The 230,686-nt window shown below is 38.2% G+C and carries 223 protein-coding genes and 4 pseudogenes (1 of these 227 only partly in view); 166 read left to right on the forward strand and 61 right to left on the reverse strand.

Features of this window, described 5'->3' with window-relative positions; genetic code table 11:
* From IGI67_RS15500 to IGI67_RS15600, 21 genes are all read left to right on the forward strand, one after another.
* Positions 1–947, forward strand: the 3' portion of a protein-coding gene (locus IGI67_RS15500; protein ID WP_429958304.1) for a zinc-dependent alcohol dehydrogenase. It extends 88 nt beyond the left edge of the window; the window shows 947 of its 1,035 coding nt (coding positions 89–1,035); its start codon lies off the left edge, out of view; its stop codon occupies positions 945–947.
* A 187-nt stretch (positions 948–1,134) separates the two neighbouring features.
* A complete protein-coding gene (locus IGI67_RS15505; protein WP_429958305.1) occupies positions 1,135–1,845 on the forward strand; it encodes a GntR family transcriptional regulator in 711 nt (236 codons plus the stop codon).
* Positions 1,846–1,862: 17 nt separating this feature from the next.
* Positions 1,863–2,738 (forward strand): class II fructose-bisphosphate aldolase, encoded by an 876-nt coding sequence (locus tag IGI67_RS15510; protein WP_429958306.1) that lies wholly within the window; start codon positions 1,863–1,865, stop codon positions 2,736–2,738.
* A 37-nt stretch (positions 2,739–2,775) separates the two neighbouring features.
* A complete protein-coding gene (locus IGI67_RS15515) occupies positions 2,776–3,465 on the forward strand; it encodes a ribulose-phosphate 3-epimerase (protein WP_429958307.1) in 690 nt (229 codons plus the stop codon).
* Between the two features lie 122 nt (positions 3,466–3,587).
* Positions 3,588–4,292 carry an N-acetylmannosamine-6-phosphate 2-epimerase gene (locus tag IGI67_RS15520; RefSeq protein ID WP_429958308.1) on the forward strand — a complete coding sequence of 235 codons (705 nt, stop codon included), beginning with the start codon at positions 3,588–3,590 and terminating at the stop codon, positions 4,290–4,292.
* Positions 4,293–4,555: 263 nt separating this feature from the next.
* Entirely contained in the window at positions 4,556–5,572 is a 1,017-nt protein-coding gene (locus IGI67_RS15525; RefSeq protein WP_429958309.1) for a Gfo/Idh/MocA family protein, read from the forward strand.
* A 24-nt stretch (positions 5,573–5,596) separates the two neighbouring features.
* Positions 5,597–6,073 carry a PTS sugar transporter subunit IIB gene (locus tag IGI67_RS15530; protein WP_429958310.1) on the forward strand — a complete coding sequence of 159 codons (477 nt, stop codon included), beginning with the start codon at positions 5,597–5,599 and terminating at the stop codon, positions 6,071–6,073.
* A 15-nt stretch (positions 6,074–6,088) separates the two neighbouring features.
* Positions 6,089–6,850 (forward strand): PTS mannose/fructose/sorbose/N-acetylgalactosamine transporter subunit IIC, encoded by a 762-nt coding sequence (locus IGI67_RS15535; protein WP_207107756.1) that lies wholly within the window; start codon positions 6,089–6,091, stop codon positions 6,848–6,850.
* A gap of 4 nt (positions 6,851–6,854) precedes the next feature.
* The gene (locus IGI67_RS15540) at positions 6,855–7,670 is read left to right on the forward strand and encodes a PTS system mannose/fructose/sorbose family transporter subunit IID (protein WP_207107755.1); all 816 of its coding nucleotides are present in this window, start codon (positions 6,855–6,857) and stop codon (positions 7,668–7,670) included.
* A gap of 20 nt (positions 7,671–7,690) precedes the next feature.
* Positions 7,691–8,092, forward strand: coding sequence for a PTS sugar transporter subunit IIA (locus IGI67_RS15545; RefSeq protein ID WP_207107754.1), 402 nt, complete (start codon positions 7,691–7,693; stop codon positions 8,090–8,092).
* Between the two features lie 31 nt (positions 8,093–8,123).
* Positions 8,124–8,933 carry a MurR/RpiR family transcriptional regulator gene (locus IGI67_RS15550; protein ID WP_207107753.1) on the forward strand — a complete coding sequence of 270 codons (810 nt, stop codon included), beginning with the start codon at positions 8,124–8,126 and terminating at the stop codon, positions 8,931–8,933.
* A 122-nt stretch (positions 8,934–9,055) separates the two neighbouring features.
* The gene (locus IGI67_RS15555) at positions 9,056–9,643 is read left to right on the forward strand and encodes a TetR/AcrR family transcriptional regulator (protein WP_429958311.1); all 588 of its coding nucleotides are present in this window, start codon (positions 9,056–9,058) and stop codon (positions 9,641–9,643) included.
* 19 nt (positions 9,644–9,662) lie between these two features.
* The gene (locus tag IGI67_RS15560; RefSeq protein WP_429958312.1) at positions 9,663–9,893 is read left to right on the forward strand and encodes a hypothetical protein; all 231 of its coding nucleotides are present in this window, start codon (positions 9,663–9,665) and stop codon (positions 9,891–9,893) included.
* A 133-nt stretch (positions 9,894–10,026) separates the two neighbouring features.
* The gene (locus tag IGI67_RS15565; RefSeq protein WP_429958313.1) at positions 10,027–12,024 is read left to right on the forward strand and encodes a HelD family protein; all 1,998 of its coding nucleotides are present in this window, start codon (positions 10,027–10,029) and stop codon (positions 12,022–12,024) included.
* 5 nt (positions 12,025–12,029) lie between these two features.
* Positions 12,030–12,860 carry a helix-turn-helix transcriptional regulator gene (locus IGI67_RS15570; protein WP_429958314.1) on the forward strand — a complete coding sequence of 277 codons (831 nt, stop codon included), beginning with the start codon at positions 12,030–12,032 and terminating at the stop codon, positions 12,858–12,860.
* A gap of 400 nt (positions 12,861–13,260) precedes the next feature.
* A complete protein-coding gene (locus IGI67_RS15575) occupies positions 13,261–15,369 on the forward strand; it encodes a pectate lyase-like adhesive domain-containing protein (RefSeq protein ID WP_429958315.1) in 2,109 nt (702 codons plus the stop codon).
* Between the two features lie 6 nt (positions 15,370–15,375).
* On the forward strand, positions 15,376–15,894 hold the full coding sequence (locus IGI67_RS15580; RefSeq protein WP_429958316.1) for a hypothetical protein: 519 nt from the start codon (positions 15,376–15,378) through the stop codon (positions 15,892–15,894).
* Between the two features lie 42 nt (positions 15,895–15,936).
* Entirely contained in the window at positions 15,937–16,557 is a 621-nt protein-coding gene (locus IGI67_RS15585) for a hypothetical protein (protein ID WP_207106923.1), read from the forward strand.
* A gap of 17 nt (positions 16,558–16,574) precedes the next feature.
* Complete coding sequence (locus tag IGI67_RS15590) at positions 16,575–16,796, forward strand: LPXTG cell wall anchor domain-containing protein (RefSeq protein ID WP_207106922.1); 222 nt, start codon at positions 16,575–16,577, stop codon at positions 16,794–16,796.
* A 103-nt stretch (positions 16,797–16,899) separates the two neighbouring features.
* Positions 16,900–17,874, forward strand: a complete 975-nt coding sequence (gene galE / locus IGI67_RS15595) for a UDP-glucose 4-epimerase GalE (protein WP_207106921.1) — start codon at positions 16,900–16,902, stop codon at positions 17,872–17,874.
* 484 nt (positions 17,875–18,358) lie between these two features.
* The gene (locus IGI67_RS15600) at positions 18,359–20,020 is read left to right on the forward strand and encodes an immunoglobulin-like domain-containing protein (RefSeq protein ID WP_429958317.1); all 1,662 of its coding nucleotides are present in this window, start codon (positions 18,359–18,361) and stop codon (positions 20,018–20,020) included.
* 48 nt (positions 20,021–20,068) lie between these two features.
* Here IGI67_RS15600 and IGI67_RS15605 read toward each other — a convergent pair whose 3' ends face one another.
* Positions 20,069–20,797, reverse strand: coding sequence for a DNA alkylation repair protein (locus IGI67_RS15605; protein ID WP_207106919.1), 729 nt, complete (start codon positions 20,795–20,797; stop codon positions 20,069–20,071).
* Positions 20,798–20,927: 130 nt separating this feature from the next.
* On the opposite strand from IGI67_RS15605, the gene IGI67_RS15610 reads away from it, so the two are divergent.
* The 5 genes from IGI67_RS15610 (at position 20,928) to IGI67_RS15630 (ending at position 25,301) form a co-directional block, all read left to right on the forward strand.
* A complete protein-coding gene (locus tag IGI67_RS15610) occupies positions 20,928–21,731 on the forward strand; it encodes a helix-turn-helix domain-containing protein (RefSeq protein ID WP_429958318.1) in 804 nt (267 codons plus the stop codon).
* A 1-nt stretch (position 21,732) separates the two neighbouring features.
* Positions 21,733–22,155 carry a DUF2000 domain-containing protein gene (locus IGI67_RS15615; protein WP_429958319.1) on the forward strand — a complete coding sequence of 141 codons (423 nt, stop codon included), beginning with the start codon at positions 21,733–21,735 and terminating at the stop codon, positions 22,153–22,155.
* Positions 22,156–22,250: 95 nt separating this feature from the next.
* Positions 22,251–22,904 (forward strand): TerC family protein, encoded by a 654-nt coding sequence (locus IGI67_RS15620; protein ID WP_429958320.1) that lies wholly within the window; start codon positions 22,251–22,253, stop codon positions 22,902–22,904.
* 466 nt (positions 22,905–23,370) lie between these two features.
* A complete protein-coding gene (locus IGI67_RS15625) occupies positions 23,371–24,549 on the forward strand; it encodes a double-cubane-cluster-containing anaerobic reductase (protein ID WP_207106915.1) in 1,179 nt (392 codons plus the stop codon).
* Positions 24,537–25,301, forward strand: coding sequence for an acyl-CoA dehydratase activase (locus tag IGI67_RS15630; protein ID WP_207106914.1), 765 nt, complete (start codon positions 24,537–24,539; stop codon positions 25,299–25,301). Before IGI67_RS15625 ends, IGI67_RS15630 begins: the two co-directional genes overlap by 13 nt.
* A 203-nt stretch (positions 25,302–25,504) precedes the next feature.
* Here the strand turns inward: IGI67_RS15630 and IGI67_RS15635 are convergent, their stop codons facing one another.
* Complete coding sequence (locus IGI67_RS15635) at positions 25,505–26,140, reverse strand: DUF998 domain-containing protein (RefSeq protein ID WP_207106913.1); 636 nt, start codon at positions 26,138–26,140, stop codon at positions 25,505–25,507.
* Between the two features lie 137 nt (positions 26,141–26,277).
* Positions 26,278–26,499: a hypothetical protein gene (locus tag IGI67_RS15640; RefSeq protein WP_207106912.1), complete on the reverse strand. Its 222-nt coding sequence runs from the start codon at positions 26,497–26,499 to the stop codon at positions 26,278–26,280.
* 215 nt (positions 26,500–26,714) lie between these two features.
* On the opposite strand from IGI67_RS15640, the gene IGI67_RS15645 reads away from it, so the two are divergent.
* The 15 genes from IGI67_RS15645 (at position 26,715) to IGI67_RS15715 (ending at position 40,179) form a co-directional block, all read left to right on the forward strand.
* Positions 26,715–27,452, forward strand: coding sequence for a GntR family transcriptional regulator (locus IGI67_RS15645; RefSeq protein WP_207106911.1), 738 nt, complete (start codon positions 26,715–26,717; stop codon positions 27,450–27,452).
* Positions 27,453–27,601: 149 nt separating this feature from the next.
* On the forward strand, positions 27,602–28,090 hold the full coding sequence (locus IGI67_RS15650; RefSeq protein WP_207106910.1) for a PTS system mannose/fructose/N-acetylgalactosamine-transporter subunit IIB: 489 nt from the start codon (positions 27,602–27,604) through the stop codon (positions 28,088–28,090).
* 18 nt (positions 28,091–28,108) lie between these two features.
* Complete coding sequence (locus tag IGI67_RS15655; RefSeq protein ID WP_207106909.1) at positions 28,109–28,921, forward strand: PTS mannose/fructose/sorbose/N-acetylgalactosamine transporter subunit IIC; 813 nt, start codon at positions 28,109–28,111, stop codon at positions 28,919–28,921.
* Positions 28,921–29,763 (forward strand): PTS system mannose/fructose/sorbose family transporter subunit IID, encoded by an 843-nt coding sequence (locus IGI67_RS15660; RefSeq protein WP_207106908.1) that lies wholly within the window; start codon positions 28,921–28,923, stop codon positions 29,761–29,763. Before IGI67_RS15655 ends, IGI67_RS15660 begins: the two co-directional genes overlap by 1 nt.
* Before the next feature lie 25 nt (positions 29,764–29,788).
* A complete protein-coding gene (locus IGI67_RS15665) occupies positions 29,789–30,208 on the forward strand; it encodes a PTS sugar transporter subunit IIA (protein ID WP_207106907.1) in 420 nt (139 codons plus the stop codon).
* 35 nt (positions 30,209–30,243) lie between these two features.
* On the forward strand, positions 30,244–31,977 hold the full coding sequence (locus IGI67_RS15670) for a class I mannose-6-phosphate isomerase (protein WP_207106906.1): 1,734 nt from the start codon (positions 30,244–30,246) through the stop codon (positions 31,975–31,977).
* A gap of 16 nt (positions 31,978–31,993) precedes the next feature.
* Complete coding sequence (locus IGI67_RS15675; RefSeq protein ID WP_429958321.1) at positions 31,994–32,773, forward strand: glucose-6-phosphate isomerase family protein; 780 nt, start codon at positions 31,994–31,996, stop codon at positions 32,771–32,773.
* Between the two features lie 25 nt (positions 32,774–32,798).
* Positions 32,799–33,359 carry a glucose-6-phosphate isomerase family protein gene (locus IGI67_RS15680; protein ID WP_207106904.1) on the forward strand — a complete coding sequence of 187 codons (561 nt, stop codon included), beginning with the start codon at positions 32,799–32,801 and terminating at the stop codon, positions 33,357–33,359.
* 151 nt (positions 33,360–33,510) lie between these two features.
* Positions 33,511–34,158: a hypothetical protein gene (locus IGI67_RS15685; RefSeq protein ID WP_207106903.1), complete on the forward strand. Its 648-nt coding sequence runs from the start codon at positions 33,511–33,513 to the stop codon at positions 34,156–34,158.
* Between the two features lie 208 nt (positions 34,159–34,366).
* Complete coding sequence (locus IGI67_RS15690) at positions 34,367–35,407, forward strand: glycosyltransferase family 1 protein (protein ID WP_429958322.1); 1,041 nt, start codon at positions 34,367–34,369, stop codon at positions 35,405–35,407.
* 123 nt (positions 35,408–35,530) lie between these two features.
* A complete protein-coding gene (gene dapB / locus IGI67_RS15695) occupies positions 35,531–36,331 on the forward strand; it encodes a 4-hydroxy-tetrahydrodipicolinate reductase (RefSeq protein WP_207106901.1) in 801 nt (266 codons plus the stop codon).
* Positions 36,332–36,785: 454 nt separating this feature from the next.
* Complete coding sequence (locus IGI67_RS15700; RefSeq protein WP_429958323.1) at positions 36,786–37,946, forward strand: cystathionine gamma-synthase; 1,161 nt, start codon at positions 36,786–36,788, stop codon at positions 37,944–37,946.
* Positions 37,947–37,990: 44 nt separating this feature from the next.
* Entirely contained in the window at positions 37,991–38,764 is a 774-nt protein-coding gene (locus tag IGI67_RS15705) for an amino acid ABC transporter substrate-binding protein (RefSeq protein ID WP_429958324.1), read from the forward strand.
* An 18-nt stretch (positions 38,765–38,782) separates the two neighbouring features.
* A complete protein-coding gene (locus IGI67_RS15710) occupies positions 38,783–39,436 on the forward strand; it encodes an amino acid ABC transporter permease (protein WP_207106898.1) in 654 nt (217 codons plus the stop codon).
* An 11-nt stretch (positions 39,437–39,447) separates the two neighbouring features.
* Positions 39,448–40,179, forward strand: coding sequence for an amino acid ABC transporter ATP-binding protein (locus IGI67_RS15715; RefSeq protein WP_207106897.1), 732 nt, complete (start codon positions 39,448–39,450; stop codon positions 40,177–40,179).
* Positions 40,180–40,223: 44 nt separating this feature from the next.
* Here the strand turns inward: IGI67_RS15715 and IGI67_RS15720 are convergent, their stop codons facing one another.
* From IGI67_RS15720 to IGI67_RS15735, 4 genes are all read right to left on the reverse strand, one after another.
* Positions 40,224–42,893, reverse strand: coding sequence for a cation-translocating P-type ATPase (locus IGI67_RS15720; RefSeq protein ID WP_429958325.1), 2,670 nt, complete (start codon positions 42,891–42,893; stop codon positions 40,224–40,226).
* A gap of 397 nt (positions 42,894–43,290) precedes the next feature.
* Positions 43,291–44,364, reverse strand: a complete 1,074-nt coding sequence (gene pepA, locus IGI67_RS15725) for a glutamyl aminopeptidase (protein ID WP_429958326.1) — start codon at positions 44,362–44,364, stop codon at positions 43,291–43,293.
* A gap of 19 nt (positions 44,365–44,383) precedes the next feature.
* Positions 44,384–45,124 carry a methyltransferase domain-containing protein gene (locus IGI67_RS15730; protein ID WP_429958327.1) on the reverse strand — a complete coding sequence of 247 codons (741 nt, stop codon included), beginning with the start codon at positions 45,122–45,124 and terminating at the stop codon, positions 44,384–44,386.
* A gap of 160 nt (positions 45,125–45,284) precedes the next feature.
* Positions 45,285–46,724, reverse strand: coding sequence for an amino acid permease (locus tag IGI67_RS15735; RefSeq protein ID WP_429958328.1), 1,440 nt, complete (start codon positions 46,722–46,724; stop codon positions 45,285–45,287).
* Positions 46,725–47,002: 278 nt separating this feature from the next.
* Between IGI67_RS15735 and IGI67_RS15740 the strand changes: the two genes are divergently transcribed.
* Positions 47,003–47,428, forward strand: a complete 426-nt coding sequence (locus IGI67_RS15740) for a GNAT family N-acetyltransferase (RefSeq protein WP_207106892.1) — start codon at positions 47,003–47,005, stop codon at positions 47,426–47,428.
* A 67-nt stretch (positions 47,429–47,495) separates the two neighbouring features.
* On the opposite strand, the gene IGI67_RS15745 is transcribed toward IGI67_RS15740, so the two are convergent.
* Both IGI67_RS15745 and IGI67_RS15750 read right to left on the reverse strand, forming a co-directional pair.
* Entirely contained in the window at positions 47,496–48,197 is a 702-nt protein-coding gene (locus IGI67_RS15745) for a DUF554 domain-containing protein (protein WP_429958329.1), read from the reverse strand.
* Positions 48,198–48,361: 164 nt separating this feature from the next.
* A complete protein-coding gene (locus tag IGI67_RS15750; RefSeq protein ID WP_429958330.1) occupies positions 48,362–49,795 on the reverse strand; it encodes an amino acid permease in 1,434 nt (477 codons plus the stop codon).
* Between the two features lie 328 nt (positions 49,796–50,123).
* Here IGI67_RS15750 and IGI67_RS15755 point away from each other — a divergent pair, with 328 nt between their 5' ends.
* Both IGI67_RS15755 and IGI67_RS15760 read left to right on the forward strand, forming a co-directional pair.
* Positions 50,124–50,720, forward strand: a complete 597-nt coding sequence (locus IGI67_RS15755) for an ATP-dependent Clp protease proteolytic subunit (protein WP_207106889.1) — start codon at positions 50,124–50,126, stop codon at positions 50,718–50,720.
* 157 nt (positions 50,721–50,877) lie between these two features.
* On the forward strand, positions 50,878–52,437 hold the full coding sequence (locus IGI67_RS15760) for a PucR family transcriptional regulator (protein WP_429958331.1): 1,560 nt from the start codon (positions 50,878–50,880) through the stop codon (positions 52,435–52,437).
* A 48-nt stretch (positions 52,438–52,485) separates the two neighbouring features.
* Here IGI67_RS15760 and IGI67_RS15765 read toward each other — a convergent pair whose 3' ends face one another.
* Both IGI67_RS15765 and IGI67_RS15770 read right to left on the reverse strand, forming a co-directional pair.
* The gene (locus IGI67_RS15765) at positions 52,486–53,511 is read right to left on the reverse strand and encodes a threonine aldolase family protein (protein ID WP_429958332.1); all 1,026 of its coding nucleotides are present in this window, start codon (positions 53,509–53,511) and stop codon (positions 52,486–52,488) included.
* Positions 53,512–53,713: 202 nt separating this feature from the next.
* Positions 53,714–54,397 carry a metal-dependent hydrolase gene (locus tag IGI67_RS15770; RefSeq protein WP_429958333.1) on the reverse strand — a complete coding sequence of 228 codons (684 nt, stop codon included), beginning with the start codon at positions 54,395–54,397 and terminating at the stop codon, positions 53,714–53,716.
* A gap of 126 nt (positions 54,398–54,523) precedes the next feature.
* Between IGI67_RS15770 and IGI67_RS15775 the strand changes: the two genes are divergently transcribed.
* Positions 54,524–55,174, forward strand: coding sequence for a B3/B4 domain-containing protein (locus tag IGI67_RS15775; protein ID WP_429958334.1), 651 nt, complete (start codon positions 54,524–54,526; stop codon positions 55,172–55,174).
* A 30-nt stretch (positions 55,175–55,204) separates the two neighbouring features.
* Here IGI67_RS15775 and IGI67_RS15780 read toward each other — a convergent pair whose 3' ends face one another.
* Positions 55,205–55,681 carry a YbaK/EbsC family protein gene (locus IGI67_RS15780; RefSeq protein WP_207106884.1) on the reverse strand — a complete coding sequence of 159 codons (477 nt, stop codon included), beginning with the start codon at positions 55,679–55,681 and terminating at the stop codon, positions 55,205–55,207.
* Between the two features lie 241 nt (positions 55,682–55,922).
* Here IGI67_RS15780 and IGI67_RS15785 point away from each other — a divergent pair, with 241 nt between their 5' ends.
* From IGI67_RS15785 to IGI67_RS15805, 5 genes are all read left to right on the forward strand, one after another.
* A complete protein-coding gene (locus IGI67_RS15785) occupies positions 55,923–56,879 on the forward strand; it encodes a sugar-binding transcriptional regulator (RefSeq protein WP_429958335.1) in 957 nt (318 codons plus the stop codon).
* Positions 56,880–57,039: 160 nt separating this feature from the next.
* Positions 57,040–57,720, forward strand: a complete 681-nt coding sequence (locus tag IGI67_RS15790; protein ID WP_429958336.1) for a fructose-6-phosphate aldolase — start codon at positions 57,040–57,042, stop codon at positions 57,718–57,720.
* A 133-nt stretch (positions 57,721–57,853) separates the two neighbouring features.
* Positions 57,854–58,216: a DUF1722 domain-containing protein gene (locus IGI67_RS15795; RefSeq protein WP_429958337.1), complete on the forward strand. Its 363-nt coding sequence runs from the start codon at positions 57,854–57,856 to the stop codon at positions 58,214–58,216.
* A gap of 63 nt (positions 58,217–58,279) precedes the next feature.
* Positions 58,280–59,218: an NADP-dependent oxidoreductase gene (locus IGI67_RS15800; protein WP_429958338.1), complete on the forward strand. Its 939-nt coding sequence runs from the start codon at positions 58,280–58,282 to the stop codon at positions 59,216–59,218.
* Between the two features lie 164 nt (positions 59,219–59,382).
* Positions 59,383–60,126: a cyclase family protein gene (locus tag IGI67_RS15805; RefSeq protein ID WP_429958339.1), complete on the forward strand. Its 744-nt coding sequence runs from the start codon at positions 59,383–59,385 to the stop codon at positions 60,124–60,126.
* A gap of 18 nt (positions 60,127–60,144) precedes the next feature.
* On the opposite strand, the gene IGI67_RS15810 is transcribed toward IGI67_RS15805, so the two are convergent.
* Positions 60,145–60,876 (reverse strand): NADPH-dependent oxidoreductase, encoded by a 732-nt coding sequence (locus IGI67_RS15810; protein WP_429958340.1) that lies wholly within the window; start codon positions 60,874–60,876, stop codon positions 60,145–60,147.
* 354 nt (positions 60,877–61,230) lie between these two features.
* On the opposite strand from IGI67_RS15810, the gene IGI67_RS15815 reads away from it, so the two are divergent.
* The 6 genes from IGI67_RS15815 (at position 61,231) to IGI67_RS15840 (ending at position 70,361) form a co-directional block, all read left to right on the forward strand.
* Positions 61,231–61,500: an ACT domain-containing protein gene (locus IGI67_RS15815; RefSeq protein WP_207106877.1), complete on the forward strand. Its 270-nt coding sequence runs from the start codon at positions 61,231–61,233 to the stop codon at positions 61,498–61,500.
* Between the two features lie 12 nt (positions 61,501–61,512).
* A complete protein-coding gene (locus IGI67_RS15820; RefSeq protein WP_207106876.1) occupies positions 61,513–62,856 on the forward strand; it encodes a PFL family protein in 1,344 nt (447 codons plus the stop codon).
* A 140-nt stretch (positions 62,857–62,996) separates the two neighbouring features.
* Positions 62,997–65,678, forward strand: coding sequence for an FtsX-like permease family protein (locus tag IGI67_RS15825; RefSeq protein ID WP_429958341.1), 2,682 nt, complete (start codon positions 62,997–62,999; stop codon positions 65,676–65,678).
* 378 nt (positions 65,679–66,056) lie between these two features.
* Positions 66,057–67,964 carry a threonine--tRNA ligase gene (gene thrS / locus IGI67_RS15830; RefSeq protein WP_429958342.1) on the forward strand — a complete coding sequence of 636 codons (1,908 nt, stop codon included), beginning with the start codon at positions 66,057–66,059 and terminating at the stop codon, positions 67,962–67,964.
* 315 nt (positions 67,965–68,279) lie between these two features.
* Positions 68,280–69,284 (forward strand): nucleoid-associated protein, encoded by a 1,005-nt coding sequence (locus IGI67_RS15835; RefSeq protein ID WP_207106873.1) that lies wholly within the window; start codon positions 68,280–68,282, stop codon positions 69,282–69,284.
* A gap of 126 nt (positions 69,285–69,410) precedes the next feature.
* Positions 69,411–70,361 carry a P1 family peptidase gene (locus IGI67_RS15840; RefSeq protein WP_429958343.1) on the forward strand — a complete coding sequence of 317 codons (951 nt, stop codon included), beginning with the start codon at positions 69,411–69,413 and terminating at the stop codon, positions 70,359–70,361.
* A gap of 94 nt (positions 70,362–70,455) precedes the next feature.
* Here IGI67_RS15840 and IGI67_RS15845 read toward each other — a convergent pair whose 3' ends face one another.
* From IGI67_RS15845 to IGI67_RS15865, 5 genes are all read right to left on the reverse strand, one after another.
* Entirely contained in the window at positions 70,456–70,992 is a 537-nt protein-coding gene (locus IGI67_RS15845) for an Asp23/Gls24 family envelope stress response protein (protein WP_429958344.1), read from the reverse strand.
* Positions 70,993–71,050: 58 nt separating this feature from the next.
* On the reverse strand, positions 71,051–71,239 hold the full coding sequence (locus tag IGI67_RS15850; protein WP_207106870.1) for a DUF2273 domain-containing protein: 189 nt from the start codon (positions 71,237–71,239) through the stop codon (positions 71,051–71,053).
* Positions 71,240–71,250: 11 nt separating this feature from the next.
* The gene (gene amaP / locus IGI67_RS15855) at positions 71,251–71,826 is read right to left on the reverse strand and encodes an alkaline shock response membrane anchor protein AmaP (protein ID WP_429958345.1); all 576 of its coding nucleotides are present in this window, start codon (positions 71,824–71,826) and stop codon (positions 71,251–71,253) included.
* A gap of 267 nt (positions 71,827–72,093) precedes the next feature.
* Positions 72,094–73,836: an ABC1 kinase family protein gene (locus IGI67_RS15860; RefSeq protein WP_429958346.1), complete on the reverse strand. Its 1,743-nt coding sequence runs from the start codon at positions 73,834–73,836 to the stop codon at positions 72,094–72,096.
* Positions 73,837–74,009: 173 nt separating this feature from the next.
* Positions 74,010–74,471, reverse strand: a complete 462-nt coding sequence (locus IGI67_RS15865; RefSeq protein ID WP_429958347.1) for a DUF441 domain-containing protein — start codon at positions 74,469–74,471, stop codon at positions 74,010–74,012.
* A gap of 148 nt (positions 74,472–74,619) precedes the next feature.
* Between IGI67_RS15865 and IGI67_RS15870 the strand changes: the two genes are divergently transcribed.
* From IGI67_RS15870 to IGI67_RS15880, 3 genes are all read left to right on the forward strand, one after another.
* Positions 74,620–75,570 (forward strand): aromatic acid exporter family protein, encoded by a 951-nt coding sequence (locus IGI67_RS15870; protein WP_429958348.1) that lies wholly within the window; start codon positions 74,620–74,622, stop codon positions 75,568–75,570.
* Positions 75,571–75,655: 85 nt separating this feature from the next.
* On the forward strand, positions 75,656–76,471 hold the full coding sequence (locus tag IGI67_RS15875; RefSeq protein ID WP_429958349.1) for a DUF4097 family beta strand repeat-containing protein: 816 nt from the start codon (positions 75,656–75,658) through the stop codon (positions 76,469–76,471).
* Between the two features lie 28 nt (positions 76,472–76,499).
* A complete protein-coding gene (locus tag IGI67_RS15880; protein ID WP_429958350.1) occupies positions 76,500–77,015 on the forward strand; it encodes a VanZ family protein in 516 nt (171 codons plus the stop codon).
* A gap of 37 nt (positions 77,016–77,052) precedes the next feature.
* On the opposite strand, the gene IGI67_RS15885 is transcribed toward IGI67_RS15880, so the two are convergent.
* On the reverse strand, positions 77,053–77,742 hold the full coding sequence (locus IGI67_RS15885; RefSeq protein ID WP_207106863.1) for a YoaK family protein: 690 nt from the start codon (positions 77,740–77,742) through the stop codon (positions 77,053–77,055).
* 409 nt (positions 77,743–78,151) lie between these two features.
* Here IGI67_RS15885 and IGI67_RS15890 point away from each other — a divergent pair, with 409 nt between their 5' ends.
* Both IGI67_RS15890 and IGI67_RS15895 read left to right on the forward strand, forming a co-directional pair.
* Positions 78,152–78,907: an AzlC family ABC transporter permease gene (locus IGI67_RS15890; protein ID WP_429958351.1), complete on the forward strand. Its 756-nt coding sequence runs from the start codon at positions 78,152–78,154 to the stop codon at positions 78,905–78,907.
* Positions 78,900–79,217: an AzlD domain-containing protein gene (locus IGI67_RS15895; protein WP_429958352.1), complete on the forward strand. Its 318-nt coding sequence runs from the start codon at positions 78,900–78,902 to the stop codon at positions 79,215–79,217. Before IGI67_RS15890 ends, IGI67_RS15895 begins: the two co-directional genes overlap by 8 nt.
* 124 nt (positions 79,218–79,341) lie before the next feature.
* Here IGI67_RS15895 and IGI67_RS15900 read toward each other — a convergent pair whose 3' ends face one another.
* The 3 genes from IGI67_RS15900 to IGI67_RS15910 all read right to left on the reverse strand — a co-directional run bounded on the left by IGI67_RS15900 (position 79,342) and on the right by IGI67_RS15910 (position 81,457).
* Complete coding sequence (locus tag IGI67_RS15900; RefSeq protein ID WP_207106860.1) at positions 79,342–79,650, reverse strand: hypothetical protein; 309 nt, start codon at positions 79,648–79,650, stop codon at positions 79,342–79,344.
* A gap of 86 nt (positions 79,651–79,736) precedes the next feature.
* Positions 79,737–80,786: a sensor histidine kinase gene (locus IGI67_RS15905; RefSeq protein ID WP_429958353.1), complete on the reverse strand. Its 1,050-nt coding sequence runs from the start codon at positions 80,784–80,786 to the stop codon at positions 79,737–79,739.
* Positions 80,783–81,457 (reverse strand): response regulator transcription factor, encoded by a 675-nt coding sequence (locus tag IGI67_RS15910; protein WP_207106858.1) that lies wholly within the window; start codon positions 81,455–81,457, stop codon positions 80,783–80,785. The genes IGI67_RS15905 and IGI67_RS15910 overlap by 4 nt, the downstream gene beginning before the upstream one ends.
* 130 nt (positions 81,458–81,587) lie before the next feature.
* On the opposite strand from IGI67_RS15910, the gene IGI67_RS15915 reads away from it, so the two are divergent.
* A complete protein-coding gene (locus IGI67_RS15915) occupies positions 81,588–83,936 on the forward strand; it encodes an ATP-binding cassette domain-containing protein (RefSeq protein WP_429958354.1) in 2,349 nt (782 codons plus the stop codon).
* A gap of 46 nt (positions 83,937–83,982) precedes the next feature.
* Here IGI67_RS15915 and IGI67_RS15920 read toward each other — a convergent pair whose 3' ends face one another.
* Complete coding sequence (locus IGI67_RS15920; RefSeq protein ID WP_429958355.1) at positions 83,983–85,176, reverse strand: YdcF family protein; 1,194 nt, start codon at positions 85,174–85,176, stop codon at positions 83,983–83,985.
* A 188-nt stretch (positions 85,177–85,364) separates the two neighbouring features.
* Here IGI67_RS15920 and IGI67_RS15925 point away from each other — a divergent pair, with 188 nt between their 5' ends.
* Positions 85,365–85,850: a GyrI-like domain-containing protein gene (locus IGI67_RS15925; protein WP_207106855.1), complete on the forward strand. Its 486-nt coding sequence runs from the start codon at positions 85,365–85,367 to the stop codon at positions 85,848–85,850.
* Positions 85,851–85,934: 84 nt separating this feature from the next.
* Here IGI67_RS15925 and IGI67_RS15930 read toward each other — a convergent pair whose 3' ends face one another.
* From IGI67_RS15930 to IGI67_RS15945, 4 genes are all read right to left on the reverse strand, one after another.
* On the reverse strand, positions 85,935–87,227 hold the full coding sequence (locus IGI67_RS15930) for a serine hydrolase (RefSeq protein WP_429958356.1): 1,293 nt from the start codon (positions 87,225–87,227) through the stop codon (positions 85,935–85,937).
* Positions 87,228–87,370: 143 nt separating this feature from the next.
* Complete coding sequence (locus IGI67_RS15935; RefSeq protein WP_429958357.1) at positions 87,371–88,165, reverse strand: TPM domain-containing protein; 795 nt, start codon at positions 88,163–88,165, stop codon at positions 87,371–87,373.
* Positions 88,162–89,229 (reverse strand): TFIIB-type zinc ribbon-containing protein, encoded by a 1,068-nt coding sequence (locus IGI67_RS15940; protein WP_429958358.1) that lies wholly within the window; start codon positions 89,227–89,229, stop codon positions 88,162–88,164. Before IGI67_RS15940 ends, IGI67_RS15935 begins: the two co-directional genes overlap by 4 nt.
* 127 nt (positions 89,230–89,356) lie before the next feature.
* Entirely contained in the window at positions 89,357–90,592 is a 1,236-nt protein-coding gene (locus IGI67_RS15945) for an SPFH domain-containing protein (RefSeq protein ID WP_429958359.1), read from the reverse strand.
* Positions 90,593–90,774: 182 nt separating this feature from the next.
* Between IGI67_RS15945 and dnaX the strand changes: the two genes are divergently transcribed.
* The 11 genes from dnaX (at position 90,775) to IGI67_RS16000 (ending at position 99,572) form a co-directional block, all read left to right on the forward strand.
* Positions 90,775–92,517: a DNA polymerase III subunit gamma/tau gene (gene dnaX / locus IGI67_RS15950; protein ID WP_429958360.1), complete on the forward strand. Its 1,743-nt coding sequence runs from the start codon at positions 90,775–90,777 to the stop codon at positions 92,515–92,517.
* A 17-nt stretch (positions 92,518–92,534) separates the two neighbouring features.
* Positions 92,535–92,849, forward strand: a complete 315-nt coding sequence (locus IGI67_RS15955) for a YbaB/EbfC family nucleoid-associated protein (protein WP_207106849.1) — start codon at positions 92,535–92,537, stop codon at positions 92,847–92,849.
* Positions 92,850–93,031: 182 nt separating this feature from the next.
* On the forward strand, positions 93,032–93,628 hold the full coding sequence (gene recR, locus IGI67_RS15960; RefSeq protein ID WP_207106848.1) for a recombination mediator RecR: 597 nt from the start codon (positions 93,032–93,034) through the stop codon (positions 93,626–93,628).
* A gap of 62 nt (positions 93,629–93,690) precedes the next feature.
* A complete protein-coding gene (gene tmk / locus IGI67_RS15965) occupies positions 93,691–94,335 on the forward strand; it encodes a dTMP kinase (protein WP_207106847.1) in 645 nt (214 codons plus the stop codon).
* Positions 94,336–94,347: 12 nt separating this feature from the next.
* Positions 94,348–94,677, forward strand: a complete 330-nt coding sequence (locus tag IGI67_RS15970) for a cyclic-di-AMP receptor (protein ID WP_207106846.1) — start codon at positions 94,348–94,350, stop codon at positions 94,675–94,677.
* 1 nt (position 94,678) lies between these two features.
* Positions 94,679–95,617, forward strand: a complete 939-nt coding sequence (gene holB / locus IGI67_RS15975; RefSeq protein ID WP_429958361.1) for a DNA polymerase III subunit delta' — start codon at positions 94,679–94,681, stop codon at positions 95,615–95,617.
* Positions 95,618–95,643: 26 nt separating this feature from the next.
* On the forward strand, positions 95,644–96,456 hold the full coding sequence (locus IGI67_RS15980; RefSeq protein ID WP_429958362.1) for a PSP1 domain-containing protein: 813 nt from the start codon (positions 95,644–95,646) through the stop codon (positions 96,454–96,456).
* Positions 96,456–96,803, forward strand: a complete 348-nt coding sequence (locus tag IGI67_RS15985; protein WP_207106930.1) for a DNA replication initiation control protein YabA — start codon at positions 96,456–96,458, stop codon at positions 96,801–96,803. Before IGI67_RS15980 ends, IGI67_RS15985 begins: the two co-directional genes overlap by 1 nt.
* 180 nt (positions 96,804–96,983) lie before the next feature.
* On the forward strand, positions 96,984–97,838 hold the full coding sequence (gene rsmI, locus IGI67_RS15990) for a 16S rRNA (cytidine(1402)-2'-O)-methyltransferase (protein WP_429958363.1): 855 nt from the start codon (positions 96,984–96,986) through the stop codon (positions 97,836–97,838).
* A gap of 152 nt (positions 97,839–97,990) precedes the next feature.
* The gene (locus IGI67_RS15995) at positions 97,991–99,205 is read left to right on the forward strand and encodes an ammonium transporter (protein WP_207106842.1); all 1,215 of its coding nucleotides are present in this window, start codon (positions 97,991–97,993) and stop codon (positions 99,203–99,205) included.
* A 22-nt stretch (positions 99,206–99,227) separates the two neighbouring features.
* The gene (locus IGI67_RS16000; RefSeq protein ID WP_207106841.1) at positions 99,228–99,572 is read left to right on the forward strand and encodes a P-II family nitrogen regulator; all 345 of its coding nucleotides are present in this window, start codon (positions 99,228–99,230) and stop codon (positions 99,570–99,572) included.
* A gap of 36 nt (positions 99,573–99,608) precedes the next feature.
* Here the strand turns inward: IGI67_RS16000 and IGI67_RS16005 are convergent, their stop codons facing one another.
* Positions 99,609–100,148, reverse strand: a complete 540-nt coding sequence (locus IGI67_RS16005; RefSeq protein WP_429958364.1) for an SHOCT domain-containing protein — start codon at positions 100,146–100,148, stop codon at positions 99,609–99,611.
* Positions 100,149–100,539: 391 nt separating this feature from the next.
* Here IGI67_RS16005 and IGI67_RS16010 point away from each other — a divergent pair, with 391 nt between their 5' ends.
* From IGI67_RS16010 to asnS, 6 genes are all read left to right on the forward strand, one after another.
* The gene (locus tag IGI67_RS16010; RefSeq protein WP_429958365.1) at positions 100,540–101,643 is read left to right on the forward strand and encodes a hypothetical protein; all 1,104 of its coding nucleotides are present in this window, start codon (positions 100,540–100,542) and stop codon (positions 101,641–101,643) included.
* A 191-nt stretch (positions 101,644–101,834) separates the two neighbouring features.
* Positions 101,835–102,035: a cold-shock protein gene (locus IGI67_RS16015; protein ID WP_010745638.1), complete on the forward strand. Its 201-nt coding sequence runs from the start codon at positions 101,835–101,837 to the stop codon at positions 102,033–102,035.
* 256 nt (positions 102,036–102,291) lie between these two features.
* The gene (locus IGI67_RS16020) at positions 102,292–105,045 is read left to right on the forward strand and encodes a helicase C-terminal domain-containing protein (RefSeq protein WP_429958366.1); all 2,754 of its coding nucleotides are present in this window, start codon (positions 102,292–102,294) and stop codon (positions 105,043–105,045) included.
* 54 nt (positions 105,046–105,099) lie between these two features.
* Entirely contained in the window at positions 105,100–105,603 is a 504-nt protein-coding gene (locus IGI67_RS16025) for a DUF5590 domain-containing protein (RefSeq protein WP_207106837.1), read from the forward strand.
* Positions 105,604–105,630: 27 nt separating this feature from the next.
* Complete coding sequence (locus tag IGI67_RS16030) at positions 105,631–106,818, forward strand: pyridoxal phosphate-dependent aminotransferase (RefSeq protein WP_429958367.1); 1,188 nt, start codon at positions 105,631–105,633, stop codon at positions 106,816–106,818.
* Between the two features lie 39 nt (positions 106,819–106,857).
* On the forward strand, positions 106,858–108,156 hold the full coding sequence (gene asnS, locus IGI67_RS16035; RefSeq protein ID WP_429958368.1) for an asparagine--tRNA ligase: 1,299 nt from the start codon (positions 106,858–106,860) through the stop codon (positions 108,154–108,156).
* Positions 108,157–108,246: 90 nt separating this feature from the next.
* Here the strand turns inward: asnS and IGI67_RS16040 are convergent, their stop codons facing one another.
* From IGI67_RS16040 to IGI67_RS16060, 5 genes are all read right to left on the reverse strand, one after another.
* Positions 108,247–108,447 (reverse strand): hypothetical protein, encoded by a 201-nt coding sequence (locus IGI67_RS16040; protein WP_429958369.1) that lies wholly within the window; start codon positions 108,445–108,447, stop codon positions 108,247–108,249.
* Positions 108,448–108,464: 17 nt separating this feature from the next.
* On the reverse strand, positions 108,465–108,716 hold the full coding sequence (locus tag IGI67_RS16045) for a hypothetical protein (RefSeq protein ID WP_429958370.1): 252 nt from the start codon (positions 108,714–108,716) through the stop codon (positions 108,465–108,467).
* 18 nt (positions 108,717–108,734) lie between these two features.
* Entirely contained in the window at positions 108,735–108,935 is a 201-nt protein-coding gene (locus tag IGI67_RS16050; protein WP_429958371.1) for a hypothetical protein, read from the reverse strand.
* A 17-nt stretch (positions 108,936–108,952) separates the two neighbouring features.
* Positions 108,953–109,402, reverse strand: coding sequence for a hypothetical protein (locus IGI67_RS16055; protein ID WP_429958372.1), 450 nt, complete (start codon positions 109,400–109,402; stop codon positions 108,953–108,955).
* Positions 109,403–109,476: 74 nt separating this feature from the next.
* A complete protein-coding gene (locus IGI67_RS16060) occupies positions 109,477–110,115 on the reverse strand; it encodes a TetR/AcrR family transcriptional regulator (RefSeq protein ID WP_429958373.1) in 639 nt (212 codons plus the stop codon).
* A gap of 315 nt (positions 110,116–110,430) precedes the next feature.
* Between IGI67_RS16060 and IGI67_RS16065 the strand changes: the two genes are divergently transcribed.
* From IGI67_RS16065 to dinB, 8 genes are all read left to right on the forward strand, one after another.
* A complete protein-coding gene (locus IGI67_RS16065) occupies positions 110,431–112,488 on the forward strand; it encodes a heavy metal translocating P-type ATPase (RefSeq protein ID WP_429958374.1) in 2,058 nt (685 codons plus the stop codon).
* Positions 112,489–112,641: 153 nt separating this feature from the next.
* Entirely contained in the window at positions 112,642–113,082 is a 441-nt protein-coding gene (locus tag IGI67_RS16070; protein ID WP_429958375.1) for a CopY/TcrY family copper transport repressor, read from the forward strand.
* Between the two features lie 48 nt (positions 113,083–113,130).
* Positions 113,131–113,340 (forward strand): copper chaperone CopZ, encoded by a 210-nt coding sequence (gene copZ, locus IGI67_RS16075; RefSeq protein ID WP_207106827.1) that lies wholly within the window; start codon positions 113,131–113,133, stop codon positions 113,338–113,340.
* A 1-nt stretch (position 113,341) separates the two neighbouring features.
* The gene (locus IGI67_RS16080) at positions 113,342–115,516 is read left to right on the forward strand and encodes a heavy metal translocating P-type ATPase (RefSeq protein WP_429958376.1); all 2,175 of its coding nucleotides are present in this window, start codon (positions 113,342–113,344) and stop codon (positions 115,514–115,516) included.
* Between the two features lie 77 nt (positions 115,517–115,593).
* A complete protein-coding gene (locus IGI67_RS16085; protein ID WP_429958377.1) occupies positions 115,594–117,675 on the forward strand; it encodes a copper-translocating P-type ATPase in 2,082 nt (693 codons plus the stop codon).
* Positions 117,676–117,785: 110 nt separating this feature from the next.
* Positions 117,786–118,814 (forward strand): winged helix-turn-helix domain-containing protein, encoded by a 1,029-nt coding sequence (locus tag IGI67_RS16090; RefSeq protein ID WP_207106824.1) that lies wholly within the window; start codon positions 117,786–117,788, stop codon positions 118,812–118,814.
* A 182-nt stretch (positions 118,815–118,996) separates the two neighbouring features.
* On the forward strand, positions 118,997–119,527 hold the full coding sequence (locus IGI67_RS16095) for a hypothetical protein (protein ID WP_010745652.1): 531 nt from the start codon (positions 118,997–118,999) through the stop codon (positions 119,525–119,527).
* Positions 119,528–119,775: 248 nt separating this feature from the next.
* Entirely contained in the window at positions 119,776–120,897 is a 1,122-nt protein-coding gene (gene dinB, locus IGI67_RS16100) for a DNA polymerase IV (protein WP_429958378.1), read from the forward strand.
* On the opposite strand, the gene nrdG is transcribed toward dinB, so the two are convergent.
* Complete coding sequence (nrdG, locus tag IGI67_RS16105; protein WP_429958379.1) at positions 120,889–121,491, reverse strand: anaerobic ribonucleoside-triphosphate reductase activating protein; 603 nt, start codon at positions 121,489–121,491, stop codon at positions 120,889–120,891. The genes dinB and nrdG overlap by 9 nt on opposite strands.
* A gap of 104 nt (positions 121,492–121,595) precedes the next feature.
* The gene (gene nrdD / locus IGI67_RS16110; protein ID WP_429958380.1) at positions 121,596–123,788 is read right to left on the reverse strand and encodes an anaerobic ribonucleoside-triphosphate reductase; all 2,193 of its coding nucleotides are present in this window, start codon (positions 123,786–123,788) and stop codon (positions 121,596–121,598) included.
* A 478-nt stretch (positions 123,789–124,266) separates the two neighbouring features.
* On the opposite strand from nrdD, the gene IGI67_RS16115 reads away from it, so the two are divergent.
* The 7 genes from IGI67_RS16115 to dltD all read left to right on the forward strand — a co-directional run bounded on the left by IGI67_RS16115 (position 124,267) and on the right by dltD (position 131,757).
* On the forward strand, positions 124,267–125,034 hold the full coding sequence (locus IGI67_RS16115; RefSeq protein ID WP_207106820.1) for an ABC transporter ATP-binding protein: 768 nt from the start codon (positions 124,267–124,269) through the stop codon (positions 125,032–125,034).
* Entirely contained in the window at positions 125,024–127,036 is a 2,013-nt protein-coding gene (locus IGI67_RS16120; RefSeq protein ID WP_429958381.1) for an FtsX-like permease family protein, read from the forward strand. The genes IGI67_RS16115 and IGI67_RS16120 overlap by 11 nt, the downstream gene beginning before the upstream one ends.
* 260 nt (positions 127,037–127,296) lie before the next feature.
* Positions 127,297–127,446: a teichoic acid D-Ala incorporation-associated protein DltX gene (locus IGI67_RS16125; protein WP_429958654.1), complete on the forward strand. Its 150-nt coding sequence runs from the start codon at positions 127,297–127,299 to the stop codon at positions 127,444–127,446.
* A 36-nt stretch (positions 127,447–127,482) separates the two neighbouring features.
* Positions 127,483–128,994: a D-alanine--poly(phosphoribitol) ligase subunit DltA gene (gene dltA / locus IGI67_RS16130; RefSeq protein WP_429958382.1), complete on the forward strand. Its 1,512-nt coding sequence runs from the start codon at positions 127,483–127,485 to the stop codon at positions 128,992–128,994.
* A complete protein-coding gene (gene dltB, locus IGI67_RS16135) occupies positions 128,994–130,214 on the forward strand; it encodes a D-alanyl-lipoteichoic acid biosynthesis protein DltB (RefSeq protein ID WP_429958383.1) in 1,221 nt (406 codons plus the stop codon). Before dltA ends, dltB begins: the two co-directional genes overlap by 1 nt.
* A gap of 44 nt (positions 130,215–130,258) precedes the next feature.
* Positions 130,259–130,492 (forward strand): D-alanine--poly(phosphoribitol) ligase subunit DltC, encoded by a 234-nt coding sequence (gene dltC, locus IGI67_RS16140; protein ID WP_207106816.1) that lies wholly within the window; start codon positions 130,259–130,261, stop codon positions 130,490–130,492.
* On the forward strand, positions 130,492–131,757 hold the full coding sequence (dltD, locus tag IGI67_RS16145; protein ID WP_207106815.1) for a D-alanyl-lipoteichoic acid biosynthesis protein DltD: 1,266 nt from the start codon (positions 130,492–130,494) through the stop codon (positions 131,755–131,757). The genes dltC and dltD overlap by 1 nt, the downstream gene beginning before the upstream one ends.
* Positions 131,758–131,805: 48 nt before the next feature.
* On the opposite strand, the gene IGI67_RS16150 is transcribed toward dltD, so the two are convergent.
* Positions 131,806–132,366, reverse strand: coding sequence for a TIGR00730 family Rossman fold protein (locus tag IGI67_RS16150; protein WP_429958384.1), 561 nt, complete (start codon positions 132,364–132,366; stop codon positions 131,806–131,808).
* Positions 132,367–132,451: 85 nt separating this feature from the next.
* On the opposite strand from IGI67_RS16150, the gene IGI67_RS16155 reads away from it, so the two are divergent.
* Entirely contained in the window at positions 132,452–132,769 is a 318-nt protein-coding gene (locus tag IGI67_RS16155; RefSeq protein ID WP_207106813.1) for a MazG nucleotide pyrophosphohydrolase domain-containing protein, read from the forward strand.
* A 66-nt stretch (positions 132,770–132,835) separates the two neighbouring features.
* Here IGI67_RS16155 and IGI67_RS16160 read toward each other — a convergent pair whose 3' ends face one another.
* Positions 132,836–133,468, reverse strand: a complete 633-nt coding sequence (locus IGI67_RS16160; RefSeq protein ID WP_207106812.1) for a response regulator transcription factor — start codon at positions 133,466–133,468, stop codon at positions 132,836–132,838.
* 54 nt (positions 133,469–133,522) lie between these two features.
* Complete coding sequence (locus IGI67_RS16165; protein WP_207106811.1) at positions 133,523–134,635, reverse strand: sensor histidine kinase; 1,113 nt, start codon at positions 134,633–134,635, stop codon at positions 133,523–133,525.
* A 207-nt stretch (positions 134,636–134,842) separates the two neighbouring features.
* Between IGI67_RS16165 and IGI67_RS16170 the strand changes: the two genes are divergently transcribed.
* The 3 genes from IGI67_RS16170 to IGI67_RS16180 are packed head-to-tail and all read left to right on the forward strand — an operon-like array spanning position 134,843 to position 138,081.
* Positions 134,843–135,775, forward strand: a complete 933-nt coding sequence (locus IGI67_RS16170; protein WP_207106810.1) for an ABC transporter ATP-binding protein — start codon at positions 134,843–134,845, stop codon at positions 135,773–135,775.
* Positions 135,776–135,785: 10 nt separating this feature from the next.
* Positions 135,786–136,922, forward strand: a complete 1,137-nt coding sequence (locus tag IGI67_RS16175) for an ABC transporter permease (RefSeq protein WP_429958385.1) — start codon at positions 135,786–135,788, stop codon at positions 136,920–136,922.
* Entirely contained in the window at positions 136,909–138,081 is a 1,173-nt protein-coding gene (locus IGI67_RS16180; RefSeq protein WP_429958386.1) for an ABC transporter permease, read from the forward strand. Before IGI67_RS16175 ends, IGI67_RS16180 begins: the two co-directional genes overlap by 14 nt.
* Positions 138,082–138,113: 32 nt before the next feature.
* Here IGI67_RS16180 and IGI67_RS16185 read toward each other — a convergent pair.
* A pseudogene (locus IGI67_RS16185) lies at positions 138,114–138,523 on the reverse strand (NUDIX domain-containing protein).
* Positions 138,524–138,671: 148 nt separating this feature from the next.
* Between IGI67_RS16185 and IGI67_RS16190 the strand changes: the two are divergent.
* The 6 genes from IGI67_RS16190 (at position 138,672) to IGI67_RS16215 (ending at position 143,441) form a co-directional block, all read left to right on the forward strand.
* A complete protein-coding gene (locus IGI67_RS16190; RefSeq protein ID WP_429958387.1) occupies positions 138,672–139,751 on the forward strand; it encodes a M42 family metallopeptidase in 1,080 nt (359 codons plus the stop codon).
* A 76-nt stretch (positions 139,752–139,827) separates the two neighbouring features.
* Complete coding sequence (locus IGI67_RS16195) at positions 139,828–139,998, forward strand: hypothetical protein (protein WP_207106805.1); 171 nt, start codon at positions 139,828–139,830, stop codon at positions 139,996–139,998.
* 32 nt (positions 139,999–140,030) lie between these two features.
* Positions 140,031–140,804 carry a DUF975 family protein gene (locus tag IGI67_RS16200; RefSeq protein WP_429958388.1) on the forward strand — a complete coding sequence of 258 codons (774 nt, stop codon included), beginning with the start codon at positions 140,031–140,033 and terminating at the stop codon, positions 140,802–140,804.
* Positions 140,801–141,538, forward strand: coding sequence for an MBL fold metallo-hydrolase (locus IGI67_RS16205; protein WP_429958389.1), 738 nt, complete (start codon positions 140,801–140,803; stop codon positions 141,536–141,538). The genes IGI67_RS16200 and IGI67_RS16205 overlap by 4 nt, the downstream gene beginning before the upstream one ends.
* Before the next feature lie 56 nt (positions 141,539–141,594).
* Positions 141,595–142,602 (forward strand): lipoate--protein ligase, encoded by a 1,008-nt coding sequence (locus IGI67_RS16210; protein ID WP_429958390.1) that lies wholly within the window; start codon positions 141,595–141,597, stop codon positions 142,600–142,602.
* Positions 142,603–142,733: 131 nt separating this feature from the next.
* Positions 142,734–143,441 (forward strand): GntR family transcriptional regulator, encoded by a 708-nt coding sequence (locus tag IGI67_RS16215; RefSeq protein WP_429958391.1) that lies wholly within the window; start codon positions 142,734–142,736, stop codon positions 143,439–143,441.
* Positions 143,442–143,510: 69 nt separating this feature from the next.
* On the opposite strand, the gene IGI67_RS16220 is transcribed toward IGI67_RS16215, so the two are convergent.
* Entirely contained in the window at positions 143,511–144,710 is a 1,200-nt protein-coding gene (locus tag IGI67_RS16220; protein WP_429958392.1) for an enolase C-terminal domain-like protein, read from the reverse strand.
* Between the two features lie 274 nt (positions 144,711–144,984).
* On the opposite strand from IGI67_RS16220, the gene IGI67_RS16225 reads away from it, so the two are divergent.
* From IGI67_RS16225 to IGI67_RS16235, 3 genes are read left to right on the forward strand one after another with little or no spacing between them, the layout of a single operon-like run.
* Entirely contained in the window at positions 144,985–146,814 is a 1,830-nt protein-coding gene (locus tag IGI67_RS16225) for a glucose PTS transporter subunit IIA (RefSeq protein ID WP_429958393.1), read from the forward strand.
* Between the two features lie 14 nt (positions 146,815–146,828).
* Positions 146,829–147,482 carry a bifunctional 2-keto-4-hydroxyglutarate aldolase/2-keto-3-deoxy-6-phosphogluconate aldolase gene (locus tag IGI67_RS16230; protein WP_429958394.1) on the forward strand — a complete coding sequence of 218 codons (654 nt, stop codon included), beginning with the start codon at positions 146,829–146,831 and terminating at the stop codon, positions 147,480–147,482.
* Positions 147,475–148,470, forward strand: a complete 996-nt coding sequence (locus IGI67_RS16235; RefSeq protein ID WP_429958395.1) for a sugar kinase — start codon at positions 147,475–147,477, stop codon at positions 148,468–148,470. The genes IGI67_RS16230 and IGI67_RS16235 overlap by 8 nt, the downstream gene beginning before the upstream one ends.
* A gap of 42 nt (positions 148,471–148,512) precedes the next feature.
* On the opposite strand, the gene IGI67_RS16240 is transcribed toward IGI67_RS16235, so the two are convergent.
* Positions 148,513–150,063, reverse strand: coding sequence for an MFS transporter (locus IGI67_RS16240; RefSeq protein WP_347401775.1), 1,551 nt, complete (start codon positions 150,061–150,063; stop codon positions 148,513–148,515).
* A 350-nt stretch (positions 150,064–150,413) separates the two neighbouring features.
* On the opposite strand from IGI67_RS16240, the gene IGI67_RS16245 reads away from it, so the two are divergent.
* Complete coding sequence (locus IGI67_RS16245) at positions 150,414–150,896, forward strand: signal peptidase I (protein ID WP_429958655.1); 483 nt, start codon at positions 150,414–150,416, stop codon at positions 150,894–150,896.
* A 37-nt stretch (positions 150,897–150,933) separates the two neighbouring features.
* On the opposite strand, the gene IGI67_RS16250 is transcribed toward IGI67_RS16245, so the two are convergent.
* Entirely contained in the window at positions 150,934–151,254 is a 321-nt protein-coding gene (locus IGI67_RS16250; RefSeq protein WP_429958396.1) for a YtxH domain-containing protein, read from the reverse strand.
* A 227-nt stretch (positions 151,255–151,481) separates the two neighbouring features.
* The gene (locus IGI67_RS16255) at positions 151,482–151,847 is read right to left on the reverse strand and encodes an ACT domain-containing protein (protein WP_429958397.1); all 366 of its coding nucleotides are present in this window, start codon (positions 151,845–151,847) and stop codon (positions 151,482–151,484) included.
* A 134-nt stretch (positions 151,848–151,981) separates the two neighbouring features.
* Between IGI67_RS16255 and IGI67_RS16260 the strand changes: the two genes are divergently transcribed.
* From IGI67_RS16260 to IGI67_RS16275, 4 genes are all read left to right on the forward strand, one after another.
* Complete coding sequence (locus tag IGI67_RS16260; RefSeq protein ID WP_207106798.1) at positions 151,982–152,935, forward strand: zinc-binding dehydrogenase; 954 nt, start codon at positions 151,982–151,984, stop codon at positions 152,933–152,935.
* Between the two features lie 118 nt (positions 152,936–153,053).
* Positions 153,054–153,947 (forward strand): helix-turn-helix transcriptional regulator, encoded by an 894-nt coding sequence (locus IGI67_RS16265; protein ID WP_429958398.1) that lies wholly within the window; start codon positions 153,054–153,056, stop codon positions 153,945–153,947.
* Positions 153,948–154,007: 60 nt separating this feature from the next.
* The gene (locus tag IGI67_RS16270) at positions 154,008–154,637 is read left to right on the forward strand and encodes a GyrI-like domain-containing protein (RefSeq protein WP_207106796.1); all 630 of its coding nucleotides are present in this window, start codon (positions 154,008–154,010) and stop codon (positions 154,635–154,637) included.
* Between the two features lie 68 nt (positions 154,638–154,705).
* The gene (locus IGI67_RS16275; RefSeq protein ID WP_429958399.1) at positions 154,706–154,972 is read left to right on the forward strand and encodes a Na+-transporting malonate decarboxylase, carboxybiotin decarboxylase subunit, madB; all 267 of its coding nucleotides are present in this window, start codon (positions 154,706–154,708) and stop codon (positions 154,970–154,972) included.
* A gap of 286 nt (positions 154,973–155,258) precedes the next feature.
* Here IGI67_RS16275 and IGI67_RS16280 read toward each other — a convergent pair whose 3' ends face one another.
* The 3 genes from IGI67_RS16280 to IGI67_RS16290 form a co-directional block, all read right to left on the reverse strand.
* Positions 155,259–157,244, reverse strand: coding sequence for a LacI family DNA-binding transcriptional regulator (locus IGI67_RS16280; protein WP_429958400.1), 1,986 nt, complete (start codon positions 157,242–157,244; stop codon positions 155,259–155,261).
* Between the two features lie 260 nt (positions 157,245–157,504).
* Positions 157,505–158,560 (reverse strand): Gfo/Idh/MocA family protein, encoded by a 1,056-nt coding sequence (locus IGI67_RS16285; RefSeq protein ID WP_207106793.1) that lies wholly within the window; start codon positions 158,558–158,560, stop codon positions 157,505–157,507.
* Positions 158,557–159,456, reverse strand: coding sequence for a sugar phosphate isomerase/epimerase family protein (locus tag IGI67_RS16290; protein ID WP_207106792.1), 900 nt, complete (start codon positions 159,454–159,456; stop codon positions 158,557–158,559). The genes IGI67_RS16285 and IGI67_RS16290 overlap by 4 nt, the downstream gene beginning before the upstream one ends.
* 204 nt (positions 159,457–159,660) lie before the next feature.
* On the opposite strand from IGI67_RS16290, the gene IGI67_RS16295 reads away from it, so the two are divergent.
* From IGI67_RS16295 to IGI67_RS16425, 27 genes are all read left to right on the forward strand, one after another.
* The gene (locus IGI67_RS16295) at positions 159,661–160,485 is read left to right on the forward strand and encodes a sugar phosphate isomerase/epimerase family protein (RefSeq protein WP_429958401.1); all 825 of its coding nucleotides are present in this window, start codon (positions 159,661–159,663) and stop codon (positions 160,483–160,485) included.
* Positions 160,486–160,495: 10 nt separating this feature from the next.
* Positions 160,496–161,629, forward strand: a complete 1,134-nt coding sequence (locus IGI67_RS16300; RefSeq protein WP_429958402.1) for a substrate-binding domain-containing protein — start codon at positions 160,496–160,498, stop codon at positions 161,627–161,629.
* Positions 161,630–161,646: 17 nt separating this feature from the next.
* Complete coding sequence (locus IGI67_RS16305; protein ID WP_429958403.1) at positions 161,647–163,140, forward strand: sugar ABC transporter ATP-binding protein; 1,494 nt, start codon at positions 161,647–161,649, stop codon at positions 163,138–163,140.
* Positions 163,121–164,116: an ABC transporter permease gene (locus tag IGI67_RS16310; RefSeq protein ID WP_429958404.1), complete on the forward strand. Its 996-nt coding sequence runs from the start codon at positions 163,121–163,123 to the stop codon at positions 164,114–164,116. The genes IGI67_RS16305 and IGI67_RS16310 overlap by 20 nt, the downstream gene beginning before the upstream one ends.
* Positions 164,117–164,139: 23 nt before the next feature.
* Entirely contained in the window at positions 164,140–165,318 is a 1,179-nt protein-coding gene (locus IGI67_RS16315; protein WP_429958405.1) for a Gfo/Idh/MocA family protein, read from the forward strand.
* 76 nt (positions 165,319–165,394) lie between these two features.
* Entirely contained in the window at positions 165,395–166,306 is a 912-nt protein-coding gene (locus IGI67_RS16320) for a sugar phosphate isomerase/epimerase family protein (protein ID WP_429958406.1), read from the forward strand.
* Positions 166,307–166,317: 11 nt separating this feature from the next.
* On the forward strand, positions 166,318–167,262 hold the full coding sequence (locus tag IGI67_RS16325) for an ROK family protein (RefSeq protein ID WP_207106785.1): 945 nt from the start codon (positions 166,318–166,320) through the stop codon (positions 167,260–167,262).
* A gap of 731 nt (positions 167,263–167,993) precedes the next feature.
* Positions 167,994–168,248, forward strand: a complete 255-nt coding sequence (locus IGI67_RS16330; RefSeq protein WP_429957966.1) for a hypothetical protein — start codon at positions 167,994–167,996, stop codon at positions 168,246–168,248.
* A gap of 46 nt (positions 168,249–168,294) precedes the next feature.
* Entirely contained in the window at positions 168,295–168,615 is a 321-nt protein-coding gene (locus IGI67_RS16335) for a DUF961 family protein (RefSeq protein ID WP_429957967.1), read from the forward strand.
* A gap of 11 nt (positions 168,616–168,626) precedes the next feature.
* Positions 168,627–169,022: a DUF961 family protein gene (locus IGI67_RS16340; protein WP_429957968.1), complete on the forward strand. Its 396-nt coding sequence runs from the start codon at positions 168,627–168,629 to the stop codon at positions 169,020–169,022.
* A gap of 16 nt (positions 169,023–169,038) precedes the next feature.
* Positions 169,039–169,527, forward strand: a complete 489-nt coding sequence (locus IGI67_RS16345) for an antirestriction protein ArdA (RefSeq protein ID WP_429957969.1) — start codon at positions 169,039–169,041, stop codon at positions 169,525–169,527.
* A 6-nt stretch (positions 169,528–169,533) separates the two neighbouring features.
* Positions 169,534–170,961, forward strand: a complete 1,428-nt coding sequence (locus IGI67_RS16350) for an FtsK/SpoIIIE domain-containing protein (RefSeq protein ID WP_429957970.1) — start codon at positions 169,534–169,536, stop codon at positions 170,959–170,961.
* A 473-nt stretch (positions 170,962–171,434) separates the two neighbouring features.
* Complete coding sequence (locus tag IGI67_RS16355) at positions 171,435–172,610, forward strand: replication initiation factor domain-containing protein (protein WP_429957971.1); 1,176 nt, start codon at positions 171,435–171,437, stop codon at positions 172,608–172,610.
* A 120-nt stretch (positions 172,611–172,730) separates the two neighbouring features.
* Positions 172,731–174,791, forward strand: coding sequence for an MSCRAMM family protein (locus IGI67_RS16360; RefSeq protein WP_429957972.1), 2,061 nt, complete (start codon positions 172,731–172,733; stop codon positions 174,789–174,791).
* An 80-nt stretch (positions 174,792–174,871) separates the two neighbouring features.
* On the forward strand, positions 174,872–175,585 hold the full coding sequence (locus IGI67_RS16365; RefSeq protein WP_429957973.1) for a class A sortase: 714 nt from the start codon (positions 174,872–174,874) through the stop codon (positions 175,583–175,585).
* A gap of 11 nt (positions 175,586–175,596) precedes the next feature.
* On the forward strand, positions 175,597–176,160 hold the full coding sequence (locus tag IGI67_RS16370) for a hypothetical protein (RefSeq protein ID WP_429957974.1): 564 nt from the start codon (positions 175,597–175,599) through the stop codon (positions 176,158–176,160).
* Between the two features lie 9 nt (positions 176,161–176,169).
* Positions 176,170–176,550: a hypothetical protein gene (locus tag IGI67_RS16375; RefSeq protein WP_429957975.1), complete on the forward strand. Its 381-nt coding sequence runs from the start codon at positions 176,170–176,172 to the stop codon at positions 176,548–176,550.
* Positions 176,551–176,910: 360 nt separating this feature from the next.
* Positions 176,911–177,789 (forward strand): conjugal transfer protein, encoded by an 879-nt coding sequence (locus IGI67_RS16380; protein WP_429957976.1) that lies wholly within the window; start codon positions 176,911–176,913, stop codon positions 177,787–177,789.
* A complete protein-coding gene (locus IGI67_RS16385) occupies positions 177,786–178,127 on the forward strand; it encodes a TcpD family membrane protein (protein ID WP_429957977.1) in 342 nt (113 codons plus the stop codon). Before IGI67_RS16380 ends, IGI67_RS16385 begins: the two co-directional genes overlap by 4 nt.
* Before the next feature lie 11 nt (positions 178,128–178,138).
* Positions 178,139–178,603 carry a TcpE family conjugal transfer membrane protein gene (locus IGI67_RS16390; RefSeq protein ID WP_429957978.1) on the forward strand — a complete coding sequence of 155 codons (465 nt, stop codon included), beginning with the start codon at positions 178,139–178,141 and terminating at the stop codon, positions 178,601–178,603.
* On the forward strand, positions 178,578–181,094 hold the full coding sequence (locus tag IGI67_RS16395) for an ATP-binding protein (RefSeq protein WP_429957979.1): 2,517 nt from the start codon (positions 178,578–178,580) through the stop codon (positions 181,092–181,094). Before IGI67_RS16390 ends, IGI67_RS16395 begins: the two co-directional genes overlap by 26 nt.
* Positions 181,095–181,108: 14 nt before the next feature.
* Complete coding sequence (locus tag IGI67_RS16400; RefSeq protein WP_429957980.1) at positions 181,109–183,037, forward strand: CD3337/EF1877 family mobilome membrane protein; 1,929 nt, start codon at positions 181,109–181,111, stop codon at positions 183,035–183,037.
* Positions 183,034–184,146: a phage tail tip lysozyme gene (locus IGI67_RS16405; RefSeq protein WP_429957981.1), complete on the forward strand. Its 1,113-nt coding sequence runs from the start codon at positions 183,034–183,036 to the stop codon at positions 184,144–184,146. The genes IGI67_RS16400 and IGI67_RS16405 overlap by 4 nt, the downstream gene beginning before the upstream one ends.
* Positions 184,147–184,159: 13 nt before the next feature.
* Positions 184,160–184,777, forward strand: a complete 618-nt coding sequence (locus IGI67_RS16410; protein ID WP_429957982.1) for a hypothetical protein — start codon at positions 184,160–184,162, stop codon at positions 184,775–184,777.
* Positions 184,770–185,087, forward strand: a complete 318-nt coding sequence (locus tag IGI67_RS16415; protein ID WP_429957983.1) for a thioredoxin domain-containing protein — start codon at positions 184,770–184,772, stop codon at positions 185,085–185,087. The genes IGI67_RS16410 and IGI67_RS16415 overlap by 8 nt, the downstream gene beginning before the upstream one ends.
* A 2-nt stretch (positions 185,088–185,089) precedes the next feature.
* Positions 185,090–185,491: a hypothetical protein gene (locus IGI67_RS16420; RefSeq protein WP_429957984.1), complete on the forward strand. Its 402-nt coding sequence runs from the start codon at positions 185,090–185,092 to the stop codon at positions 185,489–185,491.
* A 962-nt stretch (positions 185,492–186,453) separates the two neighbouring features.
* Positions 186,454–186,588: a hypothetical protein gene (locus IGI67_RS16425; protein WP_429958407.1), complete on the forward strand. Its 135-nt coding sequence runs from the start codon at positions 186,454–186,456 to the stop codon at positions 186,586–186,588.
* 66 nt (positions 186,589–186,654) lie between these two features.
* Here IGI67_RS16425 and IGI67_RS16430 read toward each other — a convergent pair whose 3' ends face one another.
* From IGI67_RS16430 to IGI67_RS16440, 3 genes are read right to left on the reverse strand one after another with little or no spacing between them, the layout of a single operon-like run.
* Positions 186,655–186,885 (reverse strand): hypothetical protein, encoded by a 231-nt coding sequence (locus IGI67_RS16430; RefSeq protein ID WP_429958408.1) that lies wholly within the window; start codon positions 186,883–186,885, stop codon positions 186,655–186,657.
* A gap of 19 nt (positions 186,886–186,904) precedes the next feature.
* Positions 186,905–187,567 carry a hypothetical protein gene (locus tag IGI67_RS16435; RefSeq protein WP_429958409.1) on the reverse strand — a complete coding sequence of 221 codons (663 nt, stop codon included), beginning with the start codon at positions 187,565–187,567 and terminating at the stop codon, positions 186,905–186,907.
* Entirely contained in the window at positions 187,564–188,307 is a 744-nt protein-coding gene (locus IGI67_RS16440; RefSeq protein WP_429958410.1) for an ATP-binding cassette domain-containing protein, read from the reverse strand. The genes IGI67_RS16435 and IGI67_RS16440 overlap by 4 nt, the downstream gene beginning before the upstream one ends.
* A gap of 344 nt (positions 188,308–188,651) precedes the next feature.
* Here IGI67_RS16440 and IGI67_RS16445 point away from each other — a divergent pair, with 344 nt between their 5' ends.
* Together IGI67_RS16445 and IGI67_RS16450 are read left to right on the forward strand one after the other, a co-directional pair.
* On the forward strand, positions 188,652–190,607 hold the full coding sequence (locus IGI67_RS16445; protein WP_429958411.1) for a sensor histidine kinase: 1,956 nt from the start codon (positions 188,652–188,654) through the stop codon (positions 190,605–190,607).
* Positions 190,608–190,624: 17 nt separating this feature from the next.
* The gene (locus IGI67_RS16450; protein ID WP_429958412.1) at positions 190,625–191,236 is read left to right on the forward strand and encodes a response regulator; all 612 of its coding nucleotides are present in this window, start codon (positions 190,625–190,627) and stop codon (positions 191,234–191,236) included.
* A gap of 169 nt (positions 191,237–191,405) precedes the next feature.
* Here the strand turns inward: IGI67_RS16450 and IGI67_RS16455 are convergent, their stop codons facing one another.
* Together IGI67_RS16455 and IGI67_RS16460 are read right to left on the reverse strand one after the other, a co-directional pair.
* Entirely contained in the window at positions 191,406–191,570 is a 165-nt protein-coding gene (locus tag IGI67_RS16455) for an IS3 family transposase (protein ID WP_429958413.1), read from the reverse strand.
* Positions 191,571–191,625: 55 nt separating this feature from the next.
* On the reverse strand, positions 191,626–192,015 hold the full coding sequence (locus tag IGI67_RS16460; RefSeq protein WP_429958414.1) for a DDE-type integrase/transposase/recombinase: 390 nt from the start codon (positions 192,013–192,015) through the stop codon (positions 191,626–191,628).
* A gap of 1,226 nt (positions 192,016–193,241) precedes the next feature.
* On the opposite strand from IGI67_RS16460, the pseudogene IGI67_RS16465 reads away from it, so the two are divergent.
* The 5 genes and pseudogenes from IGI67_RS16465 (at position 193,242) to IGI67_RS16485 (ending at position 197,056) form a co-directional block, all read left to right on the forward strand.
* A pseudogene (locus tag IGI67_RS16465) lies at positions 193,242–194,762 on the forward strand (IS1182 family transposase).
* A 123-nt stretch (positions 194,763–194,885) separates the two neighbouring features.
* On the forward strand, positions 194,886–195,380 hold the full coding sequence (locus tag IGI67_RS16470) for a hypothetical protein (protein WP_429958415.1): 495 nt from the start codon (positions 194,886–194,888) through the stop codon (positions 195,378–195,380).
* A gap of 49 nt (positions 195,381–195,429) precedes the next feature.
* The gene (locus IGI67_RS16475) at positions 195,430–195,948 is read left to right on the forward strand and encodes a DUF2975 domain-containing protein (protein WP_429958416.1); all 519 of its coding nucleotides are present in this window, start codon (positions 195,430–195,432) and stop codon (positions 195,946–195,948) included.
* Positions 195,949–195,967: 19 nt separating this feature from the next.
* Positions 195,968–196,180 (forward strand): helix-turn-helix domain-containing protein, encoded by a 213-nt coding sequence (locus tag IGI67_RS16480; protein ID WP_429958656.1) that lies wholly within the window; start codon positions 195,968–195,970, stop codon positions 196,178–196,180.
* 30 nt (positions 196,181–196,210) lie between these two features.
* Entirely contained in the window at positions 196,211–197,056 is an 846-nt protein-coding gene (locus IGI67_RS16485; protein ID WP_429958417.1) for a CPBP family intramembrane glutamic endopeptidase, read from the forward strand.
* Between the two features lie 799 nt (positions 197,057–197,855).
* Here IGI67_RS16485 and IGI67_RS16490 read toward each other — a convergent pair.
* The gene (locus IGI67_RS16490) at positions 197,856–198,017 is read right to left on the reverse strand and encodes a type I toxin-antitoxin system Fst family toxin (protein WP_429958418.1); all 162 of its coding nucleotides are present in this window, start codon (positions 198,015–198,017) and stop codon (positions 197,856–197,858) included.
* Positions 198,018–198,456: 439 nt separating this feature from the next.
* Here IGI67_RS16490 and IGI67_RS16495 point away from each other — a divergent pair, with 439 nt between their 5' ends.
* Together IGI67_RS16495 and IGI67_RS16500 are read left to right on the forward strand one after the other, a co-directional pair.
* Positions 198,457–198,762 carry a hypothetical protein gene (locus tag IGI67_RS16495; RefSeq protein ID WP_429958419.1) on the forward strand — a complete coding sequence of 102 codons (306 nt, stop codon included), beginning with the start codon at positions 198,457–198,459 and terminating at the stop codon, positions 198,760–198,762.
* 222 nt (positions 198,763–198,984) lie between these two features.
* Positions 198,985–199,503 (forward strand): hypothetical protein, encoded by a 519-nt coding sequence (locus tag IGI67_RS16500; RefSeq protein WP_429958420.1) that lies wholly within the window; start codon positions 198,985–198,987, stop codon positions 199,501–199,503.
* A gap of 339 nt (positions 199,504–199,842) precedes the next feature.
* Here IGI67_RS16500 and IGI67_RS16505 read toward each other — a convergent pair whose 3' ends face one another.
* From IGI67_RS16505 to IGI67_RS16515, 3 genes are all read right to left on the reverse strand, one after another.
* A complete protein-coding gene (locus IGI67_RS16505) occupies positions 199,843–199,944 on the reverse strand; it encodes a hypothetical protein (RefSeq protein WP_429958421.1) in 102 nt (33 codons plus the stop codon).
* 11 nt (positions 199,945–199,955) lie between these two features.
* Positions 199,956–200,267, reverse strand: a complete 312-nt coding sequence (locus tag IGI67_RS16510; RefSeq protein WP_429958422.1) for a WYL domain-containing protein — start codon at positions 200,265–200,267, stop codon at positions 199,956–199,958.
* A gap of 144 nt (positions 200,268–200,411) precedes the next feature.
* The gene (locus IGI67_RS16515; protein ID WP_429958423.1) at positions 200,412–200,666 is read right to left on the reverse strand and encodes a helix-turn-helix transcriptional regulator; all 255 of its coding nucleotides are present in this window, start codon (positions 200,664–200,666) and stop codon (positions 200,412–200,414) included.
* Positions 200,667–200,761: 95 nt separating this feature from the next.
* Here IGI67_RS16515 and IGI67_RS16520 point away from each other — a divergent pair, with 95 nt between their 5' ends.
* The 3 genes from IGI67_RS16520 to IGI67_RS16530 all read left to right on the forward strand — a co-directional run bounded on the left by IGI67_RS16520 (position 200,762) and on the right by IGI67_RS16530 (position 202,065).
* Entirely contained in the window at positions 200,762–200,998 is a 237-nt protein-coding gene (locus IGI67_RS16520; RefSeq protein WP_429958424.1) for a hypothetical protein, read from the forward strand.
* 186 nt (positions 200,999–201,184) lie between these two features.
* A complete protein-coding gene (locus IGI67_RS16525) occupies positions 201,185–201,535 on the forward strand; it encodes a VOC family protein (protein ID WP_429958425.1) in 351 nt (116 codons plus the stop codon).
* A 2-nt stretch (positions 201,536–201,537) separates the two neighbouring features.
* Positions 201,538–202,065 carry a PadR family transcriptional regulator gene (locus tag IGI67_RS16530; protein ID WP_429958426.1) on the forward strand — a complete coding sequence of 176 codons (528 nt, stop codon included), beginning with the start codon at positions 201,538–201,540 and terminating at the stop codon, positions 202,063–202,065.
* A gap of 190 nt (positions 202,066–202,255) precedes the next feature.
* Here the strand turns inward: IGI67_RS16530 and IGI67_RS16535 are convergent, their stop codons facing one another.
* On the reverse strand, positions 202,256–202,711 hold the full coding sequence (locus IGI67_RS16535; protein ID WP_429958427.1) for a MarR family winged helix-turn-helix transcriptional regulator: 456 nt from the start codon (positions 202,709–202,711) through the stop codon (positions 202,256–202,258).
* Positions 202,701–203,123: a hypothetical protein gene (locus IGI67_RS16540; RefSeq protein ID WP_429958428.1), complete on the reverse strand. Its 423-nt coding sequence runs from the start codon at positions 203,121–203,123 to the stop codon at positions 202,701–202,703. Before IGI67_RS16540 ends, IGI67_RS16535 begins: the two co-directional genes overlap by 11 nt.
* A 637-nt stretch (positions 203,124–203,760) precedes the next feature.
* Here IGI67_RS16540 and IGI67_RS16545 point away from each other — a divergent pair.
* Entirely contained in the window at positions 203,761–204,132 is a 372-nt protein-coding gene (locus IGI67_RS16545) for a DUF7006 family protein (protein ID WP_429958429.1), read from the forward strand.
* 167 nt (positions 204,133–204,299) lie between these two features.
* Here IGI67_RS16545 and IGI67_RS16550 read toward each other — a convergent pair whose 3' ends face one another.
* Together IGI67_RS16550 and IGI67_RS16555 are read right to left on the reverse strand one after the other, a co-directional pair.
* On the reverse strand, positions 204,300–205,514 hold the full coding sequence (locus tag IGI67_RS16550; RefSeq protein ID WP_429958657.1) for a glycosyltransferase: 1,215 nt from the start codon (positions 205,512–205,514) through the stop codon (positions 204,300–204,302).
* A gap of 236 nt (positions 205,515–205,750) precedes the next feature.
* Positions 205,751–207,046: a nucleotide sugar dehydrogenase gene (locus IGI67_RS16555; protein ID WP_429958430.1), complete on the reverse strand. Its 1,296-nt coding sequence runs from the start codon at positions 207,044–207,046 to the stop codon at positions 205,751–205,753.
* 281 nt (positions 207,047–207,327) lie between these two features.
* Here IGI67_RS16555 and IGI67_RS16560 point away from each other — a divergent pair, with 281 nt between their 5' ends.
* From IGI67_RS16560 to IGI67_RS16605, 10 genes and pseudogenes are all read left to right on the forward strand, one after another.
* Positions 207,328–208,797: a helix-turn-helix domain-containing protein gene (locus IGI67_RS16560; protein ID WP_429958431.1), complete on the forward strand. Its 1,470-nt coding sequence runs from the start codon at positions 207,328–207,330 to the stop codon at positions 208,795–208,797.
* A gap of 1,516 nt (positions 208,798–210,313) precedes the next feature.
* Positions 210,314–210,680, forward strand: a pseudogene (tnpA, locus tag IGI67_RS16565) (IS200/IS605 family transposase).
* Positions 210,681–211,650: 970 nt separating this feature from the next.
* Complete coding sequence (locus tag IGI67_RS16570; protein WP_429958432.1) at positions 211,651–212,280, forward strand: helix-turn-helix domain-containing protein; 630 nt, start codon at positions 211,651–211,653, stop codon at positions 212,278–212,280.
* A 30-nt stretch (positions 212,281–212,310) separates the two neighbouring features.
* The gene (locus IGI67_RS16575; protein WP_429958433.1) at positions 212,311–212,661 is read left to right on the forward strand and encodes a hypothetical protein; all 351 of its coding nucleotides are present in this window, start codon (positions 212,311–212,313) and stop codon (positions 212,659–212,661) included.
* Positions 212,662–212,693: 32 nt separating this feature from the next.
* A complete protein-coding gene (locus IGI67_RS16580; protein ID WP_429958434.1) occupies positions 212,694–219,233 on the forward strand; it encodes a bacterial Ig-like domain-containing protein in 6,540 nt (2,179 codons plus the stop codon).
* Positions 219,234–219,313: 80 nt separating this feature from the next.
* Positions 219,314–219,877 carry a bacterial Ig-like domain-containing protein gene (locus IGI67_RS16585; protein ID WP_429958435.1) on the forward strand — a complete coding sequence of 188 codons (564 nt, stop codon included), beginning with the start codon at positions 219,314–219,316 and terminating at the stop codon, positions 219,875–219,877.
* Complete coding sequence (locus IGI67_RS16590; RefSeq protein WP_429958436.1) at positions 219,871–221,298, forward strand: helix-turn-helix domain-containing protein; 1,428 nt, start codon at positions 219,871–219,873, stop codon at positions 221,296–221,298. Before IGI67_RS16585 ends, IGI67_RS16590 begins: the two co-directional genes overlap by 7 nt.
* A 516-nt stretch (positions 221,299–221,814) precedes the next feature.
* Complete coding sequence (locus IGI67_RS16595) at positions 221,815–222,510, forward strand: winged helix-turn-helix domain-containing protein (protein WP_429958437.1); 696 nt, start codon at positions 221,815–221,817, stop codon at positions 222,508–222,510.
* Positions 222,511–222,734: 224 nt separating this feature from the next.
* Positions 222,735–222,902 carry a DUF3789 domain-containing protein gene (locus tag IGI67_RS16600; protein WP_429958438.1) on the forward strand — a complete coding sequence of 56 codons (168 nt, stop codon included), beginning with the start codon at positions 222,735–222,737 and terminating at the stop codon, positions 222,900–222,902.
* Positions 222,903–223,817: 915 nt separating this feature from the next.
* Positions 223,818–225,039, forward strand: a pseudogene (locus IGI67_RS16605) (helix-turn-helix domain-containing protein).
* A gap of 201 nt (positions 225,040–225,240) precedes the next feature.
* Here the strand turns inward: IGI67_RS16605 and IGI67_RS16610 are convergent.
* Complete coding sequence (locus IGI67_RS16610; RefSeq protein WP_429958439.1) at positions 225,241–226,626, reverse strand: MucBP domain-containing protein; 1,386 nt, start codon at positions 226,624–226,626, stop codon at positions 225,241–225,243.
* 1,125 nt (positions 226,627–227,751) lie between these two features.
* Between IGI67_RS16610 and IGI67_RS16615 the strand changes: the two genes are divergently transcribed.
* From IGI67_RS16615 to IGI67_RS16625, 3 genes are all read left to right on the forward strand, one after another.
* Positions 227,752–228,381, forward strand: a complete 630-nt coding sequence (locus IGI67_RS16615; RefSeq protein ID WP_429958440.1) for a TetR/AcrR family transcriptional regulator — start codon at positions 227,752–227,754, stop codon at positions 228,379–228,381.
* Positions 228,382–228,488: 107 nt separating this feature from the next.
* Positions 228,489–228,677 carry a cysteine-rich KTR domain-containing protein gene (locus IGI67_RS16620; protein WP_429958441.1) on the forward strand — a complete coding sequence of 63 codons (189 nt, stop codon included), beginning with the start codon at positions 228,489–228,491 and terminating at the stop codon, positions 228,675–228,677.
* A 200-nt stretch (positions 228,678–228,877) separates the two neighbouring features.
* The gene (locus IGI67_RS16625) at positions 228,878–229,540 is read left to right on the forward strand and encodes a winged helix-turn-helix domain-containing protein (protein WP_429958442.1); all 663 of its coding nucleotides are present in this window, start codon (positions 228,878–228,880) and stop codon (positions 229,538–229,540) included.
* A 635-nt stretch (positions 229,541–230,175) separates the two neighbouring features.
* On the opposite strand, the gene IGI67_RS16630 is transcribed toward IGI67_RS16625, so the two are convergent.
* Complete coding sequence (locus IGI67_RS16630) at positions 230,176–230,313, reverse strand: hypothetical protein (protein ID WP_429958443.1); 138 nt, start codon at positions 230,311–230,313, stop codon at positions 230,176–230,178.
* Between the last annotated feature and the right edge of the window lie 373 nt (positions 230,314–230,686).

Here is a 230,686-nt window from a genome sequence, read left to right on the forward strand (position 1 = left end):
AAATCGAGGCTTGTGCTCTTTGTACCTGGGAGCAGAGGGTATATACAGGGGTTAAAAAAGTTGAATATCCTTTTATCGGCGGTCATGAGATCGCGGCAGAGATCGTTGCTTTGGGAAGCAGCATCGATAAGACAAAATGGCAGGTAGGAAATAAGGTGGTTTTCGGAACGAACCTTGCTTGCGGCGATTGTGATTTTTGTAAAAGCGGTGAGGAACAGAACTGCATAGACTTCAATCACAGTAAGCATTTAGAAGGTCTTCCCCACAAAGGAATGGGTGGTTTGTCGGAATATATGTTAGTTGAGCCGAAGCATCTCTTCCATTATTTTGGTGTAGCCCCTGAGGAAGCGGCTTTAACAGAACCGTTATCTTGTGTCGTTCACAGCTGCGAGACGGCAGATATCCAGTATGGCGACTTGGTAGTGGTCATCGGCTGCGGCATCATGGGATTACTGCATGTTGCATTGGCCGTAAAAAGCGGGGCTAGAGTGATTGCCTGCGACTTAAATTCAGAACGCTTGGAACTGGCTAAAAAAATCGGAGCACATTATGTTGTTGATTCTTCGAAAGAGGTGCTCCCAGCTAAAGTCAAAGAAATCAGTCGAAATCTTGGGGCCAATGTAGTTTTTGATACGACACCGATCCATAGTGTTGTGGAAGAAGCGATCGAGCTGGTTTCAAATACGGGCAAAGTGATCCTTTATTCGTCATTTTATCCAGATGAGCCAGTAAGCTTTAGTCCGGATAAGCTGCATAAAGGCGGCTACTCGATCGCGGGGACAGCAAACTCGAACAGTCGAGATTTTGTTCGAGCTTCTAAAATGATCAGCGAACGTATAATCGATATGCGACCGTTTATTAGTGAGATTGTGTCCTTTGATGATGTGAAGGCAGGATTCGAATCGGCAATCGAAGGAGATAAATACCGAGTGGTTGTGAGATTTTAAATCATGAAGCAATAAATCAATAAGGCAATGCTAGTATGGTGGGTAGTTGTATAAAAAATCGGTTATAATCAAGAGTGAAAATTTGTTTGATTTAATAATAATAATTATGCAGCTGCCTGTCTGTTTTGATAGAAGTCTTTATGAACTCCCTATCCAAGACAAGGCGAGTGAAGGGAGGATTATCGAAGTGGAAGAGTTTATTCCAAAGTATAAAAGAATCAGCGATGATATTCAAAATTTAGCCAAAGTGTTGAGTGGTCAAGGAAAACCGCTGCCCAGCGAACGCAAGCTGTCAGAAACATTTAACGTAAGCAGAACGACGATAAAACGTGCGCTGGAATCACTGGAAAGGCAAGGCATCGTTACCTATATTGAAGGCAAAGGCTTTATTATTCCAGATCGGGATGTGAAGGTTGTTTCAAGTATGCATGTTTCTGGGTTTTATGAAGATATTGTTTCACGTAAAAAGAAAATCAGCTCCAAGGTGTTGAAAAAAAACGTCATTCAAGCCGATCAAAAATTGAGTAAAGAACTTCAAATCGCGGAAAATGATTACGTTTTCTACCTTTTACGTTTACGGAGTGTCGATGGAACAGTTTATTCATTAACGGAAAGTTTTATTCCGATTGCACGTTGCCCAGAGATTGGTTCCTTTGATTTGACGGATAAATCTCTTTGGAAGGTGTTGAACCAATTCGGGATATATCCAGAGATCATCAGTCAGCGAGTAAGTGCTCGGATGGCCAATTATTCAGAAATCGAATACTTGAATATTTCAAATCCTGCGGTGGTCATGGTCGTTAACAATATGGCCTATTGGAATGAGAAGCCGATTGAACTTTCTTATGTCTATACGGATGTATTCTCAACAAATCTTGAATATCGTTTTAGTAAATAAAACGAGGGGGAAGATTCATGTTAGTAACATTAAGTGAACTTTTGAAGGATGCGAAAGAAAAGAAATACGCAGTTGGGGCATTTAACGTACCCAATCTCGAAGCAATACGAGCCGTTATTCAAGCGGCGGAAGAACTGGATTCACCCGTGATTTTACAGCATGCAGAAGTACATGAAAATCTGATTCCACTAGAGGAAATCGGACCGATCATGCTTCAGTATGCTAAAGCAGCGAAAGTTCCTGTTGCGGTCCATTTGGATCATGGAGCGTCTTTTGATATGTGTGTCAAAGCGATTCGATTAGGCTTTACTTCTGTGATGTATGATGCGTCCAGCAAGGAATATGAGGTCAATTTGGCAGAATCCAAAGAGATCGTAAAAATCGCTCATGCCGCGGGAGTAAGTGTTGAGGCTGAATTAGGACATATCTTTACGTCGGCAATAGGCGGCGGAGAAGGAAGAGGGTCAGATTCCAGCGAGGATTATGAAGATTTGGATGATGTATACACAGATCCTGATTTGGCCAAGTCATTCGTGGAGGAGACCGGCGTTGATTGTTTAGCAATCGGTTTTGGTACCGTCCACGGCGTTTATTTGAAAGAACCAAAGCTTGACCTAAATCGAATTCTTCAAATCAAAGAGAAAATCGATGTGCCTTTTGTAATGCATGGCGGCTCCGGCGTATCAGAAGAAAATTATCGAACCGCAATAAAAAATGGCATTTGCAAGATCAACTATTATACCTATATGAACAAAGCAGCCGGCAAAGCTATGCAGGAGGAGTTGGAGAATTTCTCAGAAGGCTCAGTGTTCTTCGATGAGCTGTCACTCAAAGCAACAGCGGCTATGAAGAGCAATGTAAAAGCAGCGATGGAGATTTTTAAGAACCCTTGATCCATTCACGTTAAGTCAATTTGATGGAGGAGAAAAGATGGAGAAGATTGCGGCATCGATCATGTGTGGAGATCAATTGGCGTTGGGACAGGAATTGGAAGCTCTGTATGAGGCGGGGATTGATTGGCTGCATTGTGACGTAATGGACGGTGTCTATGTAAATAACTTGGCGATGGCGCCTTATGTGCTGGAACCAATTATTGGAACCGGAAAATTTACTACTGATATTCATTTGGCTTGTGCGGACCCAGAAAAATACATCGAGATGTTTGCGCCATTGGCTCCAGATTATTTGACTTTTCATCTCGAAGCGACCAAAGAGCCAGATGAACTAGTGAAAAAGATCCATGACCACGGTCTGAAGGCAGGAATTGCAATAAATCCTGAAACACCAATTGAAACACTCTTTCCTCATTTAGCTTCAATAGAATTAGTCCTCGTGATGACGGTTAATCCTGGCTTTGCCGGTCAAAAATTTCAATGGTCGGTTTTAGATAAGCTTGAGTGCTTGAACCGTCAGCTTGAAGCACAAAAAACAAGGCCTCTGATTGAAGTTGATGGCAACATCAATTCTAAAACAGCAGCTGCCATTAGTAGGATCGGTGCGACCATCTATGTTGTTGGAACATCTGCACTCTTCAATACCAAACCAGGTACTTATACCGAAAAGGTGGAGAGTCTGAAGCGGAGCTTGGTCTCAATAGAAGAAGATCGAAACTTGTCTTAATATTTTAGGCAAGTTTTTTTATTGCCTATTTCGCTACATAAATCAGTCGTCTATACAGATTTTTTATGACGTGTTACTCTTTCATTAGAGTAAGACTTAGTGAGTGAAATGGAGCGGAGCAAATGACGAAGGAAGAATTTTTAAACCAGATAAAAGGCGGCTTGATTGTTTCTTGTCAGGCCTTGCCTGGCGAACCTTTATATACTGAGAATGGAGGAATAATGCCACTGCTCGCAACAGCTGCAAAAGAAGGCGGCGCCGCAGCAATTCGCGCCAATTCTGTGAGGGATATTCAAGAAATTAAAGCGGCAGTGGATCTGCCTATGATCGGTTTGATCAAAAAACAATATCCGCCGGAGGAGCCATTTATTACTGCTAGTATGCAGGAAGTGGATGAGTTGGCGACAATAGGAATAGAGGTTATTGCACTGGATTGTACGATGCGTAAACGTCATGATGGACGGACGGTCAATCAATTTATTCAACAAATCAAAGAGAAGTATCCTAAACAATTATTGATGGCAGATATTGCCACTTTTGAAGAAGGAGTGAATGCTTATCAAGCAGGTGTTGATTTTGTGGGTACGACTTTAAGCGGTTATACTGCGGAAACAGCCGATCGCAAAGGGCAGGGACCAGATTTTGAATTGATTGAAAAGTTAGTTGCTGCTGGTTTGCCTGTTATTGCGGAAGGACAGATTCATACACCTGAACAAGCGAAAAAAATCCAAGCAATGGGAGTATGCGGAATCGTTGTTGGCGGCGCGATTACCCGACCAAAAGAGATTACGGCGCGGTTTACAGCGGAATTAACTGATCATAAGTAGTACGTCTGATTTTAAACATGGAGTGGTTTTCAATATATACTAAGTGTGTCATCGAAGTTTCTTATCGTATGGAGTGATTGAACTTTTCAATACGATAAGAAATTTTGATGGCCTTTTTACGTTGTTTCACTAAAAATATTCTGTGAAACATAGACAACAAATCTAATTTTATTTTCAGAATTCTATTGACAAGGATAGAAAACCTGATAAACTGAGTTTGTGGATAAAATATCCCAAAACGTTAATAATGGAGGATAATTTTTATGGAGAATTTGAAAGTTGCTGTTGTTGGTGCGGGTATTTATGGCATCCATCATGTCGATGTCTATAAGCAAAATCCATTTGTTGAGTTGGTAGCTGTATGCGATTTCAATGCAGAAATTAGGGGGAAAATAGAAAAAAAGTACAAGGTAAATACTTATGCTACGGTGGAGGAAATGCTCGCTAATGAGAAATTGAATGCGGTTTCTATTGCCACGCCAGATCATTTACACGTAGAGCCAGCTGTTGCCTGTATCAATCATGGTCTTGATGTATTGATAGAAAAACCGTTAGCTACGACGGTGAAAGACTGTCAAATTATTTTGGATGCTGCAGAAAAGAATCAGGTCAGAGTTGCGGTTGATTTTCATAAGCGATGGGACCCAGCGGCTATTTACACCTACAATCAGTTAAAAGAATCTGAGAACGGCTACCCAATTCGCGGCTACATGAATATGGATGACACAATCGATGTTCCTACTAAGTGGTTCAAGTGGGGAAATGCCTCTGATCCAATCGATTTTCTAGGAGTACACTGCGTCGATTTAATGCGCTGGTATATGAACTGTGAAGTCACTGAGGTCTATTCAGTAGGTTCAAAGAAGCTGCTGCCTAGTCTGGGCGTAGATACTTACGACAGTGTCCAATCGATTATTACTTTTGAAAACGATTGCACATGGACGTTGGAAAATTCTTGGATTTTACCATCAGGCTTCGCCAAAGTAAATGACAGTCGCACGGCAGTCCTGACATCAGAAAAGTACATTAGGATCAATAATCAAGATCGTGGTGTTGAGATGGCAGACAAAGAAAAAACACACACTCCAAATGTCTTCTTCTTTAATGATTTCAATAATAAAGTGGTCGGCTTCGGGGCAGATCCGATTAACAGTTTTATTGATAGTCTAATCGATGGTTCTGATTTTGTGGCAGATGTATATGATGGCTTACAAGCAGCTAAAGTTACCGATGCGATTCATGAAAGTTTAAGAACAGGAGAACGGGTTAAGCTTCAATAAAACAAATAATGGGAGGAATCAAATATGGCAAAGCAAAGAATTGTCAGAGTGGATTACAGATTGATACATGGGCAAGTTGTTGTGAAATGGATCAAATACCATCCAGTGAATCGTATCATTGTGGCAGACGATGAGCTGAAAAATGATGATTTCATGTGTGACATCTATAAGCTTGCCGCTCCGGGAAACGAAGTGGAGATTGTTTCTGTGGCAGAGCTGGAGGAAACGCTGAATAAAAAAAATGATGATGTCATGATTATTTTTAAAGATATTAGAAATGCTCAGCGGGCATTGGAGAATGGTGTGGAGCTAGTTGAGTTGAATGTTGGGGCTGTTCAAACTGGTAAAGCTAGTCAATTTGTGACATCCGGTGTTGCATTGACGATGGAAGAATTTGAAACATTGAAGCAGTTGGATACTCAGGGACTAAATGTCTACATTCAACCAATTCCTGAAAACGAGAAGATCACGTTAGAAAGTATTGCTAATAAAATCAAATAGTCAGGGGGAAATACTATGGATAATAGTGTAATGATGGCTGTCGCAATGGCATTGGTCTATTGGCTAAGTCGTGGAATGATCGGAGGATATTTTGCCTTATTTTTTATTGGAAATCCGATTTTTATAGGGATTATCTCCGGTTTGATTTATGGGGATGTGGTGTCTGGCCTAATGATTGGAGGAGGGATAGCTGCTGTATTTGCTGGGATCATCGCTCCTGGTGGAAACTTGCCAACTGATCAGGGAATGGCAGCGGCAACGATGATACCGATTGCTCTAAATACGGGATTATCAGTAGAGCAGGCAATCGCATTTGCTGTTCCATTGGGGCTTTTAGGAGCGCAATTATTGAATTTACGTAAGATTATTAATGTTCCTTTAGTGCATAAGGCAGATGAATATGCTGAAAAAGCGGATACTAAAGGAATTGCCCGAACAGCTATCTGGTATCCTGCGGCAACTTCTTTTCTATTATTGTTTTTACCAGTATTTATCGTTGTACTATTTGGACAGGACGTTATGCTGAATCTTTTAAAAATTGTGCCAGAATGGATTATGCATGGCTTAGAAGTTGCTGGTGGTGTTTTACCTGCGGTTGGTTTTGCCCTGATCATCAATTCTATTGGAAAACCTAGGCTGATTCCCTATATTATCATTGGGTTTGTTTGTGTCTCAGTATTGGGAATGAACTCTTTAGTTACAGGGATCATTGCAATTTCGATCGCCTTCATTACTGTGTTAAATCGCAAGCAGCTTTCTGAATCGATGGGAGGGTAATAAAATGGAAAAAAATGAAAAAAAACTGACGCGTTCAGATATCAATAAAACGATGTTCAGATGGTATTTTTCCACTGAAATATCTTTAAACTATGAAAGAATGCAATCAATTTCTTTTACTTATTCATTGATGCCTGTGCTAGAAAAACTATACGACACGACGGATGATTTGAAGCTGGCTTTAAAGCGGCATCTCGAACTATATAATACAAACTGTACGGCTGGCGGTTTGATTTTAGGTACGGTACTAGCTATGGAAGAAGAAAAAGCGAATGAAGGAACGATTTCAGACGAAGCAATTATTGGTATTAAAACAGGGTTGATGGGGCCGGTTGCGGCGTTCGGAGATTCATTTAGCGCGGGTACATTGCAGACTTTATGCATACTAGCCGCCAGCACTCTGGCTGCAGGCGGCTCGTTCTTCGGTTTGTTAATGCTCTTTTTAGGGAATTTTATTTTGATGTGCGAATTGGTTTTGACAACGAATCTCACTTATATAAAAGGTCGCGAAGCGATAAAGGATGTATTATCTTCTAGACTAATGACCGATGTTTTAGAGGGTGCCAATATTTTAGGAATGATGATGATGGGGGCTTTGACAGCATCTATGGTAACGTTGGTCACACCACTGGCTGTCACATTCGGCGAAACAAAAATGAAGATTCAAGATAATTTTGACAATTTGATTCCGGGGCTTTTCTCAATATTAGTTTTGTTTTTGTTCTATTATTTAATTGGAAAGAAAAAAGTTAGTATTTCAAAAGTGATCTTCGGTACGATCCTCGTATCAGTCGCTTTATCATTCTTTGGAATCGTTTAAAAGGAAAGGGAAAGATTAACATGAAGGGAATTTTACTTGTCAGCCATGGGAATTTGGCAGAGGGAATGCGGGATACGCTGGAGCTTTTTTCAGGTCAGCTGGAGCAGCTTGATACCCTGACGCTATCAGCGGGTGAAGATATCATGGACTTTAGAGCTGCGTTATCTGACAAAGTTGATTTGATTGATACAGGAGACGGGGTAGTCATTTTCTGTGATTTAGCTTTTGGTACTCCTGCTAATATTGCAGCAAAGCTATTAACAGATACGCAGTATAAGGAGAGGCTTCAAATCATTACTGGTATGAACTTGCCGTTAATTTTGGAATATAGTCAATTAAGGTCAGAAAATGTTGATTTTAATGATATGATTAGTGTAGGAAAAGATGGTATCATGAATTTGAATCAAACGTTGAATATTTGATTGACTCACTAATACTAAAGGACAGAACTCAATGAATGCTATAGATACGATAAGTAATAATTACGATCAATTGACTAAATCAGAACGAAAAGTTGCGGATTATATAGTCTCAAATAAGGATAAGGTCGTACACAATACAATAAGTGATTTGAAACAATTACTAAATGTTGGGGATGCCACGATCAATCGACTATGTAAGAAGGTAGGGTTCTCAGGATTTACTGAACTGAAAATCGCAATTGCTAAAAATAATGTGCGTATTGAACAAGACAATTTTAGCAACACCTCTTTATTGAATAAAATCAAAGAGACTTTAGATCGGACACATGACCTTATTGATGAAAATGACTATAGAAAAGTTGTGGATCTAATTGAAGAAAAGCGCCATATTTATATCTTAGGTAAAGGGCAAAGTGGATTAGCCGCCATAGATTTGGAAAAATTACTGTTAAGAAATGGTGTGCAGTCAACGGCTTTATTAGATTCAGATTTTCAAGTAAATGCTGCAAATGTACTGACTCACGATGATTTGCTTATTGTTTTTTCATTGTCTGGCCGAACGGCAAATTTAATTGATACAATCAACATCGCTAAAGAAAATAACGTGGTAGTTGTAGGAATAACGAATTATTTACTTTCACCAATCGCGAAATTGAGCGATGTGGTCATTCAGAGTTCTTATGATGAGTTTTTTAGTTCGCCAGTACCTGGCAGAATGAGTCAAATGTATATATCTGGATTGATAGTTGATATTTATGAAAATGAACACCATGCTTCAAAGAGCTTAGAAATCAGAGAAAAAACATTAAAAGCTATCATCGATAAGCGGGTGGAAGAATAAATATGTGCACAGGAAAGAATCATTTTCCTGTGCTTTTTTAGGGACAATCTTGTACCTGCTTTCTTTTTAATGTATCATGAATATGCAAAAGGATATATTCATGGTGATGGGAGTGGGATTTCGTGAAAAGAAGTAAAGGATTCTCTGAGGAAGAAAAAGAGAATTTGAGGAATAAACTATGTATGGCTTGTGAGAAAAGCTGGTCCAAATTCGGGTATCGAAAAACGACGATCGGTGAACTTACAAAAGAGACGGGGATTGCTACGGGCTCGTTTTATCTTTTATTTGAGAATAAAGAAGAGTTATTTCTTGAGACCTTCCTTTCGGTTCAGGAACGTTTAAGAAATGATTGGATGGGAATTTTGGAAAAAAGGCCTAATAGGGAAGGATTTATCCATGCGATGGCTGCTTTGTATCGTGAATATCAGGCCTCACCATTTCTATATGATTTTTCAAATCCAGATTTTTTTGCTTTGCTGAATCGATTGAGTGAGGATGAGCGTAAGGAATTTACAAACGGCTCCTTATCCTTTTTTGAATATGTCCTAAAGTGTACGAAGCTTAAATTAACAGTGCCAGAGGAAAAGGCATTTGGTGTACTCAGCAGTTTACTTTACACAGTAACGCTGACCAATACAGTCTATGACCAAGAAGAAGTGTTTACTTTTATGCTAGAAACAATCAGTGATCGATTATTTATTGAGGAATAAAAGAAATGGAGGAAGAGAAATGTTTGATCATTCAGCAAAATATTTTGAAAAAATGGCGGAAGATATGAACGTGACTATCAAGATTCCTAGACCAACCAAAAGAAGCCTTCAAGCTAGTGCAAAAAGCAATGCTGTGGTAGGTGCGGGATTGTTAGCAGGTGGTGTCTTGCTATCTAGTAAAGCTATGTTCACGTTAGGTATTATTGGGCTTGCGGGAGCGACTGCACTTCATTACCAGTTAAAGGATTAGGAGAAAATCGAACGCTAGAGCAGCTCTGTGCTCCAGCGTTTTTTTTCGTAAATGACCGCAACATTGATGAAAAATTTTTTTCGCCGCTCATTTATACTAGTTATTTGACCAAGTTTGTGAGAGGTGATCATTGATGGATGTGTTAGCGCAAGAACAAAAAGAATGGCGGGCGATTCGCAGGGAGATTGAAAAGAAGGAGGCTGGTCTTGAAGAGGAGCTGATTCATTTTACGAAGGAATCAAAGCAATTTCACCAATATTTGATCGATTATAAAGGTGAGATCGATCCCCATGAAATGTTTATCAATTCTCGGCTGTTGGATCAGCAGCAATTGGCGGAATCAGTCAGCGGGAGACAATTGGTTCGTTTGGAAAAGCAAAAGAAAAATCCTTATTTTACTCGCGTTGATTTTGTCTATGAAGGCGAGCATGTAGTAGAAAAAATCTATGTAGGTTCCTTTTCTTTTTCAACGAAGGATCAAGGCTTATTGATTTATGATTGGCGTGCGTCTATTGCAAGTGTCTTCTATGATTATGATTTGGGAGAAGCACATTTTCAGACACCAGCAGGAACGGCATCTGGTGAGATCAAGCGAAAACGCCAAATCAAATTTAATGATGGAACGATCGATTATGTTGTAGAATCTGATACGACTGTTTTCGATGAGGTTCTGCAAAAGGAGCTGCATCAGCAAAAGGGCGGGCAAATGTCTACCATCATCAGTACGATCCAAAAAGAACAAAATCAGGTGATTCGCGACAGTCATTCAAAGGATATGATCATTCAGGGTGTTGCTGGATCAGGTAAAACATCGATTGCTTTGCATCGCATTGCTTTCCTACTTTATCATTTTCGCGAGCAGATCACGTCTGATCAGGTAATGATCCTTTCACCAAATCGTACCTTTAGCCAGTTTATTGCACAGGTGCTGCCAGAGTTGGGAGAAGAACCCATAACGGAATGGACGATCGATGCCTTTGGTCAGAAGCTTGCGGGAAAGACGAACGCACCTTCGCGTTTTCAAGAGATCGAATCTTTGTATTTGAATGATCAGCCGCAGCTAAGTGAACGGATCAGTTATCTCTCAACGAAACAGTTGGTAGAAGACTTGCAAAACTATCTCCAAGAAGTTGAAAAATTTTCCCCGCAAACGATAACGATTGGCGAGTACGCTTATGATGCAGAATACATTTTAAAGCGGTACAAGGCATACCATAAGAAACCAATTTTCGAACGTTTCCGGCTTATCGCGGAAGATATACTGGAAGATCTGCGCACTCGGCCTTTCCAACCAAAACGGAAGCCGACGAAAAATCAGCTGTTTAGTCGTTTGAAGAAGCAGTTCCACTATACGACTGGTACCAAGCTGTATCATAATTTTTTAACGGAACATAATTTTTCAACAAAAAAGGCTTCTAGTTATTCTGATCTGTTTCCTATTATCTATATTCGCTTATTTATTGAGGGCATTGATGAGTTTTCGAAAATTCGCTACCTGATCATCGACGAGATGCAGGATTATACACCGATTCAATATGAGGTAGTCAAAAAATTATTTTCTTGTCCGATATTATTAATAGGAGATTTTACTCAACCTCTGACCACACTCAATGAAATGACGCTAGGGGAGTTACAGACTTACTATCCCAAAGCACAGTCGATTTTTCTTACGAAGAGCTATCGGTCAACCTATGAAATCATTTCTTGTGCGAAAAAAATAATTAACGATCAGACGATTGAACCTGTTTTGCGCCATGGAATGGAACCTGAAAAACGGATCGTTCCTTCTCAAGCAGAGGAAATTTCAAGTATAATAGAGATAGTAAATCAGTTAAGAGAAAAAGGACTGTCAACGATTGCGTTGATAACGAAAACCTTGTCTCAAGCAAATGAATGGCTGGATTTACTAGAAAAGCAAGGCATGATTTGCGAAGTATTGACGGATGAAGCAGCAAACTTGCAGGAGCATCTGTCCATTTGTCCGCTTGTACAGTCGAAGGGATTGGAGTTTGATGCGGTAATCATTGTGGATGCTGATGAAGAAAATTACCCTGGTCTATTAGGAAGACAACAGTTGTTTGTTGCCGCGACACGAGCAATGCACGCCCTCTATTTTCTCCAAAGGAAGTGAAAATCATGAATAATTCCCGATTGGTCGCAAGTATCACAGAGTACATTGAAGAGCACCTGCAGGAGAAGATAACGTTGGAGGAGCTGGCAAGTCAGCTCAATTATTCAAAATATTACTTACTGCATGAATTTAAAGAAACGACACAACAATCACTCTACAATTACATCAAACGGCGGCGCTTAAACGAAGCGGCCAAGGCTTTGCTCTATTCAGATCAAAGAATTATTGAGGTGGCCTTTCAAATAGGCTATCAAAGCCATCAAGCCTTTACAAAAGCTTTCGAGGAGCTTTTTAAGCTTCCTCCTAATGGCTATCGATCACAGAATAAAGAATTTTTTATTGAAGAACCTTATGCTGTTTCGGACTGCTTAGTGTGGGCAGAGGAACGGGAGGTGATTATTCAACGAGGGATGCCTAGAGACCAAGAGAAAATCCTCCATTTTGCGCAATTGATGCGGGGGGCTTTGCCCTATTTAGAAAAGAGGGATTACTTACGATCACTTAAAATAGTTATCAAGGAAGAAAACTGCTATCTTGCTTGGGCAAAAGGGCGGATCGTCGGTTTGCTCCTTTTCGATTCTCAAAAGCAAACGATTGAAAACCTCACAGCCTTGCCCTTTTGTTGGGATTTAGCGATCGAAAAAAAACTGTTGATGAAATTGATTTTGGATAAACACCCCCGCATGCTCAGGACGACGACCTTTAGAGCGTTTGATAAATTAGATATCGGACATCGCAAACGGTTGTTAAAATTAGGATTTGTTTCCAGTGATGAGACGTTCGATTTCAACTATCCAACGGAAAAAATGATTCTCCCGCTAACGGGTATTAACTGAATAGTTTAGTAAAGTCAAACAGCTTAATAATGAATTAGGCTGTTTTTTTTATAAATAATTAATATTTAATCCGCTAACATTTAATCAAATTACTTCAAAATAATTTTTGGTGAAGCTGAATGATAAAAAAAGCAGGATGAAAAAAATCGAAAAAGGTCAGATTTTCACAAAAAAGGCACAAACCAAGCTTCTTACTTAAAAAAAACTTAAAAAATATTGGGCGAATCTAATTATAATCATTATTTAATAATATGCAGTGGCGGAAATTAATGAATTATGTATCGGGTTTCAGCAACGTTAGTTATTTTACATTTTTATTTTTTTTGGATTTGTTATATCGTTATTCTTATTTTATATTGTTATTGTTGCCAGATTTTTAATGAGTTTGGGGTTGATAGTAATGGATAAATACAAATTACATATTATTTTGATCTTTTTCTTTATGGTTTTTAGTGTTTGTTCTTTGGAATCTCCTGTACAAGCTGAGCTAGCAGACATTGAAGTTGTGGAACCAGAAAATACTCAAGAAAGCTCTTCAACGCAAGCAAGTGTAACTGAGAATAATGAGATCGTTATTGAGAATCAAAAGTACGAGGAAGCATGGCTAATTGTTTCTACTGTTAGTGAGTTGCAGACAGCACTAAAAAATAAAGAGCCATACATAAAGCTTGCTGATTCTACAGAAATTTTTGATTTTGGGAATACCGCTATTCCAATTACAGGAGATGTGACTATTGATGGAAACAATCGCCAGATTTCCTATAACGGCGGGAATCTAAATTCAAATAAAGGACTGTATACAACCGTTGGCGGGTTAACGATTAGATTGCAGAATATGACGTTTGGTTCAACAGATTATACGGTACCTGCTTTGGGACTTTATGGGATTATGCAAAGTAGTGCTGCTGTTCAATTACATATTGAAAACGTTAATTATTATTCGAATCAAAGTGCACAGCCTTTTTACCTAAGAAATCTCAATAGCAAGATTTACTTTTATGGAACGAATCAATTTATGCAGCAAAATCCAGATGGCTCTACAGCTAATGGTCAAGAGTTTGCTGAAACCAATAATCTTGAGTTTACAGCAGGCAGTCATACGACGATCGTCCAAAATACAAGCGATGCTTTAGGCAGTGTATGGATGCCTGCAAATCCTGCTAGCATCACAGTAGGAGAAGAAGCCGAGGTCGATATTACCTCGAACCACAATTTCATTTACTCTGATGGAGCAAATAATGGTGTGATCACATTGGACAATAACTCAAAGCTTTCAGTAAAAGGAACGAATTCAGCAAAAGGAGATTTCTATTACTTTAATAAGCCGGCGTTTTTAACAGTTGGTGAGGGTGCAGAGTTTTCGATCAGTTATCCAAACAGCATCAAAATAGCAAATGGCAGTATGTTCAAATTTCTTCCTGATTCAATCGGACATTTCTCAATCAGTGATAGTGAGTCCGTTTTTAATCGGGCAGTCGGTGCAAATTCAACCTTTGAAATTGATAATGCGCAACAAATTACTTTTCAAGGGAAGCCTGGAACTACCTATAATCCCATAGGCTTTGTAGGAGGAACGAATAAATTTATCTATGCGCCATTTAGTGAGAGGACGCGGGGATACGGTGTAATGACAGAGGATACTTCGCTGACCTCACAGCTAGATGCTGGAACTTGGCATATTGCTTCTACTGATATCTCTCGATCTGTTCAGACGAATACGCCGGATTTTACAACTGCTGAAAAAACAGCATTGAAAAATACTAACAGAATAAGTTTGACACGGTTAAATCCACCAGTAGAACTGCTGGATGTGAGTCAGGATATACAGGTCAATGAAGCAAGCTTTCAGCTAAAAGAGTATCAGTTGAACAACAATGATGAAATGGTTAGCGGTATGGAGTTTAAACTGTATTCAAAAAAAGTTGCTGATCCTGCGAATGACGAGACAGGACTGATCGAGCAGCAGTCGTTTTCCAATCTAACTGATAAAGGGACGTTTTCGAATCTTAAGGAAAGAACGGATTATTGGCTTTATGTTCGAATCGTTTGTGATCCGGATAGTCAATCAAGTGATTGGTTGGAGGTGCCGTTTAAAACACAACAAGAAATGATCAATGTCAGCTTTCCAATTGAAGCAGCATTTTACACTGAAAAGAAAGCTGGACAGCAGGCAGTCACTCCTGCAAATACGTATTCAATCGATAACCACAGCTCCTTTGCGGTGGCGATCCAAGCTACGGATATTCAAGAGCTGTCAAATCCGGCCGGCATTCGTTTATTACAGGAAGAGGATGAAACAAATCAAAAAGATTTATTTTTGAACCTGACAGAAGGAAACAAAAGCTTAGGGGCATTGACTGAGCAGCTCCATGAGTCTCCGTTGTCATTTGCTGAATTGGCAGGGAATGCTTCAACGACCATGGGCTTTTCGGGCAAGTACTATGGAGAAGTAAAAAAAGCCCAACAGGTTCAATATCGGTTGACATTGACTGCTGCAAGAAAGGAATAAAAATTGATGGAAGAAAAACAAAAAAACAAAAGAAAATGGCTAATAGTTTTATTACTATTACTGGCTTTAGGTGGAATAGGCGCCTATTTTCTTACTCGAGAAGCGCCAAAGCCCGTCTCTATGATCAGCGGTGATTTCTTACCAGATAATAAAGACGCTAAGGAAATCAGTGATGCTGAATTGAAAAAAATGGCTCAGCAAAAGGTCGACCACAGCAAATTCAATATGGTGATTGCACCGGAAGCTACGTTTGAAACCGGTGATAAAGCAGGCGAACTGATCATTCAAAATCCAGCGCATAATGCCTATCCAGTCAATGTCGAGATCACACGAAACGATACAGGAGATTTAATTTATACTTCTGGAGCAATTCAACCAGGCTATGAAGTCAAAGAAGCAAAATTAGAGGAGAAATTATCGAAGGGAGACTATCCGGCGACGGCTAAGTTTTCTTTATATGATGATAAAACGAAAGAAAAGAAAGGTGAGGTTGCGGCTAAAATTACGATTCATGTCAAAAATTAATTGCAGCAATACAAAAACATACGAAAAGGGAGAAGAGAGAATATGAAGAAAATTTTAAGCGGATTATTGGTAGGAAGTGTTTTATTTGGAGGGGCAGCAAGCATTTATGCGGCTGAAGAGAATGTCAATGGAACGAATTCAGCTTCCATCACCGTTAATGGATCATTAGGACAAGACAACACAGATGAAAATGGACCGAATATTGATGAAGGATCAGAAGACTGGATCAATGTAACTGTAGATACGGCAAATATTTTTTATACTACAAAGGATACGGAGCATAAAACTATCACCTCTCCATATTATGCGATCACCAATAATTCTGGACGCGGGGTGAAAATCTCTGTTGCTGATTTTACTGTAGATTCTGGAAATTTAGATAATGTTGAGGCATTAGAAATCAGCGGAAAAGACTATTCTGCAATGGATAAAACAGTGGATTTGAAATCATTTGCGGCAGGAGAATTTTTAGTTTTAGCCAATAACCAAGGAAAATTGAACGTCGATACAGATCCTTCTGGTGGGTATACTAAAGATACGCTGTACAAATATTCAGGTACGACAAAGGATGAGTATTACAAGGGAAATGCTGAGCAAACATCACATACTCTGACTTTGGCATTTGAAGCATTAGGAAAAGATGGAAATCCAGTAACGCCTTAAATTAAGGGGGCGAATCTATGAAAAGCGAGATTCAAATTGAAGGAATGTTGGGCTCTTATCAGGAAACGACCACTAGTTCTTCAAGCAGTCCATCACCATCTAAGGAGCAAATCGTCAATGTACAGGTAGCCTCAGGGTATCCTAAAACAGGTGAAAGCCAAACCTATTATCTGTTTTTTTCAGGGCTCTGTTTATTGCTTATACTATTAGTTTTGAAAAGAAAGAAGACATCCGATTAGCGATGTCTTCTTTTTCGTATTGGCAGTAGTAAATGATAGTGCATAGCTTTAGACTGACCAAACGAACACTGATAAACTATAGGGAAAATCAAAGGAGGATATTATGACTGTTTTAATACTAGGCGGTGCGGGATATATTGGCTCGAATGCTGTCGATGGTTTAATTATGCGAGGTTATGAGGTAGCAGTTATTGATAATCTTTCTACAGGACACAAACGTGCGATCCATAAAGCAGCTCATTTTTATGAAGGAGATATCCGTGACAAAGAGCTCCTTCGTAAGGTATTTAAAGAAGAAAAAATAGACGCGGTAATGCATTTTGCAGCACTTTCATTAGGTCGAGAGTCCGTCGAGCAGCCGCTCAAATATTTTAGTAATAATGTTTACGGGACAGAGGTAGTTTTGGAGACTATGCAGGAGTTTGAAGTGAAGTCGATTGTCTTTTCGTCATCGGCAACAATTTATGGCAATACGAAACAATCTCTTGTCGATGAGACAACTGAGGCGGCTCCGATCAATCCTTATGGTGAAAGTAAACGAATGATGGAAACGATCATGACTTGGCAAAGCCAGGCATCAGAAATGAATTTCGTCGCTTTGCGCTATTTTAATGTTGCCGGAGCAAAGAAGGATGGAACCTTAGGAGAGGTTCGGCCACGGTTGATTCCTGTCATTTTGCAGGTGGCATCTGGTGAAAAGGATACGATGGTGATTTTTGGTGATGATTATCCGACCATTGATGGAACCTGTGTACGAGATTATATCCATGTATTGGATCTTGTCGAGGCCCATATCTTAGCTTTGGAATATTTACAAAGGGGCGGGGCTAGTCAGATTCTAAATGTAGGATCTGCAAAAGGGTATTCCAACCTTGAGGTCGTTAATGCTTGTAGAGAGGTTACTGGACGAAAGATTCCATTAGAGATCCGACCTGGTGCAAAGGGCGATGCTGCTAGTTTAGTTGCATCGAATGACAAAATAAAAGAGGTCTTGGGCTGGTCAGCAAAACACAGCGATATCAAAGAGATTATTTCTGATTCTTGGCGTTTTCAAAAAGACTATCCCAATGGCTATTGATACTATAAATAATTTTGCAGGAGAAGCGAGGGGCTCTCCTGTTTATTTTTGATTTCATCACTGCCCCTTTTGTAAATCGATCAAAAAAATTAGTTGGTAATAATCGTTATTAGTAAGCTTAACTTTAAAAGGATTCGATTTAATATTTAAATCTATTTTTCGGATTTGTTTATTTTAGCAAAAGAATAGTTAATAAACTGTCGGATAAAATTTATATATTGTTTTTTAAAATAATGGATTAATAAAATAAACATCATTATTTATCGGTTATAATTGCGTTGGTTAAGCGATTCTTTTGTGTTATCTTCTAATAAGAAGTTGCTTTTTGTATGTACTTTGTTGTTATTTTTATGCATCTGGTTATTTGCTATGAACAGAGGCGTGGATGGTGTTCCAGACTAAAATGGCTACTAGTACCAATTTTGGTTTAGAAGCAGCTTAATAATGGAAGAGTACTGTATCAAATGTATGAAAAGGAGAAAAGATGAAAAGAAAACAATTAACATGTGCAGCGCTTGCAGGCTTGTTGGTACCTGCATTACTTGCTGCGCCAACAGCACTGGCAACAGAAGGACAGCCAGCAGTAATGAGTGAAACTGTCAAGAAGGCTGAGGAAACAACAAAAACACAACCAAGTGTTTCCGCACCAGTAAAAGATAAACCAACAGTTCCAAGCTCCACACCTAAAGTACCAAGCACTACAACAGGGAGCAGTCAGACAACTGAAAGCAAGGGAACTCAGGCGACAACTGAAAGCAGTACAGTGAAACCAGCTGAAGCACCAAAGACAGAAGTACCAGCAAAAAATGAGGCTGAAAAGACGACTTCTTCAACTGGGGAAAGTGCTAGCAAAGTGGAAGTAAAACCTTTAGATGTAGAAGAGTTTCCAGCAAATGAATCAACCGATACACATCCGGCAATCAATATCCTGCCAACTCAAAGTATTCGTAAAGGCAGCAGCTTTGATCCGATGAAAGGTGTTAGTGCCACAGATAAAAAGGATGGAGACATCACCGCAAAGGTTAAATGTTCAGGTACGGTTGACACGAACAAAGTTGGGGACTACTTATTGACGTATACAGTAGAAAATTCTCAAGGAAACACGGCTACACAAAGAGTGATCATCCGTGTTATTGAGGATGATATTGGCATGTATACGATCGAGATCGGTGATTTTAGCTTACCAAAGGGCAGTGATCATATTCAAGCGATCCGTGAACGTATTGTAATCAGAAAGCCAGATGGAACGCTTGTGCCGACAGCGACAGCGAATATTATAGTAGCAGGCAATCATTCAACGGATCAACCAGGGACATTGGCGGTTGAAATTGCAGTTATTTCAGAATACTTCACTATCACGAAAAAAATCGTGAACATTACGATCGTTGATACGAAAGATACGATCAGAATGGATATTCAGCCTTCCCTGAGTCTTGAAGTAGGACAGGCATTTGATCCATATAGCTTTGCGCAAGCGTATGTGTTGAATCCTTCAGGAAAAGAAGAAAAGCTTGCAAAAGCAAGTGCGGCTGGCGGAGTCGGTGTTTGGGCAGAGTCAAATGTTGATACTGCAAAAGTTGGTGATTATAAGGTTACTTATACAGCATTGGCTTCAACAGGTGCAACAATCACCAAAACGATGGACGTAAAAGTAGTCGAAAAAGCTGAAAAACGTGCACCAAAAATTTTAGTCGACAATAAAGTAATGTATGTCGGTGATAAATTGAATGAAGACATGATTATGGCTTGGGCAAAAACAGAAAATCCTGACGATACGATTGATGGATTTAAAGTAACCAATGGCGATATCAAAGTAAAAGTGGCAGACAATACATTAGTGGAGACTGGTGAACACAACATTGAGTTTTACGCGTCTACTCCAGAAGGGGAAACCAGTACTAAGGCGATTACGTTAAGCGTAAAAACTCGAGCAAATGGTGATCCTGCCTCAAGTGGAGATACAAAGAATGTAGGGAATGCTGGCAATGGCACGACGAATAAGAGTATCACCCCAACACGTACAGCAACTCAAGGCAAGCAATTACCGAAAACCGGTGAAGAGTCGAGCAGTCTGTTCGTTACACTAATTGGCGGATTTATGGTTTTATTCGCTTTTGCTCTTAAACGCATGAAAAAAGTAAACTAAAGTTTAAAAGCTTCCTTCATTGAATAAAATGAAGGAAGCTTTTTTGTGCTAATGTTGGTTTCTACGCCCGTGTTTGATGATCCACTCCTGCGCTTTGCTTGAGGGTGTTTTTCGCCACTCTTCGATAAGAAAATCCGCTTTTTCTGGCGCCTCTTTATAAAGATCGTTCAGATTATTACCAACGCTTTTTTGAACGAATTTTTCCGGATCATCCTTTAGATTCGTCAAAATTTCTGCATACCGATCAAACTCCTCTAAGGCGACATCGATTTTTTCTGACCATGGCAAACGAATTCGTACGCCTTCACAGGCTAGCCGGCGTACATGAACATTTTCATCTTTGCTCCACTGGATCAATTCATCCATAACCTCCTGCGGGTGTTCCCTTAATAAAGGGCGAATTGCATACTCGCCAGTAAAGCGTTTGGTCAATTCCTTTAAGAAGGCTAGTGAAACTTCCCAGTTTTCATTGCCATGACGTTCGACATAGCGGCCAATTGGCCATAACCACCAGCCAAAACTAAACATTCCGGTTGCTTGCTCTAGTTCTGGACCAAGCATTTGATAAAAGGTTTGGATGGTTTCATCATAGTCTCCGCTTAAATTTTTTTCTAACGCATCAACGATAAAATCAAAGCGTGCGAACAATTCCTTCTCTTCTAAGTTGCCGATTAACTCAGTAGAAAAATTTTCACTGTTAAAGTCAGGCTGTACATTAGATAATTTTTCTGACAGCTCTAAAATGTATTGATCATTATAATGGTCTTTGTGTTTCAACTGCATCCGCCTCCATCTGATTCTTTGTTTTGATGATACCATATATTTAAGTGAATTTTTAAATAGTCAATATCTTCCAAGCGGTGGAGAAAGAGACTTGGTACAATAAGAAAAGAAAGGGGGCGAGACGTTGAATCAGAAAATTATTTGTTATGACAAGGACTTAGGGATCGAGGCGTATTCCTTTACGGGAGTGTCACAAAATTTTCCAAATCACTTCCATGATTATTATGTAATTGGCTTGATTGAAGAGGGAAAAAGAAATTTGGTGGTCAATAGTCAAGAGTACAAGCTTGTTCCCGGAGACTTGTTAACGTTCAACCCTTATGACAATCATAGCTGTGAAGGAATCGAAGGTGAGCGTTTGACGTATCTTTGTATCAATCTAAAAAAAGAAATATTTCAGCCTTTCACAGGAGCTGATTTGCCTAAATTTCTTGCACCGATGCAGGCCCAAACAAAAGTTGCGGAGGATTTTCGTCAGCTGCACCAACTGCTCATGAATGATGGCGATGTGGAAGAAAAGGAAACGCTGTTTATCTTACTTATTGAGGAACTGCTGCAGCAATATACTCAGACAGCACAGTCGATACTAACAGATGAGCAGGGAACGATCGCTGACGTTTGCAGCTACTTAGAGACACATTATGATCAGAAAATTACTCTGGAGCAGCTTTGCAAGATCGTTCATTTAAATAAGCATTCTTTGGTTCGCCTATTTACGCGAGAAAAAGGAATTACGCCTTATCGTTATCTTGAAACATTTCGAATCGTTAAAGCAAAGGAATTACTGGAGCAAGGCTATAGCTTGACCGAGACGGCTGATCGAACAGGTTTTTATGATCAGAGTCATTTTACAAATTATTTCAGCCGGTTCATTGGCTTGACCCCAAATCAATATCGAACAATTTTTGAAAAAAGAAAAGAGGTATAAAATGTCAGCCGATGAGTTAAAATGTGTGATGGTAGTGGATGAATCCATGCCGTTAGGAATTATTGCAAATAGTACAGCTGTGATGGGGGTAACAATCGGAAAGCTTTTCCCTGAAGTTGTAGGCCAAGATGTCATTGATCAGAGTGGTTATCAACATCAAGGAATCATCGAGTTTCCGATCCCTATTTTAAAAGGCAATCGAGAGTTTCTGCGAAATATGCGGGAACGCCTATATGAACCAAATTTTGAAAAGCTGACGGTCGTCGATTTTTTCGATGTTGCACAAGGCTGTAAAACCTATAACGAATATATCGAAAAGATGAGAGAAGTCCCAGAGTCTGCGATCGATTATTTTGGACTAACGCTTTTTGGTAATAAAAAACAAGTTAATAAATTGACTGGTAGTCTGCCATTGTTGCGCTGAGGAACATCCCTAACAAAATCATACGTTCATTTTCATGCTATTTTCAGCAAAAAGTGGTATTTTAGATGAGATGATTTTTTAGGGGGAGTAGTGACATGAGTATTGAAATTATATCGAAGGTTCTTTCGATTATTGTATTAAATTTGGTATTAAGCGGTGATAATGCAGTGGTGATTGCATTGGCAACGCGAAAATTGCCTGCCGCTTCACAAAATAAAGCGATCGTGATTGGGACAGCAGGCGCAGTCGTATTACGAATTCTTTTGATGCTGATCGCAGTCGAATTATTAACCGTTCCATATGTGAAAATCGTTGGAGCAGTCTTGCTGTTTTACATTGCCTATGATTTATTGCGATCCAATGGAGAAGAGGCAGCTGTTAAAAGTGAAACCACACTTCTATCTGCGGTTCGTACGATTATTATTGCTGATCTTGTGATGAGCTTGGATAATGTATTGGCGATTGCAGGTGTTGCAGATGGTCATTTCATGTTGGCAGTCTTAGGGCTGATCATCAGTATTCCGATCGTGATTTTCGGGAGTCAGGTCATTCTGAAGCTAATGGATCGTTTCCCTTGGCTGATTTGGATCGGCGCGCTGTTGATTGCTTATACCGCTGGATCGATGTTGGTGGAAGATAACTTTATTCATCATCTTATCCGTGGATTGAGCAACGGACATGTTGTTTCTATCGCTTCATGTGTCTTGTTAGTAGGTATGTATTTCCTCTTTAATCGCAAAAAGTCTTAGTCTCGTTTTTTAGAACTTGAAGAAAAACTGCCGCAAATCAGTTGCAGCAGTTTTTTTGTTGTCAAAAATTGCTGAAGCGTGTATAGAAGTGAGAACGATTCTCTTTTGGAAGTCTTGCGGGGGAAAAATCCCTTCGTTATACTTAGGGAGTAATTGTAAGTGTTTGCACAAACTTTAGGATGGGGTAAGACAACATCCATTGAAAATGTAAAGAAACACATCTGGAGGTGGAAATAATGTTTAAGCGATGACTATGAATGCCACAAAACTTAGAGGTTCTAAGCGCGTCGATCAATCATTTTTCCTCCTCGGATAAGTTAAAATAAAAATTATCCAGGAGCTGCCTTTTTTTGGTGTGCTCTTTTTCTATTTGAGGAAAAATGCTAATTTACAAGTGGATTATTATGCTTCATGGAAAATAGGCGATAAAAAAAGAAATCCTCAAAATGAGAAAGGAATGGATAGTGTGGAATTAAGAACAAGTTTACCAGAGATTTTTGATGAATTCGGCGAAGCGAGAAGACAAGGGTTTTTAACTGTTAAGGAAATCAAGGAAAAAGGCAAGCCGGTCGTTGGTGTGTATTGCACCTTCATGCCAGAGGAATTGGTGCTTGCTGGCGGTGCGATCCAAATCAGCTTGTGCTCAACTTCGGATGAGACGATTCCAGATGCTGAAGAAGATCTGCCGCGGAACCTTTGTCCATTGATCAAATCAAGTTATGGTTTTGGAAAAACGGATAAATGCCCGTATTTCTATTTTTCTGATTTAGTTGTAGGGGAAACGACCTGTGATGGCAAGAAGAAAATGTATGAATACATGGAAGAATTCAAAGATACTTATTTGATGCAGCTACCGCATATGCGCGATACGGAAGAAAGTAAAAAATTATGGTATAGCGAATTGGTTCGTTTCAAGGAAAAACTAGAGGATTTCTTAGATGTCAAAATTACTGATGAAAAAATTCGAGAAGCGATCGTGTTAAAAAATCGCGAACGCAAAGCGAAACAAGATTTTTACCGACTAGGCCAGTTGAACCCGCCGGCAATCACCGGTCAAGAGATTTTCCAAGTGATGTACGGCTCGCAATACAAATTCGACAAAGAAGAAGTTATCCAGATGCTAGAAGAAACGACTGCCAAAGTCAAAGAAAAATATGAAGCTGGCGAACGTTTGGATAAAAAACCACGGATTTTAGTGACGGGTTCACCGATGGGGGGAGTTACAGAAAAAGTGATTCGCGCGATCGAAGAAAACGGCGGATTAGTAGTAGCTTATGAAAATTGTACGGTCGCAAAAGCAGTGGAACGCTTAGTTGATGAAACAGAAGAAGATGTTTATCAAGCGTTGACGGACAAATATATCAATATCGGCTGTGCCTGCATGTCCAATAACCAACCCCGTAAAGAATTATTGAGTCAAATGATCGATGATTATCAAGTAGATGGCGTGATCGACATGGTGTTGCAGAACTGCATTCCGTTTTCGGTGGAATCATTGAAGATCAAACGTTTCTTGAATGAAGAAAAACAGATTCCCTATATGTATTTGGAGACTGATTATTCGACTTCAGACATCGAACAAATCAACACACGTGTAACCGCGTTTATCGAAATGTTAGAGGAAGAGGCTGTATGTACACAATAGGTTTAGATTCTGGCTCTACCACAACAAAAGGTGTGCTTTTCTCCAATGAGGAATTGATCGACAAGTATTTGATTCCAACTGCTGGGAATCCCAAGAAAGCCATGTCAGATGTGGTAGGCTATTTCAAACGAAAGTATGTATTAAATGATTTGAAATTAGTAACGACTGGCTATGGCAGAAAACTGCTGCCTGCAGATTTAGTCATTACAGAGATCACTTGTCATGGCAAAGGCGCCGATTATCTATCCCCTGGAGTGAAGCAAGTTATTGATATCGGTGGGCAGGACTGTAAAACGATTCAGTTGAACGGCAAAGGCAATGTTGTGGAATTCAGCATGAATGATCGGTGTGCCGCTGGAACCGGGCGTTTTGTGGAAGTGATGATGCGAACATTAGGAGAAGACATTACAGATTTGGATCAGTTTGTGCAGGATGCAGAACCTGTTACGATCAACAGTATGTGCACCGTTTTCGCTGAATCAGAAGTGATCAGCTTGATCTCAAAAGGTGAAGATCGAGAAGATATTGCGCTGGGAGTTCTCCATTCTATCGCGCAGCGGATCAGCAGCCAATATTCAAAGCTTAGACCCGCTCGAGGTGAAAAAGTACTATTCACTGGTGGCCTTTCCAAAAGTGCGACCTTTGCAAAAGTACTAGAACAATATGTTTCAGCACCAGTTAAATGCGACGAACTGTCTCAATATGCAGGAGCGATCGGAGCTGCGCAGATTGGGATTAAAAAATTAGGATAAGCAAAAAGGTAGGGCAGAAGGGTTTAGCTTCAAGGAATAAGGTCCAAACAATAACTGAGAGACAGAAAGTTTTCACTTTGATATTGAAGAGGTCCTACTCAGTTTTAGTGCCAAGACCAAATAGTATGGAACCTAAAAAAGGGCTGGACAAATGAATGTCTCAGTCCTTTTTTCGTTTGCGCCATTACAAAGTTCTCTTTTCTTCATTTACTTCCTAGCTGTCTAAAAGCGATACTAAGTGCTGGCAAGTATAAGAAAAATAGCGAAAGCCGCTGCCAAAATCCGCGAGTGGATGTCAGCAGAGGACCGATTATTGGCAAGTAGTAAGCGGCAAATAATAGCAGTGCTACAATCGATCCGAGTAGACAGACGGAATAGAAAAGCCAAACATTTTTTTGCTGTTTCAGCTTTGCCCGATAGGCTAGCAGCAACGGAACAAACATCATCGCTACCATGGATATTCCTGAGAATGCTGCGTGTAAAAAGTAAGCAGGGCTAAAGAAACTGGCTGAATCATTGATTTTTACTAATCCAGTTAAAATACAGTCGCCAAACCCATATAGTGCGATAGCGCCAGCTAATATCTGAGCCAAACGTTTTGATTTTGATTGAAAAAAGTCATAGACACCTGGAGTTGATAAGATAAACAGGCTGCCGGTAACGATGGAGCCATTATTGAAATAGACTTGTACAGGGCTAGTGGACTCACCCAGTTGACTGATGATCATCGTTATCTGATCGTATCCAGGATAGGAGAGGCCCAAATAATAGGGTAATGAAAAATCCCCAAAAACGGCGAGGGTCAGAAATAGCGGAGAAAGTTTTTTTAAAATAGTCATCGACGACTCCTTGAGAAAGTTTTCTTCATCATACTTTATTTTTTGTTCAAATTCGAGAAATATGAGGTGTCATTATTTCTATATTATAGAATCGTTCACATAATGAAAAACTGCGACCTCAACCAGGTCGCAGTTTTTCAGAGATCGCTTATAATCGTCATTAAGAACATGCCTTCTTCAGCTAGAGCACCAAAAAAGAGGATCAGACTATCGACAAAGAGTACGCTCATATTAGCACCGAACATAACAGCCAATCGTTCTAAGTTATCCACGATCTGCTTTTCTTTGAAATAAACGTAAAAAAGATAAAAATTGACCAGCACAAGTAGTGCAGCTGAGAGAAAAATAGCGATCTTCATGAGCGTACTCCTTCATTTGATTAAACGTAATCGTTTTTCTATTCTTCATTATACTACGCCATAAGTAGAAAAGAAGAAGAAAACACTAAAGATTAAAACCGTTTTTTAAAACTTAACTATTGATAATAGCTAAAAGAAACCGCCTTCTCAAAAGGTTGATATTTTAGTCAAAATAGATTATTGTTATAACAATAGAACTTTTAAGGGGTGATAGCTTGAACGAAAAATTAGCAAAAGGGAAAGGTGCAAGCCCTTTGTATAGTCAAATAGCAGATGATTTGCGTTTTAAGATCGTTTCAGGAGAGTGGGGAGATGGCGAAAAAATTCCACCAGAACTAGATTTGTGTGAGATCTATAATGTTAGCCGAATCACGATCAGAAAGGCGATCGATGAATTGGTTCGTGAAGGACACTTGTATCGTGAACGAGCAAAAGGAACCTTCGTTTTATCAATGGATCATTCAACTGAAAAGGAACACTACACAATGGTGCGAAGTTTTACTCGGGAAATGGAAGAGCTGGGGAAAACGGTTAGAACATTGCAAGCCCAAGTCAGCTTAATCGAGGCTTCTGAACGAATTTCTCAGCAATTAGGAATCGAAAAAGGCTCAAAAGTCCTTCAACTTAGAAGAACCCGAGGGGTGGATGACGGTAAAGCATTTGCCTATTTTGTTACGCATATTCCTTATACTGAAAAATTCTCACTAGACAGTAAAGATTACTACGGCTCATTGTACGATTATCTGAAAACATTTGACATCGTTATGAGTGAGAGCAAAGAATACGTGGAGGCGCTGATTGCGACACCAGAGATTCAAGCAGTATTGGATGTTCCCGAGAATACTCCGATTTTGAAAAGAGTTCGGATGGTCTCAAGATCTGACGGACAGTACAAAGAGATCAGTGATTGCTACTATATTGGCGACCAATATCGTTACTATGTTGAAATTTAGATATGGGTAAAAGTGCAAAATAATTTCGATTATCTTGCACTTTTTTTAAAAACTATAAAGAAAGCGTTGTCTTTTTAATTGAAATGACATATAATCAATTTGTGCTATTGTTATAACAAAATAACATAAAGAGAATAGGAGTGTAAAAAATGGCAATATCGTTTATTCGAATTGATGACCGGATTATTCATGGACAGGTAGTGACGCGCTGGATGAGTGAAAGAGCATGTGATGGTGTCGTAGCAGTTGATGACCCTTCTGCAAATAATCCAACTCTATCAAAGGTGCTCAAAGGAGCTGTTCCAAAACCTCTGAAAGGCTTTGTTATGACGGTGGATCGTACAGCTTTGAAGTGGGAGGAGATTGTTGGGAGTAAGAAAAATTATTTTCTAATTGCTAAGACACCTGAGACCCTTGTGCGTTTGTATGAAGCCGGAGCCGATTTTATTGCATGCTATCCGATTTTAAATGTCGGACCAATGAGTGCTCGAGAAGGAGCAGAAAAAATCGGACCAAATGTAGCGATCACTGAAGGCGAAAGAGAAGCCTTTGAACGGTTGGATGCATTAGGAATGGATATTCAGTTTAAATTAGTACCGGATTCAAAAGGCTTTACTTGGAAAGATATCAAAAAATAAAGAACGGAGGAACTTATTATGCTCTTTTTCCAAGCTGTATTGATCTCATTACTTTGTTACTTGGGCGCTTTGGGCACTCCCTGGCTAATGGGATTGACTGGCGGATGGTACACTATCAGCCGACCGTTAGTATCGGGATTTTTGATTGGACTTATTTTAGGTGATGTGACACAAGGAATTATTATTGGTGTTGCTATTCAGGCAGTATACATCGCAATGGTGACGCCTGGTGGACAGATGCCAGCTGATTTGAACTTTGTAGCATATCCGGCAATTGCTCTGGCCATTTTATCTAATTCGTCGACCGAAGTCGCAGTGACTTTAGCAACAACGATCGGGGTTATTGGTACGATTGTATTTAACTTTTTCCAAGTGGCTAATTCGTTTTGGAATCATCGCGCACAAAAGGCAATTGAAGAAGGAAACGAAAAAGCATTTCACTTCAATACGATCGTTGGTCCGCAGCTGTTGAGTTTTGTTTTGCGCTTTTTCCCTTCCTTTTTAGTGATTTATTTTGGTTCAAGCTTTGCTAAAGAATTACTAGCGAGTATGCCGCAATACTTGATTGACGTAATGGGCATTTTGGGTGGTGCTTTACCGGCTATCGGGATCGTGATGCTGCTGACGGCAGTTGTTAAAGAAGACATTATGCTGATATTCTTCGTTTTTGGTTTCATCTGTGTTATCTTCTTGAAATTAAATATGATCGCTTTGGCAGTAGTGGCCGGTGTGATCGCGTATATTTACTTCCAAGCAAAGGTTAAACCAGCAGTGAAGATCGCGACAGAGGATGGTTCGTATGACGATTTCGACGAGGAGGAGGAATTTTAATGGAACAAAAAAGATCGTATCAGCTTTTAGATAAAAAGACGCTGAATAAATCCTATATTCGATGGATGATGTACAACTTAGTAGCGACTAGTTTTGAATTTTTAGAAGCTTTCGGGTTCGCTTTATCAATGGAACCGATTGCGAAACGGTTATACAAGGATGATCCTGAAGCACAAAAAGCGATGCTGAAAAGACATTCGGTCTTTTATAATACGGAACCGCAAATAGGATCGCTGATCAACGGTGTGGTAGTCGGGTTAGAGGAGCAGCGGGCGCTAGGGAAAGAAGAAATCGATGATGAGTTTGTTAACGGATTGAAGGTTGGATTGATGGGACCTTTAGCTGGGATCGGGGATTCTATGATTCCTGGGATGCTGATTCCGATTTTGCTTTCGATTGGGATGGGCCTATCCGAAAATGGAAGTATTTTAGGTCCGATTTTCTATATTGTTGCCTATAATACGATTATTATGTTAGGCTCTCGTTTCTTATTCTTCAAAGGCTATGAACTTGGGGCCGAATCAGTCGATACATTCGTTGGAGAAAAAGCACAGCAAATTACACAGGCTTTCTCTGTTTTGGGAATGATTGTCATCGGAGGAGTCGCCGCAAGTTATGTAAGCTTGAAGCTGCCGATCGTATTGAAATTCAGCAGTGCTAAAATCGATATCCAACAAATTTTAGATGGTATTTTCCCGAACCTATTGCCGTTAGTCTTGGTACTTGTCTCATGGTATCTGATGGCGAAAAAGGGTGTCTCCGCCTTAAAATTGATCGGCCTCTATTTTGTGACGGCCTTTGGTGGCGTGGGAATTGCTTATTTGATTCAAACGATGTTCTAAAAATAATGAATAAGGAGCAGCAACTATGATTGGAGTTTTATTGGTAAGCCACTCGAAATTGGCTCATGGCATGAAAAAAGCTGTAGAGTTCGTGGCTGGCGAACAGAAAAGTTTCTTTTCACTAGGACTAGAAGAAGCAGGGATAGCTAGCTATCGAGAAGAACTGGAAAAATTGGCTGACCATTTGCCTACAGAGATTAAGCAACTGCTGATTATTTGCGATATCCCAGCAGGTTCTCCTGGAGCGAATGCGTATGATGTCTTTTCGCAAACAAAGCTTGAAGTTGAAATGTTGTCGGGTATGAACCTAGCCATGCTATTGGATATGATTTTGATGCGCGATGGAAAAAATTTTCAGGATTTGATTACAGATGGGCTTAAGGCCGGTAAAGAAAGTATTGACCGAATGGATTTCTCAGATGGAGACGATGACGAGGAATTCTAATGTCATATCATTATGATTTTTAAAGAGGGGTAGAAATGACGTATAATTTGCGACCAGAAATCAAGATTAAACAGGATTCACAAACATGGACAAGCTATGATCAAATTGCTGAGGAATTAAATCAGCAATTTGTCGCTGGAAAGAAAAAGATTACATTGGAATGTTATCCAGGTGTAGATTTATCTGAACTGGAACAGCAGCTATTCAGTAAACTGACAGATGTACGATTAGTAAAGGCCGATGACTATGCTTATGATGCTGAAACCGTAACGAAAAAAATTGCGGCGAATTTAACTGAAGATCGTGTCTTTGGAATTTTGTCTCATGCGACTTTAGATGAATTTTATCCAGAATATGAAGTAAAGCAAATCCAACAGGAATTAGCAAAAGAGCAGAAGAATATTGTTGTATACGGGACAGGAGCTACAATCTTGCTGCCAAATCCAGATATTTTATGTTATGCCGATCTGACTCGATGGGAAATTCAAAAACGTCATCGAGCTGGGATGCCGAACTGGAAAGCAGCGAATGAGCATGAAGACAACCTTAAAAAAGTAAAACGCGGCTTTTTCTTTGAATGGCGTGTCGCTGATCGATTGAAACAGAAATTAACGGATCAAATGGATTATTTGATTGATACGAATGTTCCGAACCAAGTGAAAATGGTGGATGGCGAAAGTTATCGTACAGCATTGGATCAAATAGTAGCACAGCCATTCCGGCTGGTTCCTTATTTTGATGCCAGTGTTTGGGGTGGACAATGGATGAAGGAAGAGTTCAACTTGGATTCTGAGAAGGAAAACTATGGCTGGGCTTTTGATGGTGTACCAGAAGAAAATAGCTTATGTCTGAACTTCTCAGGAACAAAAATTGAGATTCCTGCTATCAATGTTGTGCACCAGCGTCCAATTTCTTTGCTTGGTAAAAAAGTCCATGCACGCTTTGGAAATGATTTTCCGATTCGATTTGATTATTTGGACACTGTAGGTGGCGGTAATTTAAGTTTGCAAGTGCATCCGCGGGTGGATTATATTCAAGAGAAATTTGGCATGCCCTATACACAAAATGAAAGTTATTATATTTTACAGGCTTCTGAAAAATCAACAATCTATTTAGGGGTAAAAGAAGGGACCGAAAAAGCAGAGTTATTTGACGAATTACACCGAGCAGAAAAAGGCGACTATCGTTTTCCTGATGAAAAATATATCAATTGTTTTCCTGTAAAAAAACATGATCATTATTCGATTCCTGCAGGTACGATTCATTGCGGCGGTCCGGATACCGTGGTATTAGAGATCAGCCAAACACCCTACATTTTTACTTTTAAATTATGGGATTGGGAACGCTTAGGTTTGGACGGAATTCCAAGACCCGTTCACTTAGTACATGGCGAAGCGAACGTAAATACGGACTATGACACGGCTTGGGTCCAAGATAATCTGATAAATCCTTTCGAAACACTTTATGAAGATAACGAAGGTCGTGTTGAAAAGACAGGCTTGCATGAGTTAGAATTTATTGAGACACACCGACATTGGTTTAAGAAGGAAGCGAAGGTAAAGGTTCATCAAAGCGTTAACATGTTGAATTTGGTGGAAGGGGAAGAAATCACGGTGGAAAGCTTGGATAATAGCTTTGCTCCATTTGAGATCCACTATGGTGAGACCTTTATTGTACCAGAAGCGGTTAAAGAATATAAATTGGTCAACCAAGGAGATCCGGCTAAAGAAGTCGCGGTAATACAAGCTTTTGTTAGAAATTTGGCATAATCCAAGGAGGAAGAAAATGTTTGAAACTGGGTTAGGAATAACCTTTGATGAAACCACTCATGAGTTTGTTTATCCTACTACTGTTTTTGGTCCTCCTCGGGCTGAGCAGCGCTATTTAAAGGATATTCTCCACAGTATGGCGGATCATGAGGCAAAAGGTCCTGAAATTGTTTATTCGATTGCGATGGATGTCGGGTTAAAAAAAGATCGTGCAGATTTAATGGCACGCGAGCTGCTTTTTGGAATTGTCGCATATGCCGATGGTTCGATCGGTGAAGAGCCGGTCAAAAGCCAAGGTCATATTCATGCGATTTCTAATTCCTGTCTGATGTCGACACCTGAAGTCTATGAAATCTGGTCAGGCGAAGCAATCATCTATATGCAGGAAAGAGCAACAGATAATCCTGGACGCTGCTATGCCATTCATGCAAAGGCTGGGGAAGTCGTGATCGTTCCGCCAGGATGGGCGCATTGTACGATTAATGCATCAAAGACGGAACGGATGATTTTCGGAGCATGGTGTGTACGAGATTTCGGTTTTGAGTACGCAGACGTTAGAGAACATAACGGTTTAGCCTTTTATCCAAAATTTGATGCTCAAGGCACGATTATTTGGGAACAGAATCCAAGTTATCAAGTAGAGAAGTTGATAGAAAAGAAGCCACGGGAGTATTCAGAGTTCTCAATTGATACAGAACGACCGATTTATCAACAATATGAGCAAGAAACAGCCAAATTTGATTTTGTTGTTCGACCAGATTTATACAAAAGTAAATGGTTGAATTATATTCCGTGATGAAAAATAAGGAGAAGAAGCTGGGATGATTAAAAAGAGTGATGTTATATACAATAACAAAACCTTCAAGTTAGAAGGCAGTGGTATCCAAGAGAAGAAAACACGAGCAAAAGATTTGGCGGGCTACTTTTCAGATTCAGCAGCTTATCAGGCGCTAGATCCGGAAACAGTAATGTATCGAGTAGAGTATCAGGATAATAATCTAACCGAAGGAACGCCTGGAGGACTATATTTTGGAATTACGCACTTGTATCCAGGAGTTGTAGGCAAAGAATATTATTTAACAAAAGGACACTTTCACGCAAAAAGAGAGACCGGTGAGTATTATTTTGGTTTGCAGGGTCGTGGACTATTAATGATGACTCAAAATAGTGAGACTCGTTTAGAAGAAGTCGTTTCTGGATCGGTTCATTATATTCCTGGAAATACAGCACATCGTCTGATCAATACAGGGACCGAAGTGTTATCGGTTTCTGCCTGTTGGCAAACAGAGTCAGGTCACGATTATGCGTCGCCAGAAGAAATGTTCCCGCAACGAGTAATTTGCGATGCAAAAGGGGAGCGTGTTATTACATCTAATGAATAAGGATGAGCTGAATCGATTTTATCGATTCAGCTTTTTTAAAGATAGTTTTAAGGTGAAGCAGCTTTTTTTGCGAATAATTTAAATAGACTGACATCTGTCTTCTGCTCCGCTATACTAAAAACTGAGAAGTTTATGAGGGGAGGACAAGTCGATGAATTTTGCTGCATCCGATTTTGAGTACTATGAACGGACCATCAGAATCATGTATCAGAATTATTATTGGAAACGTATTGTTATCTGCGGAGCTGCGTTAATTATCATCATGGCGTATAGTGGAATTTTTCAAGATAATTTGTTTTTGAATATTTTACTGATGCTGCTGATTGTTGGACTGGGAGTCTATCTTTTTTTAGAAAAGCAAAAATTTTCGGAGGTCTACCAAGCCTTTCTTGAAGAGAACCAGCCTGAGGTGCAAATCCATAAAATTCAAGAAGAAGAGTACAGTTACAATGTGGTAGATGATGACGAGAAGGTTCGGATCAATAAAAAAGGTGTGCGAAACTTGCCTTCTAATAGTAAGCAGTACACACTGATGGTTGGCTTTTCCAAAGCTTTCTTTTCTCGAGAGCCATTGCAGATTGTGTATTATGACATGCTTGATCTCACCTATGAAGAAAGCTTTCGATTGAAACGTAATGGCTATAACTCCATGCCGCGTTTCTTAAGACGCTTTACCTTGAGCAACCTTAAGGCCAGTGCAGGTAATGCATTCAGCTTTATTTTTGGAAATATTTTCCTCTTATTCATTTTGTTTCGCCTATTGCGTTACTTGTGGTCATTCTTAAAAATGTTCTTCTAATAGTCTTTAAAATCACTTGAGAGAAACATCTCAGGTGTTTTTTTATTTAACGATGAGTTGTAATTATTCATTTCGTAAAAAAATATGAATGATTTTGAGTTATTTTTTTAAGTCCGTATAGATAATTTTTACTTTTTTTGGAGTATCTTATTTTTGAAGCTATGAAGAAAGTAAAAAATACAAATTATATACGGAGAGGAAGAAATTAATGCAAACGAAAACATTAGGTCAACGACAAATTTTTGGAATGAAACGAGAATCTTTACAAGGGAAAGTACAGACTTTTTATCAGGATACACAAAATACAGCTGCGGTAGTGGAATATGCCATTGCGGTCATGATAAGAAATGCCTTCGTGATCGGAGATTTCTCACTGATTTTTGCAGAGCTGATACACGAAATATACCTTCATGCAGAGCCGACAGATTTACTGCGCCGTTTCTGCCCATTCTTTGAAAATTACTTTGATCGTGGAGAGTGGAAACTGGTCAAAGCACGGATGTTTAAAAACGTCAAAGAATACCATAAGGTGGATACATCTCTTCGTTTATATAAAAATTATTTACAAGAAAAAACGACTCCTGTAGAAGAATTAAACGGTCAACAATATAAACTCATTTCGGTTTTTGAGGACGCAAATGGTAAATTGCACACTTGGAATTTAGGCGACGCTGATCCCAATATAGCGATAGAAAAGGCTGATGCGCTATTAGAGCTTTTGACGACATTGACGATTTTTAAAAAAGCCGGGGTTAGAAGGTTTGTAAAAGTAGAGAAATCGGATATTGTGAATTGCACACGCAAATCGCTTGTACAAAAGAAAAAGGTACAGGAGGAAGCGGCAGTAGATGAACACCCTTCAACAGAAAACAAAATAGTAAACAGCGACTCTCACTCGACAAATACTTCAAGTGAAGTCGAAAATGTTAGTCAAGCATTGGGGAAGAAAGCGAATTGTGAGCGGTTGCCTGAAAAGGTAGCAGAGGTCGGTGCGTTGTCTGAAAAAAATAGTAATTCAACAGCACTTATGACCGAAGAACAAGCAACTTCCAGTCCTAAAAAGCAAGTGACGGCATCTGCACCATCTCAGAAAACTGTTTATAAAAAACCGAAGAGTGAAAAGCAAAAGAAACGGGAATATAAGGATGAATTGATCAAAGAGACGAAGTATGGAAAAAAGAAAAAAAGTGAATCGCGAAAAAAGAAGAAAAATAAAAAGGAAGACAAGAAAAGAAAGAAGCGTAGATAATTTTTGTCCAATCCTGTTTTTTGGAAAGAGGGTTCTTTGTTGCGGTAATTTAATGATTATTTACTTCCTGCCCATGGTAAACTATTTTTGAAATCGTTTTACTAATTTGTAGGAGGAAAAAAATTGATCAAAACAATTATTATTGGACCGCGTGGAAAAATGGGACGCTTGATTACACAGATTGCAGCTGATAGTGAGGAATTAACACTGGTTGCCGGTGTTGGTCCAAAGGGGCGCGACTATATTGGACAAGATCTGGGTCAGGTGACAATGCTTGGGCGTGATCTTGGCGTGTCGGTGGTGGATGATTTAACGGAAGTCATTAAGGACTGTGATGTGATCATCGATTTTTCCACAAAGGAGATGGGTCTGGAAACTTTGCGTGTAGCAAAAGAATACAAGAAAGCTTTGGTCTGCGGGACAACTGGCTTTAGTCCCGAAGAAAAGGAGCTGTTTCGACAAGGCGGCAGGACGATTCCGATGCTATATGCCGCGAACACCTCTAAGTTGGTAAATGTTATGAATCGACTGCTGCAATTGGCAACTTCTGCAATAGGACAAGAAACAGATATCGAAATCATGGAGATGCATGATCGTTGGAAAAAAGATGCTCCTAGTGGTACGGCAAAAGAAATGGGAGAGCTGATCGCTCATGAATTGGACGCGAAACTTCCTGAACTAGCAGTTTATGGTCGGGAAGGAGCGGGAGAACGTAAACCGGGATCGATCGGATATCATTCCGTGCGCATGGGAGACACTCCTAGCAGTCATACTGTTTTTTTTGGCGGCTTTGGAGAGCGGTTGGAAATTAGTCATCATGCGACGGATTGGCGCGGTTTTGCCAAAGGCGCTTGTGATTGTGCGATTTTCTTAGCCAATCAGGAAGCCGGCTACTATTCTGTAGCAGATGTTTTAAAACTATAGAAGATTAACTGGTTTTTTTGAACTGCTTTTCAACTTAAAAAAGTTGATTTTGGAACCAGTCTTTTTGTGCTGTAAAAAAATAGAACTCAGTTATTTTAAAAAAAATTGTGAATGAATTGATTGACATCTTATTTTGTTAATGCTAAATTGAGTGCAATCAATTAAGGAGGTCAGGACTCATGGCAAACAGCATTGCAAAACGTAATCTTCAAACAGTTGAATCAGCATGTTGTTGTATGGTGCAAAAAAGCAGCATACGAATTTGTCATGCCTATTAACTGTTCTGAACTCGTTTGAAAAGAAGAAAAATTCTATTTTTTTGACGAATCTAAGAGGTGCAGCTTTAATAGCTTGCACCTCTTTTTTTATACACAAAATTTGAGATAGGGGGAGTTGTAATGTGTTGTTGCTTAACCGGTGAACGAAAAAAATAGAACTAACAGGAGGAAAAACGATGCAGTTATCAACTAAATTGATTCATGGAGGAATTAGTGAGGATCCGTTGACAGGAGCTGTCAGTGTACCAATCTACCAAACCTCGACTTACCGACAAAAGAAATTAGGTCAGCCAGGAGACTTCGAATATTCTCGATCCGGCAATCCCACACGTTTGGCATTAGAAGAATTGATCGCTGAACTAGAAGGTGGTGTGAAAGGTTTTGCGTTTAGCTCCGGCTTAGCTGCAATTCACGCAACGTTATCATTATTTCAACCAGGAGATCATCTAATTTTAGGCGACGATGTTTATGGCGGAACCTTCCGTTTATTGGAAAAAGTCTTCAAGCCGCTTGGCCTTAGTTACACGATGGTAGATAGTCGTGAGCTATCACAATTGGAGAATGCGTTAACGAACCATACCAAGGCACTTTATTTAGAGACTCCCAGCAATCCCTTATTAAAAATCATTGATTTGGAAAAAAGTGTGGTATGGGCAAGAGAACACGAATTAATAACAATCGTTGATAACACCTTTGCTACACCTTATTTGCAGCAACCATTGATACTAGGGGCGGACATTGTGCTTCACAGCGGTACTAAGTATTTAGGTGGTCATAGTGATTTGGTGGCAGGTTTAGCAACGACTAATAATGAGAGTCTTGCTGAGAAAATAGCATTCTATCAAAATTCGATAGGCGGCGTTTTAGGCCCACAGGATAGTTGGTTGCTGCAACGGGGAATCAAAACTCTAGCAGTTCGAATGGAGGCCCATCAAAGGAATGCCGGAATACTTGCTAGCTATTTAGCGGCTCATTCTGGTGTAGCTAAAGTCTACTATCCAGGTTTAGCTGATCACCCTGGTCATGAAGTCGCTGCAAGGCAAATGCGCGGCTTTGGCGGTATGGTGGCCTTTGAGTTAGTGGATGAAAGCAGGACAGCGGAGTTTGTTGAGTCACTAAAAGTAATCACGCTAGCGGAAAGCTTAGGCGGTGTTGAAAGCTTGATCGAAGTTCCTGCAGTCATGACTCATGCTTCGATTCCGCAGGAGAAACGGGAAGCATCTGGAATCAAAGAAGGATTGATCCGCTTATCGGTCGGTATTGAAGACATTACAGATTTACAAACAGATTTGGAACAGGCTTTTGCGGCAGCTCTTCGTGAAGAGACAGCGGAATAAAGCTTTACTAAAAGTAAGAACAAATTTGAAGGGAAATGAAGACAATGAAAAAATCAATTATTGTAGTTGCTAGTATGTTAGTCATTGGGGTGCTATTTTTAGCCGGCTGCCAGTCAAAAAACAACAGTGAAGCTAGTTCAAAAAATGTTTTACGTGTTGGCACAGAAGGAACTTATTCACCGTTTTCTTTTCGAGATGAGAATGATAAGTTGACTGGTTACGATGTAGATGTGGCAAAAGCTGTTGCTAAAAAAATCGATTACAAAGTCAAATTTGTAGAGGCTCCATGGGACTCAATGTTAGCAGCCTTTGATGCTAAGAAGACAGATGTAGTGTTTAATCAAGTAGCAATCACACCTGAACGAGAGGAAAAATATTTGTTCAGTACACCGTATTCTGTTTCTCATCCAGCGCTGATCGTAAACAAGGACAATAATGAAATCAAGGATTTCGCCGATTTAAAAGGCAAAACCTCAGCTCAGTCATTGACTAGCAATTATGCGCAAATGGCAGAAGGGCTTGGCGCAAAAATCTCTAGCGTCGATGGTTTTAGTAAAGCTGTGGAATTGGTTGCTGATAATCGTGCAGATGCCACTTTGAATGATGATGTGACGTATTATGATTATCTAAATCAAAAGTCGGATGCACCAATCAAAATCGTTAAGACCTCAGATGAAGCAACCGAGGTAGCGGCAATGTTCCACAAAGGCGACGAAAAGCTAGCCAAAAAGGTCGATAAAGCGATCAAAGAATTAGAAACGGACGGCACATTGACTAAGCTGTCAGAGAAGTATTTCAAAAAAGACATTTCTAAGTAGAGGGAAGGATTAAGTAAAATGGAACGAACGATTGATATCATTCAGAGCTCAGCGCTGCCGCTATTTTGGGCATTGCTAAAAATGACGATTCCTTTGACATTAGTCTCTTTTGCTTTGGGGATGGTCTTGGCATTGATTACGGCTTTAGCTCGGGTCTCAAAAAATCGCCTAGTGAACGGAATATTTTTTCTATATGTTTGGGTATTTCGTGGGACACCGTTGCTGGTCCAGTTATTTATCGTCTTTTTTGGACTTCCTTCAGTAGGAATTCAAATGGATGCATGGACAGCTGCGATTTTGACCTTTTCACTAAATACTGGTGCGTATGCTTCTGAAAACATTCGTTCCGCGTTACTAGCGATCCCACAGGGTCAATATGAATCTGCAGCATCCTTGGGGATGAGTCGTTGGCAAATTTTGTATCGTATTATCGCGCCTCAGGCCTTCAAGATCGCACTGCCGCCCTTATCCAACAATTTTGTCAGTCTTGTCAAAGACACTTCGTTGGCAGCCAGTATTACGATTGTTGAGATTTTTATGACAGCTCAACGGATCGCTGCCCGTACTTACGAACCATTACTGCTTTATAGCATGGTGGCGGTCTACTATTTGATCTTTTGTACCTTCTTGAATTATCTGCAATCCGTGCTTGAAAAACGGATGGTCTATTAGGAGGAAGAGAAATGTTAACAATCGAGAAATTAAATAAAAGTTTTAATGGCAGCAAAGTCTTGAAGGAAATAGATTTGACCTTTCATCCAGGTGAAACTACAGTCATTTTAGGTCCCTCTGGTTCAGGAAAGAGTACTTTATTACGTTCAATCGATTTATTGGAGACGCCCGACAGTGGCAGAATTAGAATTGATCAGGACAATCTTTCTTTTCCCCAGAATTTGTCTTTTCGCCAGTTGAAGGAATATCGCGGACACTTCAGCATCGTTTTTCAAGCATATAACCTTTTTCCCCACTTGACGGTGATTCAAAACGTTATGGAAGGACCAACACAGGTAAAGAAGGTTTCAAAAGAGCAAGCAAGAAAGCAAGCGGAACAGTTGCTGATTAAAGTTGGCTTGTTGGATAAAGCGAAGGAACACCCAAAGCAATTATCAGGAGGTCAAATGCAGCGGGTTGCTATTGCACGAGCATTGGCTATGGAGCCGGAGTTCATGCTTTATGATGAACCAACGAGTGCTTTGGATCCGGAGCTGGCACAAGAGGTGCTTCTGGTAATCAAGGATTTGGCTGAATCAGGTAATGGGCAGATCGTTGTGACTCATCATTTAGAATTTGCCAGAAAGGTTGCTGACCGTATTGTTTTTCTAGAAGAAGGACAGGTTACTTTTGATGGCAGCAGCCAAGCCTTCTTTGAAAGTGATCATCCGCGGATTCAACGATATTTACAACAATTTTTATAGTTCAAAAAGAGGCAGCGCCAACTTGGCGCTGCCTCTTTTGGGGTCTAGCATTTATTTAATTGTGTATTTGGTTTTGGCTCCTGCCCCTTCACTAAAATCAATTTAGTGATCTCCATCAATAAAACAGCAGAAGTTGCTAGAGCCAACGCCAAGCCAATTTCCTTTAAAGCAAAGGCTGTTGGAATAGCAAAGACTTCACGCAGTCCCGGTAGTAAGGTCAGACTGAATAGCCCGGCACAGACTAGAATCGCAAGCAGGACCATCTTATTGGAGAATAACCCAACTTGCAGGGACGTTTGTGTATTTGAACGAGCGGCAAAGGTTTGCAGTGTTCTACTTAGGATCAAGGTAGAGAAGGCCATCGCAACGCCCATTTCAGCTGATTGCTGATTTCCGATCCATTGAGCAATGATCACAGCTAATGCAATCAAGATTCCACGGTAAGTTACAGCTATCAGTGTTTTACCAGTAAAAATTCCGCTGTTTGGATCACGTGGTTGGCGGTTCATAATCGTTGGTTCTGCCTTTTCCATCCCTAATGCAATCGCAGGCAGGGAGTCATTGACTAGGTTGATAAAGAGAAGCTGCAAAGCCGTGAAGGGATTCGACCAGCCAATCGCCAAGGCAAAAACGATAGCGATAATCGCTCCTAGGTTTCCAGCAAAGAGATAGGCAACCGCCTTTTTGATATTATCGAAGACATTTCGCCCGACTTCTACTGCTTTAATGATTGAAGCAAAGTTATCATCTGTTAGTACCATTGCAGCAGCATCTTTTGCTACATCTGTCCCTGTCCCCATTGCGATACCGATATCCGCCTGCTTCAAAGCAGGGGCGTCATTGACACCATCACCAGTCATGGCAGAAATCTTTCCTTTATCCTGCCAAGCGCGTACGATTCGGATCTTGTTTTCTGGTGAAACGCGAGCATAAACGGTAATTTGTTCCAGTTGGTCAGCGAGTTCAGCTTCACTCAATTGATCTAGCTCAGCTCCAGTCAATGCAAGATCTCCTTGCTGGAAGATACCAATCTCTTTAGCGATAGCAACCGCAGTTGTTTTATGATCGCCTGTAATCATCACTGTTTGAATACCTGCAGAGTTTGCATCGGCTACCGCTTGGAAAACCTCCTCCCGCGGGGGATCAATCATTGCTAACAAGCCGACTAACACAAGTTCTTCTTCGTCATTCAATACTAAGGAATCAGTTGAAACTTCTTTGTACGCAAAAGCTAAGACTCGCAGTGCGCGTTCAGAGAAGGCTTCGTTCTGCTTTTGGAAGCGTTCTTTAAGTTCAGAGGTGAACTTAACGACTTGTCCATCAAGTAAAACTTTCGTACTGCGTTCGAAGACAATATCTGGCCCACCCTTGGTAACCATAATTTTTTGCCGATTCATCGTATGGAGTGTTGACATCAGTTTGCGATCTGAATCAAATGGCAGTTCTGCTTCACGTGGATACTTTTTCCGCAGCTCACGATACGATTGATTTTGCTTTTCACTGTAGTCAATCAATGCGATCTCGGTTGGGTCACCCAATTTTGTTCCATCTTCACTGATCGTTGCATCATTAGCCAGTACGCTGATCTCGATCAGTCGTTGTTCATCTGCTTGCCATTGCTTCGGATCATTTGAAAATTCGCCGCTTTGTCCATCCGCTAAGAAATGATCAACGACCGTCATTTTGTTTTGTGTCAAGGTTCCGGTTTTATCAGTACAAATGATGCTAGTTGAGCCCAAAGTTTCTACCGCGGGCAGCTTACGAATAATCGCATGCTGTTTTGCCATTTTTTTTGTTCCTAATGAAAGAACGATCGTTACGATCGATTGTAGCGCCTCAGGAATCGCAGCGACGGCTACAGCGACAGCAAACATAAAGGCATTTACGATATCTTGTGTCATATCTGTCGAGCCATCTAAGAAGACACGCAGTAATTGAACGCCTAAAATGACTAATGACAAAATCAAAATCGCAAAACTTAGTTTCTTGCTGAAGTGATCCAGACCACGCTGAAGCGGAGTTTTTTGCTCGGTTGTAGATTCTAATAAACCGGCGACTTGACCAATCTCAGTATTACTGCCGACAGCAGTCACCAAGAATTTTCCGCGTCCATAAGTCACGATCGTTCCGCTAAAAACCATATTGATACGATCACCAATGGGGGCATGATTATTCAAGCTCACAGTTTCTTTTTCAGCTGGCGTCGATTCGCCTGTCAGCATGCCTTCATCAACTTTCAATGAGCCAGCTTCAAGTAAACGACCATCAGCTGGGACATAATCACCAGCTTCTAAAATGACGATATCACCTGTCACGATTTCTTTGGCTGGAATACTCTGCTCTTGTCCTTCGCGAAGAACACTAGCATCTGGGGCAGAAAGTTTTTTCAAGGCATCCAGCGAGCCTTCTGCTTTTTTCGTTTGAATCACACTTACGATCGAATTCAATAGCAGTACGGCGAAGATGACGATCGATTCAACATGTGCTCCCATGACCATCTGTACGACAGCGACAATCAGCAAAACGATGACCATTGCATCTTTAAAGGTTTCTAAAAATAAAGTCAGTGAGGCTTTTTTCTTTGCCTCTTTCAGCAGATTCGGCCCATTTTCTTGTAGACGTTGTTTGGCTTCTGATTGACTTAGACCCTCAGGTGCAGTAAGGAAGTCTTTCATCAATTCATTTGTTTCTTTTTGATACGCTTGTTTTGTCAATTTATATCCTCCAATAATTTTTATTCACTTGATTCGGCCATCTTTATGGCAGTTGATCCACTAACATATTAAGAGTACGAAGTTGAAACTCGCAGCTAGCTCATCACATGATGTGAAAAAACTGACAAAAAAAGACCCAAGGCAAGTATTTAAACTTGTCTTAGGTCTCACCATTTCATACGATACCAGAAAACCATCACTGGTTTACTTACTGTTGATATCACAACAACAATGTTGCCGGTTACTCCCCTAAGGAGTTATTAATATAATTAAATCCTAACGGAAAACAATTCCGATTGCAAGAAAAAAGCTGAACTGACGGAATAAAACCTTCAAGTTAGCTTGAAAAGCCTAGATAGTTCCTTATTTTCATAGTTATTTATTTTTTATTAAGAGCCTATTTTCCCGCAATGATCGTCTTGATGGTGCTTTCGTCCAAGCCTTTTAAAACCTGTATCAGCATTTCTCGTGCGGCGTCAAAATCAGCGATATTGAACATCGTTTGATGGGTGTGGATATAGCGTCCGCAAACTCCGATTACTGTACTTGGAATCCCTTCGTTCGCAGTATGAGCAGCACCAGCATCTGTTCCGCCTTTAGAAACAAAATATTGGTAAGGAATGTTGTGGGTTTCTGCAGTATCTAATAAATATTCTCTTAAACGAGGAAGTAAGATCATTCCAGGATCTTGGATACGTAGCAGCGTCCCTTCTCCTAAGTGACCAAAGGTTCCATTAGTCGTCACTAAATCGTCTGCGGCTGAACAATCCACTGCGAAGAATAAATCCGGTTGAAATTTTGTTACAGCAGGCTTAGCTCCTCGCAAACCAACTTCCTCTTGCACATTTGCGCCTGCAATCAAGGTATAATCCAAGGTTTCTTTTTGCAATGCTTCTAACGCTTCTAAGACAACGGTACAGCCATAGCGATTATCCCAAGCTTTGCTAATAATATTTTTTCCGTTTGCGGTCTTGACCGTTTCTGTTTGAGGAACGATTGTGTCACCGGGGAGGACCCCATAAGCTAATGCTTCGTCTTTTGACTCAAAGCCGGCATCAAAAAGAATATCTTCGACCTTGATCTGTCCTTGTCCATTCGTTCCTCTTAATAAATGTGGTGGTACGGAAGAGGAGATACAAGGATAGTTTCCTTTGCTGGTTTTTAAAGTAAAACGTTGAGCTGAGACGACATAAGGGTTCCATCCACCTAGAGGCACCACCTTGAATAATCCCCGTTGAGTGATCTCTGTCAACATGAAACCAACTTCATCCATATGCGCTGCGACCATCACCCGCGGTTTGTTTTTCTCCGCTTGGCGAAGTCCGAAGATACCGCCCAAGCCGTCTTGCTGCACCTCATCGACTAGCGGTGTAATCGCGTTGCGCATGTAACTGCGAATATCTTCCTCAAATCCGCTGGTTCCGGCGAGCTCTGTTAATTCTTTGATTCGTTGAAATGTTTGTTCTTTCATCGAAATTCCCCCTTAAATGTTAAAAGCCGTGTTCATTATAAGACTTTGGTACGCGAAAATAAATCAATTCAAAGACAAGAAGTTGCTGATTGTTCTTTTGTTGTGTCGCGTTAAAGGTGTTTTCTGTGATTTGAGCCAACTCAGCTGGCGAAAAATCAGTTGCAAAGTACTCTTGAAAGAACTCGCGGCTGATTCGTTCATATTTCGTATAAGCAAATCGTTTGGTGCGATAAGGAATCCGCAGTTCCTTTAGAAAAGTTTGATAGCGTTGATTTAATAACAAATCAGGATTTTTTTCTTCATATGGAGAAAAGAGCTGATCCTCATCTTTTATCACTCGTAAAAGTAAACACCAATCAGTGCTGGCCTGGCAAAGCGCCAATAGATCTTCTTTGGTCTGTAAAGCGGGATTCATTGCTGAAAAAACAAGCTCATAGTGCTGCTTGTTTTGATTTAAAAAAATTTCTTGCGCTTGGTTGATTAACTGGACATGCTCACCAGCTTTTTCAGCAGCGAGCTTCAGCATTTCCTCAGAGATATCTACTAAGTCGTATTTTTTTACGTCGTTCTGCAGTATAGATAAATAACGGCCTGAGCCGCCTGCAAGATCCAAAAAGGTCCGACAGGGGAGAATCTTTTCTTGGATTAAAAAATCCCGCAGCTCTTCAGCAATCGGAAAAGAAGATTCTTGTTGGATCGCTTCATATTCCTGGGCAAAATCATTCCAAAATGTTCTGAGGTCATTCAAATAGTCAGACATAAGGGCCTTCTTTCTATGCATCAATTGTATCTAGTATACACTTCAAAAAAGTGAATTTGAACTATAGTGATTAGTCCACTCTTCCTACCTACAATCAGTAAAAAACTATCTTTTTGCCTAATTTGTTTTAGACAAAAAGATAGAGGAGGGAAGAAAGTAGTTAGGTTAATTTTTGCTGTTCGCGTTTTGCGATCATCGGCAAGATCATACCAAGTAGGATCAAGACGATTGGAGTGACGATATTTGAGACCAATTGAAACATCCAAGAGCTAGGGTCGGCCGCATAATCGACTTTTGGCAGCATTCCCAAGATACAAGCGAGAATAGTGAAGGCAAAGCACCAAAAGCCAACGAAGAAGCCGAGCTTTGGATTTTTGATAAATTTATATTCCGAATGGAATTTTTTATATTGTGCATTCAACATCATATAGGCGAAGAATACCCAGATATACCGCATCGGCATGACGATGGAATTTAGATTGGTCAGCCATTGGACCAGAATGCTCATACTCTTGATCCCGAAAATTGGTAAAATAATGATAATACTTACAAGAAGTCCAGTCAGCAAATAGCCATTGACTAAAGTGCCTTTTTGATTTTTCCTGCGCAGCCATTGAGGAACATACTCTGGATCTGCGTCCGATAGTAAAATTTTCAACGGCGCATCGATAGAAAAAGCCAGAGCCGAGGATTGAACCGCTGTTTGAGCCAGCCCATACACGATCATCAAAAGATTGCCCACACCTAAATGATTGCCTAAAATTTGGAAGGCGCTGTAAGCACCATTGGCCATCAGGTCATCGGGAATATTGTTGCTGTCAAACAGCATTCCCATGGCTACGGAGCCTAGGACTGCGCTTAAGCCAATCATTGTTGCCATAAAGATCATAGCTTTTGGGAAGTTCTTTGTCGGATGATCGATCGAGTTAACATAAGGAGAAATCTTTTCAGCACCGCCGACAGCAAATACCAGCATGGAAATGGTAGCGAAGTAGTTTAGATTGAAATTAGGGATGTAGGTTTTTACGTCACTCATATTTGGTGTAGCTGTCTTAAAAGAAGGATCGATAAATGGAACAGTGACAGCTAAAATGATGAACAAGATCGACATGATCAGCATACCTGAACCAGCCACACTCCCGATGACTTTTAGCGTGGTCAGCCCCTTGGTAGAAAGAAATAGAAAGATCAAAAAAATAATCAATGAGATGATAGCAACAGTTTGAACACTCATGTCGGTGGCGACCTGACCGTTTCCTTTAAATACCCAGCCCAGAGCGATCAAAACAGATTGGGGCTTTTGTGCTAAATAGGTGATGTGGACGACCCAATAGGTCCACGCGGCGTAATACGCAATCTTTCTTTTTCCAGTGGTCTCCTTAACCCACGAACTGACCCCGCCGGAACTTGTTTTAAAGGTGGAGCCCAATTGTCCGACGATCAATGCGTAAGGGATAAAATAAAGGAGCATGATCAGTATCCAGGATACCACGACGGAGATTCCCTGCTGGGCATAATTATTAACGACATTACCGAATCCCCAAACCATACTAAAAGCAATCATTGAAACAGTAAACCAGCGGATCTTCTTATCAGCCATTTGTTGTTCTTCCCTTCTGTTTACGTGCGAAATTTCACATGACATTGAAATAGAGCGCTTACATTTCTTCTTATAAGTATAGAGAAGATGTTTTGCAAAATATTCCACTTTACAGATTTCTAATGGACTTTTTTTTATTTATCATCTTTACTTCATTATTATTTTTTTTGCTTTTACGAAAAGCGTGGTAAAATGGCTGTTGAAACGGATATTTTACTTTAATCAAATCATTGGCGAATTTTCATGTTAGAAGATTAAACAGAACTGGAAGTGAGAAGTTGGAAATTAGAAAGAGTGAGAAAGAGGCACTGATGTCTTTTTTAGATAAAGTTTTTGAGCAGCAGCATGCGCATCATTTTGTGGATAATCAGCTAGAAACTTGTGAAAAGACACTAGCCTTCGGTGCTTGGATCGATGAGCAATTAGCGGGTGGTATTGTAGGTAAGCAGCAGTACGATACGCTGCATATTTCATTGCTTGGAGTCAGCGATAAGCATCAGCATTTAGGTATCGGCTCTGAACTGCTGCAAGCGATTGAAGAGCAGGCGCAGCAGGAAAAAGTAAAAACTATTACTTTGACAACGAAGGCTTATCAGGCATTAGGCTTCTATTTAAAACATGGCTATGAAGTTTTCGGTGAGCTGGAGGATGTACCCATGGTCGGTACAACGAAATATTATTTAGTCAAAAGAATAAGCAGATAAAGGAGCGCAGCAAAGCGCCTTTTATCTGCTTATTGTTTCGTTTCCTCTTATGAGCTAGCTCGCCTATTTAAAAATAATAATATTGAACGACCATAATAGTGATCAAGACTAAAATTCCGGGTAAATAATTAGAGACACGAATTTTAGTTAGCTTCATTACGTTCAAGCCGATCGCTAGAATCATCAATCCGCCGATTGCACTGATCTCATTCATGAGACTATCTAATAGTTCCTTTGGTAAATAGCGGACGATCACACTAGCAAAAATCGTAATAGCTCCTTGATAGATCAATACCGGAAAGGCTGAGAAGAGGACGCCGATCCCTAGAGAAGCCGTCAACATGATCGACATGAAGCCATCCATCACCGCTTTAGTGAACAATGTCTGGTGATTACCAGTAACACCGCTTTCGATGGCACCGATGATTCCCATCGATCCGATTACATAAATCAAGGTTGCAGTCACGAAGCCTTCCGCAAAATTACTATTGCCGCGGGCGAAGCGATTTTCCAGAAATAATCCTAAACGAGTCATCGAGTCTTCGATCTTTAAAAATTCTCCAATCATCCCGCCAAGACAAATACTAATGATAATTACGATAAAGGAGTTTGCCTGCATCGACATTTGGATTGCTAAAGCAACAACGCCTAATGAGATTCCTTTTGTTACCGTATCCTTTGTCTGTTCGGTAATATTTCGCAGAACGATACCAGAAAAACTCCCCGCCATGATCGCGAGACAATTCACCAATGACCCCAACAACAACATAACACTCACCCGTTTCTATGATTTCGATTAAAGAATAATTAAACATTGTTTAGACATCATCTTACCACGAGTCGAAATCTTTTTGAATAGCAATAAGAAAAGACTGACGCTCTCAGCCTTGAAAAGGGCTGGATCGTCAGTCTTTGATACGTACAAAATAATGATTATGCCGTTTTTTCTCGTTCACGTTTGGCTAAGCTGGGCATGATAAAGCCTAAACCAATCAAAACGACGATTCCGACAATATTGATAATCAACTCGTGCCAGAATAGGCTGGAACCGTAAGGGGCGTCTTGCGGTAAGATGCCGAATAAGGTAGCAACAATAGTGACGACTAAACACCAGCCGCCGACAAAAACAGCCATTCGATCATTTTTGATAAAAACATAATCTGATTGGAATTTGCGGCTGTTTAAACGAATTCGGATGAAAGCGTAGAAGATCCAGCAGGTAACACCAGGAGAAATAATTCCGTTCAGGTTCAATAACCAGTTGAAGATATCGTTCATTTCAGGCAAAAAGACGCCTAGCAGCAGAATGAAGGCACTTAGAGCGGTCGTTAAAATATACCCATTGATCGGTAAACCATCCTCATTCAATTTGGTCAATTTTTGTGGCATGAATTGTTTCCCGGTATCAGAGATCAGCATGCGTGTCATAGCATCCAGCAAAACAGCAAGAAGAGCACACATATAAATGATTTGAGTAACAGCGAAAATATACATCAAGGCATTGCCTAAATGGAAGAATTCCCCTAAACGTTGGAAGGCGTAATAAGATCCGTTCATTTTCAAATTATTTGGCAAGTGATGCGCATTGAAGAAAACGCCTAATGAAAAAGAGCCAAAGACCGTCAAGAAAATTGTCATGACTGTCAGCATGATCATCGCCTTTGGAAATTCTTTTTGCGGTTTGCGCATCCGAGTTACAAATGGTGCAACTAATTCTGCACCGTTGATGGCATAAATCAATAGCCCGATCGTCGTCAAATAATGGAGATCAAATTTTGGTATGACCGCACCAAGGTTCATCGGCTGTGTTTCTATGTGCCCGTTTGGCATAAACAAGGAAGCAAAGGTCATAAAGACGAATAAGATCGCCATGATGAACATCGCGCCGCCTCCTAAAGTGCTCAACACTTCCAAGGATTTCTTAAAATGACGCTGCAAGAAAATAAAGGCCAGAAAAACACAGAAAGTCAATAAAGCAAACATGGAGTTAGACATTTTGTCCTCCATTGAATCATTTCCGTTGATCAGCCAGCCGAAACCGACAACAACAGCATTAGCTGTATCGACTACGTAAGGGATTGATGCTGCCCAATAGGTCCAAGCAGTAAAATAACCTAAACGGTCGCCGCTGGTTCCTCGCACCCACGAAGTCAGACCGCCCCCTTCATGATTAAAAACAGAACCTAATTGTCCAACCATTAAAGAGTAGGGGATCACATATAATAGCAATAAAATAATCCAAGAAGTGATGACACCCAGACCTTGGTTGGCAAAGTTATAAATAATATCATCAAAACCGATGACAGTAACAAACGACATCATGGCTAGTACTGGCCATGAGATAAAGCTTTTCTTTTCATCGCTCATGTAGCATGCTCCTATTTCATATGAATGTATTCATTTATTTAAATAGATAAGAGTAATTCCTTCAGCAGAGCAGCTAATGATGGCGGCTTATTTCGATAAGTCACGAAGATCTCCTTTCTATTCGCAAAATACGATCTATCATCCCATAAAATACAAAATAGTGCCACTAAAAAACGTTTCTAGGAGTGAGTGTACCATAATTTTTCGTAAGTAATAGCGCGTTCCAGCTTAAAACGCATTTATTTAAAGTGCTCTTTCTATCATTTCTGAAGTTTTTTGGCTATACTAGAATCATGTGAAAGCAATAGAAACTGAGGAGGCATTTTAGATGAATGAATTTTTTGCTAAAGAAGAAAAAGAAGAAACAGAAAAAATGGAAGAAAAGAATCCAATGCTGTTAAAATTATTAAACCAGCGGACGATTTTAATCTACGGAGAAATCACTCAAGAATTAGCGAAGACAGTAACAGAGCAATTGCTTTATTTGTCAGCGATCAATGATGATCCAATCACGATGTTTATCAATAGCCAAGGTGGTCATGTGGAATCTGGCGATACGATCCATGATGTTATCCGTTTCATTAAACCGAAAGTAAAAATGATCGGTACAGGCTGGGTAGCCAGTGCAGGGATTACGATTTACTTAGCTGCTGATAAAAAGGACCGCTACAGCTTGCCAAATACTCGCTACATGATCCATCAGCCAGCCGGCGGTGTACAAGGACAATCTACAGAGATCCAAATTGAAGCCAAAGAAATCCTGCGTATGCGCAAACGTGTGAACAAGCTGATTGCTAAAGCGACAGGTCAAACGCTAGAAAAAATCGAACAAGATACCGATCGTAATTTCTGGCTTTCAGCAGAAGAAGCTAAGGATTATGGAATCGTTGGAAAGATCGTTGAATCTGATACGGCAGTAAAATAAAAAATGATTTTTGAGACGGACTTAGGTCGGTCTCTTTTTTATATTAATCAAGACATTTCCCTTTTTTTGAATAAAAATGAATAGACAATAAATCATGAATCTGCTAAGGTTAGAAGAAAAATAAAATTTGATGTGAAAATTTTAAGGAGGGACGGATTTGGGTGCGAAATTGAAAGAGTTGTTAAGCTTACCCTCTCTGCGTGAAGCTCAACTGATGAGTGGACAAAATTGTTTGAATCAAACTGTTACTGCTTTATCTTTCCTAGATATTTCCGATATGGATGACTGTGCAGCTTTGTTTGATACAACTGACTATCGTTCGGGAGAGTTGATGCTGACATCTTTTTTTAACATCAAAGACGATATAGCCAAACAGTGTGAAACGATTTGCCGTCTGCATAAAATGGGTGAGTTGGGCATCATTCTTTATTATGTAGGGATCGTACTTCCAAGATTAGACCCGGAAGTGATCAAAACAGCAGAAGAACTGGATTTTGTTATTATTCAAATGCCGAAGCATCAAAGCCAGATTCGTTACAGCGAAGTAATCGTTGAAGTAATGGCAGAACTATTGAAGGATCGCCCGACTGAAAATATTGTGAATGAGGTTTTGGAAAAGGCCTCACTTCTGCCAGAGCATTTAAGGACCGTCGAAGTGACGTTGAAGCTGCTTTCTGATTTTTTACGGACAAATATCATTTTGACAAATGCTGACAACGAAGTCATCAATCAAATCAAATGGCCTCGTAATTCTTCTGTCGATTTGGAGCGAGTCTTGCGTCGGGTTGCAGTGGATGATGGTCAACAGGTCCACAAAAATGAGTTCGCGATTTTTTACAAAGAGCTTTATCATAAGGAAAATGGCGTACTGCGCTTTTATTTGTTGAAGGAGCATGAGATGCTAACAGAAGTCGAATGTGCCCAGTCGGTGGAGCTGCTGCAAGTTGCGATGAATCTGTGGGGGAAAAAGCATGGTGAGATCAGCGAGTATGCATTAGTGCAGGCTATTCTAAATGATGAAAGCGAAAAAATGTATCGTTTAGCTAATCAGCTGAAGATTGATGTCAAAGGGATTGGATTAATGTGGCTGCTGCAATTAAATGACCTGAGGGAAGAAAAGAGATTAAAAGAAGATATTCTGGCTTATGCTTCGAAGTATTATAAAACCTGTGTCGCACAGTTAATCGACGATCAGCTGATCGTATTATTAGGCAATTATTGCCATAGTGATTCAGAACTAGATTTAGGGGAGGAATACCTGCAAATCAGTCCTTATCAGGAAATGATCGATAGTATCGTCCTATGTCCGCGATTGCGTAATACGACGGATGTGCGAGTGACTTATCAACTAGTCAACAAAGTGGCTTTACAGCTGCCTAAGCTATTCCATGGAAAGAAGAGCTTTTCTATCAGTGAGATCCGACAAGTCGTCCATGTGAGTAAGCTGATTCAAGCTGGCGAAGCAGAGGTTGAAGAAACCCTGAATGTATTGGCTCCAATTATGGACAGTAAAGAGCAGCTTATGACTTTGTGCAGCTTTCTCTTGGATGCCGGTGCGGATTATCAGATCTGCAGTGAACAGCTGTTTATTCATAAAAACACTGTGAAATATCGGATCAAAAAAATCAGCGAAGTATTGGGCTACAATGTTATGCGTTTTTCTGAGAGCTATGAATGCTATGTAGCTTGTTTAACCTATCGTTTAATTAGTTTATAAACTTTACCCAAAAAAGAGCGGCTCGAATCTTTCGAGTCGCTCCTTTTTCTATAGGAGTGTCAATAAAGCATCAACATCAGCTTCTTTTGTTGCCCAGCTAGTAGCAAATCGAATCACTGTGTGTTCGTCATCGTATTGCTCCCAAAAGCTAAAAGCAACCTCTTTCTTCAGCTTCTCCATTTGACTATTTTCTAAGATAATAAACTGCTGATTGGTGGGAGAATCTAAATAAAAGCGGTAATTTTTTTCTGTTAAGCCGGTCTTTAATTTCATCGCCATTGCGAGTGCATGTTCACTGATTTTAAAATAAAGTTGTTCGGTAAATAGGGTATCAAATTGAAGTCCAAGCAGTCGGCCCTTTGCTAATAAAGCCCCTTGCTGTTTCATGTGGGCAACAAAATACTCTGGCAAATTATTTTTCGTAAAGACGATTGCTTCACCTAAAAAAGCGCCAACTTTGGTTCCGCCGATATAAAAAACATCACAATATTCAGCAATCAAAGGCAATGTTAAGTCGGCTTCTGGACTAGCCAAGCCATAACCTAAGCGGGCACCATCCATAAATAAAGGGATCTGATACTCGCTACACACCTCTGAAATGCTTTTCAATTCTTCTTTGGAATAAAGTGTCCCGTATTCTGTTGGATGGGATAAATAAACCATTCCTGGAAAGACCATGAACTCTCGGTTATCGTCTGCCCAAAATTGTTCGAGATAGGTGCGAATCTGTTGAGCGGAGATTTTTCCGTTTGTTTGAGGCAGGCTTAACACCTTGTGTCCAGAGAACTCGATTGCTCCAGTCTCATGAGTGGTGATATGCCCAGTCTCGGGAGCGATAACACCTTCAATTTTCTTTAGTAGAGAGGCAATAACTAAGGCATTGGTCATCGTCCCTCCTGCGATGAAGAAGACCTCGGCTTCAGGACATAGACACGCTTGACGGATTTTTTCGATTGCTGAAGTGGAATACTTATCACGACCGTAGCCGCTTAACTTTTCCTCGTTTGTTTCAATCATGCGTTGCAATATTTTCTCATGGGCACCTTCTAAATAGTCGCTTTCGAAATTTAACATAGAAAACTCCTTTCTCAATTTGAGGAAAATGATGAATTAGAGCTGGCTGCTCTTAATGCTAAAAGTCAATAAGCTGAGCATTCTAAAAAGCAGACAGCAGCCCCGCTTCTCTTTCATCTTATTAATTCTCTCTCATTGTAGCAGATTAGAAAGACCAAAAAGAAGCTTATGAACAAAATGTTGCTCATAAGCTGGATTATAATTAAATGACAATTGATTCTCCGACAGACATGACTTTGCCGAGATTTTCGGGCAGCAGCTTAACGAAGGCTTCGGGGTCCTGTTTGATAACCGGGAAGGTGTTGTAATGAATCGGTACGACTTTTTTTGCCTTCAATCGCTTAGCTGCACTAGCAGCTTCGTGGGGGCCCATCGTAAAATTATCGCCAATCGGCAGGAAGGCGATATCGATATCAAAGGCTTCGCCAAACAATGACATGTCGCCGAAGTTCGACGTATCACCGGCATGATAAATGGTTTTTCCTTCCGCTTGCAAAATAAAACCAGCCGGTTCACCCATGTAAAGGGTTTGGCCGTTCACTTCATATCCAGAGCTGTGCTGTGCGTGGACCATTTTTACACGGCCGAAAGGGAAATCAAACTTTCCGCCAATATTCATCCCATGTGTTTTTTTCACACCGTTGTTTTCCGCAAAGGTACAGATTTCTACAATACTGATAATTGTCGCATCATTGTTTTTAGCGATGGGAATCATATCTCCAATATGATCGCTGTGTCCGTGAGTGACTAAAAGCCAATCAGTTTCTACTTCATCCGCGTTTAAATCGGTCAAGGAGTTTCCAGTGATAAAGGGATCAAACAATAGTTTTTGCCCGTCTTCCATGACGATCGATAGAACTGAGTGACCATGATAAGTGATTTTCATAGTAGGCACCTCTTTTCCTATACCTCCATTATAGCGAAGACCTGCGAGAATAAGTAAGCTTTTGCTTTTGGGTAGAATCGTTTAAACTATAGGAAAAGAACTCGAGGAAAACATGGAGGGAAGAGCATGCAGCTTACGATCGATCCGAAAGTAAAAGAACAAGATGTATCATTGGCCTATAGCATGATTGAGTTTAAGAATGAAGCTCATAGTGAGAAAATCTGGCAGGAAGTACTAAATCCGTTGCTTCAAGAAATCGAAGCAGAAGATACGTTGGACAGTATCAAAGAAAACAGTCAAATCATCGCGACGAAAAAAGTTTATCGAGCCTTAGGAAAAGATCCTGCTCGATTTCGACCATCATCTGACAGCCTGTGGCGGCGGATCGTTCAGCAAAAGGGATTGTATCAAATCAATTCACTTGTTGATTTAAACAACTATTTTTCCTTAAAGTGGAAGTTGCCGTTTGGTGCTTACGATCTTGGAAAGGTAACAGAACCCATTCGATTAATTGTTGGACCAGTGGACAGTCGATATGCAGGGATTGGTAATAAATCTGTCAACATCGAAAATCTGTTAGTGTTAGCAGACGAAGCAGGCCCATTTGGCAGTCCAACGGCAGATTCGACACGCGGAATGATCTCAGAAAAAACGACACGAGCACTGATCGCAGGCTATCAATTTGCAGATGATTCAGTGGTTGATCAAGTAGAGGTAAAAAGAATTTTAGAAACCTATTTGACGGATTGTCGAGTTGTTGAACAAGGAATCATTTAAAAAAAACGAGGCAGAAATTCTGTCTCGTTTTTATTCCCAATTTTTACAGACATCGATCCATTGCTTGAACTGAGTATATTTTTCTAATTCTGGTATGGTCAGTTCGATCGCGTTGTTTGAACTGCCGCAAGCGGGATAGACACTCTCAAAGCGTTTCAATGATTCATCTAAATAAACAGCGATACCTGGCTTGATTCCGAAAGGACAGACTCCGCCTACTGGATGCCCAATAATCATCTCTACCTCATCTGCCTTCAGCATTAACGCTCGTTCGCCAAAAAAAGTCTTATACTTCGCGTTATCGATTTTGGCATCACCGGCTGCGACAATCAAGAGACTTTTATCCGCCTTCTTGAGTTTGAAAGATAAGGTCTTGGCGATCCGCTCAGGAGCACAATCCAACGCTTGCGCTGCCAGCTCGACCGTTGCACTGGAGACAGGGAACTCTTGGATGCGCTCAGCCATTCCATATTGTGAGAAATACTCTTTTACAGCTTCAACAGACATTTTGCTTCCTCCTTAGTTATGCACTTTTTGAACAAAACATGCGATTCTTTCTCAGATCATATTCAAATGCCGCCTGTTTCTACCGATAGTTTCACTAAGATCTTTTTTAGAGCTTGCTAAAGCAAAACGAGTGAGGCAACATTTGAGTTTGAATAATTATTAATGATACACGCTTTGTTGAACGCCGTAAATGATATTTTGTTAGAATAAAGGAAGAGGGCTCTTACGGGAGGAAATGGACATGAAGGAAGATAAGAAAAAATTATTAGCAAAAGTCGCTTATATGTATTATGAACAAGAAATGACGCAGGCACAGATCGCTAAAGAATTAGCTATCTATCGGACAACAGTCAGCCGAATGCTGAGTCAGGCGAAATCAGAAGGAATTGTGGAAATCAAGATCAACCATTTTGATGCGAGTCTGTTTGAATTAGAGGAGCAGCTGAAGCACGCGTTTGGTTTATCAGCTGTTGAATTAGTCCCGACAGAAAGAGATGCCAGTGAGGAAGCAAAGGAGGGGCAGCTAGCAGAGGCGGCTGGTGCCTGGATTCGCCGTCAATTATCTGATGAGATGGTTGTAGGCTTGTCATGGGGAGCCAGTGTCGGTAGAGCAGTCAATAAAATCGATCCCAAACAGCTATCTGACGTGTCTGTTGTGCCAGTAGTTGGCGGTCCGAGCCATATTAATTCACGCTATCATGTGAATACACTGGTTTATGAACTGGCGCGTAAATTAAATGGTCACAGCCTATTTGTGAATGCTACCGTGATTCAAGAAACCAAAGAATTGGCGGAAGGGATTTTTAATTCAAAATATTTTCATGACTTAAAAGAATATTGGAAACGTCTGGATTTAGTCATTGTCGGTATTGGCGGCCCTTTAAGCTATCATAAAAGTCAATGGCGTGATCTATTGTCGTCGGCAGATTATGAAGAATTGAAGCTGCGTGAAGCGGCCGGCGATTGCTGCTGCCGTTTTTATGACAGTTATGGAAAACTATTAAATGGCGCATTGAATCAGCGCACGATCGGTTTGTCTCTGGATGAGCTGGCGGATGTTCCCCAGTCAGTAGGAATTGCTCGTGGGATTTCGAAAGCTCGTTCGATCGCCCCGTTGTTGGAAAAAGGTTACCTTAAAACATTGATTACCGATCAGGAAACTGCACAGGAGGTTTTACGGTTACATCAGCGAAAGTAGTTTCTTTTAAAAAAATGCACATTTGTGCGATTGTTAAAAAATGTGTATTTGCGAAAGGCTTGCTGTAAAGCTTTTCGCTTTTTTTATGAAGAGAAGGCAGAAAAAAATTTTTTAAGGTGCTATGCTTATTCTATAAAAAAGAGTAAGGGAGTTTTCAAAAATGGAATTTATGCTAGATACAGCCAATATTGCTGATATAAAAAAATTTGCTGACCTTTTGCCAATCGCTGGTGTCACCTCAAATCCTTCGATCGTTAAAAAAGAAGGAAAGATTGATTTCTTCAAGCATATGAAAGAAATTCGCAGTATCATCGGTGAGCATCGTTCGTTACACGTACAAGTTGTTGCGACAGATTATGCCGGAATTATCAAGGATGCAGAAACGATTTTAGCAAGCATCGATCAAAAAGTGTTTATCAAAATTCCAGTCAATGAACCTGGTTTGAAGGCAATCAAAGAATTAAAGCGACGTGGCATCAATGTTACTGCTACTGCTATCTATACAAAGTTTCAAGCATATTTGGCTATAGCAGCTGGGGCTGATTATATTGCCCCGTACTTCAATCGAATGGAGAATCTGAACATCGATCCTCGTGAGGCGATTTTTGAAATGGCGGAAGAGATTGCCCGCACAAAGAGCGATACGAAAATCTTAGCGGCCAGCTTCAAGAATGTGGGCCAAGTCAATGCCGCTTTAGAAAATGGCAGTCAAGCAGCAACGATGGGTGTTGAGATCATTCAACAGGCTTTGGCAATGCCGTCGATCGCACAAGCGGTGTCAGATTTTACTGACGATTGGGAAGCAATCTTTGGTGAAGGCTCAACGATTGCTGATTTATAGGATATTCGAAAAATATTTTCAGACTGTAGACAATAAGTTTGCAGTCTTTTTTCTGTCACAACTAGGGAACTGTGAGCCTCTTACTTTAATAATTGTATTACCAGATGTTAAGCTTATCGGTGAGGTGAACGCGATGCATGAGCTTCAAAAAGAATGGGCCCAGTGGAAATATTTTGTCATGGCACGTTCGCAAAGGGAATACTTAGCTATACGTCAGCTTTTTTCCGGAAATCACTGGTCAGAAGAGAAAAGAGAACAATTTTACCTGCATTTGAATATAGTGAAAAAAATGCCGATCGATTTAAAAGCACAGAAAAATGCCTATGAACATGTTTGGGGGTATTTCAAAAAAGTTGCAGCACCAGAAGAGAAACAGCAGTTTTTCATTTTTCTGAATCAGATGACGGAAATAGAGGATAATGCCCTTCCGTATCTAAAAGCATTGGCCCAAAAATATCAAATGGACTATCTATTAACGTCCCATCTATTTGATTAAAGCAAATCATTTCCGATTTTCAGATAAGACTTTTATAATGGATCGATATGGAGGGATGCACGAATGGAAACACGCGCAGTTGTAATAGAAGAATATGGTCATACGGACCAATTAAAAGAAAGTAAAGTAACATTACCAGAGCTAGGAGAGCACCAAGTTTTAGTGAAGGTAAAAGCTGCTTCCGTTAATCCAATTGATTGGAAGTTGCGTGAAGGATACTTAGCTCAAATGATGCCTTGGGATTTTCCGATCATTTTAGGTTGGGATGTTGCCGGTGAAATTGTAGAAGTTGGGTCAGAAGTGAGTAAGTGGCAAGTAGGACAAGAAATTTTTGCTCGTCCAGAGACGACTCGTTTCGGTACATATGCAGACTATACGATTGTTGATGATTATTTATTAGCAAACAAACCTGATTCTGTTTCCTTTGAGGATGCGGCAGCCGTACCGTTAGCAGGTTTAACTGCTTATCAAGCATTATTCACTCATGGAAAACTTAAAGCAGGTGAAAAAGTCTTGATTCATGCAGGTGCCGGCGGTGTAGGTATTTATGCTATCCAGTTAGCAAAAAATGCTGGAGCAACCGTGATTACTACGGCGAGTGAAAAGAATCATGCGTTGTTGAAAGAACTAGGTGCCGATCAAGTGATCGATTATCATACCACTGATTTTTCTGAAGTGTTAAAAGATATCGACCTAGTCTTTGACACGATGGGCGGCGATGTTCAAAAGGACAGCTTTAAAGTGTTGAACGAAAACGGCCGATTGATCTCGATTGTTAGCCAACCAGATGAAGAATTAGCTAAGAATATTGCTGTTGCAGAGAGTATTTGGCTTAAACCGGATGGTGGACAATTACAAGAGATTGCTGACCTAATGACTGAAGGAAAAGTAAAAAGTGTCGTTGGACATACGTATCCTCTTACAGCAGCTGGGGTGAAAGAAGCACATGAATTAAGTGCGACCCATCATGCAAAAGGAAAGATTGTTTTAAAAAACGACTAATCACTAAGCTGTGCCAAACTTTCGGCACAGCTTTTTTTTGACTTATTAGGTCGGAAAAGCGATCTCGTCAGCTTTGAGTTAGCCGTGATTTGACAGAGGAAATGTTTCTAGGTATCGTTAAGTAAAAATGAAAGCGTTATAGTAAGAGCGCGAGGAGGAATAGTATGAGTGAGATTACGAACAGTGTCGCCTTTTTAAAGAAGCAAAAATGGGTAGATTTGAGTCATAATATTCATGGCGGGATTCCCTACTTTCAATCGTTTCGACCGATGCAGGAAAAAACGTTAGTGACCGTTAAGAACAACGGTTTTTTTGCAAAGGAGTATCAGCTGGTCACGCAATATGGCACCCATATTGACGCTCCAGTGCATTTTGTGGAAGATCGAGTGTCTGTGGATCAATTACCGATCAAAGATTTTTTGCTGCCTCTAATCGTTATCAATAAAGAGAAAGAAGTTGAAGAGAATCCAGATTATTCTGTAACGGTGGCAGACATCAAGGATTTTGAAGCTGAACATGGGGAAATCCCCGCGGACAGTTTTGTAGCATTTGCCAGCGGCTGGTCAAAACGTTGGGATGACCCTGAGGCTTTTTATAACGTGGATCAAAATGGACAAGCCCATACGCCTGGCTGGTCACTGGAAGCTTTAAAATATTTACATGAGGAGCGAGATGTGACGGCGATTGGTCATGAAACCTTGGACACAGATTCGGCAATCGATTGTACAAAAAATTCAGGATTGATCGGAGAATTATATTGGCTGCAGCAAGATAAATTTCAAGTGGAAGTATTGAATCGGTTGACGGAGCTTCCAGCTGTTGGCGGAGCGATCTCGATCGGGGTACCAAAAGTCAAAGACGCCCCTGGATTTAATGTCCGAGCGGTTGCGATTGTCCCAGAAAAATAAAAGAAAACAAGGCCTCGGTTAAAAAACGAAGCCTTGTTTTTTTAGAAATTCAATAGTGTCTGAGCGTCGCGGATATTCAAAATGCTGACGAACTTTTTCCGACCAGTTGGTTTCTTGGTTGTTACTGCTGCGTTGTTGATAATAAGCAGTCGTTTTTTTGTTATAGCTGTCGATCATATCAGGTGTCAGTGTTCGATAAGTGTTTGTTCCAAGTACGGCATTGATTGGCAGCCGTGGCTTCACTTCATTTTTTTCAGCGGGATAGCCTACGAATAATCCAAAAACTGGATAGGTCAATTCCGGCAGATCAAGCAGCTCCTTGATTTGGAACAAATTATTACGTATACCACCGACATAACAGATACCTAGACCAACGGATTCGGCGTAAACAGCCATTGATTGCGCAGCTAAAGTTGCATCAACAACTGAAACTACCAATGATTCCATTGTTCGCAGGTGATCAATAGAATCATTGTTTAAAGTTAAGACCTGTGCGTGTTTATTCAAATCTGCGACAAAAATATAGAGCTCGCCCTTATCGCCATTATCAATGGGAAAATTAGCAATTTCTTCAATCTGTTTTCTTTTTTTTATATCAGTGATTTCAATTATCGAGAAGGCTTGCAAAAAATTAGAGCTGCTGGCGCTTTGAGCAGCTAAGGTCAGTTGTTCCTTCAAATCTTGAGAGAGCTGTTGCTGAGTAAATGAGCGGACCGATGAGTGTTGAAGCATTGTTTCAAAAAGTTCCATAAAAAAGCCTCCTAATTCTATTTTACTGATTAGTCATCCTAGTGAGGGATGGTAGTTGAATCCATCATAGAAAAAAAGAGCTAAGAAGTAAAGAAATATAGGGTGAGCGGCAATTATCGGGGGTTGATTATGAAGCCTATTTTTGGTCGTCTGTGATTTTGTCAAAAGGGCTACTCTTCCATTTTTATAAAAGTATAACTAACGCTTAAATTTAGGAAACAGCGAGAAGCTAAATAATCAGAGTGTAAAACACGAACGTTTAGTGAAAAATATTCGATTTAATTCATAATTTTCTAATCGTTTTGCCATCACTGTGCTATAATGGGAAACAATTATCTGAAGGGAGTTATGCAAATGCGTGGCGTAGTAACGGTTATCGGAAAAGACAAGGTTGGCATCGTAGCTGGTGTCAGTCAGAAATTAGCGGAACAAAAAATTAATATTCTCGACGTTTCTCAAACAATTATGGGGGACTATTTCACAATGATGATGTTAGTGGAACTAACCAATGCTACAGTAGATTTTGAAGGAGCACGGGAGCAGCTTCATGAACTGGGAGAAACTCTGGGTGTAAAGATCAGTATTCAAAATCAAGAAATTTTTGACACGATGCATAAATTATAAGGAGGGCTCTTTTTGGAAACCAATCAAATACTGGAAACGATTCGAATGATCGAAGAAGAAAATCTGGATATTCGGACGATTACCATGGGGATATCTTTACTAGATTGTATTGATAGCGATAGTGATCGCGCCTGTGAAAAAATTTATCAAAAAATCACAACAAAAGCAAAGGACCTTGTAAAAGTAGGAGAGGCGATCGAAGCAGAATATGGGATTCCTATCATTAATAAACGTATCTCTGTCACACCAATCGGTATCATTGCCGCTGCTACTCCAGACACGGACTATGTAAAATATGCGAAAACATTAGATAAGGCTGCAAAGACTGTTGGTGTAAACTTCTTGGGCGGCTTCTCCGCACTAGTTGAAAAAGGATACCAGCACGGCGATAGGATTTTGATTGACTCCATTCCTCAAGCTTTAGCTGAAACAGATTTTGTCTGTGCTTCTGTCAACATTGGTTCGACAAAAGCTGGAATCAACATGGATGCTGTCGCACATACAGGTCGGATTGTTAAGCAAACAGCAGAGGCTTCTGATCTAGGCTGTGCGAAATTAGTAATTTTTGCTAATGCAGTGGAAGATAATCCTTTCATGGCTGGAGCCTTCCATGGTGTAGGCGAAGCGGATTGCGTCATTAATGTCGGAGTCAGCGGGCCTGGTGTGGTGAAACGTGCTTTAGAAAAAGTGAAGGGGGAGTCCTTCGATGTTGTAGCAGAGGTTGTGAAGCAGACAGCATTTAAAATTACACGGATGGGCCAAATGGTAGGGAAGATCGCTTCTGAGCGTTTGGATGTGCCCTTTGGTATCGTTGACCTGTCATTAGCTCCAACGCCAGCGGTCGGGGATTCGGTTGCTCACGTATTGGAGGAAATGGGCTTAGAAACAGTTGGGACCCATGGAACAACCGCCGCTTTAGCATTGCTAAATGATGCAGTGAAAAAAGGCGGGGTAATGGCATGTAACCATGTTGGTGGATTATCTGGAGCATTTATTCCAGTGTCAGAAGATGCGGGAATGATTGATGCAGTCAATAATGGGTCATTATCGCTTGAAAAATTAGAAGCGATGACGGCGATCTGCTCGGTGGGATTGGATATGATTGCAATCCCTGGTTCTACACCAGCAAGCAGTATTTCGGCGATGATTGCCGATGAAGCTGCTATAGGAGTAATCAACCATAAAACAACCGCTGTTCGAATCATTCCTGCTAAGGGCAAGGAAATTGGCGAAATGGTAGAGTTCGGCGGACTATTAGGACGAGCACCAGTGATGGCTGTCAATGCGGCAGGTTCAGCTGACTTTATTGCTCGCGGCGGTCGTATCCCCGCTCCAATCCATTCATTTAAGAACTAAAAAAGTAAGTAAAGTCGAGTTTAATAAGAACAATGCGAAGGTTTCTGCTTTGGCATTGTTCTTTTTTTCCGAATTTCTCCTACCAGTCATTAAATTGATTTATGTTAAAATGATAAGGACGAAAAAACAGGAGCAGGCAAATGAAAAATAAAACCTATTTTAAGGCAAGTTTACGTGAAATTATCTATTCTAAAGGACGCTTTATCGCAATCGTTCTGATTATTCTATTAGGGACATTATTATATGTTGGAATCAAAGCCACAGGACCGATCTTAAATCATTCGGCTAGTCAATTTGTTGATAAGCAGGAATTATCAAATTTGCAAATTGTTTCTACTGGCGGACTGACAGAAGAGGATGAACGATTAGCAGCCAAGATTCCTAATGCTGAGGTTGAAAGTGGTCATCAACTTTTTTATGCGGATAGTAAAAAGAATCAAGTGGCCAAGCTTTATTCATATGATAAAAAAAAACAACAAAATAAATTGATCGTAAAATCAGGACATTTACCTCAAAAAGAAAATGAGCTTGTGTTAGATGAAAAGGCCAAGGAGGAAGGTTATCGCCTAAATCAGACTTATCGAATCGATCAGCCGGATCAACTAAAGCGGAAAAATTTTAAGATCGTTGGCTTTGTCCAGTCTCCAATCTATATAAGCACGGAAGAACGAGGACTTTCTAATGTTGGAAATGGGAATGTTGATTTTTTTGCCTACCTGCCGGAAAATAATTTCTCCAGTAAAATTAAATCGATCATCTACGTGCGTTTTGCAAATGTTAAAGGAAAAGAGACCTATGGCAAAGCTTACGAAAAAGCCATGGATAAAAACATTGAGAAGACCGAAGCGCTTTTCACCGATCGGCCAAAAGAACGAGCAGCAGAAATAAAGAGCGCTACGCTAAAGAAAGTACAGCCTAAAAAAGCAGAGGTGGCTGATAGTCTAGCAAAATTAGAGACTGGCCAAAAGGAGTTAAATCAGGCTAAAGTACAGTTAGAGCAGCAGGCAGCATTGACATCAAATGAAAATCCTCAGCTGGAACAAGCCAAAAATGACCTTGAAGAGCGTCAAAAAGAACTGAGTAGCAATCGTGAGAAATTATTGACCGCTCAACAAAAACTCAGTGATAGTGAAAAAGAGATCAACGATGTGAAGACACCTAGCTATTCTTATGATCAGCGAGCGGATAATCCAGGTTTTCAAGAATATGGCGATCTTTCTGAACGAATCGCTGCGATCGCCAATGTTTTTCCGGTCTTCTTCTTTTTCATTGCTGCGTTGATTACCTTTACGACAATGACACGAATGGTAGAAGAAAATCGTCGAGAAATTGGTACGTTAAAAGCTTTAGGCTATTCACGTTATGAAATATCGATCAAATATATCATTTACGCTGTATCTGCAGCAACTGCTGGGATTATTTTAGGTTCTGTGATCGGAACCCATACGCTGCCGCGCTTGATTTTCGAGCTTTCAAGTGACCGCTATAATTTTCCTGGAGTGAAAGCTTTCTATTTATCACGACCAATCATTCAAGCGACAATTGCCTTTTTGTTTGCCAGTCTAGGTGCGGCTTTGCTTGTCTTGCTGAAAGAACTGCATGAAAAACCAGCTGAACTTTTGCAGCCTAAAGCACCCAAGCCGGGACAGCGAATTTTTCTAGAGAGAATCACGCCGATTTGGTCTCGCATGAGTTTTAACTCAAAAGTCAGCTATCGAAATCTATTCCGCTACAAATCGCGAATGATTATGGCGGTAATTGGTATCGCCGGTTGTGCAGCTTTGATGGTTGCAGGCGTTGGGCTGAAGGATTCATTAAGTTCAGTCGGACAGAAGCAGTTTGGTCCGATCATTGATTATGATGCGATCGTTACTTTGAAAGATCAGGCGGATAATTCAGCAGTTGAAAAGCTTTTTTCTAAGAATAAAAAGCTTACTGCCAATTTAGCTGTGATGAATCAAACAGTTGAACTAAAGCAAAAAGGGCAAGCTAACCAGAAATTGACAATGATGGTGCCGGAGGATCGGGAGGCGTTTAAACAGTATCTTCATTTGAAGAACAAGGGAGCGGGCTTCACGCTGCCCAATGACGGTGCTGTAATTACACAGAAAATGGCTGAGCTCTTTAGTCTGAAAAAAGGCGACAGCTTGACGGTCTATGATGACGATCAGCAGACTTTCAAAGTTAAGATTGCGAATATCAGTGATAATTATTTGGGGAATTTCTTGTATTTATCAAAGGAATATTATCAGAAAGCCCGCGGAAACAATTTTGAAGCGAACAGCTATTTACTGAAAAGTAAAAAAATGACTGAATCAGAAGAAGAGAATTTATCGAAAAAGCTCTTGAGCTCAGATCAGGTGATAAATACTTCATTCATGTCTACCCAAATCGAGACCCAAGAAAATTCAATGGATAATTTGGATGGAATTGTTTGGATCTTTGTGGTGTTGTCAGGTTTACTGGCTTTTATCGTGTTATACAATTTGACGAATATTAATGTATCTGAACGTTTACGAGAATTATCGACGATCAAAGTGTTAGGTTTTTACGATCGAGAAGTGACTTCTTATGTATTCCGCGAGAACTTCGTTTTTACGATTTTGGGAATTCTTTTTGGCTATGGTCTAGGGGTCATTCTAACGAAATTTATTTTGGATCAAGCATCGATGGAGACCATTACTTTTCCGCTAGTTATTCGTTCAGGGTCGTACCTTTTATCTGGCGGACTAACGATTCTGTTCTCAGTTATCGTGATGCTTGCGACTCATTTTCGTTTGCGGCATATTAATATGATCGATGCACTAAAATCAAATGAATAAACTCATAAGAAAAAAGCGTTGACAAAAATTTTGTGCAAGTCTATGCTTTAATCAATAGTAAAATGCAGTGAGAAGGACAACATTTGTTTTATTGCTCGTCACAAGAGAAAGAAGCCGTGGCTGGAAGCTTCTGATTGAGAAAAGCAGATGACTCCCTTTGAGTGGCCGAAAACGGTCCGGATGATACCCGTTATGTGTCTCACGAGCCAAGAAGTGTAAGCTTTTTGGGAACTTGGGTGGTAACACGTTTATTCACGTCCCTATTTTTATAGGGACGTTTTTTTAATTGAAAAGCCTTCAGCCCTTTTGTTAAAATTAAAAGGAGAAGGCATGCAATAACAAATTTTTTATTGAAAATGCGGATCGGAGTTGAGTTGGATGTCAAAGGAAATCGAAATTGTTTTACCAGATGGAAGTAAACAAAAGGTGGCAAAAGACACCACATTGTTCGAGATAAAAAATCAACTGATGGAAGAAGCGGTCGTCGGCAGTATCGACGGCGAGCTTGTCGACTTATCAACTCCAGTTACGGAAAATGCAGAACTTGCATTTTATGATTGCGCATCGAAAGAAGGAACGACGGCGATTTGTCAGTTAGTCAGTCTGTTATTGCAAGAAGCAATCAAAGCTTATTATCCAGAAGCCCTTTTTGCAAAGGCTCAGCGAGCGGATCAATCGATCTGGGTGGATCTACGCGTGAAGCAGCCGTTGAGTGCTTTAGTTTTAAAGGATTTAGAGCATCATATTAAGGGACAAATCAAAGAAAATGGAGCAATTGCAAGCACTACGATGATTGTTTCAGAGGCTAGAGAAGTATTCAAGGACAATGAGTTGAAGCTGTCTGCACTGTCAGAGTTGCCTGCTGATCAAACTGTTTTCATTTATACCTTTGGCGATGTGACGGAATTTTTCCTAGAGCCGACTGCTTTGGAGCTGACAACTGCCAAGTATTTCTCTTTGTTAAAGGTATCAGGTGCCTACTGGCAGGGAAATCCTGAAAATGAAATGCTTCAGCGTGTAACAGGAGTAGTCTTTGCGGAGAAAGCACAGCTTTTGGCTCACTTAGATTATTTAGAAGAGTCAGAAAAACGCAGCCATCAAAAATTAGGCAAAGAACTAGACTTATTTATGTTTTCCGAAGAAGCTCCAGGGATGCCGTTTTATTTGGAAAATGGCCTGATCATACGAAATGAATTACAGAAGTTTCTGCGAGAATTGCAGGCTAAATATGACTACAAAGAGGTTAAAACACCGTTGATCTTAAATCAGCGATTATGGGAGCGTTCAGGACACTGGGAACATTATAAAAACAATATGTATTTTACGAAAGTCGCCGATGAAGACTACGCATTGAAGCCGATGAATTGTCCGGGACATTGCTTGATTTACAAGGACCGCAAGCGATCTTACCGTGATCTGCCAATGCGAATGGCGGAGTTTGGGCAAGTGCATCGACATGAATTCAGCGGGGCTTTGAATGGTCTTTTGAGAGTACGGACCTTCTGTCAGGATGACGCGCATATTTTTGTACGACGGAATCAGATTGAGCAAGAAATCGCATTGGCACTAAAAATTATTGATGAGGTCTATAAGATTTTTGGATTTGAATATGCTGTAGAATTATCTACCCGTCCAGATGATTTTATGGGCGAGATCGAGCTGTGGGATGAAGCAGAGGCTTCGTTAGGAAAAGTTTTGACCGATCTGGGTTATAAGTACAATATCAATGAAGGCGATGGTGCCTTTTATGGTCCGAAGATCGATATCCATATCAAGGATGCTTTAAATCGCAGTCATCAGTGTGCGACCGTTCAATTGGATTTTCAAATGCCAGAAAAATTTGATTTGAGTTATGTGGATGAAAATAATCAGGAAGCACAGCCAGTGATGATCCATCGAGCAGTCTTTGGTTCATTGGATCGTTTCTTGGGTATCTTGATCGAGCACTATGCGGGAGCATTTCCGTTTTGGTTAGCGCCGAAACAGGTAGCGCTGATCAATGTCGCACAGCCTCATGAAGCGGGGGTAGAGGAATTATTCCAAGAATTTCATGCCGCCGGTATTCGGGTAGAAAAGGACCTGCGAAATGAAAAACTAGGTAAGAAAATTCGTGAAGCCGAGCTGCGGAAGATTCCGTATATTTTAGTCGTTGGCGATAAGGAATTGTCTGAAGATACTTTTGCAGTCCGCAAACATGGCAGTGACAACGTTAAGCAAATGTCAAAGGCCGATTTCATGAATCTGCTCAAACAGCAGGCACTAGAAAAAAATCATCAATATTATTAAGCAGAAACGCTGAAATAAACTTCAGCGTTTTTTTCATGACTTTAAGCAATTGCTAAAAGCTCAAAAACAATTAAAACCAACAGAAAAGCAAAAATAAAGCCGCCGTTGAAATTTTTAGTGTCTATGATTTTGGGGATACTATCTTAAAGTGCTATTTAGTAGTGAGCAGCAGCGAGTGAGGTACGCGCCCGAGAAACTTTTAGTAAAACAATAGTTGCTATTTTCCTTGTTTCCTGTGTATGATAATCAAGTTGCCAGTTCTACTTTTCGCCGTATACTAAATTTTAGAAATTTATTTTAGAAAGCAGGGAAACCATGGATATTTATTTAAAGAAAGCCGCTCTCCATATTGTCGATCGGGAATCAGGCGATCCGATTTATAGTCAGAGTGAATTAGATTTGACGAAAGAGTATATTCGGGAATATTTGACAAAAAAAATTCAAAAATTATCTTCAGCACAAACCAAGACAGGGACGTTAGCGGAGGATTCTACGTTTGCCTTATTAAGTCAACAGGCAGAACATGATTTTCTGCCAGCTAGTGAAAAAATTGTGACTCGCTGGTATGAAGCATATAAGGAAAGTGAAGAGGCACCAAGTGCGGATGTTTTTATCGCTTTATATGAAGAAGACACACAAATGTATCTAGCTTTTTTAAAAGTGAATTACCATGAAGGCTATACCCATATTGTTGATTCAGATGAAGCAGGTTTGAAGAATGAATTAATCGTGCATCGTGCATTGCTTTCGAGTAAATCACAAAAAGCAGATGAGGGAATTGTAGTTAATTTAGGGAATTTGAGCTATGAAATGATCGAGAAAAAATACCCGTTTTCTGGTGAAAAACGCTTATATTTTTCAACACAAGTAATCGAAAGTCGACCAGCTCCTTCACTGGAAGAAAATGTTCGTGTCATTAAAAAGGTGGCGGAAAAAATTGGCGCTAAATTTGAAAATCAGAAGCATGATGTGATCGCTGATGTAAAGGAAGCCGTTTATGACGTGGTAGAAGAGAATGGTCAGATCGATGCGAAAATCGTCGCACAAAAGGTCTTTAGGGACAATGTTTCCGCGCAAGTGGCGTTTCAGGAGGAAGTCGTTGAAAAGGGCTATGTGGATCAAGCGCCTTTATTGAGAGAAGTTCGTGAAATTACGGAAAAGAAATATGGCAAACAGAAATTAAAACTATCGAACGGCATCGAATTGATTGTTCCATTGGATGTTTACCGCAATCCTGAACTGATCGAATTTACGAATAATCCTGATGGGACTATCTCAGTGACGATCAAGAATGTTGATGAAGTAATCAACCGCCTATAAAAGGTGGTTGATTTTTAGTATAAGCATTAACTAACGATGTTCAGTCTTAGGTAAAGGCACGTTTAATTTGAAATTGAGCTGATTAAAAGAATAGGCTAGAATGGAGAAAATGAGCGGAGGAACAAGATGGAAAACTATCAGGATTTTTTTCGTATAGGTCAATATACCGATACCGAAGCGATGACCGGCTGTACAGTCATTCTTTGTGAGGATGGTGTAACAGGCGGTGTTTCTGTTCGCGGCGGTTCACCCAATACAAGAGACACGGATGCATTAAAATCAGAGAATAATCGAAAATTTGTCCACGGAGTAACTTTATCCGGCGGCAGCGCTTTTGGATTGGCAGCAAATGCTGGCGTCGTTGATTTTTTGGAAGAAAATAAAATTGGACGGGATATGGGAGTCACGTTTGTTCCGAATGTTGTTGGAGCGAGTCTTTTTGATTTGCGGATCGGCCGATCAGACGTTCGTCCAAATTATCAGGCTGGTCGTAAAGCTTGTGAAGAGGCCTTTAGTGGACAGAAATTCCAAGCGGGGAATTATGGTGCTGGAACCGGCTGCAGTGTTGGCACAATTAATGGCGCAAAGAATGCCATGAAGGGCGGGATTGGCCTTCACACAATGCGTCATGGAAACTTGTGGGTTTCGGCTGTCATTGCAGTCAATGCTGTAGGAGACGTCTTTGACGAAGAAACAGGAAATATTATCGCTGGCGCTCGCAAAGCTGGCGAAACAAAAATCGGTTTCTCCGAAGCGCTTTTCCTTGATTATTATCAAAATGAAGAAGCGCTATTTGATGGAAATACAGTGATCGGCTGTGTAATGACCAACGCCACGTTCCCAAAAGCCAAAATGAACAAGCTGGCTGATATTAGTCACAATGGCATTGCACGAGCGATTCGTCCATCGCATACAACTTATGATGGTGATACATTATTTGTTTTAGGAGCCAACCAGATTAAAGCCAGTTTTGAATCAGTCTCGATCCTAGCAGTTGAAGCTGTTCGACAGGCAATCGTAAGAGGAACTCAAGCCGCAGAGACATATCAGGATTATTTAGGATACAAAGAAATATAGTTAAAAAACAGCCCGGACAGAATATGTCTGGGCTGTTCATTATCTTTTATGAAAAGACTAGTCAAAGTTCGGCTAGTCAATGGGGAAGATTGGTTTATTGTACGCGTGGTTCAGATTCTAAGTTGTCGCCGATTTTATCAGCTTGATTGCTCATAGCGCTTTTCGCGCGATTTGTTTGTTTTGATGCGAATTTTCCAGTAGTTTGAGCAGCGCTAGTTACTTTATCCTGAACCGTTTCGCTGTCTTCTTCGTACTCCTCGCGTGTTTTGATATCAACAACATTCACGTTGACTTCAATGACATCTAAATGAGTCATTTTATCCACTTGTTCAGAAATCAATGCTTTCATTTCATCATAAATGTTTTCGATATCTTTGCCGTACTCAACGACTACATCCATATCAACAGCTACTTGTTTTTTACCAACTTCAGTGCTGATACCGGAAGTTATATCGTCACTGTTAACTAATTTGTCTTTGATGTTAGAGAAAAAACCGCCGTCTACTGTCAATAGTCCGTCTACGTTTTCCAGAGCAATTCCGATAATCTTTTGAATTACTTTGTCCTCATAGGTTAATTCACCTTTAACATCTTTTTTTGGTTCTGTGGGTTTGATTGTTGTGTTTTCCATAATTTTTTTCTCCTCCTGAGTGTATTAATATATGATTTTTTACATTTGATTGAGGTGACTATTTTTTCAAATAGTCATCTAAAATATGATTGTTCTTTAGATAAATACCAAGAACTACTCCGATAATTGTGATCAAGATCAGTAAAATCGTTTTAAAAAAGCCGATGGTAAAGAATAGTACAGCTAGGATAAAACCAAGGATACCGAAGATCACAGGGAGCTTGTCTCGTGTTAAAAATTCTTGCATCGCTGTTCCTCCTATTCTACTCGCGGCCGCGTACGTGTTACAGTTGTGTCTGTTGGTGCTGGCTCAAGTGCTTGAAGTTTTACTTTAATAGAAACTTTTTCATCTGGGCCTAGTAATTCCCGAATTTTTGTTTCTACATTTTTGGCCCAGCGATCCGTTTGACCAACTAAACCAGATGTTTTCTTCAATTGCCCGCGAACATTCACTCTAATTTTATTTTTCGTCGCCGTCACATTGACCTTGGGGTTATCCATGAAGTCTTCCTGTTTGATACTTGTCCGGACATACCCTTCAATCGCTCGCTTATCCAAAGCTAATTTTCCACGTTCTTCCTGTAAGACGAACTTGGTCACTCTCTTTGGATAGAATAGGATTATGAAAATCCCGATTACCGTTAAGATGGCTAAAGCTGCTGCTACCCAGAATAAATATACTTGAGCGTAATTATTCGTTAAGACAAACTGTTGCAAAGAGCTTAAATCTAACGGATTTGAAGCGATAAAGTAGTAAATTGCTACGACGGATAGGAAAATTGAAAGTAAAACCAGCGAAAAAATAATTAAGATGGTTTTAAGAACTTTATTCATATCGCACCTCCTCACTTCAATATTTTTAAATTGTTTACAGTAAAATAATAAAATGTTACCCCTTTTTTGTAAAAAAAATTGCTTATCTCTTTGCCAAAAAAACTTTTTTTATATAGGTTAAGCGAGGATAAGCCAAAGAATAATAATTTTTTCAACGATTTTTCGTTTTTTTTATTACTGAAGAAAAAAAAGAGTGAGCAGGAATTTTGTATAAAAAAATGAAGTGTGCTAAATGATGAGCACACTTCTCAGTCTGAAATAGGTTGTTTAGCGTTCTTTCCATTTGCGGTAGCGTCGATAGAGACTCTCGACAACTAAGAAAAGGATTGAAAGAGCGGCAACCGAATAGCCGAAAATTCCCAAGTCAGAAATAAATGTATCACCTTCTGATGAGGTTTGGACCAATAGCGATGAACCGATGACTAGAGCAGAAAGAATCAGTCCGATTACCAGGCGGTTGACCATTGCTTCTGCTCGTTCTAATAAATTTTTTTGATTTTTCAATTCTAGATTTAGTTTGCCTTTGCCTTTTCCGAAGGTATCTAAAGCATTCAAGGCATGGCTTGGAATTTTTGGCAGGGCCTTTAGTGTGGACAAATAATCCAAGCCTGTTTCCTGCAACTCATCCTTTAGATTCAATTGCTGAAGGAAATATTTTTGTGCAAAAGGAGCAACAACTTCAAATAATGATAGGTCAGGATTCAAATCCTCGATCACTCCTTCTAAGGTACCAAATGCTTTGATAAGCATTGTTACCGAATCATCGATTTGCAGATTATTTTCGTGACAAATGACCACGACCTGCGAAAAGACTTTTTGCAGATCAATTTCTTTAACGGGTAAATTCAAATAACGATTTAAAAATTCGTCTAGCTCGTAGGTGAATTTTTCTTCATCGAAGCTGCCGACCTGCTTGCAAATGGCATGGACCGCGTTGGTGATTCGTTGATTGTCTTTACTGTAAATAGCAATGATCACATTGCTCATCTTTGCCTGCATCTCACGACTGATCGTTCCCATCATTCCAAAATCAATGAAATTTAAACGAAAAGGGCGAAGACTTTCGTTTTTAGAATAAGTAAATTCGTAAGGCAGGCGGCCGATTTTCCCTTTATGATCTTTGGTTTTTAACTGTCGATCGTTTAAGTTCTCTTCCTCACTCATTAGCTGTAATAAAATATTCCCAGGGTGGGGATCAGCATGGAAGAAGCCGTCTTCAAAAACCTCCTTCATAAAATGTTCGATCAATAATTCACTGATCGTTTTTTTCAAATCCTTGTAGGTGGTTTCTCCTTGAACGGTTGCATCGTTATCCGCATTGATTAGTTCTTTTAAATTGGTCCCGGGCATTAATTCCATCACAATAACTTTTTTGGTGGAGTATGCAGGCTCCATTCGAGGGGAACGGACTTCTTTCCAGCCATTGTTCAAGCGATAGAATTCTTCAGCCAACACTAGCTCTTTTTGAAAATCCAATTCATTTTGCAGAGATACGCGGATCTCTTTCAAGATACTTTTGAGATCAATAACTTTGCTTTCTGGCACCCAATTGGCGATTGGTATTGCTTTTTCAAATAAAGATAGATCCAATTCAATTTCAGAGGCAATTCCAGGATGCTGGACTTTAGCGACGACCTGCTGCCCATTTTTCAGACGCGCGTGATGTGCCTGCGCAATTGATGCTGAAGCAAAGGGCTGTTCATCAAAGCTTTCGAAAATTTCTGTTAAGGGGAGCTCCAATTCTTTTTCAACAAGGCATTTAACAGATTCAAAGGAATCCGTTTTAACATCGTCCTGCAGCTTTCGCAGTTCTTTGGTAAAGGATAGCGTGAAAATATCGGTCCGAACCGACATCATCTGTCCTACCTTAATGAAGGTAGGCCCTAATTCTTCAAAGGCTTTACGGACCTCTTCAGGATTTTTTTGTTGCGTGATGTTTTTTACAACACTATAGTGGTTAATGATTTTTACGATTTGTCGTAAGCGAGTGGTCTTGGATTGCTTAGCCAATGGTGTCACCTCCTAATTAACTGGTTACGATTGAATAGCCACTTTTTCGAGATAAATCTGAGTAGACTAATTATGAAATGTAAAAAATAGTAGCTGTCATTTCTATCTTACAAGAGAATTTTACAGGATACAAACAGCCCCTTATTTCAAGTGAAAATAAGGGGCTGTTACGCTTAATGATTCGTCATGACTTGAATGACCTGCATGATGCAATAGGTGATGCCGGCAGCGATAACCGGACCGGCAGCAACACCTTTCAGGAATACGACTCCCATGATCGTACCGAAAACCAGAGCAACAGTAACTTCAGGCGATTGATTAATCAGCCCGACTCCTTTTGAGGATAGGACAGCAACAAGTACGCCGCAGATTGTCGCTACCCAGCCGAGCGGAGATTTTAAGGTATTTAGTAAATCTTTCAAAACAATATCACCAGTCGCAATCGGTACTAAAATCGTTGCCGAAATCAAAGTGACCCCCCAATTGATTCCTTGTTTATTTAAAATGGCTAAAAATTTATCTGAATGAGGGATCAATTTCAAAACCAAGATAGCTAATGTTGCGATTAATAAGCTTTGATTCTTTGCGATAAACGCGATTAATAAGATTACACCTAAAAAAAGCCAACTTTCCATGCCTACACTTCCTGTTCTAATAATAAATTATTTTTTTCTAGAAAATTCCGCTTTTTACATCGTATTTACTATACAAGAAAATTCATGAAGTTGCGACTTTTTTCCCGGGCGACTTTAGTGTAAGCTTTTATAAAGAAGGAGGATACAAATGAAGATAGGATTACGTACAGTAAAGACTGCTGTGGCTGCGCCCGTTGCTTTGCTGCTAGCCACCGGATTAAATCTAGAATCAGCTGCATCAGCTGCTATCATAACAATCCTGACGGTTACGAATACGAAACGTTCGACGGCTAAGACCGCTTTGAATCGGCTAATTTCTTTAACACTTGCGACAGCGATTTCCGCTGTTTGTTTTTCATTGTTGGGATTTCATCCACTAGCTTTCGGGTTGTATTTATTGCTATTCATTCCGCTATCGATTCGTTTTGATCTGACAGAAGGAATCGCAGTTAGCTCGGTTTTGATTACCCATTACTTAGCTGCCAGTGAGATATCAGTGAGTCTGATTATCAATGAGTATCTATTAATGATTATTGGGGTCGGCTGTGCTTTAGCTGCTAATCTATATATGCCAGACACTGAGAAAAAGATTCAAGAGGATCAAATGGTCGTCGAAGTTTCGATGAAAAAAATGTTATCTCAGATGTCTACCTATTTGAATCAGCCTGCCAAAGAAGAGCTGCTGCGGCAAGAATGTCTGTCATTACGGGACTTTGTTCGCGAGGCTCAGATTCAGGCACGAGAATATGAAGAAAATCATTTCTTTTCTGGAAACAGCTACTACTTTGAATACTTTGCGATGCGTCGACTACAATTAAACGTTTTATCTGACATGCTGAAGATTTTGAATCGACTAAATGCAGAAGCAGAGGATGTGCAGGAATTACGAGAGTTGTTTGAGTTTACTGCACGAACGTTGGCAGAGGAGAATGATGGCTCAGATATTTTAACTAAGATTGCTGAAACAGATCAACGCTATCAGCAAAAAAAATTACCGGAGAGCCGCGAGGCTTTTGAGGAACGGGCGATGCTCTTCCAACTTTTTCAGTTATTTCAAGATTTCATTGAGATCAAGGCGGGATTTAATCGGAATAAATAATGACAAAGAATCAGTCTTTTGTCCCATGTAAACGATTGAGAAATTCTTTATGATGAAGATAAGAAAACAGATGAGGGGTAAAAAAATGAAAAAAATAGTTATTGGGTTGATTTTAGTTGGGGCAGCAATTGTAAGCATGAGTAGTATGTTCTTCCATAATCGCATGAGTAATGAGACATTTACTACATCAAAAGCGGTTGAAAAATTGATCGTGGATGATCGTAATATGCCGATTGAAGTCGTTGGGGTATCTGGAAATAAGACACGCATCAGTTATAAGAAAAGCAGGGATATCAAATACAAAATCAAGCAGACAAGCGATAGTTTGAGCTTTGAACGTAAAAGAAGTATTGGCTTTAATTTTAGCTTTTTCAATTTAGGTAAACGAGATCCCAAAGTAACCATTGAGATTCCTAAAGCTAAATTGAAGGATCTGCAGGTTGAAACGTCTAACGGTAAGCTATCAACAGAGAACCTAACTGTGAATAATCTGGATTTGGAAACAAGCAATAGCAAGATGATCATAAATAATGTTGATGCGCATACTGTCGATGCAGAGACAAGTAATGGCAAAGTTGAATTATCGCAAATGACATTTGACGACGGTTCCTTTGAAACAAGTAACAGTAAAATGGACTTACAAAATCTTGATTTTAAAGAAGGAGAGTTCCAGACTTCAAACGGCAAGATCAATTTAATGAATTTGAAGCCAGCAAAATCGCTTTCGCTTGAAACAAGCAATTCAAAGGTAAACGGAACGATTGTTGGTGATAAAGACGATTTTTCGATAGTTACTAAGACAAGCAATGCTTCAAACAATTTGGATAATCATGATAATGGATCAAAAGAGTTAGAGGTCAAAACTAGTAATGGTGATATTGATATTGTGTTTGTCCGTTAAATAAATTTCTCGTAGGGGAGGAAACGGAATGGTCAGTAAAAAACTAAGTAAGGCGCTGCTCGTTATTTACTCGTTACTGTTGATTTGGATTTTACTGTTTAAATTACCATTGTCTTTCTCAGAGGTGGCTTCAAAATTAGAGCATCCTATGCGGTCGATCAATCTGATTCCGTTTCAAGGATCGATGATTGTGAATGGGAAGATTGCACTAAATGAAATTATACTAAACGGAGTCATTTTTGCTCCATTGGGCGTCCTTTTAGGGATTTCAGCAAAAAAATGGTCATTGTTAAAGAAGCTGGGATTTATCTTTTTATTTTCACTTTTCATCGAGAGCATGCAATTTATTTTAGGCATTGGTGCGACAGATAGTACCGATCTTCTCATGAATTTTGCCGGAGGACTTTTAGGAGTTATCCTTTACCAAGGTCTGAAGCAAGTGATTTCAGAGGAAAAATTAGATAGACGACTGATTATAATTGGTACGCTAATTGGCATTTTATGTTTCGGGATGGTCTTACTGTTGATTCTTTTAAATCGTTAGCAGGACAAAGAAATACTCTTCAGCGTTTGCTGAAGAGTTATTTTTTTTGTAAAATATTCGTATTTCGTTGGAAACGCCAGACTAAAAACGTTTCGGAGAGTGCTAAATATAAGAACAATCCTGCGATAATCAAGACAGCATTGGTTTTAAGCATACGATAAGAAAAAACGGAGACAATCGCACCGGCAATGAACGCTAAGACTACTAAAAGAAAATGAACGAAACGTGTTTTTGCTCTAGGGTCTTTTGTACTCAAATAATCATAAAGGTTTGTGGCTACTCCCTTGAGGTTGCCTGTCGTGAATAAGTTTGTGTAAGCAAGGCCGTTGATCTTATCAAAGGACACCCATTGAATAGCTGCGGTAAAAGCGATTATGATCGTGATAATTGCAGGATGCGGCTGCAGAAAGCGCAGACTGATAATAAAAAATATGAAGGCTTCAAAATAAAGCAAGAACAATCGCCAAAAGTGAAGCTCTTTCTTTTTAAAGTAATCAATCAAGAACTTTGCTAAAAGTATGCCCATAAAAAAGAACAGGGTAGAAAGCAATTTTTTTCCAACCATGTTCCATTGACGTTCGTAAGCTTGAATGATTGCCAAAATCAAATTTCCAGTTTGAGCAGAAGCGAAGGCTTCGTAGCGAATATACGTATAGCTATCGATCATCCCCCCGATAAAAGTCAGCAATAAGCCCACTGAGCGATTCTCATGAAAACTATTTTCCATCTGTTATTCAACTCTTTTCGCTGACTATATTACCACATATTTTCAGAAAACTGGTAATTAGATTTCTGGCTATTTTCTAAAAAGTAGTTGTATTTCAGAATAATTCAAGCTTTGAAGGATAGAAAAAGGTGTAAACATACATGAAGTTTTCATAAGAAAACTTTAAAAGTTTCCTCTTTTTAATCGTACAAAGCAAATGATCCATCCATCTTTTTAACTATAATTCGGTTTATTACCGAGAGCGGTCTCTTATGTAAGAAAAAATTGAAAGTAATTAAGTGTTTTACGAATAATATAGATAAAATACTGAGAAAATAAGAAGCTTGTTGAGTGCTACTTTTTTCTAAAGAATGTGTTAGAATGAAAATGCTTTTTATCCTGTGAACGTGAAGGGAATTGAGAACACACCATGCCTGTAAAAAAAAGGACACCATGGTTAGAGGCATTATATGCGGCATTGCCGCTTTGTTTGAGTTACATTCCGGTTGGTTTAGCATGCGGCATGTTGTTGCAAAAAGCGGGATTTAACATCTTATTAACTGCCTTGCTTTCGATGCTTGTTTTCTCTGGAGGCGCCCAATTTTTAGTCGTCTCGATGATAAGTGTTCATGCATCATTTGTGTCCACAATCTTAATGGTTTTTTTCTTGGAACTGCGTTATGCACTATTAGGTTCCAGTTTGTCACAGTTTTTCAAAAAAGAGAAACGCCCATTCATTGCACTGTTTTCTCAGTCGATGAATGACGAAAATTATGCAGTCAATTATTTGAAGTATTCTACCGATCCAGAATGGAACCGGAAAAAGGCTTTATACGTGAATTGGTTTTCAATGGCTTCTTGGACAACAAGTACTGTTTTGGGCACAATTTTCGGTTCTGTGATCCATGTTGATACTGAACTGGTTCATTTTGCTCTAACAGCGATGTTTATTTTTATGTTCATGATGCAGTTAAGTAACGGCCTTTTATTAGCTACTGGTTTATTATCTGGCGGCTTGGCGGTCATTTTTATGTTAGTATTCAAAAATACTTTTGGTTTGATTTTAGCGACATTACTGGCTTCGTTCATCGGCTATTTGATTGAACGGATTCGTAAGACTGCCAATACAAATAATGACGGCCCAGATCATTATGATCTGACCGGTGGGGAGGTCCACCATGAGTGATACTTCTTTGCTGTTGCTGATTCTTTGTCTTTTTGGTGCTTCCTACTTACCACGGCTTTTTCCAATGCTGTATTTTTCGCAGCGGCAGGTCCCTCAATGGTTCAGCGATTGGATGAAATACGTGCCAATCTCATTATTTGCCGCTTTGGTATTCAAAGACGTATTCATTGCTGAAAATCATTTTGATTTGATCGGTAACGTGCGGATCATTGCGATGTTTTTAGTTGCAGGAGTTGCCTATAAAACTCGTTCGATGGCAATATCCGTTATTACGGGTTTGGCTGCTGTATTTTTATTATCAATGATTTAAGAAAGCAGACTGATTTATAGTCTTTTTGAAAAAAATTCAACAAAATAAAAGCGAAGGAGCAAATGCTATCGATTATGATAGGACTTGCTCCTTCGCTTTTTACTATTCTTTATTCTTTTTTATGCTAGTTCTGATATTCAGCAATTGGTCGATAGGTCAGAACCTGCATTTTTCTATAAAACTCAGCAGGAAGATTTTTCCACGATTGCAGCAGGTTGTGGAAAAATCCTCCATCTGCGTTGATAATGTATTCATTTAATAAAAGGCCAAACGATTTTTTTGGCTGTTCTTTGAGTAGTTTTTCATAGACTTCGGTTGCTTGCTCTTGATTATCAGCGACAAAAAGCGTATTAACTTCAACATATGCACCCTCGATATTTTGCGTTTCTTCTACAAAATACACGGATTTAGTAACTTTTTGTTCCTTCACCATATGAGTCACCCTTTCTTTAAGTTACTCATATCTTACAAAAGAAATATTAACTATTGATGAATTAATTTGCCTTTTACGTCAAATAATTATGAAGTTTTTAAGCGATTTGGCAAATATATTTTAAAGTTGCTGCCTTTATTTGGCGAACTGTTGACTTTGATCGTTCCATGGTGTAGTTCAACGATTTGTTTAGCTAAAGACAAACCTAGACCATTGCCTTTGGTTTTTCTGCTTGTATCACTTTGATAGAATTTATCAAAAATACGGCTGGCGACTTCGTTTGACATACCGATGCCCTCATCGCTGATGGTAATAATTTGTTCATCCTCTTCATTACTTAAATGAACATGGATACTGCTGTCTTTTTGACTATATTTAATAGCATTATCCATTAAATTCAACCAAACTTGATAAAGAAATTCCTCATTCCCAAAGTAATTCGTACGAGGCAGATCCAAGTCAAGTGTCAAGTTCAGCTGCTCCCATTTTGGCTGCAGAAATAAGATCACTTGACGAATTTGTTCATCTAGTCGAAAATTTTGAAAATCCAATCCCAGTCCTTGATTTTCAAGTTTGCTCAATTTCAAAATATTATCAGTCAGATGTGTCAGCTGTTGAGTACCGTCCAGCATACGCTCCAAATAGTTTTGTCTTTCTTCCTTGGATAGTGAATCATTTTGCAATAGCTGCACATAGCCTTTGATCGTAGCAATAGGTGTTTTGAACTCATGAGAGACCGTGGAAACAAAATCATTTCTTAAGGTTTCAATACTGTTGAGCTCTTTTACCATAACATTGAAATCATGATATAGCTCTTCAACATCTTCCATTTGCTGCTGTTCGTCAAGTTGAACTGTAAAATCGCCTTTTGAAACTTTGCTCATAGCCTGTCTTAGGTTGCCGATTGGCTGCAAAATACGTTTACCTACAAAAAATGAAAGTGCTGCTCCAATCACTAGACTTAAAAAAATGATGAAATAGAAAGGAAAAAGATGTCCTTCTCTCTCCGGTGTTAATAGCTGGTAATGATTAATCATAAAAAGCAGACCGACGAAGACGGATAATACGACGAACATCATCAAAAATATAATTGCAGCGAAGTATATCCACAGTTGGGAAAAAAGTTTCTTTTTCATGAGTGGATGACCGCCTTATAGCCCAATCCACGAATAGTCTCGATGGAAAAGTCAGCATTTTTTTCTAACCGAGTACGAAGGCGTTTAATGTGAACATCGATTGTACGCTCGTCGGTATCCGAGTCTAATCCCCAAATTTCATCCATCAATTGCTGGCGGGTAAAAATTTTATTTGGGTAGGCGAGCAATTTATATAGAAGTAAAAATTCCTTTTGCGGCAGATTCTCGGTCAGAGAAGGTGATTTGATCTGATAGGTCTCCTGATCAAGCCGGGTATTGCCAATGATCAATTCTTTTGTGTGTACGATCTGAGCTCGGCGTAATAAGGCATCGACACGCAGGAGCATTTCATTCACATCGATCGGTTTCACCATATAGTCATCTATCCCAATTGTAAATCCACGTTTTTTATCTTCAAAAGAATCCTTAGCAGTAATAAATAGGATAGGAAGATCATAATCTGCTTGACGCAGACTATCGGCCAATTCGTAGCCATCCATATCCGGCATCATAATATCGCTGATAATCAGATCAATAAATTGCGTTTCTAAAATTTTCAAGGCTTCTACACCGTTCATCGCACGAAATACTTCGAAGCGTTCGTTTTTTAGCGCTGATTGATAAAGTAATGATAAATTTTCATCATCTTCCACGATAAGTATTCGATTCATTTGCGTTGCCCTCCCTTTTACTTAATAATAGTAGCAAGTTACTGTGAACCTAACATGAATTTTTGTTCATTTTGAGTTAATAATGCCATGCTATCTTGGCAAAGTAAACTAAGAGAAAAAGGGTGACGCAATGTTAGAATTAAAAGATATAAAAAAACACTATCATGTGGGAGAGACGACTACAAAAGCTTTAGACGGTGTATCTGTTGCATTTCGTCGACAGGAGTTTGTCGCGATCCTCGGTGCCAGTGGTTCTGGGAAGACTACAATGTTGAATGTAATCGGAGGTCTGGACAACTATGACTCCGGTGATATGATCATCGATGGTAAATCAACGAAGACCTTCAGAGATGCAGATTGGGATGCTTATCGCAACAATTCAATCGGTTTTGTCTTTCAAAGCTACAATTTGATCGGCCACTTAGGTATTATCGACAATGTTGAACTTGGAATGACATTGAGCGGTGTTTCAAAGAAAGAAAAACAACAACGAGCTGAGGACGCGCTGAGACGTGTCGGGTTAGCAGATCACATGCACAAGAAACCAAACCAGTTATCTGGCGGACAGATGCAGCGGGTGGCGATTGCGCGAGCGCTGGCGAATGACCCGGATATTTTACTTTGTGATGAACCAACAGGGGCATTGGATACAGAGACCAGTGTGCAGATCATGAACCTGATTCAGGAATTGTCGAAAGAAAAATTAGTCATCATGGTCACGCACAATCCAGAGCTGGCAAATAAATATGCAGATCGGATCATCGAATTTTCTGATGGTCAAATATTGAATGACTCACATCCGCATATTGAAGGAGAAAAAGGCGAACAATTTCAATTAAAAAGAACAAAAATGAAATTTATGACGGCCTTGAAGCTCTCTTTTAATAACCTGCGAACAAAAAAAGGACGAACATTCTTAACGGCGTTTGCTTCAAGTATTGGGATCATCAGTATCGGGATCGTACTTTCTTTATCAAGCGGCTTCCAGAAGCAAATTGACAGTACTCAAGCGGAAACGATGGCAAAGTATCCCATTACGATTTCAAAAACAACCACAGATCAGACTGCCAATCGAAATCAAGCATTAGGCTCGGACAAAGCCAGCGGAGCAAGCAAGGATAATAAGAATAACATCGTTGCAAAGATTAGCGATGAAGATAAAGCGCAGCACACAAATAAAATCAATCAGGATTATGTGGATTACATCAATGATATTGATCCAAAATTAAGTAATAATATTGGTTTTACTCGTGTAGTTGGAATGAATCTTTTGCGTGACATAGAAGGGGAAGTCAAACCTGTTAAGTTATCCAATGAAGCACCAGATAGTGGCCCTTCTATGATGAGTGCGATGTCCACCATGACAGGAATGGGCGTATCATCTTTCCCAACTCAGTTAGATAAAAATTCTGGCAACTTTTTAGAAGATAATTACAAACTATTATCCGGTGCCTATCCAAAAGCCGACACAGATGTCGTGTTGATTGTGGATGCAAATAATAGTACAAATATCAACTCATTAAAAAATCTAGGTTTTGATGTCAAAGATGGTGAAAAAATTGATTTCAGTAAAATAGTCGGTACAGAATTTAAACTGATCAACAATAATGAGTATTACACAAAAATCCCGACTGGGAATTTTATTCCAAATAATGATTACAAAGCAATGTACGATAATGCCAATAACGACACATTGAAGATATCTGGGATCTTGCGAGTAAAACAATCTTCAACGATGAATCTCTTGGCACCGGGGATCGCCTACAGTAACGAGCTGACCTCGAAAATTGTTAAAGACAATGAAAATTCAGAAATAGTCAAAGCACAAAGAGACACTGATACCAATGTCATGACGAACGAAAAATTAGATGATGCGACAAAGGGGAGTACACTGGCTTACTTAGGCGGTGACAGTATTCCAAGTAGTATCATGATCTATCCAAACAACTACAAAGATAAAGAAAAAATCTTGAGCTATTTGGATGATTATAACAAAGGGAAGAAAAAAGAAGATAAAATCATCTATACAGACTTAGCCGGAACGATGACTGAATTGACTGGCGGCTTAATGGATGCGATCACCTATGTATTGGTGGCCTTTGCCGGAATTTCACTAGTGACTAGTATGATTATGATCGGAATTATTACTTATACGTCAGTAATCGAACGTACAAAAGAAATTGGTGTTCTAAAAGCCTTGGGAGCACGTAAAAAAGATATTACTCGTGTATTTGATGCAGAAACGTGCATTTTAGGTATCGCTTCAGGTACATTGGGCGTGGTTATTGCTTACTTAGCAACATTCCCAATCAATGCGATTTTGTATAATATGACTGAACTAAAGAATGTTGCGCAATTAAATCCTGTCCATGGGATCATCTTAATCGTTGTTTCAACAGTATTAACAATGATTGGTGGACACATCCCAGCAAGAATGGCAGCGAAAAAGGATGCGGCAATCGCATTACGAGCAGAATAAAAAAGAGGAATGCCAGCGAAATTCTTGGCATTCCTCTTTTTATCTGCTAGCCAACAAAAAAATAATTAATCACTGCTAGAGCTGCAAAACCTAATGCAATGAGCGCGCAGACTACTAGGTGAATGCGTTTATTCATTAAAGCTACTGCGATAAATTCTCTAAGAAAAGCATTAGGCAAGTAGTAACGCGCAGTTTTTGAACCGATTCCATCAATCTTTAAACCAACATCTTCAGCGTACATTCCGGCTCTGAAAATATGATAATTGTTAGAAGTAAAGATTGCGCGATAGCCAGAAGGTTTTTCTCGCTCCATGATTTCTTTGCTGAATCGCATATTTTCAAGAGTATTTGTTGATTGAGCCTCCATCAGGATATCTTCGGCAGGAATACCTTGCTCTAAGGCATATTCACGCATTGCCTGAGCCTCGGGAATTTTTTCATCTGGCCCCTGTCCACCTGACATCAAAAGTTGCGGTGGGGATAACGTTTCTTCACTTTGTTTACGATAAAATTGAATCGCGCGATCAATTCGCTTTGCTAACAAGGGTGTGACTCTTTCACCGCCAATTAATCCAGCACCTAGTACAATAACGTAATCCTGATTGAGTTTTGGCTGGTTAAGCTGATAAAGCAAGGAGATCGATAAGAAATTCCAAAAAATAATGAAAAAATAAAGTGCAATGGTTGTCGGAATCGATAATAGAATGACTGACCAGCTTGGTAAGATTTTTGGCCCAATCACCTGTAAGACAATTAATGCAATAATTGCAAGTCCTAAAATTAGAGTTAATAAATTTGGCAGTCTGCGTGATTCATGACGCAAAACAATAAAGCTGTTGCCGATTAAAAAAATAATCGCTGCATATAAACCAAATAAAATTGTGACCAAGAACAAGACTGCCAATATACCTAAGATACCCGCACCGATCAAAGAACCGTCAGTGGCAGACACAAGTGCCACATATCCCATAAAACTAATTAAAGCAAGATTGAACAGCCAACCATTTCGTAAACGGCATTTTTCTTTAAAATAAAAATAGCAAAACAACAAAAAGAAAAACAACGGAATCAAAATATAGAATGTTTTATTTTGAATTTCCAATGTACAAAAATATAAGACTAGAAAAATAATAGACCATAATAAAAAATTACTGAATTTCTTTTGTTTAAAACGAACCAACAAAACAATCAGTACGATAAAATAGAGTGCTAAAGCAATTAAATCTCGTTGTATGTCCATCCCAACACACCTTTCTCATTAAAAATTATTCCAAATTGCAAGCTGCTTATCGTTTCGACAAACGCTTCAACAGGAACCGTGCCTAGCTCTTTGTAAGTATATCAAATAAAAGGTCAAATACGCAGGTAAGAACTATTAGTTGGTATTCATTCAGAAGATTAGTAAAATTATGAGGAGGAGGGATGTAGATGAACATCAAAGGAGTTAATCGTGTGGATATGCCGACACTATTTGTAGTTGGTAAAGAAGGAAACGGTTTGGCAGAAGAAGGACCATCATGGGTTCCGTTATTGTGGGAACAGATGAACAGTCACTTTGAAGAGATAGTTGGACTTTTGGCTAGTCAAGAAATGAAAGATTTGCATTTATGGGGATTGATGAGCGATAGTGAAAATTGGCTAGCACCGTGGCAAAAAGAGGGACGCTACCTAGCAGGGGTACAGGTACCAGAAGAGGCAGAAGCACCAGAAGGTTGGGTACGATGGGAGTTACCACCAATGAGCTACTTGACAGTCAAAGCTAGCGCAGAAAAGATTGAAGAAGCGACCAACCTGATGTTGGGAGAAATTTTCCCTTTAGAAAATGTAGAGCTTGCTGGCGCGATCCATGAGCATTATTTGCCACATTTTGCAGAGGGAGAAGTAGAATTATATTTTCCTTTCAAAGCCAAATAATAATAGAAAAAACTATAGCCGGTGTCCATTTTTTTTGGACACCGGCTATAGTCTGAAGCTTTCGACTCAAATCGAAGGTTTTTTTTATGAAAATAATCCGGTGATTTTTTGCCAAATCAATTCGAAAGTGCTAGCCTTTTGAACCTCATTTTTTGTTACAAGATCTGCAGTTGCTCCTTCATTTTTCTGAACGTAACCTAGAGTATCTTGAGTCAGCGAGACACTGACAACACCGATTTTTTCATTTTTATGAACTGGGGCAATGATCGCATTATCGTCCAGTAAAGACTGATCCAAGGTTGTTTTGATCGTTAAATCATTTGGATCCATGTCACTTCGTATCCAAAGTTTGACCGGTTTTTCCATAGCTAGAGCAACCGTTTTTTCTTTGCCTTCTGTGACTTTCAATTCCTTTTTATCCGTCGGGGTTTGCCCAGCAACTGTTACATCCTGTTGGCTCCAATTGTTCAAGCAATAATCCATCAACTTACCTGTTTCTGTAAATCGAGCATTTTCGTTATTTGGCTGGTCTAGAGCATTTAAAATCACAGTAATGACACGACGACCATCCTTTTGGATCGTTCCGACAAAACAGGCACCAGCTAGATCAGTGGTTCCAGTTTTCAAACCGTCGACGCCTTCTTTATAATTTGGTCCATCAAACAGCATGACATTCCAATTTTTCATTTCATCTGGTTGGGATGAATTAGGTGCGAACGTTTTTTCTTTGATTTTTGCTGTTTCTAAAACTTCAGGGAAATCTTTGATCAAGTGCTGAGCAATAATCGCTACATCGCGGGCAGACATCAAGTTTTCGTCATTTTCCTGTGTACCCGGATACATATGATCCTTTAGATAAACATTGCTTAAACCAGAAGCATTGATGATTGTCGCGTCTTTGATATCCCATTTGTCGAGCTGTTCCCGCATTTGATTGACGAAAGTATGTTCATCGCCGGCAATTAATTCGGCTAAAGCAACCGCACAAGCATTCGCTGATTGGACAATCATGGCCTCGAAAAGATCCTTGACCGTGTATTTTTGTCCACGAACTAATGTGACATTCGACAAATCAGGAACAGTACTCAATTTTTCTGCGTACTCTGAAATCGGTACCTCTTGCTCCCAAGTAATCTTCTGCTGTTTAATTGCATCTAAAACGAGATATGCCGTTACCGTTTTAGTGATGGAAGCAATGCCTTTGGGTGTGTCGCCATCCTGGTTAAAGAAAACTTTTCCTGAGTCAGCGTCAATGGCATATCCCGCGTTTGCATTGACAGAAAAATCGTCTGCCGCTTGAGCGGTGATTCCTATGAGGCTTTGGAAAAAAAGTACTAGGACAACCAAAACAAGGGGGAATCTTTTCTTTTTATTCATTGATAGGCTCCTTTACTTCTATTAACCATAAAAGTTTAGCAAAATCATAGGGTGAATTCAAGAAAATACAAGAAAACACCAGAGTTTTTCATTAATTTTGAAAGACTCTGGTATGTGATGATAACATTTTTTATTTTATTTGTTTAAAAACTGCGTCCGCCACCGCCAAAAGTACCACCACCGCTTGAATTTGTAGTACTTCCGCCACCACCGCCACTGTTGTTATTGGAGGGTTTGGGGATTCGGCGAGTTGTGACAAAAGAATTGATCAATTGATCTTGCCGCTCAGTTAAATCCAATTGAGCATTTTGACGATAGGGGTAATGATAGTTTCCAGTTTTTAATTGATAGCGCAAACGTACGAACAAAAAGAACCCAACAGCTGCTGCCAGTGCAGCGACTAAACTGATTGCCATTTCCACAGGGGTGATTGATTTATAGTAGGTAATCTTTCCGGTTTTTTCATCTTTTCGATAAGATCCTCCAGGAACTCCTGCATCAACAAATTCTTTAGCGTTGGTTAAATAATTAAGAGTGGCTTGGTAATAATTTCCGTCTTTCATTGCAGCAGTTACATCGTCCAGAAGTTTATCTCTTCGTTTATCAGTAACATAGTCAATCATGTTTCCAGAAGTTGAAAGATAAATTTCCCGCTGATTCATATCTAATAAAAGAAGCGCACCATTGTTGTTCTTTCCGACCCGAGACATTAATTGCTCGTTGGCAAATTTTCGAGGTTTTTCTGTGTTACTGTCAGTCGTCACGATAAAGACTTCACCTTTGATTTCTTTATTGATGGCATCGGCCTGTTTTGACAAATCTGTTCTTTCTTCTGAAGATAACAGGTTTGCTTGGTCGTCCACCGTATCTGAGGCTGCAAGAACTTTCAATGGACTGAACAGTGCAAGAAAACCTAAAAGTAAAAGAAATTTCTTCATAGAAAATACCCCACAATCATAGCGATGGCCAGAACTGCCGCGAATATTCCACCAGAGAACAAACCTAAACGCTTGTTACTAATTGGCAACACACCGCTTACTTTGCCCGTCTGTCCATTCATGGCATAATAATACGTTCTATTCGATGCATCTTGATAAGTTACTAACCAAACTGGCAACAGCATATAATGATTATCTTGCTTTTCAACATCAACAGATTGATTACTTGGTGTAAATGTTGTGTAACCAGAAACCGTATCACGCAGTAGGTCCTCCGTATATTCAGTCAGCTCATGATCGATTTGTTCAGCAAGCTCCTTAATTTCAATATCGCGCTTTTCTGCTTGGAATCCTGACAGGTATTCTGTGTGAAAGTCTACTGCTTGATTAATCGGAAAAGGTTGGACACCTTCAACCATTTTTTGCTGCAAGTTTTTCTTTAAGGCATTTTTAGTCAGATGATTAATTTTTGCTTTTCCCTTGCGGAAAATCTGATAAACCTTCGTTTCAGTGTATTCAATTTCACCGACGATCCAGACTCGCAGGGAAGTTCCTTTGCCAGTCAAATTTCCTGACGTTTCTGCATCTACCACCCAATAAGGAAAATAGACACCCGTCATTTTTTCAATTTGCTGTTCGCTAAAAAAGTCCTTTGGTATGAAGTGTTTCTTCTGTGTCCATGTCAAAAAGTCAGCGATTGCCGCTTTACGATCAATTTTAAAAGGTAAAACTTTATTTGGCAGAAACGCCCCGGTCAAACGTTCCGATAAGACAACGGGGTTATGACAAAAGTAACAATAAGTGGCGGCGGTAGTGTGATCAGTAACAATTTGAGCACCACAACTGGGACAGAGAAATAAATCCACATCGCTGGTCGTTTCATCAGTGTTGAGCATTTCAGACTGTGTTTCTGAAACAGATTCAGGATTTTTGGTCTCAAATTTTTCGATGTCTTCCACAGTAAAAATACTTAAACAATAATCACAGTGAAATTTTTGATCACTTGGATTAAAAGTCAACGGACCGCCGCAGTTGGGACAATGATGTGTTAATACATCTGCCATTTGCAGACCTCCTATTTCAAAATAATGGGTTCATTTAAAAAAAGAAAAACAAATTTGCATCTCAACACGTACACGGCTGGCCGCACCGTACACTATAAACGCTGCTCAATGTGGTGCAACTGATGGTTTAGTCTAACGGCACTGCTTTAAAGGGCTTGCCGCAATGTGGACAGAATTTTGGTACACCATTGCTTAAATTGACAACTTCTCCGCACTCACTGCATTTCATTTGTATTTTTGCGGTGGCAGCCGGAGCGGGCTTTGGTTCCCCACAGTTGCTGCAGAATTTACCAGTATTTTCTTCTCCGCATTTTGGACATGTCCATTGATCGCCAGAGGATTTTTGCTGAGCTTGTTGGTTCTGCTGGATTTGTTGATTGTTTCCTTGGGACGCCTGATTAAGGAAGTCACCATTTGCATTCATCCCCATGCCCATACCGAAGAAACCAGTGGCGGCCCCTGCATCATTTTTACCAGCAGCTTCCATACCGCGTGCAACTGAACCTTGTACATAACCTTCACGTACATTTGGATCACCTAGCATAGCTCCTTCATTTCGCATATTGATCAACTTAGTAGAGTCATCCGTATAAGAGATGCTGGCCACGGCAACCGAAACGATTTCCATGCCGCGTAATTCTTTCCAGCTGTCATCTAGTACGTTAGATAAATATTTGCTTAATTCCATACTTTTTGATGGTACATAAGAAATCCGTTGGCCATCAGCAGACATTTGATTGATCGATGCTTGTAGACCAGTTAAAAACTCTTGCAGGTATTGTTCATTTATGTCACTGATATCAACCTGATCCATATTTCGAGGAATGGCATTAGCGAAAAATAGGATCGGATCAGTCACTTTGATGGAATAAGTTCCATGAGCTCGTAGAAATAGCTCTGCATTATAAAAATTATCAAAGTAATTTAATGGTGTACTGGTACCAAATTTGATTCCCTTGATCTCTTGTAGATTAATATAGAAAACTTGTTGTTTCTGAGGTATCGCACCGCCAAACTTGAAGCGGCTGAAGGTTTCAGCTACCGCCTCTTTCAGTGATCCATTGAACATGGAAGGCGCAGAGTTGTTTTCTACTGTGTAGTAGCCTTCTTCAGCTGTATAATCAATGATTTTTCCACCATCGACAAGGAGCATCATCATGTTTGGATATACATGAATGACTGATCCATCCGTAATCACATCGCGGGTGCCTTTTTTATTGCTGCCGCGTTTGTCATCTTTTCGAACAGCCACACCTTTTGACATCACTGTGGTCTGTCCCATGTCGGCAGGTTCAATGATTTCTAGCCATTGATCTGCTAATCCGCCGCCAATACTGCTCGTTGCTGCTTTAAATAGTCCCATGAATAACCCTCCATAAAAACGTTTTTTCCATTATACCACAGGGCTTTTTTGAAATAGAAAGGATGCGGTTGAACAAATTAAAAGACATTAAACAATTCCATTGGATAATCGGTTTCTATAGTTTTTTTGTGTGAAATCACGTATAATAAAAAGCAGTGATTTTGAAAGAAAAGAGGAGAATTATGGCGTATCAAGCACTTTATCGCGTTTGGCGGTCGCAACGTTTTGATGACCTAGTCGGACAAGAAGCGATCACGAAGACGTTGAAAAATGCGATCCAACAACAGAAAACTTCCCACGCCTATTTGTTTACCGGTCCCCGCGGAACAGGGAAGACTAGTGCAGCGAAAATTTTTGCCAAAGCCATCAATTGTCCTAACAGTGTTGATGGGGAGCCCTGCAATGAATGTGAAATGTGCCGTTCGATTACTGAAGGTCGTCAAGAAGACGTGATCGAAATCGATGCTGCAAGCAATAATGGTGTGGAAGAAATCCGTTTTATCCGGGACCGCGCCAATTACGCCCCAACTGCGGCAAAATATAAGGTTTACATCATTGATGAAGTTCATATGCTTTCTACGGGTGCGTTCAACGCATTATTAAAAACGTTGGAGGAACCTAAAGAGCACGTGATCTTCGTTTTAGCGACAACCGAGCCTCACAAAATTCCAGCAACGATCATCTCGCGGACACAACGATTCGATTTTAAAAGAATCGACGTACAAGCAATTATTGGTCGGATGGCTTATATCCTTGAACAGAGTAATCAACCCTATGAAGAGCAAGCCCTATCTGTAATTGCACGTGCTGCTGAAGGCGGTATGAGAGACGCACTGAGTATTCTGGATCAAGCAATTTCTTTTAGTAATGAAACAATTACTTTAGAGGATGCTTTGGCGGTAACGGGCAGCTTAACTACTGAAATGATGGACGACTTCATCGGATCTTGTTTGAGACAAGATGTCAGCGGAGCATTAGAGATTTTAGAGAATATTCTGTCAGAGGGAAAAGAAGCCCGACGCTTAACCGAAGATTTACTATTGTATTGTCGTGATTTGCTGATTTATCAACAAGCACCAAAATTATTGGAAAATCGAGCGGCATATTTGACGGATACTTTCAAGCAGTTAGCTGAAAAGACAGCTTCAGAGCGACTTTATAGTATGATCAAGATTTTAAGTGAGACACAAAATGAGATTCGTTTTACCAATCATGCAAATGTTTATCTGGAAGTTGCAACAGTGAAGTTGGCAACACCTCAAACAGTATCTACTGTTTCAGAGAAACAGCAGATTAGTTCAGATGTGCCAGCTATGTCACATCCAACTGATCCAGCGGAATTAACAGCGTTGAAAAGTCAGCTGCAACAATTACAGAATGAGCTGCAGCAGTTGAAAAATAATCCAACAGTAGAAAAAGAAGAGCGCAAAGCGGCACCAAAGAAAACTACCAGTAGCTATCGCGTACCTACTGAGCGGGTTTATCAAGTACTGAGTGAAGCGACTAAGGATCATTTAATAAATGTGAAAAATGTTTGGGAAGATTTGCTGATGGCTTTGCCTGTTACTCAACGGGCGATGTTAAAAGCTAGTGAACCAATGGCAGCAGGTCCAGAGTTACTATTGATTGCGTTTGATTATGAGATTGTTTGTCAACGAGCAGACGGTAATGATGAGTTACGCTTGAATATGCAAAACAGTTTGAGTATGATGATCAAGGATTATACGCCAGATTTTGTTTTCATTACTCGTGAAAGTTGGCCACGATTGCGACAAGCTTTTGTGAGTCAGCACCATGACCGTCCGGTGGCAGCTGAGACAAATGATACAGACGATGAAATCAGTTTGATACCAGAAGAAACCAATGAAGTTGTTGAACAAGCGAAAAGTCTGTTTGGTGACCTCGTGACAATTAAAGATGATTAAAGGAGCGAATAGATAAAATGATGCGCGGAATGGGAAATATGCAAGGCATGATGAAACAAATGCAGAAAATGCAAAAAGAAATGGTAAAGGCTCAAGATGAGTTAAATGCCAAGGAGTTTCTCGGAAGTTCAACTAACGATTTAGTAACAGTTACATTCACTGGTGATAAAAATATGAAGTCAATGAATATTAATCCTGAATTGATTGATCCAGAAGATCCTGAAATGCTGCAAGACATGATTGTTTTAGCGGTCAATGATGCAATTACGAAGATTACGAAGGAAACAGATCAAACAATGGGCAAATATACAAAGGGACTTCCGGGAATGTAAGTGACTTTGTTTTAGTTAGAATAGGTACCGATTTTTACAGGTCCAGAGTTTTATGCTAATGGTTTTATCCATGTCCGGCTTAACGAATTGGTTTTATTGGTGAATAAGAAAAAATAGTTTATTCTTATTTGTTTAAAGATGAAAGAATTCATTAAGCCTTTCTGGAAGAGAGGAAGGACGGAATGCAATATCCAGAACCAATTGCGAAGTTGATTGAAAGCTATATGAAGCTGCCGGGAATCGGACAGAAAACTGCTACTCGTCTAGCCTTTTTTACAATTGACATGAAAGATGAGTCAGTCAATGAGTTTGCCCGATCGTTGATCAGTGTTAAACGAGATTTGCGTTTTTGCAGTGTTTGTGGAAATATCACGGAGGAAGATCCCTGTGAGATTTGTTCTGATACGACTCGGGATCGCAGTACAATTCTTGTTGTTGAAGAGCCAAAAGATGTGATGTCAATGGAAAAAGTTCGTGAGTATCATGGTCTTTATCATGTGCTTCATGGTGTTTTATCACCGATGGAAGGGACAGGTCCGGAGGATATCAATATTGCACCGCTGATCAAACGGTTGCATGATGATGAAATTAAGGAAGTAATCATTGCAACAAATGCTACGACAGAAGGCGAAGCTACCGCGATGTACCTATCACGTCTGATTAAGCCAGCTGGAATAAAGGTTACTCGCCTAGCGCATGGGTTATCAGTTGGAAGTGACATCGAATATGCTGATGAAATCACCTTGTTAAAAGCAGTGGAAGGACGCCGTGAATTATAAGGATTTCGCGGTGTTTTTTTTAAGAGAGAATAGAAGATCAAATTTATTTGGGGGATAAAAAAGTGAACGGATTATTTATTACGATTGAAGGACCAGACGGCGCGGGTAAAACTAGCGTGCTGAATGAGCTTTATCCAAAACTACAATTAACGGCGAAACGGTCAATCGTCAAGACAAGAGAACCTGGAGGCATCCCGATCGCTGAAAAAATTCGTCACGTGATTCTTGACCCAAGTAACGATCGAATGGATGATCGAACAGAAGCGTTACTCTATGCAGCAGCACGCCGTCAGCATTTGATCGAGAAAGTGTGGCCGGCATTAGAGGCGGATAAAATTGTTTTATGTGATCGCTTTGTCGATAGCTCCCTAGCCTATCAAGGGGCTGGCAGAGGAATTGGGATGGAAGAAGTTGCCAAAATCAATGAGTTTGCGATTGAGGGAACGACTCCTGATATCACCTTATATTTGGATGTTGATTCAGATACTGGTTTGCAACGAATTATGAAGAACCGAACCAATCAAATTGACCGTTTGGACTCAGAAGGGTTACAATTTCATCAGAGGGTCCGACACGCCTACTTAAAATTAGCGGAAGCAAATCCAGATCGGATCATAAAAATCGATGCTAGGAAACGTTTAGATGAAGTCGTAAGAGAGTGCTTTTACGAACTGTTGACGCGTTGTCCAAACTATTTCCAATCATGAGAGGTGTAAACTATGAAACTTATTTTAGCGATTGTTCAAGACAAAGATTCCAACCGTTTAGCCAATGAATTTATCGATGCCAACATTCGAGCAACGAAATTATCTTCTACTGGCGGCTTTTTGAAGGCCGGCAATAGCACATTTATTATCGGGATTGAAGATGACCGAGTGGAAGATGCCTTGGCCCTGATTAAAGAAACATGTCAGGCTCGTACGCAATACGTCACAACACCAGTGACATTAGATATTTCATTAGACGGACAAGTCCCTTATCCTGTTGAAGTTGAAGTCGGCGGTGCGACGGTATTCGTCTTGCCAGTCGAAGGCTTCCACCAGTATTAGAATGGAAGAAGTACAAAAATTGCAAACAATTCAACCCATCGTTTTTCGTCAATTACAAAATAGTTTTGAGCATGGGCGTTTGGCCCATGCTTATCTTTTTGAAGGCGATCAAGGGACAGGTAAAGCAGAATTGGCACTGTGGTTTGTCAAACATTTGTTTTGCTTAGATTTACAAGAAGAAATGCCTTGCGAAAAATGCAACAATTGTCTGCGAATAACTAGTAAAGATCATCCCGATGTTGTTGAGATTGAACCTGATGGCCAGTCTATCAAGGTTGATCAGATCCGTGCTCTGCAAAGCGAATTAGCAAAGAGCGGCTTCGAATCTGCGAAGAAAGTCGTTATCATTCACCAAGCTGAAAAAATGAATTTAAATTCTGCTAACAGTTTATTGAAATTTTTAGAAGAACCGCCTGCCAATTTCATGATCATTTTAGAAACTCAATCGCTAGGGAAAATATTGCCAACAATTCGCTCGCGTTGCCAGATCATTCATTTTCAAGCGTTGTCCACAGAACGCCTGCAGTCCCGATTAGAATCAGAACAAATCCCTGCAAAAACCGCGAAACTATTAGCAAATTTAACAAATAGTTATGGAAAAGCTGTTGAAATCTCAAAAGATGAATGGTTTAATGAAGCTAGAGATGCTGTTATTCAATGGTTTAATTATCTCGAAAAAAATGATCCGCAAGCTTTTATTTACGTTCAAAAAAAAATGGTCAAGACATTTAAGGAGAAAACGCAGCAGCAATTTGCCTTTGAAATGTTAGCGTATTTTGTTAAAGAGAAACGTAATCAAGTGATGAAACAAAATCAAACGGACCTAGAGACGTACAATTACCTGTTGGAAGAAGTTTTGTCTGCCAGTCAGAAATTAGAAGCGAACGTATCATTTCAAAATATCGCAGAACAAATAACGTTGCGCATTATCTTTGCTTAGCGTTATTTAAGAGAGTAGGGAGAACCATGGTTGAAGTTGTGGGTGTTCGTTTTCGTGACGCAGGTCATATCTATTATTATGCGCCAGGAAAAAACGAATATTTTTATAATGATAAAGTCTTGGTCGAGTCGCAGCAGGCGCACCAGATTGCGACAGTGGCAATTCCAAAAATTGAAATAGCGAAAAAGGATTTATCTGATGATTTAAAAATGATAATACATAAGGCGTCGGATAAAGAATTAAAAAAAGTAGCACAAAATGAGGCGGATGCGGAATCGGCTTTTAAGATAGCGAAAGAAAAGATTCGTGCCCATGAATTAGAGATGAAGCTGATTCAGGTAGAGTATACTTTTGATCGAAGCAAAATGATTTTCTATTTTACCGCTGATGGACGAATTGATTTCCGCGAATTGGTCAAGGATTTAGCAGCGGTTTTTCGCACTCGGATTGAGCTGCGGCAAATCGGTGTTCGCGACGAAGCAAAAATTCTTGGAGGGATTGGTCCATGTGGCCGACCATTATGCTGTTCGACTTTTTTAGGTGATTTTATCCCTGTTTCGATTAAAATGGCCAAGGATCAAGGGCTGTCGCTGAATCCAACGAAGATTTCTGGACTCTGCGGTCGTTTGATGTGCTGTTTGAAATATGAGAATGGCGAATACGAAGCAGCGAAGAAAGAAATGCCTGACTATGGAAAAGAGATTAATACACCTGAAGGACGCGGCAAGGTGATCGGTTTAAATCTACTGAGTAAGGTAGTAAAAGTTCGGTTATTCGGTCGTGACGCTACGGTAGATTTTGATTATCAAGAACTTGTTGAAGCAGGTGATTTATCATGATGGATCGACGGTCTTTGTACGATGGCTTGAATCAATTAGAGCAGGATATGAATAAAAATCTTGAAGATTTAGTTTCGATGAAGGAGACTCTTCTTGAGCTCGTTGAGAAGAATGCCACATTAGAAATGGAAAACGAGCGTTTGCGAGAACGAATTCGTGAGATTGATGAAAAGAAATCTCCTGTTTTAGATGAACGGCAAGAATTGTCAGAATCTCGTTTGAATCTTGAAAAAATTTATGAAGATGGCTTTCATGTCTGTAATTTACTTTATGGCTCAAGACGTGAACAGGATGAGCCTTGTGCCTTTTGTTTAGATGTCATCTATCGTGAAAGTAAACAAAAATAAGTTGAAGATTGTTTCTGAAGCGTTTGCTTTCAGAATGCTTTATTCAGTATTAGTGGGTATGACGCTGCTTATGGTCACACCCGCTTTTTTTGTTGCAAGGTACAAGAGCATAATGAGGTTTGCTAGTATGAAATTTTTGATAAGAAAATAAATACCTTAAAATGAGTTAGGAGAATGACTGTGAGGATTCAACGAAGTTTTGCGAAAAAAGTCGGGACGTTATACTTAGTTCCGACACCTATTGGCAATTTGGAGGACATGACCTTTCGAGGAGTAAAGACGTTGCAAGAAGTCGATTTGATTGCTAGTGAGGATACGCGTAATACCCAAAAATTATTGAATCATTTTGAAGTAAAAGTATCGCAAAAAAGTTTGCACGAGCACAACTATAATGAACGTATCCCAGAACTGCTAGCTTTTTTAGAAAGTGGAAAATCAATTGCTCAAGTAAGTGATGCAGGCATGCCTTCTATTAGTGATCCGGGGCATGAATTAGTAGTTGCCTGTATTGAAAGAGATATTCCTGTCGTTGCTTTGCCAGGTGCAACCGCAGGGATGACCGCTTTGATTGCATCAGGATTACTGCCGCAACCATTTTATTTTTATGGTTTTCTGCAGCGAAAAAGAAGCTCTCAGAAAAAAGAGCTGGAAGATTTGAAAAAACAGATGGCGACGTTGATTTTTTATGAGTCTCCCCATCGAGTCAAAGAGACATTAAAGAATGTTTTAGAAGTTTTCGGTAACCGCGAAGTGGTGATCTGTCGTGAGTTGACTAAGCTTTACGAGGAATATTTACGAGGAACGGCAGAAGAGTTGATTGAATACTTGTCCGAGCACTCCCTGAAGGGCGAATGTTGCTTGCTAATTTCAGGAGCAGTGGAGATAGCTGAAGAGGAAGTTTTTGAAGGTACGCTAAAAGAACAAGTCGAAGAGTTGATTTCAGAAGGTACTTTGACGAAAGAAGCGATCAAATCAGTAGCAAAGCGTCATGGACTGAAAAAACAAGCTGTCTATAAAGAATATCATGGATTATAAGAGCAGGATGACCATCCTGCTCTTTCTTTATGTAAACTTTTCTGACATGAAAAGTCATTAAATTAGAAAAATATGAAGAAAAAGAGATAAAACTCTTTTTTTATCTGGAAATGATGTTAGAATATTTAACATAAAAAGAATGGAGTGATTCGATGGCAGCAAATATTGCATTTATTTTGATTTGTTCTGGACTAGTTTTTCTCATGACCCCCGCTTTGGCTTTTTTCTACGGTGGATTGGAACGACGGAAAAATATTCTGAACACGATGATGATGGTAATTTGTACAATGGGATTAGCTTCCTTGATTTGGGTGATTATTGGTTACTCGTTATCATTCAGCGGCGGCGGAGATTTTATTGGTAATCTGGACAAAGTCTTTTTTAATGGAGTCTCTATGTCAAAAGGAGATGGTATTCCAGAAGGACTGTTTGCATTCTTCCAAATGATGTTCGCTTTAATCACGACAGCAATTTTAACAGGATCAGTTGCCGGTCGAATGCGCTTTTCTGCAATTTTCTTATTTATTGCGATTTGGTTAGTTGTGGTTTACTTCCCTATGGCGCATATGGTTTGGGGCGGCGGTTTCCTCGATAAAATCGGTTCGGTTGATTTTGCTGGGGGAAATGTCGTGCATATTAGCTCTGGGATTTCTGGTTTAGTTTTAGCAATCGTGTTAGGTCGCCGCCGTGAATATCATCTTGGTGATTATCGCCCGCATAATGTACCCTTTGTTGTTTTGGGAACAGGGTTATTGTGGTTTGGGTGGTTTGGATTCAATGGAGGATCAGCCTTGGCAGCCGACAGTTTGGCGATTCATGCAATGATTACCACTAATACAGCAGCAGCTTGTGCGATGCTATCTTGGATGCTGATTGAGAAAATTTTAAATGGTAAGCCAACTGTGGTAGGCGCTTGTACTGGGGCTGTGGTTGGTCTAGTCGCTATTACACCGGGTGCCGGGTTTGTATCGATTTGGTCGAGCTTACTGATCGGGGCACTAGTAAGTCCATTTTGCTATTTCTTTATTTCAGTTATTAAACAGAAACTAGGTTTTGATGATGCTTTAGATGCATTTGGCTGTCATGGGGTCGGTGGGATTTTTGGCGGAATCGTTACAGGAATATTTGCAGACCCTTCAATTGGTGGGAGAACTGGACTCATTTATGGAGAAACTCACTTATTTATTGCGCAAATCGAAAGTGTCCTTTTTACGTTAGTTTTTGCAGGCGTAGCTAGTTACCTGATTATTTCGTTAATCAGAGTCTTCATGCCAATTCGAGTGTCACAGCAAGAAGAGGCGTTGGGATTGGATCAGATCGAGCATGATGAAAATGCTTATCCAACATTTATGGGTATGGATTCTTAAGATTAGTAAAGAGGGGGAAGCTATGAAAAAAGTTGAAGCAATTATTAGACAAGAAAAATTGGAAGAAATCAAAGCAGTTATTGATCAGGAAATCGAAGTAAATGGTATGACGGTCAGCCAAGTGTTAGGATGTGGGTTACAAAAGGGACAGAAAAGCTATGTTCGAGGACAAGAAATCATCACTACATTGTTGCCTAAGGTATCAGTGAGTTTTATTTTAGCGGATGAAGATGTGGAACGAGTGATCGATTTGATTTTAGAAACCTGTCAGTCGGAGGAATGTGGAACAGGAAAAATTTTTGTTTATCCGATTGAAGAGGTAATCCGAATTCGTACACGTGAAACAGGTCAGGCCGCCATCCAATAAAAAATTGTCCAAGAGTTCTGCTCTTGGACAATTTTTTTATTCAAGGATATCTTCTTTTATTTTAGTAAATTCTTCTTTGGTCAATAACCCTTGATCTAAGAGTTCTTTCATTTTTAGGAGCTGTTCAGCTTTACTTAACTGATCTTCGTCAGTACTCTTTTTAGTCGCTTGCTGAATCGTTTCTTTCAACTTTGCCAAAATGGTTGGAGCTTCATCTTCGGTTAAAACAATCTTGAGTGTTCCTTCCAAAGAGGTAATTTCCAATAGATCTAGACTTGTCTCCTTGGTTAGGCGAAGCTCGTGCATATTTGCTAAAGGAATCATTTTAAAATCATCGCCGATCATTTTCTTTTGACCCATGATAAAACGTTGATTAGTTAAGGCATAAGCATAAAATCCTTCGTTTTTAGTAGCGGAAGTTCGATTATGTAGACCGATAAAGCAAACCAGAATCTCTTCATCTGCGCTTAGATGTTTTTCTAATACTGAAAAAAGTTTCATGCTCCATTGACGATCAGAACCTGAGAAAAACCCCGTATTTTGACAAAATTGATACATTTCTTCAGCAGTTTTCATGACATACTCCTTTATTTTACTAATTCCAGTTTAGCAAAACTTGTAAACGCACACAAATATTTTTCAAAATAAGTGCGAAACGCAACTGAAACATAAAAAAACCACCATAGCCGTCACTATGGTGGAAATGAAGGTTGTTATTTACTCTTGGTAGGAGTAAGTATGAAAAAACCAATTCGGGATAATTGGTATATTTTTATGATATAGCAAATGCTCAACGAAATCATGAATAGCTGTTTGTTAATCACTAAGAAATGTATTAGAAAAAACTTATGCAAATTCCAGTGAAATTTTTCGAATAATTTCATAATGCAAGGGTTGCGTTTCGTTTTAAGGAATTTAGCAGCTATGGTACACTTGGATTGGAAGATTTAAATAGGAGGGTACATTTATGGCAAATATCAGTAAAAAGTTACTAACTGAATTGACTTCAGAAGAAGCAACAGGTCCGTTTATCACATTTATGTTAAACACTCATCATGCGCATCAAGATGTTGAGAAAGATCAAATCATGTTTAAAAACTTTGCTAAAGAAGCGAAAAAACGTTTCGAGAAAAAATACACTGATCACAGCTTTGAACCATTCCAAGAAAAAATCGATCAACTACTTGCAGATGGAGATTTCTGGCGCAGCGGAACAAAAAGTGTTGCGGTGATTTTAACCACAGATGAAACATACATTCATCGATTAAATATTTCTGTTGATGATCAATATTATGTAAGTGAGTTGCCTTATTTATTGGCAATCATAAAAAATGCTCAATTCAACTATGCATATTATTTAATGACTCTAAATAGAGATTCCATGAAACTCTATTTTGTTCGCAATAAAGAAGTGAAGATGGTCGAACTTCCAGATGATGCACCGATGGATATTGTGACTGCTTTAGGCGATGAACTGACTGGCGGAGATTTAAACGTCTCAGCTCGTGGAGGAGAAGTCGGTAGTTACCATGGTGTAAATGCAAAGGATGAAGAAGTTGAAATTGACTGGGTCAATTATTATCAGGCCGTCGATAATTTCATAAAAGAGTTAGATAATCCGGATCAGTTACCGTTATATCTTTTTGCCCTTCCGGAGAATCAAACACAATTTAAAAAGATTGCGAAGAATCCATATTATTCAGACAAGGCAGCGATCAATGGATCGCCAGCTCAAGCGAATATCAATGAAATTAAACAAGAATCAGAAAAACTTTCTGATCAGCTTGCGGATGTTGAAACACAAACATATCAAAAATTGATTAACCGGAAGTTTGTTGATCAATTGGTTGATATCGTTCCAGCGGCAAAAGAAGGTAAGATTTCTCATTTGTTTATCGCAACTTCAAATCTTGTAGACGGTTTTGGGGAAGATCCAGATGTAGAATATGATCGTCGTCAAGTACTCAATGAAATTGCTGATAATGTTATCAAAAATGGTGGACAGGTCTTTGTTCTAGACCAAAAAGATGCACCGGATGAGAAAAGCTTATTGGCGATTTTACGGTATTAGTGTTTAAATATTTCAAATACATTAAGAAAAAGTTTTTTGAGCGATAACCTAGTGTTATCGCTTTATATGTGTTATACTTCTAAGTGTAGTTTTTGTACGGTAATATTGGCAAGTTTGTTTCAGACAACATCTTTCCTATTTCACCATTCAAGTAATTACAAACTAATTTTTATCCTAGGAGGATGTTTAACATGGAACAAGGTACAGTAAAATGGTTCAACTCAGAAAAAGGCTACGGATTTATCACTGCTGAAAACGGAAATGACGTATTCGTACATTTCTCAGCAATCCAAGGCGACGGCTTCAAAACTTTAGAAGAAGGTCAAGCAGTGACTTTCGACGTTGAAGAAGGCCAACGTGGACCTCAAGCTACAAACGTTAACAAAGCTTAATTAAGTAGACTTTTATGCCAGATGCGAAAGCATCTGGCTTTTTTTGTTTAAATTATTTTGGAATCGTTTTAACCAAAGAACTTTCTTGTAGAAAGTGGTACTATTCAGATATAATGCGTGAGGAAGGCTTTAGTTGTTGGCGACGAACTTTATCCCCAGTTCTTTTAAAAATTGGTAGATGAGAGGCTCCGACAGTAAGGTCATTTTTTGAGATTTTATAAAAATAGTGCACGATTTCAAGGAAGGAGGGATACGTGTGAAGAAAAATTATGCAGTCGTTGATATTGAGACAACAGGAACTGATCCAAAAACTGATCGGATCATTCAGTTCGGATGTGTGTTAATCGAAGATGGTAAGATCGTGACCCATTTTTCGACAGATATTAACCCAGATCAAAATATACCGGCACAAATTCAAACGCTGACTGGCATCACTAATCAGCGAGTTCGAAAAGCCCCTTATTTTGAAGATGTGGCTCAAACGATTACTAATTTACTAGCGGATACAGTTTTTGTAGCCCATAATATTCATTTTGATTATCCCTTTTTAAGTAATGAACTGGAACGTTGCGGAATGCCGCCGTTAACAATTCCTGGTATTGATACTGTCGAACTTGCACAGGTGTTTATGCCAACGTCGCTAAGTTTTCGGTTGAAGGATTTAGCAGAAGAACTGGATTTGGTTCATGAGAATCCCCATCAGGCTGATAGTGATGCGGATGTTACCGCTCAATTATTATTATATCTAGAGTCTAAAATAAAAGAGTTGCCGATTATTACGTTAGAAAAAATTATTGCTACTGCTGATCAGATGGCGTTTCAAACAAAAGGCTATTTAGAAGATTGTTTGATAGAAATGCAAATTAATCCAAAACCATTATCAAATGATTTGACCATCATTCATGGCTTGGCTTTGCGAAAAAAAAGTGTTCCGCTTTTTTCAGAGAGTTATTTTGGTACGAAAGCCTATCCTCGATCACGTAAGTCGAAAGAAAAAGTTTATCAAGGGGAATTGGATTTTCGAAAAGAACAGGCTCGTTTGATGAATCTAGTTTACGATTTTTTTAATAAAAAGGAAGATAAGAATATTTTGGTGGAAGCGGCAACTGGGATTGGTAAAACATTAGGCTACTTGCTGCCGATGAGTTTTTTAGCAACACCAGAAAAGCCGATAGTGGTCAGTACGGTGTCATTATTGCTTCAGGAGCAGATATTGAAGCACGATCTGCCGTTGATTAACAGATTACTGGATCAGCCGTTGCAAGCAGTGGTAATGAAGAGCAGTCGACACTATATTGATTTGGAGCGTTTTTATCAAAGTTTCCAAAAGAAATCAGAGCAAAAGCAATACACATTTTATCAAATGGCTCTGCTTGTGTGGTTGACGCAGACAGAAACAGGCGACTTTGATGAACTAAATATGACCAGCCTGAAGCATCCCTTTTGGCAAGAAGTATCGCATTTAGGAACGCATACTTTAAATCCAAGCAGTCCATTTTACAATGTAGATTTTATTCGTCATCGTCAGGAAAAATTGGCACAAAGCAACTTGATTGTTACAAATCATGCCTATTTAGCACAGGAGGATCAGCGAAAAGAACCTCAATTGCCCAAAAGTCCCTATTTGATCATTGATGAAGCCCATCATTTAAATCGAGTATTGGAGAGAATCACCAGTCAGCAGTTCAATCTTTTGTCGATCCAACGCGCGTTTCATCGTTTGCTAGATGATCATAAGTTTTCTGCTTGGCAGTCGTTAGTCCAAAAAGATCAGCAAACCCAGCATACACTTGAAATTTTTCAAGATGTACTGCAGGAGCTGGATGAAGATTTGACAGATTTCTATCAAATTTTCAAAGAGGAATATCCTGCAGAGGATGAACGTTTGATTACGAAAGATATGATTGATCAATTATCTTTAGCGGGTGAACAGGTAATACAGCGAATTAGCCGTCTGTATCAAGATGCATTAGCATTAGGTGATCAAATGCAGGCGTACTTTATGGTTTACAAAGAGACGTTTGGGATTAAAGAGCAGGCGGAATGGAGTGATCTTCAAGCTTTACTGGATAGTTTAGAGCAACAACAAACCGCTTTTGAGGCTTTTAGCGAAAAGTGGGATACTCGCTACATTCATTGGTTCAGTGCCAAACGAAAAAACTTTCAAGTCCAAGATTTAGAAGCTTCACTAATCAGCGAGACCAAATGGTATGAACGTTACAGGCAGATTCTTTACTTGGGCGGAACGTTAAAAATCGGCAGTGATCGTCATTATTTTGCAAAACGTTGGGGGATTCCAGAGACAGCTTTGAAAATTATCAGCAGTCCATATGATTATGCTGAGCAAGCCCGATTATACTTGCCGACGAATAGTATCAGTATCCAGTCGACATCACCAGATCACTATGCAAATTATGTGGCTGGGGTCGTTCATAAAATGGCAGAGAGTCAGAAACGACCGATTTTGGTATTATTCACCTCTCATGACATCTTGAATCGGGTTTATCAGCGAGTTCGGGTTCCTTTATTAAACGAAGGAAGAGAGGTTTTGGCTCAAGGGATTGGCGGCAGCCGTGAAAAGCTGCTAAAACGATTTTTACTTTCAAAAGATGCCCTGCTATTTGGTGCCGATAGTTTTTGGGAAGGAATTGATCTTCCAGGTGAAATTTTGCAGATATTGATCGTCACACGTCTGCCATTTGAAAATCCGCAGCGGCTTCAAGTCAAAGCTCGCAACGATTTCTTGGCGGCAGAAGGCATTAATCCCTTTTTCCAAGAAGCCGTACCCCATGCGGCACTTCGTTTGCGTCAAGCATTAGGACGTTTGATTCGATCGGATGAGGATAAAGGGGTAATGCTCTTATTAGACCAACGTTTCCTCACTGCCAAATATGGTGAAAAATTGCGAAAGGCATTGCCAAAGGAATTACCAATCAAACAATTGCCATTGGAAGAAATTCTGGCAGAGACAGATCAATTTTTAAATTCTGACAAAAGTGACGAGAAATAATGAGGGAGAGCTCTTCTTTTGGTATAATGTAGCTTGTCTGAGAGGAGTATGATTTTGGATACGAATAGTGCAGGACAACAAAAGCTTAACCGTTGGCTGTTAGGAATCGTGACTTTTTTATTGATCATCATCGTGGCAGCGACAATGATTTTTATTCGTTCAAATCGTCCGATGCAGCAAGCCAAAAAGGAAGCTGTTCAAATGGCTGAAAAATATGCCGACTTAAAAACGGTGGACCAGTTCTATTGGTTTAATCGAGAAAAAACTTATTTTACCGTCACCGGTGAAAACAACACTGGCGAATCAATCATCGTGATTGTTCCGAAATCGGGAGAAAAGGTTCGCGTCCTTAATCAAAAGGATGGGCTGACGGAACAACAAGCGGAAAAACGTTTTGAGAGCGATAATCCGGATTTGACTTTTGAAAAGGCGAATCTAGGTATCTACCGTGATCAAACTGCATGGGAGATCACTGCAAAGGATGATCAAGGCGCGATTTATTATTACTTGCTAGCATTTAATGACGGCAAGACAATCAAAGTTATCAAAAAAATCTAAAAAATCTTGGTAGGGGAGTTATCAGTTATGAAATTATCACAGCGTGTAACAAACTTAGAACCATCCGTCACTTTAGCAGCAACCGCCAAAGCCAAAGAGTTGAAGGCCCAAGGATTAGACGTCATTAGCTTGACTGTTGGGGAACCAGATTTCACTACACCTGAAAATATCGAGCAGGCAGCAATTGATGGGATCAAGAGCGGTAAAGTTAGCTTCTACACCGCTTCTGGCGGGACACCAGAATTGAAGTCTGCGATCGTCGACTTCACTAAGAAAAATTATGATTTGACAATCGAACCGAAAAACATTATTGTGACCAGCGGTGCAAAATTTGCGTTGTATACCTTATTCCAAACAATTTTGGATGCTGGGGATGAAGTGATTATTCCTGTTCCTTACTGGGTGAGTTATGGAGAACAAGTCAAACTAGCCCAAGGAATTCCAGTTTTTGTTGCGGGAAATCAACATAACGACTATAAGATCACCATTGATCAGCTTGAAGGTGTTCGAACAGAGAAAACGAAGGCGATCATTCTAAATTCACCATCAAATCCTACGGGCATGATTTATACCGAGGAGGAGTTGCGGGAAATCGGTGAATGGGCAGTTCGTCATGAGTTGTTGATAGTCTCAGATGATATTTATGATCATCTTGTTTATAATGGGAACGAAGCACCGCATATGGCTTCCATATCTGACGAGATTTTCCATCATACGGTGATCATCAATGGGGTATCGAAAACTTATTCAATGACTGGTTGGCGAATTGGCTATGCGATTGGAAATGCTGAAATCATTGGTGGAATGACTTCAATTGCTTCTCAAGCGACAAGCAATCCAACAGCAGTCAGCCAAGTAGCTGCAGCGGAAGCCTTGGCTGGTGAGCAGGAGACTGCAGAAAAAATGCGTCAGGCGTTTGAAGAACGTTTAAATACGATCTATCCCAAGGTCGCTGACTTGCCAGGCTTCAAATTAAAAAAACCACAAGGTGCATTTTATCTGTTTCCAAATATCAAGGAAGCAATGGAAATGGGCGGATATGATAATGTGACGACTTGGGTTAACGATTTGTTGGAGCAAGAGCACGTTGCATTGGTAACAGGAGAAGGTTTTGGATCAGCTGATAGTGTACGGATGAGTTATTCGACTAGTTTGGAAGACTTGGAAGAAGCTGTTGTGCGGATTCGCCGTTTTATTGAAAATAGTAAGAAGTAAGAACATCATTTCGGGATAAATATGTTAGGAGAGACATTTGTGGAACAAATTCAAATCATCGATGCCAAGAATCATGTTGGCGAAACAGTAAAAATCGGCGCTTGGGTCGCTAATAAACGCTCAAGCGGGAAAATTTCTTTTTTACAATTGCGTGATGGAACAGCATATTTCCAAGCCGTTGTTGTGAAAAGTGAGGTACCTGAAGAAATTTTTCATTTAGCCAAAGAATTGACACAGGAAACGTCGATCATTGTGACTGGAGAAATTCGAGAAGACACACGATCAAAATTTGGATATGAATTAGGAGTAAAAGAAATTGAAGTGATTGGCGAAAGTCACGATTATCCAATTACTCCAAAAGAACATGGTGTGGATTTCTTGATGGATCATCGTCACTTGTGGTTGCGTTCATCCCAGCAACATGCGATTATGTTAATCCGCAACGAGGTGATTCGTGCGACTTATGAATTCTTCAATAACAATGGATTTGTAAAAGTTGATCCGCCAATTTTAACAGGTTCAGCTCCTGAAGGTACAAGTGACTTATTTGAAACGAACTATTTTGATCACAAAGCGTATTTATCACAAAGCGGTCAATTATACATGGAAGCAGCTGCCATGGCGTTGGGAAAAGTTTTCTCATTTGGTCCAACCTTCCGTGCTGAAAAGTCAAAAACTCGTCGTCACTTGATTGAGTTTTGGATGATCGAACCTGAAATGGCCTTCATGCATCAAGAAGATAGTTTAGAAGTGCAAGAACAATATGTAGCTTACTTAGTTCAGAATGTTTTAGACAACTGTGATTACGCCTTAGATGTACTAGGCCGTGATAAGGAAATATTGAAAAACTATACCAACCTTCCTTATCCACGAATCTCTTACGATGATGCGATCGAGCTATTGAAGAAAAATGGTTTTGACGATATTGAATGGGGTGAAGATTTTGGTTCACCACATGAAACATTTATTGCGAATTCTTTTGATCGACCAGTCTTTATTTTGAATTATCCAAAAGCAATCAAACCATTCTACATGAAGCCACATCCAACTCGTGAAGATGTCGTGATTTGTGCCGACTTGATTGCTCCAGAAGGTTATGGTGAGATCATTGGTGGTTCAGAACGTGCGACAGATTATGATTTCTTACTAGAACAAATTCGTGAAGCTGGGTTAAACGAAGAAGAGTATTCGTGGTACTTAGATTTGCGCAAATATGGTACTGTGCCCCATTCAGGTTTCGGTTTAGGACTTGAACGGACGATCACATTTATCGCAGGTATCGATCATGTACGTGAAGCGATCCCATTCCCACGTCTATTGAATCGTATTTATCCATAGAAAAGGTTTCTGCAGCTAGATTTAATAATAGAAGCAACAAGCAAAGCGTCGAAGATTTCCTCGACGCTTTTTTTCTGCAACTATTTTAATTTAGAATCCGATTCTTTCGAGCAGTGAACTGTTTTTATCATCTTTATGCTGGAAATAGATGGGATCAAGATGGTCATCTTGTTCTTTAAGATTTGTCGTTATGACTGTTTTGATCTGATCTTTGTCGATATTCTTTTCGACGATTTGGGATGCAGCACCTAGAGTGATTAACGTCATTGCGGCGATGGCTAGCTTTTTCATTGTTATTTCCTCCTCATTTATCCGAAAAATTTTCCTTTAATTTCGCTTTTTATCAAGTCGAAGAAATGGACCATGACTTTTGAACAGGTTTCTTCTGGTAGCGAGATCTCGTTAGTGATAGATTCGACGATTGCGGCTAAATGCTTTCTAGAGTAGCGGGTGATATTTTCATTACAGTAATTTTCGTAGCTTTTCAAGATGGCTTCAACTGTTGGAAATGATTCATTTGTTTGGTTCGCTAAAGTTTTGATTGTTTGTGTGTTGTTCATAATAGTTTCCTCCCTTAATTAGAATCCGATTTTCTTAGCTAAAGTATCTTCTGCGTCATCGTCATGGCCGTAATCGATCCCATTGTCTTTTTCATCTTGTTCTTTGAGGTTCGTGGTAACGACTGTTTTAACTTCCTCTTTGTCGATGTTCTTTTCGACGATTTGAGAAGCAGCTCCTAATGTGAGTAATGTCATAGTGACAATTGTTAGTTTTTTCATTTTTAATATCCTCCTAATTAAAATCCGATTTTTTCAAATAATGAGCTGTTTTTGTCGTCATCATGTTGGAAGTAGATGGGATCAAGCTCGTCATCTTGTTCTCTCAGGTTCGTGGTAACGATTGTCTTAACTTCCTCTTTGTCGATGTTTTTTTCGACGATTTGAGAAGTCGCTCCAAGTGTGATCAATGCCAATGTGATAACTGCTAGTTTTTTCATTTTAAAGCTCCCCTTTAGGTTTTTATTTTTTACTAAGTCAAAGAAATGGATCATGACTTTTGAACACGTTTCTTCTGGTAAGGCTGTTTCAGCAGCGATGAATTCAGTGATTGCTGCTAAATGTTTTCTAGAATAGCGAGTGATGTTTCTGTTGCAGTAGTTTTCATAGCTTTCTAAGATTGCTTCAATCGTTTGGATGGCTTCATTTGTTTGCGCCGCTAAAGTTTTGATTGTCTGTGTGTTATTCATGATAATTTCCTCTTTTCTAGACCGACTACCGGTCATTTAAAGTTTAATAGATAAACTCAACAGATAGTGTTGAGTTATGAGATCAAGATTTTTTGAAGTTCTTGTACTGTTCGGTTATAAGGATGAATCTCAGGATTGACCGCTAGCGACTTAAAAAATAGATCCGTTGCAGCGATGACACGATTTTGAATAGCTTCAGATGTTAAATTTTCAAGGTTATCAAACATTGTCTGAAGTCCTGCGACTAAAAACTGGATGCTTTCTAATGGATAATCTGTTTTGAATTCGTCATGTTGTTTGCCTTCTTCGATGATCTCTGCTAGTATTGGGCAGACCTGATTGATCGTTCCTTCGAGAGCACGTTGCTTCATTAAAGCATTTTCTGGCATTTGGAACTTATCAACGATTTCTTCCTTATGAGTATCTTCTGAAACATTTTGTGAAAGGAAGTTGATCAATTTTTCTAATGCTGTTCCATCTGACTCCTGAATTTCTTTGGCTCGGATGATTTCCTGATCAATGATTTGACCGATGACAGCGTCTAAAACTTCTTCTTTGGAAACGAAGTAGTGATAGAAGGTACCTTTGGCGATGCCGATTCTTTTTAAAATGTCGTTGACGGTCGTTTTGTTGAATCCTTTAGTTAAGAAGAATTCCTCTGCTGTCGCGATGATCTCATTTCTTCGTTCATCATGCTCTTTTACGATTCGCATGTTATCAACTCCTTATTCGTAGTTTAGTTCGATTCTCATGCGGTATATCATTCTACTAATTTTGCTGAAGCAAGAAGTAGTTCTGAACCGACTGTCGGTCGCTTTCTATATCTTTATAATACCGACCGAGGGTCTAGTTGTCAACACTTTTTCGAAAAGAATTTTTTAAAATTTTAAAAATGATGATATATCAAGGATTATGGGCACAATTAGTTTCTTGAAAAAGCTTTCTTTTCCGCTTGACACATGAGCGGTCGCTCATATATAATATGTATGAAGAATCATTCATGTGTAATTCAGAGAGAAGGGAAACTCATGGAAAAGGTATATCGGTTAGACGGATTGGATTGTGCGAACTGTGCAGCGAAGATAGAACGTTCAGTACAGCAAATCAAGGGCGTTGAGCAAGCTCAGGTAGATTTTATGAGCACGAAGCTGACGATCGTTGCTCCTGAAAAGGATATTGAACGAATCAGTGACGAGGCGAAAGAAATTGTTAATAAGCTCGAGCCGGATGTGGAAGTTAATAATATTCAGACGGAAAAAGAAGAAGAAAGTTCTAAAGGGAAGATCATTCAAATTGCAGTAGCGGTTGCGGCTTTGGGCTTCTTAGCTATCTTTACACCAGCAATGCCGTGGAGTCTTGTTGCCTATTTGATTCTATATTTATGGATTGGCTATGATGTCTTGAAGACCGCGATTACGAATATTTTCCACGGTGAGCTTTTCGATGAAAATTTTTTGATGGCTGTTGCGACGATTGGAGCAATCGCGATCGGTGAATATCCAGAAGCAGTCGCCGTTATGCTGTTTTATCAAGTGGGTGAATTTTTCCAAGACTATGCGGTGGCGAAATCAAGAAAATCCATTAGTTCGCTGTTAGCGATTCGGCCAGACTCAGCAAATTTGATCCAGGATGGCGCAGTCAAGAAGGTTGCGCCGGAAGTGATCAAGGTTGGTGATCGTATTTTGATCAAGCCGGGAGAAAAGGTTCCTTTAGACGGTATTGTAATAGAAGGAAACTCGATGCTGGATACGTCGGCATTAACTGGGGAATCTGTTCCTCGGAGTATTTATCCAGATGAACAGATATTGAGCGGCTTCATTAATCAAAGCGGCCAATTAACCGTTGAAGTTACGACGACCTTTGGAGAATCGACGGTCAGCAAGATCTTGGATTTAGTGGAGAATGCCAGTAGTAAGAAAGCACCTGCTGAAAACTTTATCACGAGCTTTGCCCGGTACTATACACCAATTGTGGTTGGGTTGGCAGCTTTATTGGCAATTGTTCCACCCCTTGTTACTGGTGATCCGTTTTATGATTGGGTTTATCGAGCGTTAACGTTTCTAGTTATCTCTTGTCCTTGTGCGCTGGTTATTTCTGTTCCGCTGAGCTTCTTTGGCGGGATTGGCGGTGCCAGCAAGGCAGGAGTGTTGATTAAAGGCAGTAGTTATATAGAAACATTAGCCAATGTGGAAACCCTAGTCTTTGATAAAACAGGGACATTGACAAAGGGTGTCTTTGAGGTTCAAAGTGTTGAGACGACTATCAACAAGAAGGATTTCTTACGTTATGTAGCCAGTGCCGAACAAAGTTCCAGCCATCCAATTGCGCAATCAATTGTGAATTATGTCAGTCAACCCTTATCACCAGTCAGTCAATTGGAAGAAATCGCTGGTTTCGGCATTTCAGTTGAGATTGAAGGGCATCGTTTCTTAGTCGGCAATGAAAAGTTGTTAGAGAAATACGATATCTCATTCCGAATAGATGATGAGATCGGGACAATCGTTTATGTCGCAATGGACGGAAAATCTATTGGGCATTTAGTAATCGCGGATGAATTGAAGGACAACGTTGCTGAAGTGTTGACCGAAGTGAAGAATCTTGGAGTAAAACGGACTGTCATGCTGACTGGAGACAATCGCGGAATCGCCGATGCCATTGGTAAGAAGATCGGGATTGACCAAGTCTATAGTGAATTGTTACCTGAAGACAAGGTTACTCATTTAGAAGATGAATTAAAACGTGAAACGAAGACAGCGTTCGTGGGCGATGGGATGAATGACGCACCAGTATTGGCACGGGCGGATATCGGAATCGCGATGGGTGGACTTGGTTCTGATGCAGCGATTGAGGCAGCCGATGTCGTAATCATGGATGACCAACCGGGAAAAATTCCTGTAGCAATACGAATCGCTCGTAAAACGATGAGCATTGTTAAGCAAAATATTGTCTTCGCCATCGGTGTGAAGGTGCTTGTGTTAATCTTAGGTGCTTTGGGATTTGCGACGATGTATGCGGCTGTTTTTGCTGATGTTGGGGTAACAGTGATCGCAGTGTTAAATGCGATGCGGTGTTTGAGAATTAAATAATTGATGCAAGAGCTTTGTGGCTGTTTTTTGTCACAAGGCTTTTTTGCTTTCTTAAAATTAAAGAAAAAAATTTATTATATTAGTTGACGAATGACGATTACAACTGTAAACTAAAAGTGTAGATTACGTTTGTAAACGAAAGAGGTGAATTTTATGACTATGACGACGACACCAATCAAGATCAGTGATTCAGAATGGGAAGTTATGCGGGTGGTTTGGACGCAGGAGTCTACTACGGCACAGAGTATTATTGATATTCTTGGGCAAACGATGGACTGGAAGCCAGCAACAATCAAGACACTATTAGGACGCTTAGTAAAAAAAGAGGCATTACGAACCGAGCAGTCTGGAAAAAAATATATATATTATCCGGCCATCAGTGAAGGAGAAACAGTCAAAAGTGCAACTGAAAATTTGTTTTCTCATATTTGTGCTAAACGAATCGGAGGAACCATCGCTGAATTGATTGCAGAGGCAGAATTAACTGATGCAGATGTCGAACAAATCAAACAGCAGCTAGTAAATAAGAAGACTGTAGAAAAAATTGAGTGTAATTGCATCCCCGGACAATGTGAATGCAGGAATCATCAATAGAATGGATGATTCAAATAAAAGAGATAAAAAAGAATGGAGACGAAAAAAATGAAAAAACAATTTGCGATTAAAGGAATGAGCTGTAATCACTGTGTGGCAAACGTAGAGAAGGCGATAAATGGTTTGGAAGGTATTGATAAAGTGAAGATCAATCTGAAGAAGGAGCAAGGAACCGTAAAATTCGATGATTCAAAAGTTTCAGCAGACCAAATCGCTTCAGCAGTAACTGAAGCAGGGTATGAGACTGAGGTGATTTAAAGTGGCAGACGCAACAGTAGAAACATTTGCTATTACTGGTATGACTTGTGCCAACTGTTCTGCTCGAGTGGAAAAGGAACTGAAGGCAACTGAGGGTGTATTAGAGGCAAATGTGAATCTAGCAACAGAAAAAGCGACGGTTCAATTTAATGATAGCTTGACCACAGAAAAGTTGATTCAACGAGTCGAAGCAATCGGGTATGGTGCGATACTGTTTGATGATGCTCATAAGCAAAAGATCGAACAGGAAAAAGCAGCTTACTTAAAAAAGATGAAACGTGATTTAATCTTGAGTGCAGTTTTGACGGCTCCTTTGATGATTGCAATGATTGCGATGCTGCTAGGCAGTCATGCGGGCTGGGTGCATTTTCTGCATTTGCCTCTTGTTCAGCTAATTTTAGTCACGCCAGTCCAATTTGGTGTCGGACAACGCTTTTATCGCGGTGCTTATCATGCTTTGAAGACAAAAGCACCGAATATGGATGTCTTAGTGGCGATGGGAACATCCGCAGCATTTGCATTAAGTATATATAACGGTTTCTTCAACCCTTATAATTCGGATTTGTATTTTGAAAGCAGTGGCATGATTATTACACTGATTTTGCTAGGCAAGTATTTGGAGCAAAAGGCGAAAACAAAGACGAGTGATGCAATCAAACAACTTATGAGTCTGCAGGCTAAGACGGCAACTATCATCGTTGATGGAGAAGAAAAGCAAGTTCCAATTGAAGATGTACAGGTAGGGGATCTTCTTCGCGTTCGACCTGGAGAGCAGATTCCAGTTGATGGAAAAATTTTTGCCGGACAAACAACAATCGATGAAAGTATGCTGACAGGGGAGAGCTTGCCAGTTGATAAAATGATCGACGATCAGGTTTTTGGAGGAACAGTCAACACGACTGGGAGTATACAGTTTAATGCGACACAAGTTGGAAGTATGACGGTACTTTCACGGATTATTCGAATGGTGGAAGATGCACAAGGAGAGAAAGCGCCAATCCAACAGATTGCTGATAAAATCTCAAAAGTTTTTGTTCCAACCGTTTTAGTAATCGCCTTAATTACCCTGATAGCGACAGGTCTTTTGACTGGCGATTGGCAGCAAGCGATTGTCCACAGCGTATCTGTCCTAGTAATCGCTTGTCCCTGTGCTTTAGGTTTGGCGACGCCAACAGCAATTATGGTAGGGACTGGCTTAGGCGCGAAGTCAGGCATTCTAATCAAGGGCGGCGGTGCGCTAGAAAAAATTGCCCATTTGACAACAATTGTTTTAGATAAGACCGGTACGATTACTGAAGGAAAACCTGTAGTGGCAGATTTTGAAGCATTTGATCCTCAGGCTTTGGTGTATCTAACAAGTTTGGAACAACAATCGGAGCACCCACTAGCAAAAGCTATCTATCTTTATGGGAAAGATCAGGTAGAAATGTTGCCAGTCGAAAATTTTGAGAGTTTGACAGGGCAGGGTGTTACTGGATTGATTAACGGAGACTCTTATTTTGTTGGATCAAAGCGTGGCTTGAGAGAGCGGAAAATTTCATTTCCTGAAGAACGTGTGTTAGCGTTAGAAGAAGAAGGAAAAACAGTCATGTTTTTGACCAATCAAAAACAGTTGTTGGCGATGATTTCGGTAACAGATCAAGTCAAGCAATCTTCTAAAGCTGCTATTGAGGCATTACATGAGCTAGGTATTAAAGTGAAAATGTTGACTGGCGATAATCCGCAGACAGCTCGTTATATAGGCGGACAAGTTGGTTTGGAGGCATCAGATATCATTGCTGAAGTCTTACCTGAGGATAAAGCACAAGTTGTTAAAGAGCTTCAGACAAAAGGCGAATCGGCAGGTATGGTTGGTGATGGGATTAATGATGCGCCAGCTCTAGCGTTAGCTGATATTGGTATTGCGATGGGGAGCGGGACAGATATCGCAATGGAGACAGCAGATATCACATTGATGAACAGTGATCTTTTGTCAGTTGAGAAAAGTATCCGACTATCAAAATTAACATTAAGGAAAATCAAACAGAACTTATTTTGGGCGTTTCTATATAATGTGATTGGTATTCCATTCGCCGCATTAGGATTTTTAAATCCAATTATTGCTGGCGGTGCGATGGCTTTTAGTTCGGTTAGCGTATTGCTGAACTCGCTCAGCTTAAATCAGAAAAAATTGTAGGATGACCATTCCGCTTTTCGTAGTTACTGAGATTGGTTATATATAGGTTCGATGAAATGAATTAGGAGGGATTTGTGATGAAGCAAGGAGAAAAAATGGATGAATCGATGGAAAACGCTCATTCGATGAGTGGACACGACCATCACGATATGAATCATGGAATGAGCGAGCATGATCATCACGATATGGATCATGGAGGAATGGATCATTCAATGCATATGGGAAATTTCAAACAGAAGTTTTGGCTCTCACTTGTTTTGTCGATCCCGATCATCGTTCTTTCACCAATGATGGGGATGAAGCTGCCATTCCAATTTACCTTTCCTGGCTCTGAATGGGTCGTGTTGGTTTTGGCAACGATTCTCTTTGTTTATGGCGGACAGCCTTTTTTGAGCGGCGCTAAAATGGAATTAAAAATGAAGAGTCCAGCCATGATGACCTTGATTGCGATGGGGATATCAGTGGCATATATCTATAGTTTATATTCGTTTGTTGCCAATAAGGTTAATCCGCATGACCATGTGATGGATTTCTTCTGGGAATTAGCGACGTTGATCGTAATCATGCTGTTGGGGCACTGGGTAGAAATGAGTGCTGTTTCTAATGCTAGCAATGCGTTAAAGAAACTGGCGGAATTATTACCGGACGAAGTTACTAAACTTGAGGCCGATGGTGCGACCCAAAAAGTAAAACTGCAAGATGTTCATTCGGGTGATCTTTTGCTTGTACGTGCCGGAGATAAGATGCCGACTGATGGTAAAATTGCCGATGGTTCAACGATTGTGGACGAGTCAGCAGTAACCGGTGAATCCAAAGGTGTTCAGAAAAATATCGGTGATACGGTTATCGGCGGATCTGTTAATGGTGACGGGACGATTCAGGTAGAGGTGACCGGAACAGGCGAAGATGGTTATCTAGCAAAAGTTATGACCATGGTGAAGGAAGCACAGCAAGAAAAATCGAAGCTTGAATCGATTTCTGATAAAGTAGCCAAATGGTTGTTCTATGTAGCATTAGCTGCGGGTATCTTGACCTTTATCGCTTGGCTGATCGTTGCTGATCTGCCGCAAGCCTTGGACAGGATGGTGACGGTCTTTGTTATTGCTTGTCCACACGCGTTAGGATTAGCTATTCCTTTAGTTATTGCTCGTTCTACTTCGTTAGCTGCTAAAAATGGTCTATTATTGAAAAGTCGTCAAGCATTGGAACAAGGGAATCAATTGGACTATGTGTTCTTGGACAAGACAGGAACATTGACAGAGGGGAAATTTACAGTGACTGGTGTGGAGGAACTAGCCGATATGGATAAATCTGAAGTACTGAAATATATCGGTGCTTTAGAAAGTCAGACCAATCACCCACTAGCAGTCGGGGTCATGAATTATTTGAATTCGTCAAACATCTCCCCTTATCAAGCACAAGATGTCTCCACCTTAAAGGGTGTTGGAGTTCGAGGTACGGTGGAAGGCCACCAAGTTATTTTAGCTAATCAGAAGGAAATTGAGAAACGTCAATTAAGTTTTGATCAAGATAGATTGAATGAGTATCAAGCTCAAGGCAATACGATATCTTTTCTATTGATTGATGATCAGCTGATTGCTTTCTTCGCGATGGGCGATACATTAAAGGAACAAGCTCGAGACTTTATCAAGAGCTTGCGAAATGCTGGCATCGAACCTGTTATGTTGACTGGTGATAATAAATCAGCTGCTGAAGCTGTAGCTAATTACTTGGATATTAAAGAATTTTATAGTGAGCTTCTGCCAGATGATAAAGAAAAAATTATCAAGGACTATACCGACAAAGGTAAGAAGGTAATGATGGTGGGTGATGGAATCAATGATGCTCCTGCCTTGGCGAGAGCTTCTATTGGTATGGCGATTGGAGCAGGTACCGACATTGCAATTGATTCTGCTGATGTTGTTTTGACTAACAGTAATTTACAGGATATCTTAAAATTTGTACGTTTAGCAAAAAAAACACACAGTAAAATGATCCAAAATCTTTGGTGGGGAGCAGGCTATAATATTTTAGCGATCCCGCTTGCTGCAGGTGTTTTAGCTCCATTGGGAATCCTCTTAAGCCCTGCGGTTGGTGCGATTTTGATGTCTTTAAGTACAATTATTGTGGCAATCAATGCCATGACACTAAACGTCTGATTATTCAGACGCTTTTTTTTTTTTGCAAAAAGTTGAATAAAAACTTTCCCATGTTTTGTGCTATTTTTAAATTAGAGGAATTGCAATGAACAGAAAAGGGGATATAAAATATGATCTGGCAATTTATAATGAGAAAGAAAAATCAACGACAGCTACAATTAATTGCATTACTAAGAGAAGAACGATATACGGTAGGAGAATTAGCTAAGCATATAAAGACAAGCCCGAGAACAGTTTTACGACATCTTGATGAATTGCAGCAAAAGGGATATGTTTCAAAAGGAAAATATTGGCAGATAGATCAGCAGTACGAAACAAAATATTCAGAACTTTACCGAGGATTATTGATGGCTGATCCACGTTTTCAACTGTTTCGACAATATCTTTGGGGACACGCTTCAACGGAAATCGAATATAACAAATTTAAAGAGCTAAATCAGCATTTGCTTTGCTTGAATCTTTCAGCCAATCGTCGAACGGGCAATTTATTGGGAGAACAAGGGTTAATATTTTTGTTACAGCTGCGCTATTTGAGAGATTTCTATTATTTTGAGGAGCATGAGATTTATCAGCAGATAGATTATTATTATCGAAATTATCCTGGAGTGCCGATTAATAAAGCTCTATTCCCTGATGAATCAGTTATTGAATCCTTCATTGAAGAATTTGGTATAGAGTCGAAGTTTGCGGAGTTTTTCTTCTTTGATCATATGCGCTATCATTTTCAGCTTTTTACGGATTTTTATCATTGTCATCGAAACTATCAAACGGATTTATATCTAGAAGTGCAGCAAGCGACTCAAATTATTAAGGAGGTACTTGCTTTTGAAAGTGAAGTACTAAAAAATACATTCACGGTTAAGCTTTTTGATCTGTTTTTTGGAATACATCAAGGGCTTCCATTAATAATATTCAATCTGAAATGGGAGCAAGGTGCTGTAGCAGAAACGTATTATCGTCTTGGCAAAGAGTTAAAACGGCAGATCCCTATGTTGACTAATTGCCGAGTGGACGAATTGGCGTTAGCTTTGAAAAATATTGTTTTTACAAGCTATCATGTGGCGCTAACAACAACCCCAAATCTAGCTTCTTCATTTTCGATTCAAGAACGATATGAGAAAATTATATGTTCTAAATAAGGAAAGTAAGATGAAGATTTTTCTTCAAGAAAGGTTATGCTATAATGATGAAGACTACGTAAAGGACGCCATTTTAGTTCGTGTGACGCTACTATTTTTCGCGCGAATAATAAAATGAGGTACAGATAAAAGAGAATTTAGCTCTTTCGTTAGAGAGGCTATGAAATTAGGAGGAGAGCAGAGTGGGATTACGAAAACTAGATGTTCCGACATCTTCGATTACAGAAGTAAAAAAATCACCAATGGATGTTTTTGCTCAAGCTCGCAAGGCGGAGACTGGTGTTTATATCTTTAACCGTGAAAAAATTGCTGGTGTAATGCTTACTAAAGAACAATATGAAGCGTTGGTGGAGGAATTAAATACTTTACGAGATACTTTATATCAGCCAGTAGAACGAGAATTACCAGTTCCAGAAGAATTGGAAGAGTTGGCAACGGCGTTGAGAACCACTCTAGCAAAGGGCTCAGTTATCTCTGCTAGGTATTTAGATGAACGAATGGTGGCCACAGGATTCATTACCAAAAAAACTGGTTTCGGCGGTGTGACGGAAATGATGAAAGAGCTGGAAGATACGGGGAAAATTATCTATCAGCTGCGTCGACGTGAGCATAATAAAGTCATTTACGCTGAAATTTTCGGCGAACCCCAAGAATTTCAACGAGGATCTGCTGACAAGCTGATGATCCGTAAAGTTAATCTGATTGAACGATAGACAGTGAAAACTGTCTATTTTTTTTTTGATTTAGCAGATTAGTCGAATAGTATGTATACAAAATCGGCTGATTTCCCCACACTAGAAAAAATACTACTATAAATGAGTTCGCTAAAATTGAGTGCTATCATTTTATTACTAACGCATCATTCTTAAGTTCCTCTTATTTCCAGCATGATTAATTGTCTGTGAACAGACGTTCGGGTATAATAGTTAATGGAAGAAGGATGGAAGAGGAGGCGAAAATGATGGCTGAGTTGGTATTTCCATTAAAAAATGATATCTCGAGAAAAATTATTCATATGGATATGGATGCTTTTTTTGCCTCAGTCGAAGAGCGGGATGATCCTGAACTGGCAAAACATCCGCTGGTGATCGCACGCCATCCCTCTGATACGGGCGGGAAGGGTGTTGTAACTACAGCGAATTACAAGGCAAGGGTATATGGGATACATTCTGCTATGAGTGCACAGAAGGCGTTTGAGCTGTGTCCGCAAGCAATTTTCAAGCCTGGTGATCACGAGAAATACAGCGCGGTTTCAAAACAGGTCCGAGCCATTTTTCACCGATACACTGATATTATTGAACCAGTTTCTATTGATGAAGCCTATCTTGATGTGACAGAAAATAAGATTGATGCACGTTCAGCCATTAAAATCGCCCGAATGATTCAGCAGGATATTTGGCAAGAACTTCAGCTGACTTGCTCTGCTGGTGTCAGCTATAATAAATTTTTAGCTAAGCTGGCTTCTGATTATCAGAAGCCTAAAGGTATGACTGTGATCTCTCCAGAAGAAGCCGTTACTTTCTTGAAACGATTGCCGATCGAAAAGTTTCATGGTGTAGGTAAGAAGACGGTGCCAAAAATGAATGAGTTTGGCATCTTTACTGGTGCGGATTTGTATGAGAAGAGTGAAATGTTTTTGATTCAGGAGTTTGGCAAAATGGGTTACTCTTTATATCGTAAGGTCCGAGGGATTCACGATTCACCAGTAAGCGTGACTCGCGAGCGTAAATCTGTAGGCAAAGAGCATACTTACGGTCGTCCGTTAACAACAGAGGATGAAGTATTAACTCAATTGCGACAACTGGCGGAAAAAGTTGAGCATTCATTAAAACGAGTGCAGCGCCACGGTAAAACGGTGGTGGTCAAGATTCGTTATGCGGACTATACAACAGTCACGAGACGCGTGACTTTGCCATATTACATAGAAAAGAAAGAAGAGCTATTTTCTCAAGCGAGCTTGATTTGGGAAGAGATTGGCGGCGTAGAAAAAGGGATCCGATTGGTCGGTATTACCTTGACCAATCTAGATCCCGTCGCCTATGAAAATATTGTGCTGCCATTATGGGAAGAGCGATTAAATTAGTTCGCTCTTTTTTATTTGTTCAAAGGCTTTTTCTGAGTCATGAAGCTTTTCCCAAATCACTACTTCGCCCTTTGCTAAAGATTTTTTGACATCAATGATTCGTTGATTTGAACTGCCGCGGAATTGCAGCATCAAATTTTTCTTTGAGATATCAAAACGACCATCGACCAAGATATCGATCTTGCCCAGCATTTCTAATTTATCCTCGCTATCTAGCAGCAGTTCTTCAAACGTATAACCGGTCCAAGACCAGATATCCTTACTATCGCCAAATTCGGAGCGAAGTCGATCGATCACTTTCAAGCAGACTTGAGTATTTAAGAAAGGCTCGCCCCCTAAAAAGGTAACACCTTGGACATAATCATGAGCTGTATCAGTGATCAGCTGGTCTTCTAGTTCTTGTGTGAATGGTTTGCCGTATCGGAAATTTTGTGAAGCGGCGTTGAAGCAGCCTTCGCAGGCAAAGGGGCAGCCGCTGACATAGAGACTGTTGCGGACGCCTTCACCATCTACAAAATTGAAGGCCTTATAATCAGCGATATATTGTTGACTTAGTTCACTTGCCAGCCATTCTTTCGGTTTAGGATTACGCATATTTTTCACCTTTCAAATAAAACAGGGAGCGGCAAAGAACGCCGTCCCTGTCAATAGTCTGTTGTCCAACACAAAGAACGAATGTCGTTCTTTGCAAACCTTTATTATTTCATGTGTTTTACACGAGATGCAATCTCTTCATGACGACCGTGAACCATCGGACGTGCTTGAGGGTTTCCTAGGTAACCGCAAGTCCGTTTCACTACATCGCATGATTTCGGATCGTGATTGCCGCATTGTGGACATTCAAAACCACGTTTTGTTGGTTTGAAGTCGCCTTCGAAACCACATTCGTAGCAATGATCGATCGGAGTATTCGTGCCTAGATATGCGATACGGTCATAACCATAGTCCCAGACAGCTTCCAAAGATTTTGGATTTTGCTGCAAGACAGGGTATTCACAGTAGTGGATGAAGCCGCCGGAACAATATTTAGGATAATCTTTTTCAAAATCTAGTTTTTCAAACGGTGTTGGATTTTTTCGAACATCGTAATGGAAACTATTAGTATAGTAGTCTTTGTCCGTAATGTTCTCAACGATACCAAAACGTTCAGTATCTAGACGGCAGAAGCGGTCCGTTAAGCTTTCACTTGGTGTTGAGTAAACGCTAAAGTGATAGCCATATTCATTACCCCAAGCATCTGCGTGTTCCTTCAAATCTTTCATAATGTCGATGGTAAATTCTTTTGCTTCATCATTACCTTCCCATTCTCCACCGTAAAAGACACTGGCTACTTCATAAAGGCCAATATAACCTAGAGAAATTGTTGCACGTTTATTCTTAAATAATTCATTAACCGCATCAGTACGTTTCAAACGTTTGCCAAAAGCACCGTATTGATAAAGAATTGGTGCGTTTGCTGGAGTGGCTTCTTTACAACGGTCGATTCGGAAGACTAGGGCATCTTTTGCGATTTGAAGCCGTTCTTCTAATAATGACCAGAATTTTTCTTTATTGCCGCCAGATTCTAAAGCAATTCGTGGCAAGTTTAATGTAACAACTCCAAGGTTCATCCGACCAGCATTGATTTCTTCACCTTGTTCATTTTTCCAGCCTTGTAAGAACGAGCGACAGCCCATTGGTACTTTGAAACTGCCTGTTAATTCGATCAGCTTATCGTAGTTCAAGATATCCGGATACATCCGTTTTGTTGCGCATTCTAACGCAAGTTCTTTGATGTCGTAGTTTGGATCGTTTGGCTCTAAGTTTGTTCCGCGACGTAAGGTGAAAATCAACTTAGGGAAAATCGCTGTCCGTTTTTCGCTGCCTAAACCTTCGATTCGGATTTGTAAGATTGCTTTTTGGATCTCACGTTCAAACCAATCAGTTCCCAAACCGAAGCCTAGAGAAGTGAAAGGTGTTTGTCCATTTGAAGTAAACAGAGTATTGATTTCATATTCCAAACTTTGCATGGCATCGTAAATATCTTTGCGTGTCTTTTGTTTTGCGAAAGCTTTTTGCTTTTCAGGATTATCGATCCATTCTTCTGCATCTTTTAAGTGTTTATCGTAATTTAGGCGCGCAAAAGGAGCTAATAGCTCATCTGTACGGTCTGCCGAACAACCGCCATATTGGCTAGATGCCACATTAGCGATGATTTGCGAGATTTGGGCGGTTGCTGTTTGGATCGATTTTGGACTTTCAACTTCCGCATTCCCAATTTTGAAGCCATTGTTCAACATCCCTTTGAAGTCAATCAAACAGCAGTTAGTCATTGGTGTATAGGGATGATAGTCCAAGTCATGATAATGAATGTCTCCTTTTTGGTGCGCGTTTGCCACGTGAGGAGGCAGCATCTTTAAACCGATTGATTTGCCGACGATCCCTGCAGTTAAATCACGTTGTGTGTTAAAAACATCACTATCTTTATTGGCATTTTCATTGACGACCGTTTGATCCTTATTGATTAATTTACCGATCGTAAAATTGATATCGGTCGCTTTGCTGCGTTGGAAGTCGCGGCGTGTCCGATAATTGATATATTCTTTTGCCAGCTCATATTCGTTGTGTTCTAATAATGTATGCTCCACGATGTTTTGGATTTCATATATTTTAATATCGCTAGTAAAACGTTCTGAAATTTCTGCATCTACTCGCTCAACAATTGACTGGATACGTTCATGAGCCAGAGGATCGACCGATCCTTTGATTTTCGTTTCTGCTTTGATCAAGGCATCATAAATTTTTTGATCATCAAATGCTGTGTGACGACCATCACGTTTTACGACCTTAATATTTTTTAGCGACGGTTGATATTCGTTGAACAACGAATCTTTTGTGTGGATTTCCATCATTGCAAACAACTCCATTCCTTTAAAGTTCATTATCAATCATATAGTATTTCTGATGTGGTTGCAACGATATATAGTATTATTTTTTTGCCAAAAAAGAAAAACACACCATATATAGTGTGCTTGTTTACTGAAAGATAAAAGAAAGCTGATAAGGCCAAGCTTCCAAATAAGATAAAATAACTGAAAAAATTTTTTCCTAAAAAGTGAAAAAAATGTAAGATTATTGAAGGTCGTTTCACATAAGAATCCACCTCAAATATGATACCATAAAAGAAAAAAATTAGATGTTACAAATAGATTTCAGTCCAATATTTTTCGCTTATATTTTGCTGTTGATTAAGTTTTAAGTGGAATGAAGTGAACGCTAACCAAAAGGTAAGTGATTAAGACCTATTGAATGGTATGCTTACTTAGACAAAATTAACAATCATACTGAAAATATTTCCTCTAAGTTGAGATAGAAATAGGAGGGGAACAAATGGAAAAAATTATTAAGGTACAGCATTTAAGTAAAAGCTATGGCACACGAAACAATAAAGTGAATGTCTTAAATGATTTAAATTTTACAGTTGAGAAGGGCGAATTTGTCGGTATTATGGGACCCAGTGGGGCTGGGAAAACGACGTTGATGAACATTCTTTCGACAATATTATTGCCGACAATGGGGTCGGTTAAGATTGCCGGAGCGGATATCACCCAGATGCGTGAGAGCCGCTTAACAGATTTTCGCCGAGAAAAAATGGGATTTATCTTTCAGGATTTCAATTTGATTGACAGTTTGACTGTCAAGGATAATATTATTCTACCGCTGACTGTCAGCAAGCTTTCAAATGATGAGATTGAAGACCGGGTACTTCGTTTAGCAAGGATATTAAAAATTGAGCATATTCTAGCGCGCTATCCAGAAGAAATTTCGGTTGGACAGCAGCAGCGGACAGCAGCAGCTCGGGCTCTGATCAGTAAGCCGCTAGTTTTATTTGCTGATGAGCCGACAGGTTCCTTGGATTCGAAAGCAGCTACAGAGTTTTTAAATTACTTGGATGAAGTGAATCTTCATGAGGAAACGACGATTTTGATGGTGACTCATGATCCGTACACTGCCAGCTACTGCAACCGAGTCTTGTTTATCAAAGATGGACGCTTTTTCTCTGAGATCGTTCGCCGTTCTTCCCGCAAAGACTTCTTTGAGAAAGTAATCGACATGCAGGCGACAATCGGCGGGGGTGGGAAAGCCAATGCTGATTAGAATTATTTGGCGCGGCTTCAAAAAACAATTATCTAACTACCTAATCTTTTTCTTCAGTCTGATTTTTGCGGTAATGGTTTATTATTCCTTTACTGCAATGACGTATGAGCAGCCTCTGATCCGCAGTGCAGGAAAAAATACCCAACTTGTTGGAATGCTGGGCTTTGGCAGCTTTGCCGTTGTTTTAATATTGCTTTTTTTTATGGCGAATACCAATCGTTTCTTCATTGAAAATCGTCGTAAAGATATCAGTATTTTCCATTTATATGGCTTAAACTACTATCAGATATGCCTTTGGTTCATTTTAGAGATTTTTTTTATTGGAATTTTTTCTTTTATGATTGGTATTGGCCTGGGGGTCCTGTTATCCAAGCTCTTTAGTATGATTTTGGTTAAGGCGATGGATCTGCCGTTACAAGTACATTTCTTTTTTTCAACCGATGCCGTTGTAGCTACTGGCCTAGTGGTGTTGTTCATTCTCGGAGTAGTTTCATTGCAGATTCTTTGGCTAGTATCGGGGTACAAGTTCTCTCATCTTAAAAAGCTTCAGTTGCGAAAGATACAGGCAATGAAAATATCGCTATGGAAAAAAATCTTAGGTGTAATCGGTGTATTGCTTTTATTGGGCGGCTGGGGAATGGCAATAAGCTATATTGACTTTGCTCGCGAAGCAAGTGAATATTTTGGGTTGATTCAAGGAAACGGGTTGTTGATGGGTGGAATTTTTCTCTTATGTGTCATCGGAAGCTATTTGTTTTTCGCCTTTACATTACGCTGGTACAATTCCTATCGTCCGAAGCGATTAAATAAAAACCTCGGTATGCTATCACGTAGCGAATGGCAGCTGCGCTTGTTCAGCGAGTGGCGTTTCTTTGGTTCTATTACAGTTGCTTTGGGCTTGGCGCTAGCGATCTTGGGCGGAATGGCAGCAGTTGTTTCGTTAGAAATGCGTTCAGTGAATGAGATTGCTCCAGCCTCTTTGATGATTACACGGGAAAGCTATGAAAAAATCGCGCCTAAGCTGCAGGAAATGAGACCTTATCAACGACAATCCCTGAATTTTAAAACAGTACCTGCTAAGCAAAGTGTCGAAATTTCTGGTGAAGGTATGAACTCGCAGCCGGAGATTATGGATATGGTTTCTCTTTCAGATTATCGTTCATTTCAAAAAACGAATCCGACTTTGCGGGATATTTCTTTGAAAACGGCGAGTTCGACGGTCGTTTTGAGTTCTTATCAACGATATTTAAATGACTATACTCATTACAGCAAAAGCATTTACCTGAAGAATCGACGGTTGAAGGTGCAAGAGACACATCCAAATTTCTTTGGCGATACAAATCTGCGTTATGGAACTGGAATGATCGTTGTTTCGGATAAGCTGTTTAATGAAACCCCAGGTCTCAGTTATACTATTGAAGTGATCGATGTGAAGAATCACAACGAAGAAAAACTAAATCGGTTGATTCGTAAGCGTTTGAAGGGCGATTGGGATTTTCCAATCCACTACAAACTAGCTTGGAAAAACAAGCAAATTATCGGAGAGGTAAGTAAGGGCGAAGGCTCTAAAAAAGAGGATTCGACAATCTATCGATCAGAATATACGTCCTATCAGGAAGTTTATCGCATGACTCGCAGCAGTATGGGACTAGTTTTGTTCGTTGTGACTTTTGTAACAGCCACTTTTATTATTACGACAGCCAGTATGGTGACCCTTCGCCAGCTCTCAGAATTTAAGCAGAAACGAAAAAAATATGCTTTGTTACGGCAGGTGGGGATTCCGGACAAGACTATTTATCAGGAAATCAAACGAGAGAATCGGGTTGTTTTTTTCATTCCAGCAATTTTAGCATTGATTCATAGTATACTGGCACTCTCGGTAATCTCACATATCGCTAAAAATGCGGATTATTGGTTTGTATATCTATTTTGTGGATTGATGTTAGTTGTTTATGCGTTGTTCTATTGGATCTCTTGTGTCTATCAGAAGAAACTTCTATAAAAATATGATGAATGAGGTATATCAATTGGGTTTGGTATATCTCTTTTTTTGTTGGGATAAAGTAGAACAGGCTTACAAAAAGGTCTAGCAAAGAGTACTAGGCTCTGCCTTTCTGTCTTGTTGAAAACCATATCTTTAAAATGGTGATCAGACATGTGACAAAACTGTTCGTTTGAGAGCGCTATATGTAAGAAGAACAAATGGAAGATTTTCGCCAGCGTTCTATAATAATCACAAAAGAAAAAGGAGAGGGCGATCGGATGAGGGATTTTTATAAAAAACCTGCTGCTCGTTACTGGTTAAGTTTTATTGGAAAGACGATTTTTTACTTTGCCGTCCTTTTGATTCTAGTTTACTTATACCATTACAGAAGCATTCAAGGTGGTAATTTTATCTACAACGAATTTTAATACGAATTCGTTCTTGGACCGAATGGAGGGATAATCATGCAAAATATTATTGAAGCAATCGATAAATTGGCGAGTGAAAAACCAGAAGCAGTCGCTTATCAATCAGAAACAGAGACGTTCAGTTATCAAACCTTGCGTCAATGGTCAAATAGTCTGGCTTATTTTTTGAATCAACACGTAGCCGCTGAAAAACCTATTGTTGTGTTTGGCGAATTAGAATTTGAAATGATCGCCAGTTTCCTAGGTTCAGTTAAAAGCGGTCATGCCTACATCCCAATCGAATCGAATACTCCATTGGATCGAATCCAATTGATTCTTGAAGTAGCACAGCCGGCGATGATTCTAAGTGTTTTGCCTTGGCCAGCAGAGATTCCTTTGGAGATTCCTGTGTTGACGCCAACGGATCTAGCGGAGATTTTTAACTCAGAACAAGAGCCAATCGACTTACAGCCCGTTTCAGAGGATGAAACGTTTTACATCATATTCACTTCTGGAACGACAGGTGTACCAAAAGGCGTCCAGATCAGTCATAAAAATCTATTGAGTTTTACGAATTGGGATTTGAAGGATTTTGGAATCAAAACGGGGATGCGTTTCTTATCGCAGGCACCTTATTCATTCGATTTATCTGTTATGAGTGTCTATCCTGCACTTTGCAGCGGCGGAACACTGGTGCCAGTGGAAAAATCTGTGATCAATGATTTCAAGAAATTATTCGAATTCTTACCGAAGCTAGCTTTAGAGGTGTGGGTATCGACACCATCCTTCATAGATATTTGTCTGATGGAAAAGACCTTCGATGGAGAACACGTTCCTTCATTAAAAATTTTCCAATTCTGTGGGGAAGAGTTAACACGTAAGACTGCAAAGGAATTATTGACACGTTTTCCAAATGCGAAAATTTTCAATACCTATGGCCCAACGGAAGCGACTGTTGCCATGACGCAAATTGAAGTGACAGATGAACTTCTAACTACGTATGATCGTGTGCCAATCGGTTATATCAAAGAAGATACCGAAGTCTTGATCTACGATGGAGATCAAGAAGTATCTGAAGGTGAAGCGGGAGAGATTATCATCAAAGGCCCCAGCGTGTCAAAAGGCTATATGCATAACCCGGAAAAAACAGCCGCAGCATTCTTTGAGATCGACGGCGTTCCAGCTTATCACACAGGTGATGCTGGAAGGCTGCAGGCAGATGGCTTACTCCTTTATGAAGGACGGATCGATTTTCAAGTGAAGTTGCATGGCTTTAGAATTGAACTGGAGGACATTGATCATCATTTAGAGAAAGTTTCCTATGTGAAGCAAGCAACCGTCGTTCCGAAATATCAAAATCATAAGGTTCAACAGCTGGTTGCTTATGTGGTTGTCAATGACAATGACTTTGAAAAAGCCTATCAGTTAACGAAAGCGATCAAAGAAGAGTTAGGTGAAGGTGTCATGGAATACATGATTCCGCAAAAATTTATTTATGTGGAGCACTTACCATTAACAGCAAATGGCAAGATTGATCGCAAGAGACTGATCAACGAGGTGAATAGCTGATGTTGATTCCTCACATGGTGCCCTATGCATCACCAATCTATTTCATCATTTTATTTGTAACGTTGTTGCCGTTGATTTTAAGTTTGCTGATTCGCGGCAAACGAATCGGCTGGTATCAATCTTTAATCACGTTGTTCTTTCTTTATATTTCCTTTGGCGGAAAGGACTATCGTCAAGGGCTGGCACTGATCGGCTACGTGATTTTCCAAAGCATTTTAGTATGGTGCTATCAGCACTATCGTAAGAATAAGAATCAAGCGAACATTTTTTACTTAGCAGTATTTTTAAGCATTGTGCCGCTGATCCTAGTTAAGGTGACACCATTTTTAGATGGGCAAAATTCCATCGTTGGTTTTCTAGGTATTTCTTACTTAACCTTCAAATCCGTTCAGATCATTATGGAAATGCGGGATGGGATGATCAAGGAATACAGCCCGTTGAACTACATCAAGTTCCTGCTGTTCTTCCCAACGATCTCTTCCGGTCCAATCGATCGGTATCGTCGTTTTGAAAAGGATTTGAACGAGCCCCCAGCACCGGAAAAATATGTGGATCTATTAGGCTCTGGTGTACATGATATTTTTGTCGGATTCCTATATAAATTCGTCATTGGCTATTATTTTGGTCAAGTATTGCTGCCGATCGTGGATCGGATGGCGATGCACCACGGAGGACTTTCTTGGGGCTTAGTCGGCTACATGTATGTGTATAGTATGTATTTATTCTTCGACTTCGCTGGTTACAGTTTGTTTGCCGTTGGTACCAGCAAGCTGATGGGCTATGAAACACCGCCCAATTTCAACAAGCCGTTCTTATCATGGAACATCAAGGAATTCTGGAATCGTTGGCATATGACGCTTTCCTTCTGGTTCCGTGACTATATTTATATGCGCTTGATGTTCACTTTGATCAAAAAGAAGACCTTCAAGAGTCGAATCGTGGCTTCGAATGTCGGCTACTTCGCTTTATTTTTGATCATGGGTGTATGGCACGGCCTGACTTGGTATTACATTTTATACGGTTTCTACCACGCTGCATTGATCTGTTTGACCGACGCGTGGCTGCGATTCAAGAAGAAACACAAGAAACAAATTCCATCTAATAAGTTTACCCACGCGTTGGCGATTTTCTTGACCTTCAACGCTGTCTGCTTGAGCTTTTTGATCTTCTCAGGCTTCTTGGATAAATTATGGTTTCATAACATTTTTCTAATGCGTTAGAAAGTTAACTACCTAAAAAACAAACACGAAATGGAGCGAGTAACATGGAAGACACATTATTCAGCATTTTAGAAGATATCACAGGAACAGAGGAAGTAAGAGACAATCCCGATGTGGATTTATTCGAAGAAGGCTTGATGGACTCATTAGCAACGGTTCAACTACTGGTTGAGATCGAAGGACAATTAGGCGTACAAGTGCCAGTTTCAGAGTTTGACCGCACTCAATGGAACACACCCAATAAAATTATCGAACAAGTGAAAGCTTTGCAAGATTAATGAAAAAGAAACTCTTCGGTATTTTTGGGCCGATTCTTTTAGCGGCAGTTTTATTGGTTCTTCTTTTTTTCTCGCCGTATAAAATTAACAGCAGCGATCCAAAGCTGATCAAGGCTGCATCCAGTTCAATGGCGGGAAATGTACTACGAGGGAACAGTATTACAAAGGAAGCTCTGAGTACCGACAATTATGTACCGTTCTTTGGTTCCTCCGAATTAAGCCGAATCAGCCCGTTTCATCCATCGGTCTTAGCCGAAAAATACGACCGAGGCTACACACCATTTCTGATGGGAGCACCAGGAACGCAATCGTTGACTCAGTTCATGATGATGCAGTCGTTGGGAAATGACTTGAAGCAGCGAAAAGTAGTTTTTATCATTTCTCCTCAATGGTTTGTCAAACACGGGATCAAGCGCGATTACTTTGATGCTTATTATTCTCCAGAACAAACCTTGCATTGGTTGCTGAATTTAAGAAAAGTTCAAGCGAGTGATAAGTATTTAGCTCAACGCTTGACGCATTATGGCGTGGTAAGAAAAGATGAACGATTAGACCGAATGTTAGCTGCTGTGATGGACGGGAAGCTGCCTGATAAAACGGATTTAGTTTTCAGTAAGTTGAAATTGAATATGTTGGAGCGGGAAGATGAACTATTCAGCACCATTGGTATGGTCAGCAAACAAGATATGATTGATAAAAACACGAAAGCTCTGCCTGAAAAATATGATCATACAGAATTAAATACGTTAGCCAATCAATTAGGTGAGCGGGCAACACAAGGAAATGAATTTGGGATTCAACGACGTTTTTATCATCAACGAATCAAACCACATATGAATCGTTTTGAAAATTCTCAAAAAAAATGGGATTATCGTTTTTCACCAGAATTCTCAGATTTCCAATTGGCATTAGATCAACTAGCGAAGGAACATGCGGATGCACTCTTTATTATTCCGCCGGTCAATGGTCGTTGGGCGGACTTTACCGGACTTTCAAAAGAGATGCTGAAGCAGTTTTCTGGTAAGATCAAGTATCAACTGACTTCACAAGGATTCAAAAATATCGCTGACTATACCGATCAAGAAAATACCCCATATTTTATGCAGGATACTATTCATTTAGGATGGAAAGGCTGGTTGGCAGCGGACGAAAAAATCGCTCCATTCTTGGCAGATCGCAAGTCACAGATTCAGAATTATAAAATTAATAATCAATATTTCTTAAGTAAAGAATGGCAAGAAATGAATCCTGCAGAAATAAAGTGAAAAAAGATAGTGCAAATAGCAGGACTCTGCGGTTGCACTATCTTTTTTCTAGTATTTACGAATCTGAGGGGGCGTATAATTGTTTATGAATTGATCGATTTCAATTAACGAGCTAGAAAATAAAGTCTTATTTCGATCCTCCTGGGTCAGAAAATTATTTTCTACCATACTGTCATATAGATTTTTCAATGGATCATAGAAGCCTTTTTCATTGAACAGTACACACGGATTCGCATTTTGACCGACTCTTGCCCAAGAAATCATTTCCGTGATTTCCTCTAATGTTCCTGGACCCCCAGGTAATGCGATACACGCATCTCCCAGCTCGAGCATTTTTTGTTTTCTTTCAGACATTGATGGAACGACATGCATTTCCGTTAAGTTAGGGTGGGCAAGTTCTCTTTCTATCAGAAAGGTAGGGATAACCCCAATTGCCTTACCCTTGTTGTTTAGTACAGAATCAGCAATTGTACCCATCAAACCAGCTTTTCCCCCACCATAAATGAGAGTATGCTTCTTTTCAGCAATCCATTCACCGAACTTTTCCGTTGTCTTTTGATAAATTGGGTCATTGCCGCTGCCGGCTCCACAATAAACGATGATATTCAAAATAAACCCTCTCTTTCATTTCTATTGATAGTAGTATATCATAGGATAAGAACTTACGTTCGTTAAAAAGAATGGAGGTCTTTTTTTGGATATTCAAGCGTATCAAGAGTGGATTGGGGACTTTTATAAAAAAAGAAATTGGTATCAATACGATCCATTTATACGATCAAATTTTCTTTCGGAAGAAGTTGGAGAAGTTTGTCGAGCAATCCGAACGATCGAGATTGGACGTGACCGACCAGATGAAAAACTGTCAGAGCGCTCTCAAGCAATCGAAAATTTAACAGAGGAATTAGGCGATGTTTTGGATAATCTTTTTATCATAGCCGACAAATATGAAATTTCTTTACAAGAAATAATGACGATTCATAAGCAAAAATTAGAACAGAGATACGATTGTTAGTGATCGTATCTCTGTTCCTTTTTATATTCTGCGGAAAAACTGACTTTGCAAAATACGCTCCTTCGGTTATTTCTGTGGATAATTTCTATAATAGAAGATCGCTAACTGTGTTCGATCACGTACCTCTAATTTTTCTAAAAGCTGACTGAGATTGTTTCGAACGGTTCCTTCACTGAGAAATAATTCCTGAGCGATTTCTTTATTATTTTTACCGTTAGCAACGGCAAATAGGATGCTTTCTTCGCGTTCGGATAATTCGATATTGTTCAGTTTTTGCGGTGTTTGGTCGGTCAAAATCGATGCTAATTTACCAACAACTTCCGTTCCGAAAACTGTTTGTCCATTATAAACGGCCTTGATTGCGGGCACGATACTGGCAAGCTCTTGTTTGATCAAGTAGCCTTTTACACCAATTTGCAATGCTTCTCGAATATATTCATCATCAGAAAATGTTGTAAGCAGTAGAATAACTGCGTCAGGAACTTGTTTAAAAATTTCTTTTGCTGCTTCAATCCCTGTGCTTTCCCCCATGCGAATGTCTGTTAGTAAAACGTCAGGACGCTCTTGCAAATAAAGCTTCACAGCCTCTGGGCCGGAGTTTCCGGTTCCAAGAACCTCGATCTCTTCAGATATTTCTAAAATAGTTTTTAATGATTCTGCCACTAATGGATCATCATCAACAATGACAACACGGATCATATCTTTCCTCCTTGAGTCTTTAATTTTGTTTTTCTGCAACTAAATGCCTCTTAATCATTCGCTTGAACTGATTGTGTTGCGAAGCGAGGAAGGGGTATCTTTCGGCACAATGATATGGATCAAAAAATTATTTGGAGTTTGTGAGATATGCAGTTGTCCGCCGATTTGTTCTATTCGCTGACGCATGCTTTTCAAACCGATCCCATCTCCATTTTTTTTGGCTAAAGTACCATTATCAAGAATTTGCAAGCGGTAAAAAGCAGGCAGCTCATTGAAGGAGAACGTAACTTTTGTTGCATTACTGTGCTTCATCACATTAGCCAGAGCTTCCTTCATCACCATTAATAGTGTTCGTTCTTGTTCTTGGTTCAGTTTTTCTGGAATCGCTCCTTTAATCTCTACTGCGGAAAATTGAAAATCCGCGATCAACAAATCTAGTCCCTTTTCAAAAGTCAAAGAAGTCTCATGTAAATCATGAACGCTTTCGCGTATATTATCCATCCCTATATGAATCGTCGACTTCAATTGTTCTAATGGTTTTTTTAAGCCATCGCTTTGATTGATCGCTTCGATAGCACCAAGTTGAATAATGGCGCTTGATAATAAATGCCCGACATTATCATGAATATCGCGGGCAATCCGATTGCGCTCCTCCGAAATTTCTAGGTCGATGAAGGTCTCTTGTGATTGTACTAATTCTTGGTTTTTTTGCTTTAACAGTTCTTGTTTTTCCCAACTGTCATCTTTCAGCTGCAGTAAAGCCTCTGTAACTTCCTCTTGTTTTTTTCCACGCCAAGCTAAGAGTAGGGAAAAACAGCTTAAGCAAACAATCAATAGCCGTTCAGGCGATGAAAGGCTGTCTTGAAATAGCAGCACAATCAAAACGATCAATCCCCAGCTCCAAATAATTTCCTCCCGCCAAGCAATTCTTAAATTTGCTGGTAAGAAGACAAGCAGCATCGGCCAAAAGAAACTTAAAATCAGTAACGGAAAAACGCCTAATGATTGACCGAATGTTTTTCGAAGCAGTAGTGCTGGTCCAGCAAGAAGAATACTCGCTAATAAATAAACGATCATATGCGGTTTAAACCCTTGTTGAAAAAGCAAAAAAATACCAATCAGTTCTAAAAAGAAAAAATCTACCCAATAATTATTTATTTTTTTCATTGCTGCTCCTAATTCATAGTAAAGTAGTTATCCAAAAAAGAGATTGAGACACATCATGTATACGGACACCTTGATCTAATGAAAAATGTGCAACAAGGCTCGAACAAAATGACATTTGTCATCTTATGATTGGCACAAACTCACTACAACGAAGTTTCTATTTTTATTATAGTAAATGTAAGAAGAAAAGGAAAAGGAGTTTTTAAAATGTTGATCGAAATCGAAAATTTAGTAAAACGTTATGGTGATTTCACCGCGTTGAATCATTTGAATCTATCAGTAAAAAAGGGTGAAATACTAGGATTATTGGGACCAAACGGTAGTGGGAAATCCACTACAATCAATTGTGTGCTCTCGTTATTGACCTATGATCGCGGTTCGATCAAGATCTTTGGAGAAGAGATGGGGCCTGAAAAATATGGAATCAAACAAAAAATTGGAGTTGTTCCACAAGACATTGCGCTTTTTGAAGAATTAAATGTTACAGACAACATCAATTATTTTTGTGGATTGTATGTCCAAGATAAGAATAAACGGGAACAATATGTCGAAGAAGTGATTCAGCTGGTTGGGCTAGAAGAATTCCGCAAGTTTTATCCGAAGCAATTAAGTGGAGGATTGAAGCGGCGCTTGAATATCGCATGCGGGATCGTGCATAAGCCGGAATTAATTTTCTTAGATGAGCCTACCGTAGCGGTCGACCCGCAAAGTCGAAACAAAATTTTGGATAGTATTAAAGAATTAAATCGTCAAGGAGCCACAATTGTTTATACGACTCATTATATGGAAGAAGTCGAAATACTCTGTAACCACATTGTGATTATTGATCAAGGTCAAGTAATCGCTGAGGGAAGCAAAGAGCAATTGAAAAATATGGTTCGAGAAAATGAGAAATTGATCATCGAGGTTCCAGGTTTGACCAAAGAGCAAGTTACGGCTGTTGGAGCTGCTCCATCTATTCTGGAAGTTTCTTACGATGAAAGCTATCTTCAAGTAACGACAAAAGATTTAAAAAACGCATTGTTACCAATCTTAAATTATTTTGAAGCAGAAAAAATTATGTATGCCAATATCCATACGCAAGAAGCGACATTGAATGATGTATTCTTGGAGATCACCGGAAAAGAATTAAGGGATTAGGGGTGAGGAAATGTTTGTACGTTTATTTATCTATCGTTTACGAGTTTTATTAAGAAATCGCAGCCTGCTATTTTGGACATTTGCTTTTCCTGTTGTTCTGGGTCTGTTGTTTAATTTAGCATTTGGAAATCTAGATGAAATGACAGCATTAGAAACTTCAACAGTAGGGATTGTTTCTGCGGATGATGCCAAATCAAAGCAGTTTGAATCGGTATTGAAGGAAATCAAAAATGATGATGAAGCACTATTTAAAAGCAAAGAACTATCGAAAAGGGAAGCGAGAACACAATTATCGGATGACAAAATTTCTGGTTATTTTGTAGTAGACGCTGACAATATTGAACTATTTGTTAGTAAAAGCGGTACTCAGCAAACCGTTTTAAAAGAACTGTTGAATCAATATCTGCAAAATACGGATAAAGTTGAAACGCTGATGGCTTCAGGAACAATACAGCCGCAAGCGATTAGTCAGGCTTTGGAGCAGAAAAGCTATGTAGAGGATGGCAACGGAACGGGGAATTTCAATCTGAAATCTTTTTACTTCTTTACTTTAGTGGGGATGACCGTAATGTATGGGTTTATGTGGGGACTTCGAAATGCTAATGATCAGCAAGCCAATCAATCACCAGAAGGGATGCGGCTATGTTTGATACCAAGGAATAAGCTGTTGGTATCATTTGCGAACATGTTGGCAAGCTTTGTTCTCTTCTTTGTCCAAACAACATTGATTCTAATGTTCTATCGCTTTGTTTACCAAGTTGAGTTTGGCGATCACTGGAACTATATTTTATTAGTCTGTGCTTTAGGTGCTTTTACAGCAATATCATTTGGTACTCTAATCGGTAACGCATTATCCAAGGTGGATTTCCAACAAAAAATTTCGATTGGAATCTCAATCTCCATGATCATGAGCTTTTTAGCAGGAATGATGGGCTCACAATCAATCAAATATTGGATCGATGTGCATGTGCCATTGTTAGGGCGGATCAATATCGTGAATTTAATCAGCGAAAGTTTATATCAGCTATTTTATTACCAATCGTTGAGCCCATTCTATCTCAACCTTCTATGGTTGGCAGGCTTTGGTATTTTATTTGTCCTGTTAAATTATTCATTTGAAAGGAAGGTGCAATATGACCACTTATAGAGCAATCCTGCAAATTCTAAAAAAGAATAAAGGGAGTCTTCTTCTAGGTGTTATTATCATGGCGGTGATTACACTTTTTTATGCAGGCCAGTTGACACAAGAGGCAGAAGAATTGACTGGAGCGAAGATTGCGATTCTTTCGGAAGATGATTCTGTAATTGAAAAAGGTTTTGTAGACTACTTAGGAAAGCAGCACACGATTGTAAAGCTGAAAGACACTTCTCAAAAAAGTTTAGATGATGCACTGTATTTTGACGAAGTGGAATATATTCTTGCAATACCTAAGAATTTCTCTGAGAAATTGACTAAAGGAGAGTCAGTGAAGCTGGAAAGTAAAACGCGCCCGGCGACATTTTCTCAATCTTTGGTAGATACGACAGTGAATAACTATTTAAACACCTATCTGACTTATCAAAAACAAATGCCGGAACTGACCCAAAAAGAGTTGTTGAAGAAAACCAAGACAACATTAAGTAAAGCTGGAAAAGTTCATTTCGATTCGAGCTACCATAAAAAGAAAAAACAAAATGTGACAGGACAGATTTACAATTTACTTGCTTATGGTATGTTCTTATCCATCTTCAGCGGTTATGCCGCAGTCAATTTGGCGTTTAATCGTGAAGAAATCCGTCGCCGAAATAGCTGTTCGCCGATTTCTCGGCGCAAACTGTCACGTAAAATATCGATTGGCAATTTAGCATACGCTGTATTTTGCTGGATACTCTTTTTAGCTTTTGTTTTATTTATCACTAAGGGGAGTTTCAATCAAGTGATGGGTTACTTCGTTTTAAATACGGTATCGTTCTTTGCGGCAATCGTTAGTTTCTCCATCTTGATTACAAGCATTTTACAAAATGAGGATGCGATTAGCGGTATCAACAATATTTTTATCATGGGAAGCTGTTTTGTTGGCGGTGTTTTTGTCCCAAGCGAATTTTTGCCAGATGCGGTGAATAAGCTTGCTGCATTCACTCCAACATATTGGTTTGCCCAAAATAATGAATTGATTGGTAAGACCGTTGACTTCAATCAAAGCTTCATGGATAAATTCATGTTTAATTCAGGAGTATTATTAGCTTTCGCGGCCGCATTTTGGGTGATTCATTTGATTACAATGCGTGAAAGAGGAAGCTGGGTATTAAAAAAGGCTCAGGTATAAGAAAAGCGTGTCCATAAAAGGGCACGCTTGTTTCATACTTCAAAATAAAGCTGCTGTTCCTCTTCGAAAAAGATCGGCAACAGCTTATTCAATGTTCCCGCCAGCAGTTGTAATTTCAAATCTGCCTTATTGATCCAAAACAGATCATCAGGAACAGCTTGTTTCTTCACTTGAGCGGTATAAAGAAACGCCAATTCACGAGTTTCTTTAGCTAAGTTATTCCATTCAGTTGTTCCTCGCAAGATTGGTTGAACAATCAATCCTGTTTCTTCTTTGATTTCCCGCACGGCAGCATGATAGCTGTTTCCTCTTTTTCTACATGACCTCCAGGAAAAGTCCATCCAGGCCAATCCGTTTTCTTTCGATCCTGGACTAGAACTTCACCCATTTCATTTTCGATCATTACCATCATGGTCAATTCAATTGCTAGTAAACGTGTCATTTGATCACCTCATAGTGATTATACAACATACTTCGCAGATTTTTTTTACAATGGTATACTGATTTATAGGTAAAAAGGGATGTCAATCATATTTTTTGATGTAGAGCATTCTTAATGGGAAATAGATTTATTTTTAGGAGGAGTAAAAGTGGATAAAAAGGAAGAGCAATTATTGATTGATCTCACTTCAGCGCGTGGCATTGCGGGGAATGAAGATGAGGTCAGAGAGGTCTTTAAAAGTTACGCACAGGATTTTGCTGACGATATTTTTTTTGATGGTTTAGGTAGCGTCATTGCTAAGCATGGTGGCGGCGGTGGACCAAAAGTCTTCATCTCAGGCCATTTAGATGAGGTCGGTTTTATGGTGACAAAAATCTCAGAAAAAGGATTCCTTGAGTTTCAAACGATTGGCGGCTGGTGGAATCAAGTAATGTTGGCTCAACAAGTGGAGATTAAAACTCGCAAAGGCAACATTATTCATGGTGTGATTGGGTCAAAACCGCCACATGTGTTAACGCCAGAGGCACGAAAAAAACCATTTGAAATCAAAGACATGTTTATCGATATCGGGGCTTCTAGCGCGGATGAAGCGAAGGAGTGGGGCATCCGACCTGGCGATATGGTGACACCGTATATTCACTATCAACGAATGAATGACTCAAAATTCCTATTAGCAAAAGCTTGGGATAACCGTATCGGTACAGCAGTGGCACTGCGCGTTTTAGAGAATCTATCTAAGCGTGAGCATCATAATGTATTGTTTGCTGGTAGCGATGTTCAAGAAGAAGTCGGCTTGCGAGGCGCTCGCACAAGCTCGCATATTGTGAATCCTGACATTGCTTTTGCATTAGACACGGGTACAGCTGGCGATACACCTGGGATGACCCCGAAAGAGGCAGACTCTGTTTTGGGTAAGGGACCGCAAATTTTGATCTATGATGCGTCGATGGTTCCTCATAAGAAATTATTGGATTTTGTTATTGATGTAGCAGAAGAAATGGAGATTCCATTTCAATATACGGTAATTGCCGGAGGAGGAACAGATGCTGGACAAATGCACCTGACCCGTGATGGTGTTCCATCATTAGCGATTACCGTACCTGTTCGTTACTTGCACTCACATACTTCGATTATCCATGAAGAGGATTATTTCAATACAGTGAAATTAGTTACGGAAGTTGTGGCACGTTTAGATTACGATACGGTCGGCGAAATCAAAAATTACTAAGAGCGTTCAGCTAGCTAGAGTCGTTGTTGGATTTATGCCCGATTGTTTATGCCTTTTAACGAAGGAGAAATGTGATTTGAATATGAGGATAGAGACAAAACGTACAGAACTAGAGCACTTGAAAAAAGAATTAAAAACATTTGAACGCCTTAATTTTCTAAATGTTTCGACTGATCCAGAATCCAAACGTGTTGAGCGTAAAATACAAAAACTAAGTAACGAAATAGCTAAATTAAAAAAATCGTAAAGGAATTTTTCCTGCGAATAAGGAGTGTTTCTATGAGTCTTAGTGAATATCGTCAAAAAGCCAAAGATCAATTGAATGGACAATGGGGAATCAATGTTGGATTGATTGTGATTGTTGGATTATTAACAGGAGCAATCAGTAATGTTTCAACGATGACCAATAATCCAAATCTTCAGTTAGGAATCTCATTTCTATTGAGTATCCTCGTCCTATTTGCATTTAGCTATGCCCTTTATTACATCAGTTTATATGTAGTACGAGGAGGTAGAGCAGAATTAGGTCAAATTTTTGTCGTCTTTCAGCAGGGGTACTATGTGCCATTGTTGCTGATTAATATCATTGCGCAAGTTGTGCAATATGTATTGGCAGCGATCTTTTTCATCCCATTATTATTGCAAGCCGGAAGCAGTGTTTATATCTCACTGATCTCATCAGGCGGAGTAACGACTGCGGAAAATGCTTCAACATTGTTGAATATCGGTGTACTTGGTCTTTATGCTATCTTAACTTTAGCATTCTTACTTGTTACAACGATCATCAGCATTATTTTCAAATTTGCGGTTTGGGTAAAATTTGATTACCCAGATTTAAGTGTCGGCGACTGTATCAAGCGTGCTTGGTCATTGCTACAGGATCGTTGGGGTAAATATATCTTATTGCAATTGTCATTTATCGGCTGGTATATCTTAGGGTTTGTCGCGTTGTTAGTTGGTCTGCTTTTCGTAGCAGTTTATGTGAATACAGCGAGTGCGGCTTTTTATGACCAAGCCTTGAAGGAAAAAATTGATCAGGGGGAATTGGCATGAAATTGACCGTATTAGGTTGTTTAGGTGCGTATCCATATGATGGCCAAGGAACCACCAGTTATTTGCTGCAAGCTGACGGCTTTAATCTATTATTAGATGCGGGTAGCTCAACATTAGTGGAATTAGAAAAAGAACTCGATCCGTTAGATTTGGATGCGGTAATTTTGACTCATTATCACCATGATCATATTGCAGATTTAGGTGTGTTGCAATATTACTGGCAGCTTTATCCGACCCAAACGCCTAAGCCTATCCTGCCGATTTATGGACATACAGAGGACCAGTTTCATTTCGATGATTTGACGATGGACGGTGTTACTGAAGGCCATGCTTACTTCGAAGCAGAAGAATTGAAACTTGGACCGTTTCTTGTTACGTTTATGAAGACGATTCATCCAGTACCTTGCTACGCAATGCGTTTTGTTGAAGAAAAGACTGGTGCTGTTTTTGTCTTCACCGGTGATTCCGGATACCTAGAGTCCTTTAACGAATTTGCAAAAGATGCGGATTTGTTCTTAGCAGATACGTATTTATTTAACGGCAATGAGCATCATAAAGCGCATTTCACTGCAGGGGAGTCCGGTACTTTTGCCAAAAATGCAGCAGTCAAAAAATTAGTGTTAACCCATTTACCCCAACATGGAAGTCTGGAAGAACTACGTCAACAAGCAGCTAATGCCAGCGAGGGTATTCCTGTTGAATTAGCGCAACCTCACAAAGTTTTTGAAATCTAAAATGATTTACAGAACAAAATAATTTATTCCTTAAATAGGAGTTAGGAGTTGGAACCATGCTATATGTACCAAATGACAAAGAACGTGATCCACGAGTAAATCTTGCCATCGAGACCTATCTATTGCAGAACATGCCTTTAGATGAACCAATCCTGCTTTTTTACATCAATGAGCCATCAATCATCATTGGCCGCAACCAAAATACGATTGAAGAGATCAATAAAGAATACGTGGATGAAAAAGGAATTCATGTTGTTCGACGCTTAAGTGGTGGAGGCGCCGTTTATCACGATCTTGGGAATTTGAATTTTAGCTTCATTATGCCAGATGATGGCAACTCCTTTAGAGATTTCAAAAAATTAACAGAGCCAATTGTTGAAGCACTCCATAAGTTAGGTATTGAAGGCGCACAGCTAAAAGGGCGGAACGACTTGGTAATTGACGACAAGAAATTTTCTGGTAACGCGATGTATTCGACTAATGGCCGGATGTTCGCTCATGGAACATTAATGTTTGATAGTGACATTGATGAAGTCGTGAATGCGTTGAAAGTGAAAAAAGACAAGATCGAATCAAAAGGGATCAAATCCATTCGTTCGCGTGTGACGAATATCAAAGATTATTTGCCGACTGACAAGCAAGACATGACAACTGAAGAATTCCGTCAAGCGATTCTACTGCAAATTTTTGGCGTGGATAGTGTAGATCAAGTTAAGACTCATGAGTTGAACGAGGCAGACTGGAAAGCCATCAATCAACTCTCGGATGAATACTACAAAAATTGGGATTGGAATTATGGCCGTTCACCAGAATTCAACTTGGAACGTCAAAAACGTTTCCCGATCGGTTCAATCGAAGTTCGCTTAGATGTAGCTAATGGAGAAATCGAAAAAGCTAAAGTATTCGGTGATTTCTTTGGATTAGGTGAAATCAAGGATGTTGAAAATCAATTGATCGGCACACGCTATGAGAAAAAAGCTTTAGAAGAAAGCATCGATCAAATCGATCTGACTCATTACTTCGGGAATATCACCAAAGAAGATTTCTTATCACTAATCTATTAAAAGTCAACGACCTTTCGAAAATCGAAAGGTCGTTTTTGTCGAGCAAACTGTAATATGAGATCGGCGGCTGGAAAATATCGTTTCTTTTGTTAAGATAAGGATAAAGAAATCGTCCGACAAAGGAGCCTGACATGAAAAAGCGTGAATTCATCGTTCAAGACTTATTAAGTAAAATTTATCAGGAAGAATTTAAAAACGGCAAATTGCCAAATCAACGAAAATTAGCGGAAATCTACGGGGTCTCGCGTTTTACGATCCAGCAGGCGGTTAAGAACCTGGAAGAGATCGGGATTGTCCGAGTTGTCCAAGGTTCAGGGATTTTTGTCCACGAAAAATGGGTGAAGAATCCGTTGATTTTTAATTCGTTGACCCGCACGCCCTACGATCGAATTGATTCAAAGATGATCGCTTTGAACAAAGCCCCAGCTACTTTAGATGAACAAAAGATTTTTCAAATCAATGAGGGTGATGAGGTGTGGACCTTTGAGCGGATTCGAATCGTTAACTATAAAATCGAACAGCTGGAAATCTCAAAAATGCCAGTTTCGATGTTTCCCGATTTGTCGCAGGAGGTCGTGGAGCATTCGATCCAGAACTATGTGGAACAAAAGGGTTTTCGTATTTCTCACTACATCACCAGCTATGATCCAATCACGACTTCAAAGGAGCAGTCGAAACTACTTTTGTGCAAACGCGGTACACCCGCGATGCAAATCACAAATCGTGCTATTTTAGAAGATGGTCAGGTTTTTGAATACAGCAGCATCGTGGCGATCGATTATTCAGTGACCTATATTCGTCCCTTTGATCGTGAGATTCATCGGTCGCGGATTGACTAATAGAATTTATTTCATACAAAAAACGACCCGCAATCAGTTTGAGGCTGAGTGGCGGGTCGTTGATTTATTTTATGGTGTTACGATCGTTCCGTCAGGTGTTCGGCTTTGTGTCCATTCATGGGGACGATAGACGACAGGATATTCAGCGGCCAGTTTTTCATTGAAGGTCACACCGATCCCGCTTTCTTTGATTGGATAGAAGAAGCCCTTTTCTGGGGCAGGAACATTGCCAAAGACCTTCTTTGTGTTTTCAGAAACATCAATATTTTCTTGGATTGCGGCATTGTGCAGATGAATGTTCAAATGCGTATTGACTGCTAAACCGATCGGCGTGATATCCGATGGTGTGTGCCAAGCGATTCGAATCCCCATCGCTTCACAGAAATGGGCCAATTTCAAGGCAGGTGTGATTCCGCCGATTTGAGAGACGTGTGCCCGCATATAGTCGATTTGACGATTGCGTACGATTTCTTTCCATTCCATCGGATTATTGAACAATTCCCCCGTAGCAATCGGCGTAGTAGACTGGCTGCGTAATTGAGCCAACCATTCATTTTGATTTGGCGGCAGGATATCCTCTAAAAAGAAAAGATTGTATTGTTCCGCTGCTTTTGCGAAGTTGATTGCCTGATTCGGATGCAGGCGTTCATGGACATCATGCAGCATTTGGAAACGACTGCCGTATTTTTCTTGGATGTCGGCGAACATTTTCAAGGTTGTCTGCATATAATCTTCTTGATCGAAGTACGAACCGTGGATTGGATTCTTAGGTGTTGCCAAATTACTTGGATTTCCGCCGTAAAAGCCTAATTGACAGCGTATATAACGATAGCCTTCTGCTAAAAATTTATCGATTTCGCCGTACAGATCGTCCAAGTTATCTGCAACAGCATGAGTATAAGCTGGGATCGCTGTGCGGGACTGGCCACCTAATAATTGATACAAAGGCATATCGGCAAGTTTTCCTTTGATGTCCCAAAGCGCCATATCAACACCAGAGATCGCATTGTTAGTGATCGGGCCGTTGCGCCAATAAGAATTGACATTCATCACTTGCCAGAGATCTTCGATTTGATTCGCATCTCTGCCGATCAGTAATGGTTTCAAGTATTCCTCAACGACTGTTTGAACCGCCAAAGGCCGAAATTGAAAGGTTCCGCAGCCGACGCCGGAGATGCCTTTATCCGTTTCGACCTTTACAACTAATAAATTATGGCGATCGGGTTTGATCGCAAAGCTTTTTATATCAGTAATGATAGTTGGTGTCATTTTTTTCACTCCAATGTCTGTCAATATGAATCATTTGCAAACCCATTGAAACACGTAGATGATCGAGCTGTCAATTTGGTCTGAAAAAAAGGAGCTTAACCACATAAAAACAGTCCAATTTTTAAATTAATATTTAAAAAATGTTGATATATAGCTGTTTATTTTTGTTTTCAGATAAAAAGGACTGGTTTTACAAGCGTGGTGGACCATGCTACTATGTGTGTGAAAACGGAAACACGTTTCAGTGAGTTTCGAAGAATAAGGAGGAAAAAAAGTGAAGCATGAAGATGTAGCAAAACAAATCATTAGAAATGTTGGCGGTGCAGACAATATTAATAACGCTTGGCATTGTATGACCAGGCTGCGTTTCAATTTAAAGGATGAGAAGCAGGTTGATTATGAAGCGTTAGAGAAAATACCTAAAGTCGTCGGCACAAAATATCAAAGCGATCAGCTGCAAGTAGTGATCGGAACAGATGTGGCGGATTACTTTGCACCGGTTGCCAAAGAGTTAGGACTTGATGAGAACAGTCAGCAGGACACTGTTGAGAAAAAAGGTGCCGTATCATTATTTATGGATACCGTTTCAGGTGTATTCGGTCCGATCGTACCTGCGATCGCAGGCGCCGGCATGATTAAAGGATTGATGGCGGGACTGGTGGCATTGAATGTGATCTCAAACCAAACAGATACGTATTTGATCATCGATATGATCGCTAGCGGCGTCTTTACTTTCTTGCCATTCTTTGTAGCTGCTTCGGCTGCTAGAATCTTTAAGACGAATCAATATTTAGCAGTCGCGATTGCTGCGATGTTGCAGTTTCCAACGATGACTAACGCAGTTGCTGAAGGTTCCATCTCAGCATTCAAACTATTCGGTGTGATTCCCGTACCAGTCTTTAATTATGCGGGTACAGTTATCCCGATCATCTTTGCGGTATTAGCACTAAGCTATATTTATCGTTGGGTCGATAAGGTGCTGCCACAGGTTTTACGAACGGTCTTTACACCGACAATTTCATTATTTGCTGCAGGGTTAGTTACTTTGACCGTAATTGGACCAATCAGTATTCATCTAGGAAACTTATTGGCTACTGGTGTTGCTTGGCTGTTCTCGATCTCGCCAGTATTGGCCGGTATCGTGGTAGGAGCGATTCGTCCAATTGCAATCTTTACAGGTTTGCACCATGCGATGACACCGATCGCGTTGCAAAACTTTGCGAATCAAGGCTATGACATGCTGATGCCGATGATGTTCATGGCAAACATGGCGATCACAGGTGCTACAGCTGCGATCTATACGAAAGTAAAATCAAAAGAAGAAAAATCACTTGTGCTATCTTCTGCTGTTTCCGGTCTATTAGGAATTACTGAACCAGCACTATTCGGGATTTTATCAAAATACAAGAAAGCATTTATCGCAGCGACCGTCGGCAGTTCAGTAGCTTCAGCCTTTATTAGCTTCTTCGGTGTTCGAATCTACGGCTATATCTTATCAAGTATTTTCAGCTTGCCGGCTTATATTGGACAGTACTTTATCTTTGCTGTTCTCGGTATTTTGATCGCATTGATCTCTTCGTTTGTCATCACTTACATGCTAGTTCCTGAAGAGCAAATAGAAGAAGACGATTTTACTAACGAAGTGGATTTACATGCTGTTGCTAAAGGCAGTTATGTTCCATTAGAAGATGTACCCGATGAAGTCTTTTCAACTAAAATGATGGGCGACGGCTTTGCAATCAACTCGGTCGACGGAGCGGTATTCGCACCAGTTACTGGCACAGTGACCACTGTCTTCCCTTCAAAACATGCGATCGGGATTAAGACAGCAAATGGAGTAGAAGTTCTTGTCCACATGGGAATTGATACGGTAACACTGGATGGAAAAGGCTTTGATGTGCTAGTGAAGGTCGGCGATAAAGTAACCGCCGATACGAAAATCGCTCAAATGGATCTAGAGTACATTCGCAGTCAAGGGAAAGAAACAATGATCATTGTAGTCATCACTAACATGGATCGCATCTTGAAATTCTCCGGCGAAAGAAATCTAGAAGGTCAACATCAAGCGGGTGCTTTATTAGAAATCGCACTGCTAAATGGATAGGGGATAATAAGGAAATGAAACGAATGGAAATCTTGTCACGATTAGAAAAAGCCGGAGTGATTTCAGTAGTTCGGGGCAAAGACCAGACTGAAGCAGTCAAAGCCAGCCATGCGATCATCGCAGGCGGTGTAAAGGGGATCGAAGTGACCTTTACGGTGCCAAATGCTCAAGCGGCGATCCAAGAACTGGTTAAAACTTATCAAGGACAGGATGTGGTCATTGGTGCCGGTACGGTGCTGGATGCAGTGACGGCACGTCTTGCTATCATGGCGGGTGCAGAATTTGTGGTTAGCCCAAGTTTTGATTCGGAAACGGCAGAACTGTGCAATTTGTATCAGATTCCTTACCTGCCGGGCTGTATGACGATTACTGAGATGCATCAGGCTCTGAAAAGCGGCGCGGATATCATCAAGCTGTTTCCAGGCAGTGTCAGCGGGCCGAGCATGGTTTCAGCGGTCAAAGCTCCGTTACCTCAGATCAACCTGATGCCAACAGGCGGTGTTAATCTTGAAAATATGGAAACGTGGTTTAAAGCAGGTGTTGTAGCGGTTGGTGTTGGCGGCAATTTATTAGCACCGGCAGCAGTAGGCGACTTTGTGAAGGTAACTGAGATTGCGCAGCAGTATGCAGTGAAACTTGCGGAAATTCGAGGGCAAGCCAATGGCTAAGATCGTTAGCTTGGGAGAAATTATGCTGCGTTTGTCTGCCGAAGCAGGCACTCGCCTTCATCAATCTCAACAATTAGACGTATTTTATGGAGGCGGCGAAGCAAATGTCGCTATTTCCTTAGCAAATTTTGGCCATCAGGTGCAGTTTGTCAGCAAGGTAGCCGACAATGGTTTTGGTCAAGGGGCGGAACGGCTTTTAAGAAGTTACGGAGTAAAGACAGATTATTTGCTTAAAGGTGATGGCAGATTAGGAGCTTATTACGTGGAGCAAGGAACAGGCCAACGTGCCACTTCGGTCATTTACGATCGTCAGAATTCCGCCTTTGCGCTAATGAATGAACTGGAATGGAAGCTTGACGAATTTGTTTCTGAAGTGGATATTTTTCATATTTCTGGTATCACGCCAGCTCTGTCTGAACAGTGGCAACTATTGACCCTTGAATTAATTAGGATAGCGAAAAAGGCCGGCTGTAAAATCAGCTTCGATTGCAACTATCGCCAGAATCTCTGGAGCCAAGAAGCAGCCGGGACTTTTTTAACCAAAGTATTGCCTTGGGTTGATTATTGTTCCGCTGGAAAAATGGACGCAATCTACTTATTAGGGATCCCAGAAGCAGGATCAGATGTTGCATATTATTATCAGAAAATGCAGGAGCTGTATCCTAATATCACTGCTTTTTATTCGACAAAGCGAACCGTTCATTCGACTTGTGTCAATGAATTACAGGGGACTTTGTGGCTCGATGGCGTTTGTTATACTTCGAAAAATCATCAGATCGATCCAATCATTGATCGGATTGGCGGTGGGGATGCCTTTACTGGCGGAGTATTGCATGGTCTGCTTAACGATCGTTCACCAGATGTGATCATTGAATTTGCCACTGCGGCTTCTGTCTTGAAACATATGGTAAAAGGCGACTGCAATCAATTCAACGAATCTGAAGTTTGGAAGTTTGTCCAAAGCGACAGCGCGAAAATTGAACGTTAAAAAATCAGGAAACGGTCTTTTAAAGACTGCGTCCTGATTTTTTTATAGCCCTAATGTAATTTTAAAGTACTGTTTTTTCTCTTTGGTTTGCCATTGCCATTCGCCGTTTGATTGCTTGACGGCATTAGCTAACGTTTCATGTCGATCGAAGGGGGGCGCCATGGTAACCGATTCATCAAAAGAATGTCGAGCAAAAGCACTCGTATTGCTTTCAATGATTAATTGATCATTTTCTTGCTGGATGGAAATATCGATGCTGCCGAACTGTGACTCATTCAAAAATTTCTCGAATAATTGTATCAACAGGTACAAGTTTTCTTCATTCAGTAGTTGAGTGTCCGCTCTGACAGCCAACTGGCAAGAAAAGAACTTAGCTTTTTTGCGAAATTCTTTTTGATAGTAATCCCGCATTTGTTGAAGCAGATAGGTTAAATTGGGTGTTTTCTCGTTCCGATCAGCTTCTTTCTCAGTCAGTAGTTTAAATGTTGTCAGCAAGTTATTCTGTTTTTCCTTCATCAACAACAGCTGTTGTGTTTCTTCTTGCTGTTTGATTCGAAAGTGCTGGATTAAGCGAAAACCTTCTTCAAAATGATACCCGCTGATCAAGACCATCAGTCCGGCAAATAAAATCAACGGCCAATCAGTCGTTAAGTTCGCCGCTCCAGCAAAAAGCTGAATGTAGAAGAAACAATGGATAAAAGCAGCCATGATGATTCCTGGTGAGCAAATAATGTAGAAACGATTCTGATCCGCGGACTCCGCTAATGCGATCGCAGATGTGTAGAGTGTCATGAAGACATTAAAGCCACTAAAAATCTGCACGGCAATTGGCAATGACAATTTTCCAGCAAGGATACAGAGAAATCCAAAAGCTAATAGAAAAATCTGTGAGCCCACACCATAGAGGTAATAGTGCTGATATTTTTTTGTTCTTAACAAATAATAATTGGTTAAAAATACTGGAATCAGAATCGCCGTTAGATTATAAAGAATCGATAATGTGCTAGGACTGAGTAGACTGCTGGCAGGGATATTCAAAACGATCGATTGCATACCCACTAAAAAAATAAACCCTATCAATATCAATGATAAAACCAAATCTTTTCGTGAGACTCTAGGCTTTAGGAAGAGCAGTCCCAGCATTAAGATGATCAATGCAGAACAAATGACCAATAACAAAAGTTGCGGTAAAGAATGCAGGATAAAAAAGCGGTTCACCTCGGCTGCCTCACCAATGAAGACACGGGCAGGAATTCCGGCGTAATATTCATAAGGCGTCTTCGTAATAATTCGCAATTTTTGCTGCTGATAGTTTTTAGGCAGATGAACAGTTGTTTGTAAGAGGCCAGGTTCCTTTTGCTTATCAGTAGCACTATATTTATAAATCAGATTTTCCCCGACATAGATAAAGAGCCATTGATGGTTTGTTCGCACAACAAGCTGTGGATCCCTAAGGTTCATTTCTAGTTGTTGCTGCATGATCAAGGCATTATTCGGGTGAACATTCGTTAAACGTTGTTCGGTTTTTCCGAAGATATAGTGATCAGAATGGTCTTTAACAATGAATGTCCAATGATCCTGCAATTCTTTCACATTTGTTTTTTTAATTTCATTTGTGATCTTAATACTGGTAAAGGAAACCAATGTTAAAATAACGGATATTATTAAAGCGAGATTGTGTTTCGTCAGAAACTTAGCAAACTGCTCTTTGTATGTTTTCGTTACGATAAAGTAACACCCTTTCGTTTAAAAAAAAGAAAATAATCAGTATAGTGCTCTATGATAATAGTAACATAATGGGGATTCTAGTCAAAATGAATTCTTTTTTTTATTCAATTATCAATTAAAAAATAGATTTTTTTGCGTAATATGATATGATGAATTTAAGAAGAAAAATTATTTAAAGGAGGTGGATTGGGACGCTGAGAAATAAAAAAATAACTATTTTATATGCTTTTTTAATCTTTGCTTTGTTCTTGCTCGCTATATTTACTATCGTTATTCCAAAATTACTGGATGTTACACCCTATGTGATTTCAGACAGTAAAATGGCGCCAGAATACAACAAAGGCGGTTTAGTATTTGTAAAAGATGTGAGGGAACCAATTCATGTTGGAGACACGATTACCTACTATGAGAATCAAGGAAAAGCGATCAAGACACGGCGAGTATTAGCGGTAGATCATAATATCGATGGTTACTTTGTCAAAGGAGACAATTCTGATAAAGCAGAGATGGGGCTTGTTCATGAGCGGAATTTGATTGGCAGACCGCATTTTTATTTACCTTATATTGGTTTTTTGGCAGATACTAAAGTAATGAGCATTTTGAAAATCAGCTTATTTATTGGCGCCATTCTAATGACCCTCTCGACCTTACTTTTTCAAACTGAAGGAAAACATAAATTACGGCAGCAAGTCGATTAAAAAAGGCCTTCGCGATGAAGGCCTTTTTTCATTGATTTTAATAAGACAGCTCTAAAGCATCTTTGATTTCATCTTGTGTTTCTTTCATGTCTTCTTTTACTTCTTTTCTGCTTTCTTTCAAGGCACGTTTTGTTTCCTTACTTCCTTCTTTCAAAGCATCCTTTGTTTCTTTCGAATTTTCTTTGATTTCATCCTTACTGCTGTGTAGTTCATCTTTGATTTCTTTTTTCACTTCTCTTAATTCGGTCCGAAATTCTGTTTTCCAGACTGGTCGGAAAATATAGCGATTCACCGTCAACAACCCTATACAAGCAATTCCTAAAATCAATACTGTAATGTCTAATCCATTTCTTTTCATTCTAATACCTCCTGATTTTTTATACCAACTGTGTCGATTCATTTATTCTAGAGAAACTTGATATTTTATTTCTGCTTTATTACTACACTCTCATAATAAGAGAAATACGGAAGGGTTTCGTCCAACCAAAGTCCTATTTTCTTCTCGGATAAAAGACTGGAAAAAAATAGAAATGACAAAGACATGAAAAAAAGAGCCTTTGATAGGCTCTTCAAACAATAGAATCATTATGCGACAGTATATCCAGCTTCACAGAGAGCCGTAACAGCGGCATCATACTTGTCGGCTTTGACCAAAATATAATCAGTATTGTAAGTGGAGACAGCAAAAATGCTGATACTAGCATCTGCTAATAATGAAGCAATTTTAGCTAAAATTCCGACAAGACTGAAATCTAAGACACCGTCAATCTTGAAGCCTTTCCAACCGTCCTCGCGTTCGATCGTATTCGCAGGAACACTTTCAGTAGAGGAAACGACTGAAATTTCTTCATCAGTTACTCCGATAAACAGCGGCTGTTGGGTAAGGTCAATCGTCTTTAAGTCGGCGATCTTATACACGGATAATTCTTGAGGCAAAGATGTTAATTTCATTATTGGTGATACTCCTTTCTGCATTTCTTGATCATTCAAATTTATCAAAGGAAACGAGGGAATGCAATCCAATTTTTTGTCGAACAGTTCGCTTCATAGTATATTCTAAGAAACAACTAAAGGAGCATGGTGTCATGAAAGCATTGTATTTTGAGGAATTTGGCGGCAGCGATGTTTTGCAGTATGGGGAGCTTCCCAAACCTGTGATCAGTGAAAAAGAAGTATTAGTAAAAGTCGACTATATCGGTTTGAATTTTGCTGATATTTATCGACGCCGAGGGGAATATCACATAGAAAATCATGTTCCTTTTATCAATGGCTATGAAGGGGCAGGCAGCATAGTCGCAATTGGAGAAAAGGTGACGAAACAAAAAGTCGGGGAATCAGTTTTGTTTGTAGATGTGCCTTTAGCGAATGCGGAATATGTAGCAGTACCAAGTGATCAAGCGATTTCCCTGCCTGCTGGGATCGACAGTAAATTAGCTGCAAGTATCGGGCTTCAAGGGATGACTGCTGATTTTCTTGCCCATGATCTTGGAAAAAACAGTCCTGGTGAGAAAGTATTCATTACTGGAATCAGTGGTGGTGTTGGCCAAATACTTTCCCAGATACTAGCAGCTGATGGCATTGAAGTTTATGGAGCGGCTTCATCAGTGGAGAAACAAGCCTTGGCATTGTCTCACGGAGCCAAACAAGTCTATCCGAGTCGCGAAACTTTTTGGGCTAAAACGATCGAAGGTCAATTTGCAACAGCATATGATGGCGTAGGCTCTACGATCCAGCAAAGTTTAGATTTGATTAAGCATCGAGGGAAAGTTGTCTTTTTTGGTATGGCCGGCGGCAATCCAATAAAAATCGATCCTGTAGCGTTAATGTCAGAATCAAAAAGCATCTTAACTGGTGATTTATGGGATTATCTAACAAGTTACGAAGAACGGAAAGTACGCAGTGAACGGCTCTTCAGCTACTTTGCCAAAGGAAAGATTGAGATCAGTGAGCCGACAGTATTTTCACTGCATGATGGCAAGAAAGCTCACGAATTTTTAGAGACAGGCAAAAGTATTGGAAAAATTTTGTTGAAGCCGTGAAAAATAAAATTCTTGTTTCTCCCTGCTTACTCATGAAGAGAGGATAGGCAGGGCTTTTTTATAACCTGACATTAGTCTGCAGGTTTTCAATGATATACTGATGTTGGAGGTGAGCGACATGGCAGATTATCGTTTATTTCAAATGGTTTACTTTTTGATGGATAAAGGAAACACGACAGCACCGGAGTTGGCAGAAAAATTTGAAGTATCGATCCGAACGATTTATCGAGACATTGATATCTTAAGTTCTGCAGGAATCCCTGTTTACACAACTCAGGGAAAAGGCGGTGGGATTTTCCTGCCTGAAAATTTTGTGTTAAATCGTTCTTTAATTTCGGAGAAAGAGCAAAATCAACTATTGACAGCGTTACAAGGTTTGAGTGGAGTAGACGAGCAGGGCAATCAAGCGTTGCTAAAGAAATTGGGCAGTATTTTTCAAAAGCAAACTACCAATTGGATCGAGATCGACTTTTCGGATTGGAATCCAACAAATGAAGAACTGTTTCAAATACTGAAAACGGCTATTTTTCAAAAGAGACAGATCAACATTCACTACGTTAGCCAAGGGAAAGTGGGCTCTGATCGTCAAGTAGAACCAGTGAAACTGATTTTTAAAGCAAGAGAGTGGTATCTCTATGCCTATTGCTGCGAAAAACAGGACTATCGACTCTTTAAACTTAAGCGGATTAGAGAGATTGAATTAATGACTGAAACTTTTGAGCGTAACGCACCAGAGAAAGTGCTTCAGCCTGAAAAAATTTATACAGCAGATAAGATTTTAGTACAATTAGCTTTTGCACCAGAATTAGCCTATCGTGTTTACGAAAATTTTGAACACGTCGAGGAAGCCAAAGATGGTCGATTATTAATTACGGAAGAATATCCTGTGAATGATAGCTTCTACAGTTTTCTATTATCTTTTGGCGGACAGGTGGAAGTTTTATCCCCCTCCAATATTCGAGAGGAATTAATCGGAAAAATAGATCAATTAAAAAGAATTTATCAAACCTGACACCAGGTTGCAGGTTTCGCTCGTTATAATGAGTTCAAAGATGAAAGCGAGGGAAACGAGATGAAATATGATTGGAAAAAACAAGAAAAGCATTTATACGCTCCAAAAAAGAAGGCGGAAATAGTAACAGTTCCACCACAAAAATTTCTTACGATTAAAGGGGAAGGGAATCCGAATAATCGAGATTTTTCTGAACGAGTAGGTGTCCTTTATCCAGTAGCCTGGAGTATCAAAATGGGGTTCAAAAAATTCTATAAGTCGCATCAAGAACTGCAAAGTGAGTTTGACTATTCTGAATTTGCGATCTTTCCATTGGAAGGAATTTGGTCTACGAAGAATACAAGCGATATTACCGATAAAGAAAGTTTTGAGTATAAAATCATGTTGCGTCAACCTGATTGGATCACCCAAGAAATGTTTGCAGCTGCAGTAGCTGCTGTTGGTAGAAAAGAACAGAATCAGCTCCTGAAGGAACTTTCTTTTGAAACGATCGAAGATGGAAAGTGTATACAAATCCTACATCATGGTTCGTTTGATGACGAGCCAGCATCATTTCAGAAAATGGAGCAATTTGGGGAAGAGAACGGATTAAAACGCAGAAGTTATCTTCATCGAGAAATTTATCTGAATGATGCAAGAAAAACAGTACCGGAAAAACGTCGGACAATTTTACGCTATCAAGTAGATTAGTTCTTCTAAGCACAATCTTCGTTTTCCTCTAGGCTTTCTAGTATAGTTATCCTGAGGGAGGTGAAGAGATGGAGAATCTTATCTTGATTGGGCATATTGTTTTTGGTATCGCTTCTTTTGTAGGCTCTTTATTATTGACGATCGGTTTTAGAAATTCTTTCGCCAGATTGACAGGAATCCAAAAATCAGGCATCGTTTTAACGGTTGCCAGCCTATTTGGTACGATTGCTTTTGCAATGTTGACAAAAGGTAATGTAGCTGGTGCAGTTTTATTCATTGTATTAGGTTTAGTCATGTGTGCTTTACTTGTAGCACCAAAAGCAGTAAAAGAATAAAAAGTATGCGCTCAGGGAACTCTTCTGAGCGTTTTTTTTATACAAAAAAGTTTTAGCAGAACCATTAAATAGTTTCCGCAAATAATATATCATTGTGCAATTACAAAACTATTTACCAGGACAGGCAGTTAATAATGATAATAGAAAAACTTAATAGGCAAGACAGAAACCCCTCTGAAATCGAAAGTTGTTTCAATTTCAGAGGAGTCTTATTCTAATCTATTTTGCCTACTTGACCATGTAGTCGAAGAAGGTTCAAACTCATTTGGTCTTGAGAGAGGGAAAATTATTTTCTAGAGAGTAAATCCCGCAACTCTTTTGGAGGTTCCTCTTTGAAGATAGATCTCCACGAGCTAAGTAAATTTCCCTTATTAACCATAATTGGCTCTATACCGATAAAGCTAGGAACATGTTTATGAAGGAGTGATTGCGCTGCAGCCAAGGCGATTGCTCTTCCTTGTTCAAAGGGCTGTTGGGCACTCACACATTTTATCGGTCCATCTTCGGCAATAGCTAACGCGGAAGAGAAATCTAAATCGACAGTTCCAACAATGATATCTAGCCGATCTATAGTAGCTAATGCTTTAATGACTTGCTGCGCCGGTCCATCCCAAGAGATATAGAGACCTTCTATTTCGGGATGCTCAGATAGCAAGTTCAATGTTTTATCAAAAACTTCACTTTCATTTTTAAAGGCAGTTCTTGCCACTATTTCAATTGCTGGAAAATCTTCATCGATCAGTTGTTGCGCAGAGGTATCCCTTTGATTTGTAGCATAGAAATCAGAATCAAAGGTCATAAGTCCGACTTTAGTTTTATCATTCGAGAGCATCTGCTCACATAAACCTCTGGCAGCAAGTCTCCCGTTAGTGAGTTCATTTACTGATACCACTGACACATAGTCGTTAGGGGTTAGCCCCTTTGGAACATTAGTGATTAAGATTAATTGGCTAGGACTATCAACAATCTTTTTGAATGCTTCGGCCGTTTTAGCAGTATCCGTTGGGATAGCGATAAAAATATCTGGCTCCAATGACAAGAGACTGTCAATTTGTTTGTTTTGAAGGTCGGCATCAAAGTGAGCATCCGTTACACCGATAACATTAATATTAAGTTCATTAAATAGCTTATTTATTCCAGCTTCGTGAAGGTTCATCCAAGAAGCACCAGTGTAATGAAAAGAGATGACAGCAGTTCTTTTCTTTTGTTTTATCTCGGTGATTTCTTTTTCAGTAAGCATAATACTATCGATTGAGTAGGCCTTTTCACCAAAAGGTCCTTTCGCAATTCCTGATGTAGAATTTTGTAAATGGAAGGTAGTAGGAACGATTTTTTTGATCTGCAAATCTGCTGAGTACGAGTGCAAGATGTCAAAAGCCTCAGCAATGATTTTAGAAAAATCATGCTCGATACTTGTAATAGCTGGATTACAAAGAGCATACCAGGCTTCAGTCCCCAAGGAAATTATCGAAATATCTTCAGGTATGCGATACCCGGTTTTCTTAAAATATCTGATGACTTCATTGACAATTAACGGGTCAACAAAGATACCGGTTGGCGGGTAAAGATTATCTTGAGAAAAGAGCCCGTGCAGTTTTTCAAGTAATTCATTCTCAGTAAGTCGTTTAGTAGAGATGATCTCTTCATCAATCTCGAGATGGCTTTTTTGGAAAGCCTGCTTAAAGCCTATAAGTGAATCATTCTCTGTTTCATCAGAATAGTCTATGTAGGCGATTCTGGAGTGGCCACTTTTTATTAAATGATTGGTTGCATGCTCGACCCCTGCACAACTATCGCTTGAAATGTATGGCAGAGTGATTGTTTCATAATTGTTGGCACTGATAATCACAAACGGAATCTTGTAAAATTTTTTAGGAAATGTAGGTTCAACTTCTTCCGAGTAGATTAAAATTTGACCGATAATTTTTTCAGCGAAGCTATCAAGCATAACTTCAAACTCTTTAGTTATATTTTGATACTCGACAGGAATAACGAGCACATTTTTATTCGTATGCTGCTGACGAATTTCTTCTAGAATACCCATTTGAAATCTGTCAGAAAAATTTGGTACATATACCAATAGAATTTGTACTTTGCTCTCATTTTTTTTATTTTGCTTCAATACAAAATTGGGAACAGAGTCAAGAGAGGAAATAACCTCTTCTACTTTCTTTTCTAACTCAGGGCTAACATATCTAGTTTTTCTAACAACGTGAGAAACTGTAGCTACAGAAACGCCAGCCATTTCCGCTACTTCTTTAATAGTCGTCAAAAAATCACCATTTTCTATTTTTATCTAATTCACATCATACTACAAGGTACCAGTAAAGTGAACGTTTTTATAATTGATAAAGAGGGCAGCGAATCGACAACCGCAGGAATTTCTCTGCGTTAAATCCTATTCTGAAGTTTGTTGAAGGAACAAGTCCTTTTTTAATAAGGTATTCGAGAAAAATTCTCTTAGCAGAAAACAAAATTTAAAACACTAAGGCATTGATGCAGTGAAGGCGCCTAAGTAATTTTACGCTTTTACTAAAGACCATTTGGGAAGTGGATTGTTTCATTTCTTCTAGAAGAGTCAAAACAAGCATCAATAATGGTTGTTAGTCGTAATAGTTCTTCTGCTTTGATAAAAGGTTCGGCTTTTCCATCGATTGTTAAAGCAAAGTTATCATAAAACTCAACGACATTACTTTTAACATAAGGTAAGGGAAAGGTTTCAATAGAATTATCATTTCTAGGAGCCATCGTTTTTGTAAGCCCAGCACCTGTTTCGACAGGTACAGCTTCTTTTGCAAGCTCTCCAGTCAAAGTTACGTAATTTCCATTGAGCTCAAAATCTTCAATTACAGCGGTTCCAATTGATCCAACGGTATACCACTCAGGAAGTTCAATAAAATTTGTTGTTCCAACTTCTAAGTAGGCCTTCTTTGAGGAATCGAAAACAAGCTCTATTTTGAAACCATCGTCTACTTCATGGGCTAAAAAATAGTTTAACGTTGCATGAAGATGAACGATTTTTTGATTCGGGAATAAAAATAATATCCGATCAATTAAGTGGACGCCCCAATCTAGTAGCATACCACCGCCCTGCTCCTTATTTCTGCGCCAATCCTTTGGAATCCCGCGGGACCCTTGTACACGATTTTCAACATATAACAGTTCCCCTAGCTTCTTTTCTTCGAGTAATTTTTTGGTGATTAAGAAATTTTCATCCCATCGTCTATTTTGGTGTACAGTAAATTTTTTCCCATATCTTTCAGCGGCTGCTAAAATTTCTTTTAATTCTTGAGTATTCAACGTAACAGGTTTTTCTGAAATAACATGTTTTCCAGATTGCAGAGCTTGGATTGCGATCGTCTTATGGGTATCGTTGGGTGTTGCTATTAAGATGATATCAATAGTTGGGTCGTTCAACAAATCCGCCAATGACTGATACTTTCTGATTTTTGACGAAATAGTCGAATAATCCTTTTCTGAATCACTATCAAAAACACCAGTAATCGCAACATGCTTGCTCTCTTTGATACGCTTGATATGTTGTTTTCCCATTCCGCCAAAGCCTACTAAACCAACTCTTTTTTTCATGTTAAAACATCCTTTCTATTAAAACATTCCTCAATATATTTTTTAGAGTGAATAAGCATTTGTTCAGCTTCACTTTTACTCTCACTCTTGAACTCCAAAGTAAGATCTTTTGAATAGTGATTGTCTTTCAGAATTTCAAAAATCGTCCTCCAGTCAATGCTACCTAACCCTAATGGGGCAGGTCTGTACCAACCAAAATCATTGGGATGTTTCCGCTCGATTTGTTTTCCAAAAATTCCGTATCTGCTGAGATTATCGGTTTCAACGAAAATTTCTTTCACATGAAGGTTGAAAATTCTATCGTAATAGTCAGTGAGAGCTTCCGTGTAATCAATTTTTTGCCAAATAAGATGTGAAGGATCAAAATTTAGTCCGAAGTTCTCATTTGGTATCCTTGAAAACATCTCATCCCAAAGCTCAGGACTGTAAGAAATAGTTGCAGGGAAGCCATTTTCATCCCATGAAGGCATGGAGCAATTTTCAATTGCGATTTTGATCTTTAATTGTTCTGCATACTCCACGATTGGACGCACTAGAGAATTCAGCAAAGTAAAGTTTTCAGCGATTGATTTACTGGAATCCCGACCTAAAAAAGTACTGATTTGTGGAATTCCATTTTCAAAAGCAAAATCAATGAGGGTGTACAAATTGTCTACATGCATTCGTCTTAAGTCTTTTTGCTCGGTTAAAATATTCTGATAATAGGCCAAAGAAGAAAAACGAATCTCATATTCAAGGAGCTTTGAATTTAAAGAAGCAGCATCGAAAGCGATTAAACGTTGCGTCGAACTCGGTGTTAAGGAAACTTCTAATTGAGAATAACCGAGTTGTTTAGCCAAAATGACCTTATCTAACAAACGACCTTCAAAACAGTTGGTCAAAAACCCTAGTTTCATAAAAACACATCCTTTTTTACGTAAATTTAGTATTTCCCTCTCGAATATACAACGTCGTCACGAGAATTTCAACTTTTTTCTGTTCTTTCGATGGTTTTTTAGTTAAAAATTGCGTAATTCCAAAAAAATATTGACAAACATTTTCGGTGATGATAGGATTTGTTTGTGGAAAGCGCTAACACAAATAAATTTACGTAAAAAGGAGTGGCGGTTTTGGAAGTTGGATACATGACAAATGGTTTCGGTATGTTAGTAGGTACAGGAGGCGGGGTCACTAATGTTAGAGAGGCAAAATATCTTTCTTTAATTGATGAAGGCGAAGTGATGAAGAAAATCTCTAAAGTTGGGTATCGTTATATTGAACTGTTTGATGGGAATTTAGAAAAATTTGATAATTCGCCAGAAATATTGAAAGCGTATTTAGCTGAAACAAACACGAAGATACTAGGGATTTATACTGGTGCAAACTATATCTATGCCGATGCGTTTGAAGATGAATTTTTCCGAATCAAAAACACAATTGAAAACATGAAAAAATTCGGAGTAAAGCATTTAGTTCTTGGAGGCGGAGCGATCCGAGCAAATGGAAATGTAGCAGAAGACTATAAGATTTTAGCAAAAAATCTTGATCAGGTTTCGCAATTTGCTAAGGAAAATGACATTATTGCAAGTTATCATCCTCATCTAGGATCAGCGGTAGAGACACCTGAACAAATTGATCAGCTGTTTTCGTTAACTAATATCAGTTTTTGTCCAGACATTGCTCATCTTGTGGCGGGTGGTGGTGACGCTTTGGAATTAATCAAGAAATATCGTAATCGCATCGAATATGTTCACCTGAAGGATTTGAAGGGATCGGAATTTGTTCCATTGGGGGAAGGGAACATCCCATTGGAACAAATTATTCACTATTTAAAAGAGGACGGTTTTTCTGGAGATTGGTTAGTAGAAATTGATGGCTACTCAGGGGATTCTAGCTACGCTTGCGAAACTTCTTACAAGTTTTTAGAACAGTTTTTTGAAGTATAGGGGGATAGTTATGAAATTTATCAAGAAGATGATTGTTTTTTCACTAATTTTACTATTTGCGACTGGATGCAGTTCGGACTCGGCAGCCAACAAAGATGCCTTAGAAAAAACGGACGGAAAAGACGAAATTGTGTTAGATGAAAACGATATAAAATCTACGGGACCTAACGGAGAAAAAGCTGCACCGGCAAGCGCCTTAACGTTGACAGATGAAGAAATCGCAAAATTAAAAGCCGGAAACTATTCAGCAGCAATTTCGTTTCACTATGCTGGAAATGACTGGTCCTCCGCCCAGCAAAAGGGGCTTGAGGATACCTTCAAAAAATTAGGAATTAATATTGTCGGAACAACCGATGCCAATTTTTCTGTTGAACAACAGGTATCCGATTTGGAAACCTTAACTGCTCTTAATCCAGACGTGATGATTAGCATTCCAACTGATGCCAAAGCCACCTCGGATGCCTTTAAGCGAGTAAGTAGTCGAGGAATCAAGTTAGTTTTCATGGATAATGTGCCTGATAATTTTGTCGCCGGTGAAAATTATGTTGGGGCAGTTTCAGCTGATAATTACGGGAATGGCGTAATCGCTGCAGAGTTGATCGGAGACAAATTGAAGGGCAAAGGAAAAATCGGGATCGTAAACTACGATGTTGACTATTTTGTTACGAATCAACGGCTAGAAGCCTTCGAAAAAACGATTAAGAAAAAATATCCGGATATTGAAGTCATTGCAAAATCTGGTTTTTCAGATGTCAATCAATCTACCGAAGTCGCTGATGCGATGTTGACGCAAAATCCAGACATTGAAGCTATTTTTGCGATTTGGGATATTCCTGCGGAGGGTGTATTATCGGCGCTTACATCTGCTGGGCGTGAGGATATTTTTGTTAGTACGATCGACTTAGGGGATAACATTGCGAAGGAAATTGCCCAAGGAAAAGTTTTAGGTGTGGGAGCTCAATTACCTTACGATCAGGGCGTAGCGGAGGCAACCATGGCAGCCTATGCTTTATTAGGAAAAGAGACACCTTCTTATGTAGCTGTTCCAGCAACAAAGGTGGAAAGAAATACCATTGTTTCTGGCTATGAGATGGTTTACCACAAGAAAGCACCAGGCTTTATCACTGAAGAATTAGACAAATGATAGTAGAGGGTGAACGCATGCTTGATTCGATTTTAAAAATGAACCTGATCGAAAAAAAATTTGGGGAAACAAAAGTTTTAAAGGGGGTGGATTTTACTTTAAAAAGAGGAGAAGTTCATGCATTGGTTGGTGGAAATGGCGCAGGAAAATCGACACTTATGAAAATAATGACAGGTGTCTACTCAAAAGATGGTGGGGAAATTCGGATTGAGGATCAGCTAGTCGATTTTAAAAATCGAGAAGATGCCTCAAAAAATGGAATTGAAATGATTTTTCAAGAATTGTCTCTCGTTCAATCGATGACGGTAGCACAGAATATTTTTCTTGGGAGCGAACTTCAAAAAAATAGATGGATCGATGAAAAAGAAATGAACAGGAAAGCACGATCAGTCTTACTTAATTTAGGAATAGATATTGATCCTAAAGCAAAAGTAGAAAGTTTAAGTGTTGGACTAAGTCAGATGGTTGAGATCGCTAAAGCCGTGATTAAGGATGCTAAAATTCTGGTTTTTGATGAACCAACAGCCTCCTTGTCAGATGGCGAGTCAAAACGGCTTTTTCAACTGATCAATGACTTAAAAGCTAAAGGTGTGACGATGGTGTATATCTCACATCGAATGAATGAGATCATGGATATCGCAGATCGCATCACCATATTAAAAGATGGAACCAATGTTTTAACGGATGAAATCGCTAACTTATGCTTAGAGGACATTGTTTCGTTCTTTGTTGGCGAAAATGGCCCAACCTTTGAATGGAAAAAACGCGATTACGCAAAGAATGAATCGATCCTGAAGGTGGATAACTTAACCATTAATAATGCCATCTCCGAGATATCCTTTGAAGTGAAGAAAGGAGAGATACTCGGCATCGCTGGATTGATGGGAAGCGGTCGAACAGAGATTTTGGAAGGATTATTTGGAATCAATCCAATAGCATCTGGGGAAATCTATATTGATAACCAAAAGAGTACGATAAAAAATACTCGAGATGCCATCAAATCCGGAATGGGGCTGGTGCCCGAAGATAGAAGAAAGCAAGGATTGGTATTGTCTCACTCCGTGAAAGAGAATAATATTTTGCCTATTTTAAAGAAATTATCCTTTATTGATTTCGTCATTAATGAAAAAGAATCGCAAAAAATAACTAAAGAAAATGTTTCGGACTTCAATATTAAAACCACAAGCATAGACAAAAAAATCAGCCTATTATCGGGTGGAAATCAGCAAAAGGTCGTCATTTCAAAATGGCTGAACACAAATCCTAAAGTGATGCTATTGGATGAACCGACAGCTGGGGTTGATATAGGAGCCAAAACGGAAATCATTAATATCATTCGAGATTATGCCGATAAAGGAAACGGTGTCCTGTTTGTTTCTTCAGAACTCGCAGAGCTATTGGCAGCATGTGATCGAATCTTGGTACTTTTTGATGGGAAAATAGTGAATGACATTAAGCGAGAAGAAATTTCATGTGAGGAGGAACTACAGCATGCAATCCAAGCAGGCTAATTTAGAAAAAAAGGCATCCAATACGAAAATTGATTTGAAAACTATTGAGTGGAATAAATACATGGTTTATATCGTGTTTGTTATTGTTTTTCTAGCTTTCTCGATTTTTTTGGGAAATAAGGGCTTTTTAAGCTCCAATAATCTGCTAAATATTCTGAGACAAACTTCAATGATCTCTATCATGGCGGTTGCAGGAACTTTTGTATTAGCGGCGGGTCAGATCGATTTAACGGTGGGAGCTGTTGCAGCGATGACAGCCATGTGTGTGTCTCTAATATTACAAAGTACGAACTCGATCATTTTAGCATTACTAGTAGGTTTGGGATTTGGTGTCGTTAGTGGAGCCATCAATGGTTTCTTGGTTACCATTCTTAAAATTCCAGCTTTTCTTGCTACATTGGGAATGATGCAAATCATTAGAGGTTCAGCTATGTGGATCACCAATACCGCAGCAGTTCCGATCAAGAACAATCAATTTAATAGTGTCTTTGGTATAGGTAGTGTTGGCGGGATTTCCGTTCTGATTTTATGGACGATTCTGTTTTATATAATCGGTGTATTTATTTTTAATAAAACACCATTTGGAAAACATACGTTAGCCACGGGTGGAAACGAATTATCTGCAAAATACAGCGGAATAAATACGAATCTCATCAAGCTGAAGGTATTTATCATGTCAGGTGCATTTGCCGCATTTGCTGGGATTTTATACGCTGGAAGAATGCAGTCAGGAAGATACTCCTTTGGTGATGGCGATGAAATGTCCGTCATAGCGGCAGTGGTTCTTGGCGGTGCAGCTATGAATGGGGGCTCAGGTTCTGTTATAGGGGCATTAGTCGGTTCATTATTGATGGGGATTATCAAAAATGCCTTGATCTTGGCGGGATTGAGTTCATCTCAGCAAACCATCGTACAAGGATTGATTATTGTTTTCGCTGTTGCACTTAGTAATTTATCAAGTAAAAAAAATAATTAAAATTTTAAGGGAGAGATATTGAAATGATCAAAAAAATTAACGTTGGATTAATCGGAGCAGGATTTATGGGAAAGGCACATGTAGTAGCATATTCGAACATGCCAAAATTCTTTTGGCCAGCTCCTGCTGTTCCGGTATTAAAAGTAGTTTGTGATATTGAAGAAGAGATCGCCGAAGAGGCAAAAGATCGATTTGGTTTTGAAGAAGCAGTTACTGATTGGAAAGCGGTTGTGAATAATCCTGATATCGATGTTGTTAGCATCTGTACTCCAAATGACTCTCATGCTGAAATTGCAATTGCCGCACTAGAAGCTGGAAAACATGTGTATTGTGAAAAACCAATTGCTAGCACGCATCAAGATGCCAAAGCAATGAGTGAAGCCGCAGAAAAAGCAGCGAAAAAGGGAATTATCTCAATGTGTGCGTATCAGTACCGTCGTGTTCCAGCTTTAGTTTTGGCTAAGAAATTTATTGATGAAGGTTCAATCGGGGAAATTCTAAATGTACGAGCACAATATCTGCAAAGCTGGTCTGCTGATCCAGATTCTCCTTTATCTTGGAGATTCCAAAAAGCGATCGCAGGAGCAGGGACATTAGGTGATATCGCTACTCATGTCATCGATATTTCTCAATACTTAGCTGGTAATATCAGCGAAGTTGTTTCTACGGTGAAAACCTATATCAATGAACGACCAGTACAAGAAGGCGGCGTAGATTTATTAGGTACTGTAAAACTTAATGGCGATGTGAAAAAGGAAGCTGTAGATGTGGATGATGAAGCGTCATTCTTGGTTAACTTTGAAAGCGGAGCTGTAGGAAGCATTGAAGCGACTAGAAATGCTTGGGGTCGAAATAACTTTATCTCAATTGAAGTCCATGGCACTAAGGGCTCCCTGATATTCAACTATGAACGGCTAAACGAGCTTCAAGTAATGTTTGCTGATGATCCGGATGATAGAAAGGGATTCAAAACAATTTATACAGGGCCGGCTCACTTCTATGGGGAAGTAACTTGGAATATTCCAGGAATGAACATTGGTTACGGAGAATTAAAAACGATTGAAGCTTATGAGTTTATTAAATCTGTAGTAAGTGGAAAACAACCGTCAACCAGTTTCACAGAAGGCTATAAAGTGGACTTAGTCACAGAAGCAGTCATTAAATCTTCAGAGACGAAAGCTTGGACTAAAGTAGCAAAATAGATCTTTTTTAAGCAAGAGGACCATTTATCATAAAAATGGTCCTCTATCATCGAAAAATTTTGAGAGGAGTTTATTTATGAAGCTAGGAATTGTAAGCGCGATTTTTGATCAAAGTAGTTTCGAGGAAATGATTGATATCGTAGCTGATACGGGTTTGGAATGTGTAGAAGTCGCATGTTGGCCTAAAGGAAAAGCGGAACGACGCTACGCGGGTGTTTCTCATATTGATACAAAGAATTTAACAGCAGAAAAAGCGCAAGAGATTTTGGCTTATTGTGAAAAAAAACATGTAGAAATTTCGGCATTGGCTTATTACCCTAATCCACTGGATGAAAACCTAGAAAAACGTCAAGAAGCGATTGATCATTTGTATACGTTAATTGATGCCGCTAAACTATTAGGTGTAAATTTAGTGACCACTTTCTTAGGAAGAATGCCAAGCAAAAGTGTTTCTGAAAATCTGCAAGAGGTGGCTAAAGTTTGGCCGCCAATTATACAATACGCAGAAGAACAAGAGATCAAAATCGGGATTGAAAATTGTCCAATGCTTTTTACAGAGGATGAATGGCCCGGTGGACAAAACCTGATGACAACGCCTAGTATCTGGCGAAAAGTCTTTGAAATTCTGGATAGTGAGAACTTTGGAATTAATTATGATCCTTCTCACTTTGTTTGGCAGCACATAGACTATATAGAACCCATTTATGAATTTAAAGATAAGCTCTTCCATATCCACTATAAGGATATTAAGCTGTATCCGAACAAGCTGAAGGAAGTAGGTATTATGGCAACGCCATTGGAGTATATGTCACCTAAATTGCCAGGGCTAGGCGATGTGGATTGGGGAAAATATGTATCTGCGTTGACCGATATTGGTTACACTGGGTACACCTGTATCGAAGTTGAAGATCGTGCATATGAATCTGATTATGAAGATGTCAAACGTTCAGTCAGACAAAGTACTCATTATCTGCGGAACTTTGTTTAGGGGAGGTTACCTTGGAAAAGCAAATAAAAAAAATAATTGGTGTAGACATTGGAGGGACGACCATCAAGTTTGCATTAATGGACACACAGGGAAAAATCGAAAAAAAGTGGTCGATTCCAACAAATATTTCAGAAAAAGGAAAGTTTATTCCTAATGAAATCTGTTCATCTATCCGTAGTTCAATAAACAAGGACACGTTAGTAGAGATAAAAGGTATCGGGATTGGTGTTCCTGGGGCGATCTCGTCAGATGGAGAGATCGTTGTTCAAGCTGTCAATCTTGACTGGGAGCAGATACCCTTGAAGAAAATGATTACACATAAATTAGGTATGGATGCTTGTTTACTAAATGACGCGAATGCGGCTGCTTTAGGCGAAATGTGGAGAGGTGCTGCCCACGGTAGGGAAAATCTGCTTTTTGTCACTTTGGGCACAGGAGTAGGTGGTGGCATCATTTTGAATGGGAGGGTATTAAATGGCTGTCATTCTGCCGGAGGTGAAATCGGTCATATTCCCATTCGATCTGATGAGAACAGACTATGCGGCTGCGGTGGAAGAAATTGCTTAGAAACTTTCGCCTCCGCGAATGGCCTTGTGCTGTCTATGCGAAAAAAACTAGAGTTGTTAGGCGGGTCGTGGACAGAAATTACTCCACCGATCATTTTTGAAAAAGCCGCTCAGAATGACGAAGCAGCTAAAGAGGTATTGAATGAGTTCGTCACTGTGTTAGCTCAAGCTTTAGCAGGAATAATGAACACGATTGATGTGGAAGAAATTATTATTGGCGGTGGATTATCTGAAGCGGGCGCTTATTTATTAGATCCGTTAAAGGAAAAGTTGGAAAAGTATGTTTTCCCTCAAATAAGGAATCACTTCTCTTTAAAAAAAGCTTTATTAGGTAATGATGCAGGAATCTACGGAGCTGCCTATTCCTACTTATTGAAGAAAGCCGTGTGAATCAGTTTATACTTCTAGCAACAGGGATGGTTCAATTCGGCTTTAACGTAAATTTTTCTAATCTTTCCTATTTAAACAGTAGGAGAGATTTTTTGTTTATTAGTAACAGGTTAGGGATAAAATAAAAACGGAAACGCTCATTGCTTTTTGACAATAAAAAAACTGTTAGCCATTTGGCTAGCAGTTAATGGGTAGTTTAAAAAACATCACAGGAGGGATTCGAACCCCCGACCGTCCGCTTAGAAGTTTAAGCAAATGAACATATTAGAAGAGTCTTAAATAAGCTGATATGTAAGATAAATCCTATTACACCGGGGATTATCGAGTCGCGCAAATAGAAACTGTTAGCAATGAAATGAACATACTAAAATAAAATGTTAGCAAATCTGTTAGCAGTGTTAGCAAGACCATTTTTGGGTATTCGTATAAGTTGAGAAAGATGTCAAAATCCATTGACATCTTTTTTTGTTATTTAATTTATCTATGAGTTTTTAAAAATTCAGATTTTGATATCTATAGATTTATCTTACTTTGCATTTGAGCGATGCAATATTATGTGAAATGCTTGATATCAAGGCATTTTAAGAGAGAAAGAAGTACAAAAATAATTGAAATTTGATATAAAGCGTGCCATCTGTGTGCCACATGATATGAAGAAAGAGCCGATTTGAGAAATCATTTCGTCTCTTTTTTTTCGCCAAATTGAAAATTTCTTTAGTGAAGGTGAGAAAATGCGGAAACCAGCTTTAGCAAGACGTATCGCAAAACTTTTAATTATTACAGGTTATTTAACCAATTGGCAAGATCCGATTCTTTCATTTGGTCCTAGGCAATCAGAGGTACATCTTTTCTATTATCTGATGAGTTATTCCGTGAAGGAATTGAATGAATTATTAGATGATCTAATTCATATATTGGACAATTCGCCCATACTCATAGATCAGAAAAATAAAAGGGACGAATTAAAGGAGGCGAGAAAAATGTAAATAAATGTATTTTATACTTAAAAAAAAATATTTAGGAGATGGAGAAATGGAATTTTTAAAAATTAAACCAAAAGAAACCTTTGGAACAGTCTCATTTGTAGGAGTACCGATGAGAGGGGCGGAATACAATCAAGGAAGTGGAAATGCAAGGAAACGAGTAGGAACTTACTGCCGCTTCTTGAGCTCCAAGCAATCTGAAACGATTGAAGTCGTGGTTCCCACGCGAGTGAACTTGAGTGAATTCAACTATGGTGAGGTTGTCGAATTGGAGGATGTTCGAGCTGAACCAGTGTCTGAAGGGACAGAAAATGGAGCTATTTCGGGTTGGCGACTATTTGCTCAAAAAGTAAACAGAGGAATAGAATAGGAGAGGATTAGATGGTAAAGAAGAATGAACTTAATGCTGGAATGGAAATTGATTCAAAAGAAACGTTTGGAGAATTACTCTTTCTGCGGATGAAATCCCCAAAAACAGTAGTAAATGAAGATACCGGAATGCGAGATAATGTCGCAAATAGATACGTTGTTCAATCAAGTAAACAGTTGGCGGAAGAAATTATTACAATTCCTATTGAAACGCCAGTAAGAGAGCTTGTTGCTGGGGATAAGGTGGAAATTGTATCTCCAACGACGAATCTATATAGTTTTGGTAATGGAAACTTTACGAACAACTACATTCAAGTATTTGCTGAAGATATTCGTAAGATTGAGACTTCAAGAAAGGCTACTCCAAACGTCACTGAAGGAAAAGAATCTAAAGCACAACTGAAGTAGTTTGAGGTGGGACAAAATGGTTCGAATTTTTGTTGAAAATCTAGGAATGAGGAATTCTGGATTGATAAAAGGAATGTGGTTCGATCTTCCAGTATCTTTCCAAACAATAGCTGAGAAAATTGGACTGAATGAACAGTATGAGGAATACATCATCACTGACTATGAGGCCCCATTCCCCATAGGGGAATTTGACTCTATCGACAAATTGAATCAAATGACAGAAGAGCTGGATGAACTTCCAACATATATTGAAGCCTACGTAAAGCAATTGATTGAGGAATACTATGGGAGTTTTGAAGAATTGCTTAATGATTGGGAGAATATCATCTTTGTCGAAGGAGTAACGAATGATAAACTTTATGGTCAGTATATTATCGATGAAGGGTATTTCAATGTTCCCAGTGAATTAGAGTTCTATATTGATTATGAATCACTCGGGCGTGATTGGCGGATCAATGGGAATATTTTGTATGTTGATGATGGCATGTTTATAATAGTCGGGTGAAATGCAATGAATAAATGGATCCATTACCGCGGAATAAGAATCAGAAATTTCCATAAAAATATCTATAATCTATATCTTCTTTTGATGGCACTACCCTTTCTAGTTGGGATAGGCTTTTTTTATTACCCAAAACTGGAACGAATTTTTGTAAAGAGCCAAGGAAAGAACGTTGACTATGGTGAAATACTTTTACCTAGCGTGGAAATTTTATTGATAATTAGTATGCTTTTTGCTGTGTTGGCACTCGTAAGAAGAGATTCTAAAACAAAAGGAGTGTTCTTCGCCCGAGTATTGCATCGACAGATGCTGGCTAGAATGGTGATCAGTCGTAATTGGGTAGATCGCAAAACACATAAAGGAACGGATGGAAAAGTAAGAGAAAGGATTCGTTTCCCCAATGTATATTATTGGAATGGAAACCACATAACCGAAATAACTGTTCCAACAGATGGAAAAAAGTATCATGAACAAATGCTGAAACTGGGGCCTATTCTTGAACAAATGTTTTTTGCAGATCTCATTGAAACAACTAGTGAATTAGGTTATACAAAATACAAATTATTAATTGGCTTAGGAACGAACAGATTATCTGTGGAAGAGGTAATGGTTACTAAAACATCGATTCAATTGATGAGGGATTTCGTATGGGAGTATGCGAAATACCCACATATGTTGATAGGTGGTGGAACAGGCGGAGGAAAGAGTTTTTTTCTTTTCATCCTTATTCAGAATCTAGCCAAGATAGGAACAGTGTACATTTGTGATCCAAAGAATGCGGATTTAGCCTCTATCGGAGAATTACCTGTTTTTAAGAATCATGCTTTTACTGGGCTGGAACGGATTACGCGGTGTCTAAAAGATGCTGAGAAGGAAATGTTGGAACGCTTCGTCTATATGAAGACGCACGCACAGTATAAATGGGGAGAAGATTACACCTACTATGATATGGAACCGTACTTTATAGTTGCTGACGAGTGGAGTGCGCTGATGGCTGAGGTAAATGGGGACTTCAGGGGACGCTCAGAAATTATGAGACCATTGACACAAATTATTCTTAAAGGGCGACAGGCGGGAGTATTTGTCATATTGGCTACACAGCGGCCAGATGTCGAAGACATCGATGGAAAACTACGGGATCAGTTTAGTGTTCGTCTCTCACTTGGAAAGCTTGAGGCAACAGGCTATCTTCAGATATTTGGGAAAGCTGGAGAGAAGAAAAACTTCTTTAATAATAACATTCGTGGAAGAGGATATATTAGTTTATCTGAAGATCCAAGAGAATTTTATGCACCATTAGTACCGAAAGACTATGACTTTAAAGCAGCATTGCTAAAAATTCCCCATATGATCGAAGAAGATTATGGACGGGTACCATTGGATAAACAGGAAAAGGACACGATTGAACAAGAATTAGATACAAACGGTGGTGTCTAAGGCACGCGTTAGATTAGAGAGTAAAGGTATGGGAGGGGGTTCCCTAGCGAATGCTGGGTTGAAAGGATTTCCGAAGTTGTTGCATTCTGTGCAGAACGAACAAGGTCTCCTTGTGAGAGCTGGGTGCCAAAGCACCCAGCGGTGAATGCAGCAATGTCCCAAAGGTCTCCTTTGGGACATTGCAGGCAGAATCCATACAAATTCGTGAAAGACGAAGGTTTTGAGGCACTTTCAAGCATTCGTAAACGGGAAAACCTGGCTTGGCAGGCAAAGCCTGTCAAGCCTTACCCCCCGTATTCTAACAGGGGGGTAGTGAAGACAGAAATCGAAGAAAAAAGAAAGAATAAAGCTTGAGTTAAAGCCTTTTTTCTTAGGCGCACGTTCAAATTGAAAAAGGGCCATTTTGTCAACTAAATATAGAACAAATGAATAATTGATGGAAAGGAGGAAAGCAGATAAGCAAACGTGAGAGAATGGTGCTTGGAACGAGTATTCGCGCATCAAGAAAACGATTTCGTATGACGCAAAAAGAATTTTCAGAAAAAGTAAATGTGAGCCGTCAAATTATTTGTGATCTGGAAAATGGAAGGAATAAGGTCTCGGAAGAGACGTTACAAAAAATTCTAGATTATATTGCGGAAAGGGAAAGACAAAGTCCCCTAGAAGCAATCATTGACTATTTGAGGGTGAGTTTTCCATTAAAAAAGGCAGATAAAATTTTTACGGAGGTGTTGGGAATCCGCCAAGAGTTTTTTGAAGAAATAGAGTCACACATGTACGGATACGTTGGAGGCTACCGTCTTGACTATATTCAGGTGCTCTATTCAAAAAATAATGATGAGCGTGGTGTGCTCGTTCAATTATCTGGTCAGGGGTGTCGACAGTTTGAAGCCTTTCTTGAAGCACAAGGACGAACTTGGTTTGATTTTTTCTATGCTTGTCTCGATTATCGATGCAGAGTGACGAGATTAGATTTAGCTATAAATGACTATAAAGAATACTTAAGTATTCCTACTCTGTTAAATAAAGTATTGAGGCAGGAATTAATCTCACGATTTAGAAAATTTGAATTCAATGGATCAGGAAGTATTGCAGAAAAGCGTCAAGAAGGAACGAGTATCTATTTTGGGTCAAAAAGAAGTGAATTTTATATTACCTTCTATCAAAAAGATTACGAACAAGCACGAAAATTAAATATTCCAGTAAACGAAGTTCCGATAAAGAATCGCTATGAACTGAGATTCAAGAATAAACGAGCGATGTTAGTTATTGATCAATTTCTTCGAACAGGGGATCTGCCTTCGATCATTCTAGGGATTATGAGAGATTACATGCTGTTTACTGATAGTAAATTCGGGGTTTTACGAAAGCACTGGAAAATAAATAAGAAATGGGATTTCTTTTTAGGGGATGCGGAAAGAATGCGCTTAGCGGTAGAACCGAATGATCAATTGTATGAACGTTCTAAGAACTGGTTCAAACGAACAGCGGCAGCTACTGCAAAAATGATACAGGAAGTGGATGAGTTAAAAGGGACACAAGAGTATCAAGAGATGTTAGATGAAATTGAGTTCAGTGAAAAGCAGCTACACATCATTGAGGTGCAGACAATGAAACTCAAAGATATGATTGTGGAACCAAAAGAATAACTACCTGCTATAAGGGCTCTAAGGCGAATGAAATGTAGGCGTCTATTTTATTATCTGATGCAACGAAGATCATCAAAGATAAATTAAGAACGTAAAAATAGTAGAAAAGAAGGGAAAAACGTGAGTAAAAAGAAAGTTCACTTAAAAAAGATACTGTCGTCATTGACCTGTTTAATAAGTGTTTTGGGCTTGGGATTTGTAAACGTCCAGGCTACGGAACGCTCTCAACCTGTGAAGATGGGAATGACTCCTTATGAAAGTGGAACCGTCTATTACGATTTAGATCACATTTATACATTGTCTGGAACCAGACATGGAGAAGCTTGGTCCGATCGAACTGCAAGTATGGCGGTCTTGAAAGAAAATGGGGATCGAGAAATGGTTTTTTGTATCCAACCAGGCGTACCTCTATCTGGAGGACCTACGACAGAGGATTATGAGTCAATTCCTACTGATCAGGTATCAGAACGAGCACAATTGGCCTCAAGCTTGTGGACGAGAGTCTTTCCAAATAAGACACAACACGAAGAAATGGTCGCTCGAGCGTTGGTGTGGGAAAGCCTGCCGGAATATGGAATAAAGGTAACGAGTATCAGTGGTATTCCTGACTTCTCCACATTAAAGGCAAAACTATCAAAAGCAATAGATGACTATTTGAAGAAACCAAGTTTTGATGGTAAAACCACTCTGCTAAATTATGGAAAGACAACTAAGCTTGATTCTGGTGGTGTGGATCTTCATTTATATGACACAGTTACAAACAATGATGCGAATGTCGCATTTAGTGTAGCAACTGATGGCTTATCTGCTTCAGTAACACCTAAGGATAAAACAAAGGTTAATGGAACTTATGCAGCGAAAAGTAGTTTTGCAGAGGGAACTCCGATTGCGTGGACAAAAGAAGGCTCTCAAACAGTCATGATTTCTAGAATAAAACATACGGCGAACTTTTTAACAAAATTCTTAATTCAACTATCCGGAACAGTGAATGTAAAGAAAGTAGACGATAACGGAAAAATATTAAAAGGCGCAGAGTTTACATTAACAGATCAGAAGGGAAATCAGACAAAGAAAGTAACTGATGATAAAGGATTAGCTAGTTTCTCTATCCAATCGGGAAATGTTTATCAATTGGAAGAAACAAGAACCCCAGAGGGGTTCCACGGATCCTTTATACAAAAAAATATTACGCTTAAGGAAGACGGACAGACCTTTGACTATACGACCAAAAATTCTCAAAATAAGGGAATCATTTTTATCAATAAGAAAGATGAGGACGGGAAAGACTTAGCTGGTGCAGAGTTTACTCAATATGGAAAAGATGGCAAAACTATTGCCGTTAAGAAGACAGATAACGATGGAAAGGTATCGTTTGACCTACTATCGAACAACACGTATGAAGTGAAAGAAACCAAAAATCCGTTAGGTTATCACGGAACATTCGACAAAAAAGATATTACTCTGGCTAATGATGGACAGATCTTTGAGTATACAGCGAAAAATGTTCAAGATAAAGGAAGGATTATCGTTCATAAGATAGATGAAGCTGGAAAGGGACTAGCCAACGCTGAATTTACTCAATATGGAAAAGATGGAAAAGTGGTTTCTGTGAAAAAAACAGATATAGAGGGGAATGTCGCTTTCGATATTCAATCAAACAATACGTATGAAGTGAAGGAAACAAAAAATCCATTCGGTTATCATGGAATGTTCGATCAAAAAAATATTACGTTAGCCAATGATGGTCAGACTTTCGAGTATTCAGCCAAGAATATCCAAGATAAGGGAAAAATCATTATTCATAAAAAAGATGAATCTGGTAACCCTGTGGCTGGCGCAGAATTTACTGAGACAAATAAGGCAGGAAAAACAGTTGCACTAAAGAAAACGAATCGAGAGGGCATTGTCACTTTCATTATTCAATCAAATGATACGTACAGTGTGAAAGAAACAAAAGTACCAGATGGCTATGATGGCTCATTTGAAAAGAAGAATATCACACTGAAAAATGATGGGCAGGTATTTGAATATATGGCGATTAACAATCATAAACATGAGGAACTACCTCAAACAGGTTCAACGAATTACCAAAATAAAGGGTTCTTGGGATTAGTTGTTGCAGGTATTGCGACTGCGATCGGTGTAGCTGTCTACTTCATTCGTAAATATAAGCAGGCGTAAAGCAAAGAATGGGGGCATCCGCTAGGGTGCTCTCAAACTGTAGGCAAAGTCCATTTTATGATTTTTCAGAGGTGAGTATAATGAGAGTTTGGACCAAATATCGTAAAGGACAACTAGCATTCTTTCTGTCTATTTTTTTTACTGGATTAAGTATTTTCACTTACTACATGTACCAACAGCAGCGATTCAATAATGTCACCAAAGAGAAGCAACAGATCGCTTTAAAGGTAATGAAAAGAAAGAATGACCATCAAGCACTTTCGGTAGTAAATTCAGCTGTTTCGGGTAAGTCTTCTGCTCTTCATAGGAATCAAAAGAAGGTTGATTACTCTGGAAAAGAGGTTAAAAGATTAACATTATCACAAATGAATCAAGTTGATGCGAAGAAAGTGACCCGTTCATTTGGTACAGGATTACTTGAAATCCCAAGTATTGGAATGAACTTACCCATTTTAGAGGGAGTGAGTCAAGCCAATTTAAGTGTTGGTGCTGGAACGATGAAAGCTGGACAAGAACTAAAGAAAGGAAATTTTTCATTAGCTGGACATTATATGACGGATGCTGGACTCTTATTTGGTGGAATCAAACGTGTTAATTATGGTGATTCAATTAAGATCATGTATAGAAATAATCGAGCCATTTACCATGTAATTGAAACAAAGAGAATCACTAAGAGTGACAGCTATGTTACCTTTGATTCACAAGGGGAGGGACTTTTAACACTGGTTACTTGTGATCAGGCAGTGGACGGTACGAAGTACCGTTTTATGGTGCGTGCTGCAATTGTTGATTAGAGGTGAGGTCAATGACATACGTAGAAACTGGTTCAGAGATCCAGTTAGCAGAATACCTTTATAAATATGAGGAAATGGTTCGATATATCTTGGAAGAGAAAAGTTTTGCATCCGTAGATTCTGAGCGAACAAAGGTTTTATTGCAGGCTGAATTACGTAAAGCTGAAACATCATGGTATGAATACTATTCATCCAATTATCGGGCCCCTGATTATTCCTATTTACAGCAACAAGTGACAGATTTCGGCGTTTACCGTTTAGATTTATTTGATTGTCGTGATGAAAAATTAACTGTGGATAATTTTGTTTACTATTACATTGAATTGTTAAAGTCTGAAAAATTGCTATCTGGACAAGTCTTCTCAAATCAGGATGTACAATTTATTGAAAAATATGAACGAGATCAAGCACAAAAATATTTTGAAGAGCATGATCAATATTTGAGAGGATATGAGAACGATCGTATTTCAGTAAATGAAACAATGCAACGGCTCGGTTATCAGCAGTTGAAAAATCACTTTGTAGAAGACCCGCTGATTCGTTCTTATCAGATAGTTTCTGACAGAATTCTTTGAGGAAGAGAAATGAAAATAGAATATAGTTTGCCATTAAGCCGTATTTTGCATAAAAAATACGGTTTTTCAGTTTTTACCAGTAATCCAACATTACAGCAAATGCAAGAGTATTTGCGGGTTTGTCGGTTATTAAAGAGATATGATCTTCCGTTTACTCCGTACGTGTCCGTGGTCTATGAACGACAGTTGTCCATCGTGACCAGCCTCATTATTGAAGGAAGTATCGCCCATACGGATCTGGGATTATCACTGGGTTATCGTTATGACTTTTACAAGGCGAGATACATTGGCTCTGAAATTCCACAGGATATTAAACTATATTGTGAACAAGTTGGGTATAAAGAGTTATTGCATGTCGTTAGCCGATTCAGGTTTTTAGAAAAGAAATGAGAATCGGTTTATGAATGGATCGGAACCTATTCCTATGAGGACCAACCAATTGTAACGGTAGGATGTTAGGAGAAGTCAGCTTATAGCCACTACTATAAGCTAACAGCTATCATTGATGGAAAACCTTTGTCAATATGTTTCCGCATATTGCTACAACAAATTAGTGGGTGCTGTATATCTATAGTTTAACAAGAAACAAGTCAAAATGGAAAGGACGTTCTTATGCAGTTCATTAAAAGAAGGAAGGTACCAAAGTCCGAAGCCCTCCAGGAGAAAAAAGAACTAAAACCAAAGACCGCTAGGATTATTTTTATGATTCTAGCTACTTTTTTGCTCATCTCTGCTCCGTTAGGATTTTTAATGGGAAAGCGTGCAAACGTGAATGCGACGAGTAATAGAGCAGCTATTAAGGTGATTCAAAAGACGTTGCGTGGAGAAAGCCAACAGGAATTTGATCGTCTTCTAGCCCAACGGTTTCTCGCATCTTTTATTCCACTATATATGAATAAATCCAATAGTAGTGAAGAGCAATCCAAGCGAAATGAGCAGCTAGAAGAATACTATGCGTCAACAATTTCAACAGAAGAAGAAGGAAACAGCGTACAAACATTGAAAAATCAAACCTTATACCATTTCAAAAAAGAATCTGGAGCAATGATTGCGCAATATATGGTTCATTATACTGTTTCTTATCCTGTTGAAAAGGAAAAAATGGTTCAAAGAAAAGAGGGAAAAAAGACAATTTCAGAAAAACAACGTTACACGGATCAAGAAGAAGCAGATCAAACAGTGTTATTGAATATTCCTTTGATCCAAAAGGATCAACGATTCAAAATAATAGGATTGCCTTACTACACGTCTGTTCCTGAATTGGTTGCAAAAAAAGTAACTGAGAGAAAAGTGGATTTCAGTCAGTATAAGAAGCTTTCAGAAGAAGAAGCAGGAGGAGTCACGGCATTTCTGAAGGAATTCTATCTTTACTATACGTCAGGAGACAAGAAGCAGGTGACGTATCTAATGAAGAGTCCGGAGGTAGCCCCAAAGGGCTATGAAATCTCTGATTCGGAACCATCCGTTTATAAAGACAAAGGGGGATACAAAGTGACTGACACAGTGACGTTGAAGGAAAAAGGATCGAAAAATACTCATAGAGAATCGTTTATGTTTGATATCACCAAAAAAGGTGAGGTCTTCTATATTAAGCAATTTTCACATGAATTAGGGGGAGTCACTAAATGAAAAAAAGAATGAAGCATCTGTTAAATAGTCCATTGATAGTTCGTAGTAAAGTGCTCTGGACGGCAGTTATTAGCTCACTAAGTTTAATTATAAGTATGCCAGCATTTGCGGATGGTGGCCCTTCTGCCAAGAGTTTTTCAAGCTATATATTATCTGACTGGGTATCCCCGCTTTTCGCAATTGCTTGTGTGGTTGGGATCATTCGCTTTTTTATGAACCAAGATATCGCAAAAGCAGTCATTTTATTTGTGGCAGGAGGCATCATTTATTTCTTTATTAAAGACCCGTCGGCCTTTTTAGATAAATTGGGCTTTTTTGCGACAAAATTTGGGTTTTAGAGGAGGTTCAAATGGAGAAAAAGAAAGGAGAAACTTCAAAAGTAAAGCTCGTATTTGACTATCGAGAGCCGTTTCAGTCTCCGTATATGGTAAAAGAACTGACAAAAAAATTACGGTTGCGAAATGCGATTTCTGGACAAACCATTTTTGTGGCAGGGATTAGTTTTGTGATGACGGCATTCGCTTTATTTTCAACGATAGGTTTCAACCATTGGACATTAGGATTGTCTGTCTTGATCCCGTTTGGGTTAGTGGAAGTATTCAATCGAATTGAACCGGATGGGAAAAAAGTCCACCGATTCATCATTGATTATCTTTCCTACTTATGGACATTTGTCTTTCCTAAAAAAGGGATTCATCAAGGAAGAAAGTTAACTATTGTCAAACATCGAATCTCTTATGACCGAAAGAAAGTATCGGATATCCAAGTGAAACGAAAGGGGGGATCCCATGAGATTGACCGTACCAGTTGCTAAAGTGTATGAGAATTTTTTATTAACAAAGAGTAATGACGTCTGGGCCTATTATGAAGTACCAGCCGTCAGCATTACCAATCAGAATAGAGAGAAGCAAGAAAAACATAAAGAGGTCATGAGCCAATTCTTGCAAGGACTACGCCGGTACCGCGACATTGATATGAGTCTACAACCGATAACTTTAGATATTGATGGGCGGGTCAAAGAGCTTTCTGGGGATTTTGCGAATGAATACAAAGAATTAGCAGAAAACATCACGGAACGAACGGTTCAAATTTTGGATCGGGAGTTAGGCTTTATTACTTCTGAGCGTTGGATTATTGGGGTGAAATTGAGTGAAGTTTTTGCCTCAGAAACGCTAAAAGGGAAAATGGGCGAAATGGCAGATCAATTCGTTAGTCGAACGTTGTCTGTCGCAGGCTATGAAATGATGATTGATGAAACGTTCTTTGAACGATATGGCAGCTTAGAGGAAATGTTGTTTCAACGCTTTGGGGCCGTTCAAGGACACCGCTTATCCGAACAAGAATTGATGCACCATGTACATTATCCGTTTGCTAGAGGGTTAGAAAGTGCTTTATCGAACATGTCGCAAAGCTTTACAGGTTCTTATTCACTTACGGATAGTATTATCGATACCTATGATGACCAAGGCCTAATCGAACTGTCTGCGCCTGAAGGTAAAAGTTATGTGGCAATTTTACCAATTTTTAAGTTTGCTAAAAACCTACGGTTTAATCATGTAGTGGATCGTGTCCAAGAGTTGCCATTTCCTGTGGAGTTTGCATTTAAGGGTCGGTTTGAGTCGTTAAAAGGAACGAATGGTCTGCAAGGGAAAAGCAATCGAGCGAACAAACGATTGAAAAATTTTGCGATTGAGTCTCTGAAAACGGGCGATTCTGAAACGAAAAACGGCAAATTAAATCGGTATATTCTGCTAGACCTGGATGAAAAAATCGAAGAACGTGTGCCGGTGATCAAGTGGCAAGGAGCATTTGTGGTGTTTGGGAAAACAGCGAAAGAATGTCGAAAACGAAAAAATGAAGTGATCGATCGCTGCGAGTCTTTACGAGTAGAAGTGGTTAGCGGAATTGCAGATCAAGCAAAACTATTTCATTACTTCTTGGCAGGACAAAAGAGTGATCTAATCAAGAGTTGGGCACATTATACAACCGCTGAGGGAATTTCCGAGTTGATGTTAGGAACCAGCAATCGAATCGGCGACAATGTTGGCTTTGCGATAGGGCGTGTCTCTGAATTAAGTAACGTATCTGGTTTGAAACCGGACGCGATTGCTCGAGCGTGTCGAAAAGTAGTTTTATTGAATCCCAATTTAGCCAATCAGTCAGATGTGGCGGGTAAAGCATCAAGTTCACCACATATTGCGATCACAGGTCCCACCGGCGGTGGGAAATCCTTTTTAGCAAAATTAATTTTCTTTTATTGCAGCTTATTGAATGGTCGTGGACTCTATATTGATCCCAAATCTGAGTACAAGGAATGGCTATTGAAAGTCGCCAACAATCCATATTATCAAGAGAATTATCCGTTATTTGTAGACTACATTCGTTCTTTTAACTTTGTGACATTGGATGCAAACAACCCGGAAAACCATGGAGTGTTGGATCCCTTCAATTATTTAGAAGGCGTGTCTTTACAAGATACGGTTGAAACAATTTTTGAACAGATTTATGACTTTTCCGAGCGTGAAGACGCTCAAACCGATATGATCAAAGGAATTAAGCATGTTCGTTCTTTAAAAGGAGAAGGACAGTGTGTCGGCATATTGACTATTGTGGATTATATGCTCGACAGCAACAATGAAGAAACGAAAAAGACGGGACGTGCTTTGTTTGAGCGAATCGAGGGTTCGATTTTAGAATTGGCGTTTTCGCGAGGCGAGATCAAAGGGTTGGATGTGACTTCAAAAGTGACGATTTTAGAAGTTGCTGGATTGGATGTGCCGAAATCTACAGAAAGTATCCGGAATTATACCTCTAGCCAGAAAAAGTCCGTGGCTTTAATGATGTGCCTCGGGCGATTCTGTGAACAATTTGGCCTGAAAGATCGGAATGAAACAACGTACGTTCTTTTTGATGAAGCATGGCTTTTTTCGAGTTCAGATGGTGGAAGAAAGATCATTAAAGCCATGCGACGCGTTGGGCGAACCTATTCCAATACGTTAGTATTGATTACACAATCCATCAAAGACACACAAACAGATGATGACTCCGGAAACTTTGGCCGGATCTTTGCGTTCGATAATCCGGATGAACGAGAAGAGATCCTGCGGCATCTCGGGTTGGAAGTAAACGAGAAAAATCTTGAGTTTCTAGAAAAAATGCCGCAATACCATTGCGTGTACTTAGATATTTATGGCCGCTGGAATCGAATGCTGGTCTACTGCCCATTTGAGGAAGTTACTGAAAGTTTACGGACGGTTGCACGAAATAAGAGTGCTTCTGCAGAAGAAAGCTACAGAGCCGCATAGCGGGAGGAGAGAAAATGTTTGATAATTATTTTGAGTTAGATTCGTTGCTCTCGTTACTTAAAAAGGCAGGTTTTTGGTCGGGATTTGATGAAAAAGCCGTTGGTGGATTGAATGGCTTGTTAAACTTATTGTTTGGCATTGGAAAATTAATCGTTCAAGCAGGAAATACTTTGATTGATAAGGTGTATTCTGTTGATGTTTTAAATAAATATATTGATTCGGCTTTCTCGTCTGGAAAAAATGTATGGGATACCGTATTTAGTACCTTTGGAGTTGTCTTTCTGACACTCCTTTTTGTTTATGGCATTCGAGATTTTATGAAGGTTGGGCTGCATAAAATGTATTTACGCTTATTGACGTTTTCGGTCTTAGCAATCCTAGCCATTGGCTTCTTCTCACAAGGCAGTCAAATTTTGAAAGAAGTCAATACTATTTCTAGTAATGCTCAAAATACCTTAGTGACAAAAATGTCTCCCAATTATAGCAGTGGTGGAGAAAAGATTGCTAAGGATCTGGGATTAAAGCAGCCTTCAGAGCCAACTAAGAAGGTAGAAAATATGATGTACTACAAATTTGTGATGGAGCCATTTGCCTTAATGAATTTTGGTAAGACGAGTATTTCTGCGAGTCAGTACAAGGACTATTCTGCTGGTAAGGGGAAGTTTAACGATAAGAGGGACGACGAGATAAAGAATAAAGTAAATGCAGAAGCAAAGAAGAATGCGTATCTAACTGGAAAGAAGCTAGGGGATAAATATGCAGTTTTACTCAATACGGGGATTGATTATTTGATCGTTGCGGGTATCGTTTTACTAATCTCTGTTTTGAATTTTTTGACTCAGATCTTTATTTTAGCCATGGTTCTGATTGCGCCGATTTGGTTAGTGCTAGCCCTGTTGCCGGACAACGAGCATGTTTTAGCCAATGGAATGAAGTTGTTGTTCGGTGCTTTTGGTGTGAAGATCGCTCTAGGCGTTGGGTTTGGTTTTACCTTTATGATCTTAGGATGGATTGATTCCGCATTTGCGTTATCAAGTGTGATTGAGGTTATGGCTAGTTTGATCGTAAAGGTCATTTTAACGCTATTAGTAGTGAAAAACTTTGCCTCTTTTCGTCGATTACTGATGCATGGCGAACTGGACAATGGACTTAAACGAGGGATTCAAGAAACGGCTTGGCAGAATTTTTTGCCTAATTTTAACTCGTCAATACCATCACTATCAACAGCTGAATTTTCCCCTGACGGGGAATTTGATTCTGCCTTTAAAACGGTATCACCGACGAATGATCTCTATGGGGAGAATGTTCAACTAACTTCCGCCCTAGAGGGATCAGAGACGCCAAATTTTGGAGAAAACTTGTTAAAAAAAGCTGGATATATGAATGAACGAGGACTAGTTAAGAGTGCCAAAGACAAAGCCTCGGATGCTTTTCATCACTATTATGACGATAGCCTTGCGGAAAACGCCATCACTGAAACAGGGCAGTTGATCGGAAATCCAGTAGATTATATGAAAGGAAAAGCAGCTCCTTACATGGATGCTTTCCAAGAAGGGCAATTCAATGCTCTGGAACGAGAAGTGGTTGCTTCTGATTTTCATACCCGCGACTATGCACATGAGAGACAGGATACAGAAGAAATACGATATGCTTTAGAGGAAGAGAAGAATGAGAAAAAGATCACCGTTTCTCCAAGAAATGATGATGCATATATTCAACGATTTTACACGGAACTTGCACAGTTACGAGGCGAATCCTTTATGACCTATCAAGATGAATTGACTCGGAAGTATGAAAATAATTGGCCTGTTCAGAGGGGAAATAGAAATGATCAATTAACTAGTGAAAACGAGAACGGTTCATCGGAACCAAAGCTTGATCCTGTATCGACAGACCAAGTACCTCAAGAACTTGAAGAAGCGACTGGCGGTGATGAAGAATGAAACGATGGCTAAAATGGAGTGGAGTCGTAACGATTATTGTATCGTTAGGGCTCCTTTTTTCTTTGGTTGGCACATTTGGCGGTTCAGCACCAACGGGTGCGTGTGGAAATGATCCTAATATTCCAGCAATTGATAGTAAAACGATGGAAGATAATGCGGATCAGGTCTATAGCCATGTTAAAAAGTCATTTCCAGAAGCGACAGTAGAGGGACTTTCTGGCATGATTGGAAACTTCCAGCAAGAATCGCAGGTGAGTCCCAAGTCAATCGAGCGTTCAGATGATCCTTTGTCGGGACATGGTTTGGCACAATGGACATCGGGACGTGCGACAGCATTAATAAACTTTGCCAAGCAAAAAGGTAAAGAATGGTCGGCATTGGATCTACAAATCGAATACTTGATTAGTGAATTGAAAGGTTCCGAAAAGGGATCCGTTAGTGTACTAAAAGAAACCGATGTTCATCAAGCAACTCTTGACTGGCAAACAAAGTTTGAACGTGCAGGAGTGCCAGCGATTCAAAATCGATTGAAATATGCAGATCAATGGTATGCGCGATTTGGCTCACATGATCCGGGCAGTTCTTCAGCAATCGGTAATGCATCGGATGGGGACAGTGAAGTATTAGAGTGTGATTCAGGAGAAAGTGGCGACATAGTGAAAACGGCAAAAAGCTTGATGGGCTACTTTCATTATTCACAACCTAAGCGAACGCAATTTGGGACTGTAGAAAAGCCGGATAAAGAGGGCTTCACGGATTGTTCAAGCTTTGTTTGGTTGGTTTTAACAAAAGCTGGGTACAAAACACCAAGCAATGTGGGGTGGTTTACTGGCTCTATGACACTAGATGCTCGAGATACAAAGCAATGGTTAAAGGCAGTTCCTGAAGGTGAAGCTAGGGCTGGCGATATAGTGATTGTCAATCAAGGAGCCGGTGCAGGTGATAACGGACACACAGGTATACTAGCGGAAAAGTGGCATGGTAAAGAGACGGAGATTATTCAAGAAGGTGGCAATGGAGATCGAGTGAATATCGATGCCTTCGGCACGTCGTTTATGAGTCTAATTGAGGGTGGCGATATTTGTTTGGCCCGTCCAATCAAGAAATAGGAGGAAAGGTACAATGAAGATAAAAATGGTGCTGCTATGTGGGATGTTGTGTGTTCTTTTGCTTGCTTTAGGTTTTGCTTACCATAAGCAAGCAAACCAACTAGAAAACCAGAGAACCGTTGTACAAGTAACTAAAAAGGCAAATAGACAGTTGAAAAAACAAATAGTTCAGCAACAGGTGGACTTTAATAAAATTCGAAGGAAACTTGTAAAAAAAGAAGCGACCCAACGTAATGATCCAACGAATGATGTGTATCAAACTTACCAAATAGCTACTGAAAAGGTATTTAACGGACTGTTTACCTTTAATCCATCAAATTATAAAGAACGACAACGATTCATTGGTTCGTATTTATCTGATCAGTTGAATGAACGTTATTTTGGAAAGAAGGGTTACTATGGTGATGCCAATCAAACAACATCAAAGGTACTGTCGCTTCATATCTATAATCGCACGATTCAAAATGATTCGCTGGATGGTGTTGTCGTTGTTACCTATCAAAGTAAGATCAACGACAATGATTTTAGAAAAGCAACGGAACTTTTTGAGGTGTCTTTTAATGTGGAAAGTAATAAGCTCCAGTCCATTCAAAGCTTAGGAAATCCACTCAAGGGTGAATTGCTTGAATAAGAAGTTCATCATTGTTATAAGCACTATTATTCTTTCTGTAGTTTTTCTATCCACAGGCCTAATGAAGAAGGACGAGAATGATCGCAGGGCAGTTTCAAATGAAGAATTAAAAGGAAAAATCGTTGTCTTTTATCGAGAGGATTGTTCCGTATGCCAGAGCGTTTATCCACGATTATGGCTGCACCAAAAGATAGTGAATGATTCTGTCTTTGTAAATATGAATCAGAAGAAGAACCGTCAATTTATTAAGAAATATCGGTTAACGAAAGTACCCACAGTTATCCACAACGAAACTCATATTGGAAAATGAAGGTGGAAAAGTTGAAAAAATGTGTGTTAGCAGTGATATTAGCGCTAGGTTTTATAGGTTTAGGTGCTTGTGGCTCAAAACCAGATAAAGGAACACAAGAGGTTATTGACAAAATTGTAGACTATCAAACAGAGGTTGCTAATACAGGATTTGATGATATAAAAAAGAACCATAAATATACTGAAGATGATTTCAGTTTTAAAATTTCCTATGATAAGGCTCAAGATGTCTATTTGATTAATGCATGGATTCCTTATGAGAATAAAAAGGATGATCAGAATTGGAAATATTGTTTTACTTCTGAAAAAGAATTGATAATATACGATTATGATTCTGACTATACGGATCATTTAAAAGAGGGAGTATTTAAGTTGGTTTATCGATCTGGAAAATTTGATAAGTAAAAAGTGAAAAGCTCTATACAACTCTTTTGAATAAAGAGAGAGTTGTATAGAGCTTTTTATCATATATGGGAATCATTATTGTGGAATCAATTAACAAGGCACAGTTTGACTATCCTTTTACGTACTTAAGGCATTGAATACTAATTTTTCAAAAAAACTGTAACCTCATAAAATTGGACTCAGAGGAGATCGTCTATTTCAATATGTCAGAAATGTATTGTGAATTATTGATGCAATGAAAGTAGTAGACATAGTAGGGTGGAAATATTTTCCATATCAATTAAAATTAACAGTCACATCGTTTCAATTGCTTGTTTTTTAGAGAGTTATTTTAAGCACTTTACTAATTTTAATCATGCATCTCGAGATATGACGAAGTAAAGAAAGTAATTAGGAAATTGAGTATGAAGACTTAAGAACTTGAACGTCGGAATAAACTTTAAACAAAATTAATTGAAATACTAGGAAGAGTCTCAAAAAATACTACTGAGCAAATTTGGAGACGTTGGCTACATAAACAGATGCTAAATATGAAGTTGCAAAGTTGTCACATTATGTTGCAACACAACAAAAGTATATGACTTAGTTGAAAAAAACTATACTAAATGATGTTCTATATTAAATTACCAAGAGACTTTCATGGCTTTTTGTCATTCTCTCTGGGAGCTTTGTATAAGTACCACCTTTTACGAATTGGCTAGGATCGTGTATCTTATACTTACTACAATTTCAACATGCTCTAACTGCGCTGTTTATTGGAACGACATCATGCGCTTGTCTACCATAAAAAAAGAATGGCTAGTAGAGTTCACCAAGCGCTCAAAAATATTGAGAAATTTCTTTCTTAAAAAGTCGTACGGAAGTTGCTGCTTGACGAAGATCTTGTCGATTATTATGAGGACGTAAAAATTAGTTAGAGCACTGGGACAAAAACGAGACAGAATTGGTGAACACGATGTTAGATGGTGGAATCGCTACCCTTCAAAGCCAACAAGGCCCAATTGTTCATTCCGATCGTGGCGTTAATTATCGGTGGTCAGGTTGGATTGATTGAATGGGTCAAACTTGTCGCACTCCATGTCAAAAAAGGTTGGTAACCAGATAATTCAGCATGCGAATTTTTTTGACACTTAAAAGATGAAAATAGTTATAAGAAAAAACGACTAATTGATCCATTCTATTATTTTAGTAAAACATGCTGTAAGTCCTGTAGCGACAAGTAACCAGCCAATTATTGATTTGTGTTTTAGTTTTGATTTTTTTAATAAAAGAAGTCCAATCAATATGAGAAGAATGCCAATAGCAAGGTTGATTACAAAAATATTTTGGGGGCTATCAACTTGTAAAAAAGGAATTCCTAAATCATTCATCTCTTTAAGTTCTTTATCTGTCATAGCTACCTCCTAATTTTACCTATATGATTACATCTCTTCTGGATTGCATAAATAAAGTGATAACAGTGGAAAAGAACCCAACAATCCCAAAAGGTATTGTAAATGACAGCTGACTAACAAGTGCATCAAATCCCATGCCAGAATTACTCGAAACAAGTAATAGAATAATCGAGGTAACCAAAGTTGCAACTGTTGAATAATTGATCATCCCTACTGTTAAAGGCAGTAGTCCGAAAAGAGCGACCATAATTGATGAGAAAACATAAACCAGAATATCTGTTGTACCAATGTCATATCTAATCATGGGTAGATTAATACTTAAACCCCAGAAAATACCATTTAAAAAAAACTGAGAAAAAACCATTGATGATGCGGAAAACAAAAAAATTAAAATTATTTTAGCGGTTAAAACTTTAGTAATTCTAACTGAAGTAGTAAAAAGAACCAAAATACTTTTGGATTTGTATTCTTCGATAATAACTTTTGAAATCCAAACCCCCTCCCAAATAATAAAGAAAGCCTTGACAAGTAGATCAATAAAAACAGGAGCACTATCATTAGTGATCGTATCAGAAGAAAAGAGAAAAGTTAGTAAGCCAATTGATAAAATCGATAGAAGAACGTATATTACCTGTTTATTAAATTTATTTTTTTTCCACTCTATATTTATTAAATTAATCATAAGGAACCTCCAAGAACTGATTGATAAAAGTAATTTTCAATATTACCACCTGTTTTATCCCTCATTATCTCTATTGTAGTTTCTTCGACCATACATCCTTCATTAATGATCCCAACCACTGAAGCAATCTTATCTATTTCACTAATGATATGGCTAGAAATTAAAATGCTTGTACCATGTTTTTGATTAATATCAAGTATTAATTCCCGAATTTCTTTTATTCCAATAGGATCAAGTCCATTAATCGGTTCATCAAGGATTAATAATTTTGGTTTTGATAGGAAAGCTCTAGCTAATCCTAATCTTTGCTTCATACCTAAAGAAAAGTCTCTAACTTTCTTTGTTGAAATATCAGCTGTGTTAAGTCCAACCATTTTTAAAACATTTGGAATATTTGATTTCAATTCTTTTCCGATGTAATCACAGTGGATTTCCAAATTATCTACAGCTGAGAGATTACAATAGAAAATCGGTGTCTCAATTATTGATCCAACGTTCCTAAAAACAGAATTGTCATTATTGATAGATGTCTCCTGTCCAAAAAATTTCACTTGTCCAGTATCCTTTTTCAAAATATTAAAAATTGTTTTCATGAGAGTTGTTTTACCAGCACCATTTTTTCCTAAAAGAGCATAGATTTCACCTTCACGAATGGATAAAGAAACACTGCTGAGCACTTGATTCTTATCAACGCTTTTACTTAAATTGGATATTTCCAGAACAGGACTTTGATTTTTCATTTTGAATTCCTCTTTCCTAAATTTGTCATGTACGAATGAGTTAAATGGTCTTAAAATATATTTATATATTTTCTACGTTGTTAACCTATTCGCTGCCCAAATGATAAGATAAATTACAGTACGTTTCTATACGTAAATCAAGCAGATAAGCTATTTTGCGTGATTTACGTATAGAATCTTAATAATAGAACGAGGTATTATAATATGGGAAATATCGTATTCAATTACTAAAGATTTTCTGTTGTAACAGAAAATACAGTCTGTAGCTACTCATATTGATGGTGCCATTTTTTATCTATCACAATCAGAGAAGAAATACTTGATGCAGATTAAGGAGGAATATAATGTGGAGTTCTAGAATAAGAAATGTGTTTAAGGGGCTAATTTTACTATCAATCGTCGGAATAGCAGGAGTTGTTGCAATAATCAACAACTTAGAGATATATCAAAATTTTTATGAGAATATAATTTTTAGTTTAATCTTTCTGGGCATCGCGTTGGTAACCTGTTTTAAAGCAGATAATACTAAAATAATTAATGTATTCATTGGATTAATGGTAATTCTTGCTCTCTTTTTCTTCGCCAATTCTGTAAAATCAGTTTTATTAGCAACAGTTTCACTAGTAATTTTTGCGGTTTTTCCATTAATACTCTTTTATTTATTCCTAAACTTCATTTATCCAAACTATAATGGTGAATTCTACCAGATGATAATTGGACTACAGATGATTTGTTTGTTTAATTTAGTGATTATCTTTAGTAATTACGATAATGTCTTTCTTTACTTCAGCACAATGCTTACATCCGTTGTGTTTTGTTTTATTGTATATATCAACAATATGAAAGCACAGATACCGATAAAAAAATTTCATATTTCACTTCTCTTCGTGAGTATTCTATTATCAGTAATACCTTTTGTAATCTCATCAATTATAAAAATAAAATCAGATCCTGTAAAAGAAAACATGACTTTTCCAAATTCATTTTATCTGTTTATAATTCTTCCGTTGTGTGTTGCATATGTTTTGATAAAACAGCACAGTATAAATTTTAAATACCGATATGATTTCAATTATCAAATACTCACAATAGGTATAACCATCTTGGTTACCGTAGGAGCTTCCAAACTTATATTTGGTTTTACAAATGGTCAATCATATTTAACAGGTTTGGTTGCGTTTGTAAGCATTTTGTTTTATATATTTTCCTTTTCCTTAATACAAAAAAGAAGGTTGGATGATTTTAATAAAGGTATCAACGAATCGAATTACAGTAAAGAATCGCTTGAAAGGCAAATCAATTTTGATTCTTTTGTCCGATTTCTTGATAAATATCTACAAGAAATTTTGTCATTAGATTATGATATTGATGCTTTTATGTTTCTATGGAAAGAGGGTTCATCTTTTATAAAAATCGGAAGCATTGATGGAATTGTGATCAACAAAGATTTTAGTTCACTCTCTACACCAGAAATAAGTAAAGTAGATGGAAAGAATATTGTTTCTGTTCCAATTGTTAAAGGGAACATCAAATTGGGTACACTATTACTTGATACGGATAGAGAGATTGATTTCATTTACAGTGAACGTTTCGTATTAATGATGGATATTCTTGTTGAGTTATTGACAAGCAGAATACTCTCAGAGCATTCTGGGAATTTTATTGTTCCTGAAACCATGTACGGAGCTTTTGTATCCAATATGGTAAATATGCATATTGAACAATCAAATAGAACTTATGCCGAGTTTGTTCATGATGAAATTTTACAACCCGTATTGGCGGTTAAGAATTATGCAAGTTTGATCGAAAATCAAGACGACCTAAAAAAAGTAATTCAAGGTAATTCAGAAATGCTAACATCAAAATTGAGAGAGCATATTTTTGAAAAGTTTCCAGTGAATATAACTGTTTTACCATTAAAAGAGAATTTACAAATTTTGAAAAATACACTACTAGAGTCAAATAAAGATTTCGATATAGATTTACATGTACAAGACGATTTTTATGTTGATGAGATAAAGAAAGTTACCATATATCGAATTGTAAGGGAACTACTTGTAAACTCGATTAAACATTCCAAAGGTAATCAGAGTACAGTCAGTATAACTCAAGACAAGCTTGGCATAGAAATTGTAGCAATGGATGATGGAGTAGGTATAGACAGTGAAAAAATGTATAGAGCGTTACATAAAAAGAGTAATGGGTTATTCAGTGTAAACGACAAAGTAAAATCTTTAGGTGGACATATCCATCTAGAAAATGCTAATGGGTTGATAATCACAGTAATGATTCCAAATTAATTTCTTGAGGTGAGAGAATGAAACTATTAATTGTAGATGATCATGACTTATTTGCGAACAGTTTGAAAGCAGTGTTAAAAAAAAACGATAGATTTGAAGTTGAAGTTTTGGTGTGCGACGGAACAAATTTTAATGACGTTCTCCAAAAAGATGATCTTTCAAGTATAGATATTATTCTTTTGGATATACATCTTGGAAAAAGAAATGGACTGTTACTCGGAGAACAAATCATGCAACAAAATCCAGATTCCAAAATTGTCTTCCTTTCGGGATACGATTTATTAGAGTTCAGAAATCAAGTTAAAAAAATCGGAGCAAGAGGTTTTTTCAATAAAAATATTTCAATTGATAAGTTGACTGATTCTTTAAACTTAGTCATGGAAGGAAAGTATCTCTTCAAAGATGAAAAAAAAGAAGAAAATGTTTTAACTAAAAGAGAGATAGAGGTTTTAAGGCTTCTTGCTGAAGGCTATCGGCAAAAAGAAGTTGCAGATATCTTGAATGTAAGTATCAGGACAGTTAGCCAGCATGTCTTTGTTATTACCAGAAAACTAGATGTAGACTCATCTATTGGTGCAATTGTTGCGGCATTGAAAAAGGGCATCTTGACTGTAATTCCAAAAGAGTAACTTAACTGTTCTTAATTAAAAGAATTATGTAGTGGTAAGGGTGTTAGAAATTTTAATTTATTATATGGATATGAATCAGATACACTATAATTTTTCTTTAGTGTGAAGGAATAGTATCTAAAGAGAATGGATTTGAGTCAATTTCTTGGACTTATTTTAGTAGAGACGGTTATGCCGTTTTTTCTTTTGCTAACTCTTCAAACTCCTGTGGAGTTAGATCGTGAATCGAGCTATGGATTCGATTTCGGTTATAAAATCCTTCGATGCTAAATAGCGATCGATTCGTTTCTTCAAAATTTGAGTAGCTAGTCGAGTAGACTTCCCCCTTTTTCAATGAGGCATGGAAAGATTTGATTCCAGCATTATCATAATGTGTTCCATTCCTACTATTAAGAATGCCTTATTTTATTGGTTTCAAGCCATTGTTCCACTTCTCTCGCTGTGAATTGGCTGCACAAGTCAGTGTGTAGAATCATTCCTGCTGGAATGTGATAATGTATTTTTGCTTTATTCAACTTTTGAATGACACAATCCACAGTCATTCGTTTTGAAAATGTATAGCTAATAATTTTTTTCGTGTGTAAATCCATGATTGAGGATAAGTAACACCAACCATTTTTCTTAGTAGGAATGCAAATAATGTAGGTTACCCATTTCTCACAGATCGTTTTAGTAGAAATGTTCTGGTTTAAGAGATCCTCTTTTGAAATAATCGGTTTATTGGACCTTTGAGGTCTATATTTTTTAACTACAATCGACCTTAAATTTAATTGTTTCATTAGCTTTTGGACATGTTTAAAGATACTGAAACACCTTCTTTTAATAAAACTTGATGGATCTTTGTGGTACCATAGCGTTGCTTATTCATAAAAAAGTGTTGAAATCTTCTTTTTAATTTATTGTTTCTGATTTCTGTAGCTGTCAACGGTTTGTTTTTATAAAAATAATAGACACTTCTAGGGATTTCTAATAACCGGCATAACAAAGAAACAGTGTAATCCTTACACCATTTTTTAATAAATTGAACAAGCGAAATTAGGTTTTCCGAGAGAATATAGCTGTGCTTTTTTTAAGATTTCAAGTTCCTCTTTCAAACGAGCATTTTATTTTCTCAGCTCAGCCACTTCTTTTCCAGTCAGTCCTGTGGACTGATTGGGTAAATATAAATTCTTCTATTTGCAAATCGTTGTTTAAGATAAGCCATATTCTTTCGCCAATCCTCGAACAGAACACCCAGTTTTATTCAGTTCAACAATTATCTGTTTAAAATTTTTTTATATCGAGCCATAAAAATCCATCCTTTCGTAGATAAGTTTAATTTATTCACGTCTCTACGAAAAGCTGTCTAAGATTTGATACTAACACCAAGAATGTTATGAAGATCAGAAAACTCAGAAATATTATGGATTCTTATTCGGGGACTTTCAAGGATATCTTAGATATCAGTACAATTTTCAGAAATCTATTGGATAATGTAATAGAGGCAGCTGAAAAGTAACGGAGTTGAAAAATATATTTTTATAGAGATAAAGGTGCAGCAACGTGCTCAAATAATTGCTATAGTAATAAAAAAGTCCAATTATAGGAACATTTGAAGAATCATTAAAAACGTTGAAATTAGATAAGACATTTCATGGCCACGGTCTGAAACATGTTCGAACGTCCTTTAAAAGGTATGGTGATTATTTAGATATGGTTCTGGAAGGATCAAAATTTTCTGCAACTGCGGTACTACCACTCTTCATAGTAGATAATGATTACGGATTTCTCTAAAAGTATTCGTGTTAGATATTCTATTGTTCATGAAACATTTGGGGTTTTCTTCTTAAAAGAATATTTCACGAACGCAACACAATCGGATTCTGTTGCGTTCGTGAAATAGTAAGTAGCAGCATACACCTCAATGTATGCTGTCAGACTGTAGACAAAGTCCATTTTATGTATGCTGTCTACAGTCTTTTCTTTTATAATAGATTTATGAAATCGAATACAAGGAGTGATAGTTATGATGTCTAAAAACAATACGAACGGTAGAAATCAATTTGCGATGCTCACGATTGATGATCTGGTTCCTCAAGATCACCTCGTTCGAAAGATTGATGCCGCGATTGATTTTGACTTTATTTATCCAATCGTCGAAGCCACTTACTCCGATTTAGGTCGACCAAGTATCGATCCAGTCATTCTGATCAAATTGGTGTTTATCCAGTATTTATTCGGCATCCGTTCCATGCGCCAAACCATTAAGGAAGTCGATACCAATGTCGCTTACCGCTGGTTTTTAGGCTATTCCTTCGAGGAGAAAATCCCCCATTTCTCAACTTTTGGAAAGAATTATGTCCGCCGATTTAGAGAAACGACGTTGTTTGAGGATATCTTTGCCTATATTTTAGAACAAGCAGTTAAAGCAGGTTTCGTAACAGAGGATAATTTGTATCTGGATTCTACTCACATCAAAGCCAACGCCAATAAACATAAGTTTACGAAGGAAATGACCCATGATGAAGCGAAAACCTATCAAGATGAATTAGAAGATGAGATCAATCGTCAACGAATAGAGGCCGGAAAACGCCCTTTTACTTTGGACTTAGAAAAGGAAGTGAAGCTGAAAGAAAGAAAAATAAGTAAGGCCGATCCGGAAAGTGGCTACTACGTCAAAGGTGAACGAGAAAAACAATTTGCTTATTCTGCCCATACTTCATGCGACGACAACGGATTTGTTCTCAGCACCATCATAACTCCTGGAAATATTCATGACAGTCAAGTCGCCTTTCAACTCGTCAAACAATCGAAGAGGCTTTTTCCTGAAATCAATTGTGTTGTCGCTGATGCCGGGTATAAGACACCTAAGTTTGTTCACTTTTTGACTCATTTGAACCTTCGACCTTGTTTGCCTTATTCAAGGCCCAAAGGGAAAAAGGGACTATTATCAAAAAACGAGTTTCTCTATGACGAGTATTATGATTGTTACATTTGTCCGCAGGATCAAATGCTCGCTTTTTCAACAGTCACTCGAGACGGATATCGTGAATACAAATCCAATCCAAAAGAGTGTGTGCACTGCCCTCTGCTAAACCAATGTACCAAAAGGAAAAATCATCAACGAGTCATCACGAGACATGTTTGGGGAGACTTAATGGATGAAGCGGAACATCTTCGTCTAACGGATCGGAATAAATCGATTTATAAAAAACGAAAACAAACGATTGAACGAATATTTGCGGATGCAAAAGAGAAGCATGGGATGCGTTGAACCAAGTATCGAGGCTTGGAAAAAGTCGCGACGCATACGATGCTGGTGTTTGCTGCAATGAATTTAAAGAAATTAGCCACATGGCTATGGAAAGGCAAGGAGCCTTTATTTTTTTGTCCTGAATTTCGAAAGAAATCAGATAAAAAGACGTCCCAAACTCAAATTTCGAGTTTGGAACGTCTTTTGTCTACAGTCTGGCAGCATACACCTCAATGTATGCTGTTTTTCTTTTTAATTCGAAACTTTCCTATACCTAGATCACTTTGGTATTAACGTATTTTAACAATAAATATATGTTTAGAATATAAAAATTATCGAAAAACGAAAATAAAATGTTGACTTACGAAAAATAGAGTGTATACTTAGGTTCAGATAAAGGATTTGGAGGAAAGAAAAATGAAAAATAAACATTTGTTTGTGTTGTTACAAGGGTTGTTTACTATTGGTACTGGAATCTTGTCTGTAGGGTTTGTTGCTGTATGTGGGTTTGGTGCTGGGATGAATTTGCTGGATTTGGAAAAGATTGCTGCTCAGTCAACGATTGATGTTCAGGGTGCTGAAAATTTAGAGGCATTAAAGGCAGCAAGTTCGCCTCTAATGATCCTATCAGTTCTGCTAGTTTTAGCAATCTTGATTGGTATCTCTCGTTTATCGAGTTTGATTTTTAAGAAGTTGAAACAGAATGAAATTTTTGTTGTCGAAAACGTAGAAAAGATGAAGTGTATTGCATTATTAGCAGGTAGTCTTTCGATCCTATCTTCGCTACCAACATTGTTGATGAATCACTCAGGAATCGGAAGTGGCTATATGTTTGATCTTGGGTATCTAATTGTTGCATTATTACTACTCTCTTTTGCAAAAGTGTGGGATCGTGCAAACGAGCTAGTTTAAGCAGATAAAAGTAAAACGAAAAAAGTCTATTCAAAATGGAGGAAAAGAAATGAAAAGTAAAAACTTATTTGGATTATTGCAAGGGTTATTCACAATTGGCATGGGAATTATGATTGCAGGAACGGCAGCTGTCACAATTTTCGGAATAGGTATGAATTTTGTCAATTTAGATTTTATTTCAGAGAATGTACAAATCGAGGCCAATGGTATCGGAACCTTAGAAAACTTAGAGGCCTTACGTTCTCCGTTAACAATTTTGGCCGTTTTATTGGTTTTTATCATTTTGATTGTAGTATTCCGACTATCAGGCAAAATATTCAAAGAATTAAAGAATGATAATTTATTCGTTGGTGAAAATGTTGTGAGGTTAAAACAAGTAGCTCTATTAGTCGGAAGCCTATCCATCCTTTCTTCATTGCCATCATTAGCAATGAATTATGTAGGAGTGACTAGCGAACTGTATATGTTCGATATCGGCTATTTTATCACAGCGTTGATCATCTTCGCTTTTGCGAAAGTATGGGAACGAGCGAATGAAATTGCGGAAGAGAATGAGTTCACAATTTAGGAAAGGATCGTGTACAGTGATGATACGAGTAAATTTAGATGTGGAGCTAGCAAGACATAAAATGAGTTCAAAAAAATTGGCTAAAGAAATAGGGTTGACTACGACAAACCTGTCTGTTTTGAAGACAGGAAAAGCCAAGGCAATTCGTTTCAGTACGTTGGATGCGATTTGCAGAGAATTAAATTGTCAACCTGGAGATATTTTGGAATACGTCGAAAATGAAGTCGAATAGATAGAGTGATGGGAAATGGGGAGTTAAAAAATGAAAGTAATTCTAAAAGATAAGAATAACGAAGTTCGGGTGCTTTGGGTAGTTCTGATAAGTATAGTAAATTTTTTCGTGAGTATTGTTGGTATGAATTTGTTGTTCTTAAGTTTATTTCCGAACAATAAAATATTAGGGTATGGACTGTACTGTGCAGCAGCATGTACGTTACCCATAGTGGTTACTCGTTTTATAGGTAACTATAGTTTTTCTAAAGATCGACTTCAAAATATGGATTTTCTATTTGGCAAAGGACTCCTATCAAAGATCACCTCGGGATTCATTATTGGATTAGTAACGAATGGCGTATGGGCATTGATTTGTTGGTATTTAGGGCAACTTGAGATTATGTATAATGGATTCAATTTGGAAGTATTTGTTATTAGCTTCTTTGCTTATTTAGCAGTTGCTGTTGTAGAAGAATGTACATTTCGTGGCCTTATTGATACCGCATTTTCTAAATTTGGCTCAGTTGTGGGAATACTATCCTCCTCGACAATGTTTGCTTTTATGCATGGTGGATTCGAAGAAGGAGGATTAGCTTTTATAGAAAGATTCGCATTCGGTATTCTATTTAGTTTATTGATGAGACGTACACATAGTTTGATCTTTGTAGTAAGTGCTCATTTTTCTCATAATTTTGTATATACCGCTATTGCAGGAATTGGTGAACCTGGAAGAAAGACGCTATTCAGCACCCTGTTTACATCTAAGGCTAATTTTTTGGCTGGTAGTGTTGATGATGGTTCTTTGATTTTGATTTTAGTTTTGATGGCCTTGGTGTGTATAACCTTGTTTCAAATGAGCAAGGATAACGGAAAATTAAATAAAGTTAGTGCTTAATGTTTTTAAACAAAGAGGATGATTCAAAATATAAATTAGATATTTAGTAAGGAAGATCGTATGGACTATCTACTTACAACTTGCTTATGGCTTATTGCTTCTCTAATAGGATGTGCTATATTTTGGAAAGATTGGAAGAATTTAAAAGATACACAAAGATGGTTTCTGATTAGTAATTTGGGGCTTTCCATATTTGCTATTCTAGTTAACTTTTTCTAATTAGGAATGGAAATAATGTAGTAAACGATTCTAAACTATGAATGGAGGAGTATTAAATGAAAAATGTTTGTGAATTTATTTTTAATAGTAAAGATAGTCGAATCATTGTTGCTAATACTAAAAAGTTTTCCCTTGCCTAAACTAAAAAATAGAAATTCAATGAGCCTCATAAAAGAGACTGTCACTAGCTGTATTTTACTTGGAGATTTAAATGATTTTCAAACAAAGACTAGCTTTAATCTACGAATCAATAACAAACTCAAAATAAAATGTCTAATTCCAATGGTTCGATACAGATTGAGTTTAGTCCGAAGTTTGAAAAGGAAGGTCTAAAGCCCAATGATTTTTTTACTTCTAGCTCTAACCTTTCGGTAACCATTGACAATTCTTTATTGGTGCAATCCAACATATTAGGAACTAGAAATATTAACTGATTCCTGATATAATGAGCTTGCGAAATGTGAAGATTTCGAATGCTAGAAACACGAAAGTCCTACTCCTAGTCGAGTAGGACTTTTTATCGTTGGATGCGACGGTTAGCGCGTGAGTTAGAATGATAGCTGCTTTTCAGTTGTTGTATCTATCGATCATCTAACCAATGATCAACTAGTGTTGTCACTAGTGCCACAAAAAGCGGCACAACAACTAATGTGAAGAAATCTTTCATGACAGAAACATCACCTTTTGAGGCAGCTACCTTCGTTGGTATAGCACAGGTGAAAAAGGAGTAGTATTTACTCATAGATATCTAAATTATTTCTAACTACGATACTTAAATTATTGATATGATTAATAAAATAGGTTTCGATCTGAGTTATATCAGTCACTGATCTAACTCTTGATAAATTTATCTGCATTAATCGATTATACAGGAGGTTAGACTACATAAACGAAGAGCAGTAAGTAGCTTTAAAGCTACTGGAGAATCAACTTGATCCTGTTCAGTTCACACTACTTCAAGCCTTAACGATGAGGTTGTCTTATTTAAAGGCGGATACTATGAAATCCTTAATGCTAATGAAATCGAAGCTGTGATAAAGTTATATTTGAAGGTCAGGATACTTGAAACCGTAATCGAGCTATTAAGGTATTATTGTGTTGATTTTGTCCAAGAATTGTTATCATCTTTATTCATAGTCTAAAGTCAATTATCGAGTTGCTGAAAGGAGAGCAAAACACTTATGCGATTAAATGAGGAAGAGTCCAAATGGCTATCTCAAACCAGCGGTACATGCAGATTAAACATTGAGGTTCCTTATATTGTTTACAAGGACGATAACTGGGAAGCTGTTCAGGAGTTTTGCAAGCCGTTCATGATAGAGCGATCAAAGATAAATACAGATGAAGGACGAGCTGTCATTGATCTTCCCTCAGGAAACGAAACATTCGAGTACGGAATGGTATTGATTCGTCTCGGGAATAAACGGGTAATGGTGTTTACACCTAGCGAATTTTTAAACCTATTTCAACAGAATTTTTCGAAATGATTTAAACTATGGTCGAATATAGGATTTTCAGAATCATGTATACCAACAGAATATATTCGAAAAATAATCTTAGATGGGAGAGAAATATGAATAAATCTGGACAACATCTGAACAAATCTCGGTGGCTAAATTATGCAATAGTCTTTCTAGTAGCGATTGTAATAGCATTAAATAGTATTTATTTTCCTTTTAAGCAATAACAAGGAACAAAAGAATGAACCAATGCACACACAAAGTAGCAGCGTAATAGAGGAATCTAGTCAACAATCAAGTAATGACGAACAACTAAAAAAACACGCTCAAAGCGACTTTCCTTACGGCGTAGATATAACGGGTGATCAAGAATTGATTTTTATACCAAGAGGAAATAATGTAGGTTCGCTTCATAGTGGAATTATTATCTCAATTATTCCAATGGACAATGGGTATTCTGTTAAGTTAGTTCGTAGCTATCATGATGCAACGATCGATTTTAATGATAGTTCTACTTATAGAGCAGAAATAAAAAATTCTACTACAGAAAGAATTTTTGTTCAAGGCTATGGATCAACTCCTAAAAGAGATGCAAACGTAAATACTGAAATAAGTTTAGGTAGACAGTTATCAAATTCGGGAAAAACTTTTTCAGATTGGGAAGGTGCCAAACTTTACTTATTTTATGACAGTAAAGGTACATTATCATTATCAGTTCCGGATGTAGATGTAGGCAAAGAAGGACAATATATAGAGTATCAGCAATAATAACTCTCTTTCTAGCTAAGCCCGCAAATTGTACCGAAACTATTCTTCCATTTTTGTAAAATAATGTCCGGATATTGGATCATGATCTGACACTCTAGGAAAATGAAATACAGTTATTATTTATATCTGTTTTCTCGTTAGTTAATTACTATTGGATAGTTACAATTTTCAGTTGCGAATGTAACACAAATTGACTATGTTACATTTGTAAGAGCACTTCTATCCCCTTATTAAATCCCCCTTGCATATATTCTTAGAGATAGTTTACCTAAGGGTTTGAAAATAGTTGAGTATTATTTTTCAAGTAATACTGTCAATCATAGATAGTAGAATTTTGAGTTATTTCATGACTATCTGCTTTCTAATAATATCAGGACTTAAAATTTTCATGTGTTTTCCATAAGATAATAAGTATCTGATTAACCATTTTTGATCAGCCACTTGAGTTGTTACTATAGCAGTTCCATCTTTCTAAATAGTTTTGTCTTTAAATTAAAATCATCAAATAACCGATATAGAACATCTTCAGAAAAAGCTAAAGATGAAGAAATCATATTTTCCTCTACATGGGGAGAAACAATTTCCGGAGCTATAATTGGTGTAAATGTCTCATCTAACATTTTTAGAGAGATCATAAGATTGACTTTAAAAATTCTAAAATCATTTCTTTTTAAACAAAATGCTTGTAGATACCATGTTTGTGATTTATATAGTAGTTTTAAAGGGTCGCAAACTCTTTTTACTTGCTGATTTGAAGAATTCACATCCCAAAATTCTACGACATATCAAATTCTTTATGCCAAGGAGAAAAGTCGGCTTTTAACCAACTATCATAGGAAAGCTTAAATATTGATTGCAATTTTGAATATGATTGTTGACTTCTTTCAGGTTCAAGATTCATTAGGCTTTTAAGTGATAACAACAAATTTTTCTTGTTCTTCTTTTGAAAATAAAATTTTGTTCAATATGAAATGGTCCAATAAATATATCCCGCCATTTCTACCAGACTCTGCACAAATTGGTATTCCTAAAGAACTCAGTTTATCTATATCTCTAAAAATAGTTCGAGTAGATACCTCAAACATTTCCGATAATTCTTTCGAAGTTGCTGGTTTTGTGTTTAGAAGATGATAAATAATTCCAAATAGTCGTCCATTATTCATAGTATACTCTCCTAATTTTATAGAAAACTATGACAAATGGTGTCATAATTTCTGTAATATGATTAGGTCATACTATAGAAGCGGAGGTTTTAAAAGTGAAATATATATTTTCTAGTACGATTAGAACGAACAATTTTACTGATGATAATGTTCAAGAAAAAATAGCAGGTTTATGGAAAAAGAATGAATCTTTAGTTACACAAGCTAAAGAACAAAAAATAGCAGGTGTTTATCATGACTGCGAAAGTGATTACAAAGGAGATTATTCTCTTTCAATAGCTTTCCAGACGAGAACGGACGATCGAAAAACTAAAATAATGAATGTAACATAATCCAATTGTGTCACACTAAAACAGTGAAGCAGCATACGAAATAAGTATGCTGCTATTCTAATTAAAATTATTAGGAGTATTGATTGATAGGGTAGGTCGGAGGAGCTTTCTAAGTTCTACCGTTGAGTCTTTACAACTTTTTGATATATTGTATACTAATATATAGTATATCAAGGGAGGCTGATTATGAATAATTTCGATAACTTTTTTTTACCAACAACTAATTTGCGGGAATCAAAGGATTTTTATGAAAAAATAGGATTGAACGAGAAATTCAATTTCTCTGATAGAGGTATGGTAGCATTTTCTTTAAAAAATGAAGAACCAGCAATAATTTTAAAAGATGTTTCAAAATTTCCAGATCAAAAATCTACAATTTGGTTTGTTGTGGATGATACGTACAAAGAGTATCAGCGATTGAAAACTGAAGGAATCACATTTTTAAGTGAACCATTCAAAATAGGAACCGGTGTATCGGTAGAATTTGAAGACCCATCAGGTAATCGACTTGGCATAACTGACTATTCGGTAGATTAGACATGACGAATGTTGAAACGTTATTATTGGGCCTTATTTACCAAAAAGAAATGAGCGCTTATGAGATAAAAAAAAACATAGAATATAGAAATTTGAAAAGATGGGTCAAAATCAGCGATCAATCAATCTTCAAAAAAGTAATTGCTTTGACTAAAAAAGGTTATTTACATTCTGTTAAAGTAAGGGTTGATGCTTTAAGAGAAAAGGAAGTATATTTTATTACTGATATTGGCCGTGAATCCTATATTAAAGGAGTCAATGAAATTTCTGAAAAGCCTCTAAATGTGCTTTTAGATTCAAATATTGTATTTGCAACATTTGACTTGTTGGAAGTCGAGCAGCAAGAAATTTTTCTAAACAAAATGTTAATTAGAACACAAGAGAACCTTAATGAATTAGAAGGAAACTTATTAAAAAAAGATTTACCGTTTCACGCAAAGAAGATATTTCAGCAGCAAAAGTTAATGCTGAATGAGTTTGCAAAATGGCTTACAGATTATTCAATTGAAATAAACGAAAATCAAAATTAAAAAGACATTGTCTTTCTTATTGGATAATTGGATTTAGCAAATGTAACACAATTCGAATGTGTTATATTCCTTAAAGTAGCTCTATCCCTTGTGTGTCACTTTTAGATTTAAATGGCGTATTTTCTAATTGTTAAATGGCAAAAGGATCGGAAATTTTTCCGATCCTTAACTTGCTGCTTTAAATTAAAATTTATACGCTGTTTATTAATTGAAGAAGCAATCTATTAAAATCATCTCTATCTTTTCCTAGACTAGCAAAAAAATCATGATCCACTTTTTCGACAAGTGGTAAAGCTTCAGCTAATTTTTTTTGACCAAATTCAGTTAGTGCTATAGATTTGGCTCTCGTATCTTTTGTAGAATTTTTACGGTTTACTAATTCCGCCTTTTCTAAGTTTCTAACAATCGTAGAAACAGTCATAACATCTATATTCGATTTTTTAGATATATCAACTTGGTTAACTTCGTCTTTTTTCTGGCTAATATAACCTAATGATGCTAACACTATAAATTGTGGATGTGTTAATTCAATACTGTTTAATTGATCTTTGATTTGCTTGTGCCATAGATTATAGACTTTAACAAATGAAAGACCTATTGAAACTTCAGAATTATCTTTGAATTTAGAATGGAAATTATAATTCATTTGCAGCTCTTACCAATGAGAATACCGAAGCTGGAACATCAGAAAAAATTTGGGAGACAAATTGGCTATCTTCAACAGTTGTTTCTCTATCCGTTGGAACAAATTCTACCGCATGTTTAATGAATACACAGTTGTCATTTTGAATCAATTGGTGAATGAAATAAATATCGCCAACACCAGGAATAGAAGTCTTATCTGTAAACTCTTTATTAGGGATTACAGTAACCAATTCAAAATCCATTGCTGGTTGATCAGTAAGCTTCATAATACCACTGGTTCCGTGAACAAAATCTCCAGAAAGTGAAATCTCTTCTAGGTCATCTTCCCAAGTGAACCACTTATTGACATCTTCATATAATGACCAGATTTTTTCACTTGTTGTCCTTGCTTTAATTTCAAAACTAAATTTCATATAGCACGCTCCTTTTTGTAATTACACTTATAATAAGTGTAATTACAAAAATTGTCAAATGTTTTCTATATGTACAGAAAATAGTAAGAAAAGAAGCATTTCCTTCGTCGACATTCACACTACTATTTGATTACGCTGATGTCCAAAAGCTAGCTGGCGAAGATTGACTGGTATACCAAAGAATTATTAATCATTCACTAAAATATCCAGCGACAGAATTAGAAACATAGAGAAAGAAAAGCTGTGGCAAATTCAATTAGAAGGTAAATTAGAGAAATTAGCATTCGAATGATCTTAAAACGTACTTGGCGAAGAGTGTTGGAAAGCCGAGAGTAAAACGTCGACCTAAGGGGCGCCGTTTCACTCTCGGCTTTCTGCTCTATTACTATTTTCTTAAATTGGATAAGAATGTATTCTGACACTTACTTATGTATTTTTGACTGAGATAAAGCTTGTCTTTCATTAATTTATTTTCTTAATAAAAAAGAAGTTGAATGTAGGTGCTTGAAATTATAGCGTAAAATTAGTAGATACTAAAAAATATATTTTTGGGACCGCTACAAACAGCAAAAATAATTTTTGAGTATTCTAGTTTAGATGAAACGTAATAAATTATTTTTTTAGAAGGGATGAGGACATGGAAGAGAAACAAGAAATTCCTAGCAAGGAAGTTGAAGTGTATTTTAGAAACTATGAAAATGAAATAAGAACTAATAGAGAAAAATATTCTAAATCAAAACTTCTGCAGTACTACAGGTCGATAAAACAAGAATTCATTTCAGTATCAAATAGCATAAATGAAGGTAATTGCCTTTCTAGCATGCACCATCTACTTCTCTTGGATGCGAAGCTGCAAATTCTTTTCTTTTTCTGGTTGGATGATAAATACCACCATTGTACGGAAAACAAGATAATTGAGATGGCTGAAGCGGATTACAAAGATTATTACAATGAGATGGTAGAGATTCCTGAGTTTGGTCGCACACCAAAACCTTTAATCTTTATCTGATATACTAATTCGCTAATACATGTATATGTACAGTGGAAGTAAGCTGTTTGCCCAAAAAAAGAATCCCTATTATTCATTCAATAAAATGAATAGTAGGGATTTCTTCCTTTTAATTAGAAGAATGACTCAATTAGAAAGTGTGAAATTGGATATAATCAGACATACTATCACTCTTTTTCAATACCAACCTCTACTTTTTGTCTGGTCCCCCAACCTTGTACTCTTGTCATCATAAAGAACCCATAATAGGATAAGATCGTCCCTAAGTAGATGTTAAACAATGTAGATAATGGCGTAAAAACAAGAAATTCCTTGATAGAAATGTAATGCTTTCCCGAACTGTCCTTTATGCCCAATAGTCGACTTCCTCGTAAATAACCTAGGATAATCATATAGAGAAGAATCACCCAAGGAAATTTTCCTGTTTGTAAAGGATATACTATTGATACAAATGGAAACACCAAGAAATATAAAAGTTGAGTAACATATTGCATTGTAATAAACCACCAGATCATATGTTTGAAACTATGGTAACGAATAATAAACATTCCACCCCACCAAAAACTCTTCCACCAACGCACCCTTTGTCTGGTCAAATGACTAAGATTTTCAGGCATTAGCGTATATCCAATCGCGGTTTCCTGATAGACGGTTTTTCCTAATAAAGATGCATAGTGAGTTAACATTCGGTCATCACCAAACATTGCTCGTTGACCAAAGACAATTTGATTTAAATAATGGTCTAGGAATTGTTTCACTACTATATTTCTATATAAAGCTAAACCACCGCAACTTACACTGACTGCATCGTATACTGATGCACTCGCACGTCCATTTGTAAAAGAAACGGGAAAGCTTATACTTAACAATTTCGAAATTAAGGTTGTCCTGTTTTCTGATAGTAACAAACCAGCGACTGACATGATTTCTGAATCTTGAAATGGAATGCAGCCCTCGTAAATCGCATTTTTGTCCAAAACAGTATCACTATCCATTGTTATAAATATGTCAACTTGATCTTGGTATTCATAGAATGCTTTGCTTTGAGCCACTCGTTTTCCACTGTTAACAATGTATTTGTACTTAACCTTGAAAGAAACACTTTTTTTCCATTGCCGAACAATATCTTCGACACTGTTTTCCTTTGCGGAACCATCCTCAATAATATAAACAACATCTGGTTTTTGTGTTTGAGAGTCCAAACTGCTCAACATTTTTTTAAACATTATTTTATCTTCATTGTAGACGGGGATAACAACAACAGTTTTCAATTCTTTACTATTGCTAGTTTCATCTAGAGAAAATGGTTTGTATTGAAAAGAAGAAACTAATAGGAAGTTGTTCCAAATAAAAGAGAGAAACACCACTGGATATACCCACATCAATCGATTATTATCAAAAGATACCAGCTGATAATAACAAACACCTACTAATATGAATGTCGCTAAAACATAGACATTACGACCAGTTGCATTTGGTCGTAAAAAAGAGAAAGGAGGGCCGTCCTTCCTAGCTAACTTATTAGGACTGACAAGATTTACCACAATTAAAGTGAGTATAATGGTTAGAACTACTAAAGAAAAAATCCCAAAATTTTTAATCAGAAAAGCCTCCTTATCTATAAACAGTAATATTTTTCCGAAATAGGTGAAGCGAAGATGTATTTTGTATCAAGAACGGCTTTAGATTCACTTAAGACTTGTTCGTATTCTACATAATCATGATCAACCAAAACAACTACTAGATCGTAGTTACTCAGTTTTTTATAGTTGACCGATGCGACCTTCCTGTAGCCATCATCTATTTTTATTTCAGAAACATGATCATCAAATAAATCGATGGAAGCATGATACTTTTCTAAATTATGTAATAATTCTGGAACGACTGATAGACGGGTATCAGAAATATTTTTTTTGTAAGTTACACCAAGAAAAGCAATTTTAGAATCAAAAATTGGGATACGTCTTTTAACTAAAATATCCATAATCCGATCGGTACAAGAAGTAAGCATAGATTGATCAATTTTTCTTACTGTATCAATCAAATCGGAATCCATGCTGTTCTTCTTCATATACCATTGGAGATAGTAAGGATCAACACCAATACAATGTCCTCCAATTTTTACTGCAGGATTAAAACGCATAAATCCAAAAGGCTTTGTTTCAGCTGCATCCAAAACTTCTCGTGTATTAATTTTTAGTGTTTGACAAATCTTACTCAGTTCATCTGCTAAGCCGATATTTATAAAGCGAAATGTATTCTCATATAATTTGGCAAGTTCCGCAACTTCAGGAGAACTGACAGGAATAGCGGTTTTTCCAATTATTTTTGACGCTATTTCGGTACACTTCGTAGTATACCCACCTACTAATTTTGGCGTATCCTTGATAGAAAAACTTCTATTTCCAGGATCAATTCGTTCTGGGGAAAAGGCGACAAAGACATCTTCTCCTATAGAAAAACCTTTTTCGATCAAGGGTCTAATTAGGTAATCATATGTCGTTTTAGGATAACTGGTACTTTCTAAAATGATTAGTTTTCCTGGTAAAAGCTTTTCAAATATACTTTTTGTGGAAGAAGCTAATGCAGTCAAATCAGGATTATTGGAGTTATCAATAGGTGTTGGTACATCGATAAATATAATATCTGAATTTTCAATACCTTGGTACCCTGATGAAATTTCATTACTTAAAATGAAATTACTAACTGAACTATCAGAAATATCATCGACATAGCTCAGTCCGTTCCTCAAGGATTCAACCTTTGATATTTGTTTATCTATCCCTAATACACTGTACCCTTCCTCTGAGTAATGAATAGCGTGGGGAAGGCCAACGTAACCTAATCCAATGACAGCTATCTTTGCAGATTTATTGCCTATTTTTTCTTTTAAGTATTGAAAATGATTTTTCATAAATCGCTTCCTTTCTATTTCTATTAGATATGTTAATATCTAGATGTCTAAGAAAAAGCTGAAACTGACATATGAAGTGATTCACATGACGGTAGCAACAGAATCTATAAACTAAAATATAACAATATCAGGTGGATTTATATTCATTATTTTTTTTCTGAAAAAAAAATATTAATGAAAATACTGAATAATGTTTGGAGTACTTAAATTTGAATAGGCTTAATTACTTGCAAGAATAGTGATGAACCCTATAGTATATGATAAAAAGAGGAGTGATATATATGTTTGGACTGGAATATCGAACTCTTTTACAAAGAGATGTATTGGAGGTAATTGATTCGTTCGATCATCCTGTTTCTGTGGAAGAGATAAAAGAAGTATTAGGATATAGCAACTCCGTCACAATTTTGAAAACCTTAAAAGAGATATCTGATTTGATCAGTGAAGCGTATACTGATTCACATTATTCGATGAGACTGATAAATCCCAAAAAGGGTTATTACCAATTGATAAGATATTCTACAAATTTACAAAGTATATTTCAAACTATATTTTCACAAGACTTTGCTTATAATTTGATCAATATATTAATTGAAAAAAGATCTGTAATAAGTGTTGATATCTGCCAAGAATTAAATGTAAGTGAGTCAACTCTTCAACGGAAAGTCCGTTTAATTAATCAAGAAATCAAGGAATATGGTGTTTATATCTCATGCTCTGAAAAAGTACAATTTAAATCTGATGAGTTAAAGGTGCGTTTGTTTTCTTATGTATTCCTCTGGAGTACGAATCGACAGTTTTCTAATATCTCATTGGGGTACAAACTATCAAATTATATCTATACCTCAAAAGAGATACTCAAATACCTTAGATCGGTTTCTGATCCATTAAAAATAGAGATACTATCTTTTTGGGTTTTCATTTACTCTAATGCTATTTCAAAGAAAAAAGACTTGTTATTGTCCGAGACTCAAATGCGTATCATTAATGATTTCGATTTTCCCAAAAAACCTGAGTTTGTTGCAAATTGGCCTGACTTAGATTGGAAAATGCTCGTGATCACAATGTTCAATTCTGATATTTATGATTTCGATTTGAGTATGAACAGTGTATGCCATTCAGAGGTCTTGAGGGATGTTGAAACACACTCGAAAGCTTTTCTTAAATGTAGTGAAGAAAATTTTTCAATATTGAATGCTGAAGATGAAAAAAAACTGGGAAAAAGATTTATCAAGTATTCGTTATCATCATTCTTCTTTGAGTATAATGACGGAAAAGATAGTGATACTCACCATATTGTCAGTCTAGATGATTTTCAACTGAATTATCCGCATTACTGGGAAAGGTTCGAAAGAACTTGGGATAGTTTTATCAGTGGTGATGATGATATAGAAAGATATAGTTTAATGAGATATCCTGCACTTATTATTTGTTTATCCATATTTCCATTAGAACGCTTTATTCAGAGTTCAGAAAAAATATTATTATTTATATCAACTGATGTATCAATAACCTTCAGTAACTATTTAAAACAAGTTATTCGGAATACCTATAAGGATTATTACAAAATTGAGTTTACGTCTGATTTCAGAAAAGCACAATTAGTTATTTCCACTCTTCCATTTGATAGGAATATTTTAGTTAAAGGGCAAAAATCTTTAGTTATTAGGCCAAGTCTAAATAAAAATGATCTATTAATGCTCAGTGAGAATTTAAAAACAATAGATAAAGAAAATGAAGCAGGTCAGTAATAAAAATAATTTGAAAATCCAATGTTTTTTTGAAAAATAAACACAGATGATTTTTAAAAGGGGACCAGAAAATAAAAAGATCCCTGGGGCATCACCGTTTACAACAAGAAAGTTAGAAGTATAATAATTGCTTTCTTGTTGTAATTAGACAATCGAACGCACTTGATGAGGGGAAATATTTCAACTGCATATGAAGAAGTAAGATACTAAAAGGTAATTTAGTAACTACAAAATGTTATGCATGTCTCATTGAATGAAAATAAAAGTGGGTTCTGATGAAAGTTTGTAGTTCATATTCTTATTTTTGCTTAAGGATGAAAATCTTTTATCTTTTCAGTGTACATTCATTTCTAGAATACTAAATAGAATGTTTACGACAAAACTTTGCTTGCATAGCTTTTAAAAAGGCTAATCATTGATTTTCACTTAGAAAAATTATACTCAATTAGTTTAGAACCTACTCAAATCGGAAATATATTGTAAATTATATTAATAAACATACGACATTAAAATGGCGGATGAAAACTTATTGTATTGCCCTTTTAGTTACAAAAGGAATGAATTAATAATCCAACAATATGGTATGATAAACAGCTAACAGAATCTGTTAAAAAGTAATCTAATCAGGCTTTCGCATTTGAAATATTGCAGCAGTCAAAAAAATAAACCCGATGGAAAGAATAAGTAAGTTCATTTGAAAAGCTATTATGATCGAAAAAAGGCTAAGAGAAAGAAAAAAAGAAATTTCGTTTTTATTTTTCAAGTCCAATAACCTCCTTATACAAAGTGTATTTTACAGTTTATAAAAGGCTACGTAAACGTATTATGTTAGATACTGTTTCATAATTAGTGTTTTTTAATGGTTTTGCCGAATAAGCTTCATCTTAAATATTAGCAATAAAAATACTTATTCATTCTCCAAAGTTTAAAAATATGGAGAAATAAAGGCAGTATTAAGATTTTTTATTTGTGAATATTTAGGCTGTGCAATGATATATTGTCAGATTTTTATACAAAAGAAGTACAACTATTTTAGTGCTGAAGGTTCATTATTTGAACATTCAAAATTTGAGAGTTTCATACAAAATTGTTAAATTGTGGCGAGTCAGATGTATAATATCAGCTTTATCTAATCTGGTTGAAAACAAAACCTGTAATTTTGTCAACCGATTTACTGGAACTCTTCGCTCATTTGTTTGGCGGAGATTCTGAATCCCATTATTTGAGGATTGATGAACTATTTCATGAAGTTCATAAGAGTGAAGCAATTAGGAAAAAAATCAATTATGTGAATCTAACATTGACAAGATAGTTAAGAAGAACGCGAAAATCGGCCAATAATGGATTAAATAAAGCACAGATATTACTAGGAAGGATATCAAAAAGTAGCTTATCATTGGAAAATGGGCTATATACCAGTGAACTGATAATAAGAGCTGTATGATGGGAGACTATCACGTTCGGTTCTGTGAGAGGCTTGGGGTGAAAGTCTCCTACTCGACCTAGGTGAAATTATATGTATCACATAGTTTTCACCCCAGAAATATAGAAGAAAAGTAGTCTATGGGAAATTAAGAAAAGATATTGGAGGAATTTTGCGGAAGCTCTGTGAGATGAAAGAGGTAGAAATAATCGATGCGTACGCAATGCCAGATCATATTCACATGTTGGTAAAAGTACCTCCAAAAGTAAGTATCTCGCAGTTCATGGGCTACTTGAAAGTAATGAGTGCGACGCTTATCTATGAGCAGCATGGAAACTTAGTCTATTAATATGGAAATAAGAATCTCTGGTCAAAAGGTTATTACATGAGCACAGTCGGTCTGAATCAGAAAATAATTGAAAAATATATACAAGAGCAAGAATCAGATGATCGAATCTGAGATAGTATAAGTAAACGAGAATACGTTGATCTACTCAAAATGAAGAAAAAGAAATAAAGTAGCGAGCAAAGAGCGGTTGGTGGTCTTTTAGAAAGCTAGCAGGTGAGTAGTGATTCCTTCTAGAGGTGTTAAAAATCCACCCGTTCTCACGGGTGGATGTGTTACTCTTACTTATACACTGTGTTACACATGTGATCAATTATGCTGATTCAATTATTGACAATATGGGTAAGGAAAACAAATCGTTCTGATGTATTATCCGATAGATGCAGTTTCTATAAGTGAATTTGAGATATGTGGAGATTGAGTAACAATAACTTACAATTTCTGATACAAATAATTATCTAAGAATCAAAAAAATAATAGGATTATCTGACAAGGTAGTTTCTCTCCCAAGTATGGTATATCCCATACTTGGAAAAGAAACTCATACTATCTCAGATGATCTTTTTTAGTGTGACATTTTCTATCAGAAATATATATTCAAATTATTTTTTTGCGAGATAAAATAATGAATGCTAAATTACTTTTTAATAGTGATATTATAATTTAATGATATTTAATGTTTGCACCTTTATTACCGATAACTTAATTGCTTCTAATAGTAAAACATCAGAAAAAAATTTGTGATAAAGACTACATTCATTCTTAAATACAGCAGATAGTCCAACAAAGAATTATTTGTTGTGGGATTATGGTAAATCAATTAAAAGTAGTATTAATATTGCTTTTAATGATAGGTTGTTTTCTAGAAATTTAAAAACAAGTCTTACATTTCCACAATTTGGTTTTTAAAGGTACAGTTCAAGAGTGTCCAAAATTTATGAGTAATTCTAAAAGAAAAGACACGCGATAAATTATAAATAATATATTATAAAAGTAATAAGCGATGTTTTTGTTTCTCGTAAAAAAAACTATATTTTTTGGTGAAATAGTTGTGTGCTTATATATATAAAAAGGTGGGGGTTATATGGAACTTTTATTACTCACAGAAAATATTTTAGTTGAAGAAAAATTACAATCTGCGTTTCAACAACTAGGGCATGAAATTTTTGTTTCAAAAAGTCTAGTAAATGATATGGAGAAAGCAAATGAACTAAAATTTGATGGTTGTATCATCAGTAATACAGTTTCTAAAGGATATTCTGAAATAATAATTAATAAGTTTTTTCAGAGGGGAATTAGAGTTGGTTTTAAGAGTGAGGAAACTGAACATTCTTTAACTACAAAAGAAACCAGATTAAAGGAGGAACCAATTATTTTCCGTGAAGGTGATTCTTTGGAAGTACTGAATGGAAAAGTTGAATGCTTATGTGAAACTCTACAACATAAAATTTTTTATGAGACAAAGAATAATTTGAAGTTGAGCAGAAATGAAGAAAAAGTTTTTACCTTGCTGTCATCCAACATGAAAACTATTTTCTCTAGACATGAGGTATGTGAACTAATTTGGAGAGAAGGAAACTTAAGTTCAAATTTATCTCAATTGTCTTCAATTGTCAAAAGAATCAATAGGAAAATTTCAAATACTAATAACAACCTAGTTATAAAAACGGTTTGGGGTAAAGGGTATTATTGTGATTTTGAAGATGAGAAATAATTGGAGTTATCTCAAGAAAGGACTGATTTTATGCGTGTTATCATTTTAACCAATAATGTTCTGGTAGAGGAGGAAACACAATTAATGCTTCAATTTTTAGGGCATGAAGTATTTATCACATCTAAACAACTTCAGTACTATTTGGATTTTGAAAGCAACCAATCGATAGAAATTTTCGATGTATGTATTATTAGCAGAACCGTGTCGAATAGAGAAGCTGAGCGTGTTGCAATAAAATTTAGCCAATCAAAATGTAGTGTTTTACGAGAGGTGGAAGAAATCAATAATGATGTTGATAGTTCAACTAATTTACCTTATAGACAAATGAAAACAAAACAAACAATTACAGAATTACGAGAAGCGTTAGTCGCAACGGCGTAACATAATATGTGAGAAATTAAGGAGATGAATCGATGAAAAAGAAATCAATAGCGGTGATTAGTACTGCGATTTTAGCATCAAATATAGTTCTTCCCGCAACAGTAACAGCAACAGACCAAGTGGAATTGGTAGATCAGGTTGATGTAGGAAGTGCAAAGAAAAATTTGGAATCAGCAGTTGATTCTAAAATACTTGATTCTGAAGAATATACTTCAGAATCAATAGAAACCGAAGATACACAAGAGAATAGTGTTACTGAGGATTCAAAATCATCAGACTCGAAAGAGGAGACATTGACAGAGAAAACTTCAGATACTGAAAGTGAAGAACTTAAAGAAGATACTAAAAAAATTGTAGCCAGTCAAAACGCAGTAACTGCAACAGTCAATGTACCTACGACCTTTCAAACATATATCGACCCTATAACGAAAGTCGGACCGACGGAACTGACAGTTTCTGTAGCTGTTTCCATTAGTCAGGCAAATTTGGAAGGAATAGCTATAGAAATCCCATATGATTTTACTCCTAGTAGTGATAACCATGTTTTTAAGAACTTTACAATGACAGATCCAATATTTAGTTTGATAGAACCTGATGCCCCTGCAGCTGCTTCTATCGTAGAATCCTATGAAGAGAATAAGGACGAAAACAAGTTAGTCATTCATTTAAAAAAGACGACAACAACTGTTGAAACGTTGAATTTACGATTCAAGTTCAATCAAGACTATAGTGCTAAAATCCCGAAAGATCAAATCATTTGGAACAATTTAAAAACTATTGTTAAAGACATTGAAGGAGCAACACTTAATGAGTCAGATGCCAAGAGCATCAAGACTAGTGCAGTGGATGGGTTTAGTGTAAATAACAATAGAAGTAATCCGAAAACTCCAAATTACGTTTCAGGATCAATAGATGTAATTTTAAATTTGTACAACAGATATAATTTATACTCGTTATTGGATGGCACCAAAAACAATCGAGTGTTTGTAGAAGTACCTACAGGAACAATTATGTCTAATGGTGAAGTGAATTATTTTAATAATCAAGAGTTTACTAATGCGGATGATGACACTATTCCTGTGGGATATACGAGATATTATAGAAGCCTAGCAGATGATAGTAACACTTTTAATTCATGGAATAGCCAAGGAAATCCTAATCAGAATTATAGATATGCGGAACCGTCATTTACACTACCAACTTCTATCTCTGTTGGGGATACTTTCCATATTACCTATGGGATGATTTATACTAAAATAAATGGTGCAGAAAAATTAGTTGAAGGTGTTAATAATTATACCAAAGTAGAACAACAGGATTGGGATATTTTTATTGGAAACAAAAATCACCAAAATAATGCGGGAAATCCTGTATCTGTTAATTTATCCCTTCCTTCAAGTACATCCAATACATTGACGACTTTTGGGTTATCTAAGTTTGGTTATGATTGGACTTTTAGAAATATTGGGAAACGTGATGTAGTAAATTCTGACTTTGTTATTTATCAAAAGGAAATAGGATCTAAAAAGCTAAATTTTAATAGTTTTAAAGTAAACGGATGGACTCAAACAGCAGATGTACCTCAAACATATTATCGTGTTAAATTCATCATCAAAAATGCACTGACAAACGATACTCGTGAAGTTGTAAGTATACCAAAAACAGGGGTATTCGATGCAGATCTTCCATCATTAGGCGGGAATGAATATATTGATGAAATTCATGTTACGCCAATGGGAACGGATGGTTCAACAGAAGGGCATTTCACTGCTTTAAATGGCATTGGTGTATGGTACTCAGCTAAAAATTGGCCCAATAACAAATGGCCTGATGGTACAGATATCCCCATGAATCAAACGAGTCCAGTTACTATGGGAGCGACTAAGTATTACGATGACGAAACCAACAACCAACCTCCTAAACCGACTAAAATTGAACAAAATACAGGCGCAGTATACTATACTCCTGGACAATCGACCGAGGCACGTGCACAATTTGTTAGTGGTAATGCTACGGATAAAAAACCTGGAGAAATTGTTAACTATGCAGTGAAAGGTTATAACGAAAATGGAGCATTAGGGAATTGGGCGAATCCTGAAGTAGTCGTGGCTGTGCCTAAAGTATTAGAGATTCAAAAGCCTCATGAATATAAGGACTTCGTGGATGAGAAGAATAATAAAACCTATACTGAATCTGTTAAAGTAGCATTAGTTTCGTCAGATGATAACTACAATTACTATAAGTTTAATGCTAACAATATTGGGTATCGGAATAATTCTTACCTATCATTTAGTATCCCAGTTACTTTTAGAGTAAAACAAGGGGCAACTGTTGGTTCTTATCCAATAGCCGCCACAACTGCTTCTCATAATGATCCTTTATTTGTACAACGAACTAGGCCTACAAACAACTTACCTGATGATTTAGCTACTAAGATGGGATACGATAACGCTGTTCCAAATTCATATTCTGGATTCGATACAGGAAATTCACCCTTAAATGTTGTCTATGCGACTAAGTTAAATGGGGAAACTGCTGGAAGAAAAGAGGCGAGTGATAGCTGGTCGAACATTACGAATTTTGCAGTAGATAAAGGTGGCTCTCCTCAAATGAAAGCCTCAATTCAAAACTCGGGAAACACGAACTTTAGTAGTGTTCGTTTATATAATATCTTACCGTCTTCATCAGATGGACGTGGTTCAACTGGAAATGTGGCTTTTGATGGATTACAAAGTGTGGATGGTGCAACAGTGTATTATACAACGAAACCAGTTTCAGATTTGCCAAGCTATGAGACAAATTTGCAGGACTGGGACGCCGCAAAACTAGCTTCTTATGGATTCACAACTTCAAAACCAGCAGATATATCAGACGCTACGGCTATTTTCATTGATTTTGGGAGTAAAGTGGTGGGCCCTAACAGTACGTTAGATACTGTAATGGATTTCTTAATACCAAATGCGGATAATCAAAAAGCTATTAATCAATTTCAATATTCCGCAAAAGAGGAAGGTTCAGGTACTACGTTGAATACGAAAAGTGACTCGATCGTCTTTAGTACGGAAGTGGCACAGATCAATTTTGGAGAAAATTTACCAGAATATTTGGCCGAAGGCGTAGAGCATGCTTCAAATATGCCTGATAACCAAGGAGAGTTACTAGATGTTGACGGAAAAGGTAGCGTGACGATTCCGGAGGATGTTCCAACACTAGCAGGATATGAGTTCGTAAAATGGGTAGACTCAGAAGATGAATCGGCAGAATATCATCCAGGTGATAACGTTGATTTCACCAATAACAGCCCTAAAACGACGATTGATATGAAGGCCGTTTGGAAAGCTAAACCAATCACTATTAGTTTTAATGAGAATTTCAGCGATAAGCCTAATGAAGTGAAAAAAGAATATAATTTTGGAGATAAAGTAAAACTATCGGAAATCCAAGAACCAAAGAGAAAAGGCTATACATTCGTTGGGTGGAGTAATTCAAACGTAGGTACACAAGCAGATTTTAAAGACGGAACAAGAATTAGTTTTACTTCAGATAAAACTGTTTATGCGGTTTGGAAAGCAAATGAGTATAAGATTTCCTTTGATGCAAATAATGGAACGGGAACGATGAATGATTTATCCATGACTTATGATGTAGAAAAATCATTACCCGAAAATTCATTTGTCAAGGAAGGGTATCTTTTTAATGGATGGTCGACAAAAACTTCAGGAACAGTTGAATATAAGGATCAAGCAGCTGTGAAAAATCTGACTGACAAAATTAATGGTAATGTCACACTTTATGCTATTTGGAAACTTGATCAAACGGAAATTGATGTAAAGGACTCAACTATTTATGTCGGAGATACTTGGAATCCCGAAGATAATTTTGTTTCTGCCAAAGATGAAGACGGGAAAGCTGTAAGTTTTGACAAGATACAATCGCCAAAAGCAGGAGATGTTGATACTTCAAAAATTGGTGATTACAAAGTGGACTACAGCTATAACGGTAAAACTGTTCAAGCAACCATTCGTGTCGTAGCAAGTCAAGAAACATTGACGGTGAAAGACGTGACGATTTACGAGGGCGAATCATGGACAACCAAGGACAATTTTGTTTCAGCAACAGATAAAGATGGAAAAAATGTTGATTTTTCAAAAGTGCAAGTAACAGGTGCTGCTTCAGTAGATACATCTAAAGAAGGAACCTATTCAGTTACTTATAAATATGGTGAACAAGAGATTATTGGGAAAGTCATTGTTTTGAAAAATCAAACAAGCATTGTAGCAAAAGATTCAACGATCTATCAAGGTGGAAGTTGGAATCCAGAGGATAACTACGTAAGTGCTACTGATAAAGATGGTACTAAGGTTGACTTTAGTCAGGTGACAGGACCAGCAAATTCAGCAGTGAATGTCAATAAAGTAGGTGATTACGAAGTAATCTATAGCTTTAATGGGAAAGAAGCGAAGGTAACGGTCCATGTTGTAGCTAATCAAGAGACATTGACGATCAAGGATGTTACGATCTATGAAGGAGACAGTTGGAAATCGGAAGATAACTTTGTTCATGCGACAACAAAAGATGGTGCAGTAGTCGCATTCAAAGATATCATCGTGACGAACGTTGACAAGGTGGATGTGAATAAGATAGGTGAGTACACAGTAACGTATGCCTATGGTGAACAGAGTATGGATGGCAAAGTGACTGTCTTGAAAAATCAAACGAGTATTCTAGCGAAAGACTCAACGATTTATCAAGGAAGTAAATGGTCACCTACGGATAATTTCGTGAGTGCGACAGATAAGACAGGTGCTGCAGTAGAATTCAGCCAGATCACTCCTCCAGCTGCGGGAGCAGTAGATACATCAAAAGTAGGCGATTATGAGATTGTCTATAAGTATAATGGAAAAGAAACAAAAGTAACGGTTCATGTTGTAGCCAATCAAGAAACATTAACCGTTAAAGATGTAACCATCTATGAGGGTGAAGTGTGGCAAGCATCGGATAATTTCGTCAATGCAACAACAAAAGATGGTGTTGTCGTAGCATTTAAAGATATTCAAGTTTCTGGTGAGCCATTCGTCAATACGACAAAAGCAGGAACTTATGAAGTTACTTACAAATACGGCGAACAAGAGGCTATTGGAAAAGTTATTGTTCTGAAAAACCAAACAAGCATCGTAGCTAAAGATTCGACGATTTATCAAGGTGGAAGTTGGAATCCAGAGGATAACTTTGTAAGAGCTACTGATAAAACAGGTCAAATAATAGATTTCAGTCAGATTACAGCTCCATCAACTGATGCAGTTGATCCCGAAAAGGTAGGCGATTACGAAATCGTTTATACCTATAATGGCAAAGAAACAAAAGCGATCGTCCATGTAGTAAAAAATCAAGAAACATTGACTGTCAAAAATGTGACTATCTATGAAGGAGATGAATGGAAGGCACAAGATAACTTTGTAAGTGCTACAGAGAAAAACGGTCGGAAAGTGGACTTCTCAGCCGTCAAAGTTAGTGATTCTGAACTTGTGGATTCAACAAAAATTGGTATGTATGAAGTTGTTTATGAGTATGGTGATCAAAAAGTCATTGGGCAAGTGACTGTATTAGAGAATCAGACGAGTATACGTGTGAAAGATTCTACTATATATGTTGGAAATAAGTGGAATCCCGAAGATAATTTTGTAGGTGCCACTGATAAAACAGGAGCAGCAGTAGGGTTTGATCAAATAACGTCGCCGAAGGCAACTGAAGTAATGACAGAAAAAGTGGGCGCTTATGATGTTATCTATAAATATGGCAAAAAAGAAGCAAAGGCAACGATTCATGTCGTTAAAGATCAGGAAACATTGGTGGTTAAAGACATCACAATTTATGAAGGAGACGCATGGACTGTAGAGGATAATTTTGTAAATGCGACAACCAAAGATGGTAAAGAAGTAGTATTTAAGGATGTGAAGGTTCTTGGCAGTGAGCATGTCGATACCAAAAAAGCAGGAACCTATGAATTAGTCTTTAGCCAAGGAAGTATGAAGCAAGTTGCAAAAGTCATTGTCTTAAAGGACAAATCCAGTATCACCGTAAAAGATACCGTGATCTATGTCGGAGAAAAATGGGAAGAAAAAGATAACTTTGTATCCGCAACCGATCGCTATGGTAAGCAACTCAACTTAAGTGATCTGACTGTTACTGGAGAAGTTGACACCAGTAAAGTCGGTTCTTATGATGTGACCTATTCATTAGAGACAAAAGAAAAGATAAGTAGAGCGGGTGGAACTGAGCAGAAGAATAAATTAGATGCAGTAGCACAAGTAAAAGTAGTTGAAAAAAAGGAGTTACCAAAGAAGAAGACTGGTAATGATCTGTCTAAGAATGAAGGGAATAGTACAAGAAGCCAGTCAACATTAACAGGTACTCATTCTTCACCAAATTCATATCGTACTACTACATCAGCAAATAAGATTTACCCAAAAACAGGGGAAAAAAGCTCAATCATTCCAATTATTTCAGGAACATCATTAATCAGCATTACTGGATTGATAGCATGGATTAGAAGAAAACGAAAACGCGGCTAAGATTTTAGTTGAAAATCAGTGATTTGAGCAGTGTCTAAAAAATGACACTGCTTTTTCCAACGAAGGGATAAGAAATATGTATGAAAAAAAATGAGTTTATTAAAACAATTATGGTACTTTCATTTTTAATTACCTCGTTAGAAATCAAGTCGCCAATTTCACTGGCTATTACTGATAAGAGAGAAGAACGTACTAGAGTAATTGTGAAAAAGGATCTTTCAAAAATTGTTGTTCGTGATATGAAGTTACATACAAATGATAAATGGGATAAAAGGGACAACTTTATAGAAGCCTTCGATAGAGATGGTCATAAGTTAAATCTCGAAGATTTGCGAGTAAGTTCAGATATTGATACACGGATTCCAGGTATTTACGAAGTTAAATTTGAATATCAGGACCACATTGCTTTCGCAATTGTTACTGTTGAAGACTCCTCACAGCAAAAATTAGAAAACAGGCAGAAACTAGTTCAGATAAGACATCAATCAGTGCCAGTCATTTTGAATAAAGACTTGTTTGAAAATGATGGAGATAAAATGGAACCGAAAACAGATGATGGAAAGGGGCAATATTGTTTTGAATTGAGAGCCTATTATTTATCAGGAACTCTATTGTTTGGTCAGAGGAGAGTTGACAAATGTTAGATAAACTGATTAGTGAGCGGGAAAAAAACAAACTTGATTTATTTCGTTATTTTGAGAAGTACTTTGGTACATCAATAAAAATAGTGGAGATAGAGAACATTTTCGGATTCACAAATTATTTAATCAAACAATTAGTAGATGAATTAAACGAAGATACTAAAAAATCACCTATGGCTAGTGGCTTTGACATTAAGATACATAAAGATGAAATCACTTTTTTTCAAGAGTCATATATTAGTTCAAATATTTTAGAAGAATTGTATCTTTCTGAATCAGAAGAATTTAAGCTACTGAAAAGTATTTTCTTTGGTGAGTTTAAGACCAAAAAAGCGTATTCTGATGAACATTTTTTAAGTAGAACAACTGTTTATAGATTGTTCGATAGAGTTCAGCAGCAACTTGAATATTTTGGTTTTGAATTGGATAGTAAAGGGAATTTAAGCGGTAATGAGGTAAATATTCGTTTCTTTTTCTCATCTCTATTTTACAAAGTATATAAAAACGATTTATCAATATATACGTTTTCATCTCTGACTAATCTATTTCAATTAGAAACTAGAATTAGCGAGGTATTGGATGGCTTTAAAACAAACAATTTATTTCAACACTATATCCTAGTATCAAATATCAGATTTAAAAAAGCGGAAAACAGTTTAACAAATTCAGACCAATTTCCTATAAAAATCACAAATAAAAAATTGAAAAAAAGCGTTTCTGACTGGCTTTCTAGATTAGGAGTCAAAGAAAAAAATAAAGATTTTGAGATGATTGCATTGATTACTTCAATACGAAATATTGATTACTCGAATGCAGGAATACTTAGAAATTTTTCTTTATGTGATATATTTGTGGATAATTTTCTTGAAGAACTAAATTTGATTACGAAAGAAGGAGTTGATGTAGATGAATTTTCACGGCGGAGACTCTATGATGTCTTTTTCAATTATTGGTATATTAACCCATTTAGCGATATTGTGACGCGAGATATTGATCTGACATATTTCAAAGAAAATTTTCCAGAATATTTTTATGCTTGTCTAAATTTTACAAAAAAACGTATAGATAATAACTCGAATAAGTTCAACAAGGTCTCACTTTTTTTTGACTTAATGTTGACGGTTATTAGTATACTTCCATACCGATCTTTAGGGGAGGAGATAAATGTATTTATAAATTTTACTCATGGAACTAACTATAATGCGTTTATAAAAGAAAACATTGAAATGTTTTCTTTTTACAATTTCAATTTTCAGGATTCCTTAAATCCAAAAACGGATCTAATTCTTTCAGATTACATGATAAATACTGAAACAATTGATAAGACAATTGTTTGGTTAACACCTCCACGAGCGAAAGATTGGGAACGATTTGGAGAGAAAATAATTGAAATTATATCAAATAAATTTAGGAGTAAGAAATAAGGAATTCCAGAAAAAATTGATAATATACTTAACTAAGACGGACTTATTTTTAATAACTTAAAATGGTTATTGAGGTAGAAGTGTGACCGATATTCAAAAAAAGTTTATTTAGGGGTTTTTGTTTTTGTTGCCATGATTATAATTTTTTCTCGCGGATTTTAATATATATTCAGATAAATTATGGTGAGGCTACAGCAAGAATTACGGATGTATGTGGCTACAGTAAGGGAGAAAGTTTATAGAATTTACATTGAATATAAAGTTGATGGTAGAACGATTAAAAGTAGTATCAAAAGAAGTGTCGGTGTTTATGATGCATATCATTACAGCGTTGGAAATGTTTGCTTAGTTAGGTTTTCAAAATGGACACATAGAGTCTGTATAGAGCAAATATATTTAGAATAATCTGTTTTGTAAGCACTTGGAAGAATAAAAAGGTAATATAGTTGAAAAGGTTTTTGAGACTAAAAGCACTATTCTAAATAGATATTTTAAATCGAAAGAAGAGAGAGTAAATTGAAAATTTTATTATTAACAAATAATCTGTTAAATGAAGCAATTTTTATAAAAAAAATTCAAATTTTAGATCATGAAGTTTTTGTTAGTCAAAGTTTATTAAAAACAAAAAATTGGGCTGAATTATTGGAAATTAGTCTCTATTTTGATGGAATCATTTTTAGTGAAACAGTCAGTAATATTGAAATGAAAAATGTCTTACATAATTTAAAACAGCTAGAGTTACCAATAATACGTAAGCTGATTTCTAATGATACGTTGATTAAAGAAGAAAACAAACGGGAGTGTATGATGGATAAGTATTTTGAATTTCATATTGAATCTTCTTTAATTGATCTTAGAGAGTTATTAAGTGGGTTACCATTTCAAGAAAAAAAGAGTGTATCTACTGAGAGGGACAAATTACGATTTTCGGATTTGAGGTTATCTTCCAAAGAGAAGAAAGTTCTATTGATGCTTCATTATTCTGACGAGAAAATACTATCTAGAAAAGAGTTGGTTAACAGCATTTGGGAAGTAGAAGAAAATGAGTCAACATTGTCACAGCTATCTTCAATAATTAAGAGAATTAGACGTAAAATTCTGGAAAGTGGTGTATCTTCTAGCGCTATTACAACTCTTTGGGGAAGAGGATACCTTTTGGAATATGAATTGTATGATCATATCATTTTTCCAGATAGAGATAGTTTTGAATAACGTAAATATCTTCATTTTTCTGAAATTGCATGTTGTCACAGTTCCAGTATTTTTATTGCTACAGATAATCACCAAACCTTAATTAGAGCAATAATGTCTATCTTAGTTATTCGTAAATGGTTAGTAATAAGAGTAAAAATATAATTTTAACAGAGAATGGATCGGGAAGCATATTCAAAATAGGGAAGTTTGAAAATACTGATAAATTTTTTAGGAGGCAAAATATGAGTATACTGTTAGGATTAGCATTATTTTTACTAGGTGGATTTATTGGAGTTACTACAATATGCATTTTACTAGTAGGAGCAGGCTCAGAAAGAATTTTAAAGTGCACCACAAAAGAAAAAAATAATTTGCAAAAAAATGAAAAAGAAATTCGGTGTAATGATTGATTTTAGTGATCTAGTTGAAATATACTTTAAACTATTTTAAGCAAAACGTGAATGTAAAGATTACCAGTTACCATTGAAGGAAACTAAACTCGACACATTTTAGTTATGTACCTGCTGAGTTCTAGTAATTCTTGTTTGATTGATAAATGAAACGATTAAACTCTTGTGTTGTCAACCGGAGGTTATTGAAATCGTGATATGGTGCTTGGCTTAACAGTGTAGTGTAGAACGTAGATTCAAAAGGAAATTATAAGTTTTGACATTGTGAGGAAATCTTTTTATCCATTTAGAGTATTCCACTTTTGGGTGAAGAAAATGTGGTATTTGATCCTAAGAGTGCACTCCAATTTGATTGCGAAAAATGTGGTGGAGAGTTGTATCCAGAATATTATAAGAACGTATTTGGACACGATTTTAGAAACAGGTATTGATTAAAGAAAAGCTTATATGCAAGTTAGTATAGATTAGTAGCGACACTATAATGATATGTGAAGTAAGCTATCACTAAATTACTGGCTTCTACTATCGATTTACCATCTCAGAAAAATTTATAGCTAGTATCAAAGAAGAAATTACTCAAGCAACATGGGATAGTGATGACAAATAACTGAGGATTAGTTGATTCAATTGACTTTTGGACTGATACTAAAAAGAGATGGCTCAAAGGGTAGAGCTGGACTCCCAACAGTTACCAGCTAACTGTTGGGAGTACCAACTGATCATTTGTTCATCGAAGCTGACTCATTTTAATACTGAGAGTGATCAAGTCAGCAGCATTTGGGTGATTGGACATTTTCTTGTGGCAAAATAGTCATATAAATGAAGAGGTGTGGAGTATTAAAAAACACAATAATCAAATGAACCGCCCCCCAAAAGTTAGACCAAAATCTAACTCTTGGAGGTCGGTATTTTTTTATGACTAAATATAGTTTTGAATTCAAATTGAAAGTAGTTCAAGAATATTTAGATGGGAAAGGTGGTTATAGCTATTTAGCAAAGGTATATTCGGTTAAGGATAGGAGACAAATACTAGATTGGGTGAACTCCTACCGGGAATTTGGCGAAGAGGGTCTTCTCAGAAAACGTAAAAATGCGAATTATTCTGTTCAATTTAAGTTGGATGCGATAGAGTTATATCAAACTAGTGAGCTGTCTTATCGTGAAATTGCCAGTGTACTTAAAATGAATAATCCGTCTCTCATTGCCAATTGGATGAGAAAATTTCGGGATGATGGTATCGATGGACTCTCAAAAACGAAAGGATGTCCATCCGCCTTGGCTGAGAAAAAAGAACAGAAAAAGAAGCGTTCAATATTAAAGAATTAGAAAAACAAGTGCGTTCCCTTCAAATTGAGAATGCCTTTTTAAAAGAGCTGAGGAAGCTGCGAAAACAGGAAGCCCAACAAAGACGAACGAATCAATCGCACGAATCATCAACAGCCTCCGAGGATCATTCAAATTAGTTGAGCTTCTTGAGACGTTGAACTTTCCTAAAGCGACGTTTACGTACTGGCAAAAACGATTTGACAGAGAAAATCCCGATCAAGGAATCGAAGCCGAAATGCTTCGTATTCGTAAAGAACACAAAGATTATGGCTGTTTACGAATGACCAACGAACTAAAAAATCGAGGCTTTCATGTCAATAAAAAGAAAGTTCAACGTTTGATTCGAAAACTAGGGATCGAAGTCCGTTCCTACACACGAAAATCACGTCGTTACAGCTCTTACCGAGGAAAGGTTGGCAAAGTGGCGAAACACCGAATTCGCCGTCATTTTTACACGAATATTTGTCATCAAAAAATTACGACCGATACAACAGAATTCAAGTATGTTGAAATAGATACCAAAGGTGTGATCCGACAAAGAAAGTTATACCTAGACCCGTTCATGGGCATGTATAATAGCGAGATTCTTTCGTACCGCATTTCAGAGAAGCCGAATGCCTTGGCAATCATGGAGAATTTCTTCAGTCTTCTAAAACAAGAAATCTTTCATGAGTAAACCTATCACAGTTTTGATGAACTAAAAACGGCGATCGATGACTATATCTATTACTACAACACTCACCGGATGAAACAGAAATTGAACTGGAAAAGCCCTGTTCAATTTCGAAAAGCCGCACAGAAAGCGGCATAATTACCCAGCTTAACAAACAAAAAAAAGGAACTGCCTTTGACACATGGTTGAGTTGTTTTAAGTAAAAAATCAATCAAATTGATATGGCTTTACGACCTTTGCGGGATTCAAAAGGAATGGAGAGTAAAAGAAGTTCTTCTTTAATCCCACGGATAAAAAAGAACTTCTTTCATTCAATTTAATATCATAATTAATTCTAAGTTATTCTGCCTTTTTCCGTTTTGATAAAAAGATGAACAAGGCAGAAAAAAGAAATGTTAGACCGGCTAAGGTTATATGAATGCTGCTTTTACTTCCCGTTTTAGGTAAAGATTTATAATTTGATTTGTCAACTGAAGATATAGAAGTAGGATATGACGATTTTGGATATATCCTATTCGATATCAAATCAGTTGTTGTTTTACCAGTTTTTGCGTAGATATAATTTATAGTTATCTTATCTTTAGCGAGTACTCCTTCGGTATTACCTTGAATGTCTTTCAATTTATATCCTTCTATTTCCTTTGGTTGTGTTTTGTAGGGGTCACCGATATTCCCGACTAATTGGACGTCATCTGAAATAGAGTTTCCTTTTTCATCACTGTATTTAACTATGACCAAGGAAGAGCTATTCTTAGAATAGACGAATTTGACAGTCTGTTCGTTAACTGTGAAGATACCAGATTCGTCACCGATAATTTCCTTCAAAGTGTAACCCTCAAATTCTTTCTTACTTGTTTTATAGGAAGTGCCGACTTCTCCAATTAATTCAATGTCATCTGATAAAGATGATCCATAATCATCGACATACTTTACAATAACGGAAGACGATTCCGCAGCAATTTTTTTATAATAAAAGGTAGTAGACTGTGGTTCGTTCTTAAATACTCCACTAAGAGGACCTTCTACTCTTTCTAGTTCATAACCGTTGAATACTTTTTGCTCAACTTCAAATGGAGAATCGATATTCCCATTAAGTGTGATGGAATTCGTTAATGGAACCAAGTTCTCATCTAGATAGTGAACAGTTACAGGAGCACCAATTTTTGTTAATGATTCAACAAGTAGACCAGAATCTTGAGCTTCGGCTTGAGAGTTTTTACCTTCAGCTAATACATGGTTTGTAATTGTTGTATTAGAAGCAGTTTGATTGATTGTGGCTCTCAATTTAACAACAACAATATCTTTATATGAGACCACACCTTCTAATGTCTCATCATCTCCAGCAAGATCTCCGATTGGGATAGTTAACTCTCGAGTACTTGGCTCATATTGATATGTCGAAGCGACTCCGTCTATGATAACACCGAATTCAGTAAAAAAATCGATCCCAGTGGGTAGTGTGTCAATTAAATTAACGTCCTTCCACGTTGAAAAAGGGCCGTCATTGCTTAACGTAATGGAGTACTCTAAGGTATCACCTACTCGATTCATCCCGTCAACGGAAGAAACGTTTTGTACCTCCTTCTTTACGAAACCCTGTGGAGGCCCTCCGACTTCAATACCAGCACCTACATCAATAGCACTCGCATGGCTAGTTAATAGAAGTGGAACCATGATTATTAAACATGAAATGATTAACTTGACCCTACTCATTTTTTTGTACATATTTTTTCCTCCTAAATTATAGTAATTGTGTTCATAATTTGTTTTGAATGTAACTAGAATCAATGACACGAAAAATATCACAAATTATTACGAAAATACTTGTTTCTTTAAAAAATCGTAACTATTTCGAAAACCATCTTTAAAATTTCACTTTTCTGAGCTTGTAACAAGAAATTCAAGGACAATATAACTACAAAGATCTTTAAACGAGAGAAAAACTCACTACTTTAACAGGTGAAGCTCTACAATTTTAATTACTTAAACATTCGTTTGAAATTGAATACGTACTTTTTCAAAAAAACATCCTCAGATAAAGAATATAGATGTTCGTTAAGATATTTAAAGATACTGGGATATGATTACTTAAATGATTCAAAAGAATCAGACTTATGATTCGAAGCTACTGAGTCCTTTTTTGAAAACATATAATTTTTGTAGACTGTTACATAGTCGGAATTGAAAAAGTAGTTGTCAATTTTGTAGTGACAATACCACTATCAAAATAAATAAAAATCTAATTCCAATTTTTTTTAACAAAAGCTAATTATTAAATTTTTTCTCAAAAAAGATTAATAGAAAGAGCCACCAATCAGAATTAAAATCCTAATTGGCGGCTCTGCGTCATAAGCGTCGGGCTCTCGAAAAAATTATTGAATCATTAAATTGATATCATTTTTTGTATCAGTACGTCAAGTGAAAGTCTATGAGGATATAATATTAAATTAAAATAAGAATGTCAACACATTATCTTCCGCTGAAATATTAGATAATAATCAGAAAAATCTAGGATATAGGGCTCTGTACCGGGGAGCAAAGTTATATGGAAAGTAAAAAAAATATTAACTATTAAATCCTTAATATATTTTTTGTAGAAATAAAAAAATGACTAATTCATACTGTGATAACGATATATAATTAATAAATAAAATGCGTAAATAATAGAATGTTAATTGAAGTGATTTCATTTTCTTTAAACTAGAACAAGCCAATTAATAGAGAATCGTTTCTCACAAATATATTTCCAGAATAAATGCCTTTTTAATCTATTTAAGCAAATTATTGACAGTAGACTGTTAGTCTAATAGTATTAAGTCATAAATTCATAATTGAACTAGGAGGAATAATATGGCGAACACTGAAGAGTTTGATTTGAAAAGAAGTCAAATCATAGATTGCGCCGAACAACTTTTTATATCAGAAGGATATGAAATGACAACGATTGACAATATACTAAAAAAATTAGGGATTGCAAAAGGAACATTTTATCATTACTTCAATTCGAAAGAGGAGGTAATGGATGCAGTCATCTCAAAGCACATTAATGAAGAGATGAAATATGCTAATGCTATCTCATCTAATGTGGAGATGAAACCAACAGAAAAATTGTTCGCAGTTCTATTTAGAAAAACAAAGTCGACTGAAAAAAAAGAAATGTTAGAACGAATGTTTGAAGCTGAGAATGCATTAATGAAACAAAAAGCGATGCTTAATACTTTGAAATTTGTGTGTCCAATTTACGAAAGCATTATAATTGAAGGGAATAGAACAAAATATTTTTCGTCATGTAATCCTTTATCTGATATTCAGTTTCTAATGACAGGTTTACAGACTTTATATGATCTCAGTAATGTCAGAGAGTCTACCATCACTTTTGACATTGATTCAATGGTTGAAATTATGTTTCGTGTCTTGAAGATTAATACTTCAAAAACTAGTAAAAAATCCGTTAAGAAGTTAATATTGGAAACATTGTAGTAAGTATTCGAAAAAAATTCAATAATTTCTACCATCAGAATTTTAGGATTTGAGTAACTTTGAAACTATGTTTCTCTTAATACCATAACCAACAAAGGAGTGAAATAATGAATAGTTCAAAATGGGTTATTTGTCCACTATGTAGAGGTAAAACAAGAATAAAAATTCGTTCTGATACATCTATTAGGCGATTACCATTATACTGTCCAAAGTGCAAACAAGAAAGTTTAGTTGATATTAAGAACTTAAAAATAATCTTAATAAGAGAGCCGGAAGAAATATCTCAGAGCCAATAGCTAAGAATTAACATTCTTTGTTATTGGCTTTTTTAGAATATTAAAAAAATTGCAAGAAGGAAATATTGGAACAATAATAGAAAGAGAAAGGCAGATACGTAACTAATGAATTAGTAAAATCTTTGAATGAAATACGACTATTAATAATAGATTCTGTCAATAGATTTGCTAATAGTTATGCTTCTTAGGTATAAAAGCGTATGAATATCTTAATATTAAGTAATAACCCATCATCTGACAAAAGATTGCTACAACAACTAATAAGATTAGGACATGAAGTTTTTTGTAGCCATGACACATTGAAACTAATATCTACTCAAAGTAGATATCGTAGACTTTTTTCTCACTTCGAAGTGATTATTTTTAGTGAAAGTGTTTCTAATTGGGAAATTCATAGTGTATGGAAACATCTACCATTAAAAAATTATCATAAGGTTTTTAGAAGAACAGATTTGATAAATTCTGATGATTGTCTATTTAAGGAAGTAATGGGAGAAGAAAATGAAAACCAGTTCTCTCTTATAAATTTACCAATCAAAGATTCTCTAGAGAATCTAAGAGAAAAAATCAATGAAGCTGAAGCACAAGGATATGATAATGAAAAATTTCCATTCCAAAATTTATCCAAAAGGGAGAGTCAGGTATTTAGAATTATTAAAGACTCTAACGATGCAATTGTATCGCGTGAATACATTTGCAAACAAATTTGGGGAGGAGAGGAACGAACATCGCAATTTTCACAGCTTTCAAATATTGTAAAACGTCTTAATTCTAAGATAGAGGAGTTGGAAGAATTTGATTGGAGGATTGAGACGATATGGGGAAAAGGTTATAAGATTTCAGAATCATATAAAAGAAGTTGAAAGAAACATATAGGATCAACTTCATTAATTTAACCAACAGAGTCGATTTCTTTGTGAAAAAGGAATAGAGGATATCGGATTTGTGTTAAATTATTTTTCGTTAGAGTCTATTTGTGAACCGATCATTTAGAATACAAACTATATTGAGTCAAGTAAATACTTGAAAAAAAGAATAGCAATGTCAACTATGAATTTTTATCATGTCAAATAAGTATCGAAAATGGCTTATTTGAAAAGGTTAATTGTCGATCGTTTGATCCTCATCATTAAGTTCATTGTATTATAAGACACGAAAAGATAATTCGAACTAGTTTTCTAATGATAAGGTTAATCGCGATGTTGCAATGCTTAGCTTCTGAAACCTTCCTCTGAAAATATTTATGCATTATTGGTGGGGACTAATTGGATATGAGACATCCCGTTTCATGTAAGGCCAAGCGAAGTTGGGAAGAGCCCAAGTTTTATCATATGTCCTGGGGCTGTCTAATTCGTGCTGGAAGTCTAAAGAGATGGCTCAGCACAAGCATATGCGTTGGAAAACTGAAATTTTTTTCATGAATTTCAGCAAGACTGGTACTTTCTAATTCTAATGATAGGCGGATTTCAGGAATGGATAAAATAGACAAATCTATTTCCTACATCAAACGGCTCACTTCTTTTTCAGCAGTGGTCTTCGTTGAAGTGAAATATTTAAACGCATCAATTATTTGAAGTAATTCAAACTCTAGAGCTGAAGATTTTTGATCAATTGATGACTGGGCCAATTCTTTCAATGGATAAATCTCTTGTTCTTTTTCTAAAATATCCTAAAGGATTGTTCGAACGCTACATTGCAAGGTTAGACAACTTGAATGAATATTCATTTTCTAGTTTTTTGATGGAAAATACTCTTTTAGTACTTCATAAACGCATAATTTTCAACATAAAGCATGATTAGTAATACCAAATATTATAATAATTATGCTGTGTCCCACTTACCTTTTGACGATGTTAACCTTACAACCAATTAAGAGTTATGAACGGATGTCATATGCTAACAAACTTATTAACAATGTGGCAAAAAGATGTAGCTAAAGCCTTTTTGAAATATATGTCACTTTCGCTTGTACTTTATGAAATGTAAGGATAGAAATATTTTTAATATTG

Origin of the sequence: Enterococcus sp. AZ196, assembly GCF_050498845.1 — a bacterium.
Lineage (GTDB): Bacteria > Bacillota > Bacilli > Lactobacillales > Enterococcaceae > Enterococcus_A > Enterococcus_A murrayae.

Coding starts and splice junctions, on each gene's coding strand:
- IGI67_RS15510 (WP_429958306.1), top strand. CDS start 1,863: ATGTTAGTAACATTAAGTGAACTTTTGAAGGATGCGAAAGAAAAGAAA.
- IGI67_RS15515 (WP_429958307.1), top strand. CDS start 2,776: ATGGAGAAGATTGCGGCATCGATCATGTGTGGAGATCAATTGGCGTTG.
- IGI67_RS15520 (WP_429958308.1), top strand. CDS start 3,588: ATGACGAAGGAAGAATTTTTAAACCAGATAAAAGGCGGCTTGATTGTT.
- IGI67_RS15525 (WP_429958309.1), top strand. CDS start 4,556: ATGGAGAATTTGAAAGTTGCTGTTGTTGGTGCGGGTATTTATGGCATC.
- IGI67_RS15530 (WP_429958310.1), top strand. CDS start 5,597: ATGGCAAAGCAAAGAATTGTCAGAGTGGATTACAGATTGATACATGGG.
- IGI67_RS15535 (WP_207107756.1), top strand. CDS start 6,089: ATGGATAATAGTGTAATGATGGCTGTCGCAATGGCATTGGTCTATTGG.
- IGI67_RS15540 (WP_207107755.1), top strand. CDS start 6,855: ATGGAAAAAAATGAAAAAAAACTGACGCGTTCAGATATCAATAAAACG.
- IGI67_RS15545 (WP_207107754.1), top strand. CDS start 7,691: ATGAAGGGAATTTTACTTGTCAGCCATGGGAATTTGGCAGAGGGAATG.
- IGI67_RS15550 (WP_207107753.1), top strand. CDS start 8,124: ATGAATGCTATAGATACGATAAGTAATAATTACGATCAATTGACTAAA.
- IGI67_RS15560 (WP_429958312.1), top strand. CDS start 9,663: ATGTTTGATCATTCAGCAAAATATTTTGAAAAAATGGCGGAAGATATG.
- IGI67_RS15565 (WP_429958313.1), top strand. CDS start 10,027: ATGGATGTGTTAGCGCAAGAACAAAAAGAATGGCGGGCGATTCGCAGG.
- IGI67_RS15570 (WP_429958314.1), top strand. CDS start 12,030: ATGAATAATTCCCGATTGGTCGCAAGTATCACAGAGTACATTGAAGAG.
- IGI67_RS15575 (WP_429958315.1), top strand. CDS start 13,261: ATGGATAAATACAAATTACATATTATTTTGATCTTTTTCTTTATGGTT.
- IGI67_RS15580 (WP_429958316.1), top strand. CDS start 15,376: ATGGAAGAAAAACAAAAAAACAAAAGAAAATGGCTAATAGTTTTATTA.
- IGI67_RS15585 (WP_207106923.1), top strand. CDS start 15,937: ATGAAGAAAATTTTAAGCGGATTATTGGTAGGAAGTGTTTTATTTGGA.
- IGI67_RS15590 (WP_207106922.1), top strand. CDS start 16,575: ATGAAAAGCGAGATTCAAATTGAAGGAATGTTGGGCTCTTATCAGGAA.
- galE (WP_207106921.1), top strand. CDS start 16,900: ATGACTGTTTTAATACTAGGCGGTGCGGGATATATTGGCTCGAATGCT.
- IGI67_RS15600 (WP_429958317.1), top strand. CDS start 18,359: ATGAAAAGAAAACAATTAACATGTGCAGCGCTTGCAGGCTTGTTGGTA.
- IGI67_RS15615 (WP_429958319.1), top strand. CDS start 21,733: ATGTCAGCCGATGAGTTAAAATGTGTGATGGTAGTGGATGAATCCATG.
- IGI67_RS15620 (WP_429958320.1), top strand. CDS start 22,251: ATGAGTATTGAAATTATATCGAAGGTTCTTTCGATTATTGTATTAAAT.
- IGI67_RS15630 (WP_207106914.1), top strand. CDS start 24,537: ATGTACACAATAGGTTTAGATTCTGGCTCTACCACAACAAAAGGTGTG.
- IGI67_RS15635 (WP_207106913.1), bottom strand. CDS start 26,140: ATGACTATTTTAAAAAAACTTTCTCCGCTATTTCTGACCCTCGCCGTT.
- IGI67_RS15640 (WP_207106912.1), bottom strand. CDS start 26,499: ATGAAGATCGCTATTTTTCTCTCAGCTGCACTACTTGTGCTGGTCAAT.
- IGI67_RS15650 (WP_207106910.1), top strand. CDS start 27,602: ATGGCAATATCGTTTATTCGAATTGATGACCGGATTATTCATGGACAG.
- IGI67_RS15655 (WP_207106909.1), top strand. CDS start 28,109: ATGCTCTTTTTCCAAGCTGTATTGATCTCATTACTTTGTTACTTGGGC.
- IGI67_RS15660 (WP_207106908.1), top strand. CDS start 28,921: ATGGAACAAAAAAGATCGTATCAGCTTTTAGATAAAAAGACGCTGAAT.
- IGI67_RS15665 (WP_207106907.1), top strand. CDS start 29,789: ATGATTGGAGTTTTATTGGTAAGCCACTCGAAATTGGCTCATGGCATG.
- IGI67_RS15670 (WP_207106906.1), top strand. CDS start 30,244: ATGACGTATAATTTGCGACCAGAAATCAAGATTAAACAGGATTCACAA.
- IGI67_RS15675 (WP_429958321.1), top strand. CDS start 31,994: ATGTTTGAAACTGGGTTAGGAATAACCTTTGATGAAACCACTCATGAG.
- IGI67_RS15680 (WP_207106904.1), top strand. CDS start 32,799: ATGATTAAAAAGAGTGATGTTATATACAATAACAAAACCTTCAAGTTA.
- IGI67_RS15685 (WP_207106903.1), top strand. CDS start 33,511: ATGAATTTTGCTGCATCCGATTTTGAGTACTATGAACGGACCATCAGA.
- IGI67_RS15690 (WP_429958322.1), top strand. CDS start 34,367: ATGCAAACGAAAACATTAGGTCAACGACAAATTTTTGGAATGAAACGA.
- IGI67_RS15700 (WP_429958323.1), top strand. CDS start 36,786: ATGCAGTTATCAACTAAATTGATTCATGGAGGAATTAGTGAGGATCCG.
- IGI67_RS15705 (WP_429958324.1), top strand. CDS start 37,991: ATGAAAAAATCAATTATTGTAGTTGCTAGTATGTTAGTCATTGGGGTG.
- IGI67_RS15710 (WP_207106898.1), top strand. CDS start 38,783: ATGGAACGAACGATTGATATCATTCAGAGCTCAGCGCTGCCGCTATTT.
- IGI67_RS15715 (WP_207106897.1), top strand. CDS start 39,448: ATGTTAACAATCGAGAAATTAAATAAAAGTTTTAATGGCAGCAAAGTC.
- pepA (WP_429958326.1), bottom strand. CDS start 44,364: ATGAAAGAACAAACATTTCAACGAATCAAAGAATTAACAGAGCTCGCC.
- IGI67_RS15730 (WP_429958327.1), bottom strand. CDS start 45,124: ATGTCTGACTATTTGAATGACCTCAGAACATTTTGGAATGATTTTGCC.
- IGI67_RS15735 (WP_429958328.1), bottom strand. CDS start 46,724: ATGGCTGATAAGAAGATCCGCTGGTTTACTGTTTCAATGATTGCTTTT.
- IGI67_RS15745 (WP_429958329.1), bottom strand. CDS start 48,197: ATGTTGTTGTTGGGGTCATTGGTGAATTGTCTCGCGATCATGGCGGGG.
- IGI67_RS15750 (WP_429958330.1), bottom strand. CDS start 49,795: ATGAGCGATGAAAAGAAAAGCTTTATCTCATGGCCAGTACTAGCCATG.
- IGI67_RS15755 (WP_207106889.1), top strand. CDS start 50,124: ATGAATGAATTTTTTGCTAAAGAAGAAAAAGAAGAAACAGAAAAAATG.
- IGI67_RS15765 (WP_429958332.1), bottom strand. CDS start 53,511: ATGTTAAATTTCGAAAGCGACTATTTAGAAGGTGCCCATGAGAAAATA.
- IGI67_RS15770 (WP_429958333.1), bottom strand. CDS start 54,397: ATGAAAATCACTTATCATGGTCACTCAGTTCTATCGATCGTCATGGAA.
- IGI67_RS15775 (WP_429958334.1), top strand. CDS start 54,524: ATGCAGCTTACGATCGATCCGAAAGTAAAAGAACAAGATGTATCATTG.
- IGI67_RS15780 (WP_207106884.1), bottom strand. CDS start 55,681: ATGTCTGTTGAAGCTGTAAAAGAGTATTTCTCACAATATGGAATGGCT.
- IGI67_RS15785 (WP_429958335.1), top strand. CDS start 55,923: ATGAAGGAAGATAAGAAAAAATTATTAGCAAAAGTCGCTTATATGTAT.
- IGI67_RS15790 (WP_429958336.1), top strand. CDS start 57,040: ATGGAATTTATGCTAGATACAGCCAATATTGCTGATATAAAAAAATTT.
- IGI67_RS15795 (WP_429958337.1), top strand. CDS start 57,854: ATGCATGAGCTTCAAAAAGAATGGGCCCAGTGGAAATATTTTGTCATG.
- IGI67_RS15800 (WP_429958338.1), top strand. CDS start 58,280: ATGGAAACACGCGCAGTTGTAATAGAAGAATATGGTCATACGGACCAA.
- IGI67_RS15805 (WP_429958339.1), top strand. CDS start 59,383: ATGAGTGAGATTACGAACAGTGTCGCCTTTTTAAAGAAGCAAAAATGG.
- IGI67_RS15810 (WP_429958340.1), bottom strand. CDS start 60,876: ATGGAACTTTTTGAAACAATGCTTCAACACTCATCGGTCCGCTCATTT.
- IGI67_RS15815 (WP_207106877.1), top strand. CDS start 61,231: ATGCGTGGCGTAGTAACGGTTATCGGAAAAGACAAGGTTGGCATCGTA.
- IGI67_RS15825 (WP_429958341.1), top strand. CDS start 62,997: ATGAAAAATAAAACCTATTTTAAGGCAAGTTTACGTGAAATTATCTAT.
- thrS (WP_429958342.1), top strand. CDS start 66,057: ATGTCAAAGGAAATCGAAATTGTTTTACCAGATGGAAGTAAACAAAAG.
- IGI67_RS15835 (WP_207106873.1), top strand. CDS start 68,280: ATGGATATTTATTTAAAGAAAGCCGCTCTCCATATTGTCGATCGGGAA.
- IGI67_RS15840 (WP_429958343.1), top strand. CDS start 69,411: ATGGAAAACTATCAGGATTTTTTTCGTATAGGTCAATATACCGATACC.
- IGI67_RS15845 (WP_429958344.1), bottom strand. CDS start 70,992: ATGGAAAACACAACAATCAAACCCACAGAACCAAAAAAAGATGTTAAA.
- IGI67_RS15850 (WP_207106870.1), bottom strand. CDS start 71,239: ATGCAAGAATTTTTAACACGAGACAAGCTCCCTGTGATCTTCGGTATC.
- amaP (WP_429958345.1), bottom strand. CDS start 71,826: ATGAATAAAGTTCTTAAAACCATCTTAATTATTTTTTCGCTGGTTTTA.
- IGI67_RS15865 (WP_429958347.1), bottom strand. CDS start 74,471: ATGGAAAGTTGGCTTTTTTTAGGTGTAATCTTATTAATCGCGTTTATC.
- IGI67_RS15870 (WP_429958348.1), top strand. CDS start 74,620: ATGAAGATAGGATTACGTACAGTAAAGACTGCTGTGGCTGCGCCCGTT.
- IGI67_RS15875 (WP_429958349.1), top strand. CDS start 75,656: ATGAAAAAAATAGTTATTGGGTTGATTTTAGTTGGGGCAGCAATTGTA.
- IGI67_RS15880 (WP_429958350.1), top strand. CDS start 76,500: ATGGTCAGTAAAAAACTAAGTAAGGCGCTGCTCGTTATTTACTCGTTA.
- IGI67_RS15885 (WP_207106863.1), bottom strand. CDS start 77,742: ATGGAAAATAGTTTTCATGAGAATCGCTCAGTGGGCTTATTGCTGACT.
- IGI67_RS15890 (WP_429958351.1), top strand. CDS start 78,152: ATGCCTGTAAAAAAAAGGACACCATGGTTAGAGGCATTATATGCGGCA.
- IGI67_RS15895 (WP_429958352.1), top strand. CDS start 78,900: ATGAGTGATACTTCTTTGCTGTTGCTGATTCTTTGTCTTTTTGGTGCT.
- IGI67_RS15900 (WP_207106860.1), bottom strand. CDS start 79,650: ATGGTGAAGGAACAAAAAGTTACTAAATCCGTGTATTTTGTAGAAGAA.
- IGI67_RS15905 (WP_429958353.1), bottom strand. CDS start 80,786: ATGAAAAAGAAACTTTTTTCCCAACTGTGGATATACTTCGCTGCAATT.
- IGI67_RS15910 (WP_207106858.1), bottom strand. CDS start 81,457: ATGAATCGAATACTTATCGTGGAAGATGATGAAAATTTATCATTACTT.
- IGI67_RS15915 (WP_429958354.1), top strand. CDS start 81,588: ATGTTAGAATTAAAAGATATAAAAAAACACTATCATGTGGGAGAGACG.
- IGI67_RS15920 (WP_429958355.1), bottom strand. CDS start 85,176: ATGGACATACAACGAGATTTAATTGCTTTAGCACTCTATTTTATCGTA.
- IGI67_RS15925 (WP_207106855.1), top strand. CDS start 85,365: ATGAACATCAAAGGAGTTAATCGTGTGGATATGCCGACACTATTTGTA.
- IGI67_RS15930 (WP_429958356.1), bottom strand. CDS start 87,227: ATGAATAAAAAGAAAAGATTCCCCCTTGTTTTGGTTGTCCTAGTACTT.
- IGI67_RS15935 (WP_429958357.1), bottom strand. CDS start 88,165: ATGAAGAAATTTCTTTTACTTTTAGGTTTTCTTGCACTGTTCAGTCCA.
- IGI67_RS15940 (WP_429958358.1), bottom strand. CDS start 89,229: ATGGCAGATGTATTAACACATCATTGTCCCAACTGCGGCGGTCCGTTG.
- IGI67_RS15945 (WP_429958359.1), bottom strand. CDS start 90,592: ATGGGACTATTTAAAGCAGCAACGAGCAGTATTGGCGGCGGATTAGCA.
- dnaX (WP_429958360.1), top strand. CDS start 90,775: ATGGCGTATCAAGCACTTTATCGCGTTTGGCGGTCGCAACGTTTTGAT.
- IGI67_RS15955 (WP_207106849.1), top strand. CDS start 92,535: ATGATGCGCGGAATGGGAAATATGCAAGGCATGATGAAACAAATGCAG.
- recR (WP_207106848.1), top strand. CDS start 93,032: ATGCAATATCCAGAACCAATTGCGAAGTTGATTGAAAGCTATATGAAG.
- IGI67_RS15970 (WP_207106846.1), top strand. CDS start 94,348: ATGAAACTTATTTTAGCGATTGTTCAAGACAAAGATTCCAACCGTTTA.
- holB (WP_429958361.1), top strand. CDS start 94,679: ATGGAAGAAGTACAAAAATTGCAAACAATTCAACCCATCGTTTTTCGT.
- IGI67_RS15980 (WP_429958362.1), top strand. CDS start 95,644: ATGGTTGAAGTTGTGGGTGTTCGTTTTCGTGACGCAGGTCATATCTAT.
- IGI67_RS15985 (WP_207106930.1), top strand. CDS start 96,456: ATGGATCGACGGTCTTTGTACGATGGCTTGAATCAATTAGAGCAGGAT.
- IGI67_RS15995 (WP_207106842.1), top strand. CDS start 97,991: ATGGCAGCAAATATTGCATTTATTTTGATTTGTTCTGGACTAGTTTTT.
- IGI67_RS16000 (WP_207106841.1), top strand. CDS start 99,228: ATGAAAAAAGTTGAAGCAATTATTAGACAAGAAAAATTGGAAGAAATC.
- IGI67_RS16005 (WP_429958364.1), bottom strand. CDS start 100,148: ATGAAAACTGCTGAAGAAATGTATCAATTTTGTCAAAATACGGGGTTT.
- IGI67_RS16010 (WP_429958365.1), top strand. CDS start 100,540: ATGGCAAATATCAGTAAAAAGTTACTAACTGAATTGACTTCAGAAGAA.
- IGI67_RS16015 (WP_010745638.1), top strand. CDS start 101,835: ATGGAACAAGGTACAGTAAAATGGTTCAACTCAGAAAAAGGCTACGGA.
- IGI67_RS16030 (WP_429958367.1), top strand. CDS start 105,631: ATGAAATTATCACAGCGTGTAACAAACTTAGAACCATCCGTCACTTTA.
- IGI67_RS16040 (WP_429958369.1), bottom strand. CDS start 108,447: ATGAAAAAGCTAGCCATCGCCGCAATGACGTTAATCACTCTAGGTGCT.
- IGI67_RS16045 (WP_429958370.1), bottom strand. CDS start 108,716: ATGAACAACACACAAACAATCAAAACTTTAGCGAACCAAACAAATGAA.
- IGI67_RS16050 (WP_429958371.1), bottom strand. CDS start 108,935: ATGAAAAAACTAACAATTGTCACTATGACATTACTCACATTAGGAGCT.
- IGI67_RS16055 (WP_429958372.1), bottom strand. CDS start 109,402: ATGAATAACACACAGACAATCAAAACTTTAGCGGCGCAAACAAATGAA.
- IGI67_RS16060 (WP_429958373.1), bottom strand. CDS start 110,115: ATGCGAATCGTAAAAGAGCATGATGAACGAAGAAATGAGATCATCGCG.
- IGI67_RS16065 (WP_429958374.1), top strand. CDS start 110,431: ATGGAAAAGGTATATCGGTTAGACGGATTGGATTGTGCGAACTGTGCA.
- IGI67_RS16070 (WP_429958375.1), top strand. CDS start 112,642: ATGACTATGACGACGACACCAATCAAGATCAGTGATTCAGAATGGGAA.
- copZ (WP_207106827.1), top strand. CDS start 113,131: ATGAAAAAACAATTTGCGATTAAAGGAATGAGCTGTAATCACTGTGTG.
- IGI67_RS16085 (WP_429958377.1), top strand. CDS start 115,594: ATGAAGCAAGGAGAAAAAATGGATGAATCGATGGAAAACGCTCATTCG.
- IGI67_RS16090 (WP_207106824.1), top strand. CDS start 117,786: ATGATCTGGCAATTTATAATGAGAAAGAAAAATCAACGACAGCTACAA.
- dinB (WP_429958378.1), top strand. CDS start 119,776: ATGGCTGAGTTGGTATTTCCATTAAAAAATGATATCTCGAGAAAAATT.
- nrdG (WP_429958379.1), bottom strand. CDS start 121,491: ATGCGTAATCCTAAACCGAAAGAATGGCTGGCAAGTGAACTAAGTCAA.
- nrdD (WP_429958380.1), bottom strand. CDS start 123,788: ATGATGGAAATCCACACAAAAGATTCGTTGTTCAACGAATATCAACCG.
- IGI67_RS16115 (WP_207106820.1), top strand. CDS start 124,267: ATGGAAAAAATTATTAAGGTACAGCATTTAAGTAAAAGCTATGGCACA.
- IGI67_RS16120 (WP_429958381.1), top strand. CDS start 125,024: ATGCTGATTAGAATTATTTGGCGCGGCTTCAAAAAACAATTATCTAAC.
- IGI67_RS16125 (WP_429958654.1), top strand. CDS start 127,297: ATGAGGGATTTTTATAAAAAACCTGCTGCTCGTTACTGGTTAAGTTTT.
- dltA (WP_429958382.1), top strand. CDS start 127,483: ATGCAAAATATTATTGAAGCAATCGATAAATTGGCGAGTGAAAAACCA.
- dltB (WP_429958383.1), top strand. CDS start 128,994: ATGTTGATTCCTCACATGGTGCCCTATGCATCACCAATCTATTTCATC.
- dltC (WP_207106816.1), top strand. CDS start 130,259: ATGGAAGACACATTATTCAGCATTTTAGAAGATATCACAGGAACAGAG.
- dltD (WP_207106815.1), top strand. CDS start 130,492: ATGAAAAAGAAACTCTTCGGTATTTTTGGGCCGATTCTTTTAGCGGCA.
- IGI67_RS16160 (WP_207106812.1), bottom strand. CDS start 133,468: ATGATCCGTGTTGTCATTGTTGATGATGATCCATTAGTGGCAGAATCA.
- IGI67_RS16165 (WP_207106811.1), bottom strand. CDS start 134,635: ATGAAAAAAATAAATAATTATTGGGTAGATTTTTTCTTTTTAGAACTG.
- IGI67_RS16170 (WP_207106810.1), top strand. CDS start 134,843: ATGTTGATCGAAATCGAAAATTTAGTAAAACGTTATGGTGATTTCACC.
- IGI67_RS16175 (WP_429958385.1), top strand. CDS start 135,786: ATGTTTGTACGTTTATTTATCTATCGTTTACGAGTTTTATTAAGAAAT.
- IGI67_RS16180 (WP_429958386.1), top strand. CDS start 136,909: ATGACCACTTATAGAGCAATCCTGCAAATTCTAAAAAAGAATAAAGGG.
- IGI67_RS16200 (WP_429958388.1), top strand. CDS start 140,031: ATGAGTCTTAGTGAATATCGTCAAAAAGCCAAAGATCAATTGAATGGA.
- IGI67_RS16205 (WP_429958389.1), top strand. CDS start 140,801: ATGAAATTGACCGTATTAGGTTGTTTAGGTGCGTATCCATATGATGGC.
- IGI67_RS16210 (WP_429958390.1), top strand. CDS start 141,595: ATGCTATATGTACCAAATGACAAAGAACGTGATCCACGAGTAAATCTT.
- IGI67_RS16215 (WP_429958391.1), top strand. CDS start 142,734: ATGAAAAAGCGTGAATTCATCGTTCAAGACTTATTAAGTAAAATTTAT.
- IGI67_RS16220 (WP_429958392.1), bottom strand. CDS start 144,710: ATGACACCAACTATCATTACTGATATAAAAAGCTTTGCGATCAAACCC.
- IGI67_RS16230 (WP_429958394.1), top strand. CDS start 146,829: ATGAAACGAATGGAAATCTTGTCACGATTAGAAAAAGCCGGAGTGATT.
- IGI67_RS16235 (WP_429958395.1), top strand. CDS start 147,475: ATGGCTAAGATCGTTAGCTTGGGAGAAATTATGCTGCGTTTGTCTGCC.
- IGI67_RS16250 (WP_429958396.1), bottom strand. CDS start 151,254: ATGAAAAGAAATGGATTAGACATTACAGTATTGATTTTAGGAATTGCT.
- IGI67_RS16255 (WP_429958397.1), bottom strand. CDS start 151,847: ATGAAATTAACATCTTTGCCTCAAGAATTATCCGTGTATAAGATCGCC.
- IGI67_RS16260 (WP_207106798.1), top strand. CDS start 151,982: ATGAAAGCATTGTATTTTGAGGAATTTGGCGGCAGCGATGTTTTGCAG.
- IGI67_RS16265 (WP_429958398.1), top strand. CDS start 153,054: ATGGCAGATTATCGTTTATTTCAAATGGTTTACTTTTTGATGGATAAA.
- IGI67_RS16270 (WP_207106796.1), top strand. CDS start 154,008: ATGAAATATGATTGGAAAAAACAAGAAAAGCATTTATACGCTCCAAAA.
- IGI67_RS16275 (WP_429958399.1), top strand. CDS start 154,706: ATGGAGAATCTTATCTTGATTGGGCATATTGTTTTTGGTATCGCTTCT.
- IGI67_RS16285 (WP_207106793.1), bottom strand. CDS start 158,560: ATGAAAAAAAGAGTTGGTTTAGTAGGCTTTGGCGGAATGGGAAAACAA.
- IGI67_RS16290 (WP_207106792.1), bottom strand. CDS start 159,456: ATGAAACTAGGGTTTTTGACCAACTGTTTTGAAGGTCGTTTGTTAGAT.
- IGI67_RS16300 (WP_429958402.1), top strand. CDS start 160,496: ATGAAATTTATCAAGAAGATGATTGTTTTTTCACTAATTTTACTATTT.
- IGI67_RS16305 (WP_429958403.1), top strand. CDS start 161,647: ATGCTTGATTCGATTTTAAAAATGAACCTGATCGAAAAAAAATTTGGG.
- IGI67_RS16310 (WP_429958404.1), top strand. CDS start 163,121: ATGCAATCCAAGCAGGCTAATTTAGAAAAAAAGGCATCCAATACGAAA.
- IGI67_RS16315 (WP_429958405.1), top strand. CDS start 164,140: ATGATCAAAAAAATTAACGTTGGATTAATCGGAGCAGGATTTATGGGA.
- IGI67_RS16320 (WP_429958406.1), top strand. CDS start 165,395: ATGAAGCTAGGAATTGTAAGCGCGATTTTTGATCAAAGTAGTTTCGAG.
- IGI67_RS16330 (WP_429957966.1), top strand. CDS start 167,994: ATGCGGAAACCAGCTTTAGCAAGACGTATCGCAAAACTTTTAATTATT.
- IGI67_RS16335 (WP_429957967.1), top strand. CDS start 168,295: ATGGAATTTTTAAAAATTAAACCAAAAGAAACCTTTGGAACAGTCTCA.
- IGI67_RS16340 (WP_429957968.1), top strand. CDS start 168,627: ATGGTAAAGAAGAATGAACTTAATGCTGGAATGGAAATTGATTCAAAA.
- IGI67_RS16345 (WP_429957969.1), top strand. CDS start 169,039: ATGGTTCGAATTTTTGTTGAAAATCTAGGAATGAGGAATTCTGGATTG.
- IGI67_RS16350 (WP_429957970.1), top strand. CDS start 169,534: ATGAATAAATGGATCCATTACCGCGGAATAAGAATCAGAAATTTCCAT.
- IGI67_RS16355 (WP_429957971.1), top strand. CDS start 171,435: ATGGTGCTTGGAACGAGTATTCGCGCATCAAGAAAACGATTTCGTATG.
- IGI67_RS16365 (WP_429957973.1), top strand. CDS start 174,872: ATGAGAGTTTGGACCAAATATCGTAAAGGACAACTAGCATTCTTTCTG.
- IGI67_RS16370 (WP_429957974.1), top strand. CDS start 175,597: ATGACATACGTAGAAACTGGTTCAGAGATCCAGTTAGCAGAATACCTT.
- IGI67_RS16375 (WP_429957975.1), top strand. CDS start 176,170: ATGAAAATAGAATATAGTTTGCCATTAAGCCGTATTTTGCATAAAAAA.
- IGI67_RS16380 (WP_429957976.1), top strand. CDS start 176,911: ATGGGAAAGCGTGCAAACGTGAATGCGACGAGTAATAGAGCAGCTATT.
- IGI67_RS16385 (WP_429957977.1), top strand. CDS start 177,786: ATGAAAAAAAGAATGAAGCATCTGTTAAATAGTCCATTGATAGTTCGT.
- IGI67_RS16390 (WP_429957978.1), top strand. CDS start 178,139: ATGGAGAAAAAGAAAGGAGAAACTTCAAAAGTAAAGCTCGTATTTGAC.
- IGI67_RS16395 (WP_429957979.1), top strand. CDS start 178,578: ATGAGATTGACCGTACCAGTTGCTAAAGTGTATGAGAATTTTTTATTA.
- IGI67_RS16400 (WP_429957980.1), top strand. CDS start 181,109: ATGTTTGATAATTATTTTGAGTTAGATTCGTTGCTCTCGTTACTTAAA.
- IGI67_RS16405 (WP_429957981.1), top strand. CDS start 183,034: ATGAAACGATGGCTAAAATGGAGTGGAGTCGTAACGATTATTGTATCG.
- IGI67_RS16410 (WP_429957982.1), top strand. CDS start 184,160: ATGAAGATAAAAATGGTGCTGCTATGTGGGATGTTGTGTGTTCTTTTG.
- IGI67_RS16425 (WP_429958407.1), top strand. CDS start 186,454: ATGGTGGAATCGCTACCCTTCAAAGCCAACAAGGCCCAATTGTTCATT.
- IGI67_RS16430 (WP_429958408.1), bottom strand. CDS start 186,885: ATGACAGATAAAGAACTTAAAGAGATGAATGATTTAGGAATTCCTTTT.
- IGI67_RS16435 (WP_429958409.1), bottom strand. CDS start 187,567: ATGATTAATTTAATAAATATAGAGTGGAAAAAAAATAAATTTAATAAA.
- IGI67_RS16440 (WP_429958410.1), bottom strand. CDS start 188,307: ATGAAAAATCAAAGTCCTGTTCTGGAAATATCCAATTTAAGTAAAAGC.
- IGI67_RS16445 (WP_429958411.1), top strand. CDS start 188,652: ATGTGGAGTTCTAGAATAAGAAATGTGTTTAAGGGGCTAATTTTACTA.
- IGI67_RS16450 (WP_429958412.1), top strand. CDS start 190,625: ATGAAACTATTAATTGTAGATGATCATGACTTATTTGCGAACAGTTTG.
- IGI67_RS16460 (WP_429958414.1), bottom strand. CDS start 192,015: ATGAAACAATTAAATTTAAGGTCGATTGTAGTTAAAAAATATAGACCT.
- IGI67_RS16470 (WP_429958415.1), top strand. CDS start 194,886: ATGAAAAATAAACATTTGTTTGTGTTGTTACAAGGGTTGTTTACTATT.
- IGI67_RS16475 (WP_429958416.1), top strand. CDS start 195,430: ATGAAAAGTAAAAACTTATTTGGATTATTGCAAGGGTTATTCACAATT.
- IGI67_RS16480 (WP_429958656.1), top strand. CDS start 195,968: ATGATACGAGTAAATTTAGATGTGGAGCTAGCAAGACATAAAATGAGT.
- IGI67_RS16485 (WP_429958417.1), top strand. CDS start 196,211: ATGAAAGTAATTCTAAAAGATAAGAATAACGAAGTTCGGGTGCTTTGG.
- IGI67_RS16490 (WP_429958418.1), bottom strand. CDS start 198,017: ATGAGTAAATACTACTCCTTTTTCACCTGTGCTATACCAACGAAGGTA.
- IGI67_RS16495 (WP_429958419.1), top strand. CDS start 198,457: ATGCGATTAAATGAGGAAGAGTCCAAATGGCTATCTCAAACCAGCGGT.
- IGI67_RS16500 (WP_429958420.1), top strand. CDS start 198,985: ATGCACACACAAAGTAGCAGCGTAATAGAGGAATCTAGTCAACAATCA.
- IGI67_RS16515 (WP_429958423.1), bottom strand. CDS start 200,666: ATGAATAATGGACGACTATTTGGAATTATTTATCATCTTCTAAACACA.
- IGI67_RS16525 (WP_429958425.1), top strand. CDS start 201,185: ATGAATAATTTCGATAACTTTTTTTTACCAACAACTAATTTGCGGGAA.
- IGI67_RS16530 (WP_429958426.1), top strand. CDS start 201,538: ATGACGAATGTTGAAACGTTATTATTGGGCCTTATTTACCAAAAAGAA.
- IGI67_RS16535 (WP_429958427.1), bottom strand. CDS start 202,711: ATGAATTATAATTTCCATTCTAAATTCAAAGATAATTCTGAAGTTTCA.
- IGI67_RS16540 (WP_429958428.1), bottom strand. CDS start 203,123: ATGAAATTTAGTTTTGAAATTAAAGCAAGGACAACAAGTGAAAAAATC.
- IGI67_RS16545 (WP_429958429.1), top strand. CDS start 203,761: ATGGAAGAGAAACAAGAAATTCCTAGCAAGGAAGTTGAAGTGTATTTT.
- IGI67_RS16550 (WP_429958657.1), bottom strand. CDS start 205,514: ATGTGGGTATATCCAGTGGTGTTTCTCTCTTTTATTTGGAACAACTTC.
- IGI67_RS16555 (WP_429958430.1), bottom strand. CDS start 207,046: ATGAAAAATCATTTTCAATACTTAAAAGAAAAAATAGGCAATAAATCT.
- IGI67_RS16560 (WP_429958431.1), top strand. CDS start 207,328: ATGTTTGGACTGGAATATCGAACTCTTTTACAAAGAGATGTATTGGAG.
- IGI67_RS16570 (WP_429958432.1), top strand. CDS start 211,651: ATGGAACTTTTATTACTCACAGAAAATATTTTAGTTGAAGAAAAATTA.
- IGI67_RS16575 (WP_429958433.1), top strand. CDS start 212,311: ATGCGTGTTATCATTTTAACCAATAATGTTCTGGTAGAGGAGGAAACA.
- IGI67_RS16580 (WP_429958434.1), top strand. CDS start 212,694: ATGAAAAAGAAATCAATAGCGGTGATTAGTACTGCGATTTTAGCATCA.
- IGI67_RS16585 (WP_429958435.1), top strand. CDS start 219,314: ATGAAAAAAAATGAGTTTATTAAAACAATTATGGTACTTTCATTTTTA.
- IGI67_RS16590 (WP_429958436.1), top strand. CDS start 219,871: ATGTTAGATAAACTGATTAGTGAGCGGGAAAAAAACAAACTTGATTTA.
- IGI67_RS16600 (WP_429958438.1), top strand. CDS start 222,735: ATGAGTATACTGTTAGGATTAGCATTATTTTTACTAGGTGGATTTATT.
- IGI67_RS16610 (WP_429958439.1), bottom strand. CDS start 226,626: ATGTACAAAAAAATGAGTAGGGTCAAGTTAATCATTTCATGTTTAATA.
- IGI67_RS16615 (WP_429958440.1), top strand. CDS start 227,752: ATGGCGAACACTGAAGAGTTTGATTTGAAAAGAAGTCAAATCATAGAT.
- IGI67_RS16620 (WP_429958441.1), top strand. CDS start 228,489: ATGAATAGTTCAAAATGGGTTATTTGTCCACTATGTAGAGGTAAAACA.
- IGI67_RS16625 (WP_429958442.1), top strand. CDS start 228,878: ATGAATATCTTAATATTAAGTAATAACCCATCATCTGACAAAAGATTG.